At 68.6% G+C, this 225,564-nt stretch carries 216 protein-coding genes, 2 rRNA genes and 1 pseudogene (1 of these 219 only partly in view); 119 read left to right on the forward strand and 100 right to left on the reverse strand.

Features of this window, described 5'->3' with window-relative positions; genetic code table 11:
* The 5 genes from G7043_RS12395 to G7043_RS12415 all read left to right on the forward strand — a co-directional run.
* Positions 1-84, forward strand: a 23S ribosomal RNA gene (locus G7043_RS12395); the annotation flags it as partial.
* Positions 85-173: 89 nt separating this feature from the next.
* Positions 174-290 (forward strand): 5S ribosomal RNA (rrf, locus tag G7043_RS12400).
* Between the two features lie 79 nt (positions 291-369).
* Positions 370-1,353 carry a phosphotransferase gene (locus G7043_RS12405; RefSeq protein ID WP_166045771.1) on the forward strand — a complete coding sequence of 328 codons (984 nt, stop codon included), beginning with the start codon at positions 370-372 and terminating at the stop codon, positions 1,351-1,353.
* Positions 1,354-1,536: 183 nt separating this feature from the next.
* Positions 1,537-3,078 (forward strand): deoxyguanosinetriphosphate triphosphohydrolase family protein, encoded by a 1,542-nt coding sequence (locus G7043_RS12410; protein ID WP_166045772.1) that lies wholly within the window; start codon positions 1,537-1,539, stop codon positions 3,076-3,078.
* 159 nt (positions 3,079-3,237) lie between these two features.
* The gene (locus G7043_RS12415) at positions 3,238-6,030 is read left to right on the forward strand and encodes a S8 family serine peptidase (RefSeq protein WP_166045773.1); all 2,793 of its coding nucleotides are present in this window, start codon (positions 3,238-3,240) and stop codon (positions 6,028-6,030) included.
* An 84-nt stretch (positions 6,031-6,114) separates the two neighbouring features.
* On the opposite strand, the gene G7043_RS12420 is transcribed toward G7043_RS12415, so the two are convergent.
* Positions 6,115-7,017 carry a hypothetical protein gene (locus tag G7043_RS12420; RefSeq protein ID WP_242642231.1) on the reverse strand — a complete coding sequence of 301 codons (903 nt, stop codon included), beginning with the start codon at positions 7,015-7,017 and terminating at the stop codon, positions 6,115-6,117.
* A 284-nt stretch (positions 7,018-7,301) separates the two neighbouring features.
* Between G7043_RS12420 and G7043_RS12425 the strand changes: the two genes are divergently transcribed.
* Genes G7043_RS12425 through G7043_RS12450 form a run of 6 tightly spaced genes read left to right on the forward strand, consistent with a single transcriptional unit; the run spans position 7,302 to position 10,424 of the window.
* Complete coding sequence (locus G7043_RS12425; protein WP_313887827.1) at positions 7,302-7,826, forward strand: hypothetical protein; 525 nt, start codon at positions 7,302-7,304, stop codon at positions 7,824-7,826.
* Positions 7,823-8,503 (forward strand): acVLRF1 family peptidyl-tRNA hydrolase, encoded by a 681-nt coding sequence (locus G7043_RS12430; RefSeq protein ID WP_166045775.1) that lies wholly within the window; start codon positions 7,823-7,825, stop codon positions 8,501-8,503. The genes G7043_RS12425 and G7043_RS12430 overlap by 4 nt, the downstream gene beginning before the upstream one ends.
* Before the next feature lie 33 nt (positions 8,504-8,536).
* The gene (locus G7043_RS12435) at positions 8,537-8,947 is read left to right on the forward strand and encodes a hypothetical protein (protein WP_166045776.1); all 411 of its coding nucleotides are present in this window, start codon (positions 8,537-8,539) and stop codon (positions 8,945-8,947) included.
* Between the two features lie 9 nt (positions 8,948-8,956).
* Positions 8,957-9,460: a SigE family RNA polymerase sigma factor gene (locus tag G7043_RS12440; RefSeq protein WP_166046329.1), complete on the forward strand. Its 504-nt coding sequence runs from the start codon at positions 8,957-8,959 to the stop codon at positions 9,458-9,460.
* Entirely contained in the window at positions 9,460-9,930 is a 471-nt protein-coding gene (locus G7043_RS12445) for a hypothetical protein (protein ID WP_166045777.1), read from the forward strand. Before G7043_RS12440 ends, G7043_RS12445 begins: the two co-directional genes overlap by 1 nt.
* A 17-nt stretch (positions 9,931-9,947) precedes the next feature.
* Positions 9,948-10,424: a GNAT family N-acetyltransferase gene (locus G7043_RS12450; RefSeq protein ID WP_207311114.1), complete on the forward strand. Its 477-nt coding sequence runs from the start codon at positions 9,948-9,950 to the stop codon at positions 10,422-10,424.
* Here G7043_RS12450 and G7043_RS12455 read toward each other — a convergent pair.
* Both G7043_RS12455 and G7043_RS12460 read right to left on the reverse strand, forming a co-directional pair.
* Positions 10,408-11,028 (reverse strand): NAD(P)-dependent oxidoreductase, encoded by a 621-nt coding sequence (locus G7043_RS12455; RefSeq protein WP_166045778.1) that lies wholly within the window; start codon positions 11,026-11,028, stop codon positions 10,408-10,410. The genes G7043_RS12450 and G7043_RS12455 overlap by 17 nt on opposite strands.
* The gene (locus tag G7043_RS12460; RefSeq protein WP_166046331.1) at positions 11,025-11,936 is read right to left on the reverse strand and encodes an EamA family transporter; all 912 of its coding nucleotides are present in this window, start codon (positions 11,934-11,936) and stop codon (positions 11,025-11,027) included. The genes G7043_RS12455 and G7043_RS12460 overlap by 4 nt, the downstream gene beginning before the upstream one ends.
* A 37-nt stretch (positions 11,937-11,973) precedes the next feature.
* Here G7043_RS12460 and G7043_RS12465 point away from each other — a divergent pair, with 37 nt between their 5' ends.
* Positions 11,974-12,861, forward strand: coding sequence for a LysR family transcriptional regulator (locus G7043_RS12465; protein WP_166045779.1), 888 nt, complete (start codon positions 11,974-11,976; stop codon positions 12,859-12,861).
* 457 nt (positions 12,862-13,318) lie between these two features.
* Here the strand turns inward: G7043_RS12465 and G7043_RS12470 are convergent, their stop codons facing one another.
* Positions 13,319-14,080, reverse strand: coding sequence for an SDR family oxidoreductase (locus G7043_RS12470; protein WP_166045780.1), 762 nt, complete (start codon positions 14,078-14,080; stop codon positions 13,319-13,321).
* A gap of 145 nt (positions 14,081-14,225) precedes the next feature.
* Here G7043_RS12470 and G7043_RS12475 point away from each other — a divergent pair, with 145 nt between their 5' ends.
* From G7043_RS12475 to G7043_RS12495, 5 genes are all read left to right on the forward strand, one after another.
* On the forward strand, positions 14,226-15,854 hold the full coding sequence (locus G7043_RS12475) for an ABC-F family ATP-binding cassette domain-containing protein (RefSeq protein ID WP_166045781.1): 1,629 nt from the start codon (positions 14,226-14,228) through the stop codon (positions 15,852-15,854).
* 175 nt (positions 15,855-16,029) lie between these two features.
* Positions 16,030-16,239 carry a helix-turn-helix domain-containing protein gene (locus tag G7043_RS12480; protein WP_030473247.1) on the forward strand — a complete coding sequence of 70 codons (210 nt, stop codon included), beginning with the start codon at positions 16,030-16,032 and terminating at the stop codon, positions 16,237-16,239.
* 57 nt (positions 16,240-16,296) lie between these two features.
* Positions 16,297-17,109 (forward strand): enoyl-CoA hydratase/isomerase family protein, encoded by an 813-nt coding sequence (locus tag G7043_RS12485; protein ID WP_166045782.1) that lies wholly within the window; start codon positions 16,297-16,299, stop codon positions 17,107-17,109.
* A gap of 90 nt (positions 17,110-17,199) precedes the next feature.
* Entirely contained in the window at positions 17,200-19,089 is a 1,890-nt protein-coding gene (locus G7043_RS12490) for an ABC transporter ATP-binding protein (protein ID WP_166046332.1), read from the forward strand.
* Between the two features lie 62 nt (positions 19,090-19,151).
* The gene (locus G7043_RS12495) at positions 19,152-21,227 is read left to right on the forward strand and encodes a hypothetical protein (RefSeq protein WP_166045783.1); all 2,076 of its coding nucleotides are present in this window, start codon (positions 19,152-19,154) and stop codon (positions 21,225-21,227) included.
* On the opposite strand, the gene G7043_RS12500 is transcribed toward G7043_RS12495, so the two are convergent.
* Together G7043_RS12500 and G7043_RS12505 are read right to left on the reverse strand one after the other, a co-directional pair.
* Entirely contained in the window at positions 21,217-22,791 is a 1,575-nt protein-coding gene (locus G7043_RS12500; protein WP_166045784.1) for a penicillin-binding transpeptidase domain-containing protein, read from the reverse strand. The genes G7043_RS12495 and G7043_RS12500 overlap by 11 nt on opposite strands.
* A gap of 79 nt (positions 22,792-22,870) precedes the next feature.
* Positions 22,871-23,611, reverse strand: a complete 741-nt coding sequence (locus G7043_RS12505; protein ID WP_086668742.1) for an SIS domain-containing protein — start codon at positions 23,609-23,611, stop codon at positions 22,871-22,873.
* Positions 23,612-23,706: 95 nt separating this feature from the next.
* Here G7043_RS12505 and G7043_RS12510 point away from each other — a divergent pair, with 95 nt between their 5' ends.
* Together G7043_RS12510 and G7043_RS12515 are read left to right on the forward strand one after the other, a co-directional pair.
* Positions 23,707-23,889: a hypothetical protein gene (locus G7043_RS12510; protein WP_166045785.1), complete on the forward strand. Its 183-nt coding sequence runs from the start codon at positions 23,707-23,709 to the stop codon at positions 23,887-23,889.
* Positions 23,864-24,163 (forward strand): C39 family peptidase, encoded by a 300-nt coding sequence (locus tag G7043_RS12515; protein ID WP_166045786.1) that lies wholly within the window; start codon positions 23,864-23,866, stop codon positions 24,161-24,163. Before G7043_RS12510 ends, G7043_RS12515 begins: the two co-directional genes overlap by 26 nt.
* Here the strand turns inward: G7043_RS12515 and G7043_RS12520 are convergent.
* From G7043_RS12520 to G7043_RS12530, 3 genes are all read right to left on the reverse strand, one after another.
* Positions 24,151-24,723, reverse strand: a complete 573-nt coding sequence (locus G7043_RS12520; RefSeq protein WP_166045787.1) for a nucleotidyltransferase family protein — start codon at positions 24,721-24,723, stop codon at positions 24,151-24,153. The genes G7043_RS12515 and G7043_RS12520 overlap by 13 nt on opposite strands.
* A 118-nt stretch (positions 24,724-24,841) precedes the next feature.
* The gene (locus G7043_RS12525; protein ID WP_207311115.1) at positions 24,842-24,943 is read right to left on the reverse strand and encodes a keywimysin-related RiPP; all 102 of its coding nucleotides are present in this window, start codon (positions 24,941-24,943) and stop codon (positions 24,842-24,844) included.
* A gap of 126 nt (positions 24,944-25,069) precedes the next feature.
* A complete protein-coding gene (locus G7043_RS12530) occupies positions 25,070-25,894 on the reverse strand; it encodes an alpha/beta fold hydrolase (RefSeq protein ID WP_166045789.1) in 825 nt (274 codons plus the stop codon).
* Positions 25,895-25,924: 30 nt separating this feature from the next.
* Here G7043_RS12530 and G7043_RS12535 point away from each other — a divergent pair, with 30 nt between their 5' ends.
* Together G7043_RS12535 and shbA are read left to right on the forward strand one after the other, a co-directional pair.
* A complete protein-coding gene (locus G7043_RS12535) occupies positions 25,925-26,398 on the forward strand; it encodes a class I SAM-dependent methyltransferase (RefSeq protein WP_166046333.1) in 474 nt (157 codons plus the stop codon).
* A gap of 145 nt (positions 26,399-26,543) precedes the next feature.
* Positions 26,544-27,230, forward strand: coding sequence for an RNA polymerase sigma factor ShbA (shbA, locus tag G7043_RS12540; RefSeq protein WP_242642233.1), 687 nt, complete (start codon positions 26,544-26,546; stop codon positions 27,228-27,230).
* Here shbA and G7043_RS12545 read toward each other — a convergent pair.
* Positions 27,193-28,410 carry an MFS transporter gene (locus tag G7043_RS12545; protein ID WP_166045790.1) on the reverse strand — a complete coding sequence of 406 codons (1,218 nt, stop codon included), beginning with the start codon at positions 28,408-28,410 and terminating at the stop codon, positions 27,193-27,195. The two genes, shbA and G7043_RS12545, sit on opposite strands and share 38 nt — an antisense overlap.
* Before the next feature lie 51 nt (positions 28,411-28,461).
* Between G7043_RS12545 and G7043_RS12550 the strand changes: the two genes are divergently transcribed.
* The 10 genes from G7043_RS12550 to G7043_RS12595 all read left to right on the forward strand — a co-directional run bounded on the left by G7043_RS12550 (position 28,462) and on the right by G7043_RS12595 (position 39,925).
* Positions 28,462-29,502, forward strand: coding sequence for a carbohydrate kinase family protein (locus tag G7043_RS12550; protein WP_166045791.1), 1,041 nt, complete (start codon positions 28,462-28,464; stop codon positions 29,500-29,502).
* A 96-nt stretch (positions 29,503-29,598) separates the two neighbouring features.
* On the forward strand, positions 29,599-31,716 hold the full coding sequence (locus G7043_RS12555) for a transglycosylase domain-containing protein (RefSeq protein ID WP_242642234.1): 2,118 nt from the start codon (positions 29,599-29,601) through the stop codon (positions 31,714-31,716).
* Between the two features lie 487 nt (positions 31,717-32,203).
* Complete coding sequence (locus tag G7043_RS12560) at positions 32,204-32,995, forward strand: M23 family metallopeptidase (RefSeq protein ID WP_242642235.1); 792 nt, start codon at positions 32,204-32,206, stop codon at positions 32,993-32,995.
* 113 nt (positions 32,996-33,108) lie between these two features.
* Positions 33,109-34,527, forward strand: a complete 1,419-nt coding sequence (locus G7043_RS12565; RefSeq protein WP_166045793.1) for an AMP-binding protein — start codon at positions 33,109-33,111, stop codon at positions 34,525-34,527.
* A gap of 264 nt (positions 34,528-34,791) precedes the next feature.
* The gene (locus tag G7043_RS12570) at positions 34,792-36,300 is read left to right on the forward strand and encodes an HAL/PAL/TAL family ammonia-lyase (RefSeq protein ID WP_313887829.1); all 1,509 of its coding nucleotides are present in this window, start codon (positions 34,792-34,794) and stop codon (positions 36,298-36,300) included.
* A gap of 329 nt (positions 36,301-36,629) precedes the next feature.
* Positions 36,630-37,058 (forward strand): hypothetical protein, encoded by a 429-nt coding sequence (locus G7043_RS12575; RefSeq protein WP_166045795.1) that lies wholly within the window; start codon positions 36,630-36,632, stop codon positions 37,056-37,058.
* 13 nt (positions 37,059-37,071) lie between these two features.
* On the forward strand, positions 37,072-37,728 hold the full coding sequence (locus tag G7043_RS12580) for an O-methyltransferase (protein ID WP_313887830.1): 657 nt from the start codon (positions 37,072-37,074) through the stop codon (positions 37,726-37,728).
* A gap of 118 nt (positions 37,729-37,846) precedes the next feature.
* Positions 37,847-38,797 carry an LLM class F420-dependent oxidoreductase gene (locus tag G7043_RS12585; RefSeq protein ID WP_166045796.1) on the forward strand — a complete coding sequence of 317 codons (951 nt, stop codon included), beginning with the start codon at positions 37,847-37,849 and terminating at the stop codon, positions 38,795-38,797.
* 2 nt (positions 38,798-38,799) lie between these two features.
* Positions 38,800-39,369, forward strand: a complete 570-nt coding sequence (locus tag G7043_RS12590) for a TetR/AcrR family transcriptional regulator (RefSeq protein WP_166045797.1) — start codon at positions 38,800-38,802, stop codon at positions 39,367-39,369.
* Between the two features lie 43 nt (positions 39,370-39,412).
* Positions 39,413-39,925: an MmpS family transport accessory protein gene (locus G7043_RS12595; RefSeq protein WP_166045798.1), complete on the forward strand. Its 513-nt coding sequence runs from the start codon at positions 39,413-39,415 to the stop codon at positions 39,923-39,925.
* Here G7043_RS12595 and G7043_RS12600 read toward each other — a convergent pair.
* The gene (locus tag G7043_RS12600) at positions 39,912-40,361 is read right to left on the reverse strand and encodes a peroxiredoxin (RefSeq protein WP_166045799.1); all 450 of its coding nucleotides are present in this window, start codon (positions 40,359-40,361) and stop codon (positions 39,912-39,914) included. The two genes, G7043_RS12595 and G7043_RS12600, sit on opposite strands and share 14 nt — an antisense overlap.
* A 31-nt stretch (positions 40,362-40,392) precedes the next feature.
* Here G7043_RS12600 and G7043_RS12605 point away from each other — a divergent pair, with 31 nt between their 5' ends.
* On the forward strand, positions 40,393-41,304 hold the full coding sequence (locus tag G7043_RS12605; protein ID WP_166046337.1) for a LacI family DNA-binding transcriptional regulator: 912 nt from the start codon (positions 40,393-40,395) through the stop codon (positions 41,302-41,304).
* Here the strand turns inward: G7043_RS12605 and G7043_RS12610 are convergent.
* Positions 41,297-41,644, reverse strand: coding sequence for a hypothetical protein (locus tag G7043_RS12610; protein ID WP_166045800.1), 348 nt, complete (start codon positions 41,642-41,644; stop codon positions 41,297-41,299). The two genes, G7043_RS12605 and G7043_RS12610, sit on opposite strands and share 8 nt — an antisense overlap.
* Positions 41,645-41,666: 22 nt before the next feature.
* On the opposite strand from G7043_RS12610, the gene G7043_RS12615 reads away from it, so the two are divergent.
* The 6 genes from G7043_RS12615 to treZ all read left to right on the forward strand — a co-directional run bounded on the left by G7043_RS12615 (position 41,667) and on the right by treZ (position 50,327).
* On the forward strand, positions 41,667-42,092 hold the full coding sequence (locus G7043_RS12615; protein WP_166045801.1) for a RidA family protein: 426 nt from the start codon (positions 41,667-41,669) through the stop codon (positions 42,090-42,092).
* Positions 42,093-42,197: 105 nt separating this feature from the next.
* The gene (locus G7043_RS12620) at positions 42,198-44,012 is read left to right on the forward strand and encodes a 4-alpha-glucanotransferase (protein ID WP_166045802.1); all 1,815 of its coding nucleotides are present in this window, start codon (positions 42,198-42,200) and stop codon (positions 44,010-44,012) included.
* A 93-nt stretch (positions 44,013-44,105) separates the two neighbouring features.
* A complete protein-coding gene (locus G7043_RS12625; protein ID WP_166045803.1) occupies positions 44,106-44,411 on the forward strand; it encodes a hypothetical protein in 306 nt (101 codons plus the stop codon).
* 62 nt (positions 44,412-44,473) lie between these two features.
* Positions 44,474-46,579, forward strand: coding sequence for a glycogen debranching protein GlgX (gene glgX, locus G7043_RS12630; RefSeq protein ID WP_166045804.1), 2,106 nt, complete (start codon positions 44,474-44,476; stop codon positions 46,577-46,579).
* On the forward strand, positions 46,579-48,657 hold the full coding sequence (treY, locus tag G7043_RS48250; protein WP_166045805.1) for a malto-oligosyltrehalose synthase: 2,079 nt from the start codon (positions 46,579-46,581) through the stop codon (positions 48,655-48,657). Before glgX ends, treY begins: the two co-directional genes overlap by 1 nt.
* Complete coding sequence (treZ, locus tag G7043_RS12640; protein ID WP_166045806.1) at positions 48,654-50,327, forward strand: malto-oligosyltrehalose trehalohydrolase; 1,674 nt, start codon at positions 48,654-48,656, stop codon at positions 50,325-50,327. The genes treY and treZ overlap by 4 nt, the downstream gene beginning before the upstream one ends.
* Here treZ and G7043_RS12645 read toward each other — a convergent pair.
* The gene (locus tag G7043_RS12645; protein WP_166045807.1) at positions 50,246-50,590 is read right to left on the reverse strand and encodes an ANTAR domain-containing protein; all 345 of its coding nucleotides are present in this window, start codon (positions 50,588-50,590) and stop codon (positions 50,246-50,248) included. The genes treZ and G7043_RS12645 overlap by 82 nt on opposite strands.
* 218 nt (positions 50,591-50,808) lie before the next feature.
* On the opposite strand from G7043_RS12645, the gene G7043_RS12650 reads away from it, so the two are divergent.
* From G7043_RS12650 to G7043_RS12660, 3 genes are all read left to right on the forward strand, one after another.
* Positions 50,809-50,988 (forward strand): CsbD family protein, encoded by a 180-nt coding sequence (locus G7043_RS12650; protein ID WP_166045808.1) that lies wholly within the window; start codon positions 50,809-50,811, stop codon positions 50,986-50,988.
* The gene (locus G7043_RS12655; protein WP_166045809.1) at positions 50,966-51,589 is read left to right on the forward strand and encodes a UdgX family uracil-DNA binding protein; all 624 of its coding nucleotides are present in this window, start codon (positions 50,966-50,968) and stop codon (positions 51,587-51,589) included. The genes G7043_RS12650 and G7043_RS12655 overlap by 23 nt, the downstream gene beginning before the upstream one ends.
* A 278-nt stretch (positions 51,590-51,867) precedes the next feature.
* The gene (locus G7043_RS12660; protein ID WP_086668709.1) at positions 51,868-52,125 is read left to right on the forward strand and encodes a helix-turn-helix domain-containing protein; all 258 of its coding nucleotides are present in this window, start codon (positions 51,868-51,870) and stop codon (positions 52,123-52,125) included.
* 67 nt (positions 52,126-52,192) lie between these two features.
* Here G7043_RS12660 and G7043_RS12665 read toward each other — a convergent pair whose 3' ends face one another.
* A complete protein-coding gene (locus G7043_RS12665) occupies positions 52,193-53,371 on the reverse strand; it encodes a cytochrome P450 (RefSeq protein WP_242642236.1) in 1,179 nt (392 codons plus the stop codon).
* Positions 53,372-53,533: 162 nt separating this feature from the next.
* Here G7043_RS12665 and G7043_RS12670 point away from each other — a divergent pair, with 162 nt between their 5' ends.
* A complete protein-coding gene (locus G7043_RS12670; protein WP_166045811.1) occupies positions 53,534-56,341 on the forward strand; it encodes a glycosyl hydrolase family 95 catalytic domain-containing protein in 2,808 nt (935 codons plus the stop codon).
* Complete coding sequence (locus tag G7043_RS12675; protein WP_313887831.1) at positions 56,338-58,332, forward strand: NPCBM/NEW2 domain-containing protein; 1,995 nt, start codon at positions 56,338-56,340, stop codon at positions 58,330-58,332. Before G7043_RS12670 ends, G7043_RS12675 begins: the two co-directional genes overlap by 4 nt.
* On the opposite strand, the gene G7043_RS12680 is transcribed toward G7043_RS12675, so the two are convergent.
* On the reverse strand, positions 58,286-59,611 hold the full coding sequence (locus tag G7043_RS12680) for an amino acid permease (protein WP_313887832.1): 1,326 nt from the start codon (positions 59,609-59,611) through the stop codon (positions 58,286-58,288). The genes G7043_RS12675 and G7043_RS12680 overlap by 47 nt on opposite strands.
* A 115-nt stretch (positions 59,612-59,726) precedes the next feature.
* Between G7043_RS12680 and G7043_RS12685 the strand changes: the two genes are divergently transcribed.
* A complete protein-coding gene (locus tag G7043_RS12685) occupies positions 59,727-60,197 on the forward strand; it encodes a hypothetical protein (RefSeq protein WP_166045813.1) in 471 nt (156 codons plus the stop codon).
* On the opposite strand, the gene G7043_RS12690 is transcribed toward G7043_RS12685, so the two are convergent.
* The 4 genes from G7043_RS12690 to gabT all read right to left on the reverse strand — a co-directional run bounded on the left by G7043_RS12690 (position 60,172) and on the right by gabT (position 64,779).
* Positions 60,172-60,705: a CAP family protein gene (locus G7043_RS12690; protein ID WP_166045814.1), complete on the reverse strand. Its 534-nt coding sequence runs from the start codon at positions 60,703-60,705 to the stop codon at positions 60,172-60,174. The genes G7043_RS12685 and G7043_RS12690 overlap by 26 nt on opposite strands.
* 391 nt (positions 60,706-61,096) lie before the next feature.
* Positions 61,097-62,059: a LacI family DNA-binding transcriptional regulator gene (locus tag G7043_RS12695; protein WP_166045815.1), complete on the reverse strand. Its 963-nt coding sequence runs from the start codon at positions 62,057-62,059 to the stop codon at positions 61,097-61,099.
* 129 nt (positions 62,060-62,188) lie between these two features.
* A complete protein-coding gene (locus G7043_RS12700) occupies positions 62,189-63,499 on the reverse strand; it encodes an aldehyde dehydrogenase family protein (RefSeq protein WP_166045816.1) in 1,311 nt (436 codons plus the stop codon).
* Positions 63,496-64,779, reverse strand: coding sequence for a 4-aminobutyrate--2-oxoglutarate transaminase (gene gabT / locus G7043_RS12705; protein ID WP_166045817.1), 1,284 nt, complete (start codon positions 64,777-64,779; stop codon positions 63,496-63,498). The genes G7043_RS12700 and gabT overlap by 4 nt, the downstream gene beginning before the upstream one ends.
* An 81-nt stretch (positions 64,780-64,860) precedes the next feature.
* Here gabT and G7043_RS12710 point away from each other — a divergent pair, with 81 nt between their 5' ends.
* Positions 64,861-66,129 carry a PucR family transcriptional regulator gene (locus G7043_RS12710; RefSeq protein ID WP_166045818.1) on the forward strand — a complete coding sequence of 423 codons (1,269 nt, stop codon included), beginning with the start codon at positions 64,861-64,863 and terminating at the stop codon, positions 66,127-66,129.
* Here the strand turns inward: G7043_RS12710 and G7043_RS12715 are convergent.
* The 4 genes from G7043_RS12715 to G7043_RS12730 all read right to left on the reverse strand — a co-directional run bounded on the left by G7043_RS12715 (position 66,103) and on the right by G7043_RS12730 (position 72,176).
* Positions 66,103-66,912: a dioxygenase family protein gene (locus G7043_RS12715; protein WP_207311119.1), complete on the reverse strand. Its 810-nt coding sequence runs from the start codon at positions 66,910-66,912 to the stop codon at positions 66,103-66,105. The genes G7043_RS12710 and G7043_RS12715 overlap by 27 nt on opposite strands.
* 73 nt (positions 66,913-66,985) lie before the next feature.
* Complete coding sequence (locus tag G7043_RS12720; protein WP_166045820.1) at positions 66,986-69,361, reverse strand: glycoside hydrolase family 31 protein; 2,376 nt, start codon at positions 69,359-69,361, stop codon at positions 66,986-66,988.
* Positions 69,358-70,713, reverse strand: a complete 1,356-nt coding sequence (locus G7043_RS12725; RefSeq protein WP_207311120.1) for a glycoside hydrolase family 28 protein — start codon at positions 70,711-70,713, stop codon at positions 69,358-69,360. Before G7043_RS12725 ends, G7043_RS12720 begins: the two co-directional genes overlap by 4 nt.
* A 41-nt stretch (positions 70,714-70,754) precedes the next feature.
* Positions 70,755-72,176 carry a glycoside hydrolase family 28 protein gene (locus G7043_RS12730; protein ID WP_166045822.1) on the reverse strand — a complete coding sequence of 474 codons (1,422 nt, stop codon included), beginning with the start codon at positions 72,174-72,176 and terminating at the stop codon, positions 70,755-70,757.
* Positions 72,177-72,323: 147 nt separating this feature from the next.
* Here G7043_RS12730 and G7043_RS12735 point away from each other — a divergent pair, with 147 nt between their 5' ends.
* Positions 72,324-73,298, forward strand: a complete 975-nt coding sequence (locus G7043_RS12735; RefSeq protein WP_313887833.1) for a helix-turn-helix domain-containing protein — start codon at positions 72,324-72,326, stop codon at positions 73,296-73,298.
* Here the strand turns inward: G7043_RS12735 and G7043_RS12740 are convergent.
* From G7043_RS12740 to G7043_RS12755, 4 genes are all read right to left on the reverse strand, one after another.
* Positions 73,283-77,011 carry a S8 family peptidase gene (locus G7043_RS12740; protein WP_166045823.1) on the reverse strand — a complete coding sequence of 1,243 codons (3,729 nt, stop codon included), beginning with the start codon at positions 77,009-77,011 and terminating at the stop codon, positions 73,283-73,285. The two genes, G7043_RS12735 and G7043_RS12740, sit on opposite strands and share 16 nt — an antisense overlap.
* A gap of 185 nt (positions 77,012-77,196) precedes the next feature.
* Positions 77,197-77,832, reverse strand: a complete 636-nt coding sequence (locus tag G7043_RS12745; RefSeq protein WP_166045824.1) for a lamin tail domain-containing protein — start codon at positions 77,830-77,832, stop codon at positions 77,197-77,199.
* Positions 77,833-77,969: 137 nt separating this feature from the next.
* Positions 77,970-78,488: a lamin tail domain-containing protein gene (locus tag G7043_RS12750; protein ID WP_166045825.1), complete on the reverse strand. Its 519-nt coding sequence runs from the start codon at positions 78,486-78,488 to the stop codon at positions 77,970-77,972.
* 148 nt (positions 78,489-78,636) lie between these two features.
* Positions 78,637-78,987 carry a helix-turn-helix transcriptional regulator gene (locus tag G7043_RS12755; protein ID WP_313887834.1) on the reverse strand — a complete coding sequence of 117 codons (351 nt, stop codon included), beginning with the start codon at positions 78,985-78,987 and terminating at the stop codon, positions 78,637-78,639.
* A 211-nt stretch (positions 78,988-79,198) separates the two neighbouring features.
* Between G7043_RS12755 and G7043_RS12760 the strand changes: the two genes are divergently transcribed.
* The 4 genes from G7043_RS12760 to G7043_RS12775 all read left to right on the forward strand — a co-directional run bounded on the left by G7043_RS12760 (position 79,199) and on the right by G7043_RS12775 (position 82,922).
* On the forward strand, positions 79,199-79,609 hold the full coding sequence (locus tag G7043_RS12760) for a nuclear transport factor 2 family protein (protein WP_166045826.1): 411 nt from the start codon (positions 79,199-79,201) through the stop codon (positions 79,607-79,609).
* On the forward strand, positions 79,606-80,223 hold the full coding sequence (locus G7043_RS12765) for a ScbR family autoregulator-binding transcription factor (RefSeq protein WP_166045827.1): 618 nt from the start codon (positions 79,606-79,608) through the stop codon (positions 80,221-80,223). Before G7043_RS12760 ends, G7043_RS12765 begins: the two co-directional genes overlap by 4 nt.
* 98 nt (positions 80,224-80,321) lie before the next feature.
* Positions 80,322-81,557, forward strand: a complete 1,236-nt coding sequence (locus G7043_RS12770; RefSeq protein ID WP_166045828.1) for an ATP-grasp domain-containing protein — start codon at positions 80,322-80,324, stop codon at positions 81,555-81,557.
* A gap of 69 nt (positions 81,558-81,626) precedes the next feature.
* The gene (locus G7043_RS12775) at positions 81,627-82,922 is read left to right on the forward strand and encodes a serine/threonine-protein kinase (RefSeq protein WP_166045829.1); all 1,296 of its coding nucleotides are present in this window, start codon (positions 81,627-81,629) and stop codon (positions 82,920-82,922) included.
* A 289-nt stretch (positions 82,923-83,211) separates the two neighbouring features.
* Here the strand turns inward: G7043_RS12775 and G7043_RS12780 are convergent, their stop codons facing one another.
* The 3 genes from G7043_RS12780 to G7043_RS12790 form a co-directional block, all read right to left on the reverse strand.
* Positions 83,212-83,877 (reverse strand): HAD family hydrolase, encoded by a 666-nt coding sequence (locus tag G7043_RS12780; RefSeq protein ID WP_166045830.1) that lies wholly within the window; start codon positions 83,875-83,877, stop codon positions 83,212-83,214.
* A gap of 21 nt (positions 83,878-83,898) precedes the next feature.
* On the reverse strand, positions 83,899-85,197 hold the full coding sequence (locus G7043_RS12785; protein WP_166045831.1) for a wax ester/triacylglycerol synthase family O-acyltransferase: 1,299 nt from the start codon (positions 85,195-85,197) through the stop codon (positions 83,899-83,901).
* Between the two features lie 61 nt (positions 85,198-85,258).
* On the reverse strand, positions 85,259-86,158 hold the full coding sequence (locus tag G7043_RS12790; protein ID WP_166045832.1) for an anti-sigma factor RsbA family regulatory protein: 900 nt from the start codon (positions 86,156-86,158) through the stop codon (positions 85,259-85,261).
* A gap of 222 nt (positions 86,159-86,380) precedes the next feature.
* Here G7043_RS12790 and G7043_RS12795 point away from each other — a divergent pair, with 222 nt between their 5' ends.
* Positions 86,381-87,118: an alpha/beta fold hydrolase gene (locus G7043_RS12795; protein ID WP_166045833.1), complete on the forward strand. Its 738-nt coding sequence runs from the start codon at positions 86,381-86,383 to the stop codon at positions 87,116-87,118.
* Positions 87,119-87,124: 6 nt separating this feature from the next.
* Here G7043_RS12795 and G7043_RS12800 read toward each other — a convergent pair whose 3' ends face one another.
* Positions 87,125-87,664, reverse strand: a complete 540-nt coding sequence (locus tag G7043_RS12800; protein ID WP_166045834.1) for an MOSC domain-containing protein — start codon at positions 87,662-87,664, stop codon at positions 87,125-87,127.
* Between the two features lie 263 nt (positions 87,665-87,927).
* On the opposite strand from G7043_RS12800, the gene G7043_RS12805 reads away from it, so the two are divergent.
* From G7043_RS12805 to G7043_RS12840, 8 genes are all read left to right on the forward strand, one after another.
* Positions 87,928-88,923, forward strand: coding sequence for a LacI family DNA-binding transcriptional regulator (locus G7043_RS12805; protein ID WP_166045835.1), 996 nt, complete (start codon positions 87,928-87,930; stop codon positions 88,921-88,923).
* A gap of 116 nt (positions 88,924-89,039) precedes the next feature.
* Positions 89,040-90,683, forward strand: a complete 1,644-nt coding sequence (locus G7043_RS12810; protein ID WP_166045836.1) for an ABC transporter substrate-binding protein — start codon at positions 89,040-89,042, stop codon at positions 90,681-90,683.
* 2 nt (positions 90,684-90,685) lie between these two features.
* Positions 90,686-91,591: an ABC transporter ATP-binding protein gene (locus tag G7043_RS50365; RefSeq protein WP_166045837.1), complete on the forward strand. Its 906-nt coding sequence runs from the start codon at positions 90,686-90,688 to the stop codon at positions 91,589-91,591.
* Entirely contained in the window at positions 91,588-92,568 is a 981-nt protein-coding gene (locus G7043_RS12820) for an ABC transporter permease (protein ID WP_166045838.1), read from the forward strand. The genes G7043_RS50365 and G7043_RS12820 overlap by 4 nt, the downstream gene beginning before the upstream one ends.
* 3 nt (positions 92,569-92,571) lie before the next feature.
* Positions 92,572-93,390, forward strand: coding sequence for an ABC transporter permease (locus G7043_RS12825; RefSeq protein ID WP_313887835.1), 819 nt, complete (start codon positions 92,572-92,574; stop codon positions 93,388-93,390).
* A complete protein-coding gene (locus G7043_RS12830) occupies positions 93,387-94,343 on the forward strand; it encodes an ABC transporter ATP-binding protein (RefSeq protein ID WP_166045839.1) in 957 nt (318 codons plus the stop codon). Before G7043_RS12825 ends, G7043_RS12830 begins: the two co-directional genes overlap by 4 nt.
* 190 nt (positions 94,344-94,533) lie before the next feature.
* Positions 94,534-95,787 (forward strand): lysine N(6)-hydroxylase/L-ornithine N(5)-oxygenase family protein, encoded by a 1,254-nt coding sequence (locus tag G7043_RS12835; RefSeq protein ID WP_166045840.1) that lies wholly within the window; start codon positions 94,534-94,536, stop codon positions 95,785-95,787.
* Positions 95,788-95,806: 19 nt separating this feature from the next.
* On the forward strand, positions 95,807-96,001 hold the full coding sequence (locus tag G7043_RS12840; RefSeq protein ID WP_166045841.1) for an MbtH family protein: 195 nt from the start codon (positions 95,807-95,809) through the stop codon (positions 95,999-96,001).
* Here the strand turns inward: G7043_RS12840 and G7043_RS12845 are convergent.
* A complete protein-coding gene (locus G7043_RS12845; RefSeq protein WP_166045842.1) occupies positions 95,991-96,671 on the reverse strand; it encodes an SDR family oxidoreductase in 681 nt (226 codons plus the stop codon). The two genes, G7043_RS12840 and G7043_RS12845, sit on opposite strands and share 11 nt — an antisense overlap.
* The gene (locus tag G7043_RS12850) at positions 96,668-97,486 is read right to left on the reverse strand and encodes a hypothetical protein (protein WP_166045843.1); all 819 of its coding nucleotides are present in this window, start codon (positions 97,484-97,486) and stop codon (positions 96,668-96,670) included. The genes G7043_RS12845 and G7043_RS12850 overlap by 4 nt, the downstream gene beginning before the upstream one ends.
* A 65-nt stretch (positions 97,487-97,551) precedes the next feature.
* On the opposite strand from G7043_RS12850, the gene G7043_RS12855 reads away from it, so the two are divergent.
* The 3 genes from G7043_RS12855 to G7043_RS12865 are packed head-to-tail and all read left to right on the forward strand — an operon-like array spanning position 97,552 to position 99,445.
* Positions 97,552-97,917, forward strand: a complete 366-nt coding sequence (locus G7043_RS12855; protein ID WP_166045844.1) for a GntR family transcriptional regulator — start codon at positions 97,552-97,554, stop codon at positions 97,915-97,917.
* Complete coding sequence (locus G7043_RS12860) at positions 97,917-98,792, forward strand: ATP-binding cassette domain-containing protein (protein WP_166045845.1); 876 nt, start codon at positions 97,917-97,919, stop codon at positions 98,790-98,792. Before G7043_RS12855 ends, G7043_RS12860 begins: the two co-directional genes overlap by 1 nt.
* Before the next feature lie 14 nt (positions 98,793-98,806).
* Positions 98,807-99,445 (forward strand): hypothetical protein, encoded by a 639-nt coding sequence (locus G7043_RS12865; RefSeq protein ID WP_166045846.1) that lies wholly within the window; start codon positions 98,807-98,809, stop codon positions 99,443-99,445.
* Positions 99,446-99,448: 3 nt separating this feature from the next.
* Here the strand turns inward: G7043_RS12865 and G7043_RS12870 are convergent, their stop codons facing one another.
* From G7043_RS12870 to G7043_RS12880, 3 genes are all read right to left on the reverse strand, one after another.
* On the reverse strand, positions 99,449-99,922 hold the full coding sequence (locus G7043_RS12870) for a hypothetical protein (RefSeq protein ID WP_166045847.1): 474 nt from the start codon (positions 99,920-99,922) through the stop codon (positions 99,449-99,451).
* Positions 99,895-100,734, reverse strand: coding sequence for a DUF1996 domain-containing protein (locus G7043_RS12875; RefSeq protein ID WP_166045848.1), 840 nt, complete (start codon positions 100,732-100,734; stop codon positions 99,895-99,897). The genes G7043_RS12870 and G7043_RS12875 overlap by 28 nt, the downstream gene beginning before the upstream one ends.
* A 116-nt stretch (positions 100,735-100,850) precedes the next feature.
* Entirely contained in the window at positions 100,851-102,779 is a 1,929-nt protein-coding gene (locus G7043_RS12880) for an endo-beta-N-acetylglucosaminidase (RefSeq protein WP_166045849.1), read from the reverse strand.
* Between the two features lie 249 nt (positions 102,780-103,028).
* Here G7043_RS12880 and G7043_RS12885 point away from each other — a divergent pair, with 249 nt between their 5' ends.
* Positions 103,029-103,862 (forward strand): dienelactone hydrolase family protein, encoded by an 834-nt coding sequence (locus tag G7043_RS12885; protein ID WP_390827116.1) that lies wholly within the window; start codon positions 103,029-103,031, stop codon positions 103,860-103,862.
* 119 nt (positions 103,863-103,981) lie between these two features.
* On the opposite strand, the gene G7043_RS12890 is transcribed toward G7043_RS12885, so the two are convergent.
* The gene (locus G7043_RS12890; protein ID WP_166045851.1) at positions 103,982-104,416 is read right to left on the reverse strand and encodes a VOC family protein; all 435 of its coding nucleotides are present in this window, start codon (positions 104,414-104,416) and stop codon (positions 103,982-103,984) included.
* A gap of 55 nt (positions 104,417-104,471) precedes the next feature.
* Between G7043_RS12890 and G7043_RS12895 the strand changes: the two genes are divergently transcribed.
* The gene (locus G7043_RS12895; RefSeq protein ID WP_166045852.1) at positions 104,472-105,110 is read left to right on the forward strand and encodes a TetR/AcrR family transcriptional regulator; all 639 of its coding nucleotides are present in this window, start codon (positions 104,472-104,474) and stop codon (positions 105,108-105,110) included.
* Here G7043_RS12895 and G7043_RS12900 read toward each other — a convergent pair.
* From G7043_RS12900 to G7043_RS12915, 4 genes are all read right to left on the reverse strand, one after another.
* The gene (locus G7043_RS12900; RefSeq protein ID WP_166045853.1) at positions 105,101-107,623 is read right to left on the reverse strand and encodes an ABC transporter permease; all 2,523 of its coding nucleotides are present in this window, start codon (positions 107,621-107,623) and stop codon (positions 105,101-105,103) included. The genes G7043_RS12895 and G7043_RS12900 overlap by 10 nt on opposite strands.
* On the reverse strand, positions 107,616-108,389 hold the full coding sequence (locus tag G7043_RS12905) for an ABC transporter ATP-binding protein (RefSeq protein WP_390827113.1): 774 nt from the start codon (positions 108,387-108,389) through the stop codon (positions 107,616-107,618). Before G7043_RS12905 ends, G7043_RS12900 begins: the two co-directional genes overlap by 8 nt.
* A 220-nt stretch (positions 108,390-108,609) precedes the next feature.
* Positions 108,610-109,080 carry a hypothetical protein gene (locus tag G7043_RS12910; RefSeq protein WP_166045855.1) on the reverse strand — a complete coding sequence of 157 codons (471 nt, stop codon included), beginning with the start codon at positions 109,078-109,080 and terminating at the stop codon, positions 108,610-108,612.
* A gap of 46 nt (positions 109,081-109,126) precedes the next feature.
* On the reverse strand, positions 109,127-110,113 hold the full coding sequence (locus G7043_RS12915; protein WP_166045856.1) for an LLM class flavin-dependent oxidoreductase: 987 nt from the start codon (positions 110,111-110,113) through the stop codon (positions 109,127-109,129).
* 30 nt (positions 110,114-110,143) lie between these two features.
* On the opposite strand from G7043_RS12915, the gene G7043_RS12920 reads away from it, so the two are divergent.
* The 5 genes from G7043_RS12920 to G7043_RS47560 are packed head-to-tail and all read left to right on the forward strand — an operon-like array spanning position 110,144 to position 112,775.
* Complete coding sequence (locus tag G7043_RS12920; protein WP_166045857.1) at positions 110,144-110,413, forward strand: GNAT family N-acetyltransferase; 270 nt, start codon at positions 110,144-110,146, stop codon at positions 110,411-110,413.
* Between the two features lie 33 nt (positions 110,414-110,446).
* On the forward strand, positions 110,447-111,436 hold the full coding sequence (locus G7043_RS12925; RefSeq protein ID WP_313887836.1) for an MBL fold metallo-hydrolase: 990 nt from the start codon (positions 110,447-110,449) through the stop codon (positions 111,434-111,436).
* Positions 111,433-112,158 (forward strand): lysophospholipid acyltransferase family protein, encoded by a 726-nt coding sequence (locus G7043_RS12930; RefSeq protein WP_313887837.1) that lies wholly within the window; start codon positions 111,433-111,435, stop codon positions 112,156-112,158. The genes G7043_RS12925 and G7043_RS12930 overlap by 4 nt, the downstream gene beginning before the upstream one ends.
* Positions 112,155-112,289 carry a hypothetical protein gene (locus G7043_RS49315; RefSeq protein ID WP_278185746.1) on the forward strand — a complete coding sequence of 45 codons (135 nt, stop codon included), beginning with the start codon at positions 112,155-112,157 and terminating at the stop codon, positions 112,287-112,289. Before G7043_RS12930 ends, G7043_RS49315 begins: the two co-directional genes overlap by 4 nt.
* Before the next feature lie 45 nt (positions 112,290-112,334).
* Complete coding sequence (locus tag G7043_RS47560) at positions 112,335-112,775, forward strand: ClpX C4-type zinc finger protein (protein WP_207311122.1); 441 nt, start codon at positions 112,335-112,337, stop codon at positions 112,773-112,775.
* Here G7043_RS47560 and G7043_RS12940 read toward each other — a convergent pair.
* Genes G7043_RS12940 through G7043_RS12950 form a run of 3 tightly spaced genes read right to left on the reverse strand, consistent with a single transcriptional unit; the run spans position 112,750 to position 115,854 of the window.
* Positions 112,750-113,190 (reverse strand): response regulator, encoded by a 441-nt coding sequence (locus G7043_RS12940; RefSeq protein ID WP_166045859.1) that lies wholly within the window; start codon positions 113,188-113,190, stop codon positions 112,750-112,752. The genes G7043_RS47560 and G7043_RS12940 overlap by 26 nt on opposite strands.
* Positions 113,183-114,712: a sensor histidine kinase gene (locus G7043_RS12945; protein ID WP_166045860.1), complete on the reverse strand. Its 1,530-nt coding sequence runs from the start codon at positions 114,710-114,712 to the stop codon at positions 113,183-113,185. The genes G7043_RS12940 and G7043_RS12945 overlap by 8 nt, the downstream gene beginning before the upstream one ends.
* The gene (locus G7043_RS12950; RefSeq protein WP_166045861.1) at positions 114,709-115,854 is read right to left on the reverse strand and encodes a PP2C family protein-serine/threonine phosphatase; all 1,146 of its coding nucleotides are present in this window, start codon (positions 115,852-115,854) and stop codon (positions 114,709-114,711) included. Before G7043_RS12950 ends, G7043_RS12945 begins: the two co-directional genes overlap by 4 nt.
* A gap of 65 nt (positions 115,855-115,919) precedes the next feature.
* On the opposite strand from G7043_RS12950, the gene G7043_RS12955 reads away from it, so the two are divergent.
* A complete protein-coding gene (locus G7043_RS12955) occupies positions 115,920-116,420 on the forward strand; it encodes a GNAT family N-acetyltransferase (protein ID WP_207311185.1) in 501 nt (166 codons plus the stop codon).
* On the opposite strand, the gene G7043_RS12960 is transcribed toward G7043_RS12955, so the two are convergent.
* The 4 genes from G7043_RS12960 to G7043_RS12975 form a co-directional block, all read right to left on the reverse strand.
* On the reverse strand, positions 116,355-116,825 hold the full coding sequence (locus G7043_RS12960) for a YkvA family protein (RefSeq protein WP_166045863.1): 471 nt from the start codon (positions 116,823-116,825) through the stop codon (positions 116,355-116,357). The two genes, G7043_RS12955 and G7043_RS12960, sit on opposite strands and share 66 nt — an antisense overlap.
* Before the next feature lie 13 nt (positions 116,826-116,838).
* Positions 116,839-117,249: a hypothetical protein gene (locus tag G7043_RS12965; RefSeq protein WP_166045864.1), complete on the reverse strand. Its 411-nt coding sequence runs from the start codon at positions 117,247-117,249 to the stop codon at positions 116,839-116,841.
* A gap of 82 nt (positions 117,250-117,331) precedes the next feature.
* Positions 117,332-118,075, reverse strand: coding sequence for an anti-sigma factor family protein (locus tag G7043_RS12970; protein ID WP_166045865.1), 744 nt, complete (start codon positions 118,073-118,075; stop codon positions 117,332-117,334).
* Positions 118,072-118,641 carry a sigma-70 family RNA polymerase sigma factor gene (locus G7043_RS12975; protein ID WP_030468711.1) on the reverse strand — a complete coding sequence of 190 codons (570 nt, stop codon included), beginning with the start codon at positions 118,639-118,641 and terminating at the stop codon, positions 118,072-118,074. Before G7043_RS12975 ends, G7043_RS12970 begins: the two co-directional genes overlap by 4 nt.
* Positions 118,642-118,755: 114 nt before the next feature.
* Between G7043_RS12975 and G7043_RS12980 the strand changes: the two genes are divergently transcribed.
* The 4 genes from G7043_RS12980 to G7043_RS12995 all read left to right on the forward strand — a co-directional run bounded on the left by G7043_RS12980 (position 118,756) and on the right by G7043_RS12995 (position 122,496).
* Positions 118,756-119,355 (forward strand): hypothetical protein, encoded by a 600-nt coding sequence (locus G7043_RS12980; RefSeq protein ID WP_242642237.1) that lies wholly within the window; start codon positions 118,756-118,758, stop codon positions 119,353-119,355.
* A 61-nt stretch (positions 119,356-119,416) separates the two neighbouring features.
* A complete protein-coding gene (locus G7043_RS12985; RefSeq protein WP_166045866.1) occupies positions 119,417-120,127 on the forward strand; it encodes a DUF4142 domain-containing protein in 711 nt (236 codons plus the stop codon).
* Between the two features lie 162 nt (positions 120,128-120,289).
* Positions 120,290-121,117, forward strand: a complete 828-nt coding sequence (locus tag G7043_RS12990) for a 4Fe-4S domain-containing protein (protein WP_242642238.1) — start codon at positions 120,290-120,292, stop codon at positions 121,115-121,117.
* Positions 121,114-122,496, forward strand: a complete 1,383-nt coding sequence (locus G7043_RS12995; protein WP_166045867.1) for an NAD(P)/FAD-dependent oxidoreductase — start codon at positions 121,114-121,116, stop codon at positions 122,494-122,496. The genes G7043_RS12990 and G7043_RS12995 overlap by 4 nt, the downstream gene beginning before the upstream one ends.
* Before the next feature lie 225 nt (positions 122,497-122,721).
* On the opposite strand, the gene G7043_RS13000 is transcribed toward G7043_RS12995, so the two are convergent.
* Positions 122,722-123,663 carry a beta-ketoacyl-ACP synthase III gene (locus G7043_RS13000; RefSeq protein ID WP_166045868.1) on the reverse strand — a complete coding sequence of 314 codons (942 nt, stop codon included), beginning with the start codon at positions 123,661-123,663 and terminating at the stop codon, positions 122,722-122,724.
* Between the two features lie 80 nt (positions 123,664-123,743).
* Here G7043_RS13000 and G7043_RS13005 point away from each other — a divergent pair, with 80 nt between their 5' ends.
* Positions 123,744-124,343: a TetR/AcrR family transcriptional regulator gene (locus G7043_RS13005; RefSeq protein WP_166045869.1), complete on the forward strand. Its 600-nt coding sequence runs from the start codon at positions 123,744-123,746 to the stop codon at positions 124,341-124,343.
* On the opposite strand, the gene G7043_RS13010 is transcribed toward G7043_RS13005, so the two are convergent.
* From G7043_RS13010 to G7043_RS13025, 4 genes are all read right to left on the reverse strand, one after another.
* Positions 124,333-125,055 carry an alpha/beta fold hydrolase gene (locus tag G7043_RS13010; protein ID WP_166045870.1) on the reverse strand — a complete coding sequence of 241 codons (723 nt, stop codon included), beginning with the start codon at positions 125,053-125,055 and terminating at the stop codon, positions 124,333-124,335. The genes G7043_RS13005 and G7043_RS13010 overlap by 11 nt on opposite strands.
* Entirely contained in the window at positions 125,052-125,516 is a 465-nt protein-coding gene (locus tag G7043_RS13015) for a hypothetical protein (protein ID WP_166045871.1), read from the reverse strand. Before G7043_RS13015 ends, G7043_RS13010 begins: the two co-directional genes overlap by 4 nt.
* Positions 125,517-125,770: 254 nt before the next feature.
* Entirely contained in the window at positions 125,771-126,640 is an 870-nt protein-coding gene (locus G7043_RS13020) for a hypothetical protein (RefSeq protein WP_166045872.1), read from the reverse strand.
* A 242-nt stretch (positions 126,641-126,882) separates the two neighbouring features.
* Positions 126,883-128,505 carry a C39 family peptidase gene (locus G7043_RS13025; protein ID WP_166045873.1) on the reverse strand — a complete coding sequence of 541 codons (1,623 nt, stop codon included), beginning with the start codon at positions 128,503-128,505 and terminating at the stop codon, positions 126,883-126,885.
* A gap of 63 nt (positions 128,506-128,568) precedes the next feature.
* Between G7043_RS13025 and G7043_RS13030 the strand changes: the two genes are divergently transcribed.
* The 8 genes from G7043_RS13030 (at position 128,569) to G7043_RS13065 (ending at position 137,808) form a co-directional block, all read left to right on the forward strand.
* A complete protein-coding gene (locus tag G7043_RS13030; protein ID WP_166045874.1) occupies positions 128,569-131,118 on the forward strand; it encodes an AfsR/SARP family transcriptional regulator in 2,550 nt (849 codons plus the stop codon).
* Positions 131,115-132,095, forward strand: coding sequence for a methyltransferase (locus tag G7043_RS13035; RefSeq protein WP_166045875.1), 981 nt, complete (start codon positions 131,115-131,117; stop codon positions 132,093-132,095). The genes G7043_RS13030 and G7043_RS13035 overlap by 4 nt, the downstream gene beginning before the upstream one ends.
* Positions 132,096-132,119: 24 nt before the next feature.
* Positions 132,120-133,028: a LysR family transcriptional regulator gene (locus G7043_RS13040; RefSeq protein ID WP_166045876.1), complete on the forward strand. Its 909-nt coding sequence runs from the start codon at positions 132,120-132,122 to the stop codon at positions 133,026-133,028.
* Positions 133,029-133,143: 115 nt separating this feature from the next.
* Positions 133,144-134,295, forward strand: coding sequence for a CaiB/BaiF CoA transferase family protein (locus G7043_RS13045; protein ID WP_207311123.1), 1,152 nt, complete (start codon positions 133,144-133,146; stop codon positions 134,293-134,295).
* A gap of 1 nt (position 134,296) precedes the next feature.
* Positions 134,297-135,040: a crotonase/enoyl-CoA hydratase family protein gene (locus tag G7043_RS13050; RefSeq protein ID WP_166045877.1), complete on the forward strand. Its 744-nt coding sequence runs from the start codon at positions 134,297-134,299 to the stop codon at positions 135,038-135,040.
* Between the two features lies 1 nt (position 135,041).
* Positions 135,042-135,764: an acetoacetate decarboxylase gene (locus G7043_RS13055; protein WP_166045878.1), complete on the forward strand. Its 723-nt coding sequence runs from the start codon at positions 135,042-135,044 to the stop codon at positions 135,762-135,764.
* Entirely contained in the window at positions 135,761-136,615 is an 855-nt protein-coding gene (locus G7043_RS13060) for a 3-hydroxyacyl-CoA dehydrogenase NAD-binding domain-containing protein (protein WP_166045879.1), read from the forward strand. Before G7043_RS13055 ends, G7043_RS13060 begins: the two co-directional genes overlap by 4 nt.
* Before the next feature lie 2 nt (positions 136,616-136,617).
* A complete protein-coding gene (locus tag G7043_RS13065) occupies positions 136,618-137,808 on the forward strand; it encodes an acyl-CoA dehydrogenase family protein (protein WP_166045880.1) in 1,191 nt (396 codons plus the stop codon).
* 1 nt (position 137,809) lies between these two features.
* On the opposite strand, the gene G7043_RS13070 is transcribed toward G7043_RS13065, so the two are convergent.
* From G7043_RS13070 to G7043_RS13090, 5 genes are all read right to left on the reverse strand, one after another.
* Positions 137,810-138,838, reverse strand: a complete 1,029-nt coding sequence (locus tag G7043_RS13070) for an ABC transporter ATP-binding protein (protein WP_166045881.1) — start codon at positions 138,836-138,838, stop codon at positions 137,810-137,812.
* Positions 138,835-139,614 (reverse strand): molybdate ABC transporter permease subunit, encoded by a 780-nt coding sequence (modB, locus tag G7043_RS13075; protein ID WP_166045882.1) that lies wholly within the window; start codon positions 139,612-139,614, stop codon positions 138,835-138,837. Before modB ends, G7043_RS13070 begins: the two co-directional genes overlap by 4 nt.
* Positions 139,611-140,363, reverse strand: coding sequence for a molybdate ABC transporter substrate-binding protein (gene modA / locus G7043_RS13080; RefSeq protein WP_166045883.1), 753 nt, complete (start codon positions 140,361-140,363; stop codon positions 139,611-139,613). The genes modB and modA overlap by 4 nt, the downstream gene beginning before the upstream one ends.
* Positions 140,363-140,761, reverse strand: a complete 399-nt coding sequence (locus G7043_RS13085; RefSeq protein ID WP_166045884.1) for a TOBE domain-containing protein — start codon at positions 140,759-140,761, stop codon at positions 140,363-140,365. Before G7043_RS13085 ends, modA begins: the two co-directional genes overlap by 1 nt.
* Positions 140,762-140,896: 135 nt before the next feature.
* Positions 140,897-141,862 carry an aldo/keto reductase gene (locus tag G7043_RS13090; protein ID WP_166045885.1) on the reverse strand — a complete coding sequence of 322 codons (966 nt, stop codon included), beginning with the start codon at positions 141,860-141,862 and terminating at the stop codon, positions 140,897-140,899.
* A gap of 177 nt (positions 141,863-142,039) precedes the next feature.
* Between G7043_RS13090 and G7043_RS13095 the strand changes: the two genes are divergently transcribed.
* Positions 142,040-143,044, forward strand: a complete 1,005-nt coding sequence (locus G7043_RS13095; RefSeq protein WP_166045886.1) for a polyprenyl synthetase family protein — start codon at positions 142,040-142,042, stop codon at positions 143,042-143,044.
* Here G7043_RS13095 and G7043_RS13100 read toward each other — a convergent pair.
* Entirely contained in the window at positions 142,950-143,801 is an 852-nt protein-coding gene (locus tag G7043_RS13100) for an NAD-dependent epimerase/dehydratase family protein (protein ID WP_166045887.1), read from the reverse strand. The two genes, G7043_RS13095 and G7043_RS13100, sit on opposite strands and share 95 nt — an antisense overlap.
* Positions 143,798-144,409, reverse strand: a complete 612-nt coding sequence (locus G7043_RS13105; RefSeq protein ID WP_166045888.1) for a TetR/AcrR family transcriptional regulator — start codon at positions 144,407-144,409, stop codon at positions 143,798-143,800. The genes G7043_RS13100 and G7043_RS13105 overlap by 4 nt, the downstream gene beginning before the upstream one ends.
* 83 nt (positions 144,410-144,492) lie before the next feature.
* Here G7043_RS13105 and G7043_RS13110 point away from each other — a divergent pair, with 83 nt between their 5' ends.
* The 3 genes from G7043_RS13110 (at position 144,493) to G7043_RS13120 (ending at position 149,891) form a co-directional block, all read left to right on the forward strand.
* The gene (locus G7043_RS13110; RefSeq protein WP_166045889.1) at positions 144,493-145,353 is read left to right on the forward strand and encodes an NAD(P)-dependent oxidoreductase; all 861 of its coding nucleotides are present in this window, start codon (positions 144,493-144,495) and stop codon (positions 145,351-145,353) included.
* 141 nt (positions 145,354-145,494) lie between these two features.
* Positions 145,495-148,701: a fused isobutyryl-CoA mutase/GTPase IcmF gene (gene icmF, locus G7043_RS13115; protein ID WP_166045891.1), complete on the forward strand. Its 3,207-nt coding sequence runs from the start codon at positions 145,495-145,497 to the stop codon at positions 148,699-148,701.
* Between the two features lie 158 nt (positions 148,702-148,859).
* Entirely contained in the window at positions 148,860-149,891 is a 1,032-nt protein-coding gene (locus tag G7043_RS13120) for a hypothetical protein (protein ID WP_207311124.1), read from the forward strand.
* Positions 149,892-149,899: 8 nt separating this feature from the next.
* On the opposite strand, the gene G7043_RS13125 is transcribed toward G7043_RS13120, so the two are convergent.
* Positions 149,900-150,580 (reverse strand): MOSC domain-containing protein, encoded by a 681-nt coding sequence (locus G7043_RS13125; RefSeq protein WP_166046347.1) that lies wholly within the window; start codon positions 150,578-150,580, stop codon positions 149,900-149,902.
* Between the two features lie 5 nt (positions 150,581-150,585).
* Positions 150,586-151,020 (reverse strand): nuclear transport factor 2 family protein, encoded by a 435-nt coding sequence (locus G7043_RS13130; protein ID WP_166045893.1) that lies wholly within the window; start codon positions 151,018-151,020, stop codon positions 150,586-150,588.
* Between the two features lie 119 nt (positions 151,021-151,139).
* Between G7043_RS13130 and G7043_RS13135 the strand changes: the two genes are divergently transcribed.
* From G7043_RS13135 to G7043_RS13145, 3 genes are all read left to right on the forward strand, one after another.
* On the forward strand, positions 151,140-151,667 hold the full coding sequence (locus G7043_RS13135) for a CGNR zinc finger domain-containing protein (protein ID WP_166046348.1): 528 nt from the start codon (positions 151,140-151,142) through the stop codon (positions 151,665-151,667).
* An 82-nt stretch (positions 151,668-151,749) separates the two neighbouring features.
* On the forward strand, positions 151,750-152,907 hold the full coding sequence (locus G7043_RS13140; protein WP_166045895.1) for a hypothetical protein: 1,158 nt from the start codon (positions 151,750-151,752) through the stop codon (positions 152,905-152,907).
* Between the two features lie 125 nt (positions 152,908-153,032).
* Positions 153,033-153,728 (forward strand): family 16 glycoside hydrolase, encoded by a 696-nt coding sequence (locus G7043_RS13145; protein WP_166045896.1) that lies wholly within the window; start codon positions 153,033-153,035, stop codon positions 153,726-153,728.
* A gap of 235 nt (positions 153,729-153,963) precedes the next feature.
* On the opposite strand, the gene G7043_RS13150 is transcribed toward G7043_RS13145, so the two are convergent.
* Positions 153,964-154,611 carry a hypothetical protein gene (locus G7043_RS13150; RefSeq protein ID WP_166045897.1) on the reverse strand — a complete coding sequence of 216 codons (648 nt, stop codon included), beginning with the start codon at positions 154,609-154,611 and terminating at the stop codon, positions 153,964-153,966.
* Between the two features lie 158 nt (positions 154,612-154,769).
* Between G7043_RS13150 and G7043_RS13155 the strand changes: the two genes are divergently transcribed.
* A complete protein-coding gene (locus G7043_RS13155; RefSeq protein WP_166046349.1) occupies positions 154,770-156,341 on the forward strand; it encodes a sensor histidine kinase in 1,572 nt (523 codons plus the stop codon).
* Between the two features lie 146 nt (positions 156,342-156,487).
* On the opposite strand, the gene G7043_RS13160 is transcribed toward G7043_RS13155, so the two are convergent.
* Positions 156,488-157,138, reverse strand: a complete 651-nt coding sequence (locus G7043_RS13160) for a response regulator transcription factor (RefSeq protein WP_030468752.1) — start codon at positions 157,136-157,138, stop codon at positions 156,488-156,490.
* A gap of 84 nt (positions 157,139-157,222) precedes the next feature.
* Between G7043_RS13160 and G7043_RS13165 the strand changes: the two genes are divergently transcribed.
* Positions 157,223-158,023 (forward strand): universal stress protein, encoded by an 801-nt coding sequence (locus G7043_RS13165; RefSeq protein ID WP_166045898.1) that lies wholly within the window; start codon positions 157,223-157,225, stop codon positions 158,021-158,023.
* Here G7043_RS13165 and G7043_RS13170 read toward each other — a convergent pair.
* A complete protein-coding gene (locus G7043_RS13170; RefSeq protein ID WP_166045900.1) occupies positions 158,013-158,567 on the reverse strand; it encodes a YceI family protein in 555 nt (184 codons plus the stop codon). The two genes, G7043_RS13165 and G7043_RS13170, sit on opposite strands and share 11 nt — an antisense overlap.
* A gap of 97 nt (positions 158,568-158,664) precedes the next feature.
* Here G7043_RS13170 and G7043_RS13175 point away from each other — a divergent pair, with 97 nt between their 5' ends.
* Positions 158,665-159,198 (forward strand): MarR family winged helix-turn-helix transcriptional regulator, encoded by a 534-nt coding sequence (locus tag G7043_RS13175; protein ID WP_166045901.1) that lies wholly within the window; start codon positions 158,665-158,667, stop codon positions 159,196-159,198.
* Here the strand turns inward: G7043_RS13175 and G7043_RS13180 are convergent.
* Positions 159,103-160,047, reverse strand: a complete 945-nt coding sequence (locus G7043_RS13180; RefSeq protein ID WP_166045902.1) for a helix-turn-helix domain-containing protein — start codon at positions 160,045-160,047, stop codon at positions 159,103-159,105. The genes G7043_RS13175 and G7043_RS13180 overlap by 96 nt on opposite strands.
* 71 nt (positions 160,048-160,118) lie before the next feature.
* On the opposite strand from G7043_RS13180, the gene G7043_RS13185 reads away from it, so the two are divergent.
* Positions 160,119-160,268 carry a hypothetical protein gene (locus G7043_RS13185; RefSeq protein WP_158102922.1) on the forward strand — a complete coding sequence of 50 codons (150 nt, stop codon included), beginning with the start codon at positions 160,119-160,121 and terminating at the stop codon, positions 160,266-160,268.
* Here the strand turns inward: G7043_RS13185 and G7043_RS13190 are convergent.
* The gene (locus G7043_RS13190) at positions 160,261-161,385 is read right to left on the reverse strand and encodes a citrate synthase/methylcitrate synthase (protein WP_166045903.1); all 1,125 of its coding nucleotides are present in this window, start codon (positions 161,383-161,385) and stop codon (positions 160,261-160,263) included. The genes G7043_RS13185 and G7043_RS13190 overlap by 8 nt on opposite strands.
* Before the next feature lie 42 nt (positions 161,386-161,427).
* On the opposite strand from G7043_RS13190, the gene G7043_RS13195 reads away from it, so the two are divergent.
* Positions 161,428-162,549, forward strand: a complete 1,122-nt coding sequence (locus G7043_RS13195) for a citrate synthase (protein ID WP_166045904.1) — start codon at positions 161,428-161,430, stop codon at positions 162,547-162,549.
* A 124-nt stretch (positions 162,550-162,673) separates the two neighbouring features.
* Positions 162,674-163,780, forward strand: coding sequence for an acyltransferase family protein (locus tag G7043_RS13200; RefSeq protein ID WP_166045905.1), 1,107 nt, complete (start codon positions 162,674-162,676; stop codon positions 163,778-163,780).
* Here the strand turns inward: G7043_RS13200 and G7043_RS13205 are convergent.
* The 9 genes and pseudogenes from G7043_RS13205 to G7043_RS13240 all read right to left on the reverse strand — a co-directional run bounded on the left by G7043_RS13205 (position 163,743) and on the right by G7043_RS13240 (position 174,225).
* Complete coding sequence (locus G7043_RS13205) at positions 163,743-165,449, reverse strand: 1-deoxy-D-xylulose-5-phosphate synthase (RefSeq protein WP_166045906.1); 1,707 nt, start codon at positions 165,447-165,449, stop codon at positions 163,743-163,745. The genes G7043_RS13200 and G7043_RS13205 overlap by 38 nt on opposite strands.
* Positions 165,439-166,380, reverse strand: a complete 942-nt coding sequence (locus tag G7043_RS13210; RefSeq protein WP_166045907.1) for a 4-hydroxy-3-methylbut-2-enyl diphosphate reductase — start codon at positions 166,378-166,380, stop codon at positions 165,439-165,441. The genes G7043_RS13205 and G7043_RS13210 overlap by 11 nt, the downstream gene beginning before the upstream one ends.
* 37 nt (positions 166,381-166,417) lie before the next feature.
* Positions 166,418-167,452, reverse strand: coding sequence for a family 2 encapsulin nanocompartment cargo protein polyprenyl transferase (locus G7043_RS13215; RefSeq protein ID WP_166045908.1), 1,035 nt, complete (start codon positions 167,450-167,452; stop codon positions 166,418-166,420).
* Positions 167,453-167,466: 14 nt separating this feature from the next.
* Positions 167,467-168,825 (reverse strand): family 2B encapsulin nanocompartment shell protein, encoded by a 1,359-nt coding sequence (locus G7043_RS13220; RefSeq protein WP_166045909.1) that lies wholly within the window; start codon positions 168,823-168,825, stop codon positions 167,467-167,469.
* A gap of 56 nt (positions 168,826-168,881) precedes the next feature.
* A complete protein-coding gene (locus tag G7043_RS47565; RefSeq protein WP_207311126.1) occupies positions 168,882-169,889 on the reverse strand; it encodes a terpene synthase family protein in 1,008 nt (335 codons plus the stop codon).
* Positions 169,890-170,001: 112 nt separating this feature from the next.
* A pseudogene (locus tag G7043_RS47570) lies at positions 170,002-170,979 on the reverse strand (terpene synthase family protein); the annotation flags it as partial.
* On the reverse strand, positions 170,979-172,385 hold the full coding sequence (locus tag G7043_RS13230) for a family 2B encapsulin nanocompartment shell protein (RefSeq protein ID WP_313887838.1): 1,407 nt from the start codon (positions 172,383-172,385) through the stop codon (positions 170,979-170,981). The pseudogene G7043_RS47570 and the gene G7043_RS13230, both read right to left, overlap by 1 nt.
* 362 nt (positions 172,386-172,747) lie before the next feature.
* Positions 172,748-173,212, reverse strand: coding sequence for a heme-degrading domain-containing protein (locus G7043_RS13235; protein ID WP_313887839.1), 465 nt, complete (start codon positions 173,210-173,212; stop codon positions 172,748-172,750).
* Positions 173,209-174,225, reverse strand: coding sequence for a Gfo/Idh/MocA family oxidoreductase (locus G7043_RS13240; protein ID WP_207311128.1), 1,017 nt, complete (start codon positions 174,223-174,225; stop codon positions 173,209-173,211). Before G7043_RS13240 ends, G7043_RS13235 begins: the two co-directional genes overlap by 4 nt.
* 29 nt (positions 174,226-174,254) lie before the next feature.
* Here G7043_RS13240 and G7043_RS13245 point away from each other — a divergent pair, with 29 nt between their 5' ends.
* From G7043_RS13245 to G7043_RS13265, 5 genes are all read left to right on the forward strand, one after another.
* Positions 174,255-175,229: an ROK family transcriptional regulator gene (locus tag G7043_RS13245; protein ID WP_313887840.1), complete on the forward strand. Its 975-nt coding sequence runs from the start codon at positions 174,255-174,257 to the stop codon at positions 175,227-175,229.
* Between the two features lie 121 nt (positions 175,230-175,350).
* Positions 175,351-176,151 (forward strand): helix-turn-helix domain-containing protein, encoded by an 801-nt coding sequence (locus G7043_RS13250; RefSeq protein WP_313887841.1) that lies wholly within the window; start codon positions 175,351-175,353, stop codon positions 176,149-176,151.
* Positions 176,148-176,546, forward strand: a complete 399-nt coding sequence (locus tag G7043_RS13255; RefSeq protein ID WP_166045913.1) for a VOC family protein — start codon at positions 176,148-176,150, stop codon at positions 176,544-176,546. The genes G7043_RS13250 and G7043_RS13255 overlap by 4 nt, the downstream gene beginning before the upstream one ends.
* Before the next feature lie 63 nt (positions 176,547-176,609).
* Entirely contained in the window at positions 176,610-180,014 is a 3,405-nt protein-coding gene (locus G7043_RS13260; protein WP_166045914.1) for a S8 family serine peptidase, read from the forward strand.
* Between the two features lie 144 nt (positions 180,015-180,158).
* The gene (locus G7043_RS13265) at positions 180,159-180,902 is read left to right on the forward strand and encodes a methyltransferase domain-containing protein (protein ID WP_166045915.1); all 744 of its coding nucleotides are present in this window, start codon (positions 180,159-180,161) and stop codon (positions 180,900-180,902) included.
* A gap of 3 nt (positions 180,903-180,905) precedes the next feature.
* Here the strand turns inward: G7043_RS13265 and G7043_RS13270 are convergent, their stop codons facing one another.
* The 3 genes from G7043_RS13270 to G7043_RS13280 all read right to left on the reverse strand — a co-directional run bounded on the left by G7043_RS13270 (position 180,906) and on the right by G7043_RS13280 (position 186,866).
* The gene (locus G7043_RS13270; RefSeq protein ID WP_166045916.1) at positions 180,906-181,430 is read right to left on the reverse strand and encodes a hypothetical protein; all 525 of its coding nucleotides are present in this window, start codon (positions 181,428-181,430) and stop codon (positions 180,906-180,908) included.
* Between the two features lie 71 nt (positions 181,431-181,501).
* A complete protein-coding gene (locus tag G7043_RS13275) occupies positions 181,502-185,782 on the reverse strand; it encodes a hypothetical protein (RefSeq protein ID WP_166045917.1) in 4,281 nt (1,426 codons plus the stop codon).
* Between the two features lie 4 nt (positions 185,783-185,786).
* A complete protein-coding gene (locus tag G7043_RS13280; protein WP_166045918.1) occupies positions 185,787-186,866 on the reverse strand; it encodes a hypothetical protein in 1,080 nt (359 codons plus the stop codon).
* A 208-nt stretch (positions 186,867-187,074) separates the two neighbouring features.
* Between G7043_RS13280 and G7043_RS13285 the strand changes: the two genes are divergently transcribed.
* A complete protein-coding gene (locus G7043_RS13285; protein WP_166045919.1) occupies positions 187,075-189,057 on the forward strand; it encodes an RICIN domain-containing protein in 1,983 nt (660 codons plus the stop codon).
* A gap of 56 nt (positions 189,058-189,113) precedes the next feature.
* Here G7043_RS13285 and G7043_RS13290 read toward each other — a convergent pair whose 3' ends face one another.
* The 3 genes from G7043_RS13290 to G7043_RS13300 are packed head-to-tail and all read right to left on the reverse strand — an operon-like array spanning position 189,114 to position 193,873.
* On the reverse strand, positions 189,114-190,772 hold the full coding sequence (locus tag G7043_RS13290; RefSeq protein WP_166045920.1) for a DEAD/DEAH box helicase: 1,659 nt from the start codon (positions 190,770-190,772) through the stop codon (positions 189,114-189,116).
* 60 nt (positions 190,773-190,832) lie between these two features.
* A complete protein-coding gene (locus G7043_RS13295) occupies positions 190,833-191,066 on the reverse strand; it encodes a hypothetical protein (protein WP_166045921.1) in 234 nt (77 codons plus the stop codon).
* Positions 191,063-193,873 (reverse strand): AfsR/SARP family transcriptional regulator, encoded by a 2,811-nt coding sequence (locus G7043_RS13300; RefSeq protein WP_313887842.1) that lies wholly within the window; start codon positions 193,871-193,873, stop codon positions 191,063-191,065. Before G7043_RS13300 ends, G7043_RS13295 begins: the two co-directional genes overlap by 4 nt.
* 162 nt (positions 193,874-194,035) lie before the next feature.
* Between G7043_RS13300 and G7043_RS13305 the strand changes: the two genes are divergently transcribed.
* Both G7043_RS13305 and G7043_RS13310 read left to right on the forward strand, forming a co-directional pair.
* The gene (locus G7043_RS13305; protein ID WP_166045922.1) at positions 194,036-194,614 is read left to right on the forward strand and encodes an RICIN domain-containing protein; all 579 of its coding nucleotides are present in this window, start codon (positions 194,036-194,038) and stop codon (positions 194,612-194,614) included.
* 121 nt (positions 194,615-194,735) lie between these two features.
* Entirely contained in the window at positions 194,736-195,578 is an 843-nt protein-coding gene (locus G7043_RS13310; protein ID WP_166045923.1) for a DODA-type extradiol aromatic ring-opening family dioxygenase, read from the forward strand.
* A gap of 4 nt (positions 195,579-195,582) precedes the next feature.
* Here the strand turns inward: G7043_RS13310 and G7043_RS13315 are convergent, their stop codons facing one another.
* Both G7043_RS13315 and G7043_RS13320 read right to left on the reverse strand, forming a co-directional pair.
* A complete protein-coding gene (locus tag G7043_RS13315) occupies positions 195,583-195,831 on the reverse strand; it encodes a hypothetical protein (protein WP_166045924.1) in 249 nt (82 codons plus the stop codon).
* Entirely contained in the window at positions 195,813-196,025 is a 213-nt protein-coding gene (locus G7043_RS13320) for a zinc finger protein (RefSeq protein WP_313887843.1), read from the reverse strand. Before G7043_RS13320 ends, G7043_RS13315 begins: the two co-directional genes overlap by 19 nt.
* Positions 196,026-196,128: 103 nt before the next feature.
* Here G7043_RS13320 and G7043_RS13325 point away from each other — a divergent pair, with 103 nt between their 5' ends.
* The 3 genes from G7043_RS13325 to G7043_RS13335 are packed head-to-tail and all read left to right on the forward strand — an operon-like array spanning position 196,129 to position 198,015.
* On the forward strand, positions 196,129-196,959 hold the full coding sequence (locus G7043_RS13325; RefSeq protein ID WP_166045925.1) for a helix-turn-helix domain-containing protein: 831 nt from the start codon (positions 196,129-196,131) through the stop codon (positions 196,957-196,959).
* A gap of 10 nt (positions 196,960-196,969) precedes the next feature.
* Entirely contained in the window at positions 196,970-197,131 is a 162-nt protein-coding gene (locus tag G7043_RS13330; RefSeq protein ID WP_166045926.1) for a DUF397 domain-containing protein, read from the forward strand.
* A gap of 26 nt (positions 197,132-197,157) precedes the next feature.
* On the forward strand, positions 197,158-198,015 hold the full coding sequence (locus tag G7043_RS13335) for an ornithine cyclodeaminase family protein (RefSeq protein WP_166045927.1): 858 nt from the start codon (positions 197,158-197,160) through the stop codon (positions 198,013-198,015).
* Between the two features lie 66 nt (positions 198,016-198,081).
* On the opposite strand, the gene G7043_RS13340 is transcribed toward G7043_RS13335, so the two are convergent.
* Positions 198,082-199,302 (reverse strand): glycoside hydrolase family 16 protein, encoded by a 1,221-nt coding sequence (locus tag G7043_RS13340; RefSeq protein ID WP_166045928.1) that lies wholly within the window; start codon positions 199,300-199,302, stop codon positions 198,082-198,084.
* Positions 199,303-199,487: 185 nt separating this feature from the next.
* Here G7043_RS13340 and G7043_RS13345 point away from each other — a divergent pair, with 185 nt between their 5' ends.
* Positions 199,488-200,048, forward strand: a complete 561-nt coding sequence (locus tag G7043_RS13345; protein WP_166045929.1) for a TetR/AcrR family transcriptional regulator — start codon at positions 199,488-199,490, stop codon at positions 200,046-200,048.
* On the forward strand, positions 200,048-200,611 hold the full coding sequence (locus G7043_RS13350) for a hypothetical protein (protein WP_166045930.1): 564 nt from the start codon (positions 200,048-200,050) through the stop codon (positions 200,609-200,611). Before G7043_RS13345 ends, G7043_RS13350 begins: the two co-directional genes overlap by 1 nt.
* On the opposite strand, the gene G7043_RS13355 is transcribed toward G7043_RS13350, so the two are convergent.
* Together G7043_RS13355 and G7043_RS49850 are read right to left on the reverse strand one after the other, a co-directional pair.
* Positions 200,567-200,989 carry a nitroreductase family deazaflavin-dependent oxidoreductase gene (locus tag G7043_RS13355; protein ID WP_166045931.1) on the reverse strand — a complete coding sequence of 141 codons (423 nt, stop codon included), beginning with the start codon at positions 200,987-200,989 and terminating at the stop codon, positions 200,567-200,569. The two genes, G7043_RS13350 and G7043_RS13355, sit on opposite strands and share 45 nt — an antisense overlap.
* On the reverse strand, positions 200,990-201,769 hold the full coding sequence (locus G7043_RS49850) for a helix-turn-helix transcriptional regulator (RefSeq protein WP_166045932.1): 780 nt from the start codon (positions 201,767-201,769) through the stop codon (positions 200,990-200,992). It lies immediately after the preceding gene.
* 93 nt (positions 201,770-201,862) lie between these two features.
* Here G7043_RS49850 and G7043_RS13365 point away from each other — a divergent pair, with 93 nt between their 5' ends.
* The 3 genes from G7043_RS13365 to G7043_RS13375 are packed head-to-tail and all read left to right on the forward strand — an operon-like array spanning position 201,863 to position 205,549.
* Positions 201,863-203,515, forward strand: a complete 1,653-nt coding sequence (locus G7043_RS13365) for an AMP-binding protein (RefSeq protein WP_166045933.1) — start codon at positions 201,863-201,865, stop codon at positions 203,513-203,515.
* A 30-nt stretch (positions 203,516-203,545) separates the two neighbouring features.
* Complete coding sequence (locus tag G7043_RS13370; RefSeq protein WP_166045934.1) at positions 203,546-204,361, forward strand: SDR family NAD(P)-dependent oxidoreductase; 816 nt, start codon at positions 203,546-203,548, stop codon at positions 204,359-204,361.
* A 3-nt stretch (positions 204,362-204,364) separates the two neighbouring features.
* The gene (locus G7043_RS13375; RefSeq protein ID WP_166045935.1) at positions 204,365-205,549 is read left to right on the forward strand and encodes a hypothetical protein; all 1,185 of its coding nucleotides are present in this window, start codon (positions 204,365-204,367) and stop codon (positions 205,547-205,549) included.
* Here the strand turns inward: G7043_RS13375 and G7043_RS13380 are convergent.
* The 5 genes from G7043_RS13380 to G7043_RS13400 all read right to left on the reverse strand — a co-directional run bounded on the left by G7043_RS13380 (position 205,527) and on the right by G7043_RS13400 (position 208,219).
* Entirely contained in the window at positions 205,527-206,390 is an 864-nt protein-coding gene (locus G7043_RS13380; protein WP_313887844.1) for an AraC family transcriptional regulator, read from the reverse strand. The genes G7043_RS13375 and G7043_RS13380 overlap by 23 nt on opposite strands.
* An 85-nt stretch (positions 206,391-206,475) precedes the next feature.
* The gene (locus G7043_RS13385; protein ID WP_166045936.1) at positions 206,476-206,844 is read right to left on the reverse strand and encodes a hypothetical protein; all 369 of its coding nucleotides are present in this window, start codon (positions 206,842-206,844) and stop codon (positions 206,476-206,478) included.
* Between the two features lie 62 nt (positions 206,845-206,906).
* The gene (locus G7043_RS13390) at positions 206,907-207,248 is read right to left on the reverse strand and encodes a hypothetical protein (RefSeq protein ID WP_166045937.1); all 342 of its coding nucleotides are present in this window, start codon (positions 207,246-207,248) and stop codon (positions 206,907-206,909) included.
* A gap of 193 nt (positions 207,249-207,441) precedes the next feature.
* A complete protein-coding gene (locus G7043_RS13395) occupies positions 207,442-207,810 on the reverse strand; it encodes a hypothetical protein (RefSeq protein ID WP_166045938.1) in 369 nt (122 codons plus the stop codon).
* 40 nt (positions 207,811-207,850) lie between these two features.
* Positions 207,851-208,219 carry a hypothetical protein gene (locus G7043_RS13400; protein ID WP_166045939.1) on the reverse strand — a complete coding sequence of 123 codons (369 nt, stop codon included), beginning with the start codon at positions 208,217-208,219 and terminating at the stop codon, positions 207,851-207,853.
* Positions 208,220-208,328: 109 nt separating this feature from the next.
* On the opposite strand from G7043_RS13400, the gene G7043_RS13405 reads away from it, so the two are divergent.
* Positions 208,329-210,935, forward strand: coding sequence for an AfsR/SARP family transcriptional regulator (locus tag G7043_RS13405; protein ID WP_166045940.1), 2,607 nt, complete (start codon positions 208,329-208,331; stop codon positions 210,933-210,935).
* Here the strand turns inward: G7043_RS13405 and G7043_RS13410 are convergent.
* Entirely contained in the window at positions 210,868-211,656 is a 789-nt protein-coding gene (locus tag G7043_RS13410; RefSeq protein ID WP_166045941.1) for a glycosyltransferase, read from the reverse strand. The genes G7043_RS13405 and G7043_RS13410 overlap by 68 nt on opposite strands.
* 81 nt (positions 211,657-211,737) lie before the next feature.
* Between G7043_RS13410 and paaZ the strand changes: the two genes are divergently transcribed.
* Positions 211,738-213,759, forward strand: a complete 2,022-nt coding sequence (gene paaZ / locus G7043_RS13415; RefSeq protein ID WP_166045942.1) for a phenylacetic acid degradation bifunctional protein PaaZ — start codon at positions 211,738-211,740, stop codon at positions 213,757-213,759.
* Positions 213,760-213,843: 84 nt separating this feature from the next.
* Here paaZ and G7043_RS13420 read toward each other — a convergent pair whose 3' ends face one another.
* A complete protein-coding gene (locus G7043_RS13420; RefSeq protein WP_166045943.1) occupies positions 213,844-215,322 on the reverse strand; it encodes an FAD-dependent oxidoreductase in 1,479 nt (492 codons plus the stop codon).
* Positions 215,323-215,364: 42 nt separating this feature from the next.
* On the opposite strand from G7043_RS13420, the gene G7043_RS13425 reads away from it, so the two are divergent.
* The 4 genes from G7043_RS13425 (at position 215,365) to G7043_RS48270 (ending at position 219,064) form a co-directional block, all read left to right on the forward strand.
* A complete protein-coding gene (locus G7043_RS13425) occupies positions 215,365-216,627 on the forward strand; it encodes an NAD(P)/FAD-dependent oxidoreductase (RefSeq protein WP_166045944.1) in 1,263 nt (420 codons plus the stop codon).
* Between the two features lie 45 nt (positions 216,628-216,672).
* Positions 216,673-217,179 (forward strand): helix-turn-helix domain-containing protein, encoded by a 507-nt coding sequence (locus G7043_RS13430; protein ID WP_166045945.1) that lies wholly within the window; start codon positions 216,673-216,675, stop codon positions 217,177-217,179.
* Positions 217,180-217,207: 28 nt separating this feature from the next.
* Positions 217,208-218,110, forward strand: coding sequence for an SRPBCC family protein (locus G7043_RS47575; RefSeq protein WP_313887845.1), 903 nt, complete (start codon positions 217,208-217,210; stop codon positions 218,108-218,110).
* A gap of 129 nt (positions 218,111-218,239) precedes the next feature.
* Positions 218,240-219,064 carry an extensin family protein gene (locus G7043_RS48270; RefSeq protein ID WP_166045946.1) on the forward strand — a complete coding sequence of 275 codons (825 nt, stop codon included), beginning with the start codon at positions 218,240-218,242 and terminating at the stop codon, positions 219,062-219,064.
* A 75-nt stretch (positions 219,065-219,139) separates the two neighbouring features.
* On the opposite strand, the gene G7043_RS13450 is transcribed toward G7043_RS48270, so the two are convergent.
* The 5 genes from G7043_RS13450 to G7043_RS13470 all read right to left on the reverse strand — a co-directional run bounded on the left by G7043_RS13450 (position 219,140) and on the right by G7043_RS13470 (position 223,875).
* Complete coding sequence (locus G7043_RS13450) at positions 219,140-219,766, reverse strand: DUF4360 domain-containing protein (protein WP_166045947.1); 627 nt, start codon at positions 219,764-219,766, stop codon at positions 219,140-219,142.
* Positions 219,767-220,168: 402 nt separating this feature from the next.
* On the reverse strand, positions 220,169-220,681 hold the full coding sequence (locus tag G7043_RS13455) for an ATP-binding protein (RefSeq protein WP_207311129.1): 513 nt from the start codon (positions 220,679-220,681) through the stop codon (positions 220,169-220,171).
* A 200-nt stretch (positions 220,682-220,881) separates the two neighbouring features.
* Positions 220,882-221,505 carry a DUF4360 domain-containing protein gene (locus tag G7043_RS13460; RefSeq protein WP_166045948.1) on the reverse strand — a complete coding sequence of 208 codons (624 nt, stop codon included), beginning with the start codon at positions 221,503-221,505 and terminating at the stop codon, positions 220,882-220,884.
* Positions 221,506-221,932: 427 nt separating this feature from the next.
* On the reverse strand, positions 221,933-223,213 hold the full coding sequence (locus G7043_RS13465) for a HAMP domain-containing sensor histidine kinase (protein WP_166045949.1): 1,281 nt from the start codon (positions 223,211-223,213) through the stop codon (positions 221,933-221,935).
* Positions 223,210-223,875 carry a response regulator transcription factor gene (locus G7043_RS13470; RefSeq protein WP_166045950.1) on the reverse strand — a complete coding sequence of 222 codons (666 nt, stop codon included), beginning with the start codon at positions 223,873-223,875 and terminating at the stop codon, positions 223,210-223,212. The genes G7043_RS13465 and G7043_RS13470 overlap by 4 nt, the downstream gene beginning before the upstream one ends.
* 25 nt (positions 223,876-223,900) lie before the next feature.
* Between G7043_RS13470 and G7043_RS13475 the strand changes: the two genes are divergently transcribed.
* The gene (locus tag G7043_RS13475) at positions 223,901-224,452 is read left to right on the forward strand and encodes a hypothetical protein (protein WP_166045951.1); all 552 of its coding nucleotides are present in this window, start codon (positions 223,901-223,903) and stop codon (positions 224,450-224,452) included.
* A 66-nt stretch (positions 224,453-224,518) separates the two neighbouring features.
* Here G7043_RS13475 and G7043_RS13480 read toward each other — a convergent pair whose 3' ends face one another.
* Positions 224,519-225,564, reverse strand: the 3' portion of a protein-coding gene (locus tag G7043_RS13480; protein ID WP_166045952.1) for a glycoside hydrolase family 88 protein. Its footprint extends 160 nt past the window's final position; only the last 1,046 of its 1,206 coding nucleotides appear in the window; the start codon falls outside the window, past its right edge; its stop codon occupies positions 224,519-224,521.

Genomic DNA, 225,564 nt, shown 5'->3' on the forward strand with positions numbered 1-225,564 from the left:
TAGACCACTGGGTTGATAGGCCAGAGGTGGAAGACCGGTAACGGTTGGAGCTGACTGGTACTAATAGGCCGAGGACTTGTTACAAAGACGCTACGCATCCACTGTGCGGTTCTGGAAGAACAACCAGGACCGATCGCGACCCTGCGGGGTTGCTGGTTGTAATTTCATAGTGTTTCGGTGGTTATAGCGTTGGGGAAACACCCGGTCCCATTCCGAACCCGGTAGTTAAGCCCTTCTGCGCCGATGGTACTGCACTGGTTACGGTGTGGGAGAGTAGGTCGCCGCCGAACTTACGTACAGAAGCCCCTGAGGGTCGAGCGCCACAAGCGTTCCCCTCGGGGGCTTCTGTTTTTGTGGCATAAAGGACGTGTGACCAATTTGCGCGCGCCAGTGCTCGAGATGTTGTGGGAACCGCACGACCCTCTCGGCGCGCTCGGCGAAAGGTTCGGCTTCGGCGACGAGGAAGCGGCCGTGCACTGGGTCGCTGCCCAGCTGAACGAACATTGGGGTGTCCGGATCCACTCGTGCGAGCGGATCGTGATCAGTGACCACAACGCGCTGGCCTGGGTCGGCACGTCGTCCGGCCGGCTGCTGGCGAAGTGGTCGGTCGTGCCGTGGCTCTTCGAACGCCTGGCGGAGCTCGCCCGGCTCACGCACTGGCTCGACGGTCAAGGCCTGCCGGTCTCGGTGCCACTTCCCGCGCTGGACGGCCGTCAGCAGGTCGAGGCCGACGGCGCTTCGATGTCCTTGCAGCGGGAGATCGAAGGTGACCTGCTCGACGTCGGCGATCCACACCAGGTCCGAGAGGCCGGGGCGGTCCTGGCCCGGTTGCAGGACGGGCTTGCCCGCTATCCCGATGCTGAGCGAGCCGCCATGCCCTGGGGTCCGTTGCCGCCGTTGAACGTCCGGATCGCCGACTGGCTCGACTCCGCTGCCGAGTCCGTTCCCGCGAAAGCTCGCGACACGCTCCGGCGCCTGGTAGCCGAAGCGCCGCCCGGTGAACTCCCGCTGCAGCTCGGCCACCACGACTTCCGCTCCGCCAACGTCCTGTGCTCCGGAACCGAGGTGGCCGCGGTCATCGACTTCGAGGAGGCCAGGTTCGACCACCGGATCGTCGAGCTCGCACGATCAGCGGTCCTGCTCGGCACCCGCTTCCACGACTGGGGCCCGGTGCCGGCCGAGGTCCACGCGGAGTTCCTCGCCGGCTACCGGTCCGTGCGCGCCCTGACCCCGGCCGAGGCGAAGTGGTGGGACGTCGTCCTGCTCTGGCAGGCCCTGGCGATGGTGCCACTCGGCGACGACCCGACCGGCTGGGGCCCCGCGGCACTGCACTACCTGCCGACTCCGCAGTGAGCTGGCGCTGTCCGGTGGACGCTCACTCGACCGGGTGAACAGTGCCCTGATTCGGCCCCTGCTCCCTCTAGTAGTTATTTCCGCTACCTGGGAGGTGTCACAAAACCATGGTCATCTTCGCCGCGCAATGAGGAAGACGCGTGGGGCGCCGGAGGCTCGTGGCTGCCCGGTACCTTCTGTCCCATGCACAACGAGCAACGCACCGCCCGCCGGTCAGCCGGTGTGGGCAGGACGGCCGACCTCGCCACGAACCCGTTCCGGATCGACCGCGACCGGGTGGCGAGCTCGCCGTTCTTCGCGAGGCTCGGCGGCGTCACGCAGGTCGTCAGCTCGACGGGCTCCGGGCTGCTCGTGCACAACCGGCTCACCCACAGCCTGAAGGTCGCCCAGGCCGCGCGCGCGATCGCGGAGCGGCTGACCAGCCGGCCCGAGCTGACCGCGGTGCTCGAGAAGCTCGGCGGATGTGATCCCGACGTGGTGGAGGCGGCGGCGCTCGCCCACGACCTGGGGCACCCGCCGTTCGGACACCTCGGCGAGCAGGTGCTGGATCGGCTGGCGCGGCACCGGTTCGGGTTGCCGGACGGGTTCGAGGGCAACGCGCAGTCGTTCCGGATCGTCACGACGACGGATGTGCGGGGGCCCAAGGCGCTCGGGCTCGACCTGACCGTGGCGGTGCGGGCGGCGATGTTGAAGTACCCGTGGACGCGTCATCAGCCGCTCGACCTCGCGGTGGCGCCGCGTGGTGCGTCCGCGCCCGACGACATGCCGGGGACCGGTAGCTCGAAGTTCTCGGCTTACGTCACGGAGATCAACGATCTGCGGCAGGCGCGCGAGCCGTTCGAGGGGCGGGTCGAGTCGTGGCAGCAGACCGTCGAGGCGAGCGTAATGGACACCGCGGACGACATCGCGTACGCGATTCACGATCTGGAGGACTTCCACCGGGTCGGGGTGTTGCAGCACGCGACGGTCGCGGCCGAGCTCGGGACGTGGCAGGCGCAGGCGCTCGACCTCGCCGGCCTCAGCGACGCCGAGCTCGGCGCGGAGATCCGGATGCCGGGGCGGTCGTTGGAGACGTTGCGCCGGCGCATGCACTTCAAGGACTCGTGGGTGATGAGCGACGAGGCGTTCGCGCTGGCGGTGCGGAAGGTGAACAAGGAGCTGGTCGACGGGTTGCTGGCGGTGCCGTTCGACGGGTCGGTCGAGGCGGAGCAGGCGGTGGCCGGTTTCAGCGCGCGGTGGACGCGCCGGCTGGTGGACGCGGTCGGGGTCATCGAGGAGCCGACGCCGCGGTCCGGTCACGTCGTGCTGGCCGTCCAGCAGTGGCACGAAGTTCAGGTGTTGAAGTTCGTACATCGGCGTTTTGTGTTGCTGCGGCCGGATCTCGCGTTGCACCAACGAGGGCAGGCGCGGTTGCTCACGTCGTTGGTGGACGCGTTGGAGCAGTGGGTCACCGATCGGACGGAGGCGGACCGGTTGCCGCGCCGGTTGCACGATCTGGTGGAGCTGGCCGAAACGGAGTACGCGGCGCTCGCCCGGACGGAGCCGTCCACATTGGTCGGTCCTACCGGTGAGCTGCCGGTCGGGCCCGATGTCGTCAGGGGGTTGGCGCGCGGGCGGGCGGTGGTCGACTTCATCGCGTCGCTGACCGACAACCAGGCCGCCGCACTGCTGGAAGCACTTTCCGGGCGGACGGGTCAGTTGTGGACTGACGCGTTTGTTCTGTGAACTGTGATTGTGTCTGCTAAGTGAGAAGTAGCCCAATCGGATGCTGACTGTGATCAGTCGTGCGCCATACGTTGACGCCTCGGCCGGGATCATCCGGCCGCAGGCCGCGTGCCCAGGGGGATCGTTCCGGGGCACGCCAACGTTCGGGGGAGAAGCCCTGTGCGCCGATCTCGAAGAGGCACGTCGTTAGTCACCGCAGGAACCGCAGTCCTTCTGGCCGCACTCACCGCTGTCACGCCGGCGTCCGCGGACCCGGTCAAGGCGGCGAAGACCATCACCGACCGCACCGCGGCCCAGATCGCCGCGCTGCAGAGCGTCAAGAAGTCGCTCACCCCAGCTGAGTCCAAAGTGGACAGCGCGCTCGTCGTGGAGGCGCGCAAGCGCGTCCAGACTGGGACGATGAGTGCCCTGCCGCAGGTGCAGACCGGCGTTGCCGTGACGCCGCGGTCCACCACCCTTGTGGACATCCGCGCCAAGCAGTACTCCGAGGACCTGGTCAACGCTGTCCGCGCGGCGGGTGGACAGATCCGGGCCGTGTCCGCCGAGCACCGCACCGTGCGCGCCGAGGTTCCGGTCGCGAAGCTCGCGGAGATTGCCGGACGCAACGACGTCACGCGCGTCGAGCCGGGCAGCGACGCGATGACGCAGGACCTGAAGAACAAGCGGGACAACAAGAGCCGCAAGCAGGTTCCGTCCAAAGAGGACAAAGCCAAGGAAATCGAGCGCAGGCTCTCCGAGAAGCAGCTGTCCGTGCAGGCGGCCAAGGTCGCCGAGAGCGACAAGGCCCACAACGCCGAGGCCGCGCGGGGAAGCTTCCGCGTGACCGGTGTCGGCGTGAAGCTCTGCGCGCTCTCCGACGGCGTGAACTCACTGGCCGTGTCGCAGGCCGCGGGTGAGCTGCCGGCCGTCGACGTCCTGCCGGGGCAGGCGGGTTCCGGTGACGAGGGCACCGCGATGCTCGAGATCCTGCACGACCTCGCGCCCAGCGCCGAACTCGGCTTCGCCACGGCGTTCAACGGTGACGCGAGCTTCGCCGACAACATCAAGAAGCTGCGCTTCGAGCTCGGCTGCGACGTCATCGTCGACGACGTCATCTACTTCAACGAGTCGCCGTTCCAGGACGGCATCATCGCGCGCGCCGTGGACGCGGTCGCCGCGGACGGCGCGATGTTCTTCTCCAGCGCCGGCAACCAGGGCAACGTCGCGGACGGCACCTCGGGCCACTACGAGGGCCAGTTCGTCGACTCGGGCGTGGGCGTCGGCAAGTTCGCCGGTACCGCGCACGACTTCAACCCGGACCCGAACGCCAAGCAGCTGTTCAACCCGCTGTCGAACTACTCGGGCGACACCCCCGTGACGCTGCACTGGGCCGACCCGCTGGGTCAGTCGTTCAACGACTACGACCTGTACCTGGTCAACGCCCAGGGCAACGTTGTCACCTTCAGCCAGAACAACCAGGACGGCGCGCAGGACCCGTTCGAGCGGATCAACACGCCGAGCACGTCCACGGGCACGCGTCTCGCGGTCGTGAAGTTCCGCGGTGAGGACAAGTACTTCGCCCTGTCGCTGTTCGGTGGACGGTTCGCCGACTCCAACGACGGCCTCAAGAAGTTCGTCACGCCCGGCATGACCCGCGGTCACTCGGCCGCCAAGGGCGCGATCTCGGTCGCGGCCGCTCCTGCCGCCGCGGCGCTGCCGTTCGACCTGGAGCCCGGTGACCCGGCCAACCCCAAGGGCCCGTACCCGAACGCCTACGACAGCACGCAGAAGCCGGAGCGCTTCACCTCCGACGGACCGCGCAAGACGTTCTTCGCGCCCGACGGAACGCCGCTCGCCGAGACCCGGCAGAAGCCGGACATCACCGCGGCCGACGGCGTGACCACGTCGGTGCCGGGCTTCGCGCCGTTCTTCGGCACGTCTGCTTCAGCTCCGAACGCCGCCGCGATCGCCGGTCTGATCCTGTCCGGCAACCCGACGCTCAAGCCCGCCGAGGTCAAGGAAGCCCTTGTCACCACGGCGATCGACATCGTCGAGTCCGGTGTGGACAACCGCACCGGGGCCGGCATCGTGATGGCCGACAAGGCTCTCGCCTACACCGGCGCGTCGCCTCAGGCACTGGCTCGCGCGCAGCGTCCGACGATCGTGAACGACGCTGACGGAAGCGCTTTCTTCAAGCCGGGCACCACGTCCACGGTGACGCTTCCTGTCGCCAACAACGGTGACGGCACCGCGTCGTCGACCTCGGTCGTGCTGTCGACGCCGGCCGCCGGCGTGACCATCGCGCCGCGGTCGAAGTACTACGGCAACATCGACGCCGGTCAGACCGTCAGCAACACCTTCAAGGTGACCATCCCGGCGTCGGCCGGTCTCGGTACGGCGGTGCGCCTCGACGCACGCGTGACCTACGCGGGTTCGACGTCGCCGACGACGGCCTCGTTCGCCATGCGCGTGGGTGAGCCGGCGCGTGACTTCAAGACGTTCGCCTACACCGGTGCTCCGGTGGCCATCCCGGACAACGACCAGACGGGTGTCTCCATCTCCCTGCCGGTGTCCGGTGTCGGTGCGGCGTCGAACCTGAAGTTCTCGGTGGACGGCGCGACCTGCTCGACGACGGAAGGCGCTACGACGGTGGGCATCGACCACACCTTCGTCGGTGACCTGGTGGGCACGCTCACCTCGCCGTCGGGCAAGTCGGTCACGCTGTTCTCGCGGGCCGGCAACACGGGCAACAACATCTGCCAGGCCGTGTTCGACGACTCGGCCACGCGGGCGTTCTCGTCCGTGCTGAGCGGCGACGCGCCGTTCACCGGGTCGTGGAAGGCGGGCTCCCCGCTGTCCGCGTTGACGGCGGACCCGGCGGACGGCACCTGGGTGTTCAAGGTCGCCGACGTGGTGGGCTCGGACCGCGGTTCCATCCGCTCCGTGACGCTGCACGTCGCCGGCTGGGTGTGACGAGCTAGCTGACAGAGGAAAGGCCCCCGGCTCGCGAGCCGGGGGCCTTTCTCGTCGTACCAAGAACTTCGTGCTGGCGAACGGCTAGCGGTTCGGCCACTCCCAGCGGATGCCGAACACACCCGGACCGAACCCGAGTGCCACGGCGTGCACGCCGCCGCCCGAGTCCAGGGTGAGGTTGCGGCGCCGCGAAGGCGTCTCGTCGCCCGCCGGCACGCTGTACTGCTGCACGCGCGAGGGCAGGTTCGACTCCTCGAAGCGGACCTCGATGACGTACTCGCGGACCGGGAGGCGGAACTTGCGCGCGAACGTGTTGTTGCCCTTCGGTGCGTGGCCCTCGGGGAACACCAGCTGGTATTCCATGATGAGGGTCTCGCCGCGGGTCAACGGGCGTTCGAACATCATCTCGGCGACCATGATGTTGGCTTCGTGGTCGCGTGCGATCCGTCCCAGGTGGCAGTTGCGCACGTTCACGATCTCGGGGAGCACGTCCGACTCCTCGGTCTCGAACACGAGCGCCCAGCGGTCCGGCCCGTCCTGCTCGGCCCGCAGGATCTGCCGCACCCACACGGATTTCTGCCCGCCGTCGGCAGAGATCTCGATGCGGTCGTGCTGACTGATCCTGCCGAGCTTCAGGTCAGAGGACGTGTCGACCTTCGAGAGCAGGTTCGCGACCCGCTCCCGACGCGCCCAGAGCGCGTCGATCGGCATCATCGTCGTCGGGCGGCAACGGCGGCCTCGCGGACGAGGTGGGCCGAGCAGCGCCGACAGACCCGACTGAGGCACGCCCAGGACCGACTCGAGGTGCCGCAGCGCCTCCAGTGATTCAGGGCGTTCAGGCCTTCGCCGTCCTGACTGCCAGTAGCTGAGCGTCGCGACGCTGATGGTCACGCCGCGCAGTGCCAACCGGTGCTGGATGCGGTCGAGGCTGAGACGGCTCGCCTTGATGGCAGCCCTCAACGCTTCCGGGAACGGTCCCGTCGTCAAGAGCTGCGTAAGGCTGCCGTGGCCCGTTGAGTCAGTGTCGTCAACGGTCAGTGTTGGTCGACCGGCAGCAGTGGTCATGGTGACTCCCCGCTGTCATAAGATCACGCCCCAGTGACCCTACCCGTCCGTGAACATCGCTGGTCGGAGCCGGATGGAGTCAATGGTTAATCCATACGGTTGATGAGTTCACGCTTTCGAGACTCATCTGTCAAGCATTTCGAACCGATCAGTAACATCCGTGTGCAGTTCACGCCTCGTATCGAGATGGCTCTAGTGTGTGTCCGGTGAACGACCTCGACGTGCTGACATCGGTGGCCGGTGCGGTGCTCGGGCCCGGTCCGCACGCGGTGGTGGACCTTCTGGACGTGGTGCCCGGCGTCCAGGTGGACGCGGTGCGCGCGACGGACGACCTCCTGCCCAGGCTGGCGCACGAGGAGTCCCTTTCGAACATCCTCCTGCTCGCCCACGCGTCGCTGCGGCCCGGCGGGGTCCTGGTGGCCGCGGTTCCGGAGCTCGACCGGCTCGGCGCGCTGCGGCCCACGGCGCCGCCACCGAAGGTCAACGGGGACCGGGTCACCGTGCAGCTCTGGGAATGGGCTCCCGACGGCCTGTCGTACGGCCTGGAGGTCGTAACGCTGCTGCGGGGTACCTCGGGGTGGGAGATCTCCGGAACGGCCTCCACGCGCCACAGGGTGCTCTCCGCCGCCGAGATGGAGCACGGGCTGCACGCCGCCGGGTTCTCGACGGTCCAGCGGCTCGCTCCGGGGGAGAGCGGCCACCGCGTGCCGGTGTGGGTGGCCGTCAGATGAGCCGGGTGCGGCCGGTCCCCGGTGGCCGGGCCGTCGAGGTCGAACCGGAACGCGTCCAGGGGTGGATCGGCCGCTTCGCCGACCGGCACGGTGCCGTCGACGTCCGGGTCGCCGAAGATGAGGTCGAGATCACCGCCGCGGACGGCGCGACGGCCACGTTCAGGACGCGCGGTGGTGCCTCTGTAGAAGAGGTGCTCGAAAACCTCATCGAACCGCGCCGGATCGGCCTCGTGCTCGTGCGGCTCGGCGGGCACAGCGTCGGCGTGGCGTTCGGCGGCAAGGTCGAGGTCTCCGCGACCGACCGCAAACAGGTGCACGGCCGCATCAGGGCCGGCGGCTGGTCGCAGCAGCGGTTCGCCCGGCGCCGCGAGGGCCAGGCCCGCGTCGCGCTCCAGGCTGCCGCGGACGACGTGTTCCGCGTGCTGGTTCCGAGGCTCGCCCAACTGGACAGCGTCGTGCTCGGCGGTGACTGGCAGGCGCTGGACGTCCTGCGCAACGACCGCAGGCTTCGAGACGTCTTCTCGATGGCCGAAGATCGCGTCCTGGACGTCCCCGAACCCCGGCGGACGGTCCTGGACGAGGCCGCTGAACGGGCCCGGTGCGTCGAGATCGTGATCCAGGACACACGGGCAACCGGACCGGACGCCGACCGCATGGATACGGGTGAGGGTGCCTGAAGAGGGCGCCACTGAACCCTGCTGGAGCTGCAAGTGCGCAAACGAATGGTGATCGTGGCCGGAGCCGTGGCGCTGGGTGCCGTCGGCATCGCGGTGCCCGCGCTGGCGCTGAGCGGCGGCGGCAACCCCGCAACGCCCACGAGCTCGGCTCCGCAGCCGCCGTCGAACACGATCTCGACCTCGCCGGGAGCACCGTCGTCCACCGTGACCCACCCGCCGACCACGCCGCCGCCCACGTGGGCGTCGTCGACGCCGGCCCACCCGTCGCCCACGTCGGCGATCTCGACGCCGCCCTACCCGCCGACGACCTGGACGACGCCGTCGCCGAACTCGACGCCGCCTAAGCCGACGTCGATCGCCACCACGCCGCCGCTGCCGACCAACACCGGGGGGCCCTCGTACCCCGCGACGACGCCGCCGGTGTCGTCTGCCCCTGCCAAGTAGGAGTCACCCCTGAACTGGGAGGCCGAGTTCACCGACTGCTTCGACCGGTGCGCCGACTCGATGCGCTTCACGGCGTTCCTGTTGTGCGGCAACTGGCACGAGGCGGAAGACCTCATGCAGTCGGCGTTCTTGAAGCTGTACCTGGCCGGTCCGAAGCTCAGCGACCGGTCGGGGCTCGAACCGTACCTGCGTCAGATCGTCGTGCGGACGTTCCTCGCCGAACGCCGCAAAGTGCGATGGCGCAGGGAGAAGCTGACTGACACACCCCCAGAGGGCCTGTCCTCCGCCGCAGGGGCGGAGGACAGGCTCGTGGTGTGGCAGGCGCTCACCGCCGTGCCCGCACGGCAGCGCGCTGTCCTCGTGCTGCGCTTTTGGCACGATTTCAGCGTCGAGGAGACGGCGAAGGCACTGGGCTGCACCACGGGCACGGTGAAATCGCAGAGCAGCAAGGGCCTGGAGGCGTTGCGGCGCAAACTGGGGCCTGAGTTCGATCATCTGAGGCTGGAGGTGTGATGGTTCGCGAAGACGACCTGCGGGCGACTTTCTCCGCTCTGCACGCGGAAGGGGCTCCGCCGCGAGCCACCACGGCAGCCGACCTGATCCAGCGCGGCCAGGCCGTGCGATCCCGGCGCCGCACCATCGCGGTGGTCGGCTCCGGACTGGCGACCGTGGGTGTCGTGGCCGTGGCGCTGGCCGTGCTGCCGGCCGCGACACCCCCGGAACCGGCCACCCCGCCCGGGCCTTCCTCGACGACGTCGCAGGTCCCGACGACCACGGTGCCGTCCCCGAGTTCGATGCAGTCGACGCCGACCACGGTGCAGCCGCCGAGCGGTCCGCAGTCCAGCCGGATGTACACGCCGCCGGCGGGCACCTCGCAGCCGCCGCCGATCTCCACCTCGACGCCGGTCCTGCCGTCCAACATGCCGGAACCGACCTCCAATTCGGTCCCGCCGGCGTCGACCACGCCCTCGAGGCCCGGCTGAGCGGCACAATCCTCGGCATGACCGCTCAGATCCGCCTCGTCGAGATCACCGACGACAACCGCGACGCCGTGATGGCCGTGCGCGTGCACCCCGGCCAGGAACGTTTCGTCGCGTCCGTGGAGGACTCGTTCCGGCACGCGCGGGAAAGTCCCGACGCCAAGCCGTGGTTCCGCGCGGTCTACGACGGCGACGAGCCTGTTGGGTTCGTCATGCTCAGCTGGAACCTCACGCCGGGGCCTGAGCTGCGCGGGCCGTACTTCCTGTGGCGGTTGCTGGTGGGCGCGGGCTTGCAGGGCCGCGGGTACGGCACCGCGATCCTGGACGAGGTCGTGGCGTTGCTGCGCGCGGAAGGGGCCTCCGAGCTGATCACGAGCTGCGTGCCCGGGGAGGGCTCGCCGGAGCCGTTCTACCGCCGGTACGGGTTCGTGCCCAACGGCGAGACCGACGAGGACGGCGAGATCATCCTGACGCTGGACCTCAGTACGCGACCGTGAAGTGGCGGTCCGCGCTTGGTGTCGTGAGTTCGTCCAGCACCGCCACGGCCAGGTCCTCCGCGGAGATCCTGGACGCGCCGGACGGGTCGATGAGCAGCTCGTCCTGGCCACGCCGGTAGCTGCCGGTGCGTTCGCCGGGTTCGAGCAGCGCGGGCGGGCTGAGGTAGACCCAGTCCGCCGCGTGCGACCGGCACACCTCGAACTGCCGCACGCTGGCCGCGGCGATCGGCCGGATGTCCGTTGGCACGTAACGGCTGTCGTCGAGCACGAGACCTTCGCCCGGTGAGCGCAGCGGTGCCGCGCCGCCCACGACGAGGATCCGGGTTCGGGTGGCGAGTGCGGCGTCCAGCATCGTTTTCGTGGGCCTGACGGTGGCCTCCTCGCCCGGCCGCGGCCGGGTGGCGGCGACGACAGCGTCCACTTCGGACAGAAGGTCGTCCATCAGGTCGCGGTCGGTCGCGTCGCCCTGCACGGCGCGGGTTCCTTCTGGTGTGGAGGAAATGTCGCTGCGGAACACCGCTATCACATCGTGGCCGCGTCGCACCGCCTCGGCGACCACCCGCGACCCGACCATGCCCGTGGCACCGATGACTGCGATCTTCACTGGAGAGCTCCTTTGGCGAGCACGGGTGCGGGACGCTGGCCGGCGACGATCGCGGCCAGTGCGAGGGCGAAACCGGTGAGCTGCAGCGCGTCCAGCGTCTGGCCGAGCACGACGACACCGAGCAGCGCGGCGGACATCGGGGACAGCAGGCCGAGCATCGAGACCGACGTGACCGGCAGCGTGGTGATCGCGCGGAACCACAGGACGTAGGCGAGCAGTCCGCCGACGCCGCCGAGCCACAGGTACCCGATCGCGGCTGCCAGGTCGATCGCGGGCGGCGGGCCCTCGAACAGGAACGTCACCGGCGCCAGGAACAGCCCGCCCGCGGTCAGCTGCCAGCCGGCGAACGCCGTGGGGCCGACGTTCGCGGGCCTGCCCCACTTCTTCGTCAGCGTCACGCCGAGCGCCATGGTCGCGGCGCCACCCAGGCCGGCCAGCACGCCGATCACGTCGAACCCGGCGGCCGGGCCGAGCACCACCAGTCCGACGCCGACGACACCGACCACACCCCACGCGAACCGCCACGCCGACGGGCTCTCCTTCAGCAGCCCCACCGCCAGCAACGCCACCACCAGCGGTTGCGCGGCGCCCAGCGTGGCCGCGACGCCACCGGGCAGGCGCTCGGCCGCGATGAACAGGAACGGGAAGAACAAGCCGATGTTGAGCACGCCGAGTGCGGCGGCCCTGGCCCACCAGGCGCCGGTCGGCAGCGTCCGGGTGATGGCCAGGGCGATCAGGCCGGCCGGCAGCGCGCGGAGCAGACCGGCGAACAGCGGATGCCCGGCCGGCAGCAGTTCGGTCGTGACCACGTAGGTCGAGCCCCAGACCACCGGCGCGAACGCGGCGAGTGCGATGCGGGTTTTCACGTCATCCAGTGTTGGGCGACGCGATCGATGAGTCCAACACATGCTTTTCATCTGATCCATCGTGATTCAAGATAGATCGGTGGAGCTCCAGCAGATGAGGTACGTGGTGGCGGTCGCCGAGACGGGCAGCTTCACCAAGGCGGCCCGGCGCTGCCTGGTCGTGCAGTCGGCTTTGAGTCACCAGATCGCGCGCCTCGAACGCGAACTCGGCGCCCGGCTGTTCGACCGCACCAGCCGCAGCGTCCGGCTGACCGCGGCGGGCACGGCGTTCCTGCCGTCCGCCCGGCAGTGCCTCGACTTCGCGGAACGGGCGGCGGCCGAGGTCGCGGCGGCGGTGGGCGAGGTGCGCGGGCGACTCGCGGTCGGGGTGATCCCGACGGTCGCCGCCGTGGACCTGCCCGCCGTGCTGAAGGTGTTCCGGCAGAGGTATCCGCAGGTGCGGGTCGCGTTGCGGATGTCGCCCAGCCACGAGCTCGTCTCACAGGTGCGGGACGGAGCGCTTGATCTGGCGTTCCTGGGGTTGCCGCCCAGCTCCGCCCCACTCGGGGTGCGCGGGGTGGAGCTGGCGCGCGACGAGCACGTGGCCGTGGTGGCCGCGGGGCATCCTCTGGCCGGCCGCGCCGAGACGGATCTCTCGGCGCTCGCGGAGGAGTGGTTCGTCGACTTCCCGGCCGGGTCGCCGGGGCGCACGCAGTCCGATCAGGCGTTCGCGGCGGCGGGGGTGCACCGCGAGGTGGCGTTCGAGGTGACGACCCCGGAGCTGATGGCCGGCCTGATCCGGGAGGGGCTCGGGATCGCCGTGCTGCCGTCGCGGTACACGCCGCAGCTGAGCGGGGTGGTGACGCTGCCGATCACGAACGGGCCGTCGCGGGTGGAGCACCTGGTGTGGAGCTCGGCCGGGCTGACGCCGGCGGCCGCGGCGTTCCTGGAGGTGCTCGGCGTGGCCGAAAATGTCGGTGCTGCCTGAGCGTCAGGCGATCCGCCTGGCTGCCGATGGCGTCTGCAAGTACTGAGCCTTTTCCATCCTGTTTCAGCTGGTCATGCCGTCGGAACGGGAGTGTCGGGCTGGTCGCGCTCTCATGGTGTTGGTGAGGGAAGTTGGTAGTAGCTGACGTGATCAGCAAACGCTTGCGTCGGCGGTTTTCTGCTACCAACTCGCCATCGGCTGGTGAGGGAACATCGCGGACCAGCACGAACAAGTTGGAAAAGGCTCACCACCAACCCAACATCAACAAGCACTTCGCTACTGCCAAGTGGCCTTGTCGATCTCGCCGCCATACCGCGCCCGACTCAGTCATGTTCGGCAACTGTCGAACATGTTGGGTGTAGTTGGCGGCGATTTGATCAAGAGCTGGTAGTACTTGCAGACGCCCTGCCCCTGCGCGAGCGTGTGGTTCAGTCCGGTGCGGTTCAGCTCAGGTTGCTCAGCCCGCCGTGCCCGTCGCGAGCATGCCGCCGTCCACCCGGACGGTCTCGCCGGTGATCCACGAAGCGGCGTCGGAGCAGAGGAACGCCACGAGCGAGGCGACGTCCTCAGGCGTGCCGAAACGCTTCATCGGGTAGAGCTCGGCGGCTTCCTCGCGCCCGCTCCACAGCGCCTCGGCGAACTTGGTCTTCACCACGGCGGGCGCGACGGCGTTCACGCGCACCTTCGGGCCCAGCTGCCACGCCAGTTCCTCGGTGAGGCGGATCAGCGCAGCCTTGGACGCGCCGTACGCGCCGATCACGCCCGTGGACCGGATGCCGCCGATCGACGCGACGTTCACCACCGCGCCGCCGTGCTCGCCCATCCACGCTTTCCACGCGAGCTGGGTGAAACCGAGTGCTGCCACGACGTTCACGTCGAAGATCTTCCGCACGGCGTCGAGGTCGGCGTCCATCAGAAAGCCGAACTGCGGGTTGATGCCGGTGTTGTTGACCAGCACGTCGAGGCTGCCGAACTCCTCGACCGTGTGCGCGACGACCTCTTCGCGGGAGGCGGCGTCGCCCGCGTTGCCCTGCAGGCCCAGGACGCGGCCGCCGGTGTCGGCCTCCAGCTGCTTGACCGCTTCGGCGAGCTGGTCGGCCTTGCGGCCGGTGATGGTCACGGCGGCGCCGCGGGACAGGAGCTCGCGGGCGATGCCGAGGCCGATGCCGCGGGACGCGCCGGTGACCAGCGCCGCCTTGCCGGAGAAGTCTTCGCTCATGGCCGGCAATCTATGCGCCTGGCCACAGGTGGGAAATTCGATGGTCCAGATCCCGTAGAATGAGTCCCGTGATCCTCCTCGAGTAGGCCGACCCGGACGTGCCGACCTTGCCGTGCCCGGAATCTTTTACTGCTCGGAGTTTCTCTTGATCACCGCAACTGACATGGAGTTGCGCGCGGGCTCACGCATTCTCGTGAGTGGCGCCAACCTGCGCGTTCAGCCCGGCGACCGCATCGGCCTCGTGGGCCGCAACGGTGCCGGCAAGACCACCTCGCTGCGCGTTCTCGCCGGTGAGGGCCAGCCCTACGGCGGCGCCATCACCCGCAAGGGCGAGCTCGGCTACCTGCCGCAGGACCCGCGTGAGGGCGACCTGTCCGTCATCGCCAAGGACCGCGTGCTGTCCGCGCGCGGCCTCGACCAGCTGCTCCGCGACATGGAGAAGGCCCAGTCGAAGATGGCCGAGCTGGTCGACCCGGCCGAGCTCGACGTCGCCGTCACCAAGTACGGCAAGCTCGAGGAGCGGTTCGCCGCGCTCGGTGGGTACGCCGCCGAGTCCGAGGCCGCCCGCATCTGCTCGAACCTCGGCCTGCCGGACCGCGTGCTGGCGCAGCCGTTGAGCACGCTGTCGGGTGGTCAGCGTCGTCGCGTCGAGCTGGCTCGCATCCTGTTCGCCGCGTCCGAGGCCGGCATCGGCGCCAAGTCGAGCACGATCCTGCTGATCGACGAGCCGACCAACCACCTCGACGCCGACTCCATCACGTGGCTGCGCGGGTTCCTCAAGTCGCACGACGGCGGGCTCGTGGTGATCTCGCACGACGTGGAGCTGCTCGACGACGTCGTGAACAAGGTGTGGTTCCTCGACGCCATTCGCGGCGAGGTCGACATCTACAACCTCGGCTGGAAGAAGTACCTCGAAGCCCGTGCGACGGACGAGAAGCGTCGTCGCCGTGAGCGCGCCAACGCCGAGAAGAAGGCCGGCGCGCTGATGACGCAGGCCGCCAAGATGGGTGCGAAGGCCACGAAGGCCGTTGCGGCGCAGAACATGGCGAAGCGCGCGCAGAAGCTGCTCGACGGTCTCGACGAGGTGCGCCAGAGCGACAAGGTCGCGAAGATCAGCTTCCCGGCACCCGCCGCGTGCGGCAAGACTCCTTTGATGGCAGAGGGTCTGAGCAAGTCCTACGGCTCGCTGGAGATCTTCACCGGCGTGGACCTGGCCATCGACAAGGGTTCCCGCGTCGTCGTGCTCGGCTTCAACGGTGCCGGCAAGACGACGCTGCTGCGGTTGCTCGGCGGCAGCGAGAAGATGGACGCGGGCAAGATCGTGCCCGGGCACGGCCTGAAGATCGGCTACTTCGCGCAGGAGCACGAGACGCTCGACCACGGCGCGTCGGTGTGGGAGAACATCCGGCACATGGCGCCGGACGAGCAGGAGCAGCGGCTGCGGTCGTTGCTCGGCACGTTCCTGTTCAGCGGTGAGCAGCTCGACCAGCCCGCCGGCACGCTGTCCGGTGGCGAGAAGACCCGGCTCGCGCTGGCCGGTCTGGTGTCGTCGGCCGCGAACGTGCTGCTGCTCGACGAGCCGACCAACAACCTCGACCCGGCCTCGCGCGAGCAGGTGCTCGACGCGTTGCGGCGGTACGAGGGAGCGGTCGTCCTCGTGACGCACGACCCCGGCGCGGTCGAGGCGCTGGAGCCCGAGCGCGTGATCCTCTTGCCCGACGGCACCGAGGACCACTGGTCCGAGGACTACCTCGAGCTCGTGCAGCTGGCGTGATCTCCACCCCTCAAAGGATTACCGAGCGCGTTCTATGATCAACTCAGTGTGATCGAATCGACCGTTCGGCGATCTCTTTGCTTGATCACCTGGCGTTCTGCCGGTTCCTGTTCGATCATTGCGACGACAGGGGCCGTAGAACGGCCCGACCTGCTCGTACGGAAGGCGGGACAAGGTGGCTGACCTGAAGAAGGGTGCCCGGATCACCGGCGCCACGCGGGACAAGCTGGCCGCTGACCTGAAGAAGAAGTACGAAAAGGGCGCGAGCATCCGGGCTTTGGCTGAGAGCACCGGACGTTCCTACGGCTTCGTGCACCGGGTTCTGTCGGAATCCGGCGTCACGCTGCGCGGTCGCGGTGGCGCCACCCGGACGAAGAAGAAGTAGCTACAACCCAGACTGCTACTCTCCGGTAACTAGCTTCTAGTTCGCCGGAGGTATGCCATGCCAGTGCCCGCTATCGACGCTGGTGTGCTCGAGCGCGGTGGCGTTCGGCTCGCGATTTCGGGGCCGCTCGCGACCGTCACGCTCGATCGTCCCGACGTGCTCAACGCACAGACGCCCGCCACCTGGCAGGCGTTGCGGCACATCGGCGAACAGCTGGACCCGGACGTCCGCGTCGTGGTCGTCCGGGGTTCCGGTCGCGCCTTCTCGGCGGGACTGGACCGGCGCATGTTCACCGGTGAGCCGGTCGACGGCGAGCCCGGTGGTCTCGGCGCGCTGCTGTCGCTGTCCGCCGAGGAGGCGGATGCGCGGATCGCGTCGTACCAGGCCGGGTTCACGTGGTTGAGCGACCCGGCACGCGTGACGATCGCGGCGGTGCAGGGGCACGCCATCGGCGCCGGCTTCCAGTTGGCGCTGGCGTGCGACTTCCGCGTGCTCGCCGAGGACGCGCAGTTCTGCATGGCCGAAACCGGGCTGGGTCTGGTGCCCGACCTCGGTGGCACGCTGCCCTTGGTGCGCCTCGTGGGGTACTCGCGCGCGGCTGAGATGTGCGTGACCTCCCGCCGGGTTCCGGCCGAGGAGGCGCTGCGGATCGGCCTCGCGAACTCCGTCGCGCCCTTGGACGGACTGGACGCGGCGGTCGACGCGCTGGTGGCTGCCGTGATGAAGCCACTTCCGGGCGCGGTGTCGGAGACGCTGGCGCTGATGGCGTCGGCGGCTTCTGGCGTGCCCTTCGCCGACCAGCTTGCCCTGGAGCGGGCCGCCCAGCTGCGTCGGGTGCGGTCTTTCGCGGCCATGTCCGCCCACAGCTGAAACTTTCCGCGCTCCTGGCCGCACGCGACGGAATTGTCAGACCGCTGTGCTGTTCTAGTCAGCGTGGACGGCTACAGCTCATGGCGATTCATGATGGGGGCGACCGCGGACGCGCCGTCCAAGGTGCGCCGCGGGACCTTCCGGCGCGTGCTGGCGTTCGCCCGGCCGCACCGCGCGAAGCTGATCGTGTTCCTGCTGCTGACGGTGATCTCGTCGGTCCTCGCGGTGACCACTCCGCTGCTGGCCGGCCGCGTGGTCGACGCGATCGTCCGCGGCTCCACGCCGTCCGTGGTGGTGTGGCTCGCCGTGGTGATCGCGGTGATCGCCGTGGTCGACGCCGGGCTGGGGGTCGTCGAGCGGTGGCAGTCGACGCGGATCGGTGAGGGGCTGATCTACGACTTGCGCCGTGCCGTGTTCGGGCACGTGCAGAAGATGCCGGTCGCCTTCTTCACGCGCACCCGCACCGGTGCGTTGGTCTCACGGCTGAACAACGACGTGATCGGCGCGCAGCGCGCGTTCACCTCCACGCTGTCGGGCTTCGTCACGAACATCATCCAGCTGGTGTTGTCGCTGGGCGTCATGTTCACGCTGTCGTGGCAGGTCACGGCGTTGGCGCTGGTGCTGCTGCCGGTGTTCGTGCTGCCCGCCAAACGCATGGGCAAGCGGATGGCGGACATGCAGCGCGAGGCTTCCACGTTGAACGCCTCGATGGTCACCCAGTCGACCGAGCGGTTCTCGGCGCCCGGTGCGACGCTGGTGAAGCTGTTCGGGCGGCCGGACCGGGAGGAGCAGGAGTTCTCGGACAAGGCTGCTCAGGTTCGCGACATCGGCATCCGGACCGCGATGGCCACGCGGTGGTTCATGACGGGGCTGACGCTGGTGTCCGCGCTGGCCCAGGCTCTGGTGTACGGGCTGGGTGGCTACCTGGCTCTGACCGGGCATCTGGCCGCTGGCGCGGTGGTTTCGCTGGCGTTGCTGCTCACGCGGTTGTACGCGCCGTTGACCGCGCTGGCCAACGCTCGGGTCGACCTGATGACGGCGTTGGTGTCGTTCGAGCGGGTCTTCGAGGTGCTGGATCTCGAACCGATGATCCAGGAACGTCCCCATGCTCGGTCTCTCCCCGAGGGTGCCGTGTCGGTCGCCTTCGAGGACGTCCGCTTCGCGTACCCGTCGGCCGAGAAGGTGTCGCTGGCGTCACTGGAGTCGGTGGCCACTTTGGACACTCGCGGTGGTGAAGAGGTGTTGCACGGCATCAGTTTCAAGGCCGAGGCCGGGCAATTAGTGGCCATGGTCGGGTCGTCAGGGGCCGGCAAGTCGACGCTGGCCTCGCTGGTGCCGCGCCTTTACGACGTCGACTCCGGGTCGGTTCGTCTGTCCGATGTGGACGTTCGAGACCTGACCTTCGACTCGCTGCGCTCGACCGTCGGCGTGGTGACGCAGGACGGGCACCTGTTCCACGACACCATTCGCGCCAACCTGGAGTACGCCGCGCCCGGAGCTTCCGACGACGAGATCTGGGATTCGCTGCGGCGAGCCCGGTTGCTGGACCTCGTCGCGTCGCTGCCGGACCAGCTGGACACCGTGGTCGGGGAGCGCGGCTACCGGCTGTCCGGTGGGGAACGGCAGCGGCTGACGATCGCCCGGTTGTTGCTGGCCAAGCCTCGGGTCGTCATCCTGGACGAGGCGACCGCCCACCTGGACTCGGAGTCCGAGGCCGCCGTGCAGGAGGCGTTGACCGAGGCTCTGGACGGGCGCACCGCGCTGGTGATCGCCCACCGGTTGTCGACCATTCGCAATGCCGACCAGATCTTGGTCATGGAGCACGGGGAGATCGTCGAGCGGGGGACGCACACCGAGCTGATGGCCGCTGAGGGCCGGTACGCCGACCTCTGCAACACCCAGTTCGCCGAGCCTCCGGCAGTGGCCGTCTACCCGACGCCTCAGTTCAGCGCGCGGGAGGAGGTGGGGCAGCGGTACTGATCGGGCGTCACGCTTGAGGCCGGACCGGCGATGGTACGGGGGTGAAGCATTGGTCACCCCGGTTGGCTCGGTTCGCTGTCGCGCTGGTGTTGGGCGGATGGGTCGTCTGGGTGGCGTTGATGGACGCGCCCGACCGAGGCGAGAGCAGCACGTTCGGCCAGTTCGCGCTGGCGGCGGCGACGATGGTGTTGCTGCTGTGGGACTTGCTGGTCAAGGTGTTCAAGCGGACCGACGCACCTGACACCGACCTGCTGGCCGACGGCCTGGCGCGAGCCATGCGCGTCCAGTGGGAACACGCGGCGGCCGACCGGCGGCTGTTGCTGCCGGCACCCCTGCCGATCAGGTGGGAACGGTGCGCCGAACCGGTGGCGGGTCCCGTTGCCGCGGCCGTGGTGCCGCGCGGTGGTCAGGCCCAGTTCGACCCGCTGCCCGGCCTCGCGCCGGTCACCGCGGCCAAGCTGCGCAGCGGCGACCGCAAGGCGTTGCACCGCATCTACGGCGGGCTGGCGTCCGGGCGGCTGATGCTGGTCGGCGGGCCGGGCAGCGGCAAGTCGTCGGCGGCGGTGCTGCTGTTGCTCGACGCCCTGCGGCATCGCGACGGGCTCGACCCGACCGAGCGGCAACGAGTGCCGGTGCCGGTGATGTTCACGATGTCGGGCTGGGACCCGGACACCACCCCGCTCGAACAGTGGCTGATCACCACACTGCGGCAGATGCCGTCGTTCCACCTCACCGAACCGCAGGCCGCCGCGTTGCTGCAGGCGCGGAAGATCGCGGTGTTCCTCGACGGCCTGGACGAGGTCCCCGCCGGGCTTCGGGGGGTGATCCTCCGGGCGCTGAGTGAGCAGAGCAGCTTCCGACTGGTGTTGCTCACCCGGACGCGGGAACTCGTCGACGCCGCCGCTGGTCAGACGCTGGCGGGCGCGGTGGCGCTGGAGCTCTCGCCGTTGCGTCCGGCCGATGTCGCGGACTACCTGGCGCGGACGCTCACCGATCCGCCGCCGGCGCCGTGGCAGGCGGTCATCCACGCGGTCACGAACACCCCGGACACCGCGTTCGCCCGCGCGTTGTCGTCCCCGCTGACGGTGAGTCTGCTCCGCGACATCTACGGCAACGCGGGGCCGGTCGACGAACTGCTGGACATCACCCGGTTTCCGGACGCCAAAGCGGTGGAGAACCACCTGCTGGACCAAGTGGTCGCAACGGCCTACGAGCGGCGTCCTGGTGAGCGTCCGTACCGCTGCACGGCCGCGGCGGCGCGCTCCACCCTGGAGTTCGTCGCCCGGAGGCTGTCCGAGGGCGGCACGCGTGACCTGACTCTGTGGGACATCACGCGATGGGTGTCGCTCACGGGGCGGTTGGTGCTGACAGGGATCGTCCTCGCACTCGTGTCGACGGGTGGATTCGTCGTCAGCTTGGGTGAGGACGAAGCTGGTTATGGACTCGTGTTCGGTGTGATCGCTCTCCTCGCAGCTTGGATGAAGCACCTTTTTGGTCCGATGACGTCGCAACGGTTTGAACTTCGGAGGCTCTTCACGCATCAAGCGGCCCTGTGCGGGGTGGCAGCCGGTCTGATCGCCGGGGGTGGGGTGCTCCCGTTTCTGCTCGCGAGGGGCTACGGGCTCGTGGTCAGCTCGCTCTTCGGAGCGGTCTCGTTCGCCATGTGCGCGGTGCTGGCATGGTTGGGGTTCGGGCTCAGAGGGAAGGCCGCACCGAGGGACCACCCCGTCGCGCCGTGGGTTGCGGTCAAGGAAGATCTGACGGTTGCTCTGGTGCTGGCGTTCGTGTCCGGCGTCGGCATGGCTTCCGCGCGCCAGCTGGGTCATGCTTTCGCTTACAGTCGTGGCAACCCAGCTGCTCTGCTCGATGGATTCGCCGATGACTTCTGGCCGGCCGTGCTGAGCGGCGTGATCATCGGCGTGGTCCTGGCGGTAGGGTTCTCGCACGGTTTTCAGCTGATGATCGCCCAGATCTGGCTCGCTGTCCGGTACCGCACCCCGCTGCGCTTCACCCGATTCCTCGAGGACGCGCACGAACGGCACCTGCTGCGCGTGGTCGGTCCGATCTACCAGTTCCGCCATGCCACCCTGCAGGACAGGCTCGCCGGAGCGACCACGCGCCAGAAAGTCAGCCCTTGAGGAACGCGGCGGTGGCGTTCAGGGCGCTCTGCGACGAACCCGCGTTCTCGACGAACACCGCGAACGCCACGTTGCCCTGGTAGCCCACGAACCAGCCGTGCGCGGTGCCGCCACCTGCTTCTGCCGTGCCGGTTTTGCCCGCCAGGTTGGGGATTCCGGCCAGTTGCTTGGCGGTGCCGCCGGTGACCACCTCGCGCATCATCGCGCGCAGGGGCTGGAGCACGGCGGCGGGCGGGGCTGCTGCCACGTCGTTCGGGACTGAGGGCTTGCCGCGCATCAGCGTTGGTGTGGGCTGTTTGCCCGAGACGACGGTGGCGGCCACCAGGGCCATGCCGAAGGGGCTGGCGACGACGTTGCCCTGGCCGAAGCTGTTCTCCACCTGCTGGTCGCCGGAGGCCGGCGGGACCTTGCCGGTGTTGGTGTCGGCGCCGGTGATGGTCCAGTCGGCGCCCAGACCGAAGCGCTTGGCCATGTCCGGGAGGGCGTTCGGCGGGAGTTTCGAGCCCAGCGAGCCGAAGGTGGTGTTGCAGCTGACGGCGAAGGCGGTGTGGAAGGGGAGGCTGTCGTAGCCGAAGTCGGCGTTCTTGATGGTGCGGGTGCCGATGGTCGCCGTGGCGGGGCACGGCAGGGCCGTGTTGGGTTGCGTCAGGCCCGCGTTCAGGGCGGCGGCCGCGGTCACGATCTTCATCGTCGAGCCCGGTGCGTAGCGGCCCACGAACGGGTTGGTGCCGGACAGCGCCTTGTTCTGGGCCACGGCCAGGATCTCGCTGGTGGAGGCCTCGATGGCGACGATGGCCGCGCCTTGGGGGAGAGCGTCCACTGCCGCTTGGGCCGCTGCTTGGCGGGCCGGGTCGATGGTGACGGTGATCTTTTCGCCGGACTCCGGCTTTTTGCCGTCGATCGGGGTGAAGGCGGTGCCGTTGGCGATGCCCACCTCCCAGCCGTCGGTGCCCTTGATGTCGCCGGTCTGGCCGGTGATGGTCTTGTACAGGCCGTCCGGGATGGTGCCTTGGACCAGCGGCTTGCCGTCGCGGCCCAGGAGGGCGCCGTCGGCCGGTGCCGGGCGGTAGGTGAGGGCGCCGCCTTCGGTCAGTTGTGGGTGGATCAGGGTGGGGGTCCAGTGGACCTTCCAGTCGTCACCGGTGCGGCGCAGGTTGATCGTGATGTCGTACTTCAGGGTGGCGTTGCTGGGCAGGGTCCACGTCACGGTGGCCGGGAAGTCCGCTGTGGTGGCGTCGCCGGTGGTTTGTGATGCGAGAGTGGCCTGGTAGGTGGAGGCGCCCATCGCCGACTTGGTGGCGATCAGTGCGTTCACCGCCGGGTTTGGCGCGTCGGTGTACGGGGCTGCCGCTGTTGGTTCGACGAACAGGTTGTTGACGAACAGGCGGGCCACGTCGGCGGCGGTCACGACCTGCTGCTGTGCTTGTTCCTGTGTTCGTCTTGGCTGTTCGGTCGAGGCGGCCGGGTCGTCGCTGTTGAAGAGCAGGACGCTCGCCACGCCCACCGTGGTGGCGGTGGCGAGCGCGCCGCCGATCAGGATCCATCTGCGAGTCTTCTGTTCCACCGGTCAAATCCCCCCAGGTAAGTGCTTTCCCCGGTGGGAGACTAACGGTGGCCAGCTGAGATGCACTGAGTATTGCTACTCAACCGAGCTGCGGGATGCGGGTTTGGTAGTGCCTGAGCAGGTCGGCGTTGGCCGCGTCGCCGCCTTCCACGTTGGCGCTGCGCCACAGCGGCAGTTGCACACCGGTTTCGGCGGCCTTGTCGACCAGGCGGACCATCAGCAGGTTCCAGAGGAACGCGGTCGCCACGGTGGAGATCGCCGCGGTGACCGGGGCGTGCTCCGGGTAGGTCGAGTCGCCGGGCGGCACGAGGTTGTCCAGGACGACGGTGGCCACCTCGGCGAGGGTGACGCCCGCGCGGCGCGGGGCCTGGGCGCTCGCGGCGACCGACGTGACGGCCACGACCGGGCAGCCCGCGTTGGCCGCTTCCTGGGCCAGTTCGACCGGGTAGTGGTTGACGCCCGAGGTCGAGAAGACGAACAGCACGTCGTGCGGGGCCAGGCCCGCCTCGCGCAGGACCTCGCCCGCGAGGCCGGAGCGGCGTTCGGCCGCCGTGCTGCTGATGGCGCCGTGCATCGGGAGCAGTTCGGGGTGGTAGATCGGGCGGACGCAGGCCAGGCCGCCTGCCCGGTAGAAGGTCTCCGCGACCGCCGCGAGCGAGTGGCCAGCGCCTGCGGTGAGGATGGTTCCGTCGGCCTGCACGGCGGCGAGCACGAGCTCGGCGACGTCGTCGAGTGCGGCGGCGTTCTGCTGTTCGACGCGCGTCAGGTGCGTGCGGACGAGGTTGCCGTAGTCGGAGCCGGTCACGGTGTCGGTCGTCATGCGGGTCAGTAGTACCGGATCGATGGTGACCTCACCAGTAACCCGAGCACGACAAACCTCGATACGCGCGATAACGGCACTCGTGTGGGCAGGGGGTGGGTTGGATCAGGCGGTACTTCTACTTCTGGGTCGTGCTGGCGGCGGTCTTCACGGCTGCGGGGGCCACGCACATAGCGCTGGCGGTCACCTACTCCGAGCTCTGGCCGGTGTGGGTGGCGTGCGGGCTGCTCGTCGGCGCCGGTGGGTGCGCTCGTGCGGCGGTGCACGCGCGGCCTTAGGCCAGCAGTTCCACACGCGCAGCTGCCGCAGAAGCTCAAGGCCGACGTCGTCTACAACGTCAACCACGGCCACGCCGTCGTGATCAACGTGATCAACGTGATCCGCCTGAACGGCCGCAACTACTCCGGCGGCCACTACGCCACGATCGTCGGCTACCGCGCCGGTGACAACGAGTTCGCGGTCGCCGACCCGGCGTACGCGGGCGGTGCGCTGCACTGGCTGAGCGCGTCCAACGTGTCGTCGGGCATCAAGCTCCGCCGCTACGTGGCCTGATTCCGCGGCAGGTCACCGGGGTGATCCACATCGGCACCGTCCGCCACGTCGGCGCATTCGACGTGGCGGACGGTGTTGGCGTTGAGGTAGTCCCGCGCGCCCTGGTCACCCGCCGCCGACGCCATCACACCCGCGAAGTGGTCGGAGCCGATCAGGACCGGGTGCCCGATCTCGCCGTGGTAGACCGCGCGCGCCAGGGTTTTGGGCTCGGCGAGGGCCATCAGGCGGTGCAGCGCGGCGACGGTGACACCCGGAGTGTCCACGGGCAGCACCACGACGGCGTCCGCGATGCCGATGGCGTGCAGGCCGGTTCGCAGCGATGAACCCATACCGGTGTCCCAGTCGGGGTTGTCGACGATCGTCACGCCGTCCAAAGAGGCCTTCGCACGCACCACGTCGGCTTGGGCGCCGAGGACGACGACGACCGGATCGCATCCGGCCGCCTTGAGGAGTTCGGCGGTGCTTTCGACGAAGAGCTTGCCGCCCAACGGGACGAGGGCTTTGGGGGAGCCGAACCGGCGGCCTGCCCCCGCAGCTAGCAGAAGGCCGGCCACGCGCATGCCTCGAAACTACCGCCAGACCTAGGGCCCTGGTCGGTGAGCCGGGCGAGTTGGAACCCCAGCGCCATGCGTGATCGTGTCCCGCAGCGCTGTTGCAGCTGTGCCACCACGGACCGCGTCAGTTCTTGCTGAAGATCAGCCGGTCGTTGCCCGACCTGCCGAGGAAGCCCGTCTGCTCCTCGAAGGAACCGAGGTCGATCAGCTGCGGCGTCTCGTACATGGTTCGCACCTCTCGTCGTGGGATCTTCGATTCAGCGCGCGCAAACTGAACGTAACGAGAGGGCCGAGCCGCTGACCAGGTAGAACGGCTTCCGTTCCGGCAGTTGCCGCAAGCGGCAATCGAGGTTCAGGAGAGGTGTTCGAGGAGCAGCGAGCTCGCCGCCTCCGGGATCTCCTCGGGAATCCAGTGGCTGACGTCCTCGACCATCTCGAACCGGTACCCGCCCGTGCACCACTTCTCGGTCTCGAACGCGGCCACCGACCCGAACGCCACGTCCTCGGTGCTCCACACGTACATCGTCCTGACGCTGACCTTGTCCGCGGCGCCGGACGGCTTGCCCGCGCGGTACCAGTTCAACGCCGCCGTGAGCGCGCCTTCCTCGCTCAGCCGCTGGACGTACTCGTCGACGTGCGACTGCCGGACCCGCCACTCGAACATCGATCTGAGCGCGTGGGCGTTGTTGTCGAGCATGCGGCGTTCGGTGCTGCGTTCGCGCCAGTCCAACATGTACTGCGAACGCATCCGTTGCTCTTCGTCGGTCTGCAGCGCGGTCTTCAACGCACCGGGGTGGGGCGTGGAGAACACTGACAGCGTGCGGAGCCGGTCGGGGTGCTCGATCGCGGTCCACCAGGCGACCGCGCCGCCCCAGTCGTGGCCGACCAGGTCGAACGTGGTCCAGCCCAGCGCGTCCGCCATCGCGATCACGTCGCCGACCAGGTGCGTGACCGTGTACTCGTTCGCCTGCTCGGGCCGGACGCCGGGGGAGTAGCCGCGCTGGTCGGGGGCGACCGCGCGGAAGCCGTTCATGCCGAGCACCGCGACCTGGTGCTCCCACTCGATGGCGGCCTCGGGGAAACCGTGCAGCAGCAGGACCGGGCGGCCGTCCTCGGGACCGGACGCGATGGCGTCGAAGCTGCCTGCCTCGGTCGGGATGCTGAGGTGTTCGATCACCGTTCGACAATACTGCCGTGACCACCGGCCATCCGGGCGGCCGAGCGGGGTGCCACGGTCACGTCACTGACGATCTCGGCGGAGCAGCGCACGGCGGCGCTGGACCGGGTGAGGGAGGTGAGCCTCCACGATCGAGTGACGGCCGAGGTGCGTGACTACCGAGAGGAGCACGATCTCTGCGACGCCGTCGGCAGCTTCGAGACGATCGAGGCAGTCGGTGCCGAACAACGGCCCGAGTACTTCTCGATGATCTACCGGGTGCTCGCGCCGGGCGGCCGGGCAGGGCGGATTGTCGAAACACGCTCGTTCGGCCGCGACTACGCCGAGACCGTTCGCCGCCGGCGCGACACTTGCCTCACCCGTTGGGACCAGGTGAAACAGCTCGGCTTCGACGACACCTTCCGCCGGATGTGGGAGTGCTACCTGGCCTGCTCGGAGGCCGGATTCCGCGGCGGCCACCTCGGCGTACAACAATTTGCCATGGCCGAACGGCTGGGCCATTAGGACCATGTTCTACCCCAAAAGGGTGCTGGTTATCCCGTCCGGCTGGACTTCGTGGTCCTCTTGGAAGCAGGCGGTATCAAACGGCTCGCTGCGTTCTCTTCTTCAGTGAAGCCCCGAGTGTCGCTGTAATGAGGAGGTCGCCGGGATGGTTCAACCCACAGCCGTGCGGACCGGTGGCGGTGTCGGCGTCCTCGCACCCGAGGACACGTGGAACCAGCCAACGGTGCCCATGCGCCGTCGGGTGCGCCAGACGCCGGTCTCCAATCAGTGGCTCGCCGAAGCCGAGTTCACCGACCTCGTCGACGCCGCCCTGGACGGAGACAGACGGGCGGTCGAGCACCTGCTCGGCCGAATCCAGCCGCTGATCGTGCGCTACTGCCGCGCCCGCGTCGGCGGCCGCGAACGGACTCTGGTCTCGGCCGAGGACATCGCGCAGGAGGTCTGCGTGGCCGTGCTGGGCGCTCTGTCCAAGTACCGCTACGAGCCGGGCTCGTTCCTCGCGTTCGTCTACGGCATCGCCGCGCACAAGGTCGCCGACGCCCGCCGCCGCGCCGTCCGCAACCGCGCGGAGGTCGTGCCGGAGCTGCCGGACTGCCCTTCGCTGGACGACGGCCCGGAACAGCACGCGGTCAACGGCGAGATGATGGCCCAGGTCACGCGGCTGCTGCACAAGCTGCCGGCCCGCCAGCGCGAGATCCTCGTGCTGCGGGTGGCCGTGGGACTGTCCGCCGAGGAGGTCGCGCTGGCTGTGGAGTCGACGCCGGGTGCCGTGCGGGTGGCACAGCACCGCGCGCTCACCCGGATGCGGGAGATGATCGCGGAGGAGGGCTAGCCGGAACACCGAGGTCCGTGAACGCCGCGACCAGCGCCGTCACCAGGATGAGCGCTCCGAACGCGAGCAGAGCGGGCCCGCCGCCCGCGACCCCCGCCAGGAACCCGCCGAGCACCGGCGCCAGCGGGGTGAGCACCCGGCTGGCCAGCGTGGTGATGCCGTCCAGGCGGCCCATCATGTCCTCGGGCACCAGTTCGGTGTAGAGCGCGGAGACCGCCACGTTGATCAACGGGGTGACCGTCGCGGTGACCGCCAGCGGCACGAACGGCCAGAAGGCGCCGAACGGGAGTGCCATGGCGAGGTTGCAGAGGCCGAAGACCGCGAGCACCACGACGATGAGCCGGCCGGGGGCGAGCGTGACACGCGGGGCGAACAGCGAACCCAGCACCCCGCCCACGCCGATGCCCGCGAAGACCACACCGGTGTCGAGCGCGTTGCCGCCGCGTTCGCCGACGAGCACGATCACCGGCAGCATCGAGGCGCCGCCCAGCAGGTTCAGCACGAGGAAGACGAACGTGAGGTTGCGCAGGCCCTTCTGGTGCCAGAGCCACGCGCCGGCTTCCTTGATGTCGTGGTGCATCTTCTGCCGTGGCTTCTGTTCGGTCCGTGCAGGGATCTTGGCGAACCACGCGCACACCGCGGCCACGGCGAACGTGATGGCGTCGACCACGAACGGCACCGCGCGCCCGGCGGCCATGAGCAGGGCGCCCAGCGGTGGTCCGGCGACCCGCGCCGCGTGGCCACGCGCCTCCTCCTGCGCGTAGGCGGGCTTGAGCTGGTCTTTCGGCACGACGGCCTGGATCGCGGTGGCACGTGCCGGGCCGGCGAACGCCGTGCACACGCCGTCGACGATCGCGAGCACGAGGAAGACGGCGATGTGGGCGCGATCGGTGAGGACGGCGACGGCCAAGACCGCCGCGGTCGCCGCCTGGACGGTCTGGCTCCACACGAGCGTCATCCGGCGGTCCCAGCGGTCGACCCACACGCCGGCCGGCATGAGCGCGATGATCAGCGCGGCCGCCCGCGCACCGCCGACCGCGCCCGCCCAGAACGGCGAACCGGTGAGCGCGATGATCAGCAGTGGCGCGGCCAGCACGGTGATCGTGCTGCCGAGCTGTGAGACGGCGCCGCCGAACCACAGCAGCTGGAACTGAACGTTTTTCCGAAGCGGAACCCCCATGGGCGTCGTTTCTAACGCATGAGTGTCAGGGGCGGGTGGCAAGGTTTACGCATGGCTGACCCCGCGGCTGTTCCGGACTTCGACGTGCTGCTCACCGGCACCGTCTTCCTCGACATCATCTTCACCGGCCTGCCCCGCCCACCGGCCGCGGGAACAGAGGTGTGGGCCGAGGGACTCGGGTCGTGTCCCGGCGGGATCGCGAACCTCGCGGTCGCGTTGCGCCGGCTGGAGTTGAAGACCGCGCTGGCGGCGGCGTTCGGCGAGGACGCGTACGGCGACTTCTGCTGGGACGTGCTGGCCGACCAGGAAGGTGTCGACCTCTCTTATTGCCGTCGTTTCTACGGGTGGCACTCGCCGGTGACCGTGTCCATGGCCATGGAGCGCGACCGCAGCATGGTCACGCACGGGCACAAGGCGCCCGTCATCGCGGACGACCTCTTCTGCCCGCCGCCCTCGACGCGGGCGTGCTTCGTGCACATCCAGGCCGAGGACGAACAGTGGGTGCGCACGGCGAAGGAGAACGGCGCGAAGCTCTTCGCCGACATCGGCTGGGACCGCACCGGGGCGTGGTCGCCGGAACTGCTGCGCCGGCTCGACGGATATGACGTGTTCCTGCCCAACCACGTGGAGGCGCAGGGCTACACGCGCACCGACACGCCGGAGGCCGCGGCGCGCCGGCTCGCCGAGCACGTGCCGGTGGTCGTCGTCACGCGCGGGGGCGGCGGCGCGGTCGCGGTGGACGGGTCCACCGGCGAGGTCGTCGACGTGCCGGGGCTGAACGTCGCGCAGCTCGACGCGACGGGGGCCGGTGACGTGTTTGGCGCCGGGTTCGTGATGGGCACTCTGGCCGGGTGGCCGCTGGAGCACCGGGTCCGGTTCGCGAACCTGTGCGCCGCGCTGTCCGTGCAGCATTTCGGCGGTTCGCTGTCGTCTCCCGGTTGGGGGGACATCGCGGTCTGGTGGCGGACGGTGAGCCGGCGGCCCGACGAGGAACTGGCGCGGTACGGGTTCCTCGACGACCTGTTGCCCGACCACGCCGGTGTGGAGGTGCGCAGAGCTAGTCCGACGATCGGACTGCGGTTGCTCCGGTAGGTTGAAAACAGTCGATCAGCGGACGCAACCTCACAGGCCTCTCGCGCGACTTATAGGTATAGAGCTCTCTGGGGATTGTTCGGAAGGAGTTGCGGGTTGTTCGCCGCACGCGCGTCAGGCTTGGTCAAATTGCTGGGGTTGTGCCTGACGGCAGGTGTGCTCCTCGCCGCGATGGTGTTCCCGTTCGTCGGAGGTCTCGGGCTCGCGTCCAACCGCGCGGCCGACACGGTCGACCAGACGTCGGGTGATCTCGCGAAGGGCGAGCTGCCGCTCGTCACCACCATTCAAGACATGAACGGCGAGCCGATCGCCTACCTGTACGACCAGTACCGGGTGCCGCTGGAGTCGGCGCAGATCTCGGACACCATGAAGGCCGCGATCCTCGCGATCGAGGACAAGCGGTTCTTCGAACACCACGGCGTCGACTGGCAGGGCATCGCCCGTGCCGCAGCCAAGGCCGGTGTGGACGGTGGAGCGACGCAGGGCGCGTCCACGCTCACCCAGCAGTACGTGAAGAACTACATGGCTTTCGTGCTCGGTGTCGACAACGAGCAGGAGGCCTGGGAGAAGGCCACCGAGGCGACCATCGGCCGCAAGATGCGCGAGGCGCGGGTCGCGTTGCAGCTCGAGCAGCAGATGTCGAAGGAAGAGATCCTCACCGGCTACCTCAACATCGTGCCGCTGGGCAACCAGACCTACGGCGTCGGCGCGGCCGCCAAGGCGTACTTCAACACGACCGCCGACAAGCTGACCGTTCCGCAGGCCGCGTTGCTGGCCGCGATCGCGAACCGGCCGTCGTCGCTGAACCCCGGTGCCGCCCCGGAGAAGGCGCTGGAGCGCCGCAACCTCGTCATCGACAAGATGCGCGAGAACAACGCGTTCGGCACCGACCAGGCCGAGGCCGAGAAGAAGGCCACCGAGTACAAGGCCGCGCCGCTGGGCGTCGTCGACGACCTGAAGATCCTGCCCAAGGGCTGCGTCGGCGCCGGTGACGGCCCGATCTACGGCTTCTTCTGCTCCTACCTGCTCGACTACCTGCGGGAAGCCGGCATCACGGACAAGCAGTTGCAGCGCGGTGGCCTCACCATCAAGACCACGATGGACCCGAAGGCCACCAAGGCCGCGAAGACGGCGGCCGAGCAGCAGGTCCCGAAGACCACGAACGGCGTCTCGAACGTCATGTCCGTCGTCCAGCCGGTCGACGGCAAGCACAAGGTGCGCGCGCTCGTCGCCTCCCGCGACTTCGGCAACAGCGCCGAGCTCGGCCAGGTCGCCCGCCCGGTGCCCGCCGAGGTCCTCCCGTTCGGTCCCGGCTCGGTGAACAAGATCTTCACCGCCGCCACGGCGCTCGAAAAGCACGTCACCGGCATCGACAAGATGATCGACGTCCCCGCCACCTACGCCTCGAGGGTCTACCCGAACGGCAACACGCCGTGGGTCGTGAAGAACGCGGGCAAGTACAACGACAAGATGACGCTGACCCAGGCTCTCGCGACGTCCCCGAACACCGGCTTCGTCATCCTGCAGGAGAAGGCCGGTCTGGACAGCGTGGTCGACATGGCCTACCGCCTGGGCATGCGCGAGACCCTGCAGGGCGTGAACCGCGGCGGTGAGCCGCTCAAGGCCGACAAGTCGAACGGCCCGTCCCAGGGCGACTGGACGAAGCAGAACAACGCGGGCTCCTACACCCTCGGTCCGGGCGCGACCAGCGTCCTGGAACTGGCGAACGTGGCCGCCACCATCGTCTCCGGCGGCAAGTGGTGCCCGCCGACCCCGGTGGAGAAGGTCATCGACCGCTACGGCAAGGAGATCCCGCTCAAGGAGAAGCCCTGCGAGCAGGCCGTGGACCCCGAGCTGGCCAACTCGCTGGCCCAGGCCATGTCCCACGACACCAGCGGCTCGGGTACCGCCGCGGACGCGGCCAAGGATGCCGGCTGGACCCGCCCGGCCATCGCCAAGACCGGCACCACCGAGGAGCACAAGTCGGTGGCCTTCCTGGCCGCGACCCCGCAGTACGCCGGCGCCGCGATGACCTACGCCGACGGCAACGCCCCCCAGGTGATCTGCGCGAACCCGATGCGGCTCTGTCCCGGCAGCTCGCAGGGCGTGTTCGGTGGCCAGGGCGCGGCACCGACGTGGTTCAACACCATGAAGGTGATCCACGAAGGCCTGCCGCCGGCGGGGCTGCCGCCTGCTTCACCCAAGTACAAGTAGGGGCGGGTCCAGCTCGGACCTGCCCGGCCTGAGGGGCCGCCGGACGCCAGCCGCGTCCGGCGGCCCTTTGCGTTGAGCGCGTCGCGCACGGCCCGCGGAAGCCCGAAATCGGCCCGCACACGCCTGGTGACCATCCCCAGCCGACGCCGCTCCAAAACTCGGCCGTGACCCTTTCACGATTAAGCGACTGACCAGTACAAACACCGTGACCGGGATTGGTCTGAAACGCCTTGACCATCGACTCCGCAGGTCAATCACGGTGCGTGACAAACAGTGGGCCTCATCACCCAAACGCCCTCATCGCTTGCTCGGGCCGGTGACGCGAGGTTACGTTCTGCGCCGCATGTCACGGTTCGATAACCGCAAGGACACGGATCCGCCCCCGAAGCGGTCCAGTCCGACACCGGGCCCCCGAAGCCCGCAGCCAGGCCCCCCGAAGCCCGGCGAAGCGCGGTCGTCGAACTCCCCCGAGTGCATGGAGGCAGGTTTGGCACGGCATCGAGCGAAGGACGCTCTGGTCGACTTCGTCGGCAGAGTGGACCTGGACCGCAAGAAGGCCGTTGCGGTGGTTGTCGCCGCGGGCGCCCTCGCCGGCGCCGGTTTTGCCCAGGCGATGACCACGGTCACGCCGGTCGACCGCATCGTCCCCGTCGCGGCCACCAAGGATCTCGCGGCGGCGCTGACCGCGCAGCCGCCGCAGCAGGAGAGCATCCAGACGATCCACTCGCTGGACACCGGTGCCGAGACGCGCAAGCTGTTGCAGGCCGAGCAGCTCCAGGCGCAGTTCCACGTCCGCGAGGCGCTCAAGTCCGCGGAGGGCGCCTACGTCAAGCGCCAGGAGGCAGCCAAGGCCGAGCAGGCTCGCCTCGCGGCCGAGGCGGAGGCCAAGCGGCCCAAGGTCGTCCGGCCCGCCCAGGGGACGTTCACGTCCGGTTTCGGTGCGCGGTGGGGGACCAGCCACAACGGCGTCGACATCGCGAACGCCATCGGCACGCCGATCGTGGCGGCCATGGACGGCACCGTCATCGAGGCCGGGCCCGCGTCCGGGTTCGGGCTGTGGGTTCGCGTCCAGCACGCGGACGGCACGATCACCGTCTACGGGCACATGAACACCATCGACGTGCCGCAGGGTGCGAAGGTCAAGGCCGGCCAGCAGATCGCGACGATCGGCAACCGCGGCCAGTCGACCGGGCCGCACCTGCACTTCGAGGTCTGGGTCGGCGGCTCGCAGAAGGTCAACCCGGTGGGTTGGCTCGCTGAGCGCGGTGTGACGCTCTGACAACGCGTCTCATCACCATCCTCCGGCACTCGCACCAACACGAAAAGTGCGGATAGTCTCCGGCCACGCTGCCGGGCATCAGGCCCGGCGGCGTGGACAACGGAGTCGAGCAAGTGATCTACCGCAGCCCCCTGCCGGCGGTGGTCGTCCCCGAAACCACCGTGCCCGAGCACGTTCTCGCACCAGGCCACGACGAGCTGGCGCTCCTGGACGCCGTCACGGGTGAACGACTGACCTACGCGGAGCTCAGGACCCAGGTCGAGCGGACCGCGAAGGGCCTGGTCGGAGCGGGGGTCAAGCCCGGTGACACGGTCGCGATCGCCAGCCTCAACCGGCCGCTGTACGCGGTCGGCGTGCTCGCGGTGATGGCCGCCGGAGCGACCGCGGCGCTGATCAACCCGCTGCTCACGCCGAGCGAGATCGACCGGCTCAAGGGGCTCGCGAACGTCACGCGCACCCTCGACCTCGACGACCTTCCCGAAGGCGGCACCGAAACGCTCCCGCCGGGCGACCCCGCCGGGATCGCGGTCGTCCTCTTCTCCAGCGGCACCACCGGCCTCACCAAGGCCGTCGAACTCAGTCACCGGGCGCTCGTCGCCAACCTGGAGCAGCACCGCCCGGGCTGGCGCATCGACGAGACCGACGTGCTCGCCGCGAACCTGCCGTTCTTCCACGTCTACGGCTTCACGATCATCCTCAACTCCGGCCTGCTCGGCGGCGCCACGCTGGTGACCATGCCCCGCAGCGACCCCGGCACCTACCTGCAGCGGCTCGCCGACCACCGCGTCACGCGCGCGTTCCTGGTGCCGCCGCTCGCCGCCGCGATCGCGGACCACGACGGGCCGATCCCCGCGCTGAACCTCAAGCTCGTCCTCTGCGGGGCCGCCCCGCTCGACGAAGACATCCGCCAGGAAGCCGAACGCAAGCTGCGGGCTCCCATCCGGCAGGGCTACGGCCTCACCGAGGCGGGCGGCACGCACCAGACGGTCGACGGCGACCTGGACAGCGATCCCACGAGCGTCGGCGTGCTCTGCCCCGGCACCGAGGCCCGCGTCGTGGAACCGGGCACCGGCAACGACACCGCCGAAGGCGAGCTGCTGATCCGCGGCCCGCAGGTGATGAACGGCTACCTGAACGACGAAGAGGCCACGCGAAAGGCCTTCGTGGACGGATGGTTGCGCACCGGCGATCTCGTGCGAGTCCACAACGGCCGGTTCCACGTCGTCGACCGCATCAAAGAAATGATCAAATACAAGGGATATCAGGTCGCGCCCGCCGAGTTGGAGGCGTTGTTGCGACGGCATCCCGCGGTGAGGGACGCCGCCGTGGTCGGTGCGCCCGATCGGGTTAACGGCGAAGTGCCCAAAGCCTTTGTGGTGACGCAAGGCGACGTCACGGCCGAGGAGCTGATGGCGTTCGTGGCAGCGGAGGTAGCGCCTTTCAAGAAGGTGCGCCAGGTTGAGTTCGTGCGAGAGATACCGAAGTCCGTGTCCGGCAAGGTCCTGCGTCGGCTGCTCAAGGAATCACACTAGTGCGCGTTCACCGAAGTCCTTGGTGTGCAAGGTCTCAGCGCGTGCGGGCAGGTTCACCCCGGTGGAGCAGTCGGCCGATCTTTTGGCCCGAATCGTGAGCGGAGAGTTCGATCACCTCTCCGGTGGCTTGATCACTCCGGTCGAGCGCTGAGAAATTCTCCTGGCTGGATTTTCCTCGGGTAGTGCGTACATAAGGCCCTTCCTCGCCGACAGGTCAACGGGGATCGTCGCGAGTGGCTCCCCATGTCGTCCACAGGAGGCGTCGTGCCTGTCGGAACTTCTTCCGCTGCTGTCAACCTGGCCGCGGCTCTCGAACCAGCCCAGCTCGAACTCGCGCGCGGTCCGTTGCACGTCGAACTTCCCGGCGCCGTGCGGGACCGGATCGCGCGCTGCCGCGAGTTCGTCCTCGAAGTCAGCGGCTCCGGACGCGCGATCTACGGTGTCACAACGGGTTTCGGACCGCTCGTGGAGTTCGAGGGCAGAGCGGACAGCGTCGGTCAGAGCGACAACACGATCATTCACCACATCGTCGGCCACGGTGAACTGCTGCCGCCCGCGGTCGCCCGTGCGGCCGTGCTGGCGCGGCTGTTCTCGTTGGCGCAGGGGAGATCCGGGGTGTCGGAGCAGGTCGTGGACTCGCTGTGCGCCATGCTGGACACCGAGTTCGCCCCAGCGGTGCCCAAACTGGGCTCCGTCGGCGCGAGCGGTGATCTCCAACCGCTCGCCTATGTGGCGCATGCACTGCGCGGCCACGGGAACGCGCTGTTCCAGGGGAAGCTCATGCCAGCCGGGGAAGCGCTCACACGCGCGGGACTCAAGAAACTTGAGCTGGACGGGCGGGACGCGCTCGCGTTGGTCAACGGTGTTTCGGTGACCGCCGCAGCACTCGGACTCGCTGTCGCACAGGCCATCCGCGCGCGCCGGAGCGCGGAGTTGTTGTCCGCCTTGATGACCGACGTCCTGGGTTGCGGCACCGAGTTCACGTCGGTTGGACTTCTGGCCGCGTTCGGCCATCCGGACGTCGCGGACAGCGGCGCGGCGATCAGAACCTGGCTGGAGGGCAGCACACCGTCCGGCGAGCGTCCGCTGCAGGAGGTCTACAGCATTCGCTGCACGCCGCAGCTGATCGGCGCGGCAGGCACGAGCGTGCGGCACGCGGAGGAGGTGGTGCGCCGCGACCTCAACGGCGTGAGCGACAACCCGTTGTTCTTCCCGGAGATCAAGGAGGTCGTGCACGGCGGCAACTTCTTCGGTCAGCCCAGCGCTTTCGCGGCCGACCAGCTCAACGTCGCGCTGGTGCAGTTGGGCAACCTGGCCGAACGGCAGCTCGACCTGCTGGTCGATCCGCGCCGCACCAGCGGGTTGCCGCCGATGCTCAGCCCCGCGCCCGGCCGGCAGCACGCGCTGCAGGGCGTGCAGATCTCCGCGACGGCGACCGTCGCCGCGATGCGCCGCGCCGCCGTTCCCGCGTCGGTGCAGAGCCTGCCGACGAACCTGCACAACCAGGACGTCGTCCCGTTCGGCACGCAGGCCGCGTTCGTCGCGCTCGACCAGGCGAACCTGTTGCGGTACCTGCACGCCGCCCTTGCGGTGGCGCTGCGCCAGGCCGTGCACGTCGGCGCCCGTCGCCCGCAGGCACCACGGCTCGCGGCGGTGCTGGACCGGATAGCCGAAGAGGTGCCGCCGATCGTGGAAGATCGCCCGCTCGACGTCGCGCTCGGTCGCGTGGCGGACCTCCTCGATCGCGTCGTGTCCGAAGTGGAGGGTGTGTGATGAGTGCTCCCGTCTGCCTTCCCGCGTGGGGGCACACCTGGGTCGACCTGCCCGTCCTGCGCCTGCCGATGCCGGGGGCGGAATTGATTCCGTGCGCGAACGGGTGCTATCAGATTCCCATCGACATCCGCAGTCCCGAAGATCCGGTCGATCGCGCCGTGCACCGGTGGTTTCTCGGTCATCACGGTGCATTTCTGGTCTGGAGGTTTCTTTCGGATTCACTCGATCGGTTGATACGCGAGCCTGATTCGCAACTAGTCCGCCTCGCTGCGCTTGGATATGACGCGTACTCGGTGATGCTTGCCTATTCGGGCAGTTGTTCCCGTGAGGTGTACGAGGACGTCATCCGGCCGATGATGGTGGCGTTCGACCCGGCGTTCAGCGGGCGGTGGGCACGTGACTACGAGCCCGTGCCCGGTCTGCTGCGCCGGGCCCGTACCGCACTGGGGCCCGTGGCGGCCGCACCGCTCTCCACCGCGAGCAAGGCGAACCTGTTGGCACACATGGAGGTCATGCGCAAACTCGTGCCCGGCGGCAACTCGCTGCTGCGCGAGTCGGGGCGAACGCGCGTGCCCACCACCGACGCCGAGCGCGCCCGGTTCGACGAGTTCTTCCTCGTCAGCCGGGAGAACGTGTGCGTGAGCCGCCATCACGCGCACCGCGCCGCGGTCCTGTCCGCCATCGGTCGTGACCTCGCGGAACACCCGCTGCGGCCCGAGTACGGAGAGACACTCAGGACGTTCGTCACCCGACTATGAGAGAAGGCCGCGCGTGAACGACTTCAAGGCCGTGGTCATGACCCCGCAGATCTACCGCTACGTGCGCGAACAGGCAGGCCGGCCCAGCGCGGTGCAGGAGAAGCTGATCGCCCGCACGCTGGAGCTCGGCGACTCGGCGGAGATGCAGATCCCGCACGAGCAGGCGGTGCTGCTGTCCCTGCTGGTCAAGCTCACCGGCGCGCAGACGGTGGTCGAGGTCGGCACGTACACCGGGTACTCCACGCTGGCGTTCGCGCAGGCGCTTCCCCCGTCCGGCAAGGTCATCACCTGCGATCTCTCCGCCGAGTGGACGGCGATCGCGGAGGAGGCCTGGCAGGCCGCGGGTGTGCGCGACCGGATCGACCTGCGGCTCGGCGCGGCCGCGCAGACGCTCGCCGAACTGCCGGACGAGCCGGTCGTCGACCTGGTGTTCATCGACGCGGACAAGGTCGGGTACGTGCACTACTGGGACCTGCTGGTGCCGCGGGTCCGGCAGGGCGGCCTGCTGCTCGCGGACAACACGCTCTACTACGGCGAGGCCGCCGCGGAGCAGCCGGAGGGCAACGCCGCCGCGATCGACGCGTTCAACAGGTTCGTGCGCGACGACACGCGGGTGGAGTCGGTGCTGGTGCCGATCGCGGACGGCCTCACGCTGGCCCGCAAGAAGTAGAGGTGCGGTGCAGCCCCGACTGGTGGTCGATGAAGGGTCCCTTCATCCCGAGCCGCGGTTGTGGGCATACCGACCGGTCGGTAGGGTGGTCTCCAGTCGCTGAACCTGGAGGCGTTCCATGGCTCGTTGGGGTATCACGCTGCCGCTGCTCGGCGTGCCGGTGCTGGAGCACCGCGCGCTGGTGTCCGAGCTCGCCGGGCTCGGCTACACGGACGTGTGGTCGGCCGAGACGACCGGCACGGACGCGTTCACGCCGCTCGCGCTCGCCGCGCAGTGGTCCTCCGAGCTGCGCTTCGGCCCGGCGATCGCGCCCGTCTACACCCGCGGCCCGGCGACGCTCGCGATGACCGCGGCGACGCTCGCCGAGGTGACCGGCGGCCGGTTCGTGCTGGGCATCGGCTCGTCGTCGCCCGCGATCGTGCAGCGCTGGAACGCGATCCCGTTCGAGGAGCCGTTCAAGCGGACCCGCGACACGCTGCGCTTCCTCAAGGCCGCGCTGGCGGGCGAGAAGGTCACCGCCGAGTACGACACGTTCGCCGTCTCGGGCTTCAAGCTGGAGCGCCCGCCGGTCGAGAGGGTGCCGATCATGCTCGCGGCGCTGCGGCCGAACATGTTGCGCCTCGCCGGTCGCGAGGCCGACGGCGCGATCACGAACTGGCTGGCCGCGTCGGACGTGGCACAGGTCAGGGAGGAGCTCGGCGAGTCCGAACTGGCGGCGCGGATCTTCGTGTGCCCGACCGAGGACGCCGACGCCGCGCGGGCGTTGGGGCGCATGCTGATCAGCACCTACCTGACCGTGCCCGCCTACGCGGCGTTCCACGACTGGCTGGGCCGCGGCGAGGCGCTGCGCCCGATGCGCGAGGCCTGGGCGGCGGGCGACCGCAAGGCGGCGTCGAAGGCGATCCCGGACGAGGTCGTCGACGCGCTGATCGTGCACGGTTCGGTCGGCGAGTGCCGGGCGCGCGTCGCCGAGTACCAGACCGCCGGCGTCGACACCCCGATCATCGCCCTGCTCCCGACCGGTGGCGACCAGGTGGAGCAGGTACGCGCGCTGGCGCCCAAGGCCTAGCGATGCCGAGCGCGACCGAGCAGAAGATCATCGACGCGGCCGTCCGCCTGTTCGCGGCGCAGGGCTACGACGCGACCTCGGTGCAGGAGATCGTGGCGGCCGCCGAGGTGACCAAAGGTGCGCTGTACCACTACTTCCGCGCGAAGGACGACCTGCTCTTCGAGATCTACCGGCTGCTGATCACGTCCCAGTCGGCCGACATGGACCGGATCATCGGCCTCGGGCTGTCCTCGGCCGACACGGTCCGGGAGATCCTGGTGTCGCTGGTCGTCTCGACGGCCGAACGGGTCGACGAGACCGCCGTGTTCGTCCGCGAGCTGCACCGGCTCGGCGAGGACCGGATGACCGAGTTCCGCGCCGAGCGCCGCCGGTACCACGAGACGTTCCTCGCGGTGATCGAGAAGGGGCAGGCGGACGGGTCGTTCAGCTCCGGCGTGCCCGCGGACACCGTCGTGCGGATCGCGTTGGGCGTCGTGAACCAGCTGCCCATCTGGTACCGGCCGGACGGGCCGAAGCCGCCCGGCCTGCTGGCGGAGGAGATCGCGGACTTCGTGCTGGCGGGCCTGCGGTAACAGCGGGCGGGACGAGATCGACTTCCGTGGTGAGGGGGTCGTCATGTCGTCAGGTATGCCACCGGAGTACGGCCTCGCGCCGCCGCTGCACGAAGTGCCCCGGTCGCCGAAGTGGCCGTGGGTGTTGCTGTTGATCGTCGCGCTGCTGGCCGTGGGCAGTGTCGCCTTCGGCCCGCGCGTCGTGGAGGCGGTGCAGCGGCAGCTCTCCGAGGAGTCCGCCGAGGACCCGGTGATGTCGGTGCGGGCTCAGCCCTCTCCTGCCACTGCTCCCGGCGTCGCCAGGAAGACCGTGGTCTTCGAGGTGACCGGCACCGGCGAGGCGTTCAACATCACCGCGACCGTCGGCTCGACGGTGCGGAACCCGATGAACGTGCCGTTGCCGTGGACGCAGACCATCGAGGTGCCCGCCGGCGAGCCGTCCGCGTCCGTGATGCTCGTCGTGGTGGCGGGCCCGGACGGCGCCGAGGTGCACGGCAAGTACACGATCGACGGCAAGACCGTCCGGGAGGGCAAGGCGTCCGGGCCCTACGGCGTGCTGACGATCACCGACTCCTGAGCGCCTCCAGCGCCTTGTCCGCGTGCGAGTTCATGGAGAACTCGCTCTTGATCACCTCGATGATCTCGCGGCCGGTGCCGATGACGAACGTGTGCCGCTTGACCGGGATCGGCCCGAACCGGCGCTTCACCCCGAACTGCTCGGCGACCTCACCGTCGACGTCGGCCAGCAGCGGGTAGTCGAAACCGTTCAGCTCCGCGAACTTCTTCTGCGTCGCCACGTCGTCGCGCGAGATGCCGACGCGCTGGGCCCCGGCCTCCTCGAACTCCTTGGCGAGGTCGCGGAAGTGGCAGCTCTGCGCGGTGCATCCGGCCGTCATCGCGGCGGGGTAGAAGAACAGCACCACCGGGCCGTCGTTCAGGAGATCGGACAGCTTGCGCTCGGTGCCGTCCTGGTCGGGCAGGGAGAAGTCGGGGGCGAGGTCGCCGGGCTTCATGGATCTCCAATACGCTCGGGCCGTGACCAGCATGTCCGATGTGGCCAAGGCCGCAGGGGTGTCCGCTGCGACCGTATCGCGGGCTCTGCGCGGCGAACCGGGCGTGTCCGAGGCGACGCGGCAGCACGTGAGCGAGGTCGCGCGGCGCATGAAGTACGCCATCGCGCGCGACGCCTCGTCGCTCGCCGGCGGGCGCCGGTACGCGATCGCGGTGCTGACGTCCGAGGTCAGCCCGGTGCTGGCGGGAGCGGAAGGCGCGCTGCGGCAGGCCGGGTACGACGTGCTGCTGTACGTGCTCGGCTCCTCTGACGCGCGGGCGAAGTTCTTCGACGAACTGCCGCTGGGACGCCGCGTCGACGGTGTGCTGTTGCTCTCCATTTCCATGACCTCGGCCGAACAGTCCGCGTTGGAGTCGCTCGAGGTCCCGCACATCACGGTCGACGACGCCGACCTCCGGCACGCCCTGCGGACCGCGGTGGCGCATCTGGTGGCGCTGGGCCACCGGGACGTGGCTCTGGTGCTGTCCGACGGAGTCGACGAGTCGTACGACGAGATCCTGGTGTCGGCAGGCCTCGAAGTGCGTCCGGAGTGGACGGTGTGGTGCTCGCCGACCGTGGACGGCGGCGAGCAGGTGGTCGACGTGCTGCTCGACGGCGAACGCCTGCCGACCGCCGTGATCAGCTCGAACGGGGCCGCCGCGCTGGGCATCTACCTGCGCATGCAGCGGGACGGGCGCGCGGTGCCGGACGAGCTCTCCATCGTGTCGCTGGACGGGCAGGAGCTCACCCGCGTGGTCGGGCTGACCGCGGTCGAGGGTGCGGCGAAGGAACAGGGGGAGCGGGCGGTCGCGGACCTGTTCACGTTGATCCGGGGCGGGGAGATCGAACCGGCCGAGCACCACGTGCGGCTGGTCGTGCGGAACTCGAGCGGACCCGTCAGCTGACGAAGCGCAGCTTGCCGGGCTCGTCGCCCTCGGGAAGCGCGACCAGTTCGTAGGTGAGGACTTCGCGGCCTGACGGTGTTGGGCGACTGAGGCTCGTCCGGGCACCGAGTTCCACCGGCGCGTAGATGTCCGTCTGCCCTTCGAGCGGTCCATCCACGTAGACGGCTTCGCACACGCGGATCTCGGGAGCCCGCCGCACCTCGTCCAGGCCGTATCGCGCAGCGATCTCGTCGTCGGACGCGTCGGCGTCGACCAGGACGAACTCGTCGCTCGGCAACAGCAGTCGCCGCTTGCCGGTCGCGGCGTCCAGCCGCGCGCCGAGCACACCAATGCGTTCCACCTCCCCAAAGTACTGTGGCGCCATGCCCGCCGAAGAACGTCTGACCCAGTTGCCCGCGCTGCCGACCACGCCCGGCTACGCCCACGCGGTGGCGGTGACCGGGAAGCTCGCGTTCATCTCCGGGCAGGTGGCGGTCGACGCCGCCGGCTGCGTGGTCGGGGTGGACGACCTGGCCGCCCAGACGCGGCAGGCGTTGAGCAATCTTCATCACGTGATCGAAAATCTTGGCGCCGACTGGTCGGATGTCATCAAGTTCACCTGGTTCGTGCTGGACGCCCGTGAGGTTCAGACCATTCGTGACGTGCGGGACGAGATTCTGCGGCCCGCGCTTGGCGAAGTGCACAACCCGGCCAGCACGCTGGTTCAGGTCGCGGCGTTGTTCGGGCCCGATTTTTTGGTCGAGGTGGAGGCCGTCGTGGCGATTCCAAGCCAAGCATCGGATGTTTAAGTAAATGCATCTCTTGGTAAGCGTCCCAACTGGCCTGCACCCTTCGGGTGACCAGGGACCATTTGCTCTGGTAATACGCACCGAGCTGTGACATAGCTTGTAGTTGTGGAGGAGTCGGTGGCGCGGCTGGCGGACGCCTGGGGCGTTGCCACTCGGTACGAGAACGCGGACCAGCAAGAGGTCACCGTCGACACCGAGGTCGTCGTCAAGATCCTCGCCCAGTTCGGCGTCGACGCGTCCACTGAGGACTCCGTGGCCCGTGAGCTCGCCGCGATCGAGGCGAAGAGGGCCGAGCGGACGCTGCCGCCCACGATCGTGATCCGCGAGTACGAGACGTACGACCTGCGCGGCCCCGCGACGATCGACCTGGAGGACGGCACCAGCTTCGACACCGACCGGCACCTGCCGGACTCGCTGCCGCTCGGCTGGCACCGGATCCGCACCGAGAAGCAGACCATCACGCTGGCCGTCGCACCCAGGACGCTGCCGGACGTGCCGCACACCTGGGGCTGGATGCTGCAGCTCTACGCGGCGCGGTCGAAGGACTCGTGGGGGATGGGCGACTTCGCCGACCTCGCGACGATCGCGCGTCGCTCGGCCCTGGAGCTGGACGCCGGCGTCGTGCTGGTCAACCCGGTGCAGGCGCCGTCGCCGACGCATCCCGTCGAACGCTCGCCGTACTCGCCGACCAGCCGCCGGTTCGCGAACCCGCTGTACCTGCGGGTCACCGACACCGCCGAGTTCCTGCAGGCCTGCCCGCGCACCCGGCAGCTCATCCGCGACCTCCGGCCCGAGAACCAGGACCTGATCGACTACGACGCGATCTGGGACGCCAAGAAGCAGGCTCTGGAACTGCTGTTCCCCGGCGGCGACGTCGAGATGGACGCCGAGCTGGAGAAGTTCGCCACCTACTGCGCCCTCGCCGAGATCCACGGCAAGGACTGGCGGAAGTGGCCCGCGGACCGCGAAGACCCGGCTCCGGAACGAGTGGCGTTCTACGCCTGGCTCCAGCACCTCTGCACCCGCCAGCTCCAGGACGTCCGGCTGGCCGCCCACGAGGCAGGTATGGCCATCGGCGTCATCCACGACCTCCCGGTGGGCGTCGATCCGGGCGGCGCGGACACGTTCGCCGACCCCGAAGCGTTCGCCATCGACGTCACGGTCGGTGCGCCACCGGACGCGTTCAGCGCGGACGGCCAGGGCTGGGGGCTGCCGCCGTGGCGCCCCGACAAGCTCGCCGAGTCCGGCTACCGGCCGTTCCGGCAGGTGCTGCGCAGCGTCCTGCGGCACGCCGACGGCATCCGCATCGACCACGTCGCCGGCCTCTGGCGGCTGTGGTGGATCCCGCCGGGCGAGCCGCCGTCGCGCGGCACCTACGTCTACTACGACGCCGACGCCATGCTCGGCGTGCTCGCGCTGGAGGCCTACCGGGCCGGCGCGGTCGTGGTCGGCGAGGACCTCGGCACGGTCGAGCCGGTCGTCACGAAGACGTTGCAGGAGAACGGCATGCTGACCAGCGCCGTCCTCTACTTCCAGCGCGACTACTACGCACCAGGGCACCCGCTGATCCCACCGTCGCAGTGGAACCCGAACCAGATGGCCAGCATCTCCACGCACGACCTGCCGACCGCCGCGACCTTCTTCGCGGGGGAGGACGGCCCCGACTTCGATCAGTTGATGCGCCAGGAGGGCATCGACCCGCGCGATCGGGTCGCCGGCGCCCACGAACTGCTCGCGCAGGCACCCTGCGCGTTGGTCCTGACCTCACCTCAGGACGCTCTGCGGGAAACCCGGCAGCCCAACGTGCCGGGCACGATCGACGAGCACCCCAACTGGAGAATCCCCCTGCCGGTGGCACTGGACGACTTCTTCCCCCGCGTCCGGGAGATCACCCGGCCACTCCGCAGCCGTGGTAGATGAAACTTCTACGTAACGGCAGGTCACGCGCCTGCGGAGTACTGTAAGGCCGTCACCCGACGGCGGACGACGAACGTTTTGGAGGTGGCGTACCCGATGAGCTCAGCCGTGATGAGCACGCGGACACCAACCGGCGTGCTTGAACTGGCCGTCGAGCAGGTCCTCGCTTCGGTGAGACCCGCTGCACTCGGCGACCCGGTGGTCGGGGCACGGCGCGCGGAAGAGTCCCTGCGTGACGCGCTGCGGGACGCTGGTCCCGTGGAGGACAACATCGCCCTGCAGCACGCGCTGGCGTGCGCGGAGGCCGCTTGTGAACACCTGAAGTACTGCGAGATCCAGGAAGCACGCACGTTGCTCACGGCCGCACGTGGGCAGTTGGTACTTGCACACGAAGGAGTGTGATGCCGGTCCGGTGTTAGGCGGATAGGGTCGTTGGGTAGCTGTTGCTTGTGACGAGGAGCATCGTGCGACCCTGGCCTGGAAGGCCCTACCCGCTGGGCGCCGGATATGACGGCGTTGGCACGAATTTCGCCCTGTTCTCCGAAGTCGCGGAGTACGTGGAACTCTGCCTCTTCGACGAGGACGGCACCGAGACACGTGTGAGGCTGCCGGAGGTGGACGGTTTCGTCCACCACGGCTATCTGCTGGGCGTGGGACCGGGGCAGAAGTACGGGTACCGCGTGCACGGCCCGTACGACCCCGCACGAGGCCTGCGGTGCAACCCCAACAAGTTGCTCATCGACCCGTACGCGAAGGCCATCTCCAACGGCCTGTCGTGGGACGAGGCGTTGTACGGGTACAAGTTCGGGTCGCCGGACGAGCGCAACGACGCCGACTCCGCGCCGCACGTGCCGAAGTCCGTGGTGGTGAACCCGTTCTTCGACTGGACGAACGACAGGTTGCCGCGGACGCCGTACAACGAGAGCGTCATCTACGAGACGCACGTGCGCGGCCTCACGATCGACCACCCCGAGATTCCGCCGCGGCTGCGGGGCACGTACGCGGGCCTGGCGCACCCGGTGATGATCGATCACCTGATCAAGCTCGGGGTCACCGCGGTCGAGCTCATGCCGGTGCACCAGTTCATCAGCGATCACACGCTGGCCGAGCGCAGGCTCAGCAACTACTGGGGTTACAACACCATCGGGTTCTTCGCGCCGCACGACGGCTACTCGGCGTTGCCGTTGAACCAGGTGCAGGAGTTCAAGGGCATGGTCCGGGCGCTGCACCAGGCCGGGATCGAGATCATCCTCGACGTCGTCTACAACCACACGGCGGAGGGCAACCACCTCGGGCCGACGTTGTCGATGCGCGGTATCGACAACGAGGCGTACTACCGGCTGGTCGAGGACGACCCCAAGTTCTACACGGACTACACGGGCACCGGTAACTCGCTGAACGTGCGCACACCGCACACGTTGCAGCTCATCATGGACTCGCTGCGGTACTGGGTCACCGAGATGCACGTCGACGGGTTCCGGTTCGACCTCGCGGCGACGCTGGCCCGCGAGTTCTACGACGTGGACCGGCTGGCGACGTTCTTCGAGGTCGTGCAGCAGGATCCGGTGGTGTCGCAGGTCAAGCTGATCGCGGAGCCGTGGGACGTCGGGCCCGGCGGGTACCAGGTCGGCAACTTTCCTCCACTGTGGACGGAGTGGAACGGCAAGTTCCGCGACACCGTCCGCGACTTCTGGCGTGGTGAGCCGGCGACGCTGGGCGAGTTCGCGTCGCGCATCACCGGCAGCAGCGACCTCTACCAGGACGACGGGCGGCGGCCGTACGCGTCGATCAACTTCGTGACGGCGCACGACGGCTTCACGCTCAACGACCTGGTGTCGTACAACGAGAAGCACAACGAGGCGAACGGCGAGGACAACCAGGACGGCGAGAGCCACAACCGGTCGTGGAACTGCGGTGTCGAGGGGCCGACGGACGATCCGGAGGTCCTCGCGCTGCGGGCGCGGCAGCGGCGGAACCTGATGGCGACGATGTTGTTGTCGCAGGGTGTGCCGATGATCGTGAACGGTGACGAGTTCGGGCGCACGCAGCACGGCAACAACAACGCGTACTGCCAGGACAACGAGGTCTCGTGGGTCGACTGGTCGTTGCTCGAGACCAACGCCGAGCTGGTCGAGTTCACCTCGGCGCTGGCGGCGTTCCGCAAGGCGCACCCGGTGTTCCGGCGCAAGCGGTTCTTCGCGGGCCGGCCGATCCGCAAGGGCGAGGAGCTGCGCGACATCGCGTGGTTCACGCCGTCCGGCGAGGAGATGACCGAGCAGAACTGGGAGGACGACTTCGGCAAGTCGATCGTCATCTTCCTCAACGGTGAGGGCATCCCGGACCTCGACGCGCGCGGCATGCGGGTGGTCGACAACTCGTTCCTGATGGCGTTCAACGGCCACTACGAGGACATCCAGGTGACGTTGCCCGACCTCGAGTACGGTCCTGAGTGGATGGTCGTGGTCGACACGGCGACCGGGCAGGTCGGCAACGGTGAGAAGCCGATCGCCGCGGGCGGGCAGCTGAACCTCACCGCGCGGTCGCTCGTCGTGCTGCAGAGGGTGGGCTGATGGGCGCGCCCTCCTCCACCTACCGCGTCCAGTTCACCCCGTCCTTCACCTTCGCCGACGCCGCCGGAATCGCGGATTACCTGGCGCGCCTCGGTGTCGGCGCGTTGTACGGGTCGCCGATGCTCGACGCGCGGGAGGGTTCGACGCACGGTTACGACGTGACCGACCCGACGCGCGCGCGGCCGGAGCTGGGTGGCGACGACGGGCGCAGGGCTCTGCAGAAGCGGCTCGACGAACTTCAGCTCGGGCTGGTCGTCGACATCGTGCCGAACCACATGGTCGTGCCGAACCCGTGGTGGGAGGACGTTCTCGCACACGGCCAGGAGTCGAAGTACGCGCGGTTCTTCGACATCGACTGGTCGTCGGGCAAGGTGCTGCTGCCGGTGCTCGCGGAGGACGCTGAGGACGAGGTCCACGAGCATTATCTGAAAGCGAACTGGCGGCGTGGCAACACCGAGCTGAACTACCGGCGGTTCTTCGACATCACCGAGCTCGCGGCGGTCCGGGTCGAGGATCCCGAGGTGTTCGAGGCGACGCACCGCGAGGTGTTGTCGTGGGGTGTCACGGGGTTGCGGATCGACCACCCGGACGGCCTGGCCGATCCCGGTGGTTACTTCCGCCGGCTGCGCGAGCACTTCGACGGCTGGCTGGTCGTGGAGAAGATCCTCGGGCCGGACGAGTCGCTGCCGCAGAGCTGGCCGGTCGACGGCACGACGGGCTACGACGCGTTGCGCGAGATCTGCGGTGTGTTCATCGCACCCTCGGACAGGTTCGACGGCGACTTCCACGAGGTCGAGCACGCGTCTAGGCAGCAGGTCGCGGACTCGATCCTGGTGGCCGAGGTGCGCCGGATCGCGCGGCTGGTCACGGGGGTGCCGTTCGAACAGGCCTGCGCCGCGGTCGCCGAGGTGATGGTCAACTTCCCGGTGTACCGGTCGTACCTGCCGGAGGGCTCGCGGTACTGGGAAACCGCGGTCGCGCGGTCGAAATCACCTGCTGTGCGCGCGTTGGACGAGCAGGTGCGTGCGGACCCGCACGGTGAGCTGGCGACCAGGATCCAGCAGACGTCCGGCATGGTCGTCGCGAAGGGCACCGAGGACACCGCGTTCTACCGGTACACGAACTTCGTGGCGCTCAACGAGGTCGGCGGCTCGCCGGACAGGTTCGGGCTGTCCGTCAGCGAGTTCCACCAGCGGGCGGCGAACAGGGAAGCCGGCGAGCCGGACGCCATGACCGCGTTGTCGACGCACGACACCAAGCGGTCCGAGGACGTGCGGGCCAGGTTGGCCGTGCTGGCGGAGATCCCGGACGAGTACCTGGCGTTCGAGGCCGCGATGACCGAGAAGCACGGCATTTCCGAGCCGTCGCTGAACCGGCTGGCGTGGCAGTCGCTCGTCGGCGCGTGGCCGCTCACCGAACAACGGCTGGGCCAGTACCTGGAGAAGGCGTCCCGCGAAGCCAAGATCAAGACCTCCTGGGTCGACCGGAACCCCGAGTTCGACGCCGAGGTGGCCGCGTGGCCCGCGAAGGCGCTGAACGAGCCCGAGGTCTCCGCGTTCGTCGAACGGATCAAGGCTCCCGGCTGGTCGAACTCGTTGGGGCAGAAGCTGGTCCAGCTCACCGCTCCGGGCGTCCCGGACGTCTACCAGGGCACCGAGCTGTGGGACTTCTCGCTGGTCGACCCGGACAACCGCCGGCCGGTCGACTACCAGGTGCGCCAGGAGCTGTTGGAGCGCATCGAATCCGGCTGGTTGCCGGAGGTCGACGACTCGGGTGCGGCGAAGCTTCTCGTTGTGCAGAAGGCGTTGCACGTGCGCAAGCGAGGCCTGCACGGTTACCGGCCGCTGCACGCCGAGGGGCCGGCCGCCGAGCACGTGCTGGCGTTCGAACGGTCCGGCGTGATCACGGTGGCGACCCGGCTACCGGTCGGGCTGGAGCAGAAAGGCTGGCAGGACACGGTTCTGCCGCTGCCTGGTCCGGAGTGGACGGACGTGCTGACCGGACGGCCCGCGACCGGGGACCTGGCGTCGTTGCTCGACCGCTATCCGGTGGCACTGCTGGTGCGAGGGGAATCGTGAGCTTTTCGGTCTGGGCACCCACGCCCGAGTCGGTGCACGTGCGCGTCGACGGTTTCGACCACGAGATGAAGCGCGACGGCGACTGGTGGCGTGCAGAAGTCGAAGGCACGGACTACGCGTTCGTCATCGACGGCAAGGCGTACCCGGATCCGCGGTCGTTGTGGCAGCCCAACGGTGTGCACGAGGCCTCTCGTGTGTACACACACGACTTCGAGTGGAACGACAGCGGGTGGACCGGCCGTGCGTTGCCGGGCGGCGTGATCTACGAGCTGCACATCGGCACGTTCACGCCGGAGGGCACGTTCGACGCCGCCATCGGGAAGCTCGATCACCTGGTGGACCTCGGCATCACGTTCGTCGAGGTCATGCCGGTCAACAGCTTCGACGGTGTCGAGGGCTGGGGTTACGACGGCGTCCTGTGGGGGGCCGTGCACAGTCCCTACGGCGGGCCGGACGGGTTCAAGCGGTTCGTCGACGCCTGCCACGCGCGAGGTCTCGCCGTGCTGCTCGACGTCGTCTACAACCACCTCGGACCGTCCGGCGCGTACCTCGACAAGTTCGGGCCGTACTTCGCCGGGCGCAACGACTGGGGCCCAGGGCTGAACCTCGACGGGCCGAACTCCGACGAGGTGCGCCGGTACGTGATCGACAACGCCCTGCAGTGGCTCGGCGACTTCCACGTCGACGGACTGCGGCTCGACGCCGTGCACGCGCTGGCGGATCGCCGTGCGGTGCACCTGCTCGAAGAGCTCGCGGCCGAGGTGGACGCGCTCTCCGCGAGAGTCGGGCGGCCGTTGACGCTGATCGCCGAGTCCGACCTGAACGACGCGAAACTGGTGACGGCGCGCGAAGGCGGCGGTTTCGGGCTGCACGCGCAGTGGTCGGATGATCTGCACCACTGCCTGCACGTGGCGCTGACCGGCGAGACTTTCGGCTACTACGCGGACTTCGCGGCACCGGGTGCGCTCAAGAACACCTTGGAGAAGGTGTTCTTCCACGCCGGGACCTGGTCGTCGTTCCGGGAGAAGCACCACGGCAAGCCCGTCGACACCGCCCTGATCCCCGGCCACCGGTTCCTCGCGTACACGCAGAACCACGACCAGATCGGCAACCGCGCCACGGGCGACCGGCTGCCGGCCACCGTCTCGACCGGGAAGTTGTTGTGCGCGGCGGCGATCGTGCTGTGCTCGCCGTACACGCCCATGATCTTCATGGGGGAGGAGTGGGCTGCCTCGACGCCGTGGCAGTTCTTCGCGTCCTTCCCGGACCCGCAGCTCGCCGAGGCCGTCCGGACGGGCCGGCGCCGCGAGTTCTCCCGGCACGGCTGGGGCGAGTCCGACGTGCCGGACCCCATGTCACCTCAGACCGTGGAGAACTCACGGTTGAAGTGGGACGAACTGGCTGAGGGCGACCATGCGAGCGTGCTGGAGACCTACAAGGCGTTGATCGCGTTGCGCCGTTCTCACCCCGAGCTGGCCGATCCGCGGTTGCACAGGTTCGTGGTGGAGCAGGACGGGGAGTGCCTCGTGCTGCACCGCGGCACGCTCCGCGTGGTGGTCAACCTCGGCACGACCCCCGTCCCGCTGCCTCAGGGAGACGTGCTGCTGACCTCCTCCACGATCCCGTCGTCGCTGTCGCCGGAGTCGTTCGCGGTGGTCGCGTCGACGTGATCCCACAGCATCTGGTCGGCCACGTTGACGGGCCGTCCGAGGTGCGCGTGCACGAACGCCGTGACCAGCCGGTCGGCGGCGACGTGCAGCTTGATGTTGTGGTGCTGGGAGATGTGCACCAGCAGCTGGAACGCCTGCTGGGGTGTGCAGGGTTTGCGTGCGGCGATCAGGCCCGTGGCCTGCCCGATGACTGTCCGGGACACCAGAGCTTTGCGCAGCCCCGCCACCTCGGCCTCGAGGGCGGTGATTCTCGCGGACGACACCGCCTGCTCCTTTCGCGTCGTCGTGGTCACAGCGGCATGCCGGTGGGACGACGGTGCTGGGGAGCTGCCTTGCGAAAGCGGGAGCACCCAGAGCAAGCCGTCTCATCGGCTTGCGGCTGGGTTCTCAACCGCGAGTGATCACCTTATCAACTGTTTCGGACGGTGCTCGCCGGGTAACCAAAGGGTGTAGCTGACCACGTACTTAAGGAGCCTGATCCATGGGTGCCGACGACAAGTTCAGCAACAAGGCTGAGGAGCTGAAGGGCCGCGCGAAGGAAGCTGTCGGCGACGCCACGGACAACGAGCAGTGGCAGGCCGAGGGCCGCGCAGAGCGCGCCAAGGCCGACATCAAGCAGGCCGGCGAGAAGGTCAAGGATGCCTTCCGCTCGGACAAGTAAAACCGCTGACGCCGCCCAGTTCGTCCCCGAGGGGAAGAACTGGGCGGCGCTGCGTTCGGCGGCCGCCGGCTGCCGCGGGTGTGACCTGTTCCGCGACGCCACGCAGACCGTGTTCGGTGAGGGACCGGTGCCGGCGCCGCTGATGATGGTGGGCGAGTGTCCCGGTGACCGGGAGGACACGGCGGGTCACGTGTTCGTGGGTCCGGCCGGGCGGTTGCTGGACAAGGCGTTCGCCGCCGCGCGAATCTCCCGCGACGACGTCTACCTGACGAACGCGGTGAAGCACTTCAGGTTCACCGAGCGCGGCAAGCGCCGGATCCATCAGACGCCGCGACGCGGTGAGGTCGTGGCTTGCTTCCCGTGGTTGCGCGAGGAGATCCGGGTCGTGCGGCCGGAACTGATCGTCGCTCTGGGATCCGTGGCGGCGAAGGCGTTGCTGGGGCCGTCGTTCAAGCTGACCGAGCACCGGGGTGAGGTGCTGGAGCACGACGGGTTGCGGGTCGGCGTGACGGTGCACCCGTCGGCGGTGGTGCGAGCCGAGAACTTCACCGAGGCGCTCGACGCGTTCGTGGCCGATCTCGTGGCCCTGAAGAAATCCTGAAACCTGTCCTGGAACGGGACAACCCCCGGACGACTCCTGCGCGAGCAGGCCGAGCGGGACCAGCGCTCGAAGTCCGGGGGTCGGGTGGCTGCCTGGGTTTACGACTAGGCGTCACCAAAGGCGGTCCTAGCGGACAGCCACCTCACGAGTCCTGTAGCTATACAACTTTGGACCACCTCCTCTCTTGTGTACCTCGAACCTATGTCGTGATCGGCTGGCGTCGCAACGGACTTTTCTCACGCGGTTCGACTTGCGTGATTCGCGTAGAATCCGCACTCATGGTGCGCATTCCCCTGACGTCGACGGAGCGGGAGCGCGGCAGGCGGCTCGGTCAGTTGCTGCGGGACGCCCGCGGCGAGGAGAGCATGGTCGAGATCGCGGCCCGCGCCGGGTTGTCGGCCGAGACGGTGCGCAAGATCGAGACTGGACGTGCTCCCACGCCGTCGTTCTTCACCATCGCCGCGCTCGCCGGTGCGCTCGGCATCTCGCTGGACTCGATCAACGAGCTGCTGGCGCCGCAGAGCCGATCGGCCTAGGCAGGCCCTGTATCGAGGTCTGGATCCGCGACTCTCATCGAACCCAGACCTCGACACAGGCCCTACGTCACCACGTGATCATCATGGCCAGCGGACCCCGCATGGCCATGCCGGTCCGCCACTTCACCTCCTCGGCCAGGCGCAGTCCGGGGAACCGGTCGAGGATCGCCGTCAGCGCGACCTGGACGTCCATCCGCGCGAGCTGCGCGCCGATGCAGTGGTGCGGTCCGTGTCCGAACGTCAGGTGGCCCTTGGCGTTGCGCGTCACGTCGAACCGGTCGGGATCGGCGTACTGACGCGGGTCCCGGTTGGCCGCGTGCTTGGCGAGCAGCACGGGCTCGCCCGCTTTCACGGTGCCACCGCTCAGTTCCACGTCCTCCACCGCGTACCGGGGCAGGATGTCGGAGATCTCCTGTGCCGGAATCCACCGCAGCAGTTCCTCGACGGCGGCGGGCATCAGTTCCGGCTGGGCGCGCAGCAGGTCGGCCTGGTCGGGATGCTGCAGCAAGGTGTAGATCGAGTTGGCGATGTGCGCGGCGGTGGAGTCGTAGCCCGCGCCGAGCAGCAGGACCGTGAGCTGCACCAGCTCCTCGCCGGTGAGCCGGTCCCCTTCCTCCTGCGCCACCACCAGTGCGCTGATCAGGTCGTCTTCCTGGTGCACGCGTCGCTGGTCGGCGAGCCCGGCGAGATAGCCCGCGAGCTCGCCGATCTTCGCCAGCTTCTCCTCGTCGGTCATCGCGGTGATCGACATGAAGGCCGCGGCCAGGTCCTGGAAGTGGTCGCGCTCGGCGTAGGGCACGCCGAGCAGGTCGCAGACCATCAGCCCTGGCAACGGAACCGCGTACGTGGTCACCAGGTCCGCCGGTGGGCCGGCCTTCTCGATCTCGTCCAGCAGCTCGCCGGCCAGTCGTACGGCGCTCGCCCGCAGCTGTTCGACGCGACGCACGGTGAACGCGTGCGCCAGCAGACGGCGCAACCGGGTGTGGTCCGGTGGGTCGAGGTCCGTGAGGATCGCGCCCATCCGTTGTGGCCCCATGCGCGGGGTGTCCCGCACCGCGGCCTGCGCGAGGCTGAACCTCGGGTCGCTGAGCGCTAATCGCACGTCGTCGTATCTGGTGAGCAGCCAGCCCTCTTCCCCGTGGGGGAGCTGGACTCGGGCGAGAGGTTCGTCCTCACGCAGGCGGCTGTACAGCGGGTCGATCTCGAGCCCGTCCACCGGACCGAACGGGTAGGAACGCACGGACATGGGCATCCTCCAGTTTCTTGCGGCGCGGTCATCGTACGGCCGGTAAACGCTTTCATCCGAGGGTTGACTGGTCTTGACCACCCCTGAGGGTCGTCCTAGGCTGCGATCGTAGGTACACCTCCGATCTTTGGTCGCTGCCGCCGCGGGCCTGAAAGGTGTTCTGTGGATCTGTCGCGGCGCGGTTTGCTCGGTGGAGTGGTGGCGGGGGCGGCGCTCACGGCGTTGCCGATCACGGCGAGTGCGGATCCGGGGAACACCGGGTGCGCCACGAGGATCGACTGGGAGCGGTTCCTCGGTGAGCAGGACCTGGTGTGGCAACGGATTCCGCGCGCCTGGTACGAGGGTCCCTTCCTGGGCAACGGTTTCCTCGCCACGGCGGTCTACCGCGAGCCCGGCGCGAACGCCGTCCGGTTCACCGTCGACCACGCGAAGGTGCAGGACCACCGGCCGCAGTTCGGCAACGAGTGGGGAGTGGCGCGGCTGCCGGTGGGACGTCTGCTGCTGACACCGGTCGGCAGGATCACCGGCGTCGACCTCAGGCTCGACCTGTGGAACGCCGAACTGCGCGGGAAGATCAGCACGGACCGGGGCGAGCTCGCGGTCAGGTTGTTCGTGCACGCCGAGAAGTCGTTGCTGCACCTGGAAGTGCGGCCGTCCGGCGGTGAGCAGGACGTCAGGCTGGAGTTCCTGGCGCTCGACGCGCTGAGCCCGCGCACCATCCGCGAACCACCGCCCGCGACGTTCCCGCTCAACCCCAAGCCGGTCACCCGCACCGAGAACGGGCTCACGCTCGTCACCCAGGAGATGGTCGCGGGTGGCCAGACGGCGACGGCGTATCGGGTCAAGAAGTTCCACGGCCGCACGGACTTCCTGCTGTCCGTCGACCACTCGTTCCCCGATCGCACCGCCGAGGTGACGGTCCGCGACGCGGTCACCCGAGCGCCGATTCCGGAGATGCTGCGCCACCAGCACCGGAAGTGGTGGCATTCCTTCTACCGCAAGAGTTTCGTGTCCGTGCCGGACGCGTTGATGCAGAGCTTCTACTGGATCCAGCTGTACAAGCTCGCGTCGGGTGCGCGCCGAGAAGCGCCGATCATGCCCACCACCGGACCGTGGCTGGAGCCCACGCCGTGGCCGTCGGTGTGGTTCAACCTCAACGCCCAGCTCGAATACTGGCCGGTGCTCGCGTCGAACCACCTCGAACTCGACCCGATCCCGCGCACGATCTCGCAGCATCAACAGATCCTGGTCGACGCGCTCAGACCCGAGTTCCGCGCCGACTCGATGGGGTTGCGGCGCAGCACCGACCCGACGTTTCAGGACGCCGGGTTCGTCGGCTCGCCGCTGCACCCGTCGCCGGACCCGGAGATCGGGAACCTGCCGTGGCTCCTGCACAACGCGTGGCTGCACTACCGGCACACCATGGACGAACGGATCCTGCGCGACACGGTCTTCCCGGTGCTGCGCCGATCGACCAACTACTACCTGCACTTCCTGCGCAAGGGCAACGACGGCAAGCTGCACCTGCTGCCGACCTACTCGCCCGAGTACGGCGTCGCGCCGGACTGCAACTACGACCTCGCGCTGCTGCGGTGGTCGTGCCGCACACTCCTCGACTCCGCGAAACTCCTCAAGATCGCCGACCCGTTGGCGCCCGGGTGGCAGGAGGTGCTCGACCAGCTCGTCGACTACCCGGCCGACGCGGGCGGGTTCATGATCGGCGCCGGGGTGCCGTTCGCGAAGTCGCACCGGCACTACTCGCACATGCTCGCGGTCTACCCGTTGCACGAGGTCAACTGGGAGCAGCCGGAACGCCGCGACCTGATCGAACGCTCGCTGCGGCACTGGCTGAGCTTCGAGGGGTCGTTGCGCGGCTTCACCTTCACCGGAGCCGCCTCGATCGCGGCCCAGATGACCCGCGGCGACGACGCCCTGCGCCACCTGCGCGAGTTCGTCGCCCGGTTCGCCCAGCCGAACACGACGTACTTCGAGGCAGGCCCGGTGATCGAAACGCCTCTCTCCGCAGCGAAGTCGTTGCAGGACATGCTGATCCAGAGCTGGGGCGGGCTGATCCGGATCTTCCCGGCCGTGCCCGCCGTCTGGCAGGACGTGACGATCCACGACACCCGGACCGAGGGCGCGTTCCTGGTCAGCGCGGTTCGCCGGGGTGGCAGGACGCGGTTCGTCCGGGTGCACAGCGAGGCCGGCCAGCCGTGCCGCATCCGCACGGGCATCGAGGGGCCTCTGACCGTGCGGGGCTGCAGCCGGTGGAGTGTCCGCGACGGAGTGGTCGAGCTGGAGCTGCGGCGCGGCCAGGAGGCGTTGATCCACGCGAAGGGCGAGCGGGACTTCACCATCGCGCCGGTCCGGATCACCGTGCCGGCGAGGCGCTGGGGGCTGCCCGCGTTGCCGCCCGGTGGCAGCGCGGTGCCCGTGGACATCAGCGCGGCGCTCGACAACGACGGGCTGTCCAACGAGTTCACCAGCCGTGACGGCGACTTCGACGGCCTGGGCAACACCTACCCGGCCGCCCAGTTGCCGCAGACCGGATCGGTGACCGACGACAGCGTCCTGTTCGAGTTCCACAACGGCGATGAGGCGAGCAAGAACAACATCATCGCCAACGGGCAGACGCTCGCCGTGCCGGCCGGGAAGTACGTGAAGCTGCACCTGCTCGCGGCCGCGGACACCGGCAACGTCGAGGCGGATGGCGCGGCGGTGTATGCCGGCGGCTCGGTTCCGGTCAAGTTCCGGGTGACCGCCTGGCAGCAGCGGCCGCAGTTCGGCGAGTCGGAACCCGTTGCCACGACGCTGATGCACACGCCCGCCGGCCCGGTCGCCAAGCAGGTGTCGATCTTCCATCAGACCGTCGAGCTGGACCCCGCCCAGGAACTCTCCGCCGTCACCTTGCCCAGGACGAGCGGGCCACGCCTGCACGTCTTCGCGATCACCCTGGAGAAGCCGAAGTGAGATCACTGCTCACCGCGCTGGCGCTCGTCGCAGCGTCGGTTGCCGTCCCCGCTTCACCCGCCACCGCCGAGGTCGACCCGACCCTGGCCCTGACGCCGCCGATGGGGTTCAACAACTGGAACACCACCGGCTGCGACATCAACGAGCAGATGATCCGCGACATGGCGGACATCTTCGTCACCAAGGGGCTCAAGGACGCCGGCTACCAGTACGTCAACGTCGACGACTGCTGGGCCGACGCCACCCGCGACCCGGCGACCGGACGGCTGCGCCACCACCCGACCAGGTTCCCCAGCGGCATGAAGGCGCTCGCCGACTACGTCCACGCCCGCGGCCTCAAGTTCGGCATCTACACCAGCGCGGGCACCCAGACGTGCGCCAAGACGATGCCCGGAGCGTTGGACCACGAGGAGATCGACGCGCAGACGTTCGCGGACTGGGGCGTCGACTACCTCAAGTACGACAACTGCAACAACGAGGGCCGTCCCGCACTTGAGCGCTACACGAAGATGCGGGACGCGTTGAAGAAGACCGGCCGCCCGATCGTCTACTCGATCTGCGAGTGGGGCCAGAACAAGCCGTGGGAGTGGGGCAAGGGCGTCGGTCACCTGTGGCGCACCACCGGCGACATCAACGACACCTGGTCCAAGACCGTCGAGATCCTGAAGCTGAACGCGCCGCTGGACGCCTATGCCGGGCCGGGCCACTGGAACGACCCCGACATGCTGGAGGTCGGCAACGGTCAGCAGACCACGACCGAGTACCAGAGCCACTTCGCGCTGTGGTCGATCATGGCCGCACCGTTGCTGATCGGCGCGGACCTGCGCAAGGTGTCGCAGGAGCACTTCGACATCCTGCGCAACAAGGAGATCATCGCGATCAACCAGGACAGACTCGGCGTCCAGGGCAAGGTGATCAAGCAGGAGAACGGGCACTGGGTGTTCGTCAAGCCGCTCGCCAACGGCGACAAGGCGGTGGCGCTGTTCAACGAGTCCGAGGTGAACGCGACGATCTCCACCTCCGCGCGGGACCTCGGCTTGCCCCGCAGCATCGGCTACACCGTGCGGGATCTGTGGCAGCACAAGAACTTCCAGTCCGCCGGTCAGATCTCGGCCTCGCTGCCACCACACGGGACCGCGATCTTCCGGGTGAAGGCGTCGCAGGACTGGTACGAGCACGAGCCCGCGATCGACGCCCAACTGGACATCGCCGCCCAGATCCCGGGGATCCCGAGCACCATCACCCCGGCCGGTGAACCGTTCGTGGCCACCGTGACCGCCACGAACCAGGCGCCCGTCCCGGTGCTGAACGCGTCGACGTCGTTCGCCGCGCCCGCTGGGTGGAAGGTCGAGAAGCTGTCTTCAGAACGCGCGCCCGTGCTGCTCACCTCGCAGTCGGTGCAGGGCAAGTGGAAAGTGACGCCGCCTGCCGGGGTGACGCCCGGAGCACACGTGGTGAACGGAGCCCTGAACGTCACCTGGGTCGGGCACGGGAAGCTGTCGCGGCCGGTGAACTCGGGCGTGCTGGTGCCGGTCGCACCGCCGTCGGGCGGCTCGCTGTGGGCCAGTGACGTCAAGTTCACCACCGAACGCAGTGGCTACGGGCCCGTCGAACGGGACAGGTCCAACGGTGGGTACGTCGGCGGTGACGGCAAGACGTTGACCATCAACGGGAAGACGTACGAGAAGGGGCTCGGCGCGCACGCCAACGCCGAGCTGATCCTGTACGTGGGCGGACGCTGCACGTCGTTCTCGTCGGACGTCGGCATCGACGACGAACGCGACGTCAACCAGCAGGGCACCGCGGTCTTCGAGGTCTGGGCGGACGGCGCCAAGGTCGCCTCCAGCGGTCTGCGGACGTGGAAGGACGACGCGGTGTCGATCTCGGGCTCGTTGCAGGGCGCCAAGTTCCTGCGGCTGGTGGTGAACGACAGCGGTGACGGCGTCAGGTTCGATCGGGGAGACTTCGCCGGCGCAAAGCTGACCTGCTGAGCCCGAGGGCCGCGATGACGGCGACGAGCACGCCCGTGGACAGGATCTGACCGCGGGCCTGCTCGTCGCTGAGCATCAGCACGATGATCGCGGCGATCGCGGTCAGGGCCAGCCAGGAGAGGTACGGATAGCCCCACATCGGGACCGTGGGGTGCTCGATCGTGCGCCGCAGGCGGATCTGCGAGATGGCGATGAACGCCCAGACGACCAGAAGCGCCGAGCCCACGGCGTTGAGCAGCAACAGGAACACGGTGTCGGGCCACAGGTAGTTCAGGAGCACCGAGAAGAACCCGAACGCCACCGACGCCAGCACCGCGTTGCGGGGGACGCCGTTCTTCCTGGTCAGCAACGCCTTCGGCGCCTCGCCGCGCTCGGCCAGCGAGCAGAGCATGCGGGCGGCGCCGTAGAGGGTGGCGTTGATGGCGCTCAGCAACGCCACGAAGATGACCACGTTCATGATCTGCCCGGCCGCCGGGATGCCCAGCCGGTTCAGCACCGCCACGTACGGGCTCGCGCCCACCTCGGAATCGTTCCAGGGCAGCAGGGTGACGACCACGGCCATCGAACCCAGGTAGAAGACGAGCAGGCGGGTCATGGAGGTGCGCACAGCCTTGCCGATGGCGTGCTTGGGGTCTTCGGCGTCGGCCGCGGCGATGGTGACGACTTCGAGACCGCCGAACGCGAACACCACGGCCATGAAGCCGGCGACGACCCCGCCCCAGCCGTTGGGCATGAAGTCGGTGAGGTTGCTGAAGCCGGGCGAGTCGACGTTCGGGAGCAGGCCCGCGATCGCGGCCGCGCCGAGCGCGAGGAAGAGGACGATCGCGGCGATCTTGAGGCCGGCGAACCAGAACTCGAACTCGCCGAAGTTGCGGACGTCGGTGAGGTTCACGGCGGTGAGCGCCGACATGAAGATCAGCACCCAGGCCCACTGCGGCACGGCGGGCACCCAGCCCGCGGCGATCTTCGCGGCACCGGTGGCCTCGACCGCGAGCACGACGCCGACCGTTCCCCAGTAGGCCCAGCCGACGGTGAAACCCGCCCACGGGCCCAGTGCTTTTTCGGCGTGCACGGAGAACGCGCCACCGCTCGGGTACTCGGCGGCCATTTCGCCGAGCATGCGCATCACGAGCAGCGCCAGAATTCCGGCAAGTCCGAATGAGATGAGCACGGCCGGGCCCGCCAGCGCGATGCCCGCGCCCGTCCCGACGAATAGGCCGGCGCCGATCACACCTCCCAGCGCGATCATGGTCACGTGCCGTTCCCGCAGGTGAGTCACTGTCTCAAGCCCCGTTCGAGTGTGCCGATGGCGGCCCGATAGTGAGTTCATGGCGGCCGAGAGTCAAATCGTGTGATCAGAGTTACACCACACGGAAAAAGTGAGGGTGAGATCCATGAGCTCGCCTAAGGGAGTACTGCCACAACTCGACACGTTCACGAGTGCCATCGAGAGTTACTCGGACTGGGGATGGCTGGTCCTGCGCTCGGAGAACCGCCTTTTGCTGACCACGGATCACCAGGTGTCCATCGTGGAGCTCGGGGCCGGGATCGGCGGGGAGGTCCAGCACTACCTGTCGATCCGGATGCTCGGGGGACCGGTGGTGGTGTTGCCAGGGGCGCCGCGGAGATGGCTCATCCTCACGTCGTCCGCCGACGAGGCCTCGCAGGTGAACCTGATCCGGCTGCGGGCTCGGGGAGCCTTGACGCACCGGCTGGGGACACTGGTGCCGTTGCCGCCCTCGCGGATCGACCGCGGGGTGGTCGGATGGCTCGGTGAGGCACCGACGGGCAAACCGTTCCTGCCGCCGTACTCGGCTGTCGTGGCGGCGTTGAGATCGGTCACCGAGACAGTCGGGCTGCGCTGACCGGCGGTGGGACGTTGGCCAGGAAGTGGTTCAGGGTGTTGCCGCGGTCGGCGAAGTCGACCACCACGTAGGTGCCGTTGGTGCCTTGCTTGAGGCCCACACCCACGCGCGTGGACGACTTCCAGACCATCGCGGTGAAGTGCAGGACGCCGTAGTCGATGTTGGACTGCGTCATCTCCTTGGCGTAGTCGTAGCCACGAGATTCGCCGTACCAGTTTTCCAGTGCTTTTGTGGCAACTGCATCGATTGCGCGCGTGCGGCTGCCGACCCAGTAGAGGTTCTCGCCGTAAGGGTTGTTCGGGCGGTGTTCGAAACTGTCAGTCTCGTGCAGGTGATCTGCCCATTCCTGAGCGGTATGAGTCACTTCGGAATCGAGGGAGAGGGGGCCGACACCGTGCTTTGCGCGGTAAGCGTTGAGCAGTTCCACGGTCTGGGTGACCGCGTCGGCGGCTAGCGCGGGGGTTGCCGGGACCACGAAGGCTGCAGCCATGGCGATCACGGTGAGCATCGTTCGCATGACAGGTTTTGTCCCCCAAATGGGGTACTTAGAGCAATACCTGGGGTGCAATGGCCCGTCTTGATAGGCGCAGCGTAGCCGTGAAGTCGACAAGGTGTGTGATGCAGGACACAAGGAGGTGATGCGATCTGGGGTGCCCCCACGACCCCCTCGGGTTAGCGGCGACTACCCCGGTTGCGGTGGAAATTCACTCCACAGGACGCGGCCGAGGCTCTACGGTTTGTGATGTCAGACACCACGGAAGTTCTTCGGAAGGAGACGGACATGGACCAATACGAAATTCTCGCCGACGAGGACGGCCACGTTCGCGGGTACGACTAGATCGCACTCGACCGGCCGCGGGAGGGAGTCGACGACGCCTCCCTCGTGGCCCGAGTGGAAATCATTCGTGTTTCGCGGCGGCCGTGGTGCTTGCGCGGATCACGAGGTTGGTCGGAAGTTCCCGTTGCTCCGCAGGGCCACCGTCGAGCAGGCCGGCGAGCAGATCCACGGCCACCTGGCCGGCCTCCTCGGTCGGCATGTGGACCGTCGTCAGCGCGGGCGAGCACATCGCCGCGTACAGGATGTCGTCGAAGCCGGTCACGCTGATCTGCTGCGGCACCTTGACGTCCAGTGCTGCGAGGCGGCTCAGCACGCCCAGCGCCATGAGGTCGTTGTACGCGATGAACGCCGTCGCGCCGGTCTTCAACGCCTGCTCCGCGGCCGTGCCCCCGCCGCCGAAGTTCGCCTCGAACGAGCCGAGCAGCTGGGCCCGGCCGCGCAGCCCCTGCATCCTGCGGTGGTTCGACCACGCCGCCTCGGGCCCGCCGAGGTAGACGTAGTGCTTGTGCCCCAACGACTCCAGGTGCGCGACCACCTGGTCCATCCCGGAGGCGCTGTCCATCAGCACCGACGAGACGCCGGGCACGATGCGGTTGATCAGCACCAGCGGGGTCAGGTCCGCGAGGTCGACGATCTGCTCGTCGGACATCAGCGACGCGCACAGCACCACGCCGTCGACCTGCGCCGCCATCGTCCGCACCAGCTCGGCCTCGGTCCGCGGGTCCTCCCTGCTGTCGCAGAAGAACACCGAGGTGCCCGCCTCGCCGGCCCGCGTCTGCACGCCGCGCAGCACGGCGGGGAAGAAGGGGTTCCCGAGGTCGGGCACCACGATGCCGAGGTTTCCGGTGCGGCCGGTGATCAGGCTGCGCGCCGCGCGGTTCGGCTGGTAGCCGAGTCCCGCCACGACGTCCAGGACCCGTTGCCGGGTCGCCTCCTTGACGAGTCCCGGCGCGCTGAGCGCGCGCGAGACCGTCGAAACGGAGACCTGAGCCTGGCGAGCGACATCCCTGATGGTGACGGCCACGCGTGCATCATGGCAGCCAGAGTCAAGATCGACCCATTCGTCGGATGACTCCCGCTCGCTCGCGCGGTAGCTGAGGTGGACGAAGGGACCCTTCATCGTCGGCTCGTGGGCCGGGCGTGGGTTCGTTGGTCAGAGCTCCAATCCGGTCAGCACGAGTACACGGGGTTCGGTGAGATCCTCCATGGCCGAGCGCAGGCCCTCACGGCCGATGCCGGACTCCTTCACGCCGCCGTACGGCATCTGGTCGGCGCGGTAGCTCGGCACGTCGCCGACGATCACGCCGCCGACCTGGAGGTGTTGCGCGGCACGGAAAGCCAGCCGCACGTCGTTGGTGAACAGGCCCGCCTGCAAGCCGTAGCGGGAGGCGTTGACGCGGTCGAAGGCCTCCTCGACGCTGTCCACCCGAGTCAGCGTCACGACCGGGCCGAACACCTCCTCGGCGCTCACCTTCGCGTCCTCCGGCACGTCGGTCAGGACCGTGGGCGCGTACGTGCGGCCGTCGCGGGTGCCGCCGGTCAGGACCGTCGCCGAAGCCTCCCGCACCCACGCCTCGACGCGGTCGGCGGCGGCGTCGTTGATCAACGGACCGACGTCGCCGGCCACGTCGAGCTTGTTCACGTGCTGCACAACGGCTTCCGAGATGGCGTCGTACACGTCGGTGTGCACGTAGACGCGTTGCACCGAGATGCACGACTGGCCCGCCTGGTACATCGCGAACGTGGCGATGCGCTGCGCGGCGAACTCGACGTCCTGCCAGTCGGGAGCGACGACCACGGCCGCGTTGCCGCCGAGTTCGAGCGTCACGTGCTTGCGCGGCACGCGTTCCTTGATGCCCCAGCCGACCGGGCCGGAACCGGTGAACGAGACCACCGGCAGCCGCGGGTCCTCGACCAGGCGGGCGGTCTCCTCGTTGGACAGGTGCAGCACGGACCAGGCGCCCTCTGGAAGATCGGTCTCGGCCAGCAGTTCGCCGAGCAGGAACGCGACCTCCGGGGTGGCGGGCGCGGGCTTCAGCACGATCGGCGCACCGACGGCCAACGCCGGGGCGACCTTGTGCGCCACCAGGTTCAGCGGGAAGTTGAACGGCGCGATGCCGAGCACCGGACCGCGCGGTGCCCGGCGGACCAGCGCCAGGCGGCCCTCGGCGGACGGATCGGTGTCGAGGCGCTGCAGCTCACCGGAGAACCGGCGGGCCTCCTCGGCGGCCCAGCGGAACGTGGAGATCGCGCGGGTCACCTCGATGCGCGCCCACTTGAGCGGCTTGCCGGAGTCGTCGTTGATGGCCTGTGCGAACTCATCGGCGCGTTCGGCCAGTCGGCGCGACACGTGGTCCAACGCGGCGGCACGGCGGTGCGCCGGCAACGCGGCGAGTTCGGGCGCAACGGCCGCAGCAGCAGCAACCGCGCGTTCGACGTCTTCTGCGGTGTGGAAGGGAATCATGCGAGCAGGGCTCCTTCGAGCACGTCGAGGCCTTCGGCGAGCAGGTCGTCCGGGATGACCAGTGGGGGCAGCAGACGGATCACGTTGCCGTAAGTGCCGCACGTCAGCACGACGACACCCTGGTCGTGGCACGCCTTTGCCACGCGTGCGGCGACATCGGGCGTGCGTTCGGTGAACTCGATGGCGAGCATCGCACCACGGCCGCGGATCTCCGCGATGATGTCGGTCTTCTCGGCAACGGCCTTGAGCCGGCTGACGACCGTTTCCTCGATGCGACGGGCTTGAGCGTTGAGGTCGCGCTCGCGCATGGTTCGAATGGCGCCGAGAGCGGCGGCGCACGCGACGGGGTTGCCGCCGTAGGTGCCGCCGAGTCCGCCGACGTGCACAGCGTCCATGATCTCGGCGCGCCCCGTCACAGCGGCGAGCGGCAGGCCACCGGCGATGCCCTTGGCCGTGGTGATCAGGTCCGGCACCACGCCCTCGTGGTCGGAGGCGAACCACGAACCGGTGCGGCAGAAGCCGGTCTGGATCTCGTCGGCGACGAACAGCACGCCGCGCTCACGGCACCACTCGGCGATCGCGGGCAGGAAACCTTCAGCGGGCGCGATGAACCCGCCCTCGCCCTGGATCGGCTCGATCACGACGGCGGCGGTGTTGTCGCCGCCGACCTGCTTCTCGATGGCGGCGATCGCTTTCCGGGCCGCTTCGGCGCCGGTCAGGCCGTCGTGCAGCGGGTAGGACGCCGGCACCCGGTAGACCTCGGGCGCGAACGGCCCGAACCGGTGCTTGTACGGCATGTTCTTCGCGGTCAACGCCATCGTGAGGTTCGTGCGGCCGTGGTAGCCGTGGTCGAACACCACGACGGCCTGCCTGCCGGTGACGTGCCGGGCGATCTTGACCGCGTTCTCCACGGCCTCGGCGCCGGAGTTGAACAGCACCGACTTCTTGGGATGCGAGCCCGGCGTCAGCGCGTTGAGCTCCTCGCACACCTCGAGGTAGCCCTCGTACGGCGTGATCATGAAGCAGGTGTGGCTGAACCTGTCGATCTGCGCGTGCACCGCCTCGGCGACGGCGGGCGCGGGGTTGCCGACGTTCGTCACGGCGATGCCGGAGCCGAGGTCGACGAGCTGGTTGCCGTCGACGTCGATCAACAGGCCGTCGTCGGCCGAGTCGATGTAGACGGGCAGGGTGGAGCCCACGCCCGCGGCGACGGCGTCCTTGCGCCGCGCCTGGAGCTCCAGTGATTTGGGACCGGGAATCGCGGTACGCAGTCGGGTCATGTGCTCAGCATGGCCCTGGTCAAGGCGGTGCGCAGTGTCTGAAATGGCGGTAAACGCTGTTCAGGTTGTACAAACTGGCACATGCCCATCACGCTGCACGAACTCGCCCTGACGCTGCGGCTGCCCGTGCTCGCCGGGGACGTGTCGAAGCCGGTCGGATGGGTGCACGGCACCGAGCTCGCGGATCCCACACCGTTCCTCGAGGGCGGCGAGCTGTTGCTGACCACGGGTCTGCGGCCGCTCAGCGCGGACTACGTCGAACGGCTCGTGCGCGCCGGCGTGGTCGGACTCGGCTTCGGCACCGGGCTGGGCCACGACGTGGTGCCCGCCGCGCTGGTGGACGCGGCGGAGCGGGCTGGTCTGGGACTGGTGGAGGTGCCGCGCGAGGTGCCGTTCATCGCGATCAGCAAGGCGGTGTCGAAGGCGCTCGCCGCGGACGAGTACGCGGCGCTGACCAGGACGAGCGACGCACAGCGCGCACTCACGCGCGCCGCCGTCAGCACCGGTGTGGCGGGGGTGGTGCGCAGGCTGGGCCAGTGGGTCGACGGCTGGGTGGTGCTCCTCGACGCCGCCGGAGAGGCGGTGCACACGCACAACGCGCGCCTCGCCCCGGACCTGACCGCCGAGGTGGTGCGGCTGCGGACTGCGGGAGGGCTGGCCAGCGCGGCGTTCGAGACCGATGGCCGGCACGTGTTCCTGCAGGTGCTCGGCAGCCGGGCCAGGGGAGTGCTGGCGGTCGGCACGGCCGCCCCGCTCGACGCCGCCGACCTGAGCATCGTCAACACCGCGGCGTCGCTGCTCACCCTCGCGCTCGCGCAGAACGGCGACGCCACCGTGAAGGAACTCCGCACCTGCCAGTTCCGCCTGCTGCTGGCCGGGCAACCGGTCGACGGCCTGCCCGAGCGCTTCCGGGTGTTCCTCACCGGCACCCCACCGGAGGACGGCTTCTGGGCCGAGCACGAGGGGCAGATCATCGTGCTGGCCAAGGAGTTCGACGGCTTCTCGTCGTCCGAAGTGGACGTGACCGAGGTCGCGCGGGGCTACCGCGAGGCCCGGCAGGCGCGCGAGGCGGGCGTCCGCACGTTCGAGGACTTCGCCGGGAGTGCGGTGCCGCTCCCGGACGGGTTCGCCGACGCGTTGCTGAGGCCGTTGGATCAGGAAACCCGCGAGACGCTGAAAGTCTGGTTGGGGCACAACGGCGCGTGGGATCCGGCGGCGACGGCGTTGGGCGTACACCGGCACACGCTGCGCAACCGGGTGCGCAAGGCCGAGCAAGCCCTCAACCGCTCGTTGGACTCGCCCGGCCTGCGCGCGGAGCTCTGGCTAGCTCTTCACAGCGAAGGTCAGTGAGGCGGTGTAGCCGGACTGAACGTTGCCCGACATGGTCGCCATCTGGTGCTCGGTGCCGTCGCGGAACACCATGTCCCGCGCCAACGGCGTCCGCGACATGTTCTGGACGCTCTGCGTGTACCCCGCCGTGCCGTAGACCTCCTTGCAGGTCGCTTCCGGGAACGCGAGCTGCGAGGTCGTGACGTCGTCGCCCGCCTTGGTGGCCTCGGCGAGGCTCGGGTAGACCTCGAAGTGGGCGTGCGGCCAGCGCCCCGCGTACGCGCCGGGGAAGACGCTGACGAACTTCAGCTTCCCGGAGCTGTCGGCTTCCTGGACCCCGCGCAGGAAGTTCTCGTTCTTCACGCGGTCGGAGTACATCGAGTAGTCGCCGTTGATGTCGCAGTGCCACAGGTAGAGGGCGGCACCCGCGTACGGCGTGCCGTCCTCCTTCTGGACGGTCAGCTCGATGGTGAGCGGCACGCCCTCGGCGGTGCGGGTCGACGATCCGAAGCTGGACCGGATGTCGGACCGCACGATGCCACTCTGGGTGAGCGCGTTCGGGCCGTTGGAGCCGTCGCCGGGGAACGGGCCGGCGGTCTCCTCGGGAATCGCCTCCATCGGGCTGCCGGCCGCGGTGGTCCCGGCCGCACTCGTGCTGTTCGAGGTCGGGGTCGAGCTGGTGGTGGTCGACGGGGCGCAGGCCACGAGCGTGAGGCCTGCGCCGCCGAGCAGCGACAACGCCCGCCGGCGCCCGATGAGCGTGGCGAGGTCGAACTGGAGGCCGCGGTCGTGGTTGTCCGTCATGGACATCAGATTGAGGCCGTTTCCTGTGAGCCGCCTGTGGAGACCCTGTCTGTGTCTTATTTGCTACGAGAACTCACAGACTTAGCAGCACGGTGCTGGAGCCGTGTCGGGGTTCGAGCTTCAGCACCGTGCCGCCGAACGTGCCGGGCGTTGAGGAGAGGGACGCCCAGCCCGTCGCCTTCCCGCGCAGTTCCTCCACGGTCGAGGGCTCGAGAACCCTGCCGTCGATCACCACGCGCTCGACGCCTGTCGGAACCATCAGCTGTGACTCCTTCGGCGCGCCGCTGAGCCGGACCAGCAGGTGCTTGCCGAACGAGTCGACCTGGAGGTTGCCGAACCTGCCGTCAGCCGTGGGGGAGACGAGCCAGCCCGCACGGTCCTTTCGATCAAGGTCGTTGACGCCCCACGGCTTCGACCAGATGTCCGGCGTCCGGAAGTTGAACGGCATCGCGGCGGAAGCCCGCAGATACAGCGGGGACTCGTCCAAAGTGGTCTCCCGCGTGATCGTCCGCCCACCGGCCACCCGCTCGCCGGAGTACAGGTCGATCCACTCGCCGCGAGGCAGCCACACGTCGACCGGCGTCGGCTTCCCCGCGGCACCGTCGGCCTCGGCGCGATCCGCCGTCACCGGAGCCGCGAGCAGGTCCGGACCGACCATGAACTGCTGGTCGGCCTTCCACGCGGCCTCTTCTCCGGGATACCGGAACGCCATCGGTTGCGTGATCGGCGTGCCGTCGCGAGAAGCCCGGACCGCTTGGGCGTACAGGTACGGGAACAGTTCGTAGTGCAGCACGGCCGCGCGCCGGAACCGTTCGAACGTCGCCGCGTCGTAGACCCACGGTGTGGAGTTGCGGCCGGAGCTGCCGACCTGGAACACCGGCGTCACCGCGGACTGCTGGGCCCACCGCACGAACAGCGACTCCGACGGGCCGCCGCCCAGGTTCCGGTACCCGCCGATGTCCGAGCCGTGCACCGGGTGGCCGGAGATCCACGAGTTGATGCCGCGCCGGGTCGTGAGCCGCAGGCCGTCGAAGCTCATGTCGGCGTCGGCCTGCCAGAAGCCGCGCAACAGCGTGGGCATCCCGTCACCGCCCGCGCGGAACAGCGTCGTGTAGTTGTCGCCGTGCACCTTCCGCAGCATCTTCACCACGGATTCCGCGTACAGCAGCGGGTACTGGTTGTGGATCACCGTGCCGGGCCCGCCGGCGAACGTCGTCTCCTCGAAGTTGTGCTCCTCGCCCCGGTCGCCCTTGACGAAGTTCACGCCCATCCGGAAGACGGCTTCGAGCTTCGCCTCGTAGTGAGCGCGCGCGACCGGGTTCGTGAGGTCGATGTCCCACACGTTCGTGCGGTCGGACTGTGCGAACGAACCTGCCGGGTAGTCGTGCGGACATTCCTTGCCGTCAGACATCTTGTTGAGGAACGGCGCCACCCACACGCCCATGTTCACGCCACGCGAGCGCATCCAGTCGATCGTGCCCTGGGCGTCCGGGTACATCGTCTTGTCGAACTTCAACGTGCCGATGCACGCGTACGTCGGGCGTGCGCCGACCGGGCCCTGTTCCCACGGGTTGTCGACCCACAGCGTGTCGAGCGGGACGCCGCGCGCCTGGAACTGCGTCACGTCCTCGACGACCTCGTCAGAGTGGTTGTACTTGTCCCGCCACTTCGTCAGCGCGAACTGCCGTGCGGGCGGCAGCGTCGGTGTGCCGACACGCTGGAAGTACGCCGAGTTGACCTGCGCCGGCGAGCCCGCGTAGACCTCGTAGTCCAGCCGGGAGGTCTTGAAGCACAACTGGATCCGGTCCGGCACCCCGAACGTCACCGGGCAGGGCGCGGGCTTGTCCGCGCAGTGGTCGTCGGCGAGGGCACCGGGGAACGCCGTCCGGCCGATCGCCTTGGTGTCCGCGTAGACGCCGTAACCCGCGCTGGACATGAAGAACGTCGAAGGCGCGCCGTTCTTGTTGCACTTGCCGAACGTCGAGGCACCGACGAACACGGCCTTGTTCAGCAGTACACGGCGTTGCAGGTCAACGAACATCGTGTGCGCGCCGCCGCCGAGGAAGTGTTCCTCCAACGACCCGGTGAGGTTCGCGGACACCTGGGCGACGCCGGTGGAGGGCTCCAGCGTCCAGCCCACCCGCAGACCACGAGAGGTCCGGGTCACGACCACGTCAGCCGACCGCGCAGCCTCCGTCGTTGCCACGACGTACCGCACGCCGCCCGGAACCCGTTTCTGGGCAACGATGTTCGTCAACGAGTGCTGTGTGCCGTCGGCGAGCCGGTAGAACGTCTCGCGCTGGCCGGTCAACGTCCGCCGGCCGTCCTGGAAGTCCAGCGAGAACGGGTTGTTCACCGTCTTCCACGACAGCCCGGAGCCGGCCAGCGCGACCGGCGAACCAGCCGAGAGCCCAGCGGCGACCAGCAAGAGCGCCAGCAGGAACCTCATGCCGGCACCACCCCGTTGATCGTGGTGTTGCGGAACACGAGGTTGTCGGTGTTCTCGATGAGGTTCGGCTCGGTGATCCCGGTGAACGTCGAGTTCGAGATGAGCACGTTCTTGATGTGCTGCTCGGGGAACCCGCGGAAGGTCGCCGCGACCCGGCCGCCGTTGATCCGCATCCGGTCGACCGTGACGTTGTTGATCTGCGGAAAGTGTCCCTTGGTGCCGCCGTTCTGGTAGTACATCGACACGAACAGGACCTCGCGCTCGACGTTCTGCCCGAACACGTTGCGCAGGTGCACACCGTCGATGACGCCGCCGCGGTCCTGGTTGCACTTGATGTAGAGCGCGTGCTTGATCGGATAGCGGCCGGGGAAGTCGGCTGCGTTGATCTCGCAGTCGCGGCAGAAGACCTTGGACACCCCGCCGGACATCTCGCTGCCGACCGTGATCCCACCCCAGCGCCCGGAGAACTTGCAGCGCTCCACCACGATGTGGGTGGACGGGATGCCGACCCGCCGTCCGTCGGCATCCCGTCCGCACTTCACCACGACGCAGTCGTCGTTGGTGTTGAACTTCGAGTCGTGCACGTGCGCGTAACTGGAGGAGTCCAGGTCGACGCCGTCGCCCTGTGAGTTCGTCGAGTAGATCTCGATGCGCCGCACGGTGATGTTGCGCGAGAACACGAAGTGCAGCGACCACATCGCCGGGTTCTTGATCAGCACGTCCTCGACGAGGAGATTCTCGCAGCGGAAGAACTGGATCATGTTCGGTCGCATGTTCTTGCCGGGACCCATGACGCGTTCCTCGACGGGCACGCCGTCCTCGCCCCACTGCCGCAGCAGCGCGGTCGAGCCCGCGCCCCAGCTCGCCCACCTGCCGCTCGGAGCGTCGCCGTCGATGGTGCCGCGACCCGTGATGGCGATGTTCTTCTGCTCGAACGCGTAGATGAACGGCTGGTAGTTGTAGCAGAGCGTGCCCTCCCACCGGGTGAGCACGAGCGGCAGGTAGTCGTTCGGGTCGGTGGAGAACTTGATCGTGGCGCCCTCGCGGACGTGGAGCTCCACATTGGACAAAAGACGGATGCCGCCGGTGAGGAACGTGCCCGCGGGAACGACCACACGTCCCCCACCGGCTCGGTGGCACGCCGTGATCGCGCGGTGGAACGCCTCGGTGTTCTTGGTGAGGCCGTCACCTTTCGCGCCGTACGCGGTGACGTCGTAGTCCTTCCTGCGGAAGCGTGGTGGGCAGATGCGGGCCAGGATGACCGGCACCTCCCGCCACGGGTCCCGGAACACCGGAACGGCTGCCGCCACGCCTGCCGGGAGCAGGAGACCGGCGGCCGTCAGGCCGGACACACGCGCGAAATCACGACGTGACAAGGACACAGGACTTCCCCTCAGACCTTCTTGCCGTTGATGGTGACGTTCGTGAACGTGGTGCCGTCGGCGTTCTTGATCGACGGTTTGGCGGTGCTGACGCCGGTGAACGTGCTGTTCGAGATCGCCACGTTCTTGATGTGCGACTCGGCCAGGCCGTCCAGCGTGACGGCGGTCTTCTTGACCCCGTTGACGGTGAAGCCGTCGGCGGTGATGTTCTGCACCTTGGGGTTCACGATCGGGCCGTAGCCGGGGCCGGTGAGGCTGTAGTTCAGCGTCACCATGATCGCCTCGCGGTCGACGTCGGTCGCCTTGATCCGCCGGGCGTGGATGTTCTCGACGGTGCCGCCGCGCCGCTTGTTCGTCTTGATGTACAGGACGTGGAACGGCTTGTAGGACGAGCCCTTCTTCACCGTGCAGTCCTGGAAGAAAACGTTGCGCACGCCGCCGGACATCTCGCTGCCGACCGTCAGCGCGCCCCAGCGGCCCTCGAACGAGCAGTTCTCGATGACGATGTTCTCGCTCGCCACGCCCACACGCCGGCCGTCGATGTCGCGGCCGGCCTTGATCGCGATGCCGTCGTCACCGCAGTCGAACCGGCAGCCGGTGATGTGCACGTACTGCGAGGCCTCGGGATCGCAGCCGTCGACCATGCCGCCGCGGCTGTAGACGAAGATGTCGCGGATCGTCACGTTGGTGCACAGCACCGGATGCACGTTCCACATCGCGGAGTTCCGCAGCCGCACGCCCTCGATCAGGATGTTCCTGCACTCGTAGAGCGTGACCATGTTCGGCTTGAGGTAGTGGCCCATGCCGAACTTGCGGTCGGCTACCGGCTTGTTGTCCACCGCCTGCTTCTGCAGCTGTTCCCAGTCGGGCTGGCGCTTGCCGTCGTAGTCGAACCAGGGGCCGGACGGGCCCTGGCCGTCGATCAGGCCGGGGCCGGTGATCGCGATGTTCTCGGCCTTGCGGGCGTAGATGAACGAGGAGAAGTTCATGCACTCGATGCCCTGCCACCGGGTGAAAACCAGCGGGTAGTCCTTGGGATCGGTGGAGAACTTGATCGTGGCGCCCTCGGAGACGACCAGGTTCACGTTGCTCAGCAGGGTGATCGCGCCGGTGAGGAAGCTGCCCTTCGGCACGACGACCTGGCCGCCGCCCGCCGCGGTGCACGCCTCGATCGCCTTCCTGAACGCCTCGGTGTTCTTGGTCTTGCCGTCGCCCTTGGCGCCATAGGCGGTGATGTCGAACCTGGCGTCGGGGAAGGTGGGCGGCACGATCCTGGCGAGAATCGCGGGCACCTGGTCCCACGGCGACTCGGCCAGCGGGATCGCCGCGTGTTCTTCCGCCGCCACCGGCGCGGTCAGGAACGAGCCCGACAACATCGTGACACCAGCGGTGGCCCCGGCGACCCTGAGGAAGTCGCGGCGGTTGGTCTCCATTGCCGTCCTTTCGCGCGCATGCGTTGGTGCAACAGCGAGCGGCGGCGTGGTCACATCTGTGAAACGGGTTGTAAACCTTTTCGAGGTAGGTCTACACCTGGGTCTGGCCCCCGTCAACGGCTGCCCGAAGTCGGCATACTGGCTTGCGTGCTCGGACTGCGCCCGGCGGAACTCGCGGTTTACGAAATGCTCGTGGACTCGTACCAACTGGGGGTGCCGGAGCTCTGCCTTGCCACGGACCTGGCTGAGCGGGCCGTTCGCACCTCGCTGAGGACCTTGACCGATCTCGGTTTCGTCCACCACGTCAACGGTCTGCACACGGCCGTGGCCCCGGACGTCGCGCTGGCGACGTACTTCCTGCGCCAGGAGGACGATCTGCGGCGGGACCGGTTGCTGGCCGGCGAGTTGCAGGTGCGGTACGAACGCGCGGCGGGACTGCGCGCGCCCGCCGACCTCGTCGAGGTGGTCCACGGGGCCGAGGCGATCTCGCAGCGGGTCGACCAGGTGATGCGGACGGCCCGGCACGAGGTGCGGTTCGTGGACAAGCCGCCGTACGCCACGCCGCCGACGTCGTTGCACCCGGTGGAGGAGGAGCTGCTGAACCGCGGAGTGCGGTTCCGCGGGATCTACGAGCGTCAGGCGTTGGAGCTGCACGACCTGCGCGCTGACCTGGAAATGGGGCTGTCGCTGGGGGAGGAGGCACGGGTCGTCGCGCTCGCGCCGACGAAGATGATCCTCGCCGACTCGCACCTGGGGCTGATCCCGTTGCACAGCACGGAGACGACCTTGGAGAGCGCGGTCATCGTGCACCGGTCGGCGTTGCTGGACTCGCTCGGGGCGTTGTTCGCCAAGCTGTGGGAGGACGCGGTGCCGTTGTCGTTGCCCGGTCAGCCCACCTCGAACGAGGTCTCGATCGCGGACGCGCGGCTGCTCGCGTTGCTGGCCACCGGGTTGCCGGACCGCAGCATCGCGAAGCAGCTCGGGTTGAGCTACCGGACGTTCCAGCGGCGGTTGCACCGGCTGATGGACGAACTGGGCGCGCAGACCCGCTTTCAGGCGGGCCTGCGCGCCGCGGCACGAGGTGCTAGTTCCCTGCTCCCACCACCTCAGCCGCCGGAGTAGGTACGGAAGGCCTTCTGCACGGTCTGCGCTACCGTGTTTCCGGCTCCGTCCCTGGCTTCGGTGCGCAGCCACACGTCACCGGTGGGCTGGTCGATCGTGACCTGCCAGCGGTCTCCCGCCGGTTGGACGGCCGCCTGCCGCCACGTCACGCCGTCCGCCGACCACTGCACCTTCACCACGGTCACGGGCGCGCCGCCGGTCGCGTGCACGTGGTAGCCGAACGGCTTGTTCGCCGGTGCGGAGTTCTTGAGGTCGAGCGGCAGGTCGTGGCGCAGCTGGATGAGCGGCTGGAACTGGCAGCTGGTCGCCTGGGCGTGGCAGGAATAGCCACGCGGCGGCGGGTTGAGCGACCGCTGCGACTGGAACGTCCACGTCGTCTCGGTGCGCGGGGCCAGGGTGAACAGGACGGGGTTGATCGCACCCGCGACGGCTCCCGGTGCGTGCGTCTCCACCGCCTCCAGGCGGTAGGTGGCCGGGTTCGGCGCCATCGTGAAGGTCGGGTAGAACGCGAGCGGCTCGTGGTTCTGCGGGATCTCCTGGTTGCCCTGGAAGAGCCGGACCTTGGTGGTCGTGAAGAACTTGCTGTTCTGGTAAGGGTTCGTGTAGTGGCCGGGGGTGCCGTCCGTCCACTGCAGAGCCGGGACGAACGTGTCGCCCGCCCGGCAGTTCGAACAGAGCTGCCGCCACGCGTCGCCGGCCGCGGGGTAGCGGGCCGGGTGGTCGGCCTGCAGGGCGAGCGCGGTGCTGTGCATCGGTCCCGCGAACCACCGTTCCACGGCCGCGGCAGCGCCCGTGCGGAACACGTTCTCCTGGAACATGGTCATCGCCGCGCGCTGACCTTTGGCGTCGGTGCCGCTCAGCGTCACGTGCCGCTTCCAGACGATCCGGTCGTCGCCGGGGCCGACGTACTCGTTCCAGGCGGCGGGCGGGGTGAACGTGGTGCCGCGCAGGATCTGCGTCTGCCACAGCCCGGTCGGGAACGGGTACCAGGTCTTCTGCACGGTCAGGCCGGGTTTGTCGGCGTGGTAGGCGGTCTTGCGCAGCACGAGCTGAGCAGGGTCGACCGTGGTGCGGTGGGCGGCCGGGATGCCGTTGCCGTCGAGGTAGCTGAGGTTGAACACCGACTCGGGAGCGGGTTTGACGCTGAGCTTCAGCGCCGTCTGCCTGGCCAGGAACTCACCGTCGGCGTTGCCGACGCTCAGCGACGGCAGCGCGGTGCTGGCGAGACCGGTGAGCGGGAGGGCGTTCGGCTGGTCCACATAGGACACCAGTGCCTTCTTGCCTTCCTGGGCGGCGGCGGTCGCGGCGGTGTTGGCGGCCTTGACCATGTTCGCGGGCGTGTCCGGCCTGATCTTGACCACCTTGAAGCCGTCGGTCAGGTCGCCGGGCCACTTCGCGGACAGGGTGCCGACGTCGCCGTCGGTGTGCACCGTCTTGCCCGCCGCGCTCAACGTGACTGTGGCGGTCTGCAGGGTCACGTTGTCCTGCAACGAGATCGCGCCCTTCTTGGCGGCGGCGGACGGGGTCGCGCGGATCTCCCACGAGGCGCTGCCGAGCGCGGCTGCGGTCTCGATGATGAGCGGCGTCCGGCCGCCCTCGGCGGGCAGCACCCGGCGCATCGTCACGGTGCGGTCGCGTTGCTCGGCCGGGCCGGGTGGCACGACCTCGATCGGCACGGTCCGCTGGGCGTCGAGTGCGACGTCGTGAGCGCCCGAGACCGTCAGTTCCGGTGCGGCGAGCGCGGACCAGCGGCGCACACCCGCCGTGTTCTCGGTCGCCCAGCTCACCGCGGAGTAACGGCCGCTCGGCACGTTCGCGAGACCCTCGCCGTTCACGACGTCGAAGACGTAGCTGACGGTGTCGTCGAACGGGTCGTTGACGTCGTCCCCGCCATTGGAGTCGTCGATCAGCTGGCCGAACGCCGGGGCCGGGGCCTTGCCCGCGGTGTCGCGGACGTGCACCGACACCGGGAACGTCTGTGGCGCCTCATAAACGCTCACCGGAGTGCGCAACGCGGTGCCGGTCCCGGTGGCCGTCACGGTGCCTCCGTACACACCTGCCGGGCCGGCTTCGGGGTCGAGGGTGAGGGTGGCGGTGGCCTTGGCGCGGGCCGGGAGGGTGAGGTTCGCGGTGCTGAGCTTGAAGGCCGTGGTCGGCTTGCCGTCCCAGCCCTTCATCGTGGCGACGAGATCAAGCGTCAGCGGTGCGTCGGAGTCGTTGGTGTAGCTGAGTTCCCGGGTGAGCACTCCGCCCGTTCCCCTTGTGTAGCGCTCGAAGCTCACGGCCGCGGTGGCGGTGGCCTTCTGCGTGACGGCCTTCGCGACGTCGAGCCGTCCCGCACCCTGCTCGTACCAGGGCAGGCCGACGTCGGCCGCGCTGGTCACGAGTGCGTTCTTCAGCGTCTGCGCGGGCCAGTCGGGGTGCTGCTGTACCAGCAGAGCGGCGGCGCCCGCCACGTGCGGAGTGGCCATCGAGGTGCCGGAGGACGCGGTGTAGAGGTCGGAGACCGGCGCGCCCATCGACGTGTCGGCGGCCCGCGCGGCCACCACGCCGACGCCCGGCGCGTTGATCTCGGGCTTCACGTGCGCGTCGCCGATGCGCGGGCCGGTGCTGCTGAACTGCGCCAGCTTGTTCTGCCGGTCGACCGCGCCGACCGTCAGCGCGGCGGCCGCGGCACCGGGGGAGGTGATCGAACGTCCGGCCGGGCCGTTGTTGCCCGCCGCCACCACGAACAGCACGCCGGTTTCGGCGGAGAGCCGGTCGACCTGCGCGCTGAGGTCGTCGGAACCGTCGGTGACGTCACCGCCCAGGCTCAGGTTGACGATCTTCGCGCCGGAGCGCGCCGCCCAGTCGATGCCCGCCATCACCTGCGAGGTGTCGGCTTCGCCCGCGCCGTTGAACACCTTGGCGATCACGAGTTTCGCCTCCGGGGCAACGCCTTTGTACTTCCCGGCCGAACCGGCGCCGGTGCCCGCGATGGTCGAGGCGACGTGGGTGCCGTGGCCGTGCCGGTCGACGACGTCCGGTTCGTCGGAGAAGTTCTCCGCCGCGGTGATCTTCCCGGCGACGTCCGGGTGGTTCGGGTCGATGCCGGTGTCGACGACGGCGACCGTGACGCCCGTGCCGTTGAGGCCCTGGGCCCACGCCGCCGGGGCGCCGACCTGCTTGGTGGTCTGGTCGAGCGTGATCCGGATCGGCCGGTCGTACTTCAGCCGCACGCCGGACTTCGCGCTCATGTCGAGGGAACGCCAGAACTCCTGCGCCTTGGCCTTTTCAACGTGGATGCCGGAGGCGTTGAGGCTGTTGATCCTGGTGTGCGCGCTGGCGCTGAAACCGCCGGTCATGAGCACGGGGACGGTCGTCGTGCGGTCGTCGGACTGGCCGGTGCGAACCAGTTCGGTGACGTTGAAGAGAGTGCGTTCGACGGTGCCGGACGTGACGGCGCCGATCGCGTCGGACGGGTAGACGTGCAGACCTTTCGCCGTCGTCATCGTGTGGAAGACGGGCTGTTCGCCGTCCCTAGGCGCGGCGTGGATCTGCGCGACCTTCCGGCCGTCCGACCGTTCGGTGTAGTCGACGACGTCACCGGTGATCAGCGTGATCCGGTGGGAAGCCTCGGACGTCTGTGCCGGCGGCGGTGCCGGCGCGGCGGACGCGGCTGGTGCGACGAGCGTTGCGGCGGCAACGGCAAGTGCCAGAACTTGTCGAATCACGGCGCCCTCCCTCGGTGATCAGGTCAGAGCAGGATGAGGGGCCGGATTACGTTGGGAAACAGGAAAAAGCGGCGGTTAGTCGCCGTTGGCGACTTCGCGCCAGACGCGGAGGTGCCCGGGCCGCCGAGGGGTGGCGGCCCGGGCACCTCAGTGGTTGCACCCGGTTGACGGTCGGTGTCAGTCGATCAGAAGGTGCGTTCCTGCAGCGAGAAGTCGCGCTGGTTGTTGTTCGTGTCCTGGTTCAGCAGGTTGCGCGTGTTCGAACCGGCGAGCTGAGCGGTGCGCTGGTTCTCGGGCTGGGCGTGAACACCTTCCTTGGCGGCGCCCACCGGAGCCGAGAATGCGACACCGTCGATCTTGAAGGCGCTCGGGGCCGCGCTGCCGAAGATCGCGACGCCGCCGAGCGTCGGGATGCCATCGACACCGAGGAAGCGAACCGGGAGAACGTTCGGGGTCGAGGTGGTGCCGGAGAACTCGGCACCCGTCAGCACGAGCGTGCTGCCGACGTTGTTCGCCGGCGCCAGCGTGATCGGCGCACCCAGCGGGTCGAACAGCGGGATCGTCTGGATGACCTCGTTGCGCTGGTTGTAGATCCGGATGACCCAGTTGGACAGGTCCACCTGCTCGTTCGTGGTGTTGATGATCTCGATCGCCTCGTCGAGCGCCCCGTTCGGGCCCATCGTGGAGACCTCGTTGATCAGCACTGCCGGCAGCTGCATGACCTCGGGAGCCGTGGGCTCCTCGGCGGCCGAGGCCATTCCCGCAAACGCGATGGTGCTCGCGATTGCGAGCGCAGCAGCTCCGCTCAGCAGTCGACGCATTGTCTTGTCCCTTCGAGAAAGTGATTTCGGGGTATTTCTCGTCGCGACTCGACTGGTCGAGGGGAACGACCTGTCTTGCCGCTGGGACTGACTTTGCTCGCATTCGTTCGGGTTCGAAAGGGGCCACTGACGATTAGTCAGAGATTGGTTTCGCCGGGAGACGGAATTCGGCAGGTGAAGTCGGCCGAGTTGTGATCCGTGTCGCGCGAGTCGCTGTCGCGGCCGAGCGAGGAATTGTCGCAGGGGGTTGCCGAGCCGTCCTCGCGGCATGGCGAGGAGGAGCTGAGCCCCACGCTGTCGGTGTGCGCACCGTGCCGGTTCCGGGCGATTACGCCGCTTCCACCCACGGTGTCCACGACTTGTCCGTTGGGCATCGTTCCGCTGAACGCGGCGCCGACTATCACGAAGTATTCACCCGGTGGCAGGACGGTGTCGGGGGAGATGGTGGCGAGGATTCGCGCGGTGCCGCCCACGCAGGACTGCACCGACCATCCTCCGATGTCTGCGGTAGTGGAGCCGGTGTTGCGCAGCTCGACGAATCCAGCGGGTCCGAGTGAGATCTCGTTCACCTTCACCGGAGAAACCCCCGGTGCGCTGCCGAACGCGGTACCGGCGAGTAGCAGTAACGTTGCGACGGAGTTTCCGAATGCTGTCACGTCACGCAGTTTGGCCCCCTGTGCGCGGACGCACAGGGGGCCAAAGGTCCCTGCTGCCTGGGACTTGTGGGGAGGGTGGCACCGCGGCGGCCGCGACGGCGCCACCCTCCAGCGGGCGGGCAGACCCCTGCCGTCTGCCCGCGCTCCGCTAGTGGGGGTGCTCTTCGCCGCGTGTCCTGCGGGATTCCCGCTCGATCACCGCGGCCCGGTCTACCTCGGTGTGCGGCACGTCGAGCGCCGCGCTGATCCAGGCACGCCAGTAGGGGCCGGGAATGCGTTTGCCGCGTTCCCATCTCGACACTTCTTCACGGGTGACGCTGTCGTTTTGTGAGATCTCGCACAACAGGTCCGCGAGTTCGCGCTGGGTGAGGCCCTGCTCTCGCCGCGCCTGTGGAATCAAGGCGGTAATCGGCGGGACGTCCTGGTGCTCGTGGGCTTCACGGACTGCCTTGAGCACGGTTCTGCTCCGTTTCGGTGTGATGGCGGGTGCGTCATCCACCTTGCCTCAAAGTCAGGATGCCCGTGCCGTGCATTGCGGTGATACCGACGGTCGTTGAAACTTCAGGTACTGGTGGAATCGCCCGATCGGATGTTTGGGGTAAACGCAGCTGGTCCATCGGGGTGTGTGCTCTCGCATTTCGGGCACCTGACTAGTGTGACTGTACCGTGATCGTTGCTGCAGCAATGACCGGGATGAGAAGGTGGAGAAAATGCTCTCGACGGTCGAAGTGGTGCAGGTGTTCCTCGCACGTCTCGCGGCGCAGGACGCACCAGGCATCGCGCGGTTGTGCGCACCGACCGTGGAATGGGAGGCGCCGGAACCGAACGGCGCCCGGTGGACGACCGGCCCGCGGACCCGCAGAGAGGTCGAGTCCCACTTCCTGACCTTGTTCGCCACGTTCGGCCTGGAGCAGCTCTCGGTGCGCCAGGTGATCGTCGACGGAGGTGACGCCGCTGTGGTCGGACAGGCGCGCTGGCGGGTGCTCGCCACCGGAGAACGCGTCGACCTGCGCTTCTCCGGTGTGCTCTCGGTGCATCTGGGGGAGATCGAGCAGTACTGGCAGATGCCCGACACGCTGGCCGCCGCCGTCGCGACAGGCTCTGCGCGGACCGAGGCATGAGCACCAAACGCGAGAGAGCGACCCACACGCGGGACAGGCTGCTGCGTGCGGCGAGCGAGGTGTTCGACCGCGACGGGTTCGCCGGATCCAGCCTCACCGCCGTGTGCGCCCGAGCGAATGTGTCCAAAGGCGCGTTGTATTGCCATTTTCGGTCCAAAGAGGCGCTCGGGGTCGCGATCATCGAGGAGCAGTCCCTGCTGTGGCACCGGTTGCGCGACGAACAGCTCGCGATCGAGGCCTCGCCGGTCCAGGCGCTGATCGGGATGTCGTTCGAGTTCGTCCGCAGGCTGGAAACCGATCTCACCGTGCGGGTGAGCGCGAAGCTGTTGCGGGAGGCGGTGTTCTTCGACGTCGTGGCCGCCGCGCAGGTCGTCGGCTGGATCGCGGTCGTGCGGGACCTGCTCACGCTGGCCGAGGAACGCGGTGAGCTGCGGGCCGACGTCAACGTGCGGCACGCGGCCGAGCAGATCGTCGCGGAGCTGCTCGGGCTGCAGTTCGTGGCCCAGGCTCTGAGCGGGGGCGCGGACCTGCGGACCCGGCTCGCTCGGGTGTGGCGGACGTCTTCCGGCTGTCTGGTGACAGCAGCCGTCTACGAGAAGTTGCGTTTCGAGTGACGGTCGTCTCGACCCAATCGAGACAGGAATGCCTGGTCACGCCACTGCTGTTGTGCTCCTCGTTCGGCAGACATCTTTACGATTGAGGAGGAGCAGCGGTGGCGGACAGCATCGTGGTGGTGGATCCGTACTCGGCCGGAAGGGGCATCGCGCCCGCCTTCGCCGAGCGTGGCGTCGAGGCGATCGCGGTGCTGACGACTCCGGAACCACCCGCCGGGCTCGCGAAGACGTGGACGCCCGGCGACTACCGCGAGGTGCACGTCCTGTCGGACCTGGACGAGCTCGCCGCGAAGCTCGCCGGGCACGACCCGCTCGCCGTCGTGCCGGGTACCGAGACCGGTGTCGAGGCCGCCGAGGCGCTGTCCGAGCTCATCGTGCCGGGCCGGTCGAACGTGCTGACGTTGTCGTCCGCGCGGCGCGACAAGTGGCAGATGGCCGTGGCGCTGCGGTCCGCCGACGTCCCGCACCTGCGGCAGATCAGCTCGGACCGCGTGGACGAGGTGGCCGGCTGGTTGCGCCGCGAGGGCTTGGAGAACTCGCCGATCGTGCTGAAGCCGCAGGAGAGCGGCGGTACCGACGACGTGTTCGTGGCGCGGCCGGGCGACGACTGGCGGGCCAAGTTCGACCGGATCCTCGGCAGCGTTAACAAGCTGAACCTCCGCAACGACAAGGTGCTCGTGCAGGAACTCGCGGTCGGCACCGAGTACGAGGTCGACACCTACTCGATCGACGGTCAGCACGGCTTGGCCGCCGTCTGGCGCTACGCCAAACAGTGCCGTGGCGACCGGCTGGGCATCTACCTGTCCAACACCTTCGTCTCGGCCGACGACCCGGTGGTCGACGTGCTGTTCGAGTACGTCTGCCAGGTGCTCGACGCGACCGGGGTGCGCAACGGTCCCGCGCACGTGGAGGTCATGATCACCGCAACCGGTCCGCGGTTGATCGAGATCGGCGCCCGGCTGGCCGGTGCCGAGCAGCAGGAGCTGTCGCTGCTGGGCGCGCGGGAAAGCCAGATCACCCGGATGGTGCGCCACCGCGTGGACGGCGATACCTCGGTCGGCCGGTACACCCAGCACCAGCACGTGAAGTCGGTGTACCTGTCGTCGCCCGCGGCCGGCGAGCTGGCGAACGCGGTGCGGTTCGACGAGTTGCCGGACCTGCTGCCGAGCTACCAGCGCGACGTGCTGCCGTACCGCGAGGGTTCGTTGGTGCCGCGTACCGATGACCTGTGGACGTCGTTGGGCTATGTGGTGCTGGCGACGACCGATCTTGAACAGCTCGAACGGGACGTTGAGGTGGTCCGGGAGATCGAAGCCGGACTGATTGTAGTTTGATCTTCAGGTCGGCCGGGTAGCCGGAATTCCACGCGACCCGTTAGGTTGCTGCGCAACGAGCGGAGGCCCATGAGCGCACCCTGGGACGGCGACCTGACTGGAGCGGTGATCGACAACCGCTACGTCGTGGGCTCGCTGCTCGGGTCGGGTGGCATGGCCGAGGTCTACCGGGCCTACGACCGCTCGACCACGTCCTCAGTGGCGATCAAGGTCTTCAGCGGCGCCGGTCTGCCCGACGACGAGCTCCGGTTGCAGCGCGAGGCGGCCATGCTGTCTTCGCTGGAGTGCCCCGGCCTCATCCCGGTGTACGCCTCCGGGGCCGTGTCGCGGCGCCCGTACTTCGTGATGCGCGAGATCACCGGCGGCACCCTGCGCCAGCGCATGCGCGAGCCGCTACCGCCCCGGTTCGTCGCGCGGATCGGCGGGCAGGTCGCTTTCACGCTCGACCACGTGCACGCGATGGGCGTGGTGCACCGCGACGTCAAGCCGTCGAACATCCTGCTCGACGACACCGAGAAGCAGGCGTACCTGGCGGACTTCGGTCTCGCGCTGGTCGCCGAGGTCACGCGGGTGACGACCTCCGGGGTCCTGGTCGGGACCGCCGGGTACCTGTCGCCGGAGCAGGTGCGCGGCGCTGACGTCGGGCCGGCGGCGGACGTGTACTCGCTCGGCCTGGTGCTGCTCGAGTGCCTGACCGGACGGCCCGAGTACCCCGGCGGGGACGCCGAGGCGGCGCTGGCCAGGCTGGCGCGGGCGCCGCGGATCCCGGTCGACCTGCCGTTGGCCTGGGTGTCGTTGCTGTCCGCGATGACGGACATGGACCCGGCGCGCCGGCCCACCGCCGCTCAGTGCGCCCGTTCGCTGTCGGCCGCGCACGAGGCGAGCCGGGGGTTGCCGGCGTTGTTGCCGGGCGCGGCGGTGTCGGAGCCGGCTTCTTCGGGCTCGGGTGCTTCGGACTCGGGTTCGGTTGTGCCGGTGCCCCGGTCGCGGCGGGGCAAGCGTGTGGCGATCACCGCGGCCTGTGCGGCGGCCGCGACGGCGGTGGCGGTCGCGGTGGCGAACCTCGGCGGCGGCGGGAGCGAGGCGCCGGCGGCGGACCAGCCGGTGGTGCCGGACGCGCAGACCCAGGTGGTGACGGTGTCGCCGTCCACGGTGACCGTGGTGCAGCCGCCGGGTGATCCGGACGCGCCCGGTGCGCCGCAGCCCGGGGCCGTGGTGCCGACGGGGACGGTGGCGCCGGGGTCGTCGGCGGCATCGTCGGAAAGCCCAGTGGAGCCCACCTCGGATCCGGCCAAGCCGAGCAAGAGCAAGGACCGCGGACCCAAAACGACGGACCCGCGCCCGTCGACCGGCCCCAAGCCGTAGGGACACGGCCGTCAGCACCCACCACACACACGGCGCAGACCGGGTTCCCCCAGTTTCAATTCTAGGCCTTGCGTCGAAGTCGCATCGTTCGAGTGAAGCAACGCCACAGCCAGCACGCTCCGCAGTCCCCGCCCGTCCTGCCGACGGCACGCGGGGCCCTTTCGTACTGTCAGAGCGAACGAAAGGGCCCCGCGTGCCGAAAAATGGGGCGGGTGAGGTTGGCGTGAGTGAACGAGCGCCACTTCGGCACACGTCCTGGCGAGCGGGGTGACAGCGTTGGGGTGGGGGGTCAGGCGTTGGGGTCGGTCACCTCGGCGAACGGCAGGTCGGCCAGCTCCGCCCGCAGCGAGTCCAGGTCCGCGTGCACGGCCGAGGCGCCGTGGTCGAACAGCTCGTCCTCGCTGAACCCGCCGGTCAGCAACCCGATCGACGGCAGCCCGGCGCGGCGCGCGGCCTCGCAGTCCCACACCGAGTCGCCGACGACGACCGCGCGGGAGTTTTGCACCTTGCGCAGTGCCACCTGGATCAGGTCGGGTGCCGGTTTGCTGTCGTCGACGTCGTCGGAGGACGTCCACGCGACGTCACCCGGATCGATCAGCTTGAGGTAGTGCTCGATGTGCTTGCGCTTGCCCGAGCTGGCGAGCACGACGGTCAGGCCCATCTCCGTGGCGGCGCGGACCAGGCGGTGCGCGCCCTCCAGCGGCTGGATCTCGTCGATGATCTCGTCGAAGCGCCGTTCCCACTCGGCCCGCAGCGCGTCGCCGTGGTCCTGCTCCACCTTGTCGCCGGCGACGGCGGCCACCAATTTGTCGCCGCCCATGCCGATCGCGCGGTGCACGCGCCACGCGGGCACGGTGACGTCGACGCTGCTGAAGGCGCGCAGCCACGCCACCGTGTGGTGGTAGTTGGTGTCGACGAGGGTGCCGTCGACGTCGAGGATCACGGTGTTGCTCATGCCGCCAGGTTTTCCGGCGCTCTACCTCGGCAAACCCACCAGCTCGCGCGCGTCCTGAAGGGACGACACCTCTCGGCGCAGCACGCCGTCGAGCCACTGCGCGTCGGACATCCACGACTGGTTGGTGTTCAGGCAGACGTGCACCGAGGAGCGGTAGACCGACAGCGCGATGCCCACCGCGTGTCCGGGCGCGACCGGGGCCACCGGGTACATCTCGCACAGCGCGGCGCCGTCCAGCGACAGCGGCACGGAGGGCAGCGGCACCGACGTGACCAGCGTGTCGAACAGCAGCGGGGCACAGCGAGAAGCGACCGGTGCGGCCAGGCGGTGCACCAGTGGCGGCACCTTGTCCGCGAGGCGGGGCAACGCTCCGGCGCCGCGGTCGGGGCCGGCCGCCTTCGCCGACTCCATCTGCTCGCGGATGTCGCGCAGTCGTTCCGCCGGGTCCGGCTCGCCCACGGGCAACGCCACCAGGAACCCCGAGATCTGGTTGCCCGCCGCCGCGTCGCCGGAGCGTGAGCGCTGGTTAACCGGGATCAGGGCGCGGACGACCGATGACGGGCCCGCGCTGCCGTGCGCGGAGAGCCAGTGCCGCAACGCACCCGTGACGAGCGCGAGCAACACGTCGTTCACCGTGCCGCCGTGGGCGCGCCGGATTCGGTGCACGTCCGCGAGATCCAGCCTGGACATCACCACGCGGCGGGGCCGGGTCGACGAGGTGAGCACCGGCGAGTTCAGCGTCGGCGGGCGGGTGTTCATCAGCACCGACGAGGCGATGTCGAGGGTGTCCTTGATCCCGCGCAGCGACGGGATCGACGGGATGATCGACTTCGGCGGCTGCGCGGGAGCGTCCGGAATGGACAGCCGCGACGGGTCGAACAGCTGAATTCCCAGGCCAACGGCCTTCATGCCGTCGCACAGCGAGTGGTGCAGCTTGGCGACGACGGCGAACCGTCCGCCCGTGAGACCGGTGATGACGTGCAACTCCCACGGCGGGCGCGCGAGGTCCAGCGGCTGCGCCATGAGGTGGGAGACCAAGGTGGCGAACCGTTCCCGGCCGCGCACGTGGTGCGTGAAGACGTGGTCCTCAGGCGCGAAACCGGGATCCTCCACCCAGCGCGCGCCACCCAGCAACGACGTGCGGGCGCGCTGGCGCAGGCGGGGAATCTCCTGCGCCCGTTCGCACAGCACGGCGGCGATGCGAGCCGGATGCACCGGAGTGGAGGGTGCGAAGGTCGCGACCGCGCCCAGGTGCAACGGATTGCTGTTGCCCTCCATGGCGAGGAAAGCGATGTCGAGGGGGGAGAGTTGCTCGGTCATAGGTGTGCCAGGCAACCAGGTCCGCGTGTCGCGCGCATTTCTATGAGATGGCGCTGACTCTCTACCGGCCTAAGTACACTCGAACGGTGGTACCGGTGTGACTCGTGTGGGTGCGAACCAGGTCACACAACAGGTTCACCATCACGATTCCGAAGCCGGACAGGCCGGTGAACGAGTGTGGAAACCCCGTGCCGGAGTCGCTCACTTCACACACGGCGGTGTCGCCTTCACGCCACATCCGCAGCACTCCGCGCCCGGACGCGTGCAGGATGCTGTTGGTCGCGAGCTCGTTCACGGCGAGGACCAGATCCTCGACCTGCTGGCGGCGCAACCACGTCGCATACGCCGACACGAGCTTGCGCATGTGCGCGAGCGTGCCGACGGAGAAGGTGTGCTCCTCGGCCGTCGCCGGCGGCGGGGGCAACGGCACGTTGTAGACGTCGGCCAGACTGGCCGGGTCGGTGTAGCACTCGCTCGCGATCCGTTTGGCACCGTCGATCAGGACCGGGTGCGTGCGCCGGGCGTCCTCCAGCATGTGGTCCGGCAGCGAAGTGGCGTCGTAAAGACACAACAGGGTGCCGTTGCGTCCCTCGAACGCCGTGTTGATCAACGCCTCATGCTGCACGCACGCCGGGTACTCGAGCTCGGTGCGTCCGGGCCACACCGGCTCGCCCACCATCCGCACCCGGCTCTGCGGAGCGCTCGCGCTGAACGCCATCAGCACGCCGGGAATGATCCGGCCCGGATTGCGGCCCGCCTCGATCATGTCGATGAAGTGCACGTGGTCCGCTTGGCTGCCCAGCCGCCCGCGCAGCAGAGCGATGCTCGGCTCCGGCACCGCGACCAGCACGGGCTCGCCTCTGTTCACGCCGTCCGCGACGAATCTGGTCGTACCGGAGAGGAAGTCGTCCTCGTCCCGGTAGAACAGGGCCTCGTGCGCGAACGGAGCAACGGAGTTCATCGGCGTCCCGGTGGGGTCGGTGGCGGAGGCAAGCCCTCATTCTGCTCCCCGTAACGGTGTTACGGCGGGGCCAGGCCGGTGGTTGTCAACGAACGTGAAGCTGTCAACGTCTCATCACGCTTACGGCGGAGCCCGACCGGTGCCGTCCGATGTGGATTCGGGGTGCGGCCTGGGAAAACTCCCTGCAGACTCGCACCGTCTTCAGCAGGGAGGTGACCCCCGGTGATTCCGCATCACACGCTGACCGGACCGGAAGACGCACCGGTGCTGGCACTCGGCAACGCGCTCGGCACGACCACCGACCTGTGGCGCGACTTCTCGCTCCCGTTCCGGCTCCTGCGTTTCGACCACCGCGGTCACGGTGGGAGCGCGCCGGTTCCGGGTCCGTGCACGATCGAAGCGCTGGCCACGGACGTCGTGGAGCTGTTGGACCACTTGGGACTGCGCCAGGTGTACTACTGCGGCGTCTCCCTCGGCGGCATGGTCGGCATGTGGCTCGCCGCGCACACCGACCGGATCTCCCGGCTGGCGCTGGTCTGCACCACGGCCTGGTACCCGGACAAGTCCGGTTGGGACGAAAGGATCAGCGCGGTGCGCTCGCAGGGGATGCCGGCCGTCGCGGACGCGGTGGTGTCGCGCTGGTTCACGCCGGCGTTCTCGCCCGCGGTGGTGGCCCGGTTCCGCGCCGAGCTGCTGAACGTCGACGTCGCGTCGTACCTCGCCTGTGCCGAAGCGATCCGGGACGTGGACCTGCGGCCGGACCTGGTGAAGATCGACGTGCCGACCGTGGTGATCGCGGCGGCGCAGGACCACGCGACGCCGCCCGAGTGCGCGCGGCACATCGCGGACGACCTGCCGGACTCGGAGCTCTACATCGTCGGGGACGCGGCACATCTGGCGGTCGTCGAGGCGCGGAGAACGATCTCGGTGATCCTCGACGACCACTTCGGCAACGACTGAGCCCGACTAGACCTTTTCCAGCGGGCGGTGTGGTTCGGCCGGCAGCTCCACACGGATCTCGTCGCCCGGACGGACGACCCCGCCCACCAGCACCACGGACATGATGCCCGCGCGCCGGACCAGCTCACCGTCGGCGCCCTTGCCCACGACCTCCTTGAGCAGCCCCTTCGAGAACCCGTCGATCTGCACGCACGGGTTGCGCAGCCCGGTCACCTCGACCACGGCCTCGGGTCCCAGGTGCAGCAACGTCCCGGTGGGCAGGCCGAGCAGGTCGATGCCGCGGGTCGTGACGTTCTCGCCGATCTGGCCCGGCTCGACCGCGTGACCCTTGTCCCGCAACTCGTCGAACAGCTCGGCGTGCATCAGGTGCACCTGTCGCAGGTTCGGCTGCGTCGGGTCCTGCGCGACCCGGGAACGGTGCTTCACCGTGACGCCCTGGTGGACGTCACCCTCGACGCCGAGCCCCGCGAGCAGGGTGATGCTCGAACGGACCGGCTTGGTGAACGTGTACTCCTCGCTGCGGCTCACTGCCGTGACAACCCCCATGCCCCTGATTGTGCACGATCAACGCCGGGGCGCCGGATGCTCCGTTCGGACCAGCGACACCGGAAAGTCGGACTCGATCAAGACACCCCAATTCCGGTCGCAAGATCAGGTCTCACCTGCGGCGATGGCCCCAGCCGTGGAAACGCTCCCACGAACTTCGGGAAAGAGCCTTGACTAAAGCTCACGAAAGGCTGTTGACTCCGTCACACCTCGTCGGAACCGGTACCGAAACCGGTTTCAGAGGCGGCGGAAGGAAGTTCGGCATGCGTGTCACGATCGCAGAGGTCGCCCAACGCGCCCAGGTGTCCAAAGCGACCGTGTCACGTGTGCTGAACGGCAAGCCGGACGTGGACGCCTCCACCGCGCAGCGCGTGCGCAAGGTCATCGACGAGATCGGGTACGTGCCCAGCGCACGTGCGGTCGGCCTGGCGCGGGGGCGCACCCGCACGGTCGGCATGCTCGCGCCGTCGCTCACCTGGCCGTGGATGGGCGAGGTGCTGCAGGGCATCGTCGACACGCTCGAAGCCGACGGGTACGGGCTGCTGCTCTACACGATCAACCGCGGGCCGGAGTCGCTGAACCAGTTCGCGAACCACGTGTCCGCCAACGCCTTCGACGGCCTGCTCGTGGTCGAGCCGCCGGACACCCTGCACTACATCTCCACGCTCTACCGGGCGGGCCTGCCGGTCGTCATGATCGACGACCGCGGCTCGCACCCGGAGTTCCCTTCGGTGACGACGACGAACCGGCAGGGAGGCGCTGATGTCGCGAGGCATCTCGTCGCGGCCGGTCGTCGCAGGTTCGCCGTCGTCACCGGACCACCGCACTTCGGGTGCACTCAGGCGAGGCTGGACGGGTTCCGGCTCGCTTTGGCGGAAGCGGGCCTGACGCTGCACCCGGACCTCATCGTCGACGGCGACTTCACCACCGAGGGTGGCGAGGTCGCCGTCGACAAGCTCATCGCGAGCGGTGTCCCGTTCGACGCCGTGTTCGCGCACAACGACCTCTCGGCGGTCGGCGTGCTGCGGGCGCTGCGCGAGGCCGGCCGGTCCGTCCCCGAGGACGTGTCCGTGGTCGGCTTCGACGACGTCCCGGTCGCGAACCACACCGAACCGCGGCTGACGACGATCCGCCAGCCCGGACAGGAGATGGGCGCCGCCGCCGCGCGCATGTTGCTCTCCACGCTCGAGGGACAGCCGATGCCCGACCACCCGCTCGTGCTGCCCACCAAGTTGATCGTGCGCGAATCCGCGCCCTGACCCACCCGCTCCACCACAACTCCACACGAACCCGTCAGGCCTCCGCAGTGGTCTGGCGAGTTCGCCGTACGCATGAGAGAGCGCTCTCATGCTTCGTCGTGTCGGGAGATTCCCCCATGCGCAGAACAATCATCGTCGCGTTGGCACTGGCGCTCGCGGCGACCGGTTGCTCCTCCGGCGGCGCTACCAAGGCCACCGGAGTGTTGACCGTGGGCATGCCCAACGGGCCGCTGACCGAGAACCACAACCCGTTCCTGCCCACGTCGGCGGCGGGTTCGCTCGGCTACCGCTACCAGATCTACGAGCCGCTGGCGTTCGTGAACAACACGCGCCCGGCCCAGGATGCCGTGCCGTGGCTCGCGACGAAGTGGGACTGGACGGACAACTACCAGAAGGTCACCTTCACGATCCGGGAGAACGTGAAGTGGTCCGACGGCAAGCCGCTCACGGCCGCTGACGTCGCCTTCTCGTACGAGATCCTCAAGAAGTGGCCGGCGCTCAACAACCGCGACTCGCTCAAGGTCGAGACCGCGACGGCGACGCCGGACGGCAAGGTCGAGGTCACGTTCGCCTCGCCGCAGTTCGTGAACCGCAACAAGGTCATCAGCGCGATGGTGGTTCCCCAGCACGTCTGGAGCGCTGTCCCGGACCCGACGACCTACACGAACCCCAACCCCGTCGGCACGGGTCCGTACCAGCTGAAGTCGTTCACCTCGCAGACCGTCACGATCGCGCGGCGCACCGAGTACTGGCAGGACCTGCCCAAGGTGCCGGAGATCCAGTACACCTCGTACAACGACAACACGGCGCAGACCACCGCGCTGGCGTCGGGCGCGAGCCAGTGGTCGTACGTCTTCATCCCGGACTACCAAAAGCTTTACGTCGACAAGGACCCGGCCCACCACAAGCTGTGGTTCCCCGCCGGGCTCGGCATCCACGGCCTGTGGCTCAACACCACGGTCGCGCCGTTCGACAACCCGGCCCTGCGCGCGGCGATGAGCGACGTGATCGACCGCGAGGCGATCTTCGTCCGCGGGGAGGCGCGGCTGTTCCCGAAGCTGGAGTCGCCCACCGGCATGCCGTTGCCCGCCGGTGACTCGTTCCTCGCGCCCGAGTACAAGGACGCGCGGTTCAAGGTCGACGTCGACAAGGCCAAGCAGAAGCTGACCGCGGCCGGGTTCACGCTGGACGGTGGCGTGCTCAAGGCGCCCGGTGGCAAACCGGTGACGATCGAGCTGACCAACCCCTCCGGCTGGTCGGACTACCTGACGGTGCTCGACATCATCAAGAGCGACCTGAAGAAGATCGGCATCGAGGCGACCGTGCGCACGCAGACCGCGGACGCGTGGACGACCGACTTCGCGAACGGCGCGTTCCAGGGCTCGTTGCGCTGGACCAACACCGGCGCGACGCCGTACGAGATGTACCAGAACATCATGGACGGCGCGGAGATCAAACCGATCGGGCAGACCGCGGCGGTGAACTTCGGCCGTTACAACAACCCCGCGGCGACGGCGGCGCTGGCCGAGTACGCGAACGCCGCCGACGACGCGACGCGGGCTCGCAGCCTCGCGGTGCTGCAGAAGATCATGGTCGAGCAGGTGCCGATGATCCCGACCTCGGCGGGCCCGATCGGGGCGGAGTACAGCACGAAGAACTGGGTCGGCTGGCCTTCTGACGAGGACCCGTACGGTCCGCCGCAGGCGACCCTGCCCAACGCCCTGCAGATCGTCATGAAGCTGAAGCCCGCGGGGTCGTAGACGTGAACGAGGTCGCGCTGGAAGCGAAGGGTCTGGTCAAGACCTACAAGCGCGTGCGCGCGGTGCAGGACGTCTCCATCGTCCTGCGCCGCGGGCGCGTGACCGCCCTCGTCGGCGAGTCGGGATCGGGCAAGTCGACGGTGGCGAAGCTGCTGGCGCGACTGGTGGAGCCGACCGCGGGAGAGATCCTGCTGGACGGCGAGAAGGTGCGCAGGGTCCGGGAGTACCGGCGCAAGGTCCAGATGGTGTTCCAGGACCCGTTCGCCTCGCTCAACCCGATCCACACGATCCGCTACCACCTGACCCGGCCGCTGAAGATCCACAAGCGGCCGGAGACGGTGGAGCAGCTGCTGGAACGGGTGCATCTGCCCGCCGACTTCGCCGCGCGGTACCCGCACGAGCTGTCGGGCGGTCAACGGCAGCGCGTGGCGATCGCGCGAGCGCTGGCGGCACACCCCGAGGTGCTGCTCGCCGACGAACCGGTGTCCATGTTGGACGTCTCCATCCGGCTCGGCGTGCTGAACCTGTTGCTGGACCTGAAGGAACGGCTCAAGCTAGCGGTCCTCTACATCACGCACGACATCGCGTCGGCGCGCTACTTCGCGGACGAGACGTTCGTGATGTACGGCGGGCAGATCGTCGAGGGCGGTGACAGCGAGACCGTGACGCAGCGGCCGGCACACCCGTACACGCAGCTGCTGATCGAGTCCGCGCCCGATCCGGAACGGTCCGTGGTCGCGCTGGACGCCCCGCCGGAGGAGGTCGCGGCGGTGTCCGCGGGGTGCCGGTTCGCGCCGCGCTGCCCGAAGGTGCAGTCGCGGTGCTGGACCGACGCGCCACCACGCACCGAGGTCGACTCCTCCGGGCACTGGGCGGCGTGCTGGCTCTACGTGGAGGCGGCGGCATGACGTTCCTGGTGCGCCGCGCGCTGTTCTACCTGGTCACGTTGTGGGCGGCGATCACGGTGAACTTCCTGCTGCCGCGCCTGCTGCCGGGCGACCCGGTGCAGGCGATGATCACCAAGCTCGGCGGCAGGTTGAACAGCGACGCCATGGCCTCGCTGTACGTCCTGTTCGGACTGGACGACAAGAAGTCGATCTGGCAGCAGTACGTCGACTACTGGGGTTCGCTGCTGCGCGGTGACCTCGGGCTGTCGTTCACGTTCTTCCCGACGCCGGTCGCCGACGTGCTCTCGCAGTCGTTGCCGTGGACGCTCGGACTGGTCGGCGTCACCACGGTCATCGCGTTCCTGTTGGGCACGCTGATGGGCGTGTACGCGGGGTGGAAACGCGGTTCGTGGATGGACTCGCTCATCCCGGTGACGACGTTCCTGTCGTCGATCCCGTACTTCTGGCTCGGGCTGATCGCGATCTCGGTGTTCTCCGTGACGTGGCCGCTGTTCCCGGCGTCCGGCGGGTACGCGGCCGGGCTGGTGCCGGAGTGGTCCGGTGAGTTCATCGGCAGCGTCCTGCAGCACGCCGTGCTGCCCGGCATCACGATCGTGGTGAGCTCGGTGGCCGGCTGGATCCTGGGCATGCGCAACATGATGGTGACCGTCACGGCTGAGGACTACGTGCTGGTCGCGCGGGCCAAGGGCCTGTCGCAGCGGCGGATCATGTTCGCCTACGCCGCGCGCAATGCCGTGCTGCCGTCGATCTCCGGTTTCGCCCTGTCGCTGGGTTTCATCGTCGGCGGCGCGCTGCTGGTGGAGATGGTGTTCTCCTATCCCGGCCTGGGCTACGTGCTGTTCCAGGGCATCGGCGCGAAGGACTACCCGTTGATGCAGGGCGTGTTCCTGGTGATCACACTGGCGGTGCTGGTGGCGAACCTGCTCGCGGACGTCGGCTACCTGCTGCTCGACCCGCGCACGCGGCGGGAGGGCTGATTCGTGAACTTCAAAACTCGGTTGGGCTTGGGGATTCTGGCCTTCTTCGCGATCATCGCGGTGATCGGCTCGTGGATCGCGCCCTACGACCCGTCGGCGATGGGCGACGACCTGCTGTCGCCGCCGTCGGGCGCGCACTGGTTCGGCACGACCATGACCGGGCAGGACATCTTCTCCCAGGTGCTCGTGGGGACCAGGGGAGTGATGGTCGTCGGGCTGGTCTGCGGTGTGCTCGCGACGGTGTTGTCCATTCTGGTCGGCGTGACCGCCGGGTTCCTCGGTGGTGCGGCCGACGAGGCGTTGTCCATGCTGTCCAACGTCTTCCTGGTGATCCCGGCGCTGCCGCTGATCATCATCGTGGCCTCGATGCTGCCGTCCGCGGACACCGTGCTGATCGCGGCGGTGATCTCGCTGACCGCGTGGGCGTGGGGTGCGCGGGTGCTGCGCGCGCAGACGATGTCGTTGCGGCGGCGTGACTTCGTGGAGGCTGCGCGGGCGTCCGGTGAGTCGACCTGGCGCATCATCGTGTTCGAGGTGCTGCCGAACCTGATGGCGGTGATCGCTTCTGGGTTCGTCGGCACGGTGATCTTCGCGGTGATGCTGCAGATCACCCTGTCGTTCGTTGGTGTCGTGTCGTTGTCGACGTGGAACTGGGGGACGATCCTGTTTTGGGCGCAGAGCAACCAGGCGCTTGGCCAGGGTGCCTGGTGGTGGTTCGTTCCTGCTGGGCTGTGCATCGCGTTGCTCGGCACGGCGCTGGCGCTGATCAACTTCGGGATTGACGAGTATGCGAATCCTCGGTTGCGGAAGGTGCGCGCATGAGTCCGGTGCTGGAGATTCGTGATCTCTCGGTGGATTACGGTTCGTTGCGGGCCGTGCACGGCGTTTCGTTGTCGTTGGGGGCGGGCGAGGTTCTCGGGCTGGCTGGGGAGAGTGGGAGCGGGAAGTCCACTTTGGCCTATGCGGCTACTCGGTTGTTGCAGGCGCCTGGGCGGGTGTCGGCCGGGGAGGTGTTGTTCAAGGGGCAGGACCTGCTGGGGCTTTCCGAGCAGCAGTTGCGGGTGCTGCGGTGGAACGAGATCGCTATCGTGTTTCAGGGGGCGATGAACGCGCTGAACCCCGTCATTTCGGTTGGTGCGCAGATCGATGACGTGTTGCGGGCTCATCGGCCTGGGATGAGGCGGGCGGAGCGGACTGCTCGCGGCCGGGAGTTGTTGTCGCTGGTGGGTATTCCGGTTGATCGGCTTGGTTCTTACCCGCATCAGTTGTCCGGGGGCATGCGGCAGCGGGTGATGATTGCGATGGCGCTGGCGTTGGAGCCCGAGATCGTGATCATGGATGAGCCGACCACCGCGTTGGACGTGGTGGTGCAGAGGCAGATTCTTGGGCAGATGATGCGGCTGCGGGTGACGTTGGGCTTCTCGGTCATCTTCATCACGCATGACATTTCGTTGCTGGTCGAGTTTTCGGATCGGATTGCGATCATGTACGGGGGGCGGGTGGTGGAGGAGGCTCCGGCTTCGGAGATCTACCGGGCGGCTCGGCATCCCTACAGCCAGGGGTTGTTGGCGTCGTTTCCGGCGTTGCGCGGGGCTCGGCGGGAGCTGCGCGGCATCCCCGGCTCGCCGCCGGATTTGCGGTCCATGCCTTCCGGGTGCCCGTTCCACCCGCGCTGCCCGTCGCCGATGGACGTCTGCGGGGAGCGGATGCCCTCGTTGGAACCGGTCGAGGTCAGTCGGCGGGTGGCTTGCTGGTTGGAGGGCGTGCGGGTCTGAGGTGATTGCGATCCGCGACTCGTGCGGGTGGTCACCTTGCGAGACGCGTCGGCGGTGGCTTGAGGGTTGCTCGCGTTTCGGCGGTTTCTGGTGCAGCGGCGTAGATCACGTCCGAATGCACTAGCTAAGGTATGCCTTAGTTAAGTTAGGGTTACTTTACGCTGCCTGGGAGTGCCTGGAGAGGATCGCGATGGAACCGGTGTTAGACCTGGCCGGAATCGGCTTCGGGCCGTCCAACCTCGCTCTCGCGATCGCGGTGGAGGAGCACGCGTTGCCTGTTCGGGCGCGGTTCTTCGAGCGGCAGGCTCGGTTCGGGTGGCATCGGGGGATGTTGCTCGAGGACGCGACCATGCAGGTGTCGTTCCTCAAGGACCTTGTCACGCTGCGCAACCCGACCAGCACGTTCAGCTTCCTCTGTTATCTGAGGGATCGGGGGCGGTTGATCGACTTCGTCAACCACAAGAACCTGTTTCCGCTGCGCAAGGAGTTCCACGACTACTTCGAGTGGGCTGCTGAGCGGGTTGCGCATCATGTTTCGTACGGGGCTGCGGTCAGCCGGGTTCGGGCTGATGGTGACGGGTTCGAGGTCGAGGTGGGGGAGGAGTCGGTTCGGGCTCGCAACCTCGTGTTGGCCACTGGGCTGGAGGCGAACCTGCCGGAGGGGATCGAGGCGGGCGAGCGGATCTGGCACAACAAGGATTTGCTGACGAAGGTCGAGGGGTTGAAGGACCCCCGGCACGTCGTGGTGGTGGGGGCCGGGCAGAGTGCGGCGGAGGCGGTGGCGTTCTTCCACGACCGGTTCCCCGAGGTTGAGGTGCACGGGGTGTTTGCGCGGTACGGGTACAGCCCGGCTGACGACAGCCCGTTTGCGAACCGGATCTTCGATCCGGCGGCGGTGGATGATTTTTATGCCGCGCCGGAGGACGTCAAGCGGAAGTTGATGGGGTATCACGCCAACACGAACTACGGCGTGGTGGACCAGGATCTGATCGAGGAGCTGTACCGGCGGGTCTACCGGGAGAAGGTGGTGGGGAGGCAGCGGTTGTTGCTGCACAACACCTCTCGGTTGACGGAGGTGAACTCGGACGGCAAGTGCGTGATCGAGTCGTTGGCCGATGGGGGGCAGTTGCCGGTTGATGCCGATGTGATCGTGTATGCGACCGGGTATCGGCCCGCGAATCCCGTGGGGTTGCTCGGTGAGGTGGCGGACGCTTGTGAGCGGGATGAGCGCGGGCGGTTGAAGGTCACGCGGGACTACCGGGTGGTCACTACCAAGGACGTTCGGGGCGGGATCTACCTGCAGGGCGGGACCGAGCACACGCACGGCATCACGTCGTCGCTGTTGTCCAACACGGCGGTGCGGGTGGGGGAGATTCTCGAGTCGATTCTGCGGCGGCCGGTGGTGGGGGCCGAGTCGGTGTCGGCGCTTCAGGCTGTCAAGTAGTGGTGAGGAAGGAAAAGACATGACCAACCCGTTCGAGGACCCGCAGGGCCGTTTCTTCGTGCTGGTCAACGAAGAGCAGCAGCACTCGCTGTGGCCGACCTTCGCGGAGGTGCCCGCCGGGTGGAGCAAGGTGTTCGGTGAGGAGAGCCGCGAGGCCTGCCTGGCGTACGTGGAGGAGAACTGGACGGACCTGCGTCCGGCGTCTATCCGGTGAGGTAGTCCGCGAAGGTTCGGTTGCCGACCGCGCGGGCTGGAGTCAGGTTTCCGCCCGCGCGGTAGGCGCGGTAGGTGGCTCCCGGGGCCTTCAGTGTGACCAGTTTGCGGGATTTTGCCGTGGCGGTCAGGTAGGTGCGGGCGAAGGCGGTGGCTTCCTGGATTTCCGGGCCGCCCAGTTCCGGGGCCGTGCCGGTGGGAGCCGATTGGGCCAGCGTTGCCAGTTCCAGGGCGACCTCGGCTTCGTCGATCGGTTGGAAGGCGAAGCCGGGGACTGGCATCAGCGGCAGCTTGGAGAGGTTGTCGAACATCTTGCGCAGCAACGAGTGGAACTGGGTGGCGCGCAGGATCGTGTGAGGCACGCCGGAAGCTGTGATCAACCGCTCGGCCGCGTGCTTTTGGCGGTAGTAGGGGAGCGGGACCCTGTCGCAGCCGACGATCGAGATGTAGACCAGGTACGCGGGTCGGGCCGCCAGTACTGCTTTGGTCATGGCCACCTCGTGCCGGAACGACGTTGCGCAGTGCACGATCACGTCTGCTCGTAGAGCGCCCAAGCCGGTGCCGCGCAACAGGTCTGTGCCCGTGGAGCGGGAGACCGGTTTGGCGCCGGGGAGTGCGGCCACCACGTGTTTGCCCAGGGCGCCGGTACCGCCGGTGACTACGAAGGTCATACCTCCACCCTGACACGGTGGTAGTAGGCGAGCACGACGGTGCCGGAGACCGCGGCGATCGCGCTGACGATCAGGCCTGCCTGGGTCAGGCCGCTCATGCCGGTGCCCTCGCCGACGAGTTTGATGCCGATCCAGGCGGCGACGATCGGGTTGACGACGGTCTGGCCGGCCACGACGAGGTCGGGTGGGCCGGCGGCGTAGCCGAGCTGGATGAACCAGGCGCCGACCAGGAACGCGGTGGCCAGGCTGATCAGCGACACCCACTCGATCACGGGCAGGGCTGTGGTGACGTCTCGGACCAGGACGGCCACCAGGCCGTAGAGGATGCCGGCGCCCGCCGCCAACGCCAGTGAACGGACCGTGCCCGTGGTGAACGTGGCCGCGACCGTGCAGACCAGGACGCCTGCCACGACCAGTTGGCCCGCTTGCAGCGCAACCTTCGGGGAGACGTCGGTGGGCACGGCTTCGCCCGCGGTGATGGACACGAAGACGACGATTCCGGCGGTGGCCACGAGCACCGCGATCGCCAGGAGGCTCGTGACGCGGCGGGTCCTGGCCACGGCGATGATCGGGATGGCCAGTGCGTTCAGCGGGGCGACCACGGAGACCGGGGCCAGGGACAGGGCGATGATCTGCAGGACCGCGCACGCGAAGAGCACCAGGAAGCCGTAGACCCAGCGGCGGGACGACACCAGGCGGTGCGCCGAGGTCAGTTTCAGCTCGGGCAGCTCCCGGATGCCGGCGTGCTGCCACATCGCGCCGAGTGCGCTGCACGCGGCGGCTAGCACCGCGCACAGGATCGCGACCCCGACCACGTGGTCAATGCTACCGCGCCACTGCTATGGTTCATTACATGAGTAACGAACCAAGGAAGTAAGCGATGTTCGACGACCGGAGCCCGATCTACCGCCAGATCGCCGACCGGATCAAGGCGGACGTTCTCAGCGGGGCGTTGAAGGCGGACGAGCAGGTCATGTCGACCAACCAGTACGCCGCGTACTACCGGATCAACCCGGCGACGGCCGCGAAGGCCTTTCAGCAGCTCGTGGACGAGCAGGTGCTCTACAAGAAGAGGGGGATCGGGATGTTCGTGAGCACTCAGGCTCGGGACATGCTGCGGGCACAGGGGAGGGAGACCTTCTTCGGTGAGGTCGTGGATCCGATGGTCGCGGAGGCGCGCGCCATCGGCATTCCGCTCGCCGAGGTCGTCCGCCGGATCGAGCAGCACGAGAAGGGGGAGGTGTGATGCGCGTCGACGTGCAGGGCTTAACAGTGCGCTACGGCTCGGTGACGGCTGTCGACGATATGAGCTTCTCGTTGTCCGGCAACAAGATCTACGGACTGCTCGGGCGCAACGGGTCGGGCAAGACCAGCCTGATGTCCGCCCTGGCCGGTTATCGCAAGCCGGCCGGCTCGGTGCTGCTCGACGGCGAGCCGGTCTTCGAGAACGCCGCCGCGATGCGGCAGGTGTGCTTGGTGCGTCACATGTCCGATGCCGCGGGCAAGGGCGACAAGGTGTCGCACGTCCTCGAGTACGGGGCCGCGTGGCGGGACACGTGGGACAACGCCTACGCGCTCGAACTGACCGACCTGCTCGGGATCTCCCTGAAGACCAAGGTCGGTGCGTTGTCGCTGGGACAGGGGTCCGCTCTGGGCGTGGTCGTCGGGCTCGCCAGCCGGTCGCCGCTGACGATGCTCGACGAGTCGCACGTCGGGATGGACACGCCCACCCGGTATGCGTTCTACGACGCGCTGCTCAACGACTTCATGGCCCACCCGCGCACGATCATCATCTCGACCCACCTCATCGAGGAGCTCGCCTCGCTGCTGGAGGAGGTCGTGATCATCGACAGCGGCCGGCTCGTGTTGCAGGAGGAGGCGGACGTGCTGCGCTCGCGCGGCACCGAGGTCACCGGGAACGCCTCGGACGTCGACGAGTTCACCCTCGGGCTGACCGTGCTGGGCGAGAAGTCGCTGGGGCGCACCAAGGCCGCGATGGTCTACGGCACGCTGGACGACTCGCAGCTGATCCGGGCCCGTCAGCTCGGGCTGGAGCTCGGGCCGATCGCGTTGCAGGACCTGTTCGTCCACCTCACCGAACCGGTCGGAGGCAAGCGGTGAAGGTCTTCCGGCACTTGACCACGACGCTGGTGGCGTACGGCGCGATCGTCGCCGCCTGCGTTTTCCTGGCGGTCCTCGCCGCCACGTTCACCCTCTCGCTGTTCGCCGACATCGTGTTCAGCGGGTGGATGATGGTCAGCGTGCAGATCGCGCGCTGGTTCGTGCTCTGGGTGGGGGTGTACGTCATCCACAACGTGCTGCCGATCGCGATCGCGCACGGCCGCACCCGCCGTGAGTTCCTGGCCGCGGCGACCGGTTTCAGCGCGGTCTTCGCCGTCGCGATGTCGGTGCTGGCGTGGCTCGGGTTCCTCGTCGAAGACAGCGTCTACGACGTGATGGGCTGGCGGAACCACCCGCACGGGTCGCTGCTCGCGTACACCCTGATGTTCGCGGTGTGGTGCGGGGTCGGCATGTTCGTGACCGCGGCGTTCGACCGGTGGGGCTATGGCGGGGCGCTCACCCTGCCCGTCGGTCTGGCGCTGGTGGCCGTGCCGGGGATCACCATGCCGGGCACCGACGACCTGCCCGTCTTCCGGGACGCCCCGGAGTTGCTCGGCGAGGGCTGGCACGTGGTGTCGGTGTTCGCGTGGATGATCACCATGGCCCTCACGTGGGCGGTCGCGCGGGCCATGCCGGTGCGCACCCGGACCTGACGGTCACCCGGCGCCGAGCTCGGTGGTGCGGTGGCGTTCCATCAGCTCGACCACGTCGGCGGTCGGCGGGTGGGTGATCGCGGCACCGGCCGAGCGCAGGACCTCCAGCGACTCGGTGAGATGGGCGTGCACGAACTGCTTGAGCGCGTCCGGGCTGGTCGACGCGAGCGCGATCTCGGCATCCGTCGGCATGCCCGGCATGTCGTGGCCCGCGTGGTGGTTGACGTACGGCGCGTCGAGCAGTTTCCGCAACTCGGTGAGCTCGGTTCTGCGGTTCTCGATCAGCGCCGGGTCACCGCCGAGCTCGACCAGTTTCAACGCCTGTTCGTCGGTCGCGATCGCCAGCTCGACGAACGCGCGTTCCGTTGCGCCGTAACCGTTCGGGACGGGCGGTGGGGGAGGGGGTTCCTGCTGGCAGGCCGAGAGAAGGCCTGCCAGCAGGACCACGATCAGCCGTGGTTTCCGGCGTGATCGCATTTCATCACCACGTTGATGCAGTTGCGGACGCGGCGTTCCATCTCGGCGCGCGGCCACACGTTGAAGAAGTCGCCGTGCATCGTCTGCCCGGTGCCCGACGACAGGCGCAGCCCCGCGGTGCTGCCGTTGACCGGATACCGCAGGACCATCCTGAGCTTCGGCACGGAGACCGGGTGCGAGGACGGACATCCACCGGCCACGGGGTAGGACATGTGCGACCTGTGGTCGGCCGAGTCGAGGTTGCGGCCGTCCCAGCACTGCGGGAAGTCCAGGTACGTCTCCAGCATCGTGCCCGCCGGGCACACCACGAAGTTCTTGGACGGGTTGACGTGCCCGGCGTGCAGGCACGACCAGCGCGCGATGCTGTCGTGGTCACCGGTGGCCTTGGCGTTGCCGGCCACGATTTTGAGCCCGTACGGCGTCGGCTGGATCGCCGCCGGGTTGTTCACCCCCTCACCCAGGTAGTAGAAGGTGACCCCGGTCGGGGCGATCGCGGTGTTGTTCCGGTACAGCGTCGGCACCCAGTACGACGAGATGTCCGCGACCGGGTTGCAGTTGCCGGTCTGCCCCTCCAGCGACTGCGGGGTGGTCGAGCGTGCGTTCGTCGAGTGGTTGCCGAAGAAGTCGTGCGAGTGGGACGCACCGGCCAGGTTCGGCAGGACGATCGGGTCGTCCGGCAGGCGATGGCTGATGGGACACTCCGCGAGGAACTCGGCTACTCGCACCGGTTCCCCTTGCGCCGCAACAGGAATGCTCAGCGCGGCGGCGATCAGTCCGATGATGGCGCTGAAGTGCAGGACAGGCTTCCTCATTGAAGCTTTCCTCTCCGCAGCAGGATTGGGAGAGCGCTCTCACGCAGGTCGAGCATGGCGCAGACCGCGATCGGCCGTCAATCCGAAAGAAACGTTCAGAAGTTCCGGTTTCTCGGTCAGGGTGTTCCGGTGATCGCCACGCGGGCGGGTGGTGAGACGTCGAACGCCTCGGTGACCGCCTCGATCTCGATCTGCGCGGTCTCGCCGGGGTTCAGCGGAATCGCGGGCACGAAGTACGCGTCGTTCGTGGTGCCGCCGAGGAAGATCCGCTCGGTCCCGGTCCACTTGTAGACCCGGTACTGCCGGACCGCGCCGGCCGAGCGCGTCCAGGTGAGCCGTGCCGACATCGTTGTCGCGTTGGTGCGGCTCACCTGCTCGACCCGCACGTTCGACGGTGCCACCGGCGGCGTCAGGACCGGGTTCGTGACCCCGATCCGGCCGATCAGCGCGGTGACCGCGGCGCCGGGCAGCACCCGCAGCGAGATCTCGGTGAGGGTCGACCCGGAGTGCTCGCCGAGCGGGAACACGCTGCGCCGCCACGCCCCTGACACCCCGCCGAGGTCCAGGACCTTCTCCACGGTCCCGAACCGCAGCACGGCCTGCAGCCGCGACGGACCGGTGCCGGTGCGGTGGACGATCTCGAACTGGCTGTCGCCGGTCAGCTTCAGCGACGTCGCGAACAGCTTGACGTCGTTGGAGGACAGCGGCGTACCGGTGATCTTGAGCGCGGTGCCGCCGTCGTACGGGTCGTCCCAGTCCAGCGAAGGCGTCACCTTCGGGCCCGTGCCGGTGACGCTCCACCGCCAGGTCGGCAGCACGTCCTGCAGCGACAGGTTGTTCCACACCTGGGACGACCGCAGGATCCCGTTGACCGCGAACTTCCTGCCGTGGCCGGTGTTGAAGTTCGTCACGAACGGCAGCGAGGTGATCGGCGTCAGCTCGGTGACGTAGTGCGCGACGCCCTTCCAGTTCGCCGTCGTCGTGGTGTTCGCCGGGTCACCGTTGGGGCCCACCCAGAACCTGTTGTCCCTGGCGTAGAAGTCGGCCGGGCTCGACGCGGACTTGAAAGTCCACTCCGGACGGTAGAAGCCGAGCGACGTGGTGTGCGGCTTGCCCTCGGGGAACACCGAGGCCCAGCCGACGCTCGTGTTGTAACCGTTCGCCTCGACGTCCACCCCGGAGGCCAGGTCGTATGGGCTGCGGCCCATCTGCTTCGCCAGCGCCGCCGAGTTCGCGAGACCCTGCGTGCTCCACCAGAAGTTCAGGAACATCTCGTCGGACTGCGCGAAGAACATCTGGTTCCGCGCGGTCAGGGCGTTCTGCCAGGAGACGCTGCCGGAGTCGGTCATCGCGTCGTACCAGATGACCCGCAGCCCGCTCTTCTTCAGGTAGACGATGAAGTCGCGCATGTCGGCGGCCAGCTGGGCGTTGCCGCCGGCGGTCTCCTGGTTGAGGAACCAGCCGTCGAACCCGTGGTGCCGCGCGACCTGGATCATCTTGTCCGCCACCGGGAACCTGTCGCCCTCGCGCCGGACGAAGTCGCGGACCCACTGGATCTGGCCGCCGTACGCGGTGGGCGGGAGGAAGACGTTGCCGATCACGCGGACACCGTTGCGGTGCGCGGCGTCGGTGACGGTCGGGTTCGGCGCGAGAATCAGGCCCTCGGATGCTGAACCGCCCCAGAACACCAGTTCGTCGATGTACTGCCAGTAGTTCGTGGCGTAGTAGTTCATGTCGAGCGAGCCCTGCGCCGGGTTGTTGCTCGTCGGCGCGTACGCCACCAGCGCCTGCACCCGCGCCTCGCCCGCGTGGGCGTGCGCGTTGGCCGGTCTGGCCGGGACGACGCGCTTCGCCAGCGGCACGGTGCTGCGGTTGTACCGGGCGTCCCGGTCCGTCGACGGATCCCAGTCGAGGATCGTGGCCGGGTGCCAGTAGGACGCGTACGGCTGGGCGGTGGCGTCAGCGGCGGACGCGGGAGACTCGGCCAGCAGACCGGTGAGAGCCGCTGTCGAGCTCAGGACGAGGAACTGTCTCCGAGTGGGCACGTGATCACCTTTGTGCGCCGTCTGATTCGCCGCATACCGCCGCTGCGGTGACTGAACCGGACGACAACGTCCCGGTCTGCTGCGGTGGGTAACCGGACTCGTCCGAGGTGACTTTCCGTCGAACGGCGTCGAAACGCTTCGGCAACCATCCGAGTGGCCGAATCCTCACGGGGCTACTGGGCGGTAGCGTGACTCTCGCCGTCGCTTTTGGTTCCCCTGCAACCAATTGAGGTGTACATCGTCGTGCGCATCAAATCTGTGCTTGCGGCGCTCGTTCTGGCGCTGATCCCGGCCACCGTCCCGGCCACCGCTACCGCGGCGGCCAACCCCTACGAACGCGGCCCGGCACCCACGGCCGCATCTGTCGAGGCCTCCCGCGGCACGTTCGCCGTGACCCAGGCCTCCGTCGCCCGTCAGTCGAACTTCGGCGGCGGCACGGTCTACACCCCGACCAGCGATCTCACGTTCGGCGCTGTCGCCGTCTCACCCGGCTTCACCGCCACGCAGTCGTCCGTCGCGCACTTCGGTCCGCGGCTGGCGTCCTACGGGTTCGTGGTGATCACCATCAACACCCTGTCCGGTTTCGACGACCCGGACAGCCGGGGCCGCCAGCTGCTCGCGGCCCTGGACTACGTGGTCCGCACCAACCCCCGCGTCGACGCCTCGCGCCTCGCCGTGATGGGGCACTCGATGGGCGGTGGCGGAGCATTGCGCGCCGCCGCGACCCGCCCCGCCCTGCAGGCCTCGATCCCGATGGCCGGCTGGCACACCACCAAGAGCTGGCCGACGGTCCAGGTGCCCACCATGGTGCTCGGCGGCCAGAACGACCCCACCGCCCCCAACTCCCAGCACTCCACGCCGTTCTACAACTCGATGACGGCCGCACCCGACAAGGCGTTCCTCGAACTGCGCGGCGGCGACCACTCGGCGCCCCGCAGTGACAACGTGACGGTCCGGAAGTACACGCTGTCGTGGCTCAAGCGTTTCGTCGACGACGACCTGCGTTACGACCAGTTCCTGTGTCCGGCCCCGGCGCCGAACACGCTCATCTCGGCGTATCGGGACACCTGCCCGCACGCCTGACCAATCGAGGCGCTGTGCCTGCTCGCGACGGTCTGGCACAGCGCCACCTCAGGCGCCCCGGCGCACATCGGGGAACAGCACGGCTGTACTGGTTACTCGTGTCAAACACAGCACAGCACTCACGTTTCTCTGGTGAACGGTCTGGGCAAGCCCTCCGGCAGTTCCAGCGGGACCGTGTAGAAGCGGACCTCGTGGCCGTCCGGATCGTGCACACCCGGCAGCACCCAGCCGACCGGCGTCCTGATGACCCCGTCGTGCTCGACTCCGTGCTCGGTGAGATGCGCCGCGAGTGCCTCGATGGCCTCCTGGCCCGGCACGCCGATGGAGAAGTAGTCGAACCCCGCCGACGCGGCCGCCTGGTCGGGGTTGAGCCGCAGCGCGAGCGGCGGTCCGCCCCTGGCGTGATCCAGGGACACTCCCATCCGCACGCCCTGCTCGACGAAGTTCACCATCAGCTCGTAGCCGAGGTTCGTCGTGTACCAGTCCAGTGACTTGTCCAGGTCGGACACGGGCAGCTTCAGGTGGTGGATGCCGTCCAGCAGCGGTGCGCTCATGATCGTTACCCCTTGGTTGCAGTGAGACTGCACTTATGCAGTTAGACTGCAACATGTGGCAGAGGACGTCAACAGGGATTTGCGAGCGGCGCGCCGGGCGGACACCGAGGTCCGCGTCATCGAGGCGGCGACCGAACTGTTCGCCGAACGCGGTTACGTCGCCACGACGCTCGCCGACGTGGCGAAACACGCGGGGGTGGGGGCCCGCACGGTGTACGTGCGGTTCGCGACCAAGGCCGTGCTGCTGCAACGCTGCCTGGACGTGGCGATCGCGGGGGACTACCACCGCGTGGCCCTGGCGGATCGCGACTGGTTCCAGCAGGCGATGAACGCGCCGACCGCCGAGGAACGCATCGCGCGCATGGCCCGCATCAGCGCGCAGCTGATGGCACGCACGGGCGCGCTCCTGCGGGTGGCACAACAGGCCGAGGCGATCGAACCGGAGATCGCCGAACGCGCGCAGGCGGCCCGCACGCAGACACATCAGGCCATCGGCGGCTTCTTCCGGAAGCTGGCCGCCGACGGCCTGATCTCGAACGAGACCGTGGACTGGGTCGCGCAGACGGGTGCGGTGCTCGGCCAGGCCGAGACCTACGTGCTGCTCACCAGGACCACGGAACAGACGATCGAGGCCTACGAGTCGTGGCTGGTGGAAACCTGGACACGACTCGTAGGACTCGAAGGTCACTCGTAGGCGATCGCGTCCAGCACGTTGAGACGCGCCGCCCGGATCGCGGGCAGGATCGCCGCGATCACCCCCACGAACGCGGCCACCACCAGGTACTGGACCATGGTGACCCAGGGGAACCCGATCTCCGAGATGCCCTGGTCCTTCAACGCCTGCACGGTCGCGAGACCCAGCGCCACGCCGACCGCGAGACCGAGCACCGCGCCGAACACCGAGATCACCACCGACTCGACGGTGATCATCCGCATCACCTGCGACCGCCGCATGCCGATCGCCCGCAGCAGACCGAGCTCACGGGTCCGCTCGATCACCGACAGCGCCAGGGTGTTGATGACGCCGAGCACGGCGATCAGGATCGCCAGCGCCAGCAGGATCTGGATCATCAGCAGGACCGTGTCGAACTGCGAGGTCGTCTGCTTCACGAACGCGCTGCGGTCCTGCACGGTGATCTCCGGGTTGTCCGCGAACAGCGGTTCGACGCGCTTCTGCACGTCCGCCGCCGACGTTCCCGGCTTCACCTGGAGGAACGCCTGACCGATCTGGTCGGACCGGAAGTCCTTGCCCGCCGACTCCGGCAGCACCAGCGCGCCCTGCAGCACCTGCGTCTTGGCCCAGACGAACGCGATGGTGAACGTCTTCGGCTCGCTCGCCTTGGCCAGTTGCAGGGTGACCTTGCTGCCGACCGACCAGCCCTTCTCGGCGGCGAGGTCTTCCGGCATCGCGATCTGGTCGTCCTTCAGCGGCGCGATGTCGCCGGTCTTCGGCTTGAGGCCGAACATCGTCTTCATCGCTGCCACGTCGGTCGGCGCGATCGCGAACAGCTGGTCGTCACCGGAGAGCACGCCGTCGGACGACCAGCCGAACGCCGAGCTCACGCCGTCGGTCTTCTCGACCTGCGTCAGGGCGTCCCGCTTGAACGTCGCCGGCTGACCCTCCATCTGGCCCTCGCCGGAGATGATCAGGTCCGTCTGGATCTGCCCGGCGGCGAGCTTCTCGATCGACTTGGTCGCCGACGTCAGCACCACGCTCACGCCGGTGATCAGCGAGATGCCGACCATCAGCGCGGCCGCGGTGATCGCGGTCCGGCGCGGGTTGCGCGCGGAGTTGCGGCGTCCCAGCAGGCCCGGCATCGACCACGACAGCAGACGCCCGATCAGCGACACCATCGGCTTGGACAGCAACGGCGTCAGCAGCGCGACACCGACGAACGCCACCAGGATGCCGCCGAAGATCAACGGCAGCGAGGCCTGGTTGAACCCGAAGCCCAGGCTCGTCCCGCCCAGTGCCGCCACCAGCGCGCCGATGATCGTGATCTTGGTGAGCGGACGGTCCGGCGTCGCCGCCTCCCGCATCGCCGCGACCGGCGCGATCCGCGACGCCCGCAGCGCCGGCATCACGGCCGCGACGACGGTGACGATCATGCCCACCGCGAACGACGAGATGATCGCCGACATCGGCACCCCGATGCCCGCGAGGTGCAGGTTGCCGCCACCGAGTGAGCTGAAGATGTTGGCCAGCAACGCACCCACGCCGATGCCCGCCCCGAGGCCGACGATCGACGCGATCAGGCCGATCACCAACGCCTCCAGCACCACGGACCCGATGACCTGGCCCCGCGAGGCGCCCATCGACCGCAGCAGCGCGAGCTCACGGGTGCGCTGGGCGACGATGATGGAGAACGTGTTGAGGATGATGAAGATGCCGACGAACAACGCGATGCCGGCGAACCCGAGCAGCACGTAGTTGAAGAACTTCAGGCCCTCGTTGATCTGGTCGGCCTGCTCCTTCGCCAGCACGGCACCGGTCTTCACGTCGTAACCGGAGCCGAGCTTGGCCGCGACGGCGTCGCGCAACGCGTCGTCCGTCGTGCCCTGGGCCGCCGTCACGGTGATCGACGAGTAGGCGTCCTTCTTACCCAGCAACAACTGTTGCGCGACCGGTTCGGTGAACGCCACCGAGAGTTCGCCGCCCAGCGAGTCACGGCCGCCCGCGTACTCGTAGATGCCGGTGATCTTGAAGGTCTTCTTGGGCTCCAGCGTGAGCAGCCCGATGTCGTCGCCCACCTTGAAACCGCCGGTCGACGCGAGATAACCGCCGACGACGACCTCGTCGTCTGCCTGAGGTGCCCTGCCCTCGCGGATCTTCTCCTGGCCGTTGCCCGTCCAGTTGCTGCCGAAGCGCGGCGACCCGGACGTGGTCATGACCTTGCCGTTCTTGCCGATCGGCCGGGCGGAACCCTGCACGTCGCCGACCGCCGACGCCACGCCCGGCACCGACTTCACGTCGGAGATCGCCTGGGGCGTCAGCAGTTCCGGCTCCTTGCCCTTCTCCGTCTTCGGCGACACCGAAACGTCCACATTGGCGAAAGCCGACGAGAACAGGTCGGTGAACGACCGCTGCAGCGTGTCGGTCAGCACGAACGAACCGGACACGAACATCACGCCCAGCACCACCGCGAGCGCGGACAGCACCAGCCGGAGCTTGCGCGACAGCAAGCTCTTGATAGTCGCCTTAAACATGGCTGCTACCACTGCGTTCGATCACTTTGGCAGAGTCGAGGTGCTTCATCGTGTCCAGAACCTCATCCGCCGACGGCGACAGCAGTTCGCGGACGATGAGGCCGTCCTTGAGGAAGATGACGCGGTCGGCGTACGAAGCGGCGTTCGGGTCGTGCGTGACCATCACGATCGTCTGCCCGAACTCGCGGGCGGACCGCTGCAGGAACCCGAGCACCTCGGCACCGGACTGCGAGTCCAGGTTGCCGGTCGGCTCGTCCGCGAACACCACGTCCGGCCGCGACACCAAGGCACGCGCACACGCCACGCGCTGCTGCTGACCGCCCGAGAGCTGCGTCGGCCGGTGGGTCAGCCTGTCCCTCAGACCCACCGTGTCGACGACGACGTCGAACCACGCCCGGTCGACCTTCTTGCCACCGATCGCCAGTGGCAGCGTGATGTTCTCCTCGGCGGTCAGCGTCGGCAGCAGGTTGAACTGCTGGAAGATGAAGCCGACCTTGTCGCGCCGCAGCTCGGTGAGCCCGCGGTCCTTCAGCCCGGTGACCTTCTTGTCACCGATCCACACCTCACCGCTGGTGACGTCGTCGAGCCCTGCGAGGCAGTGCATCAACGTCGACTTGCCCGACCCCGACGGGCCCATGATCGCGGTGAACCTGGACTTCTCCAGGTCGACGCTCACCCCCGCGAGCGCGGTCACGGCGGCATCGCCGGACCCGTAAGACTTCCACACGTCAACGGCTCTGGCCGCGACTCCATCGGACGCGCTCACTTGCAGTCCCCTCCTGTGGGTCATCGTGCGCACCATCTTCGGCGACACGGACACACCGAAGGGTCAGGTAGTTCACTGAGACGAACCCTGAGATTAACCCCGGTGCCCCCGCTCCGAGCCGCCACGCTGAGAGAACTCTCAGCTGCGCCGCGTGTGCGCGACGGTGCGTTGGAGGAGACGTTATTTCACCGCTGCCGCAGTGTCTTCAGCCTTCGGAGTACTAAGCCGTCAACTTCCGTCGCATCGGGACTTCACAAGTCCTCAACGGATTCCAGGTCGACTGGGGCCGCACCACGCGAAGACCGGCTTTGGCGGCGTTCTCGGTGAGCCAGGTGACCAGGCCGTCACCGTACGCGCTCGCCGGCCTGACCCAGTCGTACATCCGTTGTGCGAACGACGCGTTGAACGCGATCACGTCGTCGAGCACGAGCACAGGGTCCTCTCCCGTGGCGACGTCCCGGAAGCCACCGAAGAGAACCCTGCTCGCACCCAACTCACGGGCTTTGTCCGCCACCCCGAAGAACGCCGACCCGCGCCCGTGAGCGCGCACCACCAGCTGATGCGCCCGGAAGTCGGTGTCGAGGAACTCGTCGGCGTACGTGCCGTCATCGGCCAGCACCAGCACGTTCGTGCCGCCGGGGAGTGCCCCGACCTGGTCAGGATGCGTGACTCCGATGACGTTGATGCCCACGCACACCATCCTGGCGGACGAGTGTTAACCCTTGGCAGCGCTGGCGTTAAACAAGTTTCGGCAGCACCTCGGCACCGAACAGGCGGATCGTCTCGATGACCGAGTCGTGCGGCATGCCGCCGATGTCCACCATCACCAGGTGCGTGTCGATGGACAGGTGCTCCGCCAACGCGTTCAGCCGCCCCGCCACCTCCTCCGGCGTCCCGCACACCGCCGCGCCGTCCATGATCGCGTCCACGTCGATGTCGCCGTCCCCGCGCCACGGATCCGCGAACCGCGCGTACTCGGCGAGATGCGGCCGCCACCGTTCACGCGCGTTGTCCCGCGCCACGAACACATGACTCGGCACGCCGACCCGTCCCGACGGAAAACGCTCCCGGTAGCGCTGCACGACCTCGCGGTAGATCGACGGATCCCGCAGCGTCGACGGCAGCATCAACGGCATCTCCAGCTCGGCGCCCAGATCGGCCGACACCGCCGACCCCGACCCGATCCACACCACCGGCCGCGGCGTCTGCACCGGCCGCGGGGTCGTGGTCACCTCGCTCAACGGCCCGCGGAACCGGCCGTCCCAGCTCACCGACGGCTCCTCCAGCAGCTTGAGCAACAACCGCAGATGCTCCTCGAACCGCGCCCGCAACTCGCCCGGCTGCACCCCGAACGCCGCGTCGGTCTGCTGGTCGACACCGCGCGCCACGATCAGCTCGGCGCGGCCGTCCGACAACACGTCCAGCGTCGCCAGCGACTCGGCCACGAGCACCGGGTCGCGATGGGCGAGCAGCGTCACGCCGGTGGAGAGCTTCAACGTGGACGTCCGCGACGCCACGGCCGCCAGCAGCAGTTCGGGCGCCGACACGATGTAGCGGGTGAAGTGGTGCTCGCCGATCGCGACGCCCGCGAACCCCGCCTGTTCCGCGACCACGGCCTGCTCGACCATCGCGCGCAACCGCTCGGCCTGGGGCACCTCGTCGCCCGTGCACGGGTTCGGCAGGTGGTCTCCCAGGATCAGCAGGTAGACGTCCATGACCGTCATTTTCCATCCGTCCGGGGCAAGATGGTTGACGTGGTCACCAAAAATGAAGCCGAGAGCCGCTACGAGATCCACGTCGACGGCGCGCTCGCCGGGTTCCTGGAGTACCGGACCGTCGACGACGTCCTCGCGCTCGTGCACACCGAGGTCGACGAGGCCTACGCCGGGCAGGGTCTCGGCGGTCAGCTCGCCAAGTACGCGCTGGACGACGCCAAGGCCCGGGATGTCAAGATCTCCCCGTTGTGCCCGTTTGTCGCGAAGTACATCGACAAGCACCCGGAATACCGTGTTACCGTCCGGTAGATAGTTGTGGTCGCTAACAATGAGGTGGCGAGCGTGTGGAGTGAGCCGGGCGCGTTCGAGGTGGCACCAGGTGTGCACCGCATCCCGCTGCCGTTGCCGAACGACGGGCTGCGCGCGGTCAACGTGTACGCGATCGAGGACGGCGACGGCCTTGTCATGGTCGACTCGGGCTGGGCGCTCGACGAGGCCCGCGACCAGCTGGAAGCCGCGCTCGGCACGCTGAACAAGGGCTTCGAGGACATTCGCCGGTTCCTCGTCACGCACGTGCACCGCGACCACTACACCATGGCCGTGTCGCTGCGCCGGCTGTTCGGCGGCAGGATCGGCCTGGGGCTGGGCGAGCAGCCGTCGCTGCTGCACATGCTGCACGGGCAGGACGATCAGCATGTCGCGGACCTGCGTAAATGGGGTGCGAGCGAGCTGGCCGAGACGTGGATCAGGATCATGCACCACGTCGACCGCGGCGAGGCTCTGCGCGACTACGAGGAGCCGGACGAGTGGCTCACGGCGTCGACCCTCGACCTCGAACACCGCAGGCTGGAGGTCGTCCCGACGCCCGGTCACACCCGTGGCCACGTCGTGTTCGTCGACCACACCGCGAAGGTCCTCTTCTCCGGCGACCACGTGTTGCCGCACATCACGCCGTCGATCGGCTTCGAGCCGCTCAGGCCCGAACTGCCACTGGGCGACTACATGACGTCGCTCAGGCTCACGCGCGCGTTGCCGGACCTCAAGCTGTTGCCCGCGCACGGCCCGGTGACCGACAGTTCGCACGCCCGCGTCGACGAGCTGTTGCAGTTCCATGAGCAGCGTCTCGAAGAGATCCTCAAAGCCGCGAGCGGCAGCGCGTTCGAGACCGCCCGCAAGATCGGCTGGACCCGCCGCCAGCGCCGGTTCGACGACCTCGACATGTTCAACCAGGTGCTGGCGATCGGTGAGACGGCCGCGCACCTCGACGTTCTGGTCGAACGTGGTGAATTGACCCGAACGGACAACGCCGGCGTGCTCGAATACCAGGCGTGACACCGTTCGAGCTGATCGCCTGGACCTGGAAGATGCCCCGCCGTGGCCGGGGGTTCTGGTTCTCGCTGGCGATCGACCTGTTGTGGCCGATCGTCGTGCTGTTCGTACGCCTCAGGGTGCGCGGCAGGCAGCACGTGCCGGGCAACGGTGGCGTGATCCTCGCGTTCAACCACCTCTCCAACGCCGACACGGTCGCGGCCGTGGTGTTCGCGTTGATGTCGAAGCGGGTGCCGCGCGTGCTCGCGAAGGCCTCTCTGTGGCGCATACCGGTCTTCGGCCGGGTCATGCGCTCCGGAGGTCACATCCCGGTCGAACGGGGCACGGTGAAGGCCTCGGAGGCGCTCAGGCCCGCTGTGGAAGCGCTCCAGAACGGCGAGTGCGTGATGGTGTTCCCCGAGGGCACCTTCACCGACGACCCCGACCACTGGCCGATGAAGGGCAAGTCGGGGGTTGCGCGGATGGCGCTGGAGAGCCGCGTCCCGGTCGTTCCGGTCGCCGAGTGGGGCACGCAGGACCTGTTGCCGAAGGGCACGATCCTGCCCAGGTTGTTGCCGCGCAAGAACATCGAAGTAGTGGCGGGCGCTCCGGTCGACCTGTCCGACCTCTACGACCTCGAACTGACGGCCGAAGTGCTGGACGAGGCCACCTCGCGCGTAATGGATGCCATCACGACCATGCTGTCGGGCATACGTTCCGCGCAAACGGGTAGCCAAAAAGCATGACTATGCCGAAGGAAATCCACCGCCCCGGAGGGGATGGCCTCTGGGCACCGGTCATCCCCGAGCCCCGAGACGAACAGCAGTGGGTCGTGCAGGCCGACGACGACCCGTTGATCGTGCGCAGCGTGGACTGACCTGCTGTCTAGACACACTAGACGCGTCTAGCTACCCTAGACGCCATGACCCTTGACGAGGAACTGCTGGCTGCGGCGCGCAAGGCGGGCACGCTCGCCGCCGCGGCGCAGGACCAGGCCGACATCTCCAAAGCCGTCTACCACCACAGCGTGCTGCGGCTGCATCGCGCCGGCGGCTCCATGCGCGAGATCGCGGAAGCGCTGAAGATGAGCCACCAGCGCGTGCACCAGATCGTCGAACAGTCCAAGCGGACCGAGCGGTGCTGGTTCTGCGGGCGCGCCGGCCACGAGGTCGACAAGCTGATGGCCGGGCCCGCGGCGTTGATCTGCGACATCTGCGTGACCGAGGCTCAGGTCGCCGAGGTCGGCGACTGCTCGTTCTGCAGTGCGACCTTGCCCGTGCACGAGGGCGCCGAAGCGAAGATCTGCCGGTCCTGCCTGGACTTCAGCGCCGCCGTGATCAGCGCGGCAGCTTCACCACGGTGACGAAGAAGTCGTCGATCTGGCGGACGACCTCGATGAACCGGTCGAAGTCCACCGGCTTGGTGACGTAGGCGTTGGCGTACAAGCTGTAGCTGCGCAGGATGTCCTCTTCGGCCTCCGAGGTGGTCAGCACCACCACCGGGATCGACCGCAGTTCGGCGTCCGCCTTGACCTCGGCCAGCACCTCGCGCCCGTCCTTGCGGGGCAGGTTGAGGTCGAGCAGGATCAGCCCCGGCCGCGGCGCGTCCGCGAACTCGCCCTCGCGGCGCAGGAACGCCAGCGCCTCCACGCCGTCCTTGACGACGTGCAGCGAGTTGCGGATCTTGTGGTGCTCGAACGCCTCCTGGGTCATCAGGGCGTCGCCCGGATCGTCCTCGACGAGCAGGACGTCGATCACGTTCAGCGGTGACTCAGACATGTGCTTCCTCAACCTCGGGAGCGAGTTCGGGTGCTGCGGGGATGGCGGGCAGGGTGAACTCGAAGCTCGTTCCGGAGTCCACGTCGGTCCTCAGCCAGATCGTGCCGCCGTGGTACTCGACGATCTTGCGGCACATCGCCAGTCCGATGCCCGTACCCGGATAGGCGTCCTTCGGGTGCAGGCGCTGGAAGATGACGAAGATCCGATCAGCGTACTCCGGCTCGATCCCGATGCCGTTGTCCCGCACGGTGAACTTCCACATCTCGTCGTCGCGTTCGACCTCGACGGCGATCACCGGCGCTTCCGCGCCCTTGAACTTCAACGCGTTGCTGATCAGGTTCTGGAACACCGCGCTGAGCAGAGACGCCTCACCGCGCACGGAAGGAAGTTCCGCGATCTCCAGGCGAGCGCCGGTCTCCTCGATGCGTTCGGAGTAGCTGTCCACGACCTGGCGCACGATCTCGTTGAGGTCGATCACCGTCTGCTCGCGGGTGATCCGGCCGACACGGGAGAACGCCAGCAGGTCGTTGATCAGCACCTGCATGCGTTTCGCGCCGTCGACGGCGAAGTCGATGTACTGGTCGGCGCGTTCGTCGAGCTGGCCGCCGTAGCGGCGTTGCAGCAGCTGGCAGAACGACGCGACCTTGCGCAGCGGCTCCTGCAGGTCGTGCGAGGCGACGTAGGCGAACTGCTCCAGCTCCGAGTTGGAGCGCTGCAGCTCGGTCTTCGCCTCGTCGAGCGTCGCGAGCTCCTGCACGATCCGGCGGCGCATGGCGTTCACGTCCTCGCCGAGCATCACGATCTCGCGCGGGCCGTCCGCGTCGATCTCGTGCTGGAAGTCACCGGACGCGACCTGGCGGGTGTGCTCGGCGACGTTCGCCAGCGGTGCGATCAGCAAGCGGTGCAGCAGGAACGACAACCCGCCGATCACCGCGACCAGCAGCACGCCCATGCCGATCACCAGCCACAACACGACGCCCGCCGCGTGGTCCAGCTGGTCGCGTGACTGCCGGCTGAGCTCGCCGATGTCGGTCTGCAGGCCCGCCACCTCGGTGCGGAGCTGATCGAAGATCACCTTGCCGCGGTCGATGTCGCGCGCGGGGCTGATGGCGGGACCGGACAGCCGGATGCCGGCGATCGTCGGTTCCGCGTACTGGCCGCGCCACTGCCGGGCGAGGTCCTCGATGCGGCTCACCCGGCCGTTGAGGTCGCCGACGAGTTCACGGACCCTCTCGGAGGACTCCACCTCGGCCGTCCGCCCGTCCAGGTACGGCCTCAGGAAGTCGTCCTGGCCGGTCAGCACGAAACCGCGCAGACCGGTCTCCTCGTCGAGCAGCGCGCGGTTCAGGTCCTTCGCGAGGCGACCGGCGGGCTCGACCTCGTCGACCGCGTGTGCCCGCGCGTTGCCGAGCGCGTCCAGCGCGACGACCGTGGACGAGACGGCCACCGCGGTCATCGCCAGCAGCACCGCGACGATGGCGGCCAGCAGGCGGCTCGCCGGCAACCTTTGCGGCAGGTTCAATTTCCGTCCTTCAGCACCAGGATGGCCACGTCGTCGTCGAGTGCCCCTCCGTTGAGCTCCGTCACCTCCGCGATGACGGGGTCCATCCAGTTCGGTCCGGCCTGCAGGTGCCCGCGCAGGATGTCGCACAGGCGCTCGACGCCGAGCCGGTCCGTGTCGTCAGGTACCCGGCCTTCGATCAGTCCATCCGTGTAGCAGGCGAGTGACCAGCCGGTCGGCAGCTGCACGTCCACGCCGGTCCACGCGTAGTCGGGCAGCACGCCGAGCGGCACGCCGATCTTCGACTGGGGCAGGTCGACGATCTGTCTGCCGACCATCAGCAACGGCTCGGGGTGCCCGGCGAGGAAGTAGCGGGCCGACCGCCGGTCCGGTGCCACGGTGACCATGCACGCCGTGGTGAAGATGCCCTCGCCGTGCCGTTCCGCGACCAGCACCTGGTCCAGCGTCCGCAGCACCTTCTCCGGTGGCTCGCCGGCCAGCACCAGCGCACGCCACGCGATCCGCAGGCAGACCCCCAGCGCGGCCTCGTCCGGGCCGTGCCCGCAGACGTCGCCGATGATCGCGTGGACGGTGCCGTCCGGCATGCCGACCGCGTCGTAGAAGTCGCCGCCGAGCAGCATCCGCTGGCCGCCCGGCAGGTAGCGGACCTCGAGGTTCACGTCCGAGTTCTGCAGCAGCGGGGGAGGGAGCAGGCCGCGTTCGAGGCGTCCCCGTTCCGCGGCGAGCAGCTCGGCCTCGCGCAGCCGGCGCTGGGCGTCCTCGGCGCGGCGCCGTTCGACCGCGTACCGGACGCCGCGCAGCAGCAGTTCGCCGTCGACCTGGCCCTTGATCAGGTAGTCCTCGGCGCCCGCGGCGACCGCCTCGATGCCTTCGCGTTCGTCGTCGCGTCCGGTCAGCACGAGGATGGCGGGGGCGCCCGGTTTGCCGAGCAGCCGGTGCAGGCCGTCCAGCCCCTGCGAGTCGGGCAGGCCGAGGTCGAGCAGCACGCACTCGGCGTCGAGGAGCATGCGCTCCGCCTCCGCGAGCGTTCCGGCGCGGGACAGGACGAACGGCGCGCTCGCTTCTTCGAGCAGCGCCTCGACGAGCACGGCGTCGCCATCGTCGTCCTCGACCAGGAGGACGCGCACGGTCTTGGTTCGCATCGAGTCGGACTTTAACGTTATTGGGCTGCGGGGTCCGCGTCCGACCTACCAGGATGACGGGCGTGTTGATCCGTCTCGCCCAACCAGCCGAACTGCCGTACCTCCAGGAGATCGAAATCGCGTCCGGGGAACCGTTCCGCGACGTCGGAATGCCCGAGATCGCCGACGACGACCCGATGTCCCTGGAGGACCTCGCGAGCCACGACGTGTGGGTCGCCATCGGGGAGCAAGGCCTGCCCGTGGCGTTCATCGCGGTCGGTGACGTCGACGGCGCGACGCACGTCCACCAGGTCTGCGTGCATCCGTCGCACGCACGCCAGGGGATCGGCGCCGCGCTGATCGAGCACGTGACCCGCGGCGAGCGCGCGGTGACGCTGACGACGTTCCGCGACGTGCCGTGGAACCAGCCGTACTACGAGCGCCTGGGTTTCCGCGCCATGACCGAGACCTCCGTGGACGGGACGTCTCCCGGCCTGGCCGAAATCATGCGCGAGGAGGCCTCAAGGGGACTCGATCCCGCGACTCGGGTCGCGATGGTCCTTCTCCCAGCGCAGGAACGACCCTGAGGTGATGGAGAGGCTGCTGAGCAGCCACACCAGGACACCCGCGTCGTCGGTCACGCCGATCACCGGCAGGAACTCCGGCAGGACGTCGATCGGCGACACCAGGTAGACCAGCGCCACCGCCCACATCACCACCTGGCTGCGCGGCAACTCGGGATAGTTGCCGCTGCGCCAGACCTTCCACAGCCGTGGCAACGCCTTCGCGCGCTGGATGGGGTTGCCGACCGGGCCGGGACCCTTCTGCGCACGCTTGCGGCGGTTGCGCAGGACGCCCAGCACCACGAACACCAGGCCGAGCGGGATCATCACCCAGCCGACGACGGCAGGGCTGAGCCCACCCAGGCTCGCGGTGCGGAACAACAGGATCAGCAGGCCTGCCAGTGAGATGAACGATCCGAAGACGACCATCTGCACGGGCTCCTTAGCTCGGCTCCTGGAAGAGCATCGTCGGAATGGCCTTGTGCGGTTGCTTGAGCTGCTGTGGTTCCGGTTCCCGCAGGTCGATCACGGGTTCGGGTTCCTCAACGGGAACCTCTTCAACCTTCGGCTTGCGCACGGCTTTCACCGGCGGCGGCGTGGCGGTGTCCAGCGCGGCGCGCGCCTTGGAGATCCACACCTTCTGCATGGCCTCGTCCTTGCTGCCGGCCGCCGTCGCGCTGAGTCCGGAGAGGACACCGCGGATGCGTGGAACCAGAGCTGGATGACGCCGGATCGCCTGCCACACCGCGTGATCGCCCGGTAGCCGGGCGGACACGAGCCGCATGACCTGCGCGCGCAGCTCCTCAGTGGACAGATCGAGCCAGCGTTCGACCGCTGACGGGCCTATAGCCACGTGTAATGCCTCCCCAAAACGACAACCGCCCCTACAGGATCTCACGGATCCCGCAGGGGCAGTGGTCTGGTGTCGGGAAGTGTCAGGAAGCGACGGCCTCGAGCAGCGTCTTGCCGTTCTCGTCCACGATCCGGAACGTCGCGATCTCGTGCCAGCGCATGGCCACGTTCGCCTGCAGCCGGATGGTCTTCTTGTCGCCCGCCACCGGTTCCGGCGCGTACCAGGACGTGACCTGGGCCACCCGGCCCGCGCGGCCGACCGCGACGAGCGAGCCCCTGCTGGGTCCGGACATGCCGCTGACCTCGATGTCCATCGAGGTGCCCCATGCCTCGTCCGAGGCGGTGATCTTCGTGAAAACACCGCTGTTCGGGTCCTGCTGCTGCACCTTCATCGACGAGTCGGTGGAGTTGTTCGCCACCCGCGTCTGGGACGTCGTCGTGCTCGGGTTCTGGCCGGCGGCCTGGTTCGAGCCGTCATTTCCGCCGCGCACGACCAGTGTCGTCGCGACGATCGTCACCGCCACGATGCCGGCGGCGGCGGCCGCGACACCCTGGGCGACGAACCACCGTCTGCGCTTCCTGCGCGCCGCGACGGCGTCGAGCATGACCCGCACCGACTTGCCGTCCGGACGTTCCGGAGCTGTTCCGCGCAGCATTCCGCCCGCGTCGGCTTCGTCGATGAGGTCGGGTACCACCGCGAAGTCGCGCAGGTCAAGAGCACACCGCCTGCACTCGGTCAGGTGGTTCTCGAACGCCTCCACCTCATCGGCATCAAGGATGCCGAGCACGTAGGCGGCTACGTCGAGGTGATCTGGTGCCGTTGTCACCGCGTCTCTCCCCGATCGTGCAACGCACGCCGCAACGCACGGAGCGCGTAGTACACCCTCGACTTGACCGTTCCCGGTGGCACACCCAGTGCCGCCGCGGCCTCCCCGACGGTGCGGTCCCGCAGATATGTCTCGAGAATAGCCTCCCGGTGTTCCTCAGAGAGACCGTTCATCGCCTCGGCGACGACGATCGCTGCGAGGGTGCGATCCTCCTCGCCGCCCGAAGGCGACTCGTCCGAAGGGGTCAGTTCGAACTCCTGCGGACGGACGCTCCTCTTACGCCTGTCGTCAATGACCAACCGCCTTGCCACCGTGAACAACCACGAGCGCAGGAGTACGGGGTCACGCTCGAGTTTTTCGGCGTTGCGCCATGCCCTGACCAGGGTTTCCTGCACGATGTCCTCTGCCCATTGACGATCATGGCCAGTCAACCTCATGCAGTGTCCCAGCAGGGCACTACCGAATTCCTCGTACAGCCGACGGATCAACTCTTCTTCGAGAGACCCCGGTCTTGGTGATTGTTCGTCTAACTCGCGTTGACGTCTATGCCGCGCCACGGGGGACATCCTTGCCTCATGAACCGTCTCAAGTCGAGAGGCAAATATTCCTCACGAACCTCGTGAACCGTTGCCTGATCGTGTCCGTACTCCTCGGTACCCCAGTCGAGAAAGGACCTGCCGATGCGACGTGGTCACGCCATCACCGCCCTGGCGGCACTGGCTGTCAGCCTCACCGCGTGCGGCAGCACCGACACCCCTCCCGGAGGGGAGGCCACCCCCGGTGGCCTGCAGGCCAAACCCGCTGATCTGAGCGGCGCGAACATGTACTTCATCGCGAACAGCGAGCAGATGGGCTGGTTCGTCACCGACGCCGACGGCCTCCCGCTCTACCGCTTCGACAAGGACACCTCGAAGCCGCCCAAGTCGAACTGCGAAGGCGAATGCCTGAAGACCTGGAAGCCGGTCCTCGCGGACAAGACGCCGATGGCGACCGGGGTGGACCCGATCTCCATGGGGGTCCTGACCAGGCCCGATGGCACCAAGCAGCTCACCATCGCGGGTAATCCGCAGTACACGTACGCCGAGGACAAGTCGGCCGGTGACATGAAGGGGCAAGGAAAGGGCGGGACCTGGTGGGTCACCGCCCCCAACGGCGCCAAGATCACCGGCGGCAAAGCGCAGAACAACAGCAACAAGAGCAGCAGCAAGCCGAGCACGTCCCCCACTCCCGGAGGCCAGACACCCACGTCTGCGGCACCTCCGGCAGCGCCCGGCTACTGAGCCCACTGCTCGATCTTCACGCCCCCTATCGACTCCCTTGAACAACGAGGACATCAAGACGATGACCAGAGCCCTCGCCACCGTCTTGGCGATGTTGTTCCTCTTCTCCGGCCTGACCGCGACGGCTGCAGCCCAGCCCGCGGACACCGGGGGAGTGATGGACACCCCGTCAGGGCCGTTGACGGCGAACGACCGCGAACTGCTCAACAGGGTGCGCCTCGCAGGCCTGTGGGAGATGCCCATGGGCGAGCTCACGGCCACCAAGGCGTCCAACGCCAGGGTCAAGCAGATCGGCAAGATGATCATGCTTGACCACATGATGCTGGACGCGCTGACGAAGAAGACGGCCGCTGGGTTCGGGCTGACCACGCCCGACGTGCCGAACCCTGCGCAGCAGTCGTGGATGGAAGAGATCAACGCGCTCGAAGGCGACGCGTTCGACCAGGCGTTCGTCGCCCGGTTGCGCGCCGCGCACGGCCAAATCTTCCCCTTCATCGCGAAGGTGCGCTCAGGGACCCGCAACGACACCATCCGCGGGTTCGCCCAGGCCGGCATCGACGTTGTGATGAAGCACATGACGTTGCTGGAGAGCACGGGTCTCGCAGGCGATTCGTCCTTCGCTGAGCCCCAGCCCGCCGGCGGCATCATCAACGCCAGCCTGGCCTCCGACGAGGGGCCGAACATGTGGGTGATCCTCACGGTCACCGCCGCGGGAGCCGTCCTCACGGTCCTCCTGCTCCGAGTACTCCGCCCGCGACGACCGGTGCGGTGATTTCAGCAAGACCCCGTTGCACGACGGGAAACGGAGGTGGTGTCCCAAGGTCAGAGGCACTCCAACGCGGACCTGTTCCCACCCGCCCGGCCCTGAAGTGTCCACTCCTGCACCAAGGACCGGGCGGGTTCCCGCGAGAAGTTCTTTCCGGAGGAAGAGTTGTTGTCCAGCCAGATTCCGCTCCTGGTGGCCCAGTCGTCCGAGTTCGACTCGGGCGTCAAGAAGATGGCCCAGATCTCCGCCAGGCTGGCTTACGTCATGATGTGCGCCACGTTGTCCTGGGGCGTGCTGATCGCGACCGGATGGGCCGAGAAGCTCACCGGCCGTGAAGGACTGAAGAACGGGCACATGGTGCTCGCCTCGCTGACCATCGCGTTCGGCAGCATCCACGCTTTTGCCTTCACGTTGATCCAGACCGGCACCTTCAGCTTCATCAAGCTGGTCGTGCCCTTCGTCGACGGTGGCCTGTTCCGGCACGCGCTCGGCATCATCGGCCTCGAGGTGATGCTCGCCATCGCCGTGCTGGCCTCCATGCGGCACAAAGTCTTCTACCGCAAGTGGCTGCGGTTCCACCAAACGGCGTACATCGTCGTCGCCGCCACCGTGGTGCACTCCTGGTTCGGCGCCATCGCGAACAGCAACCTGTCTGTTCTCTGGCTGGCCGGCCTCACCATCCTCGTCCCGACCGCGACCCTGGCGCTGGCCCGCTTCCTGCCGCCCGAGGTGCTCATGCGCATCGGCATGCTCGACTCCGAGCGCGGCAAGGAACCCGGTGTCGGCGAGGGCGACGCGATGGACGTGAGCGTCAACAACGAGAAATGCCACCGCTACGGCACGTGCCAGGCGGAGGCGCCGGATGTTTTCCAGTTGATCGAAGACAACCGCCTGACCTACAACCGCCGCCCGCCGGAGGAGCACTTCGCCCAGGCCCGAGCGGCACAGCGCGCGTGCCCGATGCGCGCGATCGAGATCAGGGAGCGAGTGAAGTGAGCGAACGGATCGTGGTCGTCGGCGGCGGGCTCGGAGGAGTTCGTTCCGCGGAACGGCTGCGGGAGATGGGTTTCGACGGGCAGATCACGATCCTGTCCGCCGAGCGGCACCTCCCGTACCACCGCCCGTGCCTGTCGAAGCAGATCATCACCGGTGAATGGCACCCGGACGACTCGATGTTGTCGTTCTCCGGTGACCTCGACGCCGAGTGGCGGATGAACTCCCCGGCCCTGCACCTGGACCCGAAGAAGCAGTCGGTCTGGGTGCCCGGCGGCGAGGAGATCAAGTACGACGGCATGATCATCGCCACCGGCGTCGACGCCAGGGCGATGGGCGGTGCCCCTCGTCACGACCCGCGGGTGCACGTGCTGCGGACGTTGGACGACGCGGTCGCGATCCGCAAGAACATCCGGCAGTCGCAGGGCCTCGTCGCCGTCATCGGTGGCGGGTTCATCGGCTGCGAGCTCGCCTGTTCGGTTCGTCACATGGGCCGCGACGTGGCCCTGATCGTGCGCTCACCCGCGTTGCTGGGTGGTGTCGTCGGTGACGAGATCGGCAAGAAGATCACCGAGGCGCACGTGCACCACGGTGTGAGGCTCGCCACCGGCGTCGGCATCAAGCACTGGGTGCGTCAGCCCGGCGGCATCGGCATCCACCTTTCGGACGGCCAGGTCTTCTTCGCCTCGTGCGTCGTGCTGGCCGTCGGCGCCGCCCCGGCCGTCGACTGGCTGCGCGGTTCCGGCCTGGACATCTCCGACGGCGTGCTGTGCGACTCCACGAACCACGTGGTCGGCGCGGAGAACCTCGTCGCCTGCGGTGACGTGGCCCGCTGGCCCAACATGCGCTTCAACGGCGTCGTGCGGCGCGTCGAGCACTGGCTCAACGCCGTCGAGGGTGGTCGCGCCGCCGCCGAGAACCTGCTCGTCGGTCGCAACCACGCCAAGACCTACACCCCGGTCCCGCGCTTCTGGACCGAGCAGTACGGCATGCGAGTGCAGGGCGCCGGCCTGCCGGTCCTCGGCACCGACACCACCGACGTGAACGGACTCACCGGCTTCATCGCCAACGGCAAGCTCGTCGGCATCGTGGGTCTGGAAGAGCCAGGCAAGATCATCACCGAGACGCCGGAACTGTTCCGGCAGAACACGGTCGAGACGAACGTCCCGGTGTGGACGCAGCCGGAGGCGGAACCCGCCGCGGCCGAGGCCCCGGAAGTTCTCCCGACCACCATGATCCCCGTTCCCGAACCAGTCGCCGCCCACGCATCATCGGTTCCCCCGTCCGTCTCGTCGTCGATGTCCCCGCCTTTGCAGCGGCGGCGGCATTCACGTTCGAGGCCGGAGATGGTGCGAACGGGCGGAGGACGTGCGAGGCCTTAACCCGGTCAGGAGGACTCAGGTTGTCGGCACAGGGCAAGCGGTGACGAGCGAACTCCGACGTCGCTGTCGTGGCCAGGTGGCGGACCGATGACGTCACGCGGCGATGCGCTCGATCCCGCGCCGGCAACCTGAACCTCTCTCTCGTGCGTCACCAACGGTGTGGCGGCTCGGTGGGCTCCCGAGCCGCCACACCGGCCTATTTGGGGCCTGTTTTCGGGCGTGTGGCTACGGGCAGGTGATGACCTGGCCCGCCCACGAAAGCCCGCCGCCGAACGCGAAGAGCAGCACCGGCTGACCGGACGGCAGCTCGCCGCGTTCGACCATTTTGGACAGTGCGAGCGGCACCGAGGCGGCCGAGGTGTTGCCGGAACCCACGACGTCGCGCGCGATCACCACGTCCTCGCGCAGCTTGATCTTGCGGGTCATCGCCTCGATGATCCGCAGGTTCGCCTGGTGGGTGACGATGCCGGCGAGGTCGGTGGTGGCGATGCCCGCGCGCTCGCAGGCCTGCGTCGCGACGGCGGGGAGTTCGCTGGTGGCCCAGCGGAAGACGGCCTGGCCCTCCTGGGCGAACCGCGGCTGCCACTCGTCGACGAGCCGCACGGCGTTGTTGCGCGTCGGGTCCGAACCCCAGGTGACGGGCCCGATCTGGGCGTCGTCGGCGGCGCTGATCACCGCCGCGCCCGCGCCGTCGCCGAGCAGGATGCAGCTCGCGCGGTCGGTCCAGTCGACGAGGTCGGACATCTTCTCGGCGCCGATGACCAGCGCGTGTTTCGCCGCACCGGCGCGGAGGGTGTGGTCGGCGGTGGCGAGCGCGGTGCAGAAGCCGGCGCAGGCGTTGTTGAGGTCGAAGCAGACCGCGCCGGGGATGTTCAACCGGCCCGCGACCTGGGCGGCGGTCGAGGGACAGCGGTCGATCGCGGAGCAGGTGGCGACGATGACCTGGCCGATGTCGCCGGGCGCCAGTCCGGACGCGGCGAGCGCCTTGGCCGCCGCCGCCGTCGCCATGTCGGCGACCGACTCGTCGTCCGCGATGTGCCGGGTCGCGATGCCCGTGCGCTGACGGATCCACTCGTCGTCGGTGTCCACCATCTTTTCCAGGTCGGCGTTGGTCAGCACGCGTTCGGGCTGGTGATGGCCGAGCGCGACGACACGGGATCCGGACAAGGCGAGCTCCTTCGGCGAGACTGTGACGCGCCGAATATAGCAACCGATCGGTCGGTAGCTAAAGAGGTTAGGATCTCACCGTGAGTCCGCGCCGATCTGTTGCCGACACCCTCGAGACGCGGCAGCGCATCCTCGAACACAGCCTCGCCATCGCCTCGGCGGAAGGGCTCGAAGGGTTGACGATCGGGCGCCTGGCCGCCGAGCTCGGCATGAGCAAGGCGGGTCTGCTGGGACATTTCGGCACCAAGGAGTCCCTGCAGCTCGCGGTCGTCGACCAGGCGGCGGAGGTCTTCCAGCGGGAGGTGCCGGGCCGCGTCAAGCAGGCACCGTCCGGGCTGCCGCACCTCCGCGCGGTCTGCGAGGCCTGGGTCTCCTACCTCGAACGCGAAGTGCTGCCCGGAGGCTGCTTCTTCACCGCCGCGACCACCGAGTTCGACGGCCGCAGCGGCCGGGTGCGGGACGCGCTGGCCGGCATGAACGCGTTGTGGCGCAGGGACCTGCGCATCCACATCCGGCGCGCGATCAGCTTCGGCGAGCTGCCGCCGGACACGGACGTCGACCAGCTGATCTACGAGATCGTCGGAATCATGTTGGCGCTCAACCACTTCCTGCAGCTCGAACACGACAGCGCCGCACCCCTGCGCGCCCGCCGGGCGCTGGACCGGCTCTTCACCGTGTGATGAAGTCGTTGACGATCGCGGCGACTTCGGCCGGCTGCTCGTAGACCATGCCGTGCGACGCGTCGATCTCGTGGACGCGGACGTGCGGGCAGCGCAGCGGCAGGTCGCGGCGCAGTCCGGCGCGGTGGGCATCCATCAACGGCACCAGTTCCGGTGGCACGGGCAGGTTCCTGGCGGCCAGCACGAGCAGGAACGGGACCTTGACCTCGGCGAAGACCGGCAGGGCGTCCAGGAACTCCGGCGCTTTCCGCAGTGCGTCGGTGATCTCGCGGCTGGGTCGCGTGATCGTCTCCTGCTGAGCGCTGAAGAGGGCGTTGAGCGTCGCGAGACCGGCCTCGACCTGCTCGGGCGCGAGCCCTGCGTAGTTCGCGGGATCCGTTGTGGCGGATCGATGTCCGTCCAGACTCACCGCTTTGGGGCAGTCGGGATGGCGGCGCGCCCACATGCCGGCGAGGATGCCGCCGAGTGAATGCCCGACGACCACGGGGTTGTCGAGTCCGAAGTGGACGGCTGTGTCCTCCAGGTCGTCCAGTACCGCGTCCCACTCCCACGGCCCGTCGGGCGAATCGCCGTGCCCGCGCAGGTCGACCGCCAGCGCGCGCCCGTTCAGTTGCGGCGCAAGCGTTTCCCACGCCGTCAGGTCTCCGCCCGCGCCGTGCAGGAGCAGGATCGGCGGCCCGTCGCCGCCGTGGTCGTGTGCCGCCAGCTTCACTGTTCTCTCCTCAGGGCGAGTCGTGCGCGGATGGAGGCGACCGTGACGCCGCCCTCCGGGTGGCGGAGCAGTTTGTTGCGGCTGACCAGGTCGTGAACGCCCTGCCGCGTGATGCCGAGCATCGCGCCCGCCACCCCGAAGGACACGCCCTCCTTGCTGGGGTGACCGGCCCGTCTCGCGGTGACGCGGCCGAGCGGCGTCGCCCACCACTCGTCGGGCGGGTCGAAGGCGGTGTCGCCGGGGTAGAGGACGGAGATCAGGCGGATCACCACCTGCCTGGCCAGTGCGTCGTCCTCGCCTAGGAGCTGGGCCGCCCACATCTCGGCGTCGATCTTGACCTGTTCGCGCAGCTCGTCGAGGTCGGCCTGGGGCAGGAGGATTTCGAGGGGGTCGAGCAGCCGGATCCGGACGAGCCGGGTCAGGTCGTCGCGCAGGTCCACGTGCTCCGAGGTGGTCGCCACTTGACGGAGGATAGCAAGTACTTGACGGATAGCGTCAAGTACCGATGGAGTGGCCTGATTCGTCGACTGACTCGGGAATGATCTAGGATCGTGCCGGGCGCCCGACGGGGTGCCGGGCGCATTGTCCTGTCAATTTCTCCGTGGCCGGAGCGTTGGCGGCGTGCGCCCTGTTCAATTCAACAGGGAGTTGCACTGTGCGGGGCTTTGGTGGAGAAGGTGGCAGCGGCGGAGCTGACGACAAGTAGTCCTCCCGTCTACTTGATGTCCAGTTTCATGCCCACTCGTGCGCCGGTGCTGACCCCATCGGCCACAAGGCTGATCTCCTCGCGACCGCTCGTGTTCGTGCTCCGTTGAATGGAATGACTTTCGGTCCCGGACTTCAGTCCCACGCCGTCCCAGTAACCGCTGCAGCCTGGTGGCAAGACGACCGTGTACTCGAGGTGCTCGGGTCCCGGCGAGAACTTCTTGACGAACTCCTCGGGTGCTCCCTGAACAAAGGGCAGGCACTTCGCGGGAAAGGCGAACTCGGCCACCAGGCTGATCTCGGTGTCGCGCAGCGCGGGCTCGCTCAAGTGCACCATCACCTTCAGGCGTCCTCTGCTCAACCAGCAGGTCGTGACGTCGAACCGGGTCCCGCCGCCGTCACCTTCGAGCTCCACGCTCCGGACGTGCACCTCGGTCTTGCGCCGGTACCTCTCGGGCCACTCCCAGTTCGGACCTTCCCAGAACGTCAGGAAGTCGAGCGCGTCGCAGGTGGGCACGGCGGTGAAGGTGATCTTGTCGCGAGTGTCGCCGTTGGCCTCGATCGTCACGACCTGCCGCCAGTCGGTGATCCTCCACGTGAAGTTGCAGCGTTCGTGCAGCAAGTCGCAGTACCGGCGCAGGAGCCGCCGATCCAGCTCGGTGCGGCGCCGCCATTCCAGCTTGTTCGCGACGAGCAACACGAAGAGTCCCAGGACGGCCACGATCACCGCGACGATCGCGGCGGCGCGCACACCGGCCTGGCCCAGCAGGGCGCTGAGGATTCCGCCGACCGCCAGAATGCCGAGCAATCCTTCGACGATGCCGATGACGCCCGCGTTGAGCACATAAGACTGCAGGGCTTCCACGGTCGATCCCAGCATTGTGGAAGACCTGATTTTCGACTGCATTCGTCGTGTTCTTCGTATGCTCGCCCCGAACGTCATCGGCTACATCCTCGTGGCCCCCTCGGCGGGTGCACCCGCTGCTGATTCGCACGATACTTCCGGGGCGAGGACCTACGATCAGGTTCACACCAACGGGCAGGGTGGGGCTGCTCCGGATCAGTGATGCTGTCCCTGCTCAACCAATTTCGCGTTAGAATCTCTGCTTCGTTGTCGAGGTATCAGGCCGCCCACATCTGCACGGGCGCGATGTAGTTCCACGTGTAGAGCTGGTTCGCCCCGTCGTAGCTGCCGTCCGTACCCGCCCCGTAGGTGTCGTGCACGTAGAACGACCCGTTGTCGTGGTACCCGATGACGACCGACAGGTGGCCGGCGGTCGAACCCCAGGTGCCGCTCATGATGACGAACTTGCCCTGGTCGAGGAACGCGCGGACCTGGGCCGGGGTGAAGTTGCCCTGCTGGACGGCGGCGCCGTTGCGGGCCAGGAAGTCGCGCTCGGAGTCCCACGAGGCGCAGGGGCGGGCCGGGTTGCCGCCGCAGTAGTAGCCGGTGATCCAGCCGTGGGCGCCCTTCCAGCTGCCGGTGCGCGACCAGTCGTTCATGGTCCGGTTGAAGGTGGTGCCGCGGTTGGTGAACTCGTCGGTGATGTAGCGGCCCCACTTCGACCAGTGCGACGACGGCTGCGAGACCTGGACGCCGAACTCGGTGGGCAGCTGGTAGGTGACGAGGTCGATCACCGCGCTGGTCGGGCCGCAGGAGGAGTTGCCGTTGAACTCGTTGCGGGTGTCCCACAACTGGTGGATGTACTCGGCGCGGTTCAGCCGGCCCATCGTGGTGACCTCACCGTCCAGCGAAGCCGCCGACAAGCCCGCGGCTTTCACGTAGCCCTTGGCCGGGCTGCCGATGACGGCCACACCACCGTCGATCCCGGTGAGCGCGTAGTTGAACGACAGCCCCTCGACGACGCGCGAAGCGACACCCGAAGCCCGGTCCTGCACGTAGACGCCGTTGAACCCGGCGAACTGGCCGGGCCCGAGAGTCTTGTCCGACACGCAACCCATGACCTCGTACGCGACCCGAGAACCATCGGCACTCCAGACCGCGCTGCGGTAGTGGTGGCGGGTCTCGCCGATCAGCGACCGGACGGCACCGTCCTCGGAGACCAGGCCCAGCCACTGCGGGTCGGCGCCGCCGCAGCGGTAGATCTCGTTGTGCTTGATGAAGCTGACGTGCCGCTCTCCACGCACGTCCACGAGCTTGAAGTCGCGGTACAGCGCGGAGGAATCGGACGTGACCAACGGCTTGGCGGCGCCGGACTTCAGGTCGAAGCGCACCAGCGAACCCACGTACGTGCTGTCGTCGGCCGCGTCCGGGTGCTCGACGGCCAGCAGTCCGGTGCCGTCGGAGGTGAAGCCGAGCAGCTGGGGCGCGCGCCCCTTGAGCTTGCCCGCGGAGACCCCGTCCACCACCACGTTCTCGCCGTCGGCGTAGGCCAGCCGAGAACCGTGGAACACAGCCGACGTGATCGCGCCGCGCGCGACGAGACGCGACTTGCCGTAGCGGTCGACGGTCTGGAGAACGGAACCGGACGTGCCGTCGAAGTCGGAGATCACGGCAGCCAGCGCGCCATCGGCGGAAGACGTGGAACGGACCGTGTAGGCGGGATCGCTGACCTTGACAGTGGCTCTCTTGACGCCACCGACGACCACGTCGTAGCCGTGACTCGAACGAACGGTGTGGGACTGGGACGGGCTCTCGGAGTAGGGCTCGACAGCCTGGGCGGGGGACACGGCCGCGGCCAAAGCGCCGAGCGCCACCACCAGAGCCAGTGAGGTTTTCGTCATGGGTCAAACGTCAGGGCGCTTGGCATGTGTTCGGTATGCGTCCGGTAGTTACGATCAGGAGTTGTGGAGTTCCGGGTGCTCGGGCCGGTGGAGTGTTACGCCGATGACGGCGTGCGCCTGAGCCTTGGGCCGCCCAAGCAACGGGCGGTGCTCGCGCTGCTGCTCGCACAGCCGGGGCGGGTGTTGTCGGTCGACCGGCTGATCAGCGTGCTCTGGGACGACGCCCCGCCCAAGACGGCGCTCAAGAACCTGCAGGTCTACGTCTACCAGCTGCGCAAGATCGTCGGATCGCGGCTGCTGTCGCGCCCGCCCGGCTACCTGATGTCGATCGATCCGGCCGAGCTGGATCTCACCCGGTTCACCGAGCTGCTCGACGTCGCCCGCAGGGAACGCACGCCGCAGCGCTACCGGGAGGCGCTCGCGTTGTGGCGCGGGCCCGCGCTGGCCGACCTCGCCGCGTCCGGGCTCCTGCGCGGGGTCATCGCCCAGGTCGAGGAGCTGCGGCTGGTCGCACGGGTCGAGTGCGCCGAGGCCGAGCTGGACCTCGGGCGGCACGTCGAGATCGTCGCGGACCTCAACGAGTGGGTGCGCGAGCACCCGTTGAACGAACGCCTGCGCGAGCAGCAGATGGTCGCACTGCACCGCGCGGGGCGGCCGGCCGAGGCGCTGGCGGCCTATCAGGAGTGCCGCCGGGTGCTTCAGGACGAGCTCGGCGTCGAGCCGGGGGAGTCGCTGCGCCGACTGCAGGCGGAGATCCTGCGGGCGAAACCCGTTGGCGCGTCGGCGATCCGTCAGCTGCCGCCGGACGTGGTCACCTTCGCCGGACGCGGCCGCGAGCTGAACCTGATCAAGGCGCGGACCCGCCGCCAGGACCGGGTCGCGGTGTGCGTGATCACCGGGCAGGCGGGCATCGGCAAGTCCGCGCTCGCGGTCCGGGCGGCGCACGAGATCGCGGCGAGCTTCCCGGACGGCCAGCTCTACGCCGACCTGTCCGACGGCGCGTCGGACCGGATCCTCAGCCAGTTCCTGCGGGCGCTCGGCGAACGGCCGGGGGACGAGGAAGCCCTGCGCTACCGGTCGCTCACGGCCTCGCGCAGGCTGCTCGTGGTGCTGGACAACGTTGCCACCGCGGCTCAGGTCAGACGTCTGCTGCCGACCGGGCCGGGCTCGGCCGTGCTGATCACGTCACGTCGTCCGCTCACCTCGCTGGACGGCGCCTCGTACGTCAAGCTCGGCGCTCTGCCACTGGAGGACGCCTTCCAGCTGCTGGAAGCCGTCGCCGGGAAGGTCGACGACGGCGCCGAACTCGTGCGCTGGTGCGGTGGACTGCCTCTCGCGCTGAGGATCGCGGGCGCGCGGCTCGCCGCCCGTCCACAGTGGACCGCGCCGCTGCTGGCAGCGCGGCTGGCGGACGAGACACGGCGGCTCGACGAACTGAGGCTCGGTGACGTCGCGGTCCGGTCGGCCTTCGAGGTCAGCTACGCCGAGCTGGGTTCTCCCGCCGTGGCAAGGGTGTTCCGGCTGCTCGGGCTGCTGGACGGGCCGGACTTCGCGGTCGCGGCGGCACGGGCGCTGACCGACGTGCCGGACGTCGACGAGCTGCTCGCCGAACTGGCCGACGTGCACCTCGTCGAGGAACCGGTGCCCGGCCGCTTCGCCCTGCACGACCTGCTGCGGCTGTTCGCGCGGGAACGCTGCCGCGGCACCGAGTCGTCCGAGGAACGGTCGCTGGCACTGGAACGCCTGCACAAGCACTACCTGGAAGCCCTGGCGGACAACCCGACCGATCTGTGGCTCGCCGAGGAGCGCGACAACCTGATCGCCGCCGCACAGCAGGCCTCGCCGGCTGACACGGTCGCGTTCGCCGCCGGTCTGTCCTGGTACTTCCGCCGCCGTTCGGAGGTGGCGGACTGGGCCGCCCTGAACACGCTGGCCCTGGAGGCCGCTCGCTCGCTGGGTGACGTCCGCGCGGAAGCGCTGGCGTTGAAGGAACTCGGTGCCGCCTGCGAGCGCGGGTTCAAGTTCGCCGAGGCCCAGCAGCACTGGACGGCCGCGCTCGGTCTGGCCCGTGAGCTGCACGACCGCCGGCTCGAAGCCGTGACGCTCAACAACCTCGGCATCGTGCACTGGCGCCGCCGCGATCTGCCCGCGGCGGTGACCTCGCTGGAGGCGTCGCTGACGTTGCGCGAGGAGCTGGACGACTCGCAGGGCGCGGCTTACGTGCGCACGAACCTGGGTCTTGTGCACGCGGCGCTCGGCGATCTGCCGGCCGCGCTGGTCTGCTACGAGGACACCCTGACGACGTTCCGCGCGTGCGGTGACCGTTCCGGCGAGCTGCACGCGTTGGCGAACATGGCCGACGCGCACCGCCAGCTCGGGTCGCTGGACCAGGCGCTGGAACTGGCCGAGGAAGCGCTGCGGCTGGCGCGGTCGGTGGGAGACCGGCAGATCGAGGCGGGTGTGCTGCTCGACCGCGGCATCGTGCACGAGCTGGCGGGCCGGGCGGAGCGGGCGAGGGAGTCCTACGGAGAGGCCGTCGAGTTGTCGCGCCGGATCGGGTTCCGCTGGGGCGAGTCGGAGGCCGCACGCAGATTGGCGGGGTTGGACGGATGAATCCGGGCCTGGTGATCGAACTGACGACCGGCTACTGGCGGTTCAAGGTGATGGCCGCGGCCGTCGACATAGGACTGTTCGCCGCCGTCGATCGCCATGACGAAGCCACTTCCGCCGAGCTGGCCGCGGATCTCGGCCTGCAACCACGTCCGTTGCGGCTGCTGCTGAGCAGCTGCACCGCGCTCGGGTTCCTCACCAAGGAAGGTGACCGCTACCGGAACAGCCCGGTCGCGGCGGAGTATCTGGTGCCCGGCAAGGGACAGTACTTCGGCGGGTTCGTGCGGTACAACGACATGGTCGGCTATCCGGCCTGGGGCAAGCTGCAGGAGGCGTTGCGCACCAACGCTCCCACGACCTCGCACGCCTCGTTCATGACCTCCGACCCGGTGGTGCTGGACAACTTCTGGGACGCGCTGTTCGCGATCTCGTCGTTCACCGCGATGGCGCTCGCCGACGCGTACGACTTCGGTCGCCACCGGAACCTGCTCGACCTCGGCGGCGGGATGGGCTCGTTCCCGGCCGTGCTCTGCGAGCGCTACCCGGACCTGCGCGCGACCGTCTACGACCTTCCGCACGTCGTGGAGAAGGCCAAGGCCACGGAGCGGATCTCCTTGCACAGCGGCGACTTCCTCGCCGATCCGGAGTTGCCGGCCGGGCACGACGTGATCCTGCTCAGCATGATCCTGCACGACTGGGACGAGCAGACCTCGCGCCTGATCCTGGAGAAGTGTCACGCCGCACTGCCTTCCGGCGGCGCGGTCATCATCTGCGAGCTGGTGCTGGACGACGACGAGACCGGCCCGGAGATCGCCGCCCTGATGGGCGTCAACATGCTGGTGGAGACCGCCGGCGGGCAGAACTGGACCGGCGCGGAGTACCGGGAGTGGCTCACCGGCGCGGGTTTCCGGGACATTGCCACGATTCCACTGCTCTCGGCCGGGGCGAACGCCGCGATCGTCGCCTGCAAACGAGGATGAGCCGAACGGGCTAATCTCGATCTCGTGGAACTGCTGCACCTCCGGTACTTCGTGGCGGTCGCCGAGGAGCTCAACTTCTCGGCGGCCGCGCGGAAACTGCACATGGCCGCCTCGCCGCTGAGCCAGCGGATCAAGGACCTGGAGCACGAGCTCGGCCGGAGACTGTTCGACCGCAGCACCCACCACGTGGCGCTGACGCCGGCGGGCACGGCGTTGCTGCCGATCGCGAGGGACGTGCTGGAGCAGGTCGGGTCGATCAGGTGGCGGCTCGACCAGGCCACCGCACCCGCGCGGGCCACGGTGTTCATCGGCATGCCGGCCGGCATCCACCCGGTGCTGCGCGAGCGGGTCAACGTCCTGGCCGAGCGCGTCGAGGCGCGGTTCGAGATCAAGCGGTGGCCGGGCACGACCGCGGATCTCGTCGCGGCGGTGAAGGACGGGAAGCTCGCGCTCAGCTTGGCGCGTCTGCCCGTGCAGGAGGCCTCTCTTGAGACGTTGCACGTGATGACGGAACGCCTCGGCGCTGTCGTGCCGGCCGACCAGTTCCGCGGGCGCGAATCGGTCAAACTGGCTGATCTCGCCGATCTGGCGTATGCGAAGGCGCCGGAGGAATTGATGCCCGCGTATTTCGAACAGCTCGACCGGCAGTTGTTCGAACTGGGCATCAGAAAGCGCATCCAGCTCAGCAACACCGGTTATCAGGGCACCTCGGAGATCGTGTCCAGCGGCCTCGGGTTCTCCGTGTCGATGCTCGACGAGGACAGCGCGATGCGCGGCTACCAGCTGGAGAACATGGCGGTGCTGCCGTTCGAGGACTTCCGCGCGCAGCTCGACACCGGCCTGCTGTGGCGGCGCGACCGCGGCGAGAACGGTGACCTCGAAGAGATCATCGGGACCGCACGCGAAGTCTTCGCCGCGCCGATCGTCAAATGAACAATGGTATGACCGCTGTGGTCATACCATTGTTCGCGACATGATCGTTCCCTTTCGCTGAATTCGCCACTAGCTTCGGTTGTGCAAGAACGAAGCAGGTGCGAAAGGACGAACGATGACGGACATCACCGCCGGTCCGCTGACCGGCATCCGGGTGATCGACCTCTCGACCGTGGTGATGGGCCCGTACGCGGCCCAGATCCTCGGAGACCTCGGCGCCGACGTGATCAAGATCGAGTCGCCTGTGGACACCGTCCGCAACGGCCGCTACCGCACCACGCCGGGCATGACGCCGTTGAGCCTCAACGTCAACCGGAACAAGCGCAGCATCGCCCTCAACCTCAAGGACGAGGACGACCGCGAGAAGGCACTCAAGCTGATCGACACGGCCGACGTGCTGATCACCAACATGCGTCCGGGCGCGCTGAGCAGGCTCGGCCTCAACTACGCCGACGTCGCCGAGCGCAACCCCGGCCTGATCTACGCCCACGCCCAGGGCTTCCGCGGCGACTCCGACCGCGCGGGCATCGCCGCCTACGACGAGACGATCCAGGGCGCGTCCGGGCTGGTCGACATCGCCAACCGCGCCATCGGGCGGCCCGTCTACCTGCCGACGATCATCGGCGACAAGGTGTCGTCGCTGACCATCGCGTACAGCGTGCTCGCCGCGCTGGTGCACCGGAACTCCACCGGCGAGGGTCAGCGCGTCGAGATCCCGATGGCGGACACGATGATCGCGTTCAACCTCGTCGAGCACCTCGCGGGCCACGCGTTCGTGCCGGAGGAGGGACCGACTGGCTTCAACCTGTCGATGGCCAAAGGCCACCACGCCGTGCACACCAAGGACGGCCTCGCCTGCGTCGTGCCCTACAACCCGCAGAACTTCCGCGACTTCTTCGCCGCCGCCGGGCGTCCCGACCTGGTCGACGACCCGCGCGTCACGGGTGAGCGCATCGATCCCGGTGACAGCGACGACCTGATGGGCCTCGTCGACGCGTGCGCGTCCGCGCTGACCACCGAGGAGTGGGCCGAGGTGTGCGCGAAGCACAGCATCCCGTTCGGGCCGGTGCTGGAGCTCGACAAGGCGCACGAGGACTCCTACGTCCGCGACGGCCACCTGCTCGACGTCGTGCAGCACCCCACCGAGGGCGCCGTCCGCTCGATCGGCATCCCGGTCAGGTTCTCCGCCACGCCCGCCACCGTCCGCCGGCTGGCCCCGCTGCCCGGCCAGGACACCGCTGAAGTGCTCGCCGAGATCGGAGTCTGAGATGACTGTTGTGCGCACCGAGCGAGTCGGCTCGGCATTGCTGATCACGATCGACCGGCCGGAAGCCCGCAACGCCGTCGACGCGGCCACCGCGGCCGAGCTGTCCGCCGCACTGGACGAGTTGGAGGCCACCCCGGAACTGTGGGCAGGCGTGCTCACCGGGGCAGGTGGCACGTTCAGCGCCGGAATGGACCTGAAGGCCGCGCTGAAGGGCGAGTCGCCGGAGATCCCCGGCCGCGGGTTCGGCGGGCTCACCGAGGCCGAGCTGACCAAACCGCTGATCGCCGCTGTCGAGGGGTTCGCGATGGGCGGCGGGTTCGAGCTGGCCCTGGGCTGCGACCTGATCGTCGCCGCCGAGAACGCGAAGTTCGGGCTGCCCGAGGTGAAGCGCGGCCTGATCGCCGCCGGCGGGGGAGTCGTCCGCCTGCCGGAACGGATCCCGCACCACCTTGCGATGGAGATCCTGCTGACCGGCGAGCCGATCAACGGCATCCGCGCCGGGTCGCTGGGCCTGGCGAACCGGGTCGTGCCCGCCGGTGAGACCGCCGCGGTCGCGTTGCAGCTGGCCGAGCAGATCGCTCTGAACGCCCCGTTGGCGTTGGCCGCCGTGAAGAACGTGGTGCGTGCGTCCGACCGTTGGGCGGCGCAACGCACCGAGATCGCCAAGCTGATGACGTCCGCGGACGTTCGCGAGGGCATGACCGCGTTCGCCGAGCGCCGCGCTCCACAGTGGACGGGGCGCTGACATGGCACTCGGAGTCACGCCCCTGACCGCTCCCGCGTTTCCGGCGGTGCAGCCCCGGTTCCACGACCGCGAGTACCTGAACATCGTGTACCGCACGGATCCCGATGCGCTGCGGGCCGTCGTCCCGGCGCCGTTGGAGATCGACGAGCCGCTCGTCCGGTTCGAGGTCATGAAGATGAACGACGTCACCGGCTACGGGCCCTACACCGAGGCCGGCCAGGCGATCCAGGTGGTCTTCGACGGCGAACGCGGCGAGTACCTGCACGCGATGTACCTGGACAGCTTCGCCGCCACCGCGTCCGGCCGCGAGGTCAGCGCCTACCCGAAGGTGATGGGGTCGCCGAAGCTGTACGCCGACAACGGCGCGCTCGTCGGGACGTTGGACTACGGCACGCTCCGGGTGGCCACCGCGACCATGGGGTACAAGCACTTCGAGCTGGACCGCCGTGAGGCCGAAGCGGAGATCACGGTTCCGACGTTCATGCTGAAGACCATCCCCGACTACGACGGAACGCTCCGAGTCCAGGAACTCGTGCGCACGGAGATCACCGACGTGGTGGTCAAGGCCGCCTACACCGGGCCCGCGCGGTTGCAGCTGTTCCAGCACGTTCTCGCGCCGCTCGCCGACCTTCCCGTGCTGGAGGTCGTGTCCGCCAGTCACATCATCACCGACCTGACGCTCGCTCCCGCCAAGCCGGTGCACAACTACTTGGAGGCGTCATGAACCCCAAGAAAGAGTTCAATACCGTCGCAGTGGTTGGTGCAGGTGTCATCGGCCTGTCGTGGGCCCGGTTGTTCGCTTCGCACGGCATGACCGTGCGGGTCACCGATCCCCGTCCGGATCTCGCGGACGTCGTTCCAGCAGGCGTGCAGGTGGCCGGGAGTGTCGCGGAAGCCGTGCGGGACGCGGACTTCGTGCAGGAGAACGGTCCGGAGAACCTGGAGTTCAAGAAGACGCTGTTCGCCGAACTGGTCCGGGAAGCGCCCGCGCACGCGTTGCTGCTCAGCTCGTCGTCCGCGATTCCGTCCAGCGCGTTCGCCGAGGGCCTCGACGGCTCGCGAATCCTGATCGGGCACCCGTTCAACCCGCCGCACGTGATCCCGCTGGTCGAGGTCGTGCCGGGTGAGCGGACTTCGGAGGAGTCCGTTCAGCGCGCGGTGGAGTTCTACCGTTCCGTCGGCCGCACGCCGGTCGTCGAACGCAAGGAGATCCCCGGTTTCGTCGGCAACCGGCTGCAGGCCGCGCTGTCCCGCGAAGCCGCCTACCTCGTCGAACAGGGCGTGGTGACGCCGGCGGACCTCGACGCGGTCGTGACGAACTCGCTCGGCCCGCGCTGGGCGACCGTCGGGCCGTTCCTCGGCGCCCACCTCGGTGGTGGCCCCGGCGGCTACCGGCACCTCGCCGAGCACATCGGCAAGTCCATGCAGGGCCTGGCCCTCGGCACCCCGTCCGACAACCCCGAAAAGCTCATCGAAGCAGTTGAAGACGCTTACGGCTCCTCCACGTACTCGGCGCTGGCCGAGGCGCGCGACCGCAAGCAGCTCGCCGTTCTGACGGCATTGGAGGAGAACTGATCATGGAACGACTTGAAGACCAGCTGACCGCCGACTTCTACAACTACGAGGCGCTGCTCAGCGACGAAGAGCGCAAGATCCTGCTGAGCGCCCGCGAGTTCATGACCACCGAGATCAAGCCGATGGTCAACGAGTACTGGGCGCGTGGCGAGTTCCCTCCCGCGCTGATCGGCAAGTTCCGCGGCGCCGGCCTCACCGCGTTGTCGTACGAGGGTTACGGCGAGCACCCCGAAGCCGTCAGCAACCTGCTCACCGGCATGCTGGCCATGGAGCTCAGCCGTACCGACGCCTCCGTCGCCACGTTCTTCGGCGTCCACAACGGACTCGCGATGTACTCGATCTACGCGGGCGGTGACCAGGAGCAGCGCGACCGCTGGCTGCCGGCCATGGCCGCGATGGACAAGATCGGCGCGTTCGCGATGACCGAACCGCTCGGCGGCTCCGACGTGGCCGGCGGCATGCGCACCACGGCGCAGCGCGACGGCGACACCTGGATCCTCAACGGCGCCAAGAAGTGGATCGGCAACGCCACGTTCGCCGACTACGTGATCGTGTGGGCCCGCGACCTGGACGACAACCACGTCAAGGGGTTCGTGGTCGAGAAGGGCACGCCCGGCTTCGTCGCGGAGAAGATCGAGGGCAAGATCGCGTTCCGGATCGTGGAGAACGCCGAGATCACCCTGACCGACGTCCGCGTGCCGGAGGCGAACCGGTTGCAGCGCATCAACTCGTTCCGCGACGTGGCCGAGATCCTGCGCGCGACCCGTGGCGGCGTCGCCTGGCAGGCGCTCGGTGTGATGATCGGCGCCTACGAGCTCGCGCTGGCCTACGCCCAGGAGCGCAAGCAGTTCGGCCGCCCCATCGCCCGGTTCCAGATGGTGCAGGACCTGCTGGTGAAGTCGCTCGGCAACATCACCGCCTCCTGGGGCATGCTCGTGCAGCTGGCGAAGTTGCAGGACGCGGGGATCTTCCAGGACGAGCACTCGTCGCTGGCAAAGGCGTTCGTCACGTCCCGGATGCGCGAGGTCGTCGGCTGGGCGCGGGAGATCTTCGGTGGCAACGGCATCGTGCTCGGTTACGACGTGGCCCGGTTCTTCGCCGACGCCGAGGCGATCTACTCCTTCGAGGGCACCCGCGAGATGAACACGCTGATCGTCGGCAAGGCGATCACCGGGCAGAGCGCCTTCGTGTGACCTACCTCGGGTAGGTGTGGATCTCCGTTGCTTTGAGGGAAACCCACAACGTGTCGCCGGGCTGCAGCCGCAGCTCGGCGACTGTCGCTGTGGTGATGTCGGCGAGCACGGCGGGGTTGCCCGCGAGATCGACGCGGGTGGTGTGCGCGTGCTGCTCGATCCCGGAAACGATGGCCTGCCAGGTGTTTCGCGGACTACCGGCGGGCTTGTCCGGGTAGAGGCTCACCGCGGACGGCGGGAACACCACGTGCACCGGGCCTTGCGCGGGTTCCGCGATGGTGAGCGTGCCGCCGTCGTCGAGCCGTACCTCGGTGCCTTCCGCCACGCCCCGGTAGAAGTTGAGACCGACGAGGTGGGCGACGTAGTCGGTGCGCGGCTGCCGGACGACCTCGCGCGGCGTGCCCTGCTGGACCACGCGGCCGTCCTCGAGGATGACGATCCGGTCGGCGAGCACCATCGCGTCCAACGGGTCGTGCGTGACCAGCAGCGTGTGGCCCGGGTAGTGCTGGAGGTGCCGGCCGAGGTCGGAGCGCACGCGCAGGCGGGTACTGGCGTCCAGGGCGGCGAGGGGTTCGTCGAGCAGCAACAGTTCGGGTGAGGTGGCCAGGGCGCGGGCGAGGGCGACGCGCTGGGCCTGGCCGCCGGACAGCGTGCGGGGTTTGGCCTTCGCGAACTCGGCGAGCCCGACCTGGGCTAGCCAGTGCCGCGCGATCTCGTTGGCCTCGGCCTTGCGCGTACCGCGGGCGCGCAGGCCGAACGCGACGTTGTCGAGTGCGCTCATGGTCGCGAAGAGCAGGTAGTCCTGGAAAACCACGCCGATGGGCCGTTTCTCGGCGGGCAGCTTGTCCCAAGTGGACTCTTCGGTGCGGATGTGGCTCCCTGGCAGGAGTCCGGCGAGGGCGCGCAGGGCGGTGGTCTTGCCGGCACCGTTCGGGCCGAGCAACGCCACGACCTCGCCCGGCTCGATGGCGAGGTCCAGTTCGAGCGCGAAGCCGGCCCGGTGGACGCGGAGTTCGGCGTGCAGGGTCATGCGCGGATCCACCTGTCCCGCAAGCCCGCCAGCACCGCGACGGACACCAGCAACAACACGATGCTGAGCACGATCGCCGCGTCCGGGTCGGTCTCCAGCGCCAGGTACACGGCGAGGGGCATGGTCGTCGTCTTGCCGGGAAAGTTGCCGGCGAACGTGATCGTCGCACCGAACTCGCCGAGCGCGCGGGCCCAGCACAGCACGGTTCCCGCGACGACGCCCGGCATGACGCTGGGCAGCGTCACCCGGCGGAACGTGAGCCACCGCGAGGCGCCGAGCGTCGCGGCGGCTTCCTCGTACCGCGGATCGGCCGCCCTGAACGCGCCCTCGACCGAGATGACCAGGAACGGCATCGCGACGAACGCCTCGGCCAGCACGACTCCCGCCGTGGTGAAGGGAAGCGAGACGCCGAACCACTGGTCGAGGTACTGGCCGACCAACCCGCGCCGCCCGAGCACCAGCAGCAACGCGACCCCGCCCACCACCGGCGGCAGCACCAGTGGCACGGTGACGAGTGCGCGCAGCAGGCCCCGCCCCGGCAGGTCGCTGCGCGCGAGCAACCACGCGAGCGGTACGCCGAGGACGAGGCAGACGATCGTGGCGAGCGAGGCGCAGAGCAACGACAGCCGCAGCGCCTGCCCGACCTCCGCGCTGAAGAGCTGAGCCGGCAGGGTCGCCCAGGGTGCCTCGACGAGCAGGCCCGCCAGCGGTACGAGCAGGAAGGCCAGCCCGATGACCGCGGGCAGGACCAGGACGACCGGCAGCCTCGACCTCACGGCGCCGCGAAACCGGCTTCGGTCAGCACCTTCCGGCCCTCGCCGGACAGCACGTAGTCGACGAAAGCCTGGGCAGCAGCCGCGTTGGGCGCCTTGGCGATCAGCGCGATCGGGTAGTCGTTGACCGCCTTGTCCGCCTCCGCGAAGTCCACACCCTCGACCTTGTCGTTGGCCTTCACGTCCGTGCGGTAGACGAGCGCCGCGTCGACCTCACCCAGCGACACCTTGGTGAGCACGGCCTTGACGTCCTGCTCCAGCGTGTCCGGCGCGGCGGTGATCTTGGCGGCCTCGAACACCTTCTTCGCCGCGGCACCGCACGGCACCTGCTCCGCGCACAACGCGATCTTCAGGTCCGCCTTGGCGAAGTCCGCCAGTCCGGTGACCTTGCCGGGGTTGCCCTCGGGCACCGCGATCTGCAGCGTGTTCTTCGCGAACGTCGCCGGCGTCGCGGTGATCGCCCCGGTGTCGGTCACCTGCTTCATGTTCGCCGGCGCGGCGGACGCGAACACGTCGGCCGGCGCGCCCTTGTTGATCTGCTGTGCGAGCGCCGAGCTGCCCGCGAAGTTGAACGTGACCTTCGTGCCGGGATGCGCGGCCTCGAACTCCTTGCCCAGCTCGGTGAACGACTCGGTGAGCGACGCGGCCGCGAACACCGTGATCTCCCCGTTCACGCCGGTCGTGGGGCTTGCCGTGGTCGATCCGCAGCCGGCCAGCAGGAGTGCCGCCACCGCCACGATCCGCTTCACCATCAGGACTCCGGGATCTCGACGACGACGTGGGTGGACTTGATGGAGGCGACGGCGACGCTGCCCACCTCGAGGCCGAGCTCGTCGGCCGACTCGCGGCTCATCAGCGACGTGATGCGGAACGGCCCCGCCTGCATGTCGACCTGGGCCATGACCCCGTCCTTGACGACACGGGTGACGATGCCCTTCATCCGGTTGCGGGCCGACGCCGCCACCGTCACGCCGGGCTCGGCGATGTCCGTCATGGTCTGGGCGAACGCGGCGAGCGCCGTCCCGCTGACCCCCTTGCGCCCGTTGTCGAGCACAACGGACTCCAGGCGTCCCTGATCTATCCACCGGCGCAGGGTGTCGTCACTGACCCCGAGCAGCGCGGCGGCCTCGCTGATCCGCAGATTCGGCACGGACGGCAGTCTATGTCCGCGTCTGCGGCGAAAACAACCACTGTTGTGGCGCACTCGATAGTTTCAGTGTTGACCGAAGATCGGAGTCGCTGTCCTCCTGCTGGTCATCGGATCGGGTACCTCGAGGTCAACTGATCAGGAATGTCCCGCGATGCGGTGCGGCACATAGGCTTCCTCCAGCAGCCGCACCTCGTCGTCCGTGAGCGACACCTCCAGCGACGCCACCGCGTCGTCGAGCTGCGCGGGCTTGGTCACGCCGACGATCGGGGCCGTCACGACCGGGTTCCGGTGCAGCCACGCCAACGCCACCTGGGCGCGGGACACGCCACGAGCGGCAGCCACGGCGGCGACCTGCTCGACGATCACGCGGTCGGAGTCGGTGTACAGAGTGGACCCGAACTCGTCGGTCTCAGTGCGGGCGGTGACGGCGTCCCAGTCGCGGGTCAGACGGCCGCGGGCGAGCGGGCTCCAGGGGATCACGGCGACGCCCTGGTCCGCGCACAGCGGCAGCATCTCGCGCTCCTCCTCGCGGTAGAGGAGGTTGTAGTGGTTCTGCATGGACACGAACCGCGTCCAGCCGTTCTGCCGTTGCGTGAACAACGCCTTGGCGAACTGCCACGCGTACATGGACGACGCGCCGATGTAGCGCGCCTTGCCGGACTTCACCACGTCGTGCAGCGCTTCGAGCGTCTCCTCCAACGGGACGTTCGGGTCGAAGCGGTGGATCTGGTACAGGTCCACGTAGTCCGTGCCCAGGCGGCGCAGGGAGTTGTCGATCTCGGCGAAGATGGCCTTGCGGGACAGGCCCGCGCCGTTCGAGCCCTGGTGCATGCGGCCGTGCACCTTGGTGGCGAGCACGATCTCGTCGCGGCGGGCGAACTCCCGCAGCGCACCACCGGTGATCTCCTCCGAGGAACCGGCGGAGTAGACGTTGGCGGTGTCGAAGAAGTTGATGCCGGCGTCGAGCGCGGCCTTGATGAACGTCCGGGAGTCCTCCTCCGGCAACGACCACGGGTGGCCGCCCCGCGACGGATCTCCGTAGCTCATCATGCCGAGACAGATCTCGGACACGTCCATGCCGGCGAGCTTGGTGTAGCGCAAGGTAAGCCCCTCAAGAAAAACGACGGTCTCGGTCGGGTGACGGTGACGACAACCCGTTCAACTTCAACGTAGTCCCGCTCGCCGGATCGTGCCCGTCTTTAACACGTCAGTGGCAACGGTGTTTGCGCACCGAACGGTGGGTTTAGCGTCATTTCCCAGGTTTTGAGAGGAATGCGCATGACGAGCATCGACGTGGTCGCGCCGCCGCAGGACGTGCTGGAGCGAACTCGTGCCGCGGTCGAGCCGTTGCTGCGCGCCGCGCTGGCCGATCTCCCGGACGAAACCCGCGAGGTGGTCGAGTACGGGCAGTCCGACTTCACCACGGCCGCGCTGGTGTTGCTGTCGGCCGAGACGATCGGCGACTCGGCCGCAGCGGTCCGGGTCGCCGTCGCGCTGGAGTTCGCTCACCAGCACGAACAGCTGCACGCGGACCTGATGGCCCGCGCGGTGAGCCGCGGCCACCAGCCGAGCGCGTGGGTGGAGTTCGGTGACGACCGGGCCGTCTCCGCGGCCGACGCGCTGCTGTCGCTCGCTTTCGCGCGGCTCACCAAGCCCGAGGTGATGATCCTCAACGTCGCCCTGCTGTCCGTTGTGGACGGTTATGTCCAGGAAATCGAGATGGGCGAACGGGACGACGTGGACATGGCGGAACATCTCGGCGTGGCGGCGGCGAAGCACTCCGCGCTGACGGCGTGCGCGTGCGAGCTGGGAGCGCTGGCCGCCGGTGCGAGCAGGAGCCAGGCCGAGCACTTCAGGGAGTTCGGCGACGACGTCGGCCTGGCGCGCAAGCACGTGGACGACGTGGAGGCCATCTGGGGTGGCGCCACTGTCAGCGGCCGGCCGCTCTACGACGATCTCGCGCACCGCCGCCGCACCCTGCCGGTCTTGGCCGCGATCGACGCCGGCACCGACGTCTACGGCGTGGCGGCCGAACCCCGCGAGCTGGCCGACCTGGTCGAGCAGGCGGGCGGGCGAAAGTGGTGCGAGCAGCAGGCCGAACTGCTGCTCGCCCGCGCCCTCAACCACCTGCGGCAGGTGAAACCGAGGGCGCGGGCGGCCGACGAGCTGTTCGGGCTCGCCAGGGAGGTCACGACCGCCAGGTGTGCGCGGGCTCGAACCCCAGCACCCGTCGTGCCTTCTCAATCGACAGCAGAGTCTCGTGCGGACCAAACTCTCGCTTGAGCGGCACGCCGGGGTAGACCTTCGCGACCAACTCGTCGTTCGGCGTCGTCATGCAGGTGTCCGCGTTGGCGATGATGAACACGTCGAAGCCCGTCGCGTCGTGCGCCAAAGCCTTTCGCACGGCCTGAGCACCGTCACGCGCGTCGATGTACGACCAGAGGTTCCACTTGCGCGAGAGAGGGTCGGCGTCGAACGGGAAGCGTTCGTAGTCGTGCGGCTCCATGACGTTCGAGAACCGCAGCCCGATGATCTTCATCTCCGGCTCCCACCGGCAGAACTGCTGGGCGAGCGTCTCGTCGACCAGTTTGCCGAGGGAGTACGACGTCTCCGGGCGCCCCGCGTACTCCTCGTCGATGGGGATGTACGGCGGGGGAGTGTCGAACGGCAGACCGAGCACCGTTTCGCTGGACGCCCACACGACGTTGCGCACGCCTGCCAGCCGTGCCGCGGCAAACACGTTGTACGTGCTCGTCACGTTGTTGTGGAACGTGCGCGCGTTCGGTGCCACGCCCGGACCTGGAATCGCCGCCAGGTGCACCACGGCGTCCAGCCCGGCGTACCTGTCGTCGATACCGCTGATCGCCTCCACGACCTGGCCGTAGTCGGTCAGGTCGACGCGGGTGAAGTCGCCGCCCTGAGCCGCCGGGGGAGCGGCCTGGTCGAGGGTGTGGACCTCCCAGCCGTGCTCCAGCAGGTCGGCCACGACAGCTCGCCCGAGCTTGCCGCTGCCTCCGGTCACCGCGACGCGTTGAGTCATGAGTCAGATGTTGCCACCTGATGACGTGCGCGGTAGGCGTTGACGAGCACCGCGAGATGCCGGCCGGCGATCTCCAGCGGGGCCGTGCTCTGGGAGACCTGTGCCGACAGTTCCGCGCCCTCCAGCATGTTGATCACGCTGTGGGCGAGGTCGTGCGCCACGTCCTCGGCGAATCCCGCACGTGCGAGCTTGGCGCGGACCAGCGCGCGCCAGTTCTCGTAGGCGCTCTCCGCGGCCTGCTGGATCTCGGGGACCCGGCCCGCGCTCTCCAGTGCCGCGGTGGTGACGGGACAGCCGTCCAGCCAGTCCGACTCGCGCAGCCCGGTGGCGAGGTCGCGGGCGCAGGCCACCATGGCCGCGGCCGGATCGTCCTCCCGGTCGAACGCGGCCTGCAGGAACTCGGTGAACTCCCGCTCCCCGTGGCCGATCGCCTCGACCGCGAGCTCCCGCTTGCCGCCGGGGAAGAAGTGGTACACCGAGCCCAGCGTGGCCTCGGCCTCCTGAGAGATCTGCTTGAGGCCCGTTGCCTCGTACCCCTGCCGCTGGATCAGGCGTGAGGTCGTCCGGACGATCCGCTCCCTCGTGCCGAACTCGTGCTGGCTGCGCATGACGATCAGCCTACTGGGTAGAGCGTTCGTTCTAGAACTGCTAGCGTCTCGACTAAATAGAGCGTTCGTTCTAGGGGGTTGTGATGAAGTCGGTGACCGTGATCGGGCTCGGACCGATGGGGCAGGCCATGGCCGGTGCCTATCTCGCGGCGGGCTACGAGGTGACCGTGTGGAACCGCACGGCGGCCAGGGCGGACGACCTGGTGGCGCGGGGCGCGAGGAGGGCGGCATCGGTCGAGGCGGCGCTCTCAGCCGCCGAGCTGGTGGTGCTCAGCTTGATCGACTACGACGCGGTGGACGCCGTCCTGGCCCAGGTACCGGAGGCCGTGCTGGCCGGACGTGTGCTGGTCAACCTCACCTCCGACACGCCGGACCGAGCCCGCCGGCAGGCGGAGTGGCTGGCTGAGCGCGGGGCCGTCCAGATCGCCGGTGGCGTCCAGGTGCCGCCTCCCGGCATCGGCACGCCGGAGGCGGTGACGTACTACAGCGGTCCCGAGCACGTGATCGAGACGCACCGGTCCGCTCTCGAGGTGTTGACCGGGATCGACTACCTCGGTGCGGACCAGGGGCTGGCGCCGCTGTACTACCAGATCGGGATCGACATGTTCTGGACGGCGCTGGCCGGTTATCTGCACGGCCAGGCGGTCGCGGAGGCCAACGGGATCTCCGCCGAGGACTTCCTGCCGCGCGCGGTGCGGTCCATGGACCTGCGCTACTTCCTGGAGTTCTACGCGCCGCGCATCGCCGCGGGAAACCACGAGGGCGACGTCGATCGGATCTCCATGGGTGTGGCGAGCGTCGAGCACGTGCTGCGCACCACCGAAGCGGCCGGGGTGGACGGCACGCTGCCCGCGGCCGTTCTGGAGGTTTTTCGCCGGGGTGAGGCGGCCGGTCACGGCCAGAACAGCCTCACGAGCCTGATCGGCGTGCTCAAGGGGCGTTGACGGGTGTGAGCCGGGGTTGGGGTCGCGGTCGACCGCGGCTCCACCCCGGTGGCCGAATCTCGGCAGGCGCGTTCCTGCTCGATACAGAGACCTGGGCCACCCTCAGTTGCACGTCCAATAGTAGGAAGTCAAACTATTCTCATGGCGATCTCACTGCACAAGCCGGCGAACCCGGTGCGCTTTGTGACCGCGTCCAGCCTGTTCGACGGCCACGACGCGGCGATCAACATCATGCGCCGGATCCTGCAGTCGCAGGGTGCCGAGGTCATCCACCTCGGTCACAACCGGTCGGTGGCGGAGGTCGTCAACGCCGCGATCCAGGAGGACGCGCAGGGCATCGCCATCAGCGCGTACCAGGGCGGGCACGTCGAGTACTTCTCCTACCTGGTCGAACTGCTGGGCGAGCGCGGTGCCGGGCACATCCGCGTCTACGGCGGCGGTGGCGGCGTCATCGTCCCCGAGGAGATCGAGCTGCTGCACTCGCGCGGCGTCGCGCGGATCTTCTCGCCGCAGGACGGGCAGACGCTCGGCCTGGCTCGCATGATCAACCTGATGATCGAGGAGTGCGACCACGCGCTCACCGAGCCGTTCAGCCACGACGCGTTGCTGACGGGCGCGGACGAGGCGCTCGCGCGCGCGATCACGCACATCGAGGCCGGGACCGCGCAGACCCTGGAGACCACCCGCAAGGTGCCGGTCCTCGGCATCACCGGCACCGGTGGTTCGGGCAAGTCGTCGCTCACCGACGAACTGGTCCGCCGTTTCCGGCTCGACCAGCAGGACAAGCTGCGCATCGCCGTGCTCGCCGTCGACCCGACGCGTCGCCGTGGTGGTGGCGCGCTGCTCGGCGACCGGATCCGGATGAACTGCCTCGACGGCGACCGCGTGTTCTTCCGTTCGCTGGCCACGCGCCGTGCGGGCAGTGAGATCCCTGACGGCCTGGAGCAGGCCATCGTGGCGTGCAAGGCGTCCGGTGCGGATCTCGTCATCGTCGAGACGCCCGGTATCGGTCAGGGCGACGCGGCCATCGTGCCGTTCGTCGACTTCTCGCTGTACGTGATGACGCCGGAGTTCGGCGCCGCGTCGCAGCTGGAGAAGATCGACATGCTCGACTACGCCGACGCGGTGGCCATCAACAAGTTCGAGCGTCGCGGTGCCGAGGACGCACGGCGCGACGTGGCGCGTCAGATGGTGCGCAACCGCGAGGCGTTCGGCGTGAAGTGGGAGGACATGCCGGTCTACGGCACGTCCGCCGCGACGTTCAACGACGACGGCGTCACCGCGCTCTACCAGTTCCTCCGTGACGGCCTCGTCGAGCACGGTCTGGCCGTGCAGGAAGGCTCTCTCGCGACGGTCAACGGCAAGACGTCGACTTCGGCTTCAACGGTCGTGCCCGCTTCTCGCGCGCGCTACCTGTCTGACATCGCCGACACCGTGCGCGGTTACCACAGCAAGACCGACGAGCAGGTCGAAGCCGTCCGCGCGCACACGCAGCTCACCGGTGCGCAGAAGGCGTTGGAAGCAGCCGGAAAGGCCGTCTCGGACATCGCCGAGCTGGTGGACGAGGCCGGGCGCAAGGTCGACCGCGAGACCGCGGACCTGCTCAGGACGTGGCCGGAGGTCCGCGAGCAGTACTCCGGCGACGAGCTCGTGTTCAAGGTGCGGGACAAGGAGATCCACACCAAGCTGACGCGGGAGACGTTGTCCGGCAACCAGGTCCGCCGGGTCAGCCTGCCCCGCTACGACGACGAGGGCTCGCTGCTGCGGTTCCTGCGCAAGGAGAACCTGCCGGGCTTCTTCCCGTACACGGCCGGGGTCTTCCCGTTCAAGCGCGAGGGCGAGGACCCGGCGCGCATGTTCGCCGGCGAGGGTGACGCGTTCCGCACCAACCGCCGCTTCAAGTACCTGTCCCAGGGCAACCCGGCCACCCGCCTGTCGACCGCGTTCGACTCGGTGACGCTCTACGGCCGCGACCCCGACACCCCGCCGGACGTCTACGGCAAGATCGGCACCTCCGGCGTCTCGATCGCGTCGCTCGACGACATGAAGGCGCTGTACGACGGCTTCGACCTGGTCGCGCCGACCACGTCCGTGTCGATGACGATCAACGGTCCCGCGCCGACGATCCTCGCCTACTTCCTGAACACCGTGATCGACCAGCAGGTCGCCGTGTTCACGGAGAAGGAGGGCCGCGAGCCCACTGCCGAGGAGCACGCCCGGATCAAGGCCTTCGCACTGGCCAACGTCCGCGGCACCGTGCAGGCGGACATCCTCAAGGAGGACCAGGGCCAGAACACCTGCATCTTCTCCACGGAGTTCTCGTTGCGCATGATGGCGGACATCCAGGAGTGGTTCATCCAGCAGCAGGTGCGCAACTTCTACTCGGTGTCGATCTCCGGCTACCACATCGCCGAGGCCGGCGCGAACCCCATCAGCCAGCTCGCCTTCACGCTCGCCAACGGCTTCACCTACGTCGAGTCGTACCTGGCGCGCGGCATGAACATCGACGACTTCGCGCCGAACCTGAGCTTCTTCTTCTCCAACGGCATGGACGCCGAGTACAGCGTCATCGGCCGGGTGGCGCGGCGGATCTGGGCCGTGGCCATGCGCGACCGCTACGGCGCTGCGGAACGCTCGCAGAAGTTCAAGTACCACGTGCAGACGTCCGGCCGTTCGCTGCACGCGCAGGAGATGGACTTCAACGACATCCGCACCACGCTCCAGGCGTTGTGTGCGCTGTACGACAACTGCAACTCCTTGCACACCAACGCCTATGACGAGGCGATCACCACTCCCACCGAGTCGTCCGTCCGCCGTGCGATGGCCATCCAGATGATCATCAACAAGGAGTGGGGCCTGTCCGCGAACGAGAACCCGCTGCAGGGCTCGTTCGTCATCGACGAGCTGACCGACCTCGTCGAAGAGGCCGTGCTGATGGAGTTCGACCGAATCTCCGAACGCGGCGGCGTGCTCGGCGCGATGGAGACCGGCTACCAGCGCGGCCGCATCCAGGACGAGTCGATGCTCTACGAACAGCGCAAGCACGACGGCTCGCTGCCGTTGATCGGCGTCAACACCTTCCTGCCCGAGGGCGGTGAGCGCGAGGTCGTGAAGATCGAGCTCGCGCGCGCCACCGAGGAGGAGAAGCAGTCGCAGGTCGACCGCACGCGGGCGTACCAGGCGGCGCACCGCGACGAGGCCCAGAAGGCGCTCGCCCGGCTGCGTGAGGTCGCGCAGACGAACGAGAACGTCTTCGCCGTGCTGATGGACGCCGCGCGCGTGTGCACGCTGGGCCAGATCACCGAGGCGTTCTTCGAGGTGGGCGGCCAGTACCGCAGGAACATCTAGCGGTAAGCGCAGTCGAATGGGGCCATACGGTCGTTTTCGGCCGCCGGTTTTGAGCGATATTCTTACCGTGCTGCCGGCGCGGGAGGTATACCGGTGAACTGAGCGCGCCCGCGACCGGAAATGTGCATCCCTGTCCATTTCCTGTGGAAAAGGCGCAAATGACTGCGAAGAACAGGCTGAGACAAACAGGTCGTATTCCGGTTCGTCTTCTTGTGGCGTTGTTGCTCCTATCTGGTGTCCTGGTCGCCCAACCGGCCTCGGCGGCAGAAGGGCAACGAAGCGGGCAGTTGCTGTCGAACGCCCCGCTGGCCGGGGTCACGGCGCCGTCGGCGTCGTGGACCAGCAACGGCGGGCGCATCGACGTTTTCGAGGTCGGTTCCGATGGCTGGCTCTACCAGCGGTACTGGACGAGCGGGTCCGGTTGGCAGGGCCGGTTCGCCTTCGCCCCGCCCGCCGCGGGGATCGGTAGCGCCCCCAGTGCCACCTGGACCAGCGGTGGCGGGCGCATCGACGTCTTCGTGACCGGGTCGAGCGATGGTCACCTGTACCAGAAGTACTGGACCGCCGGGTCCGGGTGGAGCGGCTGGGTGGACCTCGGCGGCACCCTCATCTCGGCGCCGTCGGCGTCGTGGACCAGCAACGGTGGACGTATCGATGTGTTCGGCATCGGTACTGACGGTCGGCTTTATCAGAAGTACTGGACGAGTGGTTCTGGTTGGCAGGGCTGGTTCGGGTTTGCCGCACCTCCCGCGGGTATCGGTAGTGCGCCGAGCATCACCTGGACGACTGGCGGCGGGCGGATCGACGTTTTCGTGCGCGGGTCGAGCGACGGTCATCTGTACCAGAAATATTGGACCGCCAGTGCTGGCTGGAGTGGCTGGGTGGACCTCGGTGGGGTCCTGATTTCCGCGCCGTCGGCGTCGTGGACGAACAATGGCGGGCGTATCGATGTGTTCGGCATCGGTACTGATGGCCGGCTTTATCAGAAGTACTGGACGAGTGGTTCCGGTTGGCAGGGCTGGTTCGGCTTTGCCGCACCCGCCGCGGGTATCGGTAGTGCGCCCAGCATCACCTGGACGACCGGTGGCGGGCGGATCGACGTTTTCGTGACCGGGGCGAACGACGGACGCCTCTACCAGAAGTACTGGACGTCCGGAGGCGGCTGGAGCGGCTGGGTGGACCTCGGCTGATCCGAGCCTCAGACGGCGTAGGGCCGGCCGACGATCCACCCGCCGATGTGGTGGGGGAGCTCGTCGGTCGGCACCACCTCGACCGCGTCACCGATGCGCACCACGCCCGGCTGGATCACCCAGCTGTCCAGGCACAGCACGCCGCCGAACTCGTGCCGGATCCGCCGGTGCACGTCCAGGTCCTGCGCCCCGGTGTCGGGATCGATCGTCGTGACCACGCACCGGCCCCGCTGCTGGAACATCCCGATCACCACGTCGCCGACCACGAGCGCGTGTCCTGGCCAGCCCTCCTCCTCGCCGGGTTCGACGCCGCCGATGAGGATGTTGGGCCGCAACCGCCGCACGTCCACGCCGGCCGCCTCGACCTGACCGTCCGTGGCCACGAGGACGTTGAGCACGTCGAACCGCTCCGGGCCGGTGTACCGGGTCAGCCGGCCGCCGTGCGGGAGCACCAGTGCGTGGGCTTCCCAGCTGTCCCACGGATGTCCGTCCACGAGGGGTCCGTCGGGACCTGTGGACGCGGGGATGGTGAGCAGGCCGTACCGGGTGCGCCCGGTGAGCACGCCGCGCGGGCCCTGGACGTGCACGAGCCGGTCGCCCGCCACACCGTCGGAGGTGAACTCCGCTTCCCGCAACGGTTCGCCGCCCAGCGACTTCACCGGGTAGCGCCACAACGCCTCGACGTGCATCGCGGTCACTCCGTCGGGATCTCGTAGGTCGACGAGGGGTCGATGCGGCGCTCGGACTCCAGGATCCGCACGTCGTTGATGCTCGCCTCACGCCGCGACATCAGGCCGGACTCGGCGAACTCCCAGTTCTCGTTGCCGTAGCTGCGCCACCACTGGCCCTCGTCGTCGTGCCACTCGTACTGGAAGCGCACGGCGATGCGGCTGTCGCCGAACGCCCAGAGCGACTTGCGGAGCACGTACTCGTGCTCGCGCTCCCACTTCTTCGTCAGGAACGCGACGATCTCGTCGGTGCCGCGGACAAACTCGGACCTGTTGCGCCAGACCGAGTCCGGCGTGTAGGCGCCCGCCACGCGCTGCGGGTCGCGGGTGTTCCAGGCGTCCTGGGCAGCCTGCACCTTGAGCCGGGCGGTCTCGGCGTCGAACGGGGGGACGAGTTTCACAGCAGGGTCCTTCCAACGGTTGGGCGACGATGTAAACGTTAGAACGAGTGCCTAACGGATGCAAGCCCGTGTTACCGTTAGTCGTGCTGACGCCCGACGAGCCCCGTCCGGTCCTGCTGATGAACACCATCTGGGCCAATCGGTCACAGGTGCACGACGACCTGACCACTGTTGGTGGCCTCCGCGAGTTCCTGGGCGTACCGGCCGATCAGGACGACCTCGGGGCGTTTCGCGCGCTGCGGCAGGCACTTCGGGATCTCGCCGGCGTGCTCACCGAAGACACGCGTGCGGTCGCGCAAGACCGTGACCTGGAGCGCGCGGTGGCTGAGGTCAACCGTGCGGCGAGGAGTGCGCGGCAGTGGCCGCAGCTGACCGTGCGCGACGGGGAACTGTTGCGGCACAACGAAAGCGAGGGATCGCTCGCCGATCGGGAACGTGCCTCGATCGCGGCGGAGGCCGTGGAGCTGTTCACCGGCGAGAACCGCGTTCTGTTGCGCGCCTGTTATGCGCCGGGCTGCGTGCTGTACTTCGTGAAGGACCATCCGCGCCGCGAATGGTGTTCGCCGTCGTGCGGCAACAGGGTCCGCGCGGCCCGCCACTACCGGCGCAATCGGGGTGAATCCCCTGGTCCGAACGGGTTTTCCTGATCGCCAGGGCTAACCCCGAGCCGCCTGGGTTCCGATAACCGGAGAACAGTAGGGCGCGCTTTTTGTGTGGTGGTGATCCGCGATGTCCCGAGAATCCGTGCCAGGCCACGACATCAGCTATCACCTCGTCTGCTTCGACGAGACAGGTAACGAGCGGGGGCGCGAAAGCGCGGACGTCGTGTACGACGCCCGCGGTGGCGTCACCGATGTGTTCTTCTTCATCCACGGGTGGAACGGCGATGTGCCCGCCGCCCGGCAGCAGTACGGGCAGTGGGTCGCGACGATGGCCGGCTGCCGGGCCGAACGTGAAGCGGCGCACCGGCTTCCCGGCGGCTTCAAGTCGTTGCTCGTCGGCCTGCACTGGCCGTCGAAGGCGTGGGGCGACGAGGACGTCCGGTCCGACGAGTTCATCAAGGCTCAGGCCGAGCGACTCGGTGGCGGCGCCGGTCGCACCGCCGCGGTGCGCACGATCGTCCAGGCCGCGCGCGAACATCCGTGCCGGATGTCGGCCGCGGTCAAGCAGGCCTACGACTACCTGGAGAGCTCGGTGCCGGACCTGCCGGGCGACGACGGGATGGTGTTCGACGCGGAGCAGCTCTACCGGGCGTGCCTCGAGGACCCGGCGCTGGGCGGGATCCTGTCGCCGTTGCGGGTTCTGACGTTCTGGAAGATGAAGCGGCGCGCCAGGGTGTTCGGTGAGAGCGGTGCCGCGCGCATCGCCCGTGAGGTCGCCCAGGCCGCGCCGAACGCCCGCATCCACCTGATGGGCCACAGCTTCGGCTGCATCACCGCGACCGCGATGGCGAACGTGGTGCCGGCCGCGACGCTCACCCTGGTGCAGGGCGCGATGTCGCTGTGGTCGTTCGCGGAACGGCTGCCCGGCGAACCCGGCTCCGGCTACTTCCGCGGCGTGCTCGGCCGGGTGCCGGGCCCGATCATCGTCACCACCTCGTCGAACGACCACGCGATCGGCCGCTTCTACCCGCTGGCCGCGCGGTCAGGCCGCCAGGTCGACCTGGACGAGTACCCCAAGTACGGCGGCATCGGCTCGCACGGCGTGCAGGGCACCTACGTCCACGGGCACAAGATCGGATCTCCCGGCGAGCTGACCAGGGGGCAGGTGCACAACGTCGACTGCACCTCGGTGATCCGCCGCATCGACGGGATCGCGGGCGCCCACAACGACATCTGCCACCCGGAACTGGCCAGGCTGCTCTGGCGGGCGGTGATGTCGCGCTGAGGGATGTCGCGCTGAGGGATGTCCGTTTTCAGAAACACGCGTTTCCGTTGACTGCTCCGATGACCCGGTTCTACGGTGGGTCGCACCGTCGCTGCCGAGAACCTCGGAGCCGAGGACGGTAACAGATGTTTCGTCGTCCATTGTGGATAGCCGCTGCCTTCGTGCCGGCGCTCGTCGTGGGAGTGACGCCGGCACAGGCCGCGGATCCCGTGCTGGTGCCCATTTTCGACGGCAGGACGCTCGACGGGTGGACCGCCCACGCGAAGGACGCGTTCGTCGTGAAGAACGGCGCGATCCACAGCCAGAAGACCGCCTCGCGCGGCTGGATCTACTACAACAAGCAGCAGTACAAGAGTTTCCGCTGGATCTTCAAGCTGCGCCAAGTCTCCGGCGACCACAAGCCGACCGTGCTGATCTGGGGCAAGATCGCGACACCGCCGTTGAACGGGCTCGGCGCGATCCAGTTCCAGCCGCCCAACGGCGGCGCGTGGGACTACCGGCCGGGCCACAACAACGGCGGCGGCAAGCTGTTCACGAAGTACCCGCACCCGAGCTGGGACGTCAAGAAGTGGGCGCAGTGCGAGATCCTCGCCAACGGTGACACCGGAATCGCGCGCATGGCGTGCTGTCCGCTGCCCGACGGCGCGGCCCGGTGCAAGGCGCAGGAGGTCCTGAAGTTCGAGGACAAGAAGGAACCCGCCGGCCGCGAGGCGCCGCTCGCGATCCAGATCCACAACAAGGGCATCGAGGACGAGTACAAGGACCTCGTCGTCGAGTCACCGGTCGCGGACCCGACGAAGTTCATCACGACCTCCGGGTAGAGGGAACCGTGCCCGTCCCGCGCCGCGAGTCAGATGACCCCCGCGCGACCCGGGACGGACACGGTCTACCCCGCGCCCTGGGGAGGCGATCACAATCTTCACCGCGCGCTTTCGGCGACCAGTAGGGCACCTCGCGGGTCCGACCCCGCACCCCCATATGCCCGATATGCGGGTGCGGGGTCGGACCCGCGATGCACCCGCCTGGCCGGCGAAATCGCGCGGCGAAGGTTAGTGATCACCTCCCCAGCCGCAGAACGACCTGCGGCACCAGCGTGTTGCCGAGGCACGGGCGCAGGTCCGCGCGCAACGCGGACAGGCTCACCGGGTCGTGCAGGGCGGAAACGGCGATCCCGACCGTTCCCGCTGTCAGGATCACGCGCTGCATCGCTTGCCCCGCACGGATTTCCGCCGCGGCGCCCTGGGTGAACGTGCACAGGACCAGCTCGGTCCCGTTCTTCAGGTGCACCCACGCCCGTTCCACCTCGGCGGCGCGCGACAAGAGGCCGCGCCACAGGTCCAGTTCGGGGAACGTCGTCCACGTGCGACGGTTCGTGCACAAGGCGTGCAGCAACGCCAGCACGTCCGGGCTCGGCTCCTGATAGCCGCCGAGCCGCACGGCCGCCGCCGCGTCGTGGGCGCTCGGGCCGGGCAGCAGCGTCACCAGCGGACGGATTCCGTGCCCCTGCAACGCCAGCCGGACGTTGAGCAGCGCGACACCGCAGGCGATCCGCGTTTCCCTGTCGTGGGGGGAGGTCGTGTACAGCTCGATCTGCTCGGGACGCACCTCGAACCGCACATCAGGCGCGGACGCTCTCGCGAGTGCCAGGACGCCGCGCACGTCCTCACCCGCGAGACCGAGCGAGTCGGGCACAGCGATGGTCATGGTCAATAGGGTCCGGCCAGGGCTCTTGATCGGCCACGGTCGAAGGTCCCCACTTCATAGGGCCGTGAGTTGGGCGAAAGTGTGCGAATCTAGTCGTCGTGCCTGATGTGCCCGGTCGCCGTGATCTCGACGAACTGCTCGACGAGGTCCGTGACCGCATGGACGAGATCGTCACCACCCGTGACCACATGCAGGAACTGCTCGGCGCGGTGCTCGCCGTCGCGTCCGGCCTGGAGCTCGATTCGACGCTGCAGCGCATCGTCCAGGCCGCCGTGGACCTCGTCGGCGCCCGGTACGGCGCGATCGGCGTGCTCGGCACGCGGGACGACCTGTCCGGGTTCCGGCACGTGGGCGTGGACGAGGAGACCCGCGCGAAGATGGGCCACCTGCCCGAGGGCAAGGGCCTGCTCGGTCTGCTGATCAAGGACCCGACGCCGCTGCGCCTGCGCGACCTGACCCAGCACGAGATGTCCGTCGGCTTCCCGCCGAACCACCCGCCGATGCACAGCTTCCTGGGCGTGCCCGTGCGCGTGCGCGACGAGGTGTTCGGCAACCTCTACATGACCGAGAAGATCGACGGCGCCGAGTTCACCGCCGACGACGAGGCCGTGCTGCTGGCGCTGGCCGCGGCCGCCGGCATCGCGATCGAGAACGCCCGCCTGTTCGAACGCTCCCGCATGCGCGAGCGGTGGCTGGAGGCGATCGGCGAGGTCAACTCCGAACTGCTCGGCGGCGCGTCCGGCGAGTACGCGCTGCGGCTGATCACCCAGCGCACCGTGGAACTGGCCGGCGCCGACTCCGCGCTGGTGCTGCTCGGCGACGGCAGGCACACGCCGTTGACGGTCGCGGCGAGCGCGGGGGTGAAGATCGACGACTTCGACGCCTCCGGTTACGCCGTCGACGAGGTGATCCGCTCCGGCATCCCGCTGCTGGTCGACGACCTGGGGTCGGCGTTCGGCCCCGCTCTGGCCGTGCCGCTGCGGTCGGGCCCGGAGGTCACCGGCGCCCTGATCGTGCTGCGGCGCGGCGGTGAGTCCCGGTTCCTGCCCGACCAGGTGCCGGTGCTGGCCTCGTTCGCGGACCAGGCGGCGGTCGCGCTGGAGTTCGCCGAGCAGCAACGCTCGCAGCGGTTGCTGGACGTGCTGGAGGACCGCGACCGGATCGCCCGCGACCTGCACGACCACGTCATCCAGCGGCTGTTCGTCACGGGCCTCACGTTGCAGGCGACCATGCGGCGCATCACCGAGCCGGAGGTCGCCGCACGCCTGCAGACGGCCGTGGAGCAGCTCGACGAGACGGTGCGGGAGATCCGCACCTCCATCTTCGACCTGCACTCGAACGACAACAGCTCGCTGCGCCGGCGGCTGCTCGACCTGGTGGCCGGCCTGACCGAGTCGACGCACCTGTCCCCGGCGGTGCGCATGTCCGGCACCGTGGACAACTCGGTGCCTCCCGAACTGGCCGAGCACGTCGAGGCGGTGGTGCGCGAGGCCGTCACGAACGCGGTGCGGCACGCGCAGGCGACCGAGCTGACGGTGCTGGTCGACGCCGGTGAGGACGTCGTGATCACGGTGCAGGACAACGGGATCGGCGTTCCGCCCGACACCGCGCGCAGCGGGTTGCGCAACCTCGCCCGGCGCGCGGAGCAGTTCGGTGGCACGTTCGCGGTGCGCGGGACCGAGGGTGGCGGCGCCTGCGTGGTGTGGCGGGTCCCGCTGCCGGTCCCGTGAGCACGTGGCCGCCGGGCTGACGTGGAGCGCTCAGGTCGTCGGGGCGGCCAGCCGCGGATCTTCCGGATGGGCAGCCCGCGTCCACGCGTCACGGAGGGTCGACGACCGCCTGGTGGCGTTCGAATGGTGACGCCGGACAGCAGGCGCTAACGCGGTTTCTCGCCGTCCTTGCGGAACTGCGAGGCGAACACGGCGGCCTGGGTGCGGCGCTGCATGCCGAGCTTCGCCAGCAGGTGCGAGACGTAGTTCTTGACGGTCTTCTCCGCGAGGAACATCCGCTCGGCGATCTGCCTGTTCGTCAGGCCCTCGCCGATGAGGTCGAGGACCGTGCGTTCCTGCTCGCTGAGCATGCGCAGCGGATCTCCTTCCTCGCGTTCGCGCCGGATGCGGTTCAACAGCGCGGACGTCGTGCGGGCGTCGAGGAGGGACTGTCCTGCCGCGACCGTGCGGACCGCGTTGACCAGGTCGGCGCCCAGGATCTGCTTGAGCACGAACCCCGAGGCGCCCGCCATGATCGCGTCGAACAGGGCCTCGTCGTCGGCGAAGCTCGTCAGCATCAGGCACTGCAGGCCGGGGATGCGGCTGCGGAGCTCGCGACACAGCTCGATGCCGTTGCCGTCGGGGAGCCTGATGTCGAGCACCGCCACGTCGGCCTGGGCTCCCGGCACCTTGGCCAGGGCCTCCGCGACCGATGCGGCGTCGCCGACCACCTCGAGGTCGGACTCCTCGCCGAGCAGGTCCGCGATGCCGCGGCGGACGATCTCGTGGTCGTCGACGAGGAAAACACGCGTCGCCATGGAGGCCACGGTAGCCCAAAGACCCTGACACGAGGGGACCAACGGCACGCGGCTCGCTACGACGATCGGGCTTACTTTGGGATCATGAGCGGTCTTCCCGTTGTCGTCGGAGTCGACGGTTCCTCGTCCGCGCTGGCCGCGGTGGCGTGGGCGGCTCGCTCGTCTGCGCTGCACTCGGTGCCGTTGCGGCTGGTGCACGCGTACACGTTGCCCACGCGCGGGTACCCGGAGGTCATCTCGTCTGCGCGTGAGTTGCGGTCGGCGATGTACGACCAGGGACGGATGTGGCTCTCGCAGGCCGTTGCTGTCGCACGGGCTGAGGCACCTGATGTGCCCGTTGAGCACGACCTGCGGATGGAACACCCGACGCCCGTGCTGATCGCGGAGTCTGCACGCGCGCGGGAGGTCGTGGTGGGGTCGCACGGGCTGGGCGGGTTCACCGGAGCACTGGTGGGCTCAACGGCTGTGGCGCTGTCCGCGCACGCAGAGTGTCCCGTGGTGGTGGTAAGAGGCAACAACCATGACGGGCCTGTGGTGGTGGGCGTCGACCTTTCGCCTGGTTCGGACCCGGCGCTGGGCTTCGGGTTCGAGGAGGCCTCCGCGTCCGGAGTGCCGTTGGTGGCGGCGATGGCGCACGCCGACGATCAGTCGTCGCTGCTGAACGCGCGCATGTCCGGGTGGCTGGAGAAATACCCGGACGTCGCGGTGGAACAGCTCGTGGTGGGGGAGCGGCCGGTCCCCCTGCTGCTGGAGCTGGGGGAACGCGCCGGACTGCTGGTGGTGGGCTCGCGGGGGCGTGGCGGTTTCGCCGGGATGCTGCTCGGGTCTACCTCGCAGGCCCTGATCTACCACGCCCCGTGCCCGCTGGCCGTCGTCAGGCCTTGATCGCGGAGATCTCGAACTCCAGGACGACCTTCTCGCTCACCAGGACGCCGCCGGTCTCGAGCGCGGCGTTCCAGGTCACGCCGTAGTCCTTGCGGTTGATGGTGTGCGAGCCCTCGAAGCCCACGCGGGTGTTGCCGAACGGGTCGACGGCCACGCCCTCGAAGGCGAACGGGATCGTGATGCTCTTGGTGACGTCCTTGATGGTCAGGTCACCGGTGATCTCGAAGTTGTCGTCGTCGATCTGCTTCGCGGAGGTCGAGACGAACTTGATCTCCGGGTAGGTCTCGACGTCGAGGAAGTCGTTGGTGGTCAGGTGGCCGTCGCGCTGCGCGTTGCGGGTGTCGATGCTCGCGACCTTCACGGTCACCTCGGCGGTGGTGTTCTCCGGCTTGTCACCGTCGATGGAGATCTTGCCGTCGAACTCGTTGAACGCACCACGAACCTTGGTGACCATCGCGTGGCGCGCGACGAAGCCGATGCGGGAGTGCGAGGCGTCGATCACGTAGGCGCCGGTCAGTTCGGAGAGGTTGGTGGCCGTGGTCATGGGAATGCCCTTCAGGTTGCGGCGTGCAATTGGTTGATCTGTCATCCACCTTGCACCAACCTGGATGATGTGTCAACTATTCCCGTATGCTGAGCTGGTGACACGATGGCTGGAACCTGAACAGCAGCGGGCGTGGCGTGCGTACGTCCGCATGCAGGGGGAGCTCAATGCGCACCTGAGCAGGCAGATGTCGGTCGACTCGGACATCTCGATGCCTGACTTCGCGGTGCTGGTGCAGCTCACCGACACCTCCGACGGACGCGTGCGCGTCCTGGAGCTCGCACGGCAGATGCACTGGGAGAAGAGTCGCATCTCACATCACGTGGCCCGGATGGAGAAGCGCGGCCTGGTGCGGCGCGAGAACTGCGGCAGCGACGGGCGCGGGTCGTTCGTCGTGCTGACCGAGCTGGGCCGGTCCGCGATCGAGGCCGCCGCGCCCGCGCATGCCGAGATCGTCCGCGCGCTCGTGTTCGATCAGCTCTCCGAGGCCGAGGTGCAGGCGCTGCACGACATCTCGGAGAAGATCTTCACGCGCCTAACGACAGGAGAATGTGCGTCGGTAATCGCTCGGTGCGACGCCGACGACCCGGTGGAAGTGGTGCCGGAGGAGAGCGGCTGTCCCGAAGCCTGACCTGGCGGCGACCGCGTCGACGTCCAGGTCGGTCTCCTCGAGCAGCCTCCGCGCGTGCAGCACCCGCTGCAGGGACAGCCACTTGTTCGGGGTGGTGCCGGTTTCCGCGACGAACCTGCGCGCGAACGTCCGCTCGGACATGACCGCGAGCTTCGCCATCGTCGCCACCGTGTGGTTGTCCGCGATGGTGCCGAGCACGTGTTCCAGCACCGGTTCGAGGCTGTCCGCGCTGCAGGCTGGGATCGGGAGCTCCACGAACTGCCGCTGACCGCCGTCGCGCTGCGGCGCCACGACCATCCTGCGCGCGATCGTGTTGGCGATCTTGGTGCCGAGCTCCCGGCGAACCAGGTGCAGGCACGCGTCGATGCCCGCCGCCGTGCCGGCGCTGGTGATGATGTTGCCGTCGTCCACGAACAGCACGTCCGCGTCGACCCGGGCCTTCGGGAAGCGCTCCTGGAACTGCCGCGCCTCACGCCAGTGAGTGGTGCAGCGCCGGTCGTCGAGCAGCCCGGCCGCGCCGAGGATGAACGCCCCGCTGCACACGCTGAGCAGCGTCGCGTCGGTCTCCCTGAGCGCCTTGACCAGCTTTTCCGGGTAGTGGTCGCGCACGCGCGCGGCGGGGAGTGCGACGAGGTCGACGCTCTGCAGCGCGTCGAACCCGTGTTCCGGCGTGATCGAGACCCCGCGGATGCTCGTGGGCACCGGTTCGTTCGGGAGCTCGCCGCACACGCGGAAGTCGACCAGCGGCACGCCCTCCTCGGTCCGGTCGACGCCGAACACCTCGCAGAGCAGCCCGAATTCGAACGGCGCGACGCCGTCGATGAGGGGAACCGCCACCGATCGCAGCATGGCAGGATTTTAGCGCGCTACGTCAGATCTGCCACTGTTGGCAGGATCTGGTAGGTCGCAAACTTATTGCCATGACTCTTGCAGTGATCGTCCTAGTCCTCGCAGGTATCTCCGTCTGGCTCGACCGGCACCGCGACCGCAACGCCGGTCTGGCGGGCTCGTCCGACGTCAACGACCGCGACCGCACCCGAGTGCGCAACGAACTGCGGTACCTCACCTGATGTGAGGCTGCGTGATTTTTGGCTGGGGTCCCGTGTAGCGGGCGACCGGGCGGATGATCTTCGTGTCCTCGGACTGTTCGAGCGCGTTGGCACACCACCCGATCACCCGGCTGCACGCGAACGTCGGCGTGAACATCTCCCGCGGGATGCCGCACCGCTCCATCACCACGCCGGCGTAGAACTCCACGTTCGCGTACAGCTGCCGGCCGGGCTTCAGCTCGGCCAGCAGCTCCGTGACCCGCTGTTCCACCGTGACCGCGAACTCGGTCAGCGGGGTGGGGTGCTCCAGCGCGATCTCCTTGAGCAGGCGTGCCCGCGGGTCCTCCGTCTTGTAGACGGCGTGGCCGAAGCCCATGATCCGGTCGCCCTGCTCGATGCGCTCCCGCACCCAGGCGTCGATGTTGTCCGGCGAGCCGATGAGATCGAGCGCCTCCAGTGCCCGGTCCGGCGCCCCGCCGTGCAGCGGCCCGGAGAACGTCCCGATCGCCGCCGTCACCGCAGACACGACGTCCGCGCCCGCCGACGCGACCACGCGCGCGGTGAACGTCGACGCGTTGAACCCGTGGTCGATCGTGGCGATCAAGTACTGCTCGACCGCACGGCTCGTCCATGTTGACGGCTCCTGTCCAGTCAACATGTACAACCAGTTCGCCGACGTTGACAAATCAACCCTGGGGTTGACTGGATCAAGTCCGAGCTTGATCCGATGCAGTGCCGCGAGGATCGTCGGCGTCAGCGCGCTGACCCGGAGCGCGTCCGCCTTGCGGGTGCTCATCGGGGCGTCCCACATCGGCTGCGACGGCAGCATCGACAGCGCGGTCCGCAGCCCCGCCAGCGCCGTGCAGCCGGACCGCGCGATCGCGGGCAGCACCTCGCTGATCGCCGCTGGCAGCGGGCGGAGCGCGGCGGTCTGCCGGGCGAAGAGCGCGGCCTCGTCGGAGCTCGGCAACCGGCCCTCCACGAAGAGGAACCACACGTCCTCGAACGTCCGCGTCCTGGCCAGTTCGATCGCGTCGTGCTCGCGGTAGTGGTAGTAGCCCGCGGCACCGTTCACGTCCCCGATCAGGGTCGTGGTGACGACGACGTCTTTAAGCCCTTTGGGTGCATCAATCAACATGTACAAGAGGTTCCGTCAACATGTCTTGTACAGTCAACGTTGATGGAATCAATGTTGACGACGAATCAAGCTGCTCGCCGCCTGGGCGTGAAACCGGCGACGGTCTACGCGTACGTCAGCCGCGGCCTCCTGACCAGCAAAAAGGTCAACCGCCAGAGCATGTTCGGGGTCGCCGAGGTAGAAGCCCTGGCTCAACGTACTGGTGCGCGCGGAGCAGTGGCCGCTGTGACCGATCGCATCCGCACCCGCATCTCGCTGCTGGAGCACGACCGCCTCTACTACCGCGGCCGGTCGGTGCCGGAACTCAGCGCCACCAAGCGCTTCGAGGACGTCGCGCACTGGCTGTGGACCGAGATCGACTCGACGGGCCTGCAGTTCCCCGAGGGCCAGGAGATCTGGATGGCGCTGCCCGAGAGCGCCACCCTGACCGACCGCGTCCGCGTGGCCGTGGCGCTCGCCAGCGCCGGCGACCCCCTGCGCTTCGACCTGGACCGCTCGGTCACCACCGCGAAGGCGATGATCGCGGACGTGGTCGAGTCCCTGCCGTTGGTCGGCAAGCCCCAGGGCACCGACATCGCCGACCGCCTGTGGGCCCGCCTGTCGCCACTGCCCCCGGCCCCTGACCTCCTGAACGCCGCGCTCATCCTGCTCGCCGACCACGACCTGGCCATCTCGACGATGGCCGCCCGCGTCGCCGCCTCGGCCCACGCGCACCCGTACGCCGTGGTGTCCGCCGGCCTGGGCGCGATGGAGGGCCAGAAGCACGGCACGGCCACGACCATCGCGCACCGGTTCCTGGCCCAGGCCGAGTCCGACCCGATGGGCATGGTCGCCGAGCACCTGCGGTCCGGCCAGCCGATCCCGGGCTTCGGCCACCGCGTCTACGAACGCCGCGACCCGCGCGCCGACCACCTGCTCGCGTTGTTGCGCGGCCACGGTGATCTGGTGGCGGACAAGGTGATCGCCACGCAGACCCAGACGTTCCCCAACATCGACCTGGCGCTGGCGCAGCTCGGCCTGATGTTCAAGATGCCGCCGGACGCCGGCGAGGCCATCTTCGCGATCGCCCGGATCGTCGGGTGGATCGCGCACGCGATGGAGGAGTACAAGGAGCCGGGTCTTCGGTTCCGGACACTCGGCGTCTACACGGGTGACCGCCCCTAGCGCCGCGACCGGCGACCTTCGCCGCGTCTTCGACGCTCAGCAGGGCGCCGAACACGGGGCAAAGGCTGCCAGTCGCGGCACCAACCACGTTGGCGGGTGGTGTTCCCGGGCCCAGAAGCGGACCATGGAACGCGTGAGATTGTCCGCTGTGGACAACCTGAAGGTGATCCTCGTGGCGTGGGTCATCGGCGGCCACGCGCTGCTGGGCTACGCCGCGATCGGCGGCTGGCCGTACGACGAGGTCAACGAGGTCACGTTCCACCCCGGCGTCGAGACCGTGCTGGCGGCGGTGATCGGGCCGTCGGGGTTGTTCTTCATGGGCACCTTCTACTTCATGGCCGGGATCTTCACGCCCGGCTCGATCGAGCGCAAAGGCCGGCAGCGGTTCGTCGTCGATCGGCTCGTCCGGCTCGGGACGCCGTGGCTGGTCAGCGCGGTGCTCGTGTGGCCGACGTTCGTGTGGATCGCCTACAACGGGGCCGGGCAGGACGTGTCGTGGTGGCACGCGTTCACGCACCGGGACCCGTTGCTGGACAGCGGGTCGTTGTGGTTCGTGGGCGCGTTGCTGATCTTCTCGATCGCGATCGCCTTCGCGCCGCCGATCAAACAGCACACGATCACCACGAGGACCGTCGTGGGCATGACGATGGTGGTGGCGGGCACGACGTTCCTGACGCGGCTGGTGTTTCCGGCGCGCAGCGGACAGGTCGGGGATCTGCACCTGTGGTGGTGGCCGCAGTGCCTCGGGATGTTGCTGCTGGGCGCGATCGGCGGACACAAGCTCGCGGAACGGGTGCCGGACGAGATCTACCGGATGACCCGCAACGTCGTCGTCGCCACCATCGCGGTGCTGCCGATCGCCGCGGCGCTCATGGGAGTGCTCGACCTCTCGAAGAACGCCGAACCGTTCCTCGGTGGCTGGAGGTGGCAGGCGCTGGTGCTCGCGCTCATCGAGGGAGTCCTGGTGGTGGCGGGCAGTGTGTGGCTGATCGGGCTGGCCCAGCGCAGGCTGAACACCCAGGGACCCTTCACGGAGGGGCTGGCGCGGTCCGCCTACGTCGCGTTCATCGTGCAGGGGCCGATTCTGCTCAGCCTGGCGACCGCCCTGCGTCCGCTGGAGCTTCCCGCCGAGGTGAAGGCTCCCCTCGTCGGGGCCGGCGCGATCGCGTTGTCGTTCGCGATCGGCTGGGTCGTCACTTCACGCCGAGGCGCTTCAGCACGCTCGTCGTGATGCCGGCCGCGTCCAGCCCGTGCGCGCGCAGGATGCGGGCGCGGGAGTCGTGCGGCAGGAAACGCGGCGGCAGGGCGAAGGTCGCTACACAGGTAGCGGAACCGGTCAGCGCCTGCCCGAGCCGTGCGCCCAGTGCGCCGGTGGAGGTCGTGTCCTCGACGGCGAGCACCAGGCGGTGCTGACCGCTGTACTTGACGAGGTGCGGATCCAGGGGCGCGGTCCAGCGCGGATCCACGACGTTGACGCGCACGTCGTGGGCGGCGAGCTCGTGAGCTGCGGCCAGGCACGGACCGGCCAGGGGGCCGACGGCGATCAGCAGGACCTCGGCTTCCGGGGTCTCGTGCAGCACGTCGAAGTGGCTCACCCGGCGCACCGCGGGCACGTCCGGGCCGGCGGTGGCCTTCGGGTAGCGCACGACGGTCGGGCCGTCGGAGACTTCCACCGCTTCCCGGAGCAACGCGGCGAGCGACGCCGGATCGCGGGGCGCGGCGAGGCGCAGGCCGGGCACGACGGGCAGTACCGAGGCGTCCCACATGCCGTGGTGCGAGGCGCCGTCCGGGCCGGTCACGCCGGCCCGGTCCAGCACGAACGTCACGGGTAACCGGTGCAGCGCCACGTCCATGAGCAGTTGGTCGAACGCACGCGACAGGAACGTGGCGTAGATGGCGACGACCGGGTGCAGGCCGCCCATCGCCATGCCGGCGGCGGACGTCACGGCGTGCTGCTCGGCGATGCCCACGTCGAACACGCGCGACGGGAACCGCGCGGCGAACGGGCGCAGGCCCACCGGCTCCAGCATCGCCGCGGTCAGACAGACGACGTCAGGTCGTTCCGCGCCGATCGCCACGATCTCGTCGGAGAACGCGTCGGTCCACGTCCGGCCGGCGGACGAACCCGAGGCGCCGACCGCGTGCATGCGGTCGGCCTCATCGGTCTCCGCGGCCGGATATCCCTTGCCCTTCACCGTCTTGCAGTGCACGACGACCGGACGGCCCAGCGCTTTGGCTTCCCACAGGGCGTTCTCGACCGCGTGCACGTCGTGGCCGTCGATCTCGCCGAGGTAGGCGAGGCCCAACGCCTCGAAGAGCCCGCGGGCCGAGCCGTTGAGCAACGACGCCGCGAACCCGCCGGCGGTCGGGTCGTACGAGCGGCCGTTGTCGTTCAGCAGCACCACGACCGGGCGGGACGAGCCGCCGATGTTGTTCAACGCCTCCCAGCACATCCCGCCGGTCAGCGCGCCGTCACCGACGATCGCGACGACGCGGCGGTCCGTGCCGGCGAGCTCGAAGGCCTTGGCCAGACCGTCCGCATAGGACAGTGCGGTCGAGGCGTGCGAGTTCTCGACGACGTCGTGCGCGGACTCGGCGGCGGACGGGTAGCCGGACATGCCACCGGCCTGGCGCAAGGAGTCGAAGTCCGAGCAGCGGCCGGTCAGCATCTTGTGCACGTACGACTGGTGCCCGGTGTCGAACAGCACGACGTCGACGGGTGAGGTGAAGACCCGGTGCACCGCGATGGTCAGCTCGACGGCGCCCAGGTTCGGCCCGAGATGCCCGCCGGTCCGGTGCACCTTGGAGATCAGGAACGACCGGATGTCCTCGGCGAGCAGCGAAAGCGACGAGGAAGCAAGCGCCCGTACGTCCGCGGGCGAGGTGATGTCAGCCAGCACGGCGCACCGCCAGCGGTAGCGTGAACGAGATCGTCTCGGTCGCCGTCGTGTGCGTCGACACCGACACCGAACCCCACGCCCGCAAGGCGGCGACGACCTCGTCGACCAGTTCGGGAGGAGCGGAGGCACCGGCCGACAACCCGACGGTCGAGACACCGTCCAGCCACGCCGGGTCGATCTCCGAGGCGTCGTCGATCAGGTACGAGGGCGTGCCGCCCCGCGCCGCCAGCTCGACCATCCGCACCGAGTTGGACGAGTTCTTCGAGCCCACCACCAGCACCAGGTCCGACTGCGCGGCGACGTCCCGGATCGCGACCTGCCGGTTCGTGGTGGCGTAGCAGATGTCGTCGGAGCCAGGTCCGCGCAGCTGCGGGAACTTCCGCTGCAACGCGTCGACCACCTCGACCGTCTCGTCCACGGCCAGCGTCGTCTGCGTCAGGTACGAGACGGGTCCGGTGATCTCCAGCGCCTCCACGTCCTCGACGGTCTCGACCAGCACCATCTGATCGGGCGCCTCTCCCAGCGTGCCTTCGACTTCTTCGTGGCCGGCGTGCCCGATCAGCACGATGGTGTCCCCGCGTTCGGCGAACCGCCGCGCCTCGGAGTGCACCTTCGTGACCAGAGGACAGGTCGCGTCGAGCACGTCCAGCGACCGCGACCGGGCTTCAGCGCGTACGGCGGGCGAGACACCGTGCGCGGAGAAGACCGCCGTGGCACCGAAAGGCACCTCGGACAGCTCTTCGACGAACACGGCACCGCGCGCCTCCAGGCCGCGCACCACGTGGACGTTGTGCACGATCTGCTTGCGCACGTAGATGGGACCGCCGCGCTGGTCGAGAAGTCGTTCCACGATCTCGATGGCGCGCTCCACCCCGGCGCAGAACGACCGGGGTGAGGCGAGCAGCACCGAACGCGGCGGGTGTTCCGTCATCGAGTGCCTTTCCCAAAGGAATCCAGTCCAGCGGAATTCAGTGGTCTCGGTGGGTGACCAGTTGGGCGAGCGTGCCCAGCTCCACGGCCGCCCGCGCGGTCGGCGAGGCCTCGCCGAGATGGAGCAGCGCCCGCGTGTGCAGTTCGTCGGCCTGGGTCTGGCTCCACGCGCGACCGCCGGCCAGATCGACCAGGGAAGCCGCCCGCGCAAGCGTTTCCGCGTTCATCTCCTGGGAACCGGAGTAGAGCGACGCCAGTTCGGCGGCACAGTCGGCACCGGAGTTCAGCGCGTACACGACCGGCAGGGACTTCTTGCGGTTCGCCAGATCCGAGTGCACGGCTTTCCCGGTCACCGCCGGGTCGCCCCAGATGCCGAGCAGGTCGTCCACGTGCTGGAACGCCAGCCCGAGCTCGGTGCCGTAGCCGCGCATGGCGTCGATCTGCTCGTCGGAACCGTCGCCGTACAGCGCGCCCAGGGCCGTGGAAGCGCCCAGAAGCGCACCCGTCTTGCCGCGTGCCATCAGCTCGACCTCGGGCACCTGGACGTCCGAGCGCGTCTCGAAGTCGAGGTCGTAGGCCTGCCCGTCGAGCAACGCCACGATGGCGTCACCCAGCGTCCGGATCGCCTCCAACGCGCGCGGATGTCCTGATCCCGCGAGCACGTCCACCGCCAGCGCCTGCAGCGCGTCACCCGCCAGGATGGCCGCGTTGACGCCGAACACGGTCCACGCCGTGGCCCGGTGCCGCCGGGTCGTGTCGTGGTCCATCACGTCGTCGTGCAGCAGCGAGAAGTTGTGGATCAGCTCGACCGCGACCGCCGCCGGGACAGCGGCGGAGGCGGTGCCGCCGACGGCCTCGGCCGCCAGCAGCACCAACGCGGGACGGATCGCCTTGCCGCCGTTCTCCAGCACCGGGTTGCCGTACTCGTCGCGCCACCCGTGGTGGTACTCCGCGATCGTGCGCATCGACGGCGGTAGCTGTTCAACGGCCTTGCGCAGAGCCGGAAGCACAAGGCCCCGGCTCCACGCGAGCACCTCACCGGCAGGTCTTCCGGCTGAGAGCGGTTCAGTCATCTCGGCTGTCATGGCTAGAGACCGATCTCCACGTTCTCCAGCACGCCCAGCGCGTCCGGCACCAGGATCGCGGCCGAGTAGTACGTGGACACCAGGTACTTGAGCATCGCGTGCTCGTCGATGCCCATGAACCGCACGTTCAGGCCGGGCTCGTACTCGTCCGGGATGCCGGTCTGGCGCAGGCCGACGACGCCCTGTTTCTCCTCGCCCAGCCGCATCGCGAGGATTGACGTGGTGCCGTTCTTGTTGACCGGGATCTTGTCGCACGGCGCGATCGGGATGCCCCGCCACGACTGCAGCGGCTTGCCCTCGACCTCCACGGTCGGCGCGTACAGGCCGCGCGCCGACAGCTGCCGGCCGAGCGCCGCGATCGCCTTGGGGTGCGCCAGGATCAGCTTGGTGTTGCGGCGCCGTGAGATCAGCTCGTCCATGTCGTCCGGCGTCACCGGGCCGGTCTGCGTGCTGATCCGCTGCTTGAGGTCGGCGTTCGCGATGAGGCCGAACTCCTTGTTGTTGATGAGCTCGAACTCCTGCCGCTCGCGCAGCGCCTCGATGGTCAGCCGCAACTGGTGCTCGACCTGGTCCATCGGCTGGCTGTAGAGGTCCGCCACCCGCGTGTGGACGCGCAGGATCGTTTGCGCCACCGAGAGTTCGTACTCGCGCGGCCGCAGCTCGTAGTCGACGAACGTGCCGGGCAGCGTCGGCTCGCCGTCGTGACCGGACGCGATGTCGATCTCCGCCTCGCCGTGCTTGTTCGCCGCGTTCGACGGGTTCGCCAGCTGCTGCGCGATGTGGTCGCGCATCGGTTCTATCTGCCCGTTGAGCCGGTTGAACGTCGCCCGCGTCAGCACGACGGCGGTCGTCGGCGTCAACGCTCGCGCGGTGAAGCTCCAGTTCTTCTCGGTGCCGGACAGGACCGGCTCGTCGCCGATGTACTCGCCGTCCGCGATCGTGCCGAGAGCCACCTCGTCGCCGTACTCGCCGAGACCGGTCTTGGTGACCTTGCCGTGCGCGATGACGACGATCTCGTCGACGGACTCGCCGCGTTCCGCGATCACCTCACCCGGCTGGTACTCGCGCTGTTCGAAGCGGTTCGCGACGGCGGTCAGCGCCGCCTCGTCGTCGAACCCGCGCAGCAGCACGAACTCCGCCAGCTCCTGCGGCACGATCCGCACCTCGGTGCCGACGCTGGTGAACGTGACACGGCCGTCGCCGATCGCGTAGGTGAGACGCCGGTTCACCCGGAACGCGCCACCCTTGGCCTCGACCCACGGCAGCATGCGCAGCAGCCAGCGGGGTGAGATCCCCTGCATCTGCGGTGCGGACTTGGTGGTCGTCGCGAGGTTGCGCGCAGCGGCCCGCGACAGGCTCATCTGCTGGTCCTCGACCCCAAGGCCCGGATCGGTAACAGTCACTGCGGGTCCAATCTTCAACGAACGAGGACTGCGGCAGTGCCGAGTCCTGTGGGGGAGTGGAACGATTTCCGAACGGGGTTGGGGGAGAAGCTGAACCTGCCGGATCTCCGGGTCCAGAGCAGTTCACCGGCGAGCCACGACTCCAAGGCTTCGACATAACGGTGCAGGCCGGCTTTCGCCTCCGCGTCGAGGCCGTACTCGTCCGCGATGGACGGCAGCTCGGTGATGATCGAGCTGATCTGCCGCAACCGCGCGGAGATCAGGTCGGCGACGACCGAGACCGCCTGCTGCCGCTCGCAGTCGAAGAACTGCTGCACGGCGAGCACCGCGCTGGTGGTGCTGCCACCGGTGGCGTGGACGCGGTCGAACCCGACGATCTCCTGGCGCAGTGCCGGAACGTCGCCGAACGAGTCCACGAGCGCCCGCATCGTGCTGTTGCGCAACAACTCCGCGGGCAGGTTCGCATCGACCGACTTGCGCACGAGCTTCGCGGACAACTCGGTGGCGATCGAGCGGCGGCGCATTTCCACGAGGTCGATCGGGTCCGGAACCCGGCCCTGAGCGGTGTTGTGCAGCTCCCACGACAACGCGTCCAGGTACTCGGTGAGGTGTTGCCGGTCTTCGTCGTCCAGAGTGGACCGTGAGACCAGGTCCGCCAGGCCGCGCTCGGCGGGGTTCGTCGTCGGTGCCGACCCGGCCAGCACGGCCTTGAGCCTGGCGACGAAGGCCTTGCCCCCGACGACGTTGCGTGGCCGGAGGAAGCCTTCCAGGAACGCGTCGCTCACGTAGAAACCCCACGTGTGCCAGTCGTTGATGTGCAACAGCGCGTCCAGCGACGCCGTGGGATGGGTCAGCGGGCCGAAGCCGCCGTAGTCCGCCGCGTCGTAGAACGCCTCGGTCCACGGCACACCGCCCAGCATGCCCATGTCGCGCACCCACGTCTTGGTGTGCTGGCGGACGCGGTCCACGTGCGGGGACAGCCGTGCCGCGAACGGCATGTCGAACGCGGGGATCTCAGCCACGGTTCACCCCCAGCCACGCGCCGGACGTGCCCAGACCGGTCGGCCCGCGCAGGATCGTGCGGAAGAACGCGGAGTTCCCGGCGCCGCCGCCCTCGACCCCGGAATGATCTGCTTTTGTGTAGCGGCCCGCGTGCAGGTGCCACTCGTGCCCGCCGGACTGCCAGTCCTGCAGACCCTTCACGTACTTGAGCACCCGAGCCTGCTCCAGCGGGTCGACGCCGTGTTCGGAGAACAGGAGCGGCAACTCGGTGAACACGGTGTTCTCGAACTGGTGCAGCCGGGAGGTGAGCAGGTTGTTCACGGCCTCGACGGCGGTCTGCGTGTCGTGGCCGAAGAACTTCTCGAACACCAGCACGCCGTTGGAGTTCTCGCCCTCCCGCAACACTTCCCGCTCGTACGAGAAGATGTCGTTGCGCAGGTGGATCGCGTCGGAGAACGTGTCCGACAGGACCCGCAGCGGGCGGGTGCCCGCGATGGACGCGGGCACCTCGGCTGCTTCGGAGACCTCCACCAGGTTCGCCGACCACGGCGCGCCGCCGACCTTGCGGCGCATCTCGATGTACTCGATCGGGTTGGCGACCGTGCCGCTCTCGATGTTCTTGATCTCCCACATGCACTCGAGCAGCAGGTTGTGGGTGCTCGTGGTGAACCGGCGCCGCCAGTCCTGCGTCATCAACCCAATCGTGCGCTGCCACAGGTCGACGAGGCCGCGTTCGGTCGGGTTCTGCGGCTCGGGTGACGGGTCCGTGCCGTTGATCGGCATGAACGCCGGCAGCCGGTCCAGGTAAGCCTTGGCCCCCGACACGTCCTTGGTCTGCTTGAACTCGGCGAAGAACTCGTCGTCGAAGTAGAAGACCCAGACGTACCAGTCCGTGATGAGGTCGAGGATCTCCGCGGGCGCGTCCGGGTGGGTCCACGCGCACATGAACCCGTAGTCGTCGCCCGCGAGGATCTCGTCGGTCCACACCCCGGTGTCGAGCATCCCCATGTCCCGCGCCCACCGCGTCGAGTGGACGCGGGCGCGTTCGAGGTTCGGGTTCATCCGTGCCGGGTGGGGCACGTAGAACTCCGGCATGGTGAACGAGGGCATCAGCCTTCGCGGCCCAGCTCGACGTGCTCCAGGACACCGATCGCGTCCGGGACCATGATGGCGGCCGAGTAGTAGGCGCTGACCAGGTAGTTGATGATCGCCTGGTCGTTGATCCCCATGAACCGCACGGAAAGCCCCGGCTGGTACTCGTCCGGGATGCCGGTCTGGTGCAGGCCGATCACGCCCTGGTTCTGCTCGCCGGTGCGGATCAGCATCACCGACGACGTGCGGGTGTCCGAGATCGGGATCTTGTTGCACGGCAGCACCGGGATGCCGCGCCAGGCCGGCACCTGCTGGCCGTTGAAGTCGATGTGCTGCGGGTAGATGCCGCGCTTGTTGAGCTCACGGCCGAACGCCGCGATGGTGCGCGGGTGGGCCAGGAAGTAACCGGGGTCCTTCCACACGATCGACAGCAGCTCGTCGAAGTCGTCCGGGGTGGGCGGGCCGGACCGGGTGTGGATGCGCTGCTTGAGGTCCGCGTTGTGCAGCAGGCCGAACGACCGGTTGTTGACGATCTCGTGCTCCTGGCGTTCGCGCAGGGCTTCGATCGTGAGCCGCAACTGCTGCTCGACCTGGTCCATCGGGTTGTTGTAGAGGTCCGCGACCCGGCTGTGGACCTGCAGCACGGTCTGCGCGACGCTCAGCTCGTACTCGCGCGGCGAGAGCTCGTAGTCGACGAACGTGCCGGGCAGCACGGGCTCGCCGTCGTGGCCGGCCGCCATGCCGATCTCGGCCTCACCGAAGTCGTTCTGCGGCTTGTTGCGGCTGTTGAACGCCTGCTGGATGTGCGCGCGCAGACCGCCGGCTTCGCCGTTGAGGGCCTGGAAGTCGTCCCACGACAACGTGAGCACGGTGACCGGCGTGACGGCCTTGGCGCTGTACTCCCACTCGCCCTGCGGCCCGGCCAGCACGGTCTCGCCGAAGTACTCGCCGTCGGCCAGGTTGCCGAGCACGGTCTCGCCGCCGTACTCACCGGTGCCGATCTTGTCGACCTTGCCGTGCGCGATCAGCACGACCTGGTTCTTCGGACGGCCCTTCTCGACGATGACGTCGCCGATGCCGAACTCCTGCTGCGTGAAGCGACCGGCGAGCGCGGTGAGGACGGCCTCGTCGTCGAAGCCCTTCAACAGCGACAGCTCGGTGAGCTCCATCGGCACGACGCGGACTTCGGCGCCCGTGTTCGTGAACGAGACGCGGCCATCGCCCAGCGTGTAGGTGAGTCGGCGGTTGACGCGGTACGCACCACCCGCGGCCTGGACCCAGGGCAGCACCTTGAGCAGCCATCGGGAAGTGATTCCCTGCATCTGCGGGACGGACTTGGTGGTAGTGGCCAGATTACGTGCGGCGGCCGTGCCCAAACTCAGCTGCTGACGGCCCTCATTGAGGTCAGAATCCGTCACAGTCACAACCGGTACCCACCTATCTCAACGCGCTAATGGACCAATCCGATAAGTCGGAACGGACGTTAGTTCTCGCGATTGAGTGCTGTGAAGGGGCCAAAAAGGCGACATTCGGGTGGGTGTCTTACGCCTGTTGATGCTACGGAGCGTACAACTGCTGTCCTACGCAAGCACGGTTGTATCGGCAGGCGGGTGACCGGAAACTATTCGTCGAACTGTGGAATAGGACACTCGTTTGGCCCAGTAGGATCACTCTTTTGTGCGCGTTGGCGATCCGCATTCGACTGCTATACAACACCACTCCGAGTGGAACTCCGTCCACTCGAAGTGGCGTGTTCAAAATTATGTACCAACGACTATTCGTGCTATTACGCGTCGCGGGAGTTCAGAAAAGATTCCAATTGAGTGACGACGAACTCGTGGTCCTCGGCCTGGGGCAGGCCCGACACGCCGACGGTGCCGACCGGTCCGGTGCCGCGCAGGATCACCGGGAAGACGCCGCCGTGCGCCGCGTACAGGTCCTGGTCGAGCCGTGACTCCGCCTCGAACGTTGTCCCCTTCTCGCGGAAGGTGGTGCCGACGTAGAACGAGCTGTGCCCGAACCGGTCGACCACGCGGGTCTTCCGTTCGAGCCACCTGTCGTTGTCCGGCGAGGTGCCGGGCAACGAGGCGTGGAAGAGCCGGTGTCCGTTGCGCTGCACCGAGATCGCGATCGGCAGGCCCTGCTCGCGGGCGGCGTCGAGCAGGTGCAGGCCGAGCTCGATCGCGACGTCGTTGCCGAAGCGGGTGAACTGGAGGCGGCGTTCCTGGGCGAGGAGTTCTTCGGAGTTCACAGCTCTACCACCCGGTTCTCGCGTGCGGACGTGAAGGCGGCCTCGATGACCCGCAACGCCTGGACGGCGCTCGTGGGGTCGACGGGGATCCGCCCGGCCTGCAGTTCGGTGTAGAAGGTCTCGTAGGCGCCGAGCTCGACAGGCACCTCGATCGTCTGGTCGAGCACGCCCAACTGCCCGCTGCGCGTCTCGTAACCCCAGTTGGCGTCGGTCGGCCGGCGACCCGCGTCGAGCGCGTCCTCCTGCTCGTCCAGGCCGCTGATCACGAACGCGCCCTCGCTGCCGAGCACGCGGAACCGCGGCCCGTGCTGGGCGGTGTGCGCGCCGGCCCACAGGTGGGAGCGGACGCCGTTTTTGTGCGTCAGCGCCACGAACACGTCGTCGTCGACCTGCGCGCCGGGGCGGCGCTGGTCGAGTTCCGCGTAGACGCTGCTGACCGGGCCGAACAGCTGCAGAGCCTGGTCGACGAGGTGGGCGCCGAGGTCGTAGAGCAGGCCGCCGGCCTCTTCCGGAGCGCCGAACTCACGCCAGTTGTCCCAGATCTCCGGCACCCAGCGCTCGTAGCGGGACTCGAACCGCCGGACTTCGCCCAGTCGGCCGATGATCTTGCGGACGGTGAGGAAGTCGCTGTCCCAGCGGCGGTTCTGGAAGACGGTGAGCGGCACGCCCTTCGCCTGAGCCGCCGCCACGAGTTCCTCGCCCTCGGCGGAACTGGGCGCGAACGGCTTGTCGACGACGACGGCGACGCCCTTGTCGATCGCTTTTCGGGCGTACTCGACGTGCGTCCTGTTCGGGGTGCCGACGACGATCAGGTCGAGGTCCAGCTCGAACAGCTCGTCCGCCGTCACGATCTTGGCGTCCGGGTGCGCCGCGCGGGCCTGCGCCTGCCGTTCCGGGTTCGCCGTGACGATTGCGACGAGATCCATGCCCTCGGTCGAGGAGATGAGCGGGGCGTGGAAGACCCGTCCCGCGATGCCGTAGCCCAGCAGTCCGACTCGTGTCATGTTTCTCATTAAAGCAACGCTGTTGCATAATTGCGACCGTGGACCTCACCTCGCTGCGTTCGCACAACGACCGGACGGTGCTCCGGCTGGTCCGGTCCGGGGCCCTGAGCAGGGCGTCCATCGCCGCGGAGGCCGGACTGACGCCGCAGGCGGTCTCGAAGATCGTGGCGCGGCTCATCTCGGCCGGGCTGCTGGAGGAGACCGGCGCGGTCCGCGACGGCGGCCGGGGCAAGCCCAGGATGTCGTTGCGGCTGGCCGCCGGCGGGGCCTGCGCGTACGGGGCGCACGTCGACCGCGACGAGCTGCGGGTGGTGAAGCTCGACCTGACCGGCGAGGTCGTGTCGTCCTCGGTGGTGCCGCTCGCGCCGATGTTCACGCCGTCCGACGTCCTGGACGTGCTGGCGCCGCTGATCTCGGTTGACGAGAAGGTGCTCGGCCTCGGCATCGGGATCGCGGGCCCGCTGGAGCACCGCGACGGCGTGGTGTCGCCGCACGGGCTGCCGGGCTGGTCCTCGGTGCCGCTGCGGGCGCTGGCGGAACAACGGCTCGGGCTGCCGGTCGTGGTGGACAAGGACACGAACGCGGCCGTGCTCGCCGAGGCGTGGCGAAGGCCGCTGCGGGACGCGGCGCTCGTGTTCGTCGGCACCGGCCTGGGCGTCGGGTTGCTGCTCGGGGGAGAGGTGCACCGGGGCGCGCGGTCGGGCGCGGGCGAGTTCGGGCACACCACCATCCAGCTCGACGGGCCGCTGTGCGTGTGCGGGCGGCGGGGCTGCGTCGAGGCGGTGCACGCGACCGCGACCGGGGCGGAGGCAGCGCGCGTGCTCGCAGCGGCGGTGACGAACCTGGTGCAGCTGCTGGACCTCGACCAGATCGTCCTGAGTGGACGGACGGTGCTGGAGTCGCCGGAGCTGTACCTGCGGGCGATGCCGGACGTGGACGTGAGCCTCACGTCGTACGGCGCCGACCTGGTGCCGGTGGGCGCGGGCCTGCTCATCCTGGGCGAACTGTTCTAGCGGCCGTGAGGTTGATGAGGGGAGCTTTCATAAACCTCCGGTTTATGAAAGCTCCCCTCATCAACCGCGCGGATCGGGCATATCGGGCATGGGGAAAGGGGCTGGCGTTAGCATCGGGAACGTGGACGTCGAGCACGTCGTCGGCCTGCCGCACCCGCGGCTGAGGCCGTTCGTGACGCGGTACTCCGGGTATCGGATGCGGACCGAGCCCGGTGTGCACCGCGGCCTGCCGTCGCGCTCGCTCACGCTCGTGGTGACGATGGACGGCACGGTCGACCTCCCCGACGGCCGGTTCGCCACGCTGTGCGGCGGCCTGCACGACGAGGCCGTGATCATCACCCACGACGGGTTCCAGCACGGCGTCCAGTGCGATCTCACGCCGTTGGGCATGCGGGCGTTCTTCGGCATGCCCGCCGGTGAGCTGTCCGGCACGACGGTCGGCCTGGACGCTCTGGACGCCCCGGCCGCCGAGTTGCGTGAACGGTTGCAGGACGCGACGACGTGGATCGACCGGTTCGCGCGGCTGGACGAGGTGCTCTCCCGGCTGGTCAGGCCGGTGACGCTGCAGGCCGAGGTGGCGTGGGCGTGGCAACGGATCGCGGCCGGCGCGCCGGTCGGGGAGATCGCCGCCGAGGTCGGGTGGAGCCGGCAGCACCTGAGTGCGCGGTTCGCGGCCGAGTACGGGTTGACGCCCAAGGTGATGGCCCGCGTGATGCGGTTCGAGCGGGCGAACCGGATGCTGCGCGGTGAGCGGCGGCCGACGTTCACCGAGGTGGCCGCTGCCTGCGGGTACACCGACCAGGCGCACTTCAACCGGGACTGGCGGGCGCTGTGCGGCGCGACGCCGGGCGAGTGGATCGCGGCCGAGCTTCCATTCGTACAAGGCAGCGAGGGTGGTCAGGGCGCACAGTTGCGGCCATGAGCACACCTGCACCTACCTGTTGGCCCACGCTGTCCTATCAGGACGCTCCCGCCGCGATCCGCTTCCTCGTGGAGGCGTTCGGGTTCAAGGAGCATCTCGTCGTGCCCGGTGAGGCCGACGGCGAGGTCGTGCACTGCGAGATGGTCTGGCCCGAGGGCGGCGGCGTGATGCTGGGGTCCACCGTGCGTTCGGTCGGCGAGGTCGAGGCCACCACGGCCGGCGCCGGATCCGTCTACGTGGTGACCGACCGGCCGGACGAGATCCACGCACAGGCGATGGCGCGCGGGGCGACGGAGATCCGCGGTCTGCGCGACGAGGACTACGGGTCGCGCGGCTTCACCGTCGCCGATCCGGAGGGCAACCGCTGGAGCTTCGGCACCTACCGCGGAGCGTGAAGCAACCTTCGCGCGCTGATTTGAGTCTTCTGGGTGGAGAGGTTCACACCTAGGGGAGGACAGGTGCGCATAGCGCGCTGTTTGGTGGCCACCGTGGTCGTCACCGGGCTCATCAGCCCGGTGGTGACGGCACACGCGGAGCCGAGAACCACCGCCGCACCGGCGAAGACCCAGACCATCACGCTGATCAGCGGCGACAAGGTCGTCGTGAACGAGCGCGGGGAACTCGCCGGGGTCGAGGGACGACCCGGCATGCGGTTCGCTCAGTACGTGCAGGACGGCGACCAGTACGTGGTGCCGGCGGACGCCGTCGACGCGGTGGGGCAGGATCGCGTCGACAAGCGCTTCTTCAACGTCACGGCACTGCACACGTTCGGCTACACCGACGACAAGATCGACCGGATCCCGGTGCTGGACAACGGCTTCCGCGCCGTCGCAGCGGTACCGAAGAAGGAAGCCGGGCAGCGCTGGAAAAGCCGCGCGAACGCCCGCGCTGCCGGGAAGCTGTGGTTGAACGGCAAGGCGAAGATCTCCCTGGACCAGAGCGTGCCGATGGTGGGGGCGCCCGCCGCGTGGCAGTCCGGGTTCGACGGCACCGGGGTCACGGTCGCGGTGCTCGACACCGGTTACGACCAGAACCACCCGGAACTCGCCGGCGTGGTGGCGGTGTCGAAGGACTTCACCCTGGCCGGCATCCAGGACAACATCGGCCACGGCACGCACGTCGCCGCGACGATCGCGGGACGCAGCGACAAGTACTCCGGCGTGGCGAAGGGCGCGAAGCTCGCGGTCGGCCGGGTCTGCGAGGCCAACTGGTGCGAGGAAAGCGCGATCCTGGCCGGGATGGACTGGGCCGCGCGCGAGGTCAGGGCCAAGGTCGTCAACATGAGCCTCGGCACGCAGATGGCCTCGGACGGCACGGACCCGTTGTCGGTCAAGGCGAACGAGCTCACGGCCGAGACCGGCGCGCTGTTCGTGGCGGCGGCGGGCAACTCGGGTGATCGCATCAAGGTCAACGGACCGGCGGCCGCCGACGCGGCGCTGGCGGTCGCGAACCTGACCAAGTCCGGCACGGTGAACGAGTGGTCGTCGCGCGGGCCTCGGCACAAGGACTACGCGGTCAAGCCGGACATCGCGGCGCCGGGCACGGACATCGTGGCCGCACGGGCCGCGGGCACGCTGTGGGAGTACTACGTCGACGACCTGCACGCGCGGCTGACCGGCACGTCGATGGCCGCACCGCACGTCGCCGGCGCCGCGGCGATCCTGGCGCAGCGCAACCCGTCCTGGACCGCGGCCGAGCTCAAGTCGCACCTGATGGCGACGGTGAAGCCCGTCGCCGACACGTCTGCGAACGTCGGCACCGGTCTGCTGGACGTGGGGCGCGCGGTGTCGCAGCAGGTGCGCGCGGACGTGGGCAGCCTGTCGTTCGGGATGCTGGAATGGCCGCACACCAAGACGTTCACGAAGACGATCACCTACTCCAACTCGGGCTCGGCGCCTGTTTCCCTTGCCCTGCAACACGACCTCGGCGCTGACTTCACGGTGCCGGCCGCGGTGACGGTTCCCGCCGGTGGCACGGCGGCGGTCGACGTGGTGCTGGATCCGCGCAAGGGCAACGGCACGTTCTTCGGGCACGTCAAGGCTTCCGGCGACGGCGTCTCGCTGACCACCGCGGTCGGCGCGTACGTGCAGGAGGAACGCCACACGCTGACGGTGTCGATGATCGGCCGAGACGGCAAGCCGGTCCCCGACGAGTTCCTCGTGCTGGTCGACATGGCGACGAAGGAAGCGTCGATCCTGGACATCACCGATGGTGCCGGCTCGGCGCGCATCGGGGTGGGCGACTACGCGGTGCTCGGCCGGATCGACGAGAAGACGCCGAACTACGCCTGGTTCACCCCGGTGTCGGCCACCGAGGTGGCCGGCCGCGTGTCCCTGACCGCGGACACGACGGTGACGCTGGACGCCAGGCAGGGCAAGCAGATCAGCGTCCAGCTGCCCGACGACAAGTCCGAGGTGTGGTACCGCCACGCCGACCTGCGCGTGCCGTGGAAACCGGGCAAGATCAGCGGCGTCGCCAGCGTCATCGACGGCCGGGTGCCGTTGTACGGCCTGTCGTTCGGCCCGGCGTTGCCGGAGCTGACCTACGACCAGAGTCTCAAGGGCGGGCAGCCGCTGATCTCGGTCGTGGGCGGGTTCCCGGTGCTCTACTGGGAAAGCAGCACGTTCCTGAAGCCGGGCGACCACGCGTTCGACGTGGCCGAACGCGGCACCGACGTGCGCGGCAAGCTGGCGCTGGTGCGCACGTCCGGTTCGGAGAGCCCACTCGACGTCGCCCGGGAGATGCAGCAGGCGGGCGCGGTCGCCGTGTTGTGGGCGGGCCCGGTGCCGTTCCCGGCCGGTGAGCGGTCGGTGATCCCGGTGATCGCGGTGGCGGAACACCACGTGGCGGTCACGCCGTCGCGGCTGACGTTGCGCGCCATCGCGGGCTCGCCGGTGTCCTACACCCTGTACGTGCAGGACGAGGGCGCGCTGCCGGCCGGAACGCGGCAGATCCGCCACTCCGAGCTCGCCGAGGTCAAGGCGCGATACCACACGTCGGGTGCGGACGGCTATGTCGGCCAGCGGAACTACCCGGTGGTGAACGGTGTGCCCAAGCTGAGCATCGGCGCCCTCGACGAGGACTTCACGGGGCCGGTGCAGCGCACCGAGTACTACTCGGCGGGCAACGGCGTCGGCTGGTTCCACGAGGGCTTCGAAGGCGCGACGTCCTGGGCGGACCTCAAGACGGTCACCTACGCACCGGGCAAGAAGTACGAGCGGTCCAACCATCGCGCGGTCGCCTCACCCCGGTTCGGCAAGCCAGCGGAGGTGGACTGGTCGCTGGGTGGAGGTGTCGTGAGGACCGGTGAGCAGATCAGCGTGCGGATCTCCCCGTTCGGCGGCTCCACGTGGGTGGAGAACTGGCGGAACAGCGGCTTCGGCTCGGTGGAACTGCGGCACAACGACGAGGTGGTGGGCTACTCCGACTACCGGCAGGGCTCGCTACCCGCCACCGCGAAGGACGGTCGCTACAAGCTGGCGCTGAGCGCGGCTCGGGACACGCCGGAGCTGTCGAAGAACGTGTGGACGACGTGGGAGTTCTCCGGTGCCGCCGACGGCCGGTTGCCGTTGCTGGAGGTCGACTACACACTCCCGCTCGATCTGCGCAACAGCTGGAAGGCCGGTGCGCCGATGCCGGTGAAGTTCACCGCGTCGCGTCAGTCCGGAGCCGGCAAGGCCACCATTCGTGAACTTCGCGCCTACGCGTCGTTCGACGACGGGGTCAACTGGGTGCCGGTGAAGTCCATCGTTCCCCCTGGTGGGGCGCCTGGGGGGTTCGTGTCGCTACGCGTGGTGGCTGAGGACACCGACGGCAACACGGTCGACCAAACGGTCCTGCGCGCCTACCGCCTTCGGGCGTAACCGCGCGGCCGTTCGGTCGTTGTAACCCCCTGCGGCACCTGCCCTGTTGCGCGCGAGACGAAGAAGGACGCGGCGTCTCGCGACCGGGGCAGGTGCCGCCATTTTCGGTGGCTCCTGCCAGGGGTCTGTGGTGACATGTGGTTCATGGGGAGCTTCGAAGAGCTGGTGGCCGAGGGGGCCGCGGTACCGCTGGAGGGCTGGGACTTCTCCTGGTTCGAGGGCCGCGCCACCGAGGAACGCCCGCCGTGGGGTTACGCGGCGCAGATCGCGGCCAGGCTGGCGGTCGTGGAGTCCGCGCTGGACCTGCAGACCGGCGGGGGAGAGGTCACCGCGTCCGCGCCCGTGCTGCCGCCGTTGATGGCCGCCACCGAGTCGTGGCCGCCGAACGCCGCGGTGGCTGCGCGGAACCTGCCGGGCGCGTTCGTGGTGCAGGCGCCGGACGAGGGGCCGCTGCCGTTCCACGATTCGCTGTTCGACCTGGTGATCAGCCGGCATCCGGTGGTGACGCCGTGGGCCGAGGTCGCGCGGGTGCTCAAGCCCGGTGGCACGTACTTCTCGCAGCAGATCGGCGCCGGGACGAACCGGGCGCTCACCGATTTCATGATGGGTCCGCAACCGGTCGGCGACGAGCGCAGCACCGCACGCGCTCGTGCGGAGGCTGAGGCGGCCGGGCTGGAAGTGCTGCAGCTGGAACCGGTGGCGTTGCGGGTGGCGTTCTTCGACGTCGGCGCGGTGGTGCACTTCCTGCGCAAGGTGTTGTGGACGGTGCCCGGGTTCACCGTGGAGGGGTATCGGGACCGGCTGCTGGCCATGCACGAGCACATCCAGGAGCACGGCGAGTTCGTGTGCACCTCGACGCGGTTCCTGGTCGAGGCGCGCAAACCCTGACGCTCAAGCCTGGCGGCGCCGGGCGGCGACGATCTCCTTGTACCGCTCGGCGTCTTCGTCGGTGATCGGCATCAGCCATCCGCCCTTGCGGGCGTCCTGCACGTCCTCGCGGACGTGGCTCCTGACCCACCCGGAGTCGATCGTGTACGTGTTCTCCAGGTGGTACCCCTGGGGACTCGTCCACGTCCGGATGATCCGCCACGCGTCGTCCAAAGAGGACTTGTCGTCGTCCAGCCAGGCGAAGTGGTCGTACTTCCCGTCCACCGGGTCGTAGCTCACGCCCCGGCCCTCCTGAACGTCGACGAAAGCCGACGCGGTGACCGGCGAGATCACGTGCGCCTCGGTGCCTCGTCCGCCTGACTCGGCCTCGGCCAGTTCGGTGGTGGGAGTCCAGCCGGACTCGTTCACGTAGACCTCGTCGTGGGTCTTCCCGGTCTCGTCCACCCAGCGCCGGCAGACCTGCGTCGGGCCGATTCCCACCACGTTTCCCCGCGAGGAGATGGCGTAGTACCGGTATTCGGGATCCACCTGAACCTCGTTCCACACGAATCGGCGACGCGCCCCGGCAGCCGCCGGGGCGCGTCCATTGTCGACCTGGGTCAGTTGTCGGGCACTTCCCTGATCAAGATCGCACCCACCGGCCGTGGCACGTCACCCCAGATCTGCTGCTTCTGCCGTTCGAGCTCCTTCGCCTCTTCCTCGAGACGCTGCAGCACCCGGTTCTTCTCATCCCTGGACAGGTTCGGATCGTTCTCGATCGCCGTCCGCGCGGCTCGGTTCGACCGGCGATCCCGGTAGTTCGGGTCTTCCGCCTTCTTGGCGTTGATGGCGTCCGGGGTGTGGAACTGGACCTCGAACAACAGTCCTTCCGGACCCTTGAACGTGACGTTGATCCCGGAGTAGGCGTCGACGCCGTTCGCGGTCGCGTTCTTCCTCCAGCCGTTCTTGAGCTTCACCAGTTCGTACTTCTTCCCCAGATCATCGAGGGCCTTCAGCACCTGGGTGGTGTAGTTGCCGCTCTGATAAGTGATCGTGTACCGCACCGAGTCGTTCATGGCGTCCTGGATCTCGGAGATCGGCCGGTGCCCAGGATTGTTCGGATCTTTGGACTGCAACTCCTCGAAGAGCTTGCGCTTGTAGGAGTCCTCGGCCTTGGTCGTGTTCGCCGGGTCGCCGTAGCGTTCGCCGCCCGTGCGGGTCGCCGTTCCCTCGATGTCCTTGGTGATGGCAGGCGCGAGCCGTTCGGCTTTCTTGATCTGCTCGTTGGCCCAGGCGTTCTCCGCCGGGCTGAGCTTGATGTGCAGATCGCCCTCGGTCCGTTCGTACGAGCCGTCGGGCTTGTTGGGGTCCGGCGTGCCGCAGCCTGCCGCTACCGCTGCACGAGCCGAGACACCCACGACGCACTGCGCCGGCGGGTCGACCTTCAGCTTGGCGTCGTCGAGCTTCGCCACGCCGTTCTCGATCCGCAGCGTGCCGCCCTCGAGCCGGACGATCGCCCCGTCGACGAGGTTCGGCGTGCCCTCCGGCCGGAGCGTGAACGACTCCATCCGGTACAGCTGGCCGTCCACGACCGCGACGCCGCCGTCGAACTTGGCGTCGCCGTTCTCGAACTTCGCCCTGAGGTTGAGGATCTCGCCCAGTCCGTTGGGCAGCTTGTCCTTGACCGAGTCGTGCAGCCGGACCGCGAGGCTCTCCAGTTCGGCGAGGCTGCGCGAGAGCTTGCCCGAACCGCCGTCGACCTTGCGGGTCAGCGTGCGCAGCGACTTCCAGGCCGCACCGCCGACACCGCCGGCCTCGAAGGTGAGGATGGCCGCCGTGATGTCGAACAGCGTGCCGCCGAGCGCCTTGCCGGGGTTGGTCTCCCACTCGTCGAGGTTGATCCACGTGTACGGGTTCTTGAGCGAGTAGACGGCGGCGTCCGCCATCTGCTTGCACCTCGACCAGTTGCCGGCCATGCTCTCGCCGAGGCACCCGCCGAGCTCCCAGGCCGCGACGAACGGGCTGATCGCGGCCTCGCCGAAGCCCTTCACCGCTTCCCAGGCGAACTCGCGGATCTTCTTCGACTTCTCTTCGTACTGCTTGCAGGCCTGCTCGTCGCCGCCGGCGCACTTCACGAGGTCCTCGACGTAGTTGCCTGCCGCGTTGAGACCCTGGCCGACCTTTTCCGCGACCTTTTGCTTGAACTGGTGGCACATCAGCAGCGAGCTGGCGACGTTGCAGCTGATGACGCCGGCGAAGATCTCCAGCGTCTTGCGGTTGAGCTCCTGGCGCTTGCGTTCGGCCTCCGCCGCGGCGATGCGCTTGGCCTCTTCGTAGCGGTCGCGGATGTCCGTGACCTGGTTCAGGCGCTCGGTGATCGCGTCCCTGAACGTGTCGAAGTTCTGCGCGATGCCGTGTGCCACCGAACGGATGCTCTCCGCCGCCGCGGCCGCCTGCCCCGCGGTCGCCGCCGCGCTGGAAGCGGCGTTCGCGGCCTGACCGGCCAGCGTCGCGTCCGAACGGGCCGAGCTCGCCCACCGTGCCGCCGTCGCCGCCGAACCCGAGGCGGCACCGGCGTGCTGTGCCGCCGTGTTCGCCGCGTCGTTGGCCTTGACCGCGTCGTCCGCGGCCCGGTTCGCCGCCTCGACCGCGGTGGCCGCGGCCTCGAAGGCCGGTTTGATGTCGCCGACGGCCTGGTCGGCCGCCTTGCGGGCCCGGATCGCGGCCTCGGCGGCCTCCGCCGCCTTCTCCCGCGCGGCCCGCGACTGCTCCTCGCTGATCAGCAGCGCGTCCGCCACGGCCTGCAGCGCCCGGCGGGCGTCGGCGTTGATCCCGGCGAACGGCTTGAGGATGGCCTCGGCCGCCCGCACCGGGTCGATCACCAGCTCGGCGGACGCGGCCGCCGCTGCCGACGCCCGGTCCGCGACCACGGACTGGTAGACGGCCTGGTTGGCCTCCCGCACGGCGTCTTCGGCCTCGGACTGCACCAGCTCGGCCGCGTCCTTCGAAGCGATCGCCGCGTTGGTGGTCTCGAGCGCGATGCGGTTCGTCTCGTCGGCCGCCCGGCGTGCCGTCACGGCCTCCTGACCCGCCCGGTTCGCCGCCGCCTGCGCCGCGTTGGCCGCGTTCGTGGCCGCCTGCGCCTCGGCCCGCGCGGTCGCCGCCGCGGCCCTGGCCCTGCCCGCTGCCGCCGACGACTCGTCGGCCGCGCTCTTGGCGGCGTTGGTCTCGCGCTCGATCGCCCGGTACTCGTCCCAGGCCTCGCCGCCGAGCTCCTCCGCCTTCTTGCGGGCCTTCTCCAGCTGCCCCGCGAACGTGTTGTACCGCTCGACGCGCTTGCCGTAGATCACCTCCATGACGCGCACCTGCTTGCCGAGGTTCTCGGCTTTGGTGACCGTCTCGTCCATGGCCGCCTTGTGCGTGACCGCGTTGTTGTACGCGGCGACGGCGTCCTTGGACTTGGAGATCGCGACCGACGAGGCGCCCTGGGCGTTCACCCGCGCGCTGCGGGCGTTCGCGGCGTGCTGCTTGGCCTGTGAAGCCTTCTGCGCGGCCAGGTTCTTCTGCTGTTCGGCACGGTTGCGCGCGGCGACCGCGATGTCGTGCTGCACCCGTGCCGCGGCGGCCAGGTCGACGGCCCGCTGCGACTGGCGCTGGGCCTCCTCCAGGTACTTGCGCGCGTTGTTCGCGTGCTCCTGTGCGTTGCGGTCGGCGTCGAGCGCGCGGCTGTCGGCGAGGGTCGCCTCGACGGCGTGCTGTGACGTCTCGGCGGCCAGCGCCATCGCCTCGACGCCCTCGGCGATGCCGATGGTGACCTTGGCCCAGTCCAGCCCGTTGGTCGAACCGGCCTGGACCAGCCGGACCGCCGCGTTCTGCGCGGCTGCCTGGATGCCCTTGGCGTCCAACGCGATGCGGGCCCCGCGGGCGGCGTACTCGGCCGCCTCGGCCCGCAGCGCGTCGATCTCCTGGTCGCGGCCCTTGCGGCCGTTGGCCCGGCCGGGCTTGTCCTCCTGGAAGATCCTGTCGGCCTTGTGCGCGGCCTTCACCGCCATCTGCATGGCGAAAACGCCGTCGTCCATGGCTTTGACGGCGTTGATGTTGGCGCGCATGATCTCGGCGCGGGCGTTCGCGGTGGCCTCGCTGCGCCGGGCCAGCTGGTCCAGGTCGGTCAGCGCCTTGTTGCGGTCCTCCAGGGCCTTCTCGATGACCTTCTGGAAGTCGTGGTCGCGCTTGTTCGCCTCGTGGTAGCCGACGAGGTAGAACTCGCGGATCTTCGCGTAGTCGCCGAGGAGGAGGACCGCGTCACCCTCGACCTTCACCTGCGGACCGCCGTGCGCCACCATGTCGCGGACGCGGCCGATGATCCGTTCCTGCTCGGCCTTGTCGTCCTCGGCCTGCTGCTTGTCCTGCTTCAGCGCGATCTCGTAGCCGTAGGCGACGAAGTCCGCGATCGCCTGGTCGCCCGCGTTCAACGCGGCCTGCGCCCCCGCGCGCACGTTCGGGCCGCCGGTGCGGGACCACTCCTCGACCTTCTTGCGGTTCTCCGCGCGTTCGACGCGCTTGCGTTCGTCCGCGCGGGCCTGCGCCTCGGCCTGACCGTGGTCGAGGAACCAGATCAGCTTTTCCTTGGTGCCGACGGCAAGCGCGGCCGCGGCCGCGTCACGCACCTCGACGTCGGCCGCGTGGTCGCGGATGTCCTGGACGAGCTGGAGGTAGAACTGGTGTTCCTCGTCGGGCTCCGGGTCGTTGTTCGCGGAAGCCTGCTGGAGCACCGGTGCGGGTTGTGGTGGTGCGGCGACGGCGGGGGCGTTGCTCCCCAGCAACGCCAGCACGACCGTGACCGCTGTGGCCATGCCTGATCGGCGCCGCAACGAGGCGGCGCTGGACGGTGATCTGTTCATGTGGTTATCGAGCCCCCAGTTCGCGGTCGCGGGCTGCGTCCGCACTCTTCTTCGCCTTGGTGGCGAGGTCCTGCCAGAACGTGGCCTGGCTGAGCGCCCAGGCCGCTTCGTCCGCCCACGAGCCGGTGGACGTGGCGGCGCGGTCGAGGATCGCGGCCCAGTCCTGCTCGCTCTGCGCGGAGCGGGCGTGCTCGGCCACCTGCGCCCACGCCGCCGCCTGGGCGTCGGCCTTGGCCTTCTCGGCGTTCCAGTCCACAGAGGACTGGCCGGCCTCGCGGGCGGCCTCGTCCCACCTGGCGATCGCGTCGAGGCGCGCCTTGCGGGCCAGTTCGCCGCTGGACTCCCGTTCGGCCTTCTCGGCGGCCAGGGCGGCGTCGGTCAGCGCGCGGATCGCGCGGTGCCAGATCTCGTTCTGCTCCAGCGTCCTGCGGCGGAAACCCTCGTTGTCGAGGTCGGCGCCGATGCCCCAGTAGTACTTGAAGAACAAGCCCACCTGGGTGTCGTCACCCTCGATCGCGCGCTGGGCCGCCGCGCGCACCTGCACGCCGGGATCGTTGGCGGCCAGGTAGGCCACGTACGCGCGGTCTTCCCCGGCCAGTCGCGCCAGGTGTTCCTGGTGCTGGTTGTTGTTGGCCTCGTCCGCGGCCCTGGCACGCTCGTATCCACTTTGGACGTAGACGTCCTGCGCGTTCGCCGAGCCGGCCAGCGCCTGGTCCGAGGTGAACCGCACGGCGCTCCCGCTGGGCGAGTAGCGGTTGATCTCCTGGACGTACCGGCGGTTGTTCGTTTCCCGTTCGGTCGCCCTGGCTCTCGCCTTGGCGATGCCGGTCGCGAAGAACTCGTCGATCGCCGCGTCGCCGCGGTTGCTCAGCAGTGCCTGCAACGCCTCCGCGCGGAGTTCCGCCGACACGAACTCCGAGAACGCCGTTCGCCTGACCGTGTCGCGTCTCGCGGTGGCGAGATCGGCCTGAGCGGCGGTCGTGGCCGTGGTGTCGGCCAGCGCCGGTGTGACCGCTGCCGATGTCACCGTCCCGAACGCCATCGCGGCAACGAGAAGTGAGCGCAGCAAAGTATGACGCCCCATGTATTTCCCCCCAGAAACAGGCAAGGCGGTGGGCAGAGTTGCCCACGGGGTTTCTAGCACGGTCGCGGCCCGTCACCGCTCAATGTGACTCAGGTCACTTCGGTTGCGCGGTGTGTTGACGGCGTGCGAAAGTCCAGCCGGCATCCGGCAGGCTGGGGGGTCTGGCCATAAACCGTTGCTGATGCCTTGAGTCCTGGGGGATTCGCAGTTGTCCAGAACCAGTCTGGGCGGCCGCTGCATGCGCGCATTAGCGGCGCTCGCGGTCGTTTCCACGTTCGTTTCCGGTTCGGTCGTGCCGGCGAGCGCCGCGGCGGCGCCGCGTGAGTCGACGGTCGACCAGAAGATCGCGGCAGCGCGGGAGATCCCGCTGTCCATCACGCCCACCCAGTACCAGATGACGGACTGCAACTTCACCATCTGGGTGTGGGGACAGACGAAGCAGGCCGCCAACGCCAAGGTGAACCTGGCCGCGTCGGACGCGTTCGAAGCGAACTCTCCGTCCAATCCGGAGGCGTGCTACCGCTTCATCACCGAGGACATCTACACCGCGCACCAGGCGGACCTCATCGAGCAGCTGCAGAAGGCCAAGCGCGACAAGCAGCGCGTCGCGGCCGCCGAGGTGGTCAGCTGGAACAACCTCACCCAGGGCGATCTCGACGCCACGCTGAAGGAGTTCGTCTTCCGCCTCTGGGAGCGTGCCGAGGCGAGCAGCGAGGTGAAGAGCAAGGCCGCGGCCGTGCTGACCGCGACGTCCACCGACGAGCAGCGCCAGGTCTACGTCGTCACCGACATCTTCACCGCTCGTGAGGTCGACCGGCAGCGCCGCATCGAGGAAGCCGAACGCAAGCGCCAGGAAGAGCTGGCACGGCAGGAGAACGAGGACAAGCGCGCCCAGGCGTGGCTGGTCGTGGCCAAGGCGCCGCTGACCGAGGACCTCAAGCTCATGACGGACCACGAGTTCGTCTACTCGATCTTCCGCCGGGCCACCGGAAAGTGGATCAAGGCCGACGCGCAGGCCGCGGCCGACAACCGTGACCCCAAGGTGTGGAAGGCGTTCATCTTCACCGGTGTGCACGCCGCGCACCAGAAGGATCTCGAAGAGCAGAACCAGGCGGACGCGGCCGAGACCGCGAGGCGGATCAACGAGATCCTGAGTGCGGCCGAACGCGACGGCTACAAGCCGAACCTCGCCAGGGCGGCCCGCGTCGCGCTGTCGGGTGATCTGGCCGCACGTCACGCCTTCCTCAACATCGGCCAGCACGAGGCGCTCAAGCTCGACCTGATCAAGCCGGAGCACAAGCGCGTCATCGAGCTCCAGGGCGTGGCGTCCAGCCGCTGCCTGCAGATCTGGGGGGCGGGCGAGGACTCGATCCGGCCGGGACAGCAGCAGGAGCTGTGGGACTGCGCGCGCGGCACCAAGCAGGTGTGGGAACTGAACCAGGTGAACGGTGACCAGTACCTGTTGCAGAGCCTGCACTCCAAGCAGTGCCTCGACGTCTCCGGTGACGCCGTGGTGCAGAACTGGTGCAACAGCTCGACCGCGCTCTGGAAGTTCATCGAGAACCACGCGGACGGCTCGTTCCAGCTGCAGAACGTCGCCAACGGCCGGTACGCGACGGCGCAGAACAGCGGGACGGCCAACTCGACGCTGATCGTCCTGGGCGGCAACACCAACGCGATCGACCAGCGGTGGCGCGTCATCGACCCGACGCACCGCGCGGACGTGGTGGGCGTGAGCGCCGGCGTCGTGTGGATCAAGGGCGTCGAGTCCGGCCGCTGCCTGCAGCCCGCGGGCCTGTGGGACAAGCCGAACGAGGGCGCGAACGCCGACATGGCGCAGATGGAGCTGTGGGACTGCGTCGGCGGCTACAAGATGCGGTGGGACGTCATCCCGCTCGGCCACAACCGGTTCGCACTGAAGAACGCGCAGTCCGGCAAGTGCCTCGACATCCAGAACGGCCGCTACGAGCGTGGCACCCCGATCATCCAGTACGGCTGCCACTACGGCGGCACCGAGCAGTTCAACTTCACCCAGAGCGTGGACAACAGCCTCGGGTTGCAGAGCGTGCTGACCGGCCAGTTCGCGGACGCGATCGGACACGCCACGCACAACGGCGCGATCGTCCAGACCTGGGACCACACCGGTCTCGCGAACCAGCGGTGGACGCTGGTGTACAACCCGCCGGTGTAATCCGCTGACGAGAACTGCCCCTTCCGGCTCGCCGGAAGGGGCAGTTTCGCGTGGGTCTAGCGGGGCTGGCGCTCGCGGCGGATCGTGACGCGCTTGCCCTTGATGGTCGCGTCGCGCAGTTGCTCGATCACGTCGGCCGCGGCCGGGCCCGGCACCTCGACCAGCGAGAACCGGTCCGCGATCTCGATCGCGCCGATGTCGCGGCCCTTCAGCTGCGTCTCGCCGGTGATGGCGCCGACGATGTCCTGCGGCCGGATGCCCGACGAGCGGCCCGCGCCGAGGAACAGCCTGGTCATGCCCTCGGACGGGCCACGGCGCTCGCGGCGCGGACCAGTGGCGCCGTCGCGGCGCGGACGGTCCTCGCGCGGGCGCACCTCCGGGATCTCCTCCTCGTCCGCGGCGGCGCCGGACGCCTCGTGGGCGAGCTTCACGGCGGCGAGCGCGATGTCCATGACGTCGAACTCGTCCGCCAGGGTCTCGACGACGACGCGGAACCGCGAGAGGTCGTCCTCCATCAGCGACTCCTGCAGCGACGACCGGGTCAGCTCCAGCTGCCGTGCGCGCAGGTCGGCGACCGTCGGCACCTTCTCCATCGGGATCTTGGTCTTGGTGACGCGCTCGATGGTCTTGAGCATCGAGTTCTCGCGCGGCTCGACCAGGGTGATCGCGACGCCCTCACGGCCGGCGCGGCCGACGCGGCCGATGCGGTGCGTGTAGGCCTCGGGCGCGGACGGCACGTTGTAGTTGACGACGTGCGTGAGCTGCTCGATGTCGAGACCGCGGGCCGCGACGTCGGTGGCCACCAGCAGGTCGGCGGTGCCGCCGCGCAGGCGGGCCATCACGCGGTCGCGCTGCTCCTGGCTGATGCCGCCGTGCAGCGACTCGGCGCGGTAGCCGCGGCCGTTGAGCGTCTCGGTGAGCTGGTCGACCTCGTCACGCGTGCGGCAGAAGACGACGGCGGCGGTCGGCGACTCGACGTCCAGCACGCGGCCCAGCGCGGCGGGCTTGTGCTCGCGGCGCACCAGGTACGCGGTCTGCCGGACGCGCGGGGCCTCGCCCGGCTCGGTCTTCTCGCGCTCGATCTGGATCAGCACCGGCTCACGCAGGTGGCTGTTGGCCATGCGGTTGATGCGCGGCGGCATCGTGGCCGAGAACAGCACGGTCTGCCGGTCGGCCGGGGCCTCGGCGAGGATCGCGTCGATGTCCTCCGCGAAGCCCATGTCGAGCATCTCGTCGGCCTCGTCGAGCACGACGATCTGCAGCTCACCGAGCTGCAGCGTGCCGCGCTGCAGGTGGTCGATCGCCCGGCCCGGGGTCGCGACCACCACGTCGACACCGCGGGACAGTTCGCGCAGCTGACGGCCGATGGGCTGGCCGCCGTAGATCGGCAGCACCCGCGCGCCCATGTGCCGGCCGTAGCGGTGCACCGCCTCGGAGACCTGCACGGCGAGCTCACGGGTCGGGGCGAGGACGAGGGCGAGCGGCTTCTCACCCTTGCCGATCTTGTCTGCGATGCGTTCGAGCAGAGGCAACGCGAAGGCCGCCGTCTTGCCCGTGCCCGTGGCGGCCTGCCCCAGCAGGTCACTGCCCGCGAGCAGCGGCGGGATCGCTTCGCTCTGGATCGGCGTCGGCTCCTCGTAGCCCAGCGTGGTGAGTGCGTTGAGGATGTCGGGCCGCAGCCCCAGGTCGGCGAAACCGTTGTCGGCGGTGGTCATGGCGAATATCTTCCCCCACCGCCCGACATCGCACTCACCCAGCACTCACTCCGGGGCTGGTCAAGCAACCTCCCGCAGGCTCACCAGGACGTTCGCGCCGCTCGTCACGCCGTTCGCGGCGGCCGTGATCTTGACCTGACCAGGCCTTATCGCGGTGAGGCCGCCGTTGTCCGGAGCGAGCCGGGGCCGGAGTGGCCGCCCACGCGCAGACCGGGTGACCCTTCCCACACCGCGGCCGCCGGACATTTCACCGGCAGCGTCCTCGCGCCCCGTTTCAGCGTTGCCGTCGATCACGTGCGGGAATTCCGTCCATTGTGGATTTTCGGGTCGGTCGATCCGTTAGTCCACTGTGGATAGTCCGGTGTGGCGGCGATCAGTTCGTCCAGTCGTCGTTGTAGTCGCGTGGCGGCGTCTCCGCGTCCTTGCCGTCGATACAGGTCCACCGCTTCCTGCCACACGGCACGGGCTTCGCCGTGCTGGCCGAGAGCGATGTGCGGGTGACCGAGCGCGTCGAGGTTGTTCGCGGCCTCGTACAGGTCACCGAGTTCGCGGAAGACGACGTGCGCGGCCCGGTAGTGCGCGATGGCCCTGTCGTGCCGGCCGCTGCTGTGCTCGATGAACCCGAGGCTGTCCAGCGCGGAGGCCTCCGCCAGGGTGTCGCCCTGCCGCCGGTGCACCTGGAGAGCGGCCTCGCAGTGAGTGCGGGCGACGTCGTACCGGGCCAGCTGGGAGGCGTACCAGCCGACCTGGTTGAGCGAGGCGCCCAGCCAGGCGTGGTCACCGAGCGCCTCGAACAGCTCCAGCCCGTCCGTGGCGTACCGGAACGCGTCGTCGTTGCGGCCGGACTGCCCGTAGGCTCGCGCCAGTACCCGGTAGGTGAGTGCCCGCTGCTCGAGGTTGCCGTGCCGGTCGGCCAGTTCGAGCGCCTCGTGCAACTGCCGGATGGCGTGCTCGTGCCACCCTAGATCCGTGTAGGCGGAGGCGAGGAAGCGCTCCGCCTGGATTCGCTGCACGGGGGCGTGCAGGTGCGTGGCCGCCGTGCGCGCCGCTATCCACATCGCGAGCTCGTCCTGCGCGAGCCCTCGCCGTCCGTGGTAGGTGCTCGTCGCCCACGCCAGCTGCCACACGGTCTCGTGCTGGCCGTGGTCGGCCGCGGCTGCCTGGACGGTCAGCAGGTTGCGGTGCTCCGCGGTGAACCAGTCGATCGCCGACCGCACGTCGCCGAGCGGCCGGCATCGCACGCCCGCCACGGGATCGACCCCCGACCGGTTCCTGCGGTAGGGGTGCAGGTGCCCGGCGGCGTCGCGCGAGGTCTGCGTGTAGTGGGCGAGCAGCCGCCGCAACGCCGCGGTCATGCCCTCCGGTGCCAGGCGGGTGGCGTACGCGCGGACGAGGTCGTGCATCTGCCATCGGCCGGGGCTGTGCTGATCGAGCAGTGACGCTTCTTCCAGCTGCCGCAGCACCTGTCCGGTGTGTGCCGGTGACAGGTCGAAGAGGCTCGCCGCAGCCATGAGCCCGATGTCGGCACCTGGCGCGATGCCCAGCAACGCGAACACCTCGCGTTGCCGCGTGGTGAGCGCGCGGACGGACCACGACAGCACGGTGGGGAGACTCGCGGTCGGATCGGCGTCGTGCAGCGCGCCCAAACCCAGTTCCCGCAGCTCGGCGGCGACCGCGGTCAACGGCAGCTGCGGGCGGGTGCGAACGTGACAGACGATGATCGCCAGCGCCAGCGGAAAGCCGTCGCACAAGGCGATCAGCGTGTCGATCGCCTCGGGTTCCGCGCTGACCCTGGCCGCTCCGAGCTGCCGGACCAGCAGACCGCGCGACTCGTCGGCGGTGAGCGGGTCGAGAGGAACGTGACGTGCGCCGTGACGGACGATCAACCCGTTGAGCTTGCGCCGGCTCGTCACCAGGACGGTGCACGAGCTCGCACCGGGCAGCAGCGGTGTGATCTGCTCGACGTCGGCGGCGTTGTCCAGCACGACCAGCATCCGTCTTCGGGCGACGGTGCTGCGGTACAGCGCGGCCTGGGCGTCCAGGCCACTGGGAACCGCGGCGGTGTCGATGCCGAGCGCGTCGAGGAATCCGCGCACCGCCGCCGCGGGAGGCGTCGGCACGCCGTCCGGACAGAACCCGCGCAGGTCGACGAACAGCTGGCCGTCCGGGTAGTGGTCGGCGTGAAGATGTGCCCAGTGCAGCGCCAGCTGGGTCTTGCCGATCCCGCCGGTGCCCGCGATCGCCGAGATGACGACGACGCCGGAACCGGCGTGGAGAGCGGCGTCCAACGCCTCCAGCTCCTCCTCGCGGCCAACGAACACCGAAGGCGCGGCGGGCAGTTGTCTGGGCACTGCGGCCGACCCCTTCGTGTTCGTGTCGATCAGCGCCGGGTCGGCCTCGAGGATGCGCCGGTGCAGTGCCTGAAGCGCGACACCGGGCTCGGTTCCCAGCTCGCCCACCAGCAGTCGGCGGAACCGCCGATAGTGTTCCAGCGCGTCCGCGGTGCGTCCCGCCTGGTGCAACGCGAGCAGGTACTGCCCGGCCAGCCGCTCGTCCAGCGGGTGCGTCGCCTGCCGTTCGCTCAGCTCGGCCACCAGTTCCTCGCCGTGGCCGAGGCGCAGCCGGGCGTCGACGAGGTCGCGTTCGGCGGCGAGCCGTTCGGCGGCCAGCCGTTCACGCGTGTCGGCCGCCCATTCGCCGTCGACGCCGGTCAGTGCGTCTCCGCGCCACAGGACCAGCGCATCGCCGAGCAGCCGCACCTGTTCGGCGTCGGCGAGCCCACGGGCACCGACGCACAACGCGCGGAACCGGCTCAGATCTGTTTCGCTCGTCTGCAACAGATAGCCGCCCGACCTCCGAACGATGCTCACGTCCTCCACCTCGGCAAGAGCGTGACGCAGACGCGAGATGTACCCGTGCAGCGTTGCTCGTGCGCGCGGTGTGGCGTCCGGACCCCAGACCCGCTCGACCAGACGCTCCACCGGCACCACCCGTCCGGCGTCCACCGCCAACGCGCCCAGCACGCTCTTCTGCCGCGGTGCCCCCAGATCCACCGGTCTGTCGCCGACGTGCGCGGTCACTTCCCCCAGCAACTCCAACACCAGATCCCCTTGTGCCAGACGTGCCCCCCAGGCTTACAGGAATAGCGGAGTCGACCTGCGGCTGCAGAAAACCTGCAAGCGGTTCACACGGATGGACCCCGAGAGTGATCGCACGCCGAGAGGAACGGCGGTTCAACCGAGTTGAGAACTGAGGGGGTTCTGTTGTCAGTACTGAAGAAAGTCCTCGTGACGGCCGCGGCCGCGCTGATGCTGGCCGGCGCCGGGACGGCCACGGCGAACGCGGCGACCGAACGGCCGGGGGTGCCGAAGGTGACGAACGCGGTCAAGGCCGCCGCGGATCCGGCCAAGGACTTGCGGGCGGCCGCCGCCTACGGCCACATCATCAACAACAACAGCGGCATGTGCCTCGCCGTCCCAGGCGGCAGCACGGTGGAGGGCACCGGCCTGATCCAGTGGGGTTGCGGCTCGTGGGCCGACCACTACTGGACGCTGGAGCCGTGGGACATCAACGGCGTGCGGCACTATCGGATCATCAACCTCAACAGCATGCAGTGCCTCGCCGTTCCCGGCGGCAGCACGGTGCCGGGCACCCAGGTGATCCAGTGGGGTTGCGGCACGTGGGCCGACCACTTCTGGCGGGTGGAGAACTGGACCGGCAAGTCGCGGCTCGTCAACTACAACAGCCAGCAGTGTCTCGCGGTCCCCGGCGCCAGCACGGTCGAGGGCGAGAGGGTCATCCAGTGGACGTGCGGCACCTGGCCTGACCACTTCTGGCGCTGAGCACTTTCTGGCGCTGACCACTTCTGGCGCTGACCACTTCTGGCGCTGACCGCGGTCGACCGCTCGTGCCCAGATCCCTGGGCACGAGCGGTTTTTCGCGTCTGAAACCTAAACTGGCCCGGTGACGAAAAGCCTGACGGTCTGCTCCTCGCACCTGATCACCCTGCCCAGCGCTCCCCACGGCCCGGTCCGCGCGGCGATCGCGACGGCCCGCGAGGCAGTGTCGGCATTCGACCCGGAACTGGTGGTCTTCTTCGGCACCGACCACCGCCGTGCGTTCCGTTCGGTCGTCCCCACCTTCGCCGTGGTTCTGGAAGCAACGGCCCGAGGCGACGTCGCCGGCCCTGTCGGCACGTACGACGTGCCTGCTGCTTCGGGACGTGATCTGGTGGCCGATCTCGTGGCGCACGACTTCGACATCGCCACCGCCTACCGTGCGGAGCTGGACCACGCGTTCGGCCACACGACCCGGGACCTGCTGGGGTCGATCGACGCCAAGCCGGTGTTGCCGGTCTTCATCAACTGCGCCTCGCCGCCGCACGCCTCCTTCCGCCGCGCGGCGTCGCTGGGACGCCGCGTCGGCGAGTTCTTCGCTGATCAGCGCGTGCTGTACGTCGGCTCGGGCGGCCTGGCGCACGACCTGCCGGGTTTCCGCGAACCCGAGACGGGCGCGGTGCTCACGGAGGAGGAGCGCCAGGCGTGGATCAAGTCGGTCAACGAGCGCGCACGGTCCGAGGGCACGATCCGGGACCTGGTGCGCACGTGGGACGAGGCCTTCCTGGCCGGCGTCGGCGGCACGTCCTGGGAGTGGCTCGACTCGATCGGCACCGACCTGGTCTCGCGGGCCGGCAACGGCGCCGCCGAGTGCCTCACCTGGACGGCCGCCTGGGCCGCCGGTGGGCAGGCCCTGACGACGCTGGCGCACGAGTTCGACACCAACGGCCGCGCGGTCGCGATGTCCTGACTCTTCAAGTCGGCGGCGCCTCCACGGTGCTGAGCGCGTCGGCCTCGGCCAGGTACAGGCGGCCGAGGTCGATGAGGAGCGTGCCGAGCTCGCGGTAGTGCTCCGCGCGTTCCACATCAGGAATGAGGCCGCACGTGCGCAACATATTCTGTGCGAGCAACTCGCCGAACTGTGGATAAGTCTTCACCACCTCACGCGAGAGGCGTTGAAGAGATACGCGCAGCAGGTCCTCCGTCAGGATTTCCGCGGCCATGGCAGGATCCCCTCGTTCTCGCGCCAGACGCCGTCGCAATCCCAGCACGTCGGCCAGACGTTCTTCTCGCGCCACAAGCTCACCTGGTGCGGCACAACGGGATTGCCGCACAACGTCTCGACGAGCTGCCCCCTGGTCAGCTCGTCGGGGATGGCGTGACGTCGCCCCTCGTGGGGCATCCAACGGAACTTCACCTATTTATCGTGCAGCTTGGACGGACTCCAAGCTAACGCCCTTTTGGGTTGTGTTGCCGTCAAACGTTCTGGAATGCCCGAGAATGGGTCTACCTTCCTCGCCATGCCGAAAAGATTCTCCACTGCAAGAGGTCGTGAGTTCGGCGACGGCCTCCGTGCGGCGATCGCCCGCACAGGTATGACCGCACGCGCTTTGGCCGAGGTTCTGGGCTGGCAGGAGGCCAAGCTCTCGGACCTCGTCAACGGCAAGGGTGGGGCGACCGAACTGGAGCTCGCGCTGCTGCTGGGGGTGTGCCGGACGCCGCCCGAGGAGCGCGACCACCTGCTGGCGTTGTTCAACGAGGCCAACCTCAAGGGCTGGTGGCAGGACCACGGGGCGTGCACGCCGATCCGGCCGCGCACGTTGATCGAGCACGAGCGCACCGCGAAGAAGCTGATCAGCTGGCAGGTGTCGCTGGTGCACGCGTTGATCCAGCTGCCGGAGTACGCGCGGGCTGAAATCGCGGCGAGTGCGAACGTGCCCGAGGACGAGATCGAGGAGCGCGTGCACGCCCGCATTGAGCGGCAGATGGTGCTGGGCAGCGGATTGAAGTGCCACTTCTACCTTCACGAGGCGGCGCTGTTGCCGCCGATCGGCGGGCACGAGGCCATGGAAGCGCAGTTGGAGCACCTGCTGAAGATGGCGGCGCGTTCTTACGTCGAGCTCCGGATCGTGCCGTTCTCGGTCGGCGCTCATGCGGGACTCGCGGGGTCGTTCGACATGTTGACGTTCCACAAGTACGAGCCGGTCGTGTTCATGGACAGCGAGAACTCGAGCCTGATCATCGAGGCGCCGCCGGCCGTGAAGTCGTACGAGCGGGTGTTGGAGGCGCTCGATGAGATCGCCTTGGATGCGGAACAATCGAAAGGACTCGTCAAGAGGCTGCTGACATGAGGAGACACCGATGGCCGAGTGGCGCAAGAGTTCCCGTAGCGCGAACGCAGGCAATTGTGTGGAAGTCGCCATCGGTGTCGGTGTCCGGGACAGCAAGGCGCCCACCGCGCACGTAGAGGTGGGCGCTGAGGCTTGGGTCGCGTTCCTCGCGGAGGTCGCGCGGGCGCGCTGAGAAGCGCGGTCGTTACCATCCGAACCATGACCATGCCCGCAGCGATCGAAGCCGTCCGCGCCGCGTTCATCGGGCTCGCCGCGGAGGAGTTCGACCTGCCGCCGCGGCTCGCGTTCAGCGAGAGCGGCTCGCTCGTGATGGCGGTGCACCACCGGCCGAGCAGGTCCACGGCGGTCAAGGTGATCAGCATCGAGATCGAGCGGGATCCGGTGATCACGGGCACCGTGGTGTACTCGCATCCGGAGGGGCAGTTCGTCACGGACGCGGTGCCGCTCACGACGCTGCGGACCGGGGCTGTCGTCGGGGTGGCAACGGATTTGCTGGCCGATGAGGACGCCTCGCACCTGGCGCTGCTGGGTGCCGGGGCGCAGGCCGCGGATCAGGTGCGGGCCGTGCACGCGGTGCGGCCGTTGAAGAAGCTCGTCGTGTTCAACCGCAACGCCGAGAAGGCCGAGGCGTTGCTGGAGAGCTTGCAGGACGAGCTGCCGGACACGGTGATGGACGTGGAGCTCAACGCGGAGGAGGCGGTTCGGGACGCGGACGTCGTGTGTTGTGCGACGGCGTCGACGGTGCCGCTGTTCTCGTGCGACGCGCTCAAGGAACGGGTGCACGTCAACGCGATCGGGTCGTACCGGCCGGTGATGCGGGAGCTGCCGGAGAACCTGCTCGCCACCGCGGAAGTCGTTGTGGTGGACCAGGTCGAGGCGGCGCTGAGCGAGGCAGGGGAGATCATCCGGGCAGTCCAGAGCGGCGTGCTCAGACTTGAGTCGCTCGTCGAACTCGGTGCGGCGCTGGGAAATCCGCCTCTCAGGCAAGGCCGGACGGTGTTCAAGTCGGTCGGCGTGGCGGTGCAGGACTGGGCGGTCGCCCGCCTTCTCGCGTAGCCCTGACGCGAAACGGCGCTTTTGCGGACCTCAGGTCCACAAAAGCGCCGTTCCCAGCAGGGATTCTCAGACCTGCCACTTCTGGTTCGCTCCGCCGCCGCACTCCCAGATCTGGAGTCTGGTGCCGTTGGCGGAGGAGTTGCCCGTGGCGTCCAGGCACTTGTTGGCCTGAGGGTTCACGATGTCCTGAGCCCCGCTGACGGCCCATTGCTGGGCGCCGGTGCCGTTGCAGTCCCAGAGCTGGACCGCTGTGCCGTTGGCGACGTTGCCGCCGGACACGTCCATGCACTTGCCCAGCGCGCGGATCGTGCCGTCACCGGGACGGCTCCACTTCTGGGCGTTGTTGCCGTTGCAGTCGGTGATCTGGATGGGCGTGCCGTTGGCGGTGTTCGCCCCGGCCACGTCGACGCACTTGCCGCCGATGCCGCGGATCTCCGTGCCACCGCCGGGTGGCGGGCTGTCGTTGGAGACGCGGACCCAGTCGACCACGAGCTGCTGCGGGAACGTCGTGCTGCCGTCCGGGTAGCCCGGCCACTCACCACCGACCGCGAGGTTGATGATGATGAAGAACGGCTTGTTGAACACCCACTGCCGGCCGCCGAGGTCGGCGGGTGTCTTGCGGCCGTAGACGTTGCCGTCCACCGACCACACGATCTCGCCCGGCCGCCAGTCGACGGCGAAGTTGTGGAAGCCGTCGGCGAAGTTCGGGCCGTTGTACTGGTGGAGCAGGCCGCCGGAACCGCTGTAGCCGGGGCCGTGGATCGTGCCGTACACGGTGTTCGTCTGGTGTCCCAGGAACTCCATGATGTCGATCTCGCCCGAACCGGGCCACGGGTTGCCGGTGTTGATGTCGGCACCCAGCATCCAGAAGGCCGGCCAGATGCCCTTGCCGCGCGGCATCTTCATGCGCGCTTCGAACCGGCCGTAGGTCTGGGTGAACTTCCCGGCGGTGTTGATCCGGGCACTCGTGTACTCGCAACGGCCGTACCAGCAGTTGTAGTTGCCGGGGTTCTCGCGCTTGGCGGTGATCACGAGGTTGCCCTGGCCGTCGTGCACCGCGTTCGAGGTACCCGCCTGGTACCACTGAGACTCTCGGTTGTTGCCGTTGTTGTTCCCGACTTCCATTTGCCACTTGCCGCCGTCGACACCGGTGCCGGCGGGGGCGTTGAACTCGTCGGCCCAGGTCACCGCCGCGTTGGCAGGGGGAGCTTGGCTGGTGGTGGCGACGGTGATCCCTGCTGCCACCAACAAGGCGGCAGCGAGGGCCGTCCCGATGCGTCGCTGCATCGAACCGACCTTTCCGGGTGTTTAGTTGTGCGCCCAGTGGTTCGGAAGTGTTGTCACGCCGTGACTGTCGGTCAACGTGTAAACGTTTTCGGCTTTTACTCAGGTGAGAGCGCTCTCAAGGCAGGTTTTCCCGGTCCTTTTCCCGGTCCTTGACAGCTGAGGCTAATGGCATTAGCTTTTGGGCTATGGCCGTTCGCCCACGTCTCACCACCGCCAAGGTCGTGGACGCCGCGCTGGAGCTGGTCGACGAGCAGGGCGTCGAAGGACTGACGCTCGCCGCCGTCGCCGCTCGCACCGGTGTCGCCACGCCCTCGCTGTACAAGCACGTCGCGAGCCTCGCCGAGCTGCGAGGTCACGTCGGCGTGCGGGTGCTGGAGGAGATGACCGCCCGGTTCACCGAGAAGGTTCTGGGCCGGGCGGGCGACGAGGCCGTGGCAGCGCTCATGCACGCGTATCGCGAGTACGTGAAAGAACACCCGAAGCGCTACGCGGCCATGCCGATGGACCCGCTGCACGACGAACTGCAGCAGGCCGCCGGGATGAAGCTCGTGGAGGTCATGCTCGCGACGCTGCGGCAGTACGGCCTGGAGGGCTCCGCGGCCATCCACGCCACGCGCCGCCTGCGGGTGATCGTGCACGGCTTCGCGTCGATCGAGGCCGGTGGCGGGTTCGGCCTGCCGGAAGGCCTCGACGACACCTACGACCAGCTCGTCCGGATGTACCTCACCGACCTCAGGGGGCAATGATGAAGTGGACGCTCACCACCGCAGGCCTGCTTTTCCTGCTGTACCCCGTCTTCAGACCGTGGGAGGACGAAACGACGACGGCCGGTGCCGCGGCCGCGATGGGATCGCCGGCGTGGGTCGCGTCGCACCTGTTCGCCATGATCGGGTTCATCCTGGTGCCGATCGCGCTGCTGGAGATCCACCGCACCGCCGCGATCACGTTCTGGGTCGGCGCCGGGCTCACGCTTCCCTATTACGGCGCCGAGGACTTCGGCCTGCACGAGATCGCCGCGCAACCGAACATCCTCGAGCTCGCCGAGTCGGTGCGCTACAACCCCGTCGCCGTCACGACTTTCGCCGTCGGACTGGTGACGATGGGCGTCGCCGCAGTCATGGTCGCGCTCAAACTCCGCACGCTACCGGCGATCCTGTTCGCGGCCGGGTTCGCGTTGTTCCTGCCGCAGTTCTTCACGCCACCCGCGATCCGCATCGCCCACGGCGTGCTCATGATCGTCGGTTGCGTGTGGCTGGCGTGGGACTCAGCGCGCAGTGAGGCGAAAGACCCTCAGCTCGCGGCCTCCTGACCGCTTCACGTAGTCCTCGAACGCGGGCCAGGCCGCCACCATCGTGCGCCAGGCGGCCTCGCGCTCGGCCCCTTCGAGCAGGGTGCCCCGCACGTCACGGACCTCACCGCGCACGTTCACCTGGATGTCCGGGTTCTTCAACAGGTTCGCGGTCCACGCCGGGTGGTGCGGCTTGCCCCAGTTCGAACCGACGACCAGCATCGAGGAACCGTCGGCCACGTACTGGACCTGGTTCTCGCGCCGCTCACCGGACCTGGCGCCGACGGTGATCAGCGTGAGGCCGGTCTGCTTGCTGAACGAGACGAGGGTGACCTTGCCGCCGGTCAGCTTGTACAACAGGCGGTCGGTGCCGATCACTGCCTTCTCCAGCAACGACATTCAGAGCGCTCCCGTCGACCTCGCCGCGTGGACCGCGGCGGTTCTGTTGTGCACCCCCAGTTTGCGCATCGCGCCCCGGAGGTAGGCCTTGACGGTTTCGGTGCTCAACCCGAGCTCGGCGGCGATCTCCCGGTTGGACGCACCGACCGCGGCCAGCCGAAGCGTATCGAGTTCGCGTGGCGTCAGTCCGGTGGGGACGCTGACGGGAGCGTCACCGCCGAGATCCTGGTGGACCTTGCGCAGGCGTTCGCGCAACGCGGGATCCCCGACGAGCTTGGCGACCTCGGCCAGTTCGCGAAGTGCGGCCTGTGTGTGCAGAGTGGGCATGTCCAGGTCCTGTGCGAAGCCTTGGGCGATGGCGCCGGCCATCCTGATGGCCCGGTCGCCGACGGTCGCCTGCCCGCGCACGGCCCCGTAGAGCACGCCGTGCACGGTGCCGCGCACCGCGACCGGGTAGGCGAACACCGAGGTCAGGCGTTCGTCGACGACCACCATCTGGTCGAACTCGTGGGTGATCGCGCGGGTCGAGGCGTAGTCGTTCACCCGCACGGCCGTGCCCATCGCGATCGCCGTGCCTCCCAGGCCACGGCCGGTGCCGACGCGCAGTCCGTGCAACGACCTGCCGTGCGTGCCGTAGAAGCTGCTCAGCACCAGGTCACGGCCGGACGTGACGGCACCGCCGAACACGACGGGCAACCCGGTGGCTCGGCGGAGCACGTCCAGGCGTTGCGGCAGCAGCGCCTGAAAACGGTCTGGCAGCACGGTGGCAGTGTCACCCACGGCCGCACCCCCGAAAAGGGGTGCACCCCCATCCGGGGGTATCCGGCGGCCTCGGTCCTCCGCACCCTCTTGTGCCAGTGAAGGAGGCCACCGATGTCCAGCCACGACACCTACCGCGCGGCCCGCGACCTGATGCTCATCGACCCCGAGGCGTTCGCCTGGCCGAGTTTCCAGGGCAGCTTCAACTGGGCGCACGACTGGTTCGACCTCATCGCCGAGGACAACGGCACCACGGCGTTGCACATCGTCGAGGAGGACGGGAGCGAGCGCGCCTACCCGTTCGACGAGCTGCGCCGCAGGTCGAACCGCGTCGCGCGCTGGCTCGCCTGGCACGGCGTTGGCAAGGGCGACAGCGTGATGATCATGCTCGGCAACCAGGTCGAGCTGTGGGAGTCGATGCTCGCGGTGATGAAGCTCGGCGCCGTGATCATGCCGACGACCACCGCGCTGGGCCCCGCCGACCTCGCCGACCGGCTGCACCGCGGGTCGGTCCGGCACGTCATCGCGCGCAAAGAGGACGCTGACAAGTTCGAAGACGGGCCGGTGCTCATCTCGGTCGGTGGGGCAACAGCGGGTTGGCTGGACTACGCCGAGACCGCCGAGGCATCGGACAGCCCGGTGCCGCACCCGAAGACCAGGGCGGACGACCGGCTGCTGCTGTACTTCACGTCCGGCACGACCAGCAAGCCGAAGCTCGTCGAGCACACCCAGACCTCGTACCCGGTCGGCCACGTCACGACCATGCGCTGGATCGGCATCAGGCCCGGCGACGTGCACCTCAACATCAGCTCGCCTGGCTGGGCCAAGCACGCCTGGAGCTGCTTCTTCGCGCCGTGGATCGCCGAAGCGACGATCTTCGTCTACAACTACGCCCGGTTCGACGCGGCCGCGCTGCTCGGCCAGATCCGGGACAAGGGCGTCACCACGTTCTGCGCGCCGCCGACCGTGTGGCGGATGCTGATCAAGGCCGACCTCAGCGCCGGGCCGGGCAGTCTCAGGGAGGTCGTGGCCGCCGGTGAACCGCTCAACCCCGAGGTGATCGAACAGGTCCAGCAGCAGTGGGGCCTCACGCTGCGGGACGGTTTCGGGCAGACCGAGACCACGCTGTCGGTCGGCAACGTGCCCGGCGCGCCGGTGAAGCTCGGCTCGATGGGCACGCCGCTGCCGGGCGTTCCGGTCGTGCTCGTCGACCCGATCAGCGGGGAACCGGCTGAAGAAGGCGAGATCTGCATCGACCTCGAGCAACGGCCGATGTCGCTCATGGTCGGCTACCACGGCGACGAGGAGCGCAACGCCGAGGCGATGGCCGGCGGTTACTACCACACCGGCGACATCGCGAGCCGGGACGAGGACGGCTACCTGTTCTACATCGGACGGTCCGACGACGTGTTCAAGGCGTCGGACTACAAGATCTCGCCGTTCGAGCTGGAGAGCGTGCTGATCGAGCACCCGGCGGTCACCGAGGCCGCGGTGGTTCCCGCGCCGGATCCGTTGCGGCTCGCCGTGCCCAAGGCGTACGTGGCGTTGAGCGCGGGCTGGGAGCCCAACCGCGAGACGGCACTGCAGATCCTCAAGCACGCCCGCGAGAACCTGGCGCCGTTCCAGCGCATCCGGCGGCTGGAGTTCTTCGAGCTGCCCAAGACCGTGTCCGGCAAGATCCGCCGCGTCGACCTGCGCACGCGGGAGGAGCAGGGCGTCGGAACGGGGGAGTGGCGGGACGACCAGTTCCCCGAACTGCGCCAGTAGGGCGCTTGCCCATGGTGATCTACTGGTCGCATGGTGCGAAAGATCGCGGGACGCCCGGCGGTGATCACCGGGGCGGCGTCGGGCATCGGCCGCAGCCTCGCCCAGCGGCTGTCCCGGCACGGCTCCCCGGTGGTCATCGCCGACGTCAACGAGGCCGGGCTGCGGGAGACCGCCGACTCGCTCACGGGCCCGGTGCTGCGCCGGGTGCTCGACGTCCGGGACGCCGACGACGTGCGGCAGTTCGCCAAAGAGGTGAAGGACTGGCTGGACCTGCCTCTCGCGGCGGTGTTCAACAACGCGGGCGTGGCCACGTCCACGACCGTGCAGAACTCCCTGCCCGAGGACGACGCCTGGCTGTTCGACATCAACTTCTGGGGCGTGGTGAACGGCACTCGGGCGTTCCTGCCGCAGCTGGTCCAGCAGAACTACGGCGTCATCGTGAACACCTCCAGCGTGTACGGGCTGCTCGGGATGCCGAAGAACAGCGCCTACTGCGCCTCGAAGTTCGCCGTCCGCGGGTTCACCGACTCGCTGCGGCAGGAGCTGCGCGGCACCGGCGTCTCGGCGGTCACCGTGCACCCCGGCGGCATCAAGACCAACATCGTCCGCAACGGGCGCATCCACGCCGAGCTCGACGAGCAGGGCCGATCGCTGGAGCAGATCGCCGCGGACTTCGACAAGGTCGCGCTGACCACCGCGGACAAGGCGGCCGAGATCATCCACCGCGGGGTCGAACGCGGCAAAGCACGCATTCTGGTCGGGCCGGACGCGTACGTGTTCGACGCGCTCGCCCGCATCGCCCCGACCTCGTACTTCAACGTGATGGCGCGGTTGTTCGAACGGTGAGGCATGATCCACGCCGTGGATTCCTCGACGGTGGTGCGGCGCACTGAGCAGTGGTTCGTGCGCCAGGGCGCGCCGACCATGATCGAGGGGTACGGCTTCCGGTCGCACGTGCTGCCGCGGATGCTGCCCGCGCTGACGTTCGTGGCGGTCGGCAGCCTCGCGTGGCTCGTGCTGCTCAGGTCCACCGGGCTGTCCAAGTGGGTGCTGCTCGGGGTGATCGTCGCGGTGATGGTGTCCGCGTGGATCCTCATCTCGTTGTTCGTGCGGCGGATGCCGAGTTTCTCGCCGCGCACGACCGTGTTCCTGTTGGTCGCGTACGCGGCGATGCCGGTGATCGTGCCGGTGTTGCAGATGGTCATCAACAACAACGTCGTCGCGCCCGGAGCTCCTGAGCTGGAACCCGGGTACAAGTGGCTGCTGGTGTTCTGGTTCGTCCTGTTCTTCGGGGTGGCTTTCGTGGCGACGATGCTGGCCACCACCTACGGCCTGGGCGCACTGCTCAAGGGCGGCATCCGGCACGTGCTCGCCGACCTGCGCAACAGCGTGCATCTGCTCGGCCGGGCGTTGCCGCCGATGTTGTTCGTGACGCTGTTCCTGTTCTTCACCGGTGAGCTGTGGCAGGCGATGAACCACCTGCGGTGGCCGAGGGTCAGCCTGGTCGTGCTGCTGTTCGCGGCGATCACCGTGCTGGCGGCGGCCGCCCGCCTGCGCGACGAGATCGGCCGGGTCGAGCAGGACCTGCGGCCGGAGATCCTCACCGGCGCGTGCAAGGGCACGCCGCTGTCCGGGGTGGAGATCACCGAACCGTTGCAGCCCAAGCGGTTGAACCCGCGCCAGCAGCGCAACCTGCTGGTGATGCTCGCGATCCGGCAGCTGCTGCAGGCGGCGGTGGTCGGGCTCGGGCTGTTCGCGTTCTTCGTGGTGCTCGGCCTGATCGTGGTGACCCCGGAGATCGCCGCGCAGTGGATCGGGGCGGAGCCGAAGATGTCGATCATTCCCGGTGTGCCGTCGGCGATGTTGCGCAACGCCACGCTGTTCGCGGCGTTCGGCAGCATGTACTTCTCGGTGATCTCGATGAGCGACGCCGAGCACCGGCGCCAGTTCTTCGCGCCCGTGCTGGAGAAGGTCGAGCGGACGCTGGAGGTCCGCGCGGTCTACCTGTTGGTCAGAGAGCGGGTTCCGGCCTGAGCAGCGCGTCGCGGCTGGGTGGCGCGCCGAACTGACGGCGGTACTCGCGGCTGAACTGCGACGGGCTGTCGTAGCCGACCCGGTGGCTGACCGCGGTCACGTCCCGGTTGGTGGCGAGCAGCAACCTGGCCTCCTGCAACCGGATCTGCTTCTGGAACTGGATCGGGCTCATCGCCGTGACGGCCTGGAAGTTGCGGTAGAACGCCGACTCGCTCATGCCCGCGATCCGGGCGACGTTCTCGACCTTGAACGACTCGGCGAAGTTCTCGCGGATCCAGCTCACCGCCCTGGCGATGTGGCTGAGGCTGCTGTCCCGCGACCCGAGCTGGCGGACGACGGCGCCCTGCTCGCCGGTCAGCACCCGCCAGAGGATCTCCCGCTTGATCAACGGTGCGAGCGCGCGGGCGTCGCGCGGCTGGTCCAACAGTCGTGCGAGCCGGGTCACGGCGTCGATCAGCTCCGGCGTGGCGTCGCTGACGGCGAGGCCCTCCGGGGTGCCGGGCGTGGCGGGGACGTCGTTGTTCAGCAGCAGCTCGGCCACTGCCTCCGGGCGCAGCACCAGGCCGATGCCGAGCGCGGGTTCGGACGGGCTGATGCCGACGTAGTTACCGGTGATCGGCAGGTCGATCGACGCCACCAGGTACTGGCCGGCGCGGTAGTCGTAGACCCGGTCGCCCAACGCGATGCGTTTGCGGCCCTGGGCGACGAACGCGAGGATCGTGCCGGTCGTGCTCGGCGTCGGCGGTCCGCCGAGGGTGGTCCGCGAGACCAGGACGTCCTCGATCGGCGTGGTCAGATCCGGCCGGGCGTGCTTGGCGAGCAACGCGCGCAGTTCGTCCACGCCGTCGATGCTCCCCGGTGGTGGGACGATCAGGCAAGCGAGGGGCGCTCGCCCGGGAGAACTCCGGGCGAGCGCCCCATCAGGTTCAGCAGGTGCCGCGCGAGAGGATGTTCACCTCGACCGGCTTGGCGTCACCGATCTTCTTGTCGCCCTTTTCCCCAGCGGGAGCGACGAAGCACCGGGTGAACGGGAACTCGCCCGCCGGGCGGAAGAGGAGCTCGATCGCCCGCTTCTGGTTGCAGTGGTTGTTGTAGTACACCGTGGTGCTCGTGGAGCCGTCGCCCCACGAGATGTTGATCTTCTTGCCGCTCGGCGACGTGCATTTCGCCGACTTGCGGTGGACCGCCTGAACGGACACGTCGTCGGACGGCGCGGCGGACGCGGCCGGTGCGGCCAGGCCGCCCAGCGCGAGACCGGCGCCGACCACGGCGAGAACGAAGTTGCGAGACTTCACGTGCTAACCCCTTGGGTTGTTCTTCGCGACGGAGCGCGCTGACCGGGTGCGTTGGACGCAGGTCAGCAGCTGCCGCGGCTCGTGATCTTCACAGAGCGCGGGTTGGCGGTGGGCATCTTCTTGCTGTCCTTCGTCCTCGCCGGAGCGACGAAGCAGTCCGTGACGGGAATACCGCCGATGCCGCTGTAGGTGAGCTCGATCGCCCGCTTCTGGTTGCAGTGGTTGTTGTAGTACACGGTGACGCTCTGGTGGCCGTCGCCCCACGAGATGTTGATCTTCTGGCCGCTGGGCGACGCGCAGGGCGCCGACAGGCGGTGCGTGTCGGCGGACGCGGCCGGTGCGGCCAGTGCGCCCAGCGCGAGACCGGCGCCGACCATCGCCATGACGACGTTGCGAGACTTCACTTGGTGCCCCCATTTGCAGGTTGTTCGGGGTTGCCCCCTCTGACGTCGACAACCGTGGAGCACCTGCCCAGGACAAACCTAGGATGGATCTTGAATCGGCTGATCGGGGCACTTCGACCGGCTGTTCGGCCCGCCCATGCGAAACGCTCGGCTGGGACGACCCAGCCGAGCGCTTCAGCCTGCGATCACGTGATCAGCAGCGGCCACCCGCGAGGATGGTCACCTCGACCGGCTTGGCGTCACCGATCTGCTTGCTGCCCTGGTCCCTCGCCGGAGCGACGAAGCACCGGGTGAAGGGGAACTCACCGGCCGGGCGGAAGTAGAGCTCGATCGCCCGTGCCTGGTTGCAGTGGTTGTTGTAGTACACGGTGGTGCTCGTGGAGCCGTCGCCCCACGAGATGTTGATCTTCTTGCCGCTCGGCGACGTGCAGGACGCCGACTTGCGGTGCACGTCCTGGACGGACACGTCGCCGGACGTGGTCGCGGACGCGGCCGGTGCGGCCAGGCCGGCCAGCGAGAGACCGGCGCCGACGACGGCCAGAACGAGGTTGCGAGACTTCACGTACTTCCCCCTGCGTTGTTCTTCGAGTTGGAGCGCGTCGTCAGCAGCTGGTGGCGGTCCCGATGACCGCGTAGTACGGGTTGGCCATGTCGAGCACCTTGCTGCCCTGGGTCCGTGCCGGAGCGACGAAGCACTTGAAGATGGTCGTGCCGCCGGCGCCGTAGAAGCCGAAGGTGAGCGCGCGTCGCTGGTTGCAGTGGTTGTTGTAGTAGACCGTGGTGTTGGTCGACCCGGCTCCCCACGAGATGTTGATCTTCTGGCCGCTCGGCGACGTGCAGGACGCCGATTTGCGGGTCACCGCCTGGACGGACACGTCGTCGGACGGCGCGGCGGACGCGGCCGGTGCGGCCACACCGGCCAGCGAGAGACCGGCGCCGACCATCGCCAGAACGAAGTTGCGAGACTTCACGTAGTACCTCTTTGAATCGTTGTTCGCATGTCCCCCAGCCGGTCACCACGGTGGGGAACACGTCCAAAATGAACCTGAAACGGATCTTGAATCAGCTGATGGGGGCGCGTTGACCTTCGAGTTCGGGCTGCTCGGCGACCTGGAGGTGCGCGTGGACGGCCTCCTCGTCGACATCGGGCACGTGAAGCAGCGGTCGGTGCTGGTGGCGTTGCTGGCGGAACAGGGAAGTCCGGTGCCCCTCGACCGGCTGATCGACCGGGTCTGGGGTGAGCAGGCGACGGCGCGAGCCAGGGACACGCTGTACGTCTACCTGTCGAAACTGCGGCAGGTGCTCGACATCCAGCGGGAACCCGGCGGCTACCGGCTCCGGGCCGACTCCGTCGACCTGCACCGGTTCCGGACGCTCGTCACGCAGGCGCGCGGGCAGGCGGACGAGCGGGCGCTGGAGCTGCTCGACGAGGCGATCGGGTTGTGGCGCGGCCCCGCGCTCGCCGGCCTGGACTCACCCTGGCTGGCCGAGTTCCGGGAAGAGCTGAACGTCGAACGGGTCGAGGCCGAGCTGGACCGCAACGACCTGGCGATCAAGCTCGGCCGCGCCGTGCTGCCCGAGTTGCTCAAGGCCGCGGAACAACGGCCGGTCGACGAACGGCTGATCGGACAGGTGATGCTCGCGCTGCATCGTGCGGGCAACTCCGCCGAGGCCCTGCGCCACTACGAGGCGCTCCGGCAGAGGCTGGCCGATGAGCTCGGGGTCGATCCCGGTGCGCCGTTGCGCGTGCTGCACGAGCACATCCTCACCGCGGAGCCCGCTCGCACGCCGCGCCAGCTGCCCGCGCCGCACCAGTGGTTCAGCGGCCGGGCGGCCGAGCTCACCGAGGTGCGCGGCGAAGGCGTGACGGTGATCGCGGGCGCCGGAGGTGTCGGGAAGACCGCGCTGGCCGTCCAGTGGGCGCACCAGCACCTCGACGACTACCCCGACGGCCAGCTGTACGTGGATCTGCGCGGGTTCGACCCGTCCGGCGAGCCCGTCACCACGGAGGCGGCGCTGCGCGGGTTTCTCGACGCGCTGGGCGAGTCCGGCGGGGAGGTGAGCGCGAACCGCTACCGGAGCCTGGTGGCGGGCAGGCGGTTGCTGGTCCTGCTGGACAACGCGCGTGACACCGAGCAGGTGACCGGGCTGTTGCCGGGGAACGGGTCGTGCGCGGTGCTCGTCACCAGCCGCAACCGGATGCCGGGACTGCTGACGGCCGGCGCTCACCTCGTGCCGCTGGACGTGCTGGGAGCGAGTGAGGCGCGGGAGTTCCTGACCTCCCGGCTCGGGCGGGCGCGCGTCGCTGTCGACCCCGGCGACCTCAGCGAGCTGCTGTGGTGGTGTGGCGGCCTGCCGCTCGCACTGGGCATCGTGGCGGCGCGGGCGGCCATGAACCCCGGCCTCCCGTTGTCCGTGCTCGCCGACGAACTGGCCGAAGGCCGGCTCGACGCCCTGGACGCGGGAGAGGTCGGCGCGAACCTGCGGGCGGTGTTCTCGTGGTCGCGCGACGCGCTGAGCGCCGAGGCGGCCGCGCTGTTCGCGTTGCTCGGGCTGATCCCCTCCACGGACGCGAGCCTGGCCGCGATCGAGGCCCTGTCCGACCGGCCGCGGACGCGGATGGTGTTGCGGGAGCTGGAGAACGCGCACCTCGTGCACCAGCACGTACCGGGTCGCTACCGCATGCACGACCTGGTCCGGCTGTACGCGGCAGACCTCGCCGGGGAGAACACCGAAGCCCTGCACCGGTTCACCGACCACCTCCTGCGGCGCGCCGGGGCCGGTGCGCTGACGCTGGAACCGCACCGGCCGCTGCCGGAGCTGGAACCCTGTGAGAGGTTCTCCGACTCGGCGGCCGCGATGCGCTGGTTCGACGAGGAGCACGAGTCGTTGCTCGCCGTGCAACGGGTCGCGGCCGAGCGCGGCTGGCACGAGACCACCTGGCTGCTGGCCAGGACGATGAACCACTACCACCGCAGGCGCGGACGCTCGGGCGACGAGCTGACCACGTGGCACCTCGGCCTCAGTGCCGCAGAACACTTGGGAGACAAAACGAAACAGGCGGCCGCCCACCTGTGCGTCGGCCTGATCCACGCCCAGCTCTCGCACAGCACGCTTGCCCAGGACCACCTCGCCCGCTGCCTGGAACTGCACGACGAGGACGACTTCGAAGCACGAGCGGGCGCACATCGCGCGATCGCCTGGGCCATGGAGCACGCAGGCGACTTCGCGGGTGCGCTGGACCACGCGCTGGACGCGCTGGACGGCTTTCGCAAGGCGGATCTGCCGATGCGGGAGGCCGAGGCGTTGAACGAGGTCGGCTGGCGATATGCGTGCCTGCACCGCTACGCCGACGCCGCGGACTACTGCGAACAAGCCATGACGCTGAGCCGGAAGCTGGGTCACGTCGAGTGCGAAGCGGCCACGTTGGACAGTCTCGCCCACATCGCGCACCACGACGGCAGGCACGCGGACGCGATCGCGCACTACCACGAGTCGTTGACGCGGTACCGCGAGCTGGACAACAGCTACGAGGAAGCCACCGTGCTGCACCATCTCGGTGACGTGCACGCCGCGCTGAACCAGCACGGGGAGGCTCGTGAGCTGTGGGACCGGGCGCTCACGCTGTACCTGGCGCAGGGCCGGACGAACGACGCGACGGCACTCGCCGAGGTGCTGGGGAGCTGAGGCCTTCGAGGTCGACGCCGTAGGCCCCGAGAACCCGGCGCAGTTCTCCATCGGGTTCGTGGACGACCTGCCGGTAGGCGGGTGGGTGGGTCGGGTGCAGGTCGAGCATGTCGTGGTCGGCGTCCCAGCCGAGCCAGACCTTCTCGTACCAGTCCGGGACGATCTCGTGGGCGTGCCCGAACAACCGCAGCTTCTCCTTCAGCTCGGCGTCCGTGCGCACGTAGGACAGGTGCCGCAGCCAGATGTCGGTGAGGTGCGGTTCGGCGTCGACGTACCGCGTTTTCGTGAAGCGCGCTCCCCGGCGGACCCCGATCGACGCGGTCAGCTTCTCCGGCGGCTCGATGCGGTGCTCGATCGTCTTCCAGTACGTCCTCAGCCGGACCGAGAGCGCTTGGTGCTCGTCGCCGTGACAGAGCTTCACCAGTGCGCGCAGGTCGTCGTCCAGCAGGATCTCGTCCGAGTCCAGGCAGAAGACCCACTCGCAGTCGTCCAGCGCGTCGAGCCCCGCGTTGCGCGTGTCCTGCTCGCTGCGCCACTCCGCCTCGATCACCTCGATGCGGGGATCCAGCGGCGGGACCGGCGTGAGCGTGGTGGGCGCGCCGGACTGGGCGCGGGTGCCGCGCAGGACGACCAGCCGGTCGACGACCTGGAGCAACTGACCTGCGACGGCGGGGAGGAACCGCCATTCGTTGAGGACCGGAATGGCGGCGCCGAGCTTCATGGTGATCACTCTATCCACTGCTACCGTGCGGGAACGAGGTCGGCGCGGACCCGCCGGCCCAGCATGAGAAGGGTTGGCTCGATGAGCTTGCTGCGCAGCTACGTGTCGGGTGGATGGCACACGCCAACGGCTGAGGGCGCGCCGTTGCACGACGCCGTGACGGGCGAGGAGATCGCCCGGATCTCGTCCGCGGGCATCGACATGGGTGCGGCGCTGGCGTACGGCCGTTCGGTGGGCGGTCCCGCGTTGCGCGAGCTCACGTTCCACCAGCGGGCGCAGTTGCTGAAGGCTCTCGGGCTGTACCTGAAGGAGCACAAGGCCGAGCTGTACGCGCTGTCCGCGCGCTCGGGTGCGACCAGGTCCGACTCGTGGATCGACATCGACGGCGGCTTCGGCGTGCTGCTCGGCTACGCGTCCAAGGCCAAGCGCGAGCTGCCGAACGACAAGGTGTACGTCGACGGGGCGGTGGAGCCGTTGGGGCGTGGTGGCACGTTCGTCGGTCAGCACATCTGCACGCCGTTGCGCGGTGTCGCGGTGCAGATCAACGCCTTCAACTTCCCCATGTGGGGGCCGCTCGAGAAGTTCGCGCCCGCGTTCATCGCCGGGGTGCCGTCGCTGATCAAGCCCGCCTCGCAGACGGCGTACGTGACCGAGAAGCTGGTCGAGCTGATGCTCGCGTCCGGGCTGCTGCCCGAGGGGTCGTTGCAGCTGGTCTGCGGGTCGGCCGGGGATCTGCTGGACCACCTGACGCCGCAGGACCTGGTCGGGTTCACCGGGTCCGCCTCCACGGCCCAGCACCTGCGCACGCACCAGGCCGTGATCCGGTCCTCCGTGCGGTTCAACGCCGAGGCCGACTCGCTGAACTGCTCGATCCTCGGGCCGGACGCCGTCGCCGGGACGCCGGAGTTCGACCTGTTCGTCGGTCAGCTGGTGACCGAGATGACGACCAAGGCCGGTCAGAAGTGCACGGCGATCCGGCGTGCGCTGGTGCCCGCGTCGTTGATGGACGCGGTGGCGGAGGCGACCGCGGCGAAGCTGGCCGAGGTCGTGATCGGCAACCCGGCCGACAAGTCCGTGAAGATGGGCGCGCTGGCCGGGCTGGAGCAGCGTGAGGAGGTCCGGCGGTCGCTGAAGGCGTTGCAGGAGAACGCCTCGGTCGTCTACGGCGACGGTGCTCTGTCCCTTGTGGACGCGGACGCCGAGCGCGGCGCGTTCATGTCACCGATGCTGCTGCGCGCCGCCGCCGACGCCGTGCAGCCGCACGAGGTCGAGGCGTTCGGCCCGGTGTCGACGCTGATGCCGTACGACTCGGTCGAGGACGCGGTGGAGCTGGCGGCGCGGGGTGCCGGGTCGCTCGTCGGGTCGATCGTCTCGGCGGACACCGACTTCGTGCGCGACGTGGTGATCGGGGTGGCGCCGTGGCACGGCCGGTTGCTGGTGCTGGACCGCGACGACGCCGGTGAGTCCACCGGGCACGGGTCGCCGTTGCCGATGCTGGTGCACGGCGGACCCGGCCGGGCGGGCGGCGGCGAGGAGATGGGTGGCATGCGCGGCGTGCTGCACCACATGCAGCGCACCGCCGTGCAGGGCAGCCCGAAGACGCTGGCCGCCGTCACGAACCGCTGGGTCACCGGGGCGCCGCGCACCGAGGACGCGGTGCACCCGTTCCGCAAGACGCTGGCCGAGCTCAGGCTGGGCGACACCGTCGTGGCCGGGCCGCGGGAGGTGACGCTGGAGGACATCGAGCACTTCGCGTCGTTCACCGGCGACACCTTCTACGCGCACATGGACTCCGAAGCCGCCGCGGCGAACCCGTTCTTCGGCGGCCGGGTCGCGCACGGCTACCTGGTGGTGTCGTTCGCGGCGGGCCTGTTCGTCTCGCCGGAGCCCGGCCCGGTGCTGGCCAACTACGGGCTGGAGAACCTGCGGTTCGTCACGCCCACGTTCCCCGGTGACCTGTTGACCGTGACGCTGACGGCCAAGCAGATCACGCCTCGCGAGGACCAGGAGTACGGCGAGGTGCGCTGGGACGCGGACGTGACGAACCAGAAGGGCGAGTCGGTCGCGCGCTACGACGTCTTGACGTTGGTGGCCAAGCATTAGCAGGGCCGCTCTGGACGTTGATGAGGGGAGCTTTCCCAAACCTCAGGTTGAGGAAAGCTCCCCTCATCAACCTCAGCCCAAGAACTAGCGCGGTTCGCGGCGGGGGAGGGGCTTGGTGGCAGGCCCCTCCAGCACCTCGCCGTCCACGTCGAAGCGCGAGCCGTGGCAGGGGCAGTCCCAGCTGCGTTCGGCCGCGTTGAACCGCACCAGGCAACCGAGGTGGGTGCAGCGCATGGACACGGCGTGCAACTGGCCGTCCGCGTCGCGGTAGACGCCGGTCTTGCCCAGCCCGTCGCGGATCACGTGGGCGTGGTCGCGCGGCAGGTTCTCGCTGGAGGTGGCGTCGGCGGGCACCACGCGGTCGCCGAGGAACTCCACCGCGACCTCGGCGTTCTTCCGCACCAGGTCCGGCAGGGACCTCAGCGAGAAGCGGTGCGGGCTGAAGCGGTCGGCCAGGTCGTTCGGTTTGTCGGTGACGAGGTCGGCCAGCAGCGAGGCGGCGAACGTGCCGCTGGTCAGGCCCCACTTCATGTAACCGGTGGCGGTGAACAGGGTGGTGTTGCCCGGGGTGTAGGTGCCGATCATCGGCAGGTGGTCGTAGGCCGTGGGGTCCTGGGCGGACCAGCGGTGGGTGATCTCTTCCACCTGCCAGTGCCTGCGGGCGAAGTCTTCCAGGCGGCGGAACGGTTCCACGGCGGACTTGCCGGTCGGGTGGCTCTGGCCGGCGAGGATCAGCTGGTCCCCGTGGGCGGAGATGGACCACGACGGGCTGCCGGTGCTGATCGCCAGCGCGGTGGGCGGCGCGGCGACGCGGGCGGCGATGCAGTAGGCGCGGGTCAGTTCCATGCGGGCGAAGTACAGACCGCGGTCCAGCGTGGGGAAGTGCGTGGCGATCACGATCTTGGCGGCCTCGACCTGTCCGTCCGCTGTGGACAGACGGTTGCCGGTCACGTCCAGCACCCGGCTGTGTTCGTGGACCGCGCAGCCGCCACCCTCGATCGCCGCGGCGAGGCCGAGCAGGTACTTGACCGGGTGCAGCGCGATCTGGTCGTCCAGGCGGACCGCCGCGTGCACCTCGAAGGGCAGGTCGACGTCGGTGCTCGCGCGCACCGGCAGGCCCACCTGGCGGGCCGCGATCAGTTCGTGGTCGACGTCGCTGACCTCGGACTCGGTGTAGGCGTAGGTGACGGCCGGGCCGCGGCGCAGGTCGCAGGCGATGTTCTCGGTCCTGACCAGGTCGGCGACCTGGGCGACGGCGGACACGGAGGCGGTGGCGTAGTCGGTGGCGGCGGCCAGGCCGTGGTTGCGGCGGATCTGGGAGTACACGGTGGACTGCAGAGCGGTCACCTTGGCGGTGTTGTTGCCGGACACGCCTGAGGCCACCCGGTCGGCTTCCAGCACGACGACGCGCAGACCGCGGCGCTTGAGCAGCAACGCGGTGGTGAGGCCGGTGATGCCGCCACCCACCACGGCGACGTCGAACTCGTGGGTGCCGGTCAGAGGGGGGCGCGGCGTGGCGGGCAGCGCGGAGAGCCAGAGCGACTGATCGGCGGTGGTGGTCATGGCGGCCGGATACCCGGCGCCCGGAGTGGGTATGCGGCGGGCATGGGCAAGCACCGAGTAGTAGTCGTCGGCGGCGGGTTCGGCGGGCTGGGCGTCGTGCGCGGGTTGAAACGCGCGGACGTCGAGGTCACGTTGATCGACCGCACCAACCACCACCTGTTCCAGCCGTTGCTCTACCAGGTGGCGACAGCGTTGCTGCCCACCGGAGACATCGCACCGGCGTTCCGCGCGATCCTGCGCAAGCAACGCAACGCGCGGGTGTTGCTGGGCGAGGTGACGGGGTTCGACACGAGGAGCAAACGAGTCCACGTCGATCTGCCGGACGACACGTCCAAGACCGTCGAGTACGACACGCTCGTGGTGGCGGCCGGATCGAGGGACAGCTACTTCGGGCACGACGACTGGGCCGAGTCCGCACCGCCGATGAAGACGCTGGAACAGGCGGTCGCCCTGCGGTCGAGGCTGCTGCGGGCGTTCGAGACGGCGGTGACGTCCGACGATCCCAAACAGTGGCTGTCGTTCGCGGTGGTCGGGGCGGGGCCGACGGGGGTCGAGCTCGCCGGGCAGCTCGCGGACCTGGCGCGCAGGGCGTTGAAGGGACAGTTCCGGGAGATCGACCCGCGTGACGTCCGGATCACGCTGCTGGACGCGGTGCCGCACGTGCTGCCGCCGTTCTCCGCGCCGCTGCGCGAACACGCCCGCGTCAAGCTGGAACGGCTCGGCGTGACGGTGATGACCGGCGCGATGGTCGAGTCGATCGACGCGGAGGGCCTCACCACCGAGGACGGCGACCGGGTCGAGGCGCGGACGATCATCTGGGCCGCCGGCGTGCAGGCCTCGCCGCTGGCGCGCAAGCTCGCCGAGGCGACCGAGACCGACGTGGACCGCAAGGGCCGGATCATGGTGAACCCCGCCGACTGCTCGGTCGCCCGCGACGTCTACGCGATCGGCGACATGGTCAACCTGAACGACCTGCCGGGCATCGCCGAGCCCGCCATCCAGGAGGGCCACCACGTCGCCCGCGTCATCAAGGCACGCCTGCTGGGCCGGGAAACCAAGCCGTTCAGGTACCTGGACCTCGGCACGATGGCGACGATCTCCCCCGGTGACGCGGTGGCGGACATCAAGAAGCTGCGGCTGAAGGGGCTCATCGGCAAGGCCGCCTGGGCGGTCGTGCACATCGCGTTCCTCGTCGGGTGGCGCAACCGCGTCGCGGTGCTGACGCAGTGGGCGTGGAACATCCTCACCGGGCGCCGCGCGCAGCCGATCATTCTGGAGCCGATGCATGCGATAGTGCGGAAATAGCAGGCATGGCTACCGTCCACGAAAGCCGAAGGTCGGAGTGGGCGGATGTCGAACCTGGTGAACCAACTGCCCGTCGAGGTCGTGCGGTGGCCGTTGGACGCGGCGGCACGGGAGGCGTGCCAGCGCAGCGGGACGTTGTGCCTGCTGCTGCTGGAGCGGAACGTGCCCGCGCCCGTGCTCACGGACCTGCGGGAGGACTGGGTCCGCGCGCCGGTGCCGCACCAGGACCTCGCCGTGCGCATCGCGATGTTGCGGGCCCGCGCGGCCCGGTACGCCGTGCCGGAGCTGGACGTGGCCGGCATCCTGCGGTTCCGCACGCGTTCCGTGGTGCTCTCACCCACCGAACGCGCGCTGGCCGCCGAGCTGCTCAGACGCTACCGGTCGCTGACCTCGCGCGAGAACCTGCTGGTCTGCCTGCCCACCAAGGCAGGCGACACCAGCAACGCGCTGCACCTGCACATCATGAGGTTGCGGCGGCGGATCGCGCCTCTGGGTCTGGTCATCAAAACGCTGTGGAACCAGGGCTATCAGCTGGGTCCGGCCGGCTCCTAGGAGGTTTGGCCAGGGGTAACCACGAGCCGTGAACACGGAGCTGCTGGGCATCTACCTCAACGACCACCTGGCCGGGGCGATGGCGGGCACCGAGCTCGCCCGCCGCATCGGCCGCACGCACCCCGAGCTGCGCGTCCTCGCCGACGACATCGAGGCCGACCGCCAGGAGCTGCTCGACGTCATGAAGGGCCTCGGCGTCGAGTGGCGTCCGCACAAGGCGGCGATCGGCTGGCTCACCGAGAAGGCGGGCAGGCTCAAGTTCAACGGCAGGCTGCTGGGCCGCTCGCCGCTGAGCGACGTCCTCGAACTGGAGACGCTGCATCTCGGCATCGAGGGCAAGGCCGCGCTGTGGCGGGCGCTGCAGGCGATCGGCGCCGTCGACGCGCAACGACTGGAACGCCTGCTGCACCGGGCGAGCAGCCAGGCGGAGCTCGTCGAGGCCTACCGGATCCGCATCGCGCCCAAGGCGTTCAACGCGCCGCACGTGTCCGGCGTCGACGTCGAGCGCACGTTCACCGTCGCGTCCTCACCGGAGGGCGTCGTCGAGTACCTGCGCGACTTCTCCCGCGCCGAGCAGTGGGATCCGGGCACCGTGACCTGCACGCGCCTGGACGAAGGACCGGTCGAGGTCGGCTCGCGCTGGCGCAACGTCTCGACGTTCCTCGGCCGCAAGACCGAGCTGGTCTACGAGCTCACCCGCGAGGACGCGCACGGCCTGCAGTTCGTCGGCCGCAACGACACCGCCACCTCCACCGACGACATCTCGATCACCGCGGGACCCGCGCCCGGCACGACCCGGATCGGCTACCACGCCCACGTCGAGTTCAACGGCCTCGCGAAGCTCGGGGCGCCCGTCGCGAAGCTGGCGCTCGAGAAGCTCGGCACCGACACCGAACGCAATCTCATCCGCGTGCTCGGGTCCGTGCGGTAAAGAGAACGGAAAACCGCAGGTCAGGCCGCATTCCCCGGTATGGGCGTGATCCCTAGACTCCCTCGCGCCGGTTCGTGAGACAGGCCTTCCTCCTGTCCGCTCCGGCTAGGACACAGAGGGAGAACTGGGGTGTTCGAAAACAACGTCACCAGGCGCGGCTTCGTCACGGGAGCGGCCGCCGTCGCCGGGCTCGCCGGCCTGTCCACCATCGCTCCGGGACTGGCCGGTGCCGCTCCGCAGACGAACGACCAGCACACCGAAAACGAGATGGCCCCCGCCGTCGGCGCGCTCGCGATGATGACGTTCCAGAAGATCGACGGCACGCCGGTCTACTACTGGCGCTCCAACCGCGGCAACACGACCGCCAGAAACTGGCAGGCCACCGACGCGTTCTACAACGCGCTCGTCGCGTGGATCCGGGACCTGCGCTCGCTCTCGTCGAGCTACGGCTCGATCAGCTACATCGTCTCGGCCGGCTTCTACGTCAACAAGCCCGGCCAGCACGGCGCCGGCACCGCGATGGACCTCGACCACGTGCGCTGGTCCGGCGGCAACACCATCTCGCCGCTCGACAAGGCCCACGCGTCGGGCACCGCCTCGGTCCGCAAGCGCTACCTCGCGACGGAGGCCGTGTGCCGCCGCCGGTTCCGTTACGTGCTCGACGGCTGGTACAACGCCGACCACGCGGACCACATCCACGCCGACTTCGGTGGCATGCCGGTCCGCGCGGTCAAGGACTCCGAGTCCGACACCAAGTTCGTCCAGGCCGTGTGCAACAACTTCCGCGGTTCGGGCCTCGCGATCGACGGCGACTGGGGCCCCGCCACGACGAGCGCGTTCAACGGCCTCAAGTCCGCGCTCGGCGTGACCGGTGACCCGCACACCAGTTCCTCGGTGTGGCAGGGAATGCTGTCGAAGATCGCGACCAAGGGCTTCGCGAACCAGAACATCTGATCCGCCGGAGCGAGAAACGGCAAGGCCGGAGCCCCTGAGGCTCCGGCCTTGCCGTGCGAGGACTGGCTGTTCTCCCTACTTGGGGCACTTCTTCCAGGCGAAGTGGTAGATGGTCTCGATCGAGCCGTCAGTCGAGTCCATCGCCATGAAGCTGGTCTTCTTCGGGTCGGAGGTGCCCTTGTCCACGCGGAGCTCCGTGTTGATGTTGAAGTTCCGCTTCGCACCGCACGGGTGGTAGATGATGGACGCGACGTCGGTCTTGTGCGTCACCTGCCAGTCGTCGCTCAGCGCGCCGTTCCACGTCTTCGACCGCTGGTCGTTGTCCGACATTCCCTGGAAGTAGTAGCTCGCCTTTTGTGTGCCCTTCGCTCCCTTTTCCAGGTGAGCGAATCCTCTGTAGTCGGCCTGCGCGATTCCGTAGGTGAAGCCGCCCGGCACGTTGACCTTGAGGTTCAGCTGGCAGTTCTTCCGGAAATCGGTCGGCCGCGAGTCGGGCCCGACCTGGGCCATGTAGTCGCTGTAGGTGACCGTGAACGCCTTGTTGTCAGGGGAGACGGCGATGGCGGCCGTGCCGATGCGGCAGCCGGAGCCGTTGACCGTGACGACGTCGATGGTGATCTGGCCCGTCGGGGGCGGATCCGCGACCGGGGGAATGACGATGGTGGACAGAGCCAAGCCGGCCGCAGCCAACGTGCTAATCATGGGACACCTTTCCGAATGTGCTCTGACATGTCGGGCGGCGTGATACGAGACCGTATCGGAAAGGGTGTTAACGAACGTCCGCCAACCAGAGCAACATTGCCGGGTGCGACCGCACTGGAATGTGTTCAGACCATTTGTGACCTTTTGTGTTCGATCGGTTACCGCACTGATGGCCGAGTCAAAACGGACGTCGGTCAATCACTGTCCATACCGAAAGAACGCCATTCAGGAACGTAATGCTCCTGGCCTCGCGCCGAATGTAACACGCCCCGAACGGAGTACTGGGGGCCTGCCAGGTGGAACTCAATTCGTGAAGTGTCCACACACGTGAACCCGCTGGCACGACAAGGGCGCGTCCACTGATGGACGCGCCCTTGTGGGTGAAACTCGTGCTGAAGCGGTTTACCGCTGGTTGCCGCCGCCCATGGAGCCGCCGAGGCCGAACAGGATGCGCTGGATGAGCTCGGGATCGACGTCCGGCTCGTCGCCCAGCGCCTCGGCCGCGGGGGAGCGGCGCTTCTCGCGCCGGGGTAGCGGCACCGCGTTGGCGTTCACCCCGGTCGGCAGCGCGAGCTCGCACCAGATCAGCTTGATCCCGCCGGCGAGTTGCAGTTCGCCGGTGCGCAGGTCGGGCGAGGTGGGCGGCATCGTGAACCGGGCGGCCTCGAGTTCGATGACGAGGTAGTCGCCGCTCAGCCTCAGCCGCAGCGTGATCAGCCGCGATGTCTTGGGGTCGGCGGACTCGACGGCTGCCTCCACCAGCGCGCAGGCAACGGCCGAACACTCGCCGATCATGTTCCGCAGCCGCCACTCACCGAGGGTGAAGCGGACGAAGAGATCGGCGCAGTTCACCGCGGTGGGCAGCGCGATGAGTGTCAGGTCGTCAACCTGTGCGGTCTGGGCGTTCACCGGCATGCAGCCTCCGTTCGCGTGCGGCGCGCGATCCAGCGACGGTCACCCGAATGGCCGTCGCGGTGTGCGGGAATCTACATGGGTATACGCGGGAAGCAATGGCCTGGTTGACTCACCCGTCAAAAGTCACGACCGGGTCACGGCGAGAGGCCCCGGCGCTCACTGTGCGTAGAACGCCGGGCGCACTCCGTGATCATTTTCGCTCAGCATCGCTTCCAGGCGAACTGGTAACGGGTGTTGACGCTGCCGTCGGTCGAGTCCATGGACACGAACGCGGGCTGGTTCGAGGGGTTCGCGGACACGCGGACCTCGGTGTTCACGTTGAGGTGCCGCACCATGCCGCACGGCGCGAAGACGATCTCCGCGACCGGGGTCGAGTCGGTGAACTGCCAGTTGTCGCTCAGCGGGCTGGCGATGTTGTGCGTGATCTGGCCGGTCGACGACGAGCCGGAGAAGTAGTAGCTGGCGCGTTGCATGCCCTTCGCGCCCCTGGGTAACGACGCGAATCCTCTGTAGTCCGCCTTCGCGATCCCGTAGGTGAAGCCCTGCGGGTAGTGCACGCGAAGGTTCAGCTGGCAGTTCTTGCGGAAGTCGGTCGGTTTCGATCCGGAACCCGCCTGGGCCGTGTAGTCGCTGTAAGTGACCGTGAATGACGTGTTGTCGTCGGCGGCGGCGACAGCGGCTGTTCCGGCGGGGCAACCGGAACCGTTGACCGTCACGACGTCGACGGTGATTTTGCCGGGAGGAACGACGTCCGCCGTGCTCGGCGCCTCGGGGGCGACGAGGAGCGACAGTGCCAAGCCCGTTGCTGCAATCACGCTGAGCATGAGGCGCCTTCCATTTTGGGGGATGGATGGCGGCGGAGTGGTGTGGACATTATCTTAAATGGACTTAAGGTGTGGACAGCCGACCGGGCGAACTTAAATATATTTAAAACGGATTAATCGTCTGAACGGTGGATTGGCGACGGCGCACCGTCGGCTAACTTCGTGTCAGATCGCAAAAACGATCACATCGACACCCTGAATACGCCGGTCCCCACACCTGGCGCCGAGAGCCCCGGCTGATCCACCTCGTTACACCGGTGTGGGAAGACAAGCGCGCACTGCTCATCGGGTTCCTCCCTCCTGCTCGGAGCTCGGTGGTGCGGCAGCGGTGCTGCGCAGTCGGCCGGTGCCCGCCGGCGGCGTCGGACCCGTCCCACGGTCCGATCGCCGCCGGCGGTGTTCTTTTTCCGGCCCCCCACAAGGGGCACTAGAGCCTCCGGAGCCTCAATTGCACGCGCGCCCCACCCAGCGGCCCGCGGTCGACGCGGAGAGAGCCACCCGTGCTTTCCGCGGCGCGGCGGGCGATGTCGAGCCCCAGCCCGGTGGAACCACCACCGCTGGCGCCGCGCCGCACCGCCTGGTCGATGTCGGGGATGCCGGGACCGGCGTCCTCGACCACGAGCGCCACCAGATCGGCCTGGTGCACCAGGGTGACGGCGAACCGGGTGCCCTCCGGGGTGTACCGGAAGACGTTGCCCAGCAACGCGTCCAGCGCGGCGGTGAGATCGGTGCGGGCGAGCGGCACGGGCGCGGGCTTGTCGGCGCCGCGGACGGTCCACGGCCGTTCCTGGTCGTCGGCGAGCGCGGACCAGAACACCAGCCGGTCGCGGACGACGCTCGCCGCGTCGGCGCCGGTGTTGTCGGGCTGCAGGCCGGAGCGGGCGGCCTTGATGATCTCGTCGACCTCCCTCTCGAGGCCCTGGACGGCCTCTCGGACGCGGTCCGCCCCCGGGCCACTGCCGAGGGTGTCCGCGTCCAGGAGAAGGGCCGTGAGAGGTGTTCTGAGGCGGTGCGAGAGATCGGCGACGACCTCGCGTTCGGCGGCGAGCAGGTGCCGGACGCGTTCGGCCATGGCGTTGAACGCCTTGCCGACCTCTGCGAGCTCCGGCGGTCCCTTGACCGGCACGCGGACGCTGAGATCGCCCTGCCCCATGGCGCAGGCGCCTTCCGCGAGCCGCCGGGTGGCCTTGACGGCCCGCGCGCCCAGGCGGTCGGCGACGAACACCGAGCCGGCGACGAGTCCGACGGCCACCCCGGCCAGCAGCCACCACGTGCCGATCACGCCGTGGGTCAGCTGTTCCTGCGGCACGAACGCCTCGATGATCGCGACCCCGCTGGCACTGGTGGCCAGCGGCTGGAGATAGGAGATGCCATCAGGCCGCTCGACCGTGGACGCCCTGGCGAGGTTCCGCGCCTCCTCGAGGTTGGCACCGGTGATGTGCGACGTGCCGTAGGTGCCGGCGGGGACGGCGATGTGCACGGCCAGCCGCTGCTGCGTGCCGTACTTCGTGGTTCTCATGGCCTGGCGGATGTCCGCGGCCTTCTGGGAGATCACCAGCGCCGGGATGAGCGCGTTGGCCTGCTTCTCGGCCTCGCCGATTGCGCGCTCGTACGCCGCGTTCTTGACGACGAGAGCGAGTGGGATGAGGAAGGCCAGCGCGACCATGCTGGTCGCCGCGAGAGCGACCAGCACCAGTGAGCGCCTCATCTCGGTGCGACCAGACGCACGCCCACGCCGCGCACCGTGTGCAGGTAACGCGGCTGCGCGGCCCGTTCGCCGAGTTTGCGGCGCAGCCACGACAGGTGGACGTCGAGCGTCTGGTCATCGCGGTTGGACGGCCACAGGTTGGCCAGCAGCTCGGCTCGCGGCACCACTTCCCCCTGCCGTGCCGCGAGGTAGGACAACAGCTCGAACTCCTTGTGCGTCAAGGAGAGCTCCTGACCGTCCACAGTGGCCTTGCGGAGGTGCACGTCGATCTCCAGGCCGCCGACGACGAGTTGTTTGCTGTCGCGCGCCCGCCTGAGCACGGCCTGCAGCCGGGCCTCGAGGTGCTCGCTGGAGAACGGTTTGACGAGGTAGTCGTCCGCGCCCGCGTTGAGCAGCCGGATGATCTCGGCCTCGTCGTCGCGGGCGGTCGCGATGACCACCGGGGTGTTCGTGACGCCTCGGATCATCCGCAGCGCGTCACCGCCGTCGAGGTCGGGCAGCCCGAGGTCGAGCACCACGACGTCGTAGGTGTTGGCGGTGACTTGGCGCAAAGCCTCGATCGCGAGCGCGACACCGTGCACGATGTGGCCCTGGCCGGTGAGAGCGCGCGTGATCGCCGCTCGCACCACCGGGTCGTCCTCGACCAGCAGTACTGATGCCATGAGCCGCTACAGGAGGATTGCCGCAGTGAGACGGTCGATCGGATACCTGGTCGCCTGGGCACTGGTGACCGTGGTCGCGGTCGGCCTGTCCTGGTTCGGCATCCGGTCGGCGATGGAACCCGCTCCCGTGGTCGCGACGGAGGTCATCACGGGCTCGGCCGTGCTGCCGATGCCCACCATCACCGCGCCCGCCGTCCCGGTGACCGAGACCGGTCCCTCGCTCGGTTCGTCGCCTGTCACGCCGTCGTCCACCAGGCCTCCCGTGGTCAGTTCCGCTGTTCCGGCTCCTCCCAGTAGTACGGATGGACGCGCTCCCTCGGCTCAACTTTCGCAGGGGGAATGGCAGCCGGACGGTTCCTACGTCCACGCCTTCCACCTGCGCGGCGGTGACGTGGTCGTGCGTTACCGCTCAACGGGCGTGGAAGCGCTGTCCGCCACCCCCGCCGACGGCTGGTCGGTCTCCGTCGAACAGCCCGGCGGCCCGCTGGTGGTGAACTTCCGCACCACCACCGGCCGCCTCTCCCGCCTCGAAGCCACCTGGTCCAACGGCCCGAAGGCCAACCTCATCGAGAAGTGACCGCACGCGGGGCGCTTTCGTACTGTCAGACAGTACGAAAGCGCCCCGCGTGCATCTAAAACACGGTTACAGGCCGATGGCCTTGGCGATCTGGGCGGGCTTGAGGACGCGGAGGATGGCCTCGTAGAGGTAGTAGTCGCCGTAGGGGAGGGAGACCTCCACGCCGTCTTCGGAGGGGCGGTTGCGGGTGCCTCGGGCCATGATCGCCTCGGCGCGGGTGGAGTTCGTGGTGAGGCAGGTGCGGATCAGGCCGTCCAGGATTTTCAGGGCGCGGTCGCGGTAGCGGTCGCTGCCGGTCGCCTTGGCCAGGTCGAGCAGGCCGCACGCCATGATCGCGCCCGCCGAGGAGTCCTTGACGTCGTTGGCGCCCAACGGCGAGCGGTAGTCCCACACCGGCACGTGGTCCGGCGTCAGAGCGCCCAGCGCGAAGTCGGCCATCCTGCGGGCGGTGTCGCGGAACTCGCGCAGGCCTGTGCGGCGGTACATCGTCGTGAAGCCGTAGATGCCCCACGCCTGGCCGCGCGCCCAGCACGACGTCGGGCTGTAGCCCTGCACGGTGTTCGGGCCGATCGCCGCGCCGGTGTCCGGGTTGAAGTCGAACACGTGCGGGGTCGAGCCGTCCGCGCGCAGGAAGTGCGTCTGAGTGGTTCTGGCGTGCGCGATCGCGATGTCGATGAACTTGCGGTCGCCGGTCTGCTCGGTGGCGAACGCGAGCAGGTCCAGGTTCATCATCGTGTCGATGATGACCCGGCCCGCGTTGCCCGGCGTGCCGAGCCTGCCCCACGCGCGGATGAACCTGCCCGTGGCGTTCCAGCGCTGGATCAGCGTGTTCGCGGCGTCGACCGCGCCGTCCCGCCACAACGGGTCACCGGTGAGTCGGTACGCGGTGACCCAGGACGGGTAGAAGAGGAACCCCAGGTCGTGGTCGCGGGGCTCCAGCCGGCGCGGTGCCAGCCGGTTGTTCGCGGCCTCGGCCAGCGCGCGGAGCTGGGCGTCGCCGCTGTCGAGGTGCGCGAGCCACAGCGTGCCCGGCCAGAAACCGCCGATCCAGCCGCCGTCGGCGACGTAGGTCCACTTCTCGAACCGGGTGATCTCCGGGAACGACGTGATGC

Origin of the sequence: Lentzea alba (assembly GCF_011067745.1) — a bacterium.
Taxonomy (GTDB): domain Bacteria; phylum Actinomycetota; class Actinomycetes; order Mycobacteriales; family Pseudonocardiaceae; genus Lentzea; species Lentzea alba.

Excerpts from the sequence above, each read along its gene's own strand:
- G7043_RS12410 (WP_166045772.1), top strand. The coding sequence starts at position 1,537 with ATGCACAACGAGCAACGCACCGCCCGCCGGTCAGCCGGTGTGGGCAGG.
- G7043_RS12430 (WP_166045775.1), top strand. The coding sequence starts at position 7,823 with ATGAGCCGGGTGCGGCCGGTCCCCGGTGGCCGGGCCGTCGAGGTCGAA.
- G7043_RS12445 (WP_166045777.1), top strand. The coding sequence starts at position 9,460 with ATGGTTCGCGAAGACGACCTGCGGGCGACTTTCTCCGCTCTGCACGCG.
- G7043_RS12450 (WP_207311114.1), top strand. The coding sequence starts at position 9,948 with ATGACCGCTCAGATCCGCCTCGTCGAGATCACCGACGACAACCGCGAC.
- G7043_RS12460 (WP_166046331.1), bottom strand. The coding sequence starts at position 11,936 with ATGTGTTGGACTCATCGATCGCGTCGCCCAACACTGGATGACGTGAAA.
- G7043_RS12470 (WP_166045780.1), bottom strand. The coding sequence starts at position 14,080 with ATGAGCGAAGACTTCTCCGGCAAGGCGGCGCTGGTCACCGGCGCGTCC.
- G7043_RS12485 (WP_166045782.1), top strand. The coding sequence starts at position 16,297 with ATGCCAGTGCCCGCTATCGACGCTGGTGTGCTCGAGCGCGGTGGCGTT.
- G7043_RS12490 (WP_166046332.1), top strand. The coding sequence starts at position 17,200 with ATGATGGGGGCGACCGCGGACGCGCCGTCCAAGGTGCGCCGCGGGACC.
- G7043_RS12505 (WP_086668742.1), bottom strand. The coding sequence starts at position 23,611 with ATGACGACCGACACCGTGACCGGCTCCGACTACGGCAACCTCGTCCGC.
- G7043_RS12520 (WP_166045787.1), bottom strand. The coding sequence starts at position 24,723 with ATGCGCGTGGCCGGCCTTCTGCTAGCTGCGGGGGCAGGCCGCCGGTTC.
- G7043_RS12525 (WP_207311115.1), bottom strand. The coding sequence starts at position 24,943 with ATGTACGAGACGCCGCAGCTGATCGACCTCGGTTCCTTCGAGGAGCAG.
- shbA (WP_242642233.1), top strand. The coding sequence starts at position 26,544 with ATGGTTCAACCCACAGCCGTGCGGACCGGTGGCGGTGTCGGCGTCCTC.
- G7043_RS12545 (WP_166045790.1), bottom strand. The coding sequence starts at position 28,410 with ATGGGGGTTCCGCTTCGGAAAAACGTTCAGTTCCAGCTGCTGTGGTTC.
- G7043_RS12550 (WP_166045791.1), top strand. The coding sequence starts at position 28,462 with ATGGCTGACCCCGCGGCTGTTCCGGACTTCGACGTGCTGCTCACCGGC.
- G7043_RS12585 (WP_166045796.1), top strand. The coding sequence starts at position 37,847 with ATGGCTCGTTGGGGTATCACGCTGCCGCTGCTCGGCGTGCCGGTGCTG.
- G7043_RS12590 (WP_166045797.1), top strand. The coding sequence starts at position 38,800 with ATGCCGAGCGCGACCGAGCAGAAGATCATCGACGCGGCCGTCCGCCTG.
- G7043_RS12595 (WP_166045798.1), top strand. The coding sequence starts at position 39,413 with ATGTCGTCAGGTATGCCACCGGAGTACGGCCTCGCGCCGCCGCTGCAC.
- G7043_RS12600 (WP_166045799.1), bottom strand. The coding sequence starts at position 40,361 with ATGAAGCCCGGCGACCTCGCCCCCGACTTCTCCCTGCCCGACCAGGAC.
- G7043_RS12605 (WP_166046337.1), top strand. The coding sequence starts at position 40,393 with ATGTCCGATGTGGCCAAGGCCGCAGGGGTGTCCGCTGCGACCGTATCG.
- G7043_RS12615 (WP_166045801.1), top strand. The coding sequence starts at position 41,667 with ATGCCCGCCGAAGAACGTCTGACCCAGTTGCCCGCGCTGCCGACCACG.
- G7043_RS12625 (WP_166045803.1), top strand. The coding sequence starts at position 44,106 with ATGAGCTCAGCCGTGATGAGCACGCGGACACCAACCGGCGTGCTTGAA.
- treY (WP_166045805.1), top strand. The coding sequence starts at position 46,579 with ATGGGCGCGCCCTCCTCCACCTACCGCGTCCAGTTCACCCCGTCCTTC.
- G7043_RS12650 (WP_166045808.1), top strand. The coding sequence starts at position 50,809 with ATGGGTGCCGACGACAAGTTCAGCAACAAGGCTGAGGAGCTGAAGGGC.
- G7043_RS12655 (WP_166045809.1), top strand. The coding sequence starts at position 50,966 with ATGCCTTCCGCTCGGACAAGTAAAACCGCTGACGCCGCCCAGTTCGTC.
- G7043_RS12660 (WP_086668709.1), top strand. The coding sequence starts at position 51,868 with ATGGTGCGCATTCCCCTGACGTCGACGGAGCGGGAGCGCGGCAGGCGG.
- G7043_RS12665 (WP_242642236.1), bottom strand. The coding sequence starts at position 53,371 with ATGTCCGTGCGTTCCTACCCGTTCGGTCCGGTGGACGGGCTCGAGATC.
- G7043_RS12685 (WP_166045813.1), top strand. The coding sequence starts at position 59,727 with ATGAGCTCGCCTAAGGGAGTACTGCCACAACTCGACACGTTCACGAGT.
- G7043_RS12690 (WP_166045814.1), bottom strand. The coding sequence starts at position 60,705 with ATGCTCACCGTGATCGCCATGGCTGCAGCCTTCGTGGTCCCGGCAACC.
- G7043_RS12700 (WP_166045816.1), bottom strand. The coding sequence starts at position 63,499 with ATGATTCCCTTCCACACCGCAGAAGACGTCGAACGCGCGGTTGCTGCT.
- gabT (WP_166045817.1), bottom strand. The coding sequence starts at position 64,779 with ATGACCCGACTGCGTACCGCGATTCCCGGTCCCAAATCACTGGAGCTC.
- G7043_RS12710 (WP_166045818.1), top strand. The coding sequence starts at position 64,861 with ATGCCCATCACGCTGCACGAACTCGCCCTGACGCTGCGGCTGCCCGTG.
- G7043_RS12715 (WP_207311119.1), bottom strand. The coding sequence starts at position 66,912 with ATGACGGACAACCACGACCGCGGCCTCCAGTTCGACCTCGCCACGCTC.
- G7043_RS12720 (WP_166045820.1), bottom strand. The coding sequence starts at position 69,361 with ATGAGGTTCCTGCTGGCGCTCTTGCTGGTCGCCGCTGGGCTCTCGGCT.
- G7043_RS12730 (WP_166045822.1), bottom strand. The coding sequence starts at position 72,176 with ATGGAGACCAACCGCCGCGACTTCCTCAGGGTCGCCGGGGCCACCGCT.
- G7043_RS12745 (WP_166045824.1), bottom strand. The coding sequence starts at position 77,832 with ATGCGTCGACTGCTGAGCGGAGCTGCTGCGCTCGCAATCGCGAGCACC.
- G7043_RS12760 (WP_166045826.1), top strand. The coding sequence starts at position 79,199 with ATGCTCTCGACGGTCGAAGTGGTGCAGGTGTTCCTCGCACGTCTCGCG.
- G7043_RS12765 (WP_166045827.1), top strand. The coding sequence starts at position 79,606 with ATGAGCACCAAACGCGAGAGAGCGACCCACACGCGGGACAGGCTGCTG.
- G7043_RS12775 (WP_166045829.1), top strand. The coding sequence starts at position 81,627 with ATGAGCGCACCCTGGGACGGCGACCTGACTGGAGCGGTGATCGACAAC.
- G7043_RS12780 (WP_166045830.1), bottom strand. The coding sequence starts at position 83,877 with ATGAGCAACACCGTGATCCTCGACGTCGACGGCACCCTCGTCGACACC.
- G7043_RS12785 (WP_166045831.1), bottom strand. The coding sequence starts at position 85,197 with ATGACCGAGCAACTCTCCCCCCTCGACATCGCTTTCCTCGCCATGGAG.
- G7043_RS12790 (WP_166045832.1), bottom strand. The coding sequence starts at position 86,158 with ATGAACTCCGTTGCTCCGTTCGCGCACGAGGCCCTGTTCTACCGGGAC.
- G7043_RS12800 (WP_166045834.1), bottom strand. The coding sequence starts at position 87,664 with ATGGGGGTTGTCACGGCAGTGAGCCGCAGCGAGGAGTACACGTTCACC.
- G7043_RS12805 (WP_166045835.1), top strand. The coding sequence starts at position 87,928 with ATGCGTGTCACGATCGCAGAGGTCGCCCAACGCGCCCAGGTGTCCAAA.
- G7043_RS12810 (WP_166045836.1), top strand. The coding sequence starts at position 89,040 with ATGCGCAGAACAATCATCGTCGCGTTGGCACTGGCGCTCGCGGCGACC.
- G7043_RS12820 (WP_166045838.1), top strand. The coding sequence starts at position 91,588 with ATGACGTTCCTGGTGCGCCGCGCGCTGTTCTACCTGGTCACGTTGTGG.
- G7043_RS12830 (WP_166045839.1), top strand. The coding sequence starts at position 93,387 with ATGAGTCCGGTGCTGGAGATTCGTGATCTCTCGGTGGATTACGGTTCG.
- G7043_RS12835 (WP_166045840.1), top strand. The coding sequence starts at position 94,534 with ATGGAACCGGTGTTAGACCTGGCCGGAATCGGCTTCGGGCCGTCCAAC.
- G7043_RS12840 (WP_166045841.1), top strand. The coding sequence starts at position 95,807 with ATGACCAACCCGTTCGAGGACCCGCAGGGCCGTTTCTTCGTGCTGGTC.
- G7043_RS12845 (WP_166045842.1), bottom strand. The coding sequence starts at position 96,671 with ATGACCTTCGTAGTCACCGGCGGTACCGGCGCCCTGGGCAAACACGTG.
- G7043_RS12855 (WP_166045844.1), top strand. The coding sequence starts at position 97,552 with ATGTTCGACGACCGGAGCCCGATCTACCGCCAGATCGCCGACCGGATC.
- G7043_RS12860 (WP_166045845.1), top strand. The coding sequence starts at position 97,917 with ATGCGCGTCGACGTGCAGGGCTTAACAGTGCGCTACGGCTCGGTGACG.
- G7043_RS12870 (WP_166045847.1), bottom strand. The coding sequence starts at position 99,922 with ATGCGATCACGCCGGAAACCACGGCTGATCGTGGTCCTGCTGGCAGGC.
- G7043_RS12875 (WP_166045848.1), bottom strand. The coding sequence starts at position 100,734 with ATGAGGAAGCCTGTCCTGCACTTCAGCGCCATCATCGGACTGATCGCC.
- G7043_RS12890 (WP_166045851.1), bottom strand. The coding sequence starts at position 104,416 with ATGAGCGCACCGCTGCTGGACGGCATCCACCACCTGAAGCTGCCCGTG.
- G7043_RS12900 (WP_166045853.1), bottom strand. The coding sequence starts at position 107,623 with ATGTTTAAGGCGACTATCAAGAGCTTGCTGTCGCGCAAGCTCCGGCTG.
- G7043_RS12915 (WP_166045856.1), bottom strand. The coding sequence starts at position 110,113 with ATGACGGTCATGGACGTCTACCTGCTGATCCTGGGAGACCACCTGCCG.
- G7043_RS49315 (WP_278185746.1), top strand. The coding sequence starts at position 112,155 with ATGACTATGCCGAAGGAAATCCACCGCCCCGGAGGGGATGGCCTCTGG.
- G7043_RS47560 (WP_207311122.1), top strand. The coding sequence starts at position 112,335 with ATGACCCTTGACGAGGAACTGCTGGCTGCGGCGCGCAAGGCGGGCACG.
- G7043_RS12940 (WP_166045859.1), bottom strand. The coding sequence starts at position 113,190 with ATGTCTGAGTCACCGCTGAACGTGATCGACGTCCTGCTCGTCGAGGAC.
- G7043_RS12950 (WP_166045861.1), bottom strand. The coding sequence starts at position 115,854 with ATGCGAACCAAGACCGTGCGCGTCCTCCTGGTCGAGGACGACGATGGC.
- G7043_RS12960 (WP_166045863.1), bottom strand. The coding sequence starts at position 116,825 with ATGGTCGTCTTCGGATCGTTCATCTCACTGGCAGGCCTGCTGATCCTG.
- G7043_RS12975 (WP_030468711.1), bottom strand. The coding sequence starts at position 118,641 with ATGTCCCCCGTGGCGCGGCATAGACGTCAACGCGAGTTAGACGAACAA.
- G7043_RS12980 (WP_242642237.1), top strand. The coding sequence starts at position 118,756 with ATGCGACGTGGTCACGCCATCACCGCCCTGGCGGCACTGGCTGTCAGC.
- G7043_RS12985 (WP_166045866.1), top strand. The coding sequence starts at position 119,417 with ATGACCAGAGCCCTCGCCACCGTCTTGGCGATGTTGTTCCTCTTCTCC.
- G7043_RS13020 (WP_166045872.1), bottom strand. The coding sequence starts at position 126,640 with ATGCTGGGATCGACCGTGGAAGCCCTGCAGTCTTATGTGCTCAACGCG.
- G7043_RS13025 (WP_166045873.1), bottom strand. The coding sequence starts at position 128,505 with ATGACGAAAACCTCACTGGCTCTGGTGGTGGCGCTCGGCGCTTTGGCC.
- G7043_RS13035 (WP_166045875.1), top strand. The coding sequence starts at position 131,115 with ATGAATCCGGGCCTGGTGATCGAACTGACGACCGGCTACTGGCGGTTC.
- G7043_RS13045 (WP_207311123.1), top strand. The coding sequence starts at position 133,144 with ATGACGGACATCACCGCCGGTCCGCTGACCGGCATCCGGGTGATCGAC.
- G7043_RS13050 (WP_166045877.1), top strand. The coding sequence starts at position 134,297 with ATGACTGTTGTGCGCACCGAGCGAGTCGGCTCGGCATTGCTGATCACG.
- G7043_RS13055 (WP_166045878.1), top strand. The coding sequence starts at position 135,042 with ATGGCACTCGGAGTCACGCCCCTGACCGCTCCCGCGTTTCCGGCGGTG.
- G7043_RS13060 (WP_166045879.1), top strand. The coding sequence starts at position 135,761 with ATGAACCCCAAGAAAGAGTTCAATACCGTCGCAGTGGTTGGTGCAGGT.
- G7043_RS13065 (WP_166045880.1), top strand. The coding sequence starts at position 136,618 with ATGGAACGACTTGAAGACCAGCTGACCGCCGACTTCTACAACTACGAG.
- G7043_RS13070 (WP_166045881.1), bottom strand. The coding sequence starts at position 138,838 with ATGACCCTGCACGCCGAACTCCGCGTCCACCGGGCCGGCTTCGCGCTC.
- modA (WP_166045883.1), bottom strand. The coding sequence starts at position 140,363 with ATGGTGAAGCGGATCGTGGCGGTGGCGGCACTCCTGCTGGCCGGCTGC.
- G7043_RS13095 (WP_166045886.1), top strand. The coding sequence starts at position 142,040 with ATGACGAGCATCGACGTGGTCGCGCCGCCGCAGGACGTGCTGGAGCGA.
- G7043_RS13100 (WP_166045887.1), bottom strand. The coding sequence starts at position 143,801 with ATGACTCAACGCGTCGCGGTGACCGGAGGCAGCGGCAAGCTCGGGCGA.
- G7043_RS13105 (WP_166045888.1), bottom strand. The coding sequence starts at position 144,409 with ATGCGCAGCCAGCACGAGTTCGGCACGAGGGAGCGGATCGTCCGGACG.
- G7043_RS13110 (WP_166045889.1), top strand. The coding sequence starts at position 144,493 with ATGAAGTCGGTGACCGTGATCGGGCTCGGACCGATGGGGCAGGCCATG.
- icmF (WP_166045891.1), top strand. The coding sequence starts at position 145,495 with ATGGCGATCTCACTGCACAAGCCGGCGAACCCGGTGCGCTTTGTGACC.
- G7043_RS13120 (WP_207311124.1), top strand. The coding sequence starts at position 148,860 with ATGACTGCGAAGAACAGGCTGAGACAAACAGGTCGTATTCCGGTTCGT.
- G7043_RS13125 (WP_166046347.1), bottom strand. The coding sequence starts at position 150,580 with ATGCACGTCGAGGCGTTGTGGCGCTACCCGGTGAAGTCGCTGGGCGGC.
- G7043_RS13135 (WP_166046348.1), top strand. The coding sequence starts at position 151,140 with ATGAACACCATCTGGGCCAATCGGTCACAGGTGCACGACGACCTGACC.
- G7043_RS13140 (WP_166045895.1), top strand. The coding sequence starts at position 151,750 with ATGTCCCGAGAATCCGTGCCAGGCCACGACATCAGCTATCACCTCGTC.
- G7043_RS13145 (WP_166045896.1), top strand. The coding sequence starts at position 153,033 with ATGTTTCGTCGTCCATTGTGGATAGCCGCTGCCTTCGTGCCGGCGCTC.
- G7043_RS13150 (WP_166045897.1), bottom strand. The coding sequence starts at position 154,611 with ATGACCATCGCTGTGCCCGACTCGCTCGGTCTCGCGGGTGAGGACGTG.
- G7043_RS13155 (WP_166046349.1), top strand. The coding sequence starts at position 154,770 with ATGGACGAGATCGTCACCACCCGTGACCACATGCAGGAACTGCTCGGC.
- G7043_RS13160 (WP_030468752.1), bottom strand. The coding sequence starts at position 157,138 with ATGGCGACGCGTGTTTTCCTCGTCGACGACCACGAGATCGTCCGCCGC.
- G7043_RS13165 (WP_166045898.1), top strand. The coding sequence starts at position 157,223 with ATGAGCGGTCTTCCCGTTGTCGTCGGAGTCGACGGTTCCTCGTCCGCG.
- G7043_RS13170 (WP_166045900.1), bottom strand. The coding sequence starts at position 158,567 with ATGACCACGGCCACCAACCTCTCCGAACTGACCGGCGCCTACGTGATC.
- G7043_RS13180 (WP_166045902.1), bottom strand. The coding sequence starts at position 160,047 with ATGCTGCGATCGGTGGCGGTTCCCCTCATCGACGGCGTCGCGCCGTTC.
- G7043_RS13185 (WP_158102922.1), top strand. The coding sequence starts at position 160,119 with ATGACTCTTGCAGTGATCGTCCTAGTCCTCGCAGGTATCTCCGTCTGG.
- G7043_RS13190 (WP_166045903.1), bottom strand. The coding sequence starts at position 161,385 with ATGTTGATTGATGCACCCAAAGGGCTTAAAGACGTCGTCGTCACCACG.
- G7043_RS13195 (WP_166045904.1), top strand. The coding sequence starts at position 161,428 with ATGGAATCAATGTTGACGACGAATCAAGCTGCTCGCCGCCTGGGCGTG.
- G7043_RS13200 (WP_166045905.1), top strand. The coding sequence starts at position 162,674 with ATGGAACGCGTGAGATTGTCCGCTGTGGACAACCTGAAGGTGATCCTC.
- G7043_RS13210 (WP_166045907.1), bottom strand. The coding sequence starts at position 166,380 with ATGACGGAACACCCGCCGCGTTCGGTGCTGCTCGCCTCACCCCGGTCG.
- G7043_RS13215 (WP_166045908.1), bottom strand. The coding sequence starts at position 167,452 with ATGACTGAACCGCTCTCAGCCGGAAGACCTGCCGGTGAGGTGCTCGCG.
- G7043_RS13220 (WP_166045909.1), bottom strand. The coding sequence starts at position 168,825 with ATGAGCCTGTCGCGGGCCGCTGCGCGCAACCTCGCGACGACCACCAAG.
- G7043_RS13240 (WP_207311128.1), bottom strand. The coding sequence starts at position 174,225 with ATGAGAAACATGACACGAGTCGGACTGCTGGGCTACGGCATCGCGGGA.
- G7043_RS13255 (WP_166045913.1), top strand. The coding sequence starts at position 176,148 with ATGAGCACACCTGCACCTACCTGTTGGCCCACGCTGTCCTATCAGGAC.
- G7043_RS13265 (WP_166045915.1), top strand. The coding sequence starts at position 180,159 with ATGGGGAGCTTCGAAGAGCTGGTGGCCGAGGGGGCCGCGGTACCGCTG.
- G7043_RS13275 (WP_166045917.1), bottom strand. The coding sequence starts at position 185,782 with ATGAACAGATCACCGTCCAGCGCCGCCTCGTTGCGGCGCCGATCAGGC.
- G7043_RS13280 (WP_166045918.1), bottom strand. The coding sequence starts at position 186,866 with ATGGGGCGTCATACTTTGCTGCGCTCACTTCTCGTTGCCGCGATGGCG.
- G7043_RS13290 (WP_166045920.1), bottom strand. The coding sequence starts at position 190,772 with ATGACCACCGCCGACAACGGTTTCGCCGACCTGGGGCTGCGGCCCGAC.
- G7043_RS13315 (WP_166045924.1), bottom strand. The coding sequence starts at position 195,831 with ATGGCCGCGGAAATCCTGACGGAGGACCTGCTGCGCGTATCTCTTCAA.
- G7043_RS13325 (WP_166045925.1), top strand. The coding sequence starts at position 196,129 with ATGCCGAAAAGATTCTCCACTGCAAGAGGTCGTGAGTTCGGCGACGGC.
- G7043_RS13330 (WP_166045926.1), top strand. The coding sequence starts at position 196,970 with ATGGCCGAGTGGCGCAAGAGTTCCCGTAGCGCGAACGCAGGCAATTGT.
- G7043_RS13335 (WP_166045927.1), top strand. The coding sequence starts at position 197,158 with ATGACCATGCCCGCAGCGATCGAAGCCGTCCGCGCCGCGTTCATCGGG.
- G7043_RS13340 (WP_166045928.1), bottom strand. The coding sequence starts at position 199,302 with ATGCAGCGACGCATCGGGACGGCCCTCGCTGCCGCCTTGTTGGTGGCA.
- G7043_RS13345 (WP_166045929.1), top strand. The coding sequence starts at position 199,488 with ATGGCCGTTCGCCCACGTCTCACCACCGCCAAGGTCGTGGACGCCGCG.
- G7043_RS13350 (WP_166045930.1), top strand. The coding sequence starts at position 200,048 with ATGAAGTGGACGCTCACCACCGCAGGCCTGCTTTTCCTGCTGTACCCC.
- G7043_RS13355 (WP_166045931.1), bottom strand. The coding sequence starts at position 200,989 with ATGTCGTTGCTGGAGAAGGCAGTGATCGGCACCGACCGCCTGTTGTAC.
- G7043_RS13365 (WP_166045933.1), top strand. The coding sequence starts at position 201,863 with ATGTCCAGCCACGACACCTACCGCGCGGCCCGCGACCTGATGCTCATC.
- G7043_RS13370 (WP_166045934.1), top strand. The coding sequence starts at position 203,546 with ATGGTGCGAAAGATCGCGGGACGCCCGGCGGTGATCACCGGGGCGGCG.
- G7043_RS13375 (WP_166045935.1), top strand. The coding sequence starts at position 204,365 with ATGATCCACGCCGTGGATTCCTCGACGGTGGTGCGGCGCACTGAGCAG.
- G7043_RS13410 (WP_166045941.1), bottom strand. The coding sequence starts at position 211,656 with ATGAAGCTCGGCGCCGCCATTCCGGTCCTCAACGAATGGCGGTTCCTC.
- paaZ (WP_166045942.1), top strand. The coding sequence starts at position 211,738 with ATGAGCTTGCTGCGCAGCTACGTGTCGGGTGGATGGCACACGCCAACG.
- G7043_RS13420 (WP_166045943.1), bottom strand. The coding sequence starts at position 215,322 with ATGACCACCACCGCCGATCAGTCGCTCTGGCTCTCCGCGCTGCCCGCC.
- G7043_RS13425 (WP_166045944.1), top strand. The coding sequence starts at position 215,365 with ATGGGCAAGCACCGAGTAGTAGTCGTCGGCGGCGGGTTCGGCGGGCTG.
- G7043_RS13430 (WP_166045945.1), top strand. The coding sequence starts at position 216,673 with ATGTCGAACCTGGTGAACCAACTGCCCGTCGAGGTCGTGCGGTGGCCG.
- G7043_RS13450 (WP_166045947.1), bottom strand. The coding sequence starts at position 219,766 with ATGATTAGCACGTTGGCTGCGGCCGGCTTGGCTCTGTCCACCATCGTC.
- G7043_RS13455 (WP_207311129.1), bottom strand. The coding sequence starts at position 220,681 with ATGCCGGTGAACGCCCAGACCGCACAGGTTGACGACCTGACACTCATC.
- G7043_RS13460 (WP_166045948.1), bottom strand. The coding sequence starts at position 221,505 with ATGCTCAGCGTGATTGCAGCAACGGGCTTGGCACTGTCGCTCCTCGTC.
- G7043_RS13465 (WP_166045949.1), bottom strand. The coding sequence starts at position 223,213 with ATGAGGCGCTCACTGGTGCTGGTCGCTCTCGCGGCGACCAGCATGGTC.
- G7043_RS13470 (WP_166045950.1), bottom strand. The coding sequence starts at position 223,875 with ATGGCATCAGTACTGCTGGTCGAGGACGACCCGGTGGTGCGAGCGGCG.